The organism is Treponema vincentii (genome assembly GCF_010365865.1).
GTDB lineage: Bacteria > Spirochaetota > Spirochaetia > Treponematales > Treponemataceae > Treponema.
Genome location: NZ_CP048020.1, coordinates 1,727,050 through 1,957,735 on the forward strand (window position 1 = coordinate 1,727,050; position 230,686 = coordinate 1,957,735).

The 230,686-nt window shown below is 45.0% G+C and carries 209 protein-coding genes, 4 tRNA genes and 13 pseudogenes (2 of these 226 running past the window's edge); 129 read left to right on the forward strand and 97 right to left on the reverse strand.

What is annotated here, in order from left to right; genetic code table 11:
- Positions 1 to 562, forward strand: the 3' portion of a protein-coding gene (locus tag GWP43_RS08025; protein ID WP_162663728.1) for an FAD binding domain-containing protein. 287 nt of this gene lie to the left of the window's left edge; only the last 562 of its 849 coding nucleotides appear in the window; its start codon lies beyond the left edge, outside the window; the stop codon is at positions 560 to 562.
- Positions 563 to 606: 44 nt separating this feature from the next.
- Positions 607 to 1,506, forward strand: a complete 900-nt coding sequence (locus tag GWP43_RS08030) for a hypothetical protein (protein ID WP_162663729.1) — start codon at positions 607 to 609, stop codon at positions 1,504 to 1,506.
- A gap of 74 nt (positions 1,507 to 1,580) precedes the next feature.
- On the opposite strand, the gene GWP43_RS08035 is transcribed toward GWP43_RS08030, so the two are convergent.
- The 5 genes and pseudogenes from GWP43_RS08035 to dnaX form a co-directional block, all read right to left on the reverse strand.
- The gene (locus GWP43_RS08035) at positions 1,581 to 8,021 is read right to left on the reverse strand and encodes a hypothetical protein (RefSeq protein ID WP_162663730.1); all 6,441 of its coding nucleotides are present in this window, start codon (positions 8,019 to 8,021) and stop codon (positions 1,581 to 1,583) included.
- A gap of 462 nt (positions 8,022 to 8,483) precedes the next feature.
- A pseudogene (recR, locus tag GWP43_RS08040) lies at positions 8,484 to 9,075 on the reverse strand (recombination mediator RecR).
- Positions 9,075 to 9,388: pseudogene (locus GWP43_RS08045) on the reverse strand (YbaB/EbfC family nucleoid-associated protein). The pseudogenes recR and GWP43_RS08045 overlap by 1 nt, the downstream one beginning before the upstream one ends.
- Complete coding sequence (locus tag GWP43_RS08050; protein WP_162663731.1) at positions 9,385 to 9,957, reverse strand: DNA polymerase III subunit gamma/tau; 573 nt, start codon at positions 9,955 to 9,957, stop codon at positions 9,385 to 9,387. Before GWP43_RS08050 ends, GWP43_RS08045 begins: the two are co-directional and overlap by 4 nt.
- Positions 9,958 to 10,088: 131 nt before the next feature.
- A pseudogene (gene dnaX / locus GWP43_RS08055) lies at positions 10,089 to 11,252 on the reverse strand (DNA polymerase III subunit gamma/tau); the annotation flags it as partial.
- Positions 11,253 to 11,377: 125 nt separating this feature from the next.
- Here dnaX and guaA point away from each other — a divergent pair.
- The gene (gene guaA, locus GWP43_RS08060) at positions 11,378 to 12,925 is read left to right on the forward strand and encodes a glutamine-hydrolyzing GMP synthase (protein WP_162663733.1); all 1,548 of its coding nucleotides are present in this window, start codon (positions 11,378 to 11,380) and stop codon (positions 12,923 to 12,925) included.
- 70 nt (positions 12,926 to 12,995) lie between these two features.
- Here the strand turns inward: guaA and GWP43_RS08065 are convergent, their stop codons facing one another.
- Entirely contained in the window at positions 12,996 to 13,892 is an 897-nt protein-coding gene (locus GWP43_RS08065; protein WP_162663734.1) for a nucleotidyl transferase AbiEii/AbiGii toxin family protein, read from the reverse strand.
- Positions 13,885 to 14,490 carry a type IV toxin-antitoxin system AbiEi family antitoxin domain-containing protein gene (locus GWP43_RS08070; protein ID WP_162663735.1) on the reverse strand — a complete coding sequence of 202 codons (606 nt, stop codon included), beginning with the start codon at positions 14,488 to 14,490 and terminating at the stop codon, positions 13,885 to 13,887. The genes GWP43_RS08065 and GWP43_RS08070 overlap by 8 nt, the downstream gene beginning before the upstream one ends.
- Positions 14,491 to 14,786: 296 nt before the next feature.
- Between GWP43_RS08070 and GWP43_RS08075 the strand changes: the two genes are divergently transcribed.
- From GWP43_RS08075 to GWP43_RS08095, 5 genes and pseudogenes are all read left to right on the forward strand, one after another.
- Complete coding sequence (locus GWP43_RS08075; protein WP_162663736.1) at positions 14,787 to 15,404, forward strand: glucosaminidase domain-containing protein; 618 nt, start codon at positions 14,787 to 14,789, stop codon at positions 15,402 to 15,404.
- A gap of 12 nt (positions 15,405 to 15,416) precedes the next feature.
- Positions 15,417 to 17,175 (forward strand): annotated as a pseudogene (locus GWP43_RS15425) (aminopeptidase P family protein).
- Positions 17,176 to 17,226: 51 nt separating this feature from the next.
- Positions 17,227 to 17,730 carry a crossover junction endodeoxyribonuclease RuvC gene (ruvC, locus tag GWP43_RS08085; RefSeq protein ID WP_162663737.1) on the forward strand — a complete coding sequence of 168 codons (504 nt, stop codon included), beginning with the start codon at positions 17,227 to 17,229 and terminating at the stop codon, positions 17,728 to 17,730.
- Between the two features lie 452 nt (positions 17,731 to 18,182).
- A complete protein-coding gene (locus GWP43_RS08090) occupies positions 18,183 to 19,241 on the forward strand; it encodes a phospho-N-acetylmuramoyl-pentapeptide-transferase (RefSeq protein ID WP_162663738.1) in 1,059 nt (352 codons plus the stop codon).
- A gap of 3 nt (positions 19,242 to 19,244) precedes the next feature.
- Complete coding sequence (locus GWP43_RS08095) at positions 19,245 to 20,015, forward strand: tRNA threonylcarbamoyladenosine dehydratase (RefSeq protein WP_230977612.1); 771 nt, start codon at positions 19,245 to 19,247, stop codon at positions 20,013 to 20,015.
- A 27-nt stretch (positions 20,016 to 20,042) separates the two neighbouring features.
- On the opposite strand, the gene GWP43_RS08100 is transcribed toward GWP43_RS08095, so the two are convergent.
- The 5 genes from GWP43_RS08100 to GWP43_RS08120 form a co-directional block, all read right to left on the reverse strand.
- Positions 20,043 to 21,347 (reverse strand): OmpA family protein, encoded by a 1,305-nt coding sequence (locus GWP43_RS08100; RefSeq protein WP_162663739.1) that lies wholly within the window; start codon positions 21,345 to 21,347, stop codon positions 20,043 to 20,045.
- Positions 21,348 to 21,803: 456 nt separating this feature from the next.
- A complete protein-coding gene (locus tag GWP43_RS08105) occupies positions 21,804 to 22,370 on the reverse strand; it encodes a redoxin domain-containing protein (protein ID WP_162663740.1) in 567 nt (188 codons plus the stop codon).
- 235 nt (positions 22,371 to 22,605) lie between these two features.
- Positions 22,606 to 24,450: a glycoside hydrolase family 2 protein gene (locus GWP43_RS08110; protein ID WP_162663741.1), complete on the reverse strand. Its 1,845-nt coding sequence runs from the start codon at positions 24,448 to 24,450 to the stop codon at positions 22,606 to 22,608.
- Positions 24,447 to 25,826, reverse strand: a complete 1,380-nt coding sequence (locus GWP43_RS08115) for an MFS transporter (RefSeq protein ID WP_162663742.1) — start codon at positions 25,824 to 25,826, stop codon at positions 24,447 to 24,449. Before GWP43_RS08115 ends, GWP43_RS08110 begins: the two co-directional genes overlap by 4 nt.
- 382 nt (positions 25,827 to 26,208) lie before the next feature.
- The gene (locus GWP43_RS08120; RefSeq protein WP_162663743.1) at positions 26,209 to 26,412 is read right to left on the reverse strand and encodes a hypothetical protein; all 204 of its coding nucleotides are present in this window, start codon (positions 26,410 to 26,412) and stop codon (positions 26,209 to 26,211) included.
- A gap of 92 nt (positions 26,413 to 26,504) precedes the next feature.
- Between GWP43_RS08120 and GWP43_RS08125 the strand changes: the two genes are divergently transcribed.
- From GWP43_RS08125 to GWP43_RS08160, 8 genes are all read left to right on the forward strand, one after another.
- Entirely contained in the window at positions 26,505 to 27,701 is a 1,197-nt protein-coding gene (locus GWP43_RS08125; RefSeq protein WP_162663744.1) for a leucine-rich repeat protein, read from the forward strand.
- Positions 27,702 to 27,732: 31 nt separating this feature from the next.
- Positions 27,733 to 27,903 (forward strand): hypothetical protein, encoded by a 171-nt coding sequence (locus GWP43_RS08130; RefSeq protein WP_162663745.1) that lies wholly within the window; start codon positions 27,733 to 27,735, stop codon positions 27,901 to 27,903.
- A 339-nt stretch (positions 27,904 to 28,242) separates the two neighbouring features.
- Complete coding sequence (locus tag GWP43_RS08135; RefSeq protein ID WP_162663746.1) at positions 28,243 to 28,410, forward strand: hypothetical protein; 168 nt, start codon at positions 28,243 to 28,245, stop codon at positions 28,408 to 28,410.
- Between the two features lie 127 nt (positions 28,411 to 28,537).
- The gene (locus GWP43_RS08140) at positions 28,538 to 30,334 is read left to right on the forward strand and encodes an SAP domain-containing protein (RefSeq protein ID WP_162663747.1); all 1,797 of its coding nucleotides are present in this window, start codon (positions 28,538 to 28,540) and stop codon (positions 30,332 to 30,334) included.
- Between the two features lie 13 nt (positions 30,335 to 30,347).
- Entirely contained in the window at positions 30,348 to 30,551 is a 204-nt protein-coding gene (locus GWP43_RS08145) for a YkvA family protein (RefSeq protein WP_162663748.1), read from the forward strand.
- Positions 30,552 to 30,801: 250 nt separating this feature from the next.
- Positions 30,802 to 31,878 (forward strand): hypothetical protein, encoded by a 1,077-nt coding sequence (locus GWP43_RS08150; RefSeq protein WP_162663749.1) that lies wholly within the window; start codon positions 30,802 to 30,804, stop codon positions 31,876 to 31,878.
- Between the two features lie 22 nt (positions 31,879 to 31,900).
- Positions 31,901 to 32,305 carry a hypothetical protein gene (locus GWP43_RS08155; RefSeq protein ID WP_162663750.1) on the forward strand — a complete coding sequence of 135 codons (405 nt, stop codon included), beginning with the start codon at positions 31,901 to 31,903 and terminating at the stop codon, positions 32,303 to 32,305.
- A 111-nt stretch (positions 32,306 to 32,416) separates the two neighbouring features.
- Complete coding sequence (locus GWP43_RS08160; RefSeq protein WP_230977613.1) at positions 32,417 to 32,602, forward strand: hypothetical protein; 186 nt, start codon at positions 32,417 to 32,419, stop codon at positions 32,600 to 32,602.
- A gap of 91 nt (positions 32,603 to 32,693) precedes the next feature.
- Here GWP43_RS08160 and GWP43_RS08165 read toward each other — a convergent pair whose 3' ends face one another.
- The 6 genes from GWP43_RS08165 to GWP43_RS08190 all read right to left on the reverse strand — a co-directional run bounded on the left by GWP43_RS08165 (position 32,694) and on the right by GWP43_RS08190 (position 41,880).
- Entirely contained in the window at positions 32,694 to 32,906 is a 213-nt protein-coding gene (locus GWP43_RS08165) for a DUF3791 domain-containing protein (RefSeq protein ID WP_162663752.1), read from the reverse strand.
- A complete protein-coding gene (locus GWP43_RS08170) occupies positions 32,900 to 33,400 on the reverse strand; it encodes a DUF3990 domain-containing protein (RefSeq protein ID WP_203232394.1) in 501 nt (166 codons plus the stop codon). Before GWP43_RS08170 ends, GWP43_RS08165 begins: the two co-directional genes overlap by 7 nt.
- Positions 33,382 to 33,615: a DUF3791 domain-containing protein gene (locus GWP43_RS08175; protein ID WP_230977614.1), complete on the reverse strand. Its 234-nt coding sequence runs from the start codon at positions 33,613 to 33,615 to the stop codon at positions 33,382 to 33,384. The genes GWP43_RS08170 and GWP43_RS08175 overlap by 19 nt, the downstream gene beginning before the upstream one ends.
- Positions 33,616 to 33,635: 20 nt before the next feature.
- Entirely contained in the window at positions 33,636 to 35,342 is a 1,707-nt protein-coding gene (locus GWP43_RS08180) for an ATP-binding protein (RefSeq protein WP_162663754.1), read from the reverse strand.
- A 74-nt stretch (positions 35,343 to 35,416) separates the two neighbouring features.
- Positions 35,417 to 41,578: an alpha-2-macroglobulin family protein gene (locus GWP43_RS08185; RefSeq protein ID WP_162663755.1), complete on the reverse strand. Its 6,162-nt coding sequence runs from the start codon at positions 41,576 to 41,578 to the stop codon at positions 35,417 to 35,419.
- Positions 41,579 to 41,806: 228 nt separating this feature from the next.
- Positions 41,807 to 41,880 (reverse strand) — tRNA-Arg (locus tag GWP43_RS08190).
- A gap of 366 nt (positions 41,881 to 42,246) precedes the next feature.
- On the opposite strand from GWP43_RS08190, the gene GWP43_RS08195 reads away from it, so the two are divergent.
- Together GWP43_RS08195 and GWP43_RS08200 are read left to right on the forward strand one after the other, a co-directional pair.
- Positions 42,247 to 42,888 (forward strand): TlpA family protein disulfide reductase, encoded by a 642-nt coding sequence (locus tag GWP43_RS08195; protein WP_162663756.1) that lies wholly within the window; start codon positions 42,247 to 42,249, stop codon positions 42,886 to 42,888.
- On the forward strand, positions 42,881 to 43,684 hold the full coding sequence (locus GWP43_RS08200) for a cytochrome c biogenesis CcdA family protein (protein ID WP_162663757.1): 804 nt from the start codon (positions 42,881 to 42,883) through the stop codon (positions 43,682 to 43,684). The genes GWP43_RS08195 and GWP43_RS08200 overlap by 8 nt, the downstream gene beginning before the upstream one ends.
- Before the next feature lie 33 nt (positions 43,685 to 43,717).
- Here GWP43_RS08200 and GWP43_RS08205 read toward each other — a convergent pair whose 3' ends face one another.
- Together GWP43_RS08205 and GWP43_RS08210 are read right to left on the reverse strand one after the other, a co-directional pair.
- Positions 43,718 to 44,665, reverse strand: coding sequence for a selenium metabolism-associated LysR family transcriptional regulator (locus GWP43_RS08205; RefSeq protein ID WP_230977615.1), 948 nt, complete (start codon positions 44,663 to 44,665; stop codon positions 43,718 to 43,720).
- Between the two features lie 30 nt (positions 44,666 to 44,695).
- Positions 44,696 to 45,532 (reverse strand): M23 family metallopeptidase, encoded by an 837-nt coding sequence (locus GWP43_RS08210; RefSeq protein ID WP_162663758.1) that lies wholly within the window; start codon positions 45,530 to 45,532, stop codon positions 44,696 to 44,698.
- A 135-nt stretch (positions 45,533 to 45,667) separates the two neighbouring features.
- Here GWP43_RS08210 and GWP43_RS08215 point away from each other — a divergent pair, with 135 nt between their 5' ends.
- The 8 genes from GWP43_RS08215 to GWP43_RS08250 all read left to right on the forward strand — a co-directional run bounded on the left by GWP43_RS08215 (position 45,668) and on the right by GWP43_RS08250 (position 56,377).
- Entirely contained in the window at positions 45,668 to 48,256 is a 2,589-nt protein-coding gene (locus GWP43_RS08215; protein ID WP_162663759.1) for a ribonucleoside-diphosphate reductase subunit alpha, read from the forward strand.
- A gap of 108 nt (positions 48,257 to 48,364) precedes the next feature.
- On the forward strand, positions 48,365 to 48,616 hold the full coding sequence (locus tag GWP43_RS08220) for a type II toxin-antitoxin system Phd/YefM family antitoxin (RefSeq protein ID WP_016523783.1): 252 nt from the start codon (positions 48,365 to 48,367) through the stop codon (positions 48,614 to 48,616).
- Positions 48,617 to 48,629: 13 nt separating this feature from the next.
- Entirely contained in the window at positions 48,630 to 48,929 is a 300-nt protein-coding gene (locus GWP43_RS08225) for a Txe/YoeB family addiction module toxin (protein WP_230977616.1), read from the forward strand.
- A gap of 79 nt (positions 48,930 to 49,008) precedes the next feature.
- Positions 49,009 to 49,215: a DNA-directed RNA polymerase subunit omega gene (locus tag GWP43_RS08230; protein WP_016523781.1), complete on the forward strand. Its 207-nt coding sequence runs from the start codon at positions 49,009 to 49,011 to the stop codon at positions 49,213 to 49,215.
- Positions 49,216 to 49,218: 3 nt separating this feature from the next.
- A complete protein-coding gene (miaA, locus tag GWP43_RS08235; protein WP_230977617.1) occupies positions 49,219 to 50,028 on the forward strand; it encodes a tRNA (adenosine(37)-N6)-dimethylallyltransferase MiaA in 810 nt (269 codons plus the stop codon).
- Positions 50,029 to 50,217: 189 nt separating this feature from the next.
- A complete protein-coding gene (locus tag GWP43_RS08240; protein WP_162663760.1) occupies positions 50,218 to 51,159 on the forward strand; it encodes a tetratricopeptide repeat protein in 942 nt (313 codons plus the stop codon).
- 18 nt (positions 51,160 to 51,177) lie between these two features.
- Entirely contained in the window at positions 51,178 to 53,856 is a 2,679-nt protein-coding gene (gene greA / locus GWP43_RS08245; protein ID WP_162663761.1) for a transcription elongation factor GreA, read from the forward strand.
- A 169-nt stretch (positions 53,857 to 54,025) separates the two neighbouring features.
- Positions 54,026 to 56,377, forward strand: a complete 2,352-nt coding sequence (locus tag GWP43_RS08250) for a VWA domain-containing protein (RefSeq protein WP_162663762.1) — start codon at positions 54,026 to 54,028, stop codon at positions 56,375 to 56,377.
- 55 nt (positions 56,378 to 56,432) lie between these two features.
- On the opposite strand, the gene GWP43_RS08255 is transcribed toward GWP43_RS08250, so the two are convergent.
- Complete coding sequence (locus GWP43_RS08255) at positions 56,433 to 58,265, reverse strand: aminotransferase class I/II-fold pyridoxal phosphate-dependent enzyme (RefSeq protein ID WP_162663763.1); 1,833 nt, start codon at positions 58,263 to 58,265, stop codon at positions 56,433 to 56,435.
- 189 nt (positions 58,266 to 58,454) lie between these two features.
- On the opposite strand from GWP43_RS08255, the gene GWP43_RS08260 reads away from it, so the two are divergent.
- A complete protein-coding gene (locus GWP43_RS08260) occupies positions 58,455 to 59,444 on the forward strand; it encodes a hypothetical protein (RefSeq protein ID WP_162663764.1) in 990 nt (329 codons plus the stop codon).
- Positions 59,445 to 59,486: 42 nt separating this feature from the next.
- Here the strand turns inward: GWP43_RS08260 and GWP43_RS08265 are convergent, their stop codons facing one another.
- The 6 genes from GWP43_RS08265 to GWP43_RS08290 all read right to left on the reverse strand — a co-directional run bounded on the left by GWP43_RS08265 (position 59,487) and on the right by GWP43_RS08290 (position 65,165).
- Positions 59,487 to 59,990 (reverse strand): DNA-deoxyinosine glycosylase, encoded by a 504-nt coding sequence (locus tag GWP43_RS08265; protein WP_162663765.1) that lies wholly within the window; start codon positions 59,988 to 59,990, stop codon positions 59,487 to 59,489.
- A 73-nt stretch (positions 59,991 to 60,063) separates the two neighbouring features.
- Positions 60,064 to 61,497, reverse strand: coding sequence for a DUF1015 domain-containing protein (locus GWP43_RS08270; protein ID WP_330997088.1), 1,434 nt, complete (start codon positions 61,495 to 61,497; stop codon positions 60,064 to 60,066).
- 115 nt (positions 61,498 to 61,612) lie between these two features.
- Positions 61,613 to 62,083 carry a Cys-tRNA(Pro) deacylase gene (gene ybaK, locus GWP43_RS08275; RefSeq protein ID WP_162663766.1) on the reverse strand — a complete coding sequence of 157 codons (471 nt, stop codon included), beginning with the start codon at positions 62,081 to 62,083 and terminating at the stop codon, positions 61,613 to 61,615.
- 151 nt (positions 62,084 to 62,234) lie between these two features.
- Positions 62,235 to 63,713: a glycogen synthase GlgA gene (glgA, locus tag GWP43_RS08280; RefSeq protein WP_162663767.1), complete on the reverse strand. Its 1,479-nt coding sequence runs from the start codon at positions 63,711 to 63,713 to the stop codon at positions 62,235 to 62,237.
- 89 nt (positions 63,714 to 63,802) lie between these two features.
- Positions 63,803 to 64,516 (reverse strand): hypothetical protein, encoded by a 714-nt coding sequence (locus GWP43_RS08285; protein WP_162663768.1) that lies wholly within the window; start codon positions 64,514 to 64,516, stop codon positions 63,803 to 63,805.
- 73 nt (positions 64,517 to 64,589) lie between these two features.
- Positions 64,590 to 65,165: a C40 family peptidase gene (locus GWP43_RS08290; protein WP_162663769.1), complete on the reverse strand. Its 576-nt coding sequence runs from the start codon at positions 65,163 to 65,165 to the stop codon at positions 64,590 to 64,592.
- A gap of 84 nt (positions 65,166 to 65,249) precedes the next feature.
- Here GWP43_RS08290 and GWP43_RS08295 point away from each other — a divergent pair, with 84 nt between their 5' ends.
- Together GWP43_RS08295 and GWP43_RS08300 are read left to right on the forward strand one after the other, a co-directional pair.
- Positions 65,250 to 66,992: an AMP-dependent synthetase/ligase gene (locus tag GWP43_RS08295; protein ID WP_162663770.1), complete on the forward strand. Its 1,743-nt coding sequence runs from the start codon at positions 65,250 to 65,252 to the stop codon at positions 66,990 to 66,992.
- Between the two features lie 282 nt (positions 66,993 to 67,274).
- Positions 67,275 to 69,638 (forward strand): transglycosylase domain-containing protein, encoded by a 2,364-nt coding sequence (locus GWP43_RS08300; protein ID WP_230977618.1) that lies wholly within the window; start codon positions 67,275 to 67,277, stop codon positions 69,636 to 69,638.
- A 49-nt stretch (positions 69,639 to 69,687) separates the two neighbouring features.
- Here the strand turns inward: GWP43_RS08300 and GWP43_RS08305 are convergent.
- From GWP43_RS08305 to GWP43_RS08315, 3 genes are all read right to left on the reverse strand, one after another.
- Positions 69,688 to 69,760, reverse strand: a tRNA-Met gene (locus tag GWP43_RS08305).
- 82 nt (positions 69,761 to 69,842) lie between these two features.
- A complete protein-coding gene (locus GWP43_RS08310) occupies positions 69,843 to 72,113 on the reverse strand; it encodes a glycoside hydrolase family 2 protein (RefSeq protein WP_162663772.1) in 2,271 nt (756 codons plus the stop codon).
- A 1-nt stretch (position 72,114) separates the two neighbouring features.
- Positions 72,115 to 72,993 carry a hypothetical protein gene (locus GWP43_RS08315; RefSeq protein WP_162663773.1) on the reverse strand — a complete coding sequence of 293 codons (879 nt, stop codon included), beginning with the start codon at positions 72,991 to 72,993 and terminating at the stop codon, positions 72,115 to 72,117.
- A gap of 177 nt (positions 72,994 to 73,170) precedes the next feature.
- Between GWP43_RS08315 and GWP43_RS08320 the strand changes: the two genes are divergently transcribed.
- From GWP43_RS08320 to GWP43_RS08330, 3 genes are all read left to right on the forward strand, one after another.
- The gene (locus GWP43_RS08320; protein WP_162663774.1) at positions 73,171 to 74,727 is read left to right on the forward strand and encodes an extracellular solute-binding protein; all 1,557 of its coding nucleotides are present in this window, start codon (positions 73,171 to 73,173) and stop codon (positions 74,725 to 74,727) included.
- Positions 74,728 to 74,827: 100 nt separating this feature from the next.
- A complete protein-coding gene (locus tag GWP43_RS08325; protein WP_162663775.1) occupies positions 74,828 to 75,739 on the forward strand; it encodes an ABC transporter permease in 912 nt (303 codons plus the stop codon).
- 28 nt (positions 75,740 to 75,767) lie between these two features.
- Positions 75,768 to 76,634, forward strand: a complete 867-nt coding sequence (locus GWP43_RS08330; RefSeq protein ID WP_162663776.1) for a carbohydrate ABC transporter permease — start codon at positions 75,768 to 75,770, stop codon at positions 76,632 to 76,634.
- A 71-nt stretch (positions 76,635 to 76,705) separates the two neighbouring features.
- Here GWP43_RS08330 and GWP43_RS08335 read toward each other — a convergent pair whose 3' ends face one another.
- Positions 76,706 to 78,001: an ABC transporter substrate-binding protein gene (locus GWP43_RS08335; RefSeq protein WP_162663777.1), complete on the reverse strand. Its 1,296-nt coding sequence runs from the start codon at positions 77,999 to 78,001 to the stop codon at positions 76,706 to 76,708.
- A 232-nt stretch (positions 78,002 to 78,233) separates the two neighbouring features.
- On the opposite strand from GWP43_RS08335, the gene GWP43_RS08340 reads away from it, so the two are divergent.
- Complete coding sequence (locus GWP43_RS08340) at positions 78,234 to 78,884, forward strand: Crp/Fnr family transcriptional regulator (RefSeq protein ID WP_162663778.1); 651 nt, start codon at positions 78,234 to 78,236, stop codon at positions 78,882 to 78,884.
- A gap of 216 nt (positions 78,885 to 79,100) precedes the next feature.
- A tRNA-Ile gene (locus tag GWP43_RS08345) sits at positions 79,101 to 79,174 on the forward strand.
- A gap of 102 nt (positions 79,175 to 79,276) precedes the next feature.
- On the opposite strand, the gene GWP43_RS08350 is transcribed toward GWP43_RS08345, so the two are convergent.
- Both GWP43_RS08350 and GWP43_RS08355 read right to left on the reverse strand, forming a co-directional pair.
- On the reverse strand, positions 79,277 to 79,930 hold the full coding sequence (locus GWP43_RS08350) for a radical SAM protein (RefSeq protein ID WP_230977619.1): 654 nt from the start codon (positions 79,928 to 79,930) through the stop codon (positions 79,277 to 79,279).
- Between the two features lie 122 nt (positions 79,931 to 80,052).
- Entirely contained in the window at positions 80,053 to 80,565 is a 513-nt protein-coding gene (locus GWP43_RS08355) for a glutaredoxin family protein (protein WP_162663779.1), read from the reverse strand.
- 319 nt (positions 80,566 to 80,884) lie between these two features.
- On the opposite strand from GWP43_RS08355, the gene rpsP reads away from it, so the two are divergent.
- From rpsP to GWP43_RS08405, 11 genes are read left to right on the forward strand one after another with little or no spacing between them, the layout of a single operon-like run.
- Entirely contained in the window at positions 80,885 to 81,133 is a 249-nt protein-coding gene (gene rpsP / locus GWP43_RS08360) for a 30S ribosomal protein S16 (protein WP_044012752.1), read from the forward strand.
- A 14-nt stretch (positions 81,134 to 81,147) separates the two neighbouring features.
- Positions 81,148 to 81,381, forward strand: a complete 234-nt coding sequence (locus tag GWP43_RS08365) for a KH domain-containing protein (RefSeq protein WP_006188554.1) — start codon at positions 81,148 to 81,150, stop codon at positions 81,379 to 81,381.
- Positions 81,381 to 81,905: a ribosome maturation factor RimM gene (rimM, locus tag GWP43_RS08370; protein ID WP_162663780.1), complete on the forward strand. Its 525-nt coding sequence runs from the start codon at positions 81,381 to 81,383 to the stop codon at positions 81,903 to 81,905. The genes GWP43_RS08365 and rimM overlap by 1 nt, the downstream gene beginning before the upstream one ends.
- Positions 81,902 to 82,648 carry a tRNA (guanosine(37)-N1)-methyltransferase TrmD gene (gene trmD, locus GWP43_RS08375; RefSeq protein ID WP_162663781.1) on the forward strand — a complete coding sequence of 249 codons (747 nt, stop codon included), beginning with the start codon at positions 81,902 to 81,904 and terminating at the stop codon, positions 82,646 to 82,648. The genes rimM and trmD overlap by 4 nt, the downstream gene beginning before the upstream one ends.
- A complete protein-coding gene (gene rplS, locus GWP43_RS08380; RefSeq protein ID WP_162663782.1) occupies positions 82,626 to 82,985 on the forward strand; it encodes a 50S ribosomal protein L19 in 360 nt (119 codons plus the stop codon). Before trmD ends, rplS begins: the two co-directional genes overlap by 23 nt.
- A 5-nt stretch (positions 82,986 to 82,990) precedes the next feature.
- On the forward strand, positions 82,991 to 83,968 hold the full coding sequence (locus GWP43_RS08385; RefSeq protein ID WP_162663783.1) for a hypothetical protein: 978 nt from the start codon (positions 82,991 to 82,993) through the stop codon (positions 83,966 to 83,968).
- A 55-nt stretch (positions 83,969 to 84,023) separates the two neighbouring features.
- Positions 84,024 to 84,299: an EscU/YscU/HrcU family type III secretion system export apparatus switch protein gene (locus GWP43_RS08390; RefSeq protein WP_162663784.1), complete on the forward strand. Its 276-nt coding sequence runs from the start codon at positions 84,024 to 84,026 to the stop codon at positions 84,297 to 84,299.
- Positions 84,283 to 85,515: an HD-GYP domain-containing protein gene (locus GWP43_RS08395; protein ID WP_162663785.1), complete on the forward strand. Its 1,233-nt coding sequence runs from the start codon at positions 84,283 to 84,285 to the stop codon at positions 85,513 to 85,515. Before GWP43_RS08390 ends, GWP43_RS08395 begins: the two co-directional genes overlap by 17 nt.
- Positions 85,512 to 85,886, forward strand: coding sequence for a YraN family protein (locus GWP43_RS08400; RefSeq protein WP_203232395.1), 375 nt, complete (start codon positions 85,512 to 85,514; stop codon positions 85,884 to 85,886). The genes GWP43_RS08395 and GWP43_RS08400 overlap by 4 nt, the downstream gene beginning before the upstream one ends.
- The gene (locus GWP43_RS14250) at positions 85,883 to 86,059 is read left to right on the forward strand and encodes a hypothetical protein (RefSeq protein WP_203232396.1); all 177 of its coding nucleotides are present in this window, start codon (positions 85,883 to 85,885) and stop codon (positions 86,057 to 86,059) included. The genes GWP43_RS08400 and GWP43_RS14250 overlap by 4 nt, the downstream gene beginning before the upstream one ends.
- Position 86,060: 1 nt before the next feature.
- Positions 86,061 to 86,462: a hypothetical protein gene (locus tag GWP43_RS08405; RefSeq protein WP_162663786.1), complete on the forward strand. Its 402-nt coding sequence runs from the start codon at positions 86,061 to 86,063 to the stop codon at positions 86,460 to 86,462.
- 149 nt (positions 86,463 to 86,611) lie between these two features.
- Here GWP43_RS08405 and leuS read toward each other — a convergent pair.
- The 3 genes and pseudogenes from leuS to rd form a co-directional block, all read right to left on the reverse strand.
- Positions 86,612 to 89,184 (reverse strand): annotated as a pseudogene (gene leuS, locus GWP43_RS08410) (leucine--tRNA ligase).
- Positions 89,185 to 89,379: 195 nt separating this feature from the next.
- Positions 89,380 to 89,664, reverse strand: a complete 285-nt coding sequence (locus tag GWP43_RS08415; RefSeq protein WP_162663787.1) for a hypothetical protein — start codon at positions 89,662 to 89,664, stop codon at positions 89,380 to 89,382.
- A gap of 15 nt (positions 89,665 to 89,679) precedes the next feature.
- Positions 89,680 to 89,838 (reverse strand): rubredoxin, encoded by a 159-nt coding sequence (gene rd, locus GWP43_RS08420; protein WP_162663788.1) that lies wholly within the window; start codon positions 89,836 to 89,838, stop codon positions 89,680 to 89,682.
- Between the two features lie 199 nt (positions 89,839 to 90,037).
- On the opposite strand from rd, the gene GWP43_RS08425 reads away from it, so the two are divergent.
- A complete protein-coding gene (locus tag GWP43_RS08425; protein ID WP_162663789.1) occupies positions 90,038 to 90,421 on the forward strand; it encodes a hypothetical protein in 384 nt (127 codons plus the stop codon).
- Positions 90,422 to 90,466: 45 nt separating this feature from the next.
- Positions 90,467 to 91,459, forward strand: a complete 993-nt coding sequence (locus GWP43_RS08430; protein ID WP_162663790.1) for a radical SAM protein — start codon at positions 90,467 to 90,469, stop codon at positions 91,457 to 91,459.
- Between the two features lie 246 nt (positions 91,460 to 91,705).
- Here the strand turns inward: GWP43_RS08430 and GWP43_RS08435 are convergent, their stop codons facing one another.
- From GWP43_RS08435 to GWP43_RS15620, 5 genes are all read right to left on the reverse strand, one after another.
- On the reverse strand, positions 91,706 to 92,383 hold the full coding sequence (locus GWP43_RS08435; protein ID WP_162663791.1) for a hypothetical protein: 678 nt from the start codon (positions 92,381 to 92,383) through the stop codon (positions 91,706 to 91,708).
- 78 nt (positions 92,384 to 92,461) lie between these two features.
- A complete protein-coding gene (locus GWP43_RS08440; RefSeq protein ID WP_162663792.1) occupies positions 92,462 to 94,426 on the reverse strand; it encodes a TRAP transporter permease in 1,965 nt (654 codons plus the stop codon).
- A gap of 136 nt (positions 94,427 to 94,562) precedes the next feature.
- Positions 94,563 to 96,737, reverse strand: a complete 2,175-nt coding sequence (locus GWP43_RS08445) for a TIGR03545 family protein (RefSeq protein WP_162663793.1) — start codon at positions 96,735 to 96,737, stop codon at positions 94,563 to 94,565.
- A 2-nt stretch (positions 96,738 to 96,739) separates the two neighbouring features.
- Complete coding sequence (locus GWP43_RS08450; RefSeq protein ID WP_162663794.1) at positions 96,740 to 97,252, reverse strand: TIGR03546 family protein; 513 nt, start codon at positions 97,250 to 97,252, stop codon at positions 96,740 to 96,742.
- 169 nt (positions 97,253 to 97,421) lie between these two features.
- On the reverse strand, positions 97,422 to 97,664 hold the full coding sequence (locus GWP43_RS15620) for a winged helix-turn-helix transcriptional regulator (RefSeq protein ID WP_414162710.1): 243 nt from the start codon (positions 97,662 to 97,664) through the stop codon (positions 97,422 to 97,424).
- A 202-nt stretch (positions 97,665 to 97,866) separates the two neighbouring features.
- On the opposite strand from GWP43_RS15620, the gene GWP43_RS08460 reads away from it, so the two are divergent.
- The 3 genes from GWP43_RS08460 (at position 97,867) to GWP43_RS08470 (ending at position 101,333) form a co-directional block, all read left to right on the forward strand.
- Positions 97,867 to 98,553 (forward strand): LolA family protein, encoded by a 687-nt coding sequence (locus GWP43_RS08460; RefSeq protein WP_162663796.1) that lies wholly within the window; start codon positions 97,867 to 97,869, stop codon positions 98,551 to 98,553.
- 82 nt (positions 98,554 to 98,635) lie between these two features.
- On the forward strand, positions 98,636 to 99,754 hold the full coding sequence (locus tag GWP43_RS08465) for a helix-turn-helix domain-containing protein (RefSeq protein ID WP_162663797.1): 1,119 nt from the start codon (positions 98,636 to 98,638) through the stop codon (positions 99,752 to 99,754).
- Complete coding sequence (locus tag GWP43_RS08470) at positions 99,747 to 101,333, forward strand: MiaB/RimO family radical SAM methylthiotransferase (protein ID WP_162663798.1); 1,587 nt, start codon at positions 99,747 to 99,749, stop codon at positions 101,331 to 101,333. Before GWP43_RS08465 ends, GWP43_RS08470 begins: the two co-directional genes overlap by 8 nt.
- Before the next feature lie 93 nt (positions 101,334 to 101,426).
- On the opposite strand, the gene nadS is transcribed toward GWP43_RS08470, so the two are convergent.
- Together nadS and GWP43_RS08480 are read right to left on the reverse strand one after the other, a co-directional pair.
- Positions 101,427 to 101,735 carry a NadS family protein gene (gene nadS, locus GWP43_RS08475; protein WP_162663799.1) on the reverse strand — a complete coding sequence of 103 codons (309 nt, stop codon included), beginning with the start codon at positions 101,733 to 101,735 and terminating at the stop codon, positions 101,427 to 101,429.
- Entirely contained in the window at positions 101,732 to 102,064 is a 333-nt protein-coding gene (locus tag GWP43_RS08480; protein ID WP_230977620.1) for a type II toxin-antitoxin system RelE/ParE family toxin, read from the reverse strand. The genes nadS and GWP43_RS08480 overlap by 4 nt, the downstream gene beginning before the upstream one ends.
- A 202-nt stretch (positions 102,065 to 102,266) precedes the next feature.
- On the opposite strand from GWP43_RS08480, the gene GWP43_RS08490 reads away from it, so the two are divergent.
- On the forward strand, positions 102,267 to 102,557 hold the full coding sequence (locus GWP43_RS08490) for a type II toxin-antitoxin system RelE/ParE family toxin (RefSeq protein ID WP_162663800.1): 291 nt from the start codon (positions 102,267 to 102,269) through the stop codon (positions 102,555 to 102,557).
- 1 nt (position 102,558) lies between these two features.
- Positions 102,559 to 102,882 carry an addiction module antidote protein gene (locus tag GWP43_RS08495; protein ID WP_162663801.1) on the forward strand — a complete coding sequence of 108 codons (324 nt, stop codon included), beginning with the start codon at positions 102,559 to 102,561 and terminating at the stop codon, positions 102,880 to 102,882.
- A 43-nt stretch (positions 102,883 to 102,925) separates the two neighbouring features.
- Here GWP43_RS08495 and GWP43_RS08500 read toward each other — a convergent pair.
- Positions 102,926 to 102,998 (reverse strand) — tRNA-Pro (locus GWP43_RS08500).
- Between the two features lie 566 nt (positions 102,999 to 103,564).
- On the opposite strand from GWP43_RS08500, the gene GWP43_RS08505 reads away from it, so the two are divergent.
- A complete protein-coding gene (locus GWP43_RS08505; RefSeq protein WP_162663802.1) occupies positions 103,565 to 105,217 on the forward strand; it encodes a nucleoside kinase in 1,653 nt (550 codons plus the stop codon).
- A 311-nt stretch (positions 105,218 to 105,528) separates the two neighbouring features.
- Here the strand turns inward: GWP43_RS08505 and GWP43_RS08510 are convergent, their stop codons facing one another.
- A complete protein-coding gene (locus tag GWP43_RS08510) occupies positions 105,529 to 106,107 on the reverse strand; it encodes a hypothetical protein (protein WP_162663803.1) in 579 nt (192 codons plus the stop codon).
- Between the two features lie 270 nt (positions 106,108 to 106,377).
- Here GWP43_RS08510 and GWP43_RS08515 point away from each other — a divergent pair, with 270 nt between their 5' ends.
- From GWP43_RS08515 to GWP43_RS08585, 15 genes and pseudogenes are all read left to right on the forward strand, one after another.
- Entirely contained in the window at positions 106,378 to 107,013 is a 636-nt protein-coding gene (locus GWP43_RS08515) for a TetR/AcrR family transcriptional regulator (RefSeq protein WP_162663804.1), read from the forward strand.
- A 262-nt stretch (positions 107,014 to 107,275) separates the two neighbouring features.
- Positions 107,276 to 109,057, forward strand: a complete 1,782-nt coding sequence (locus tag GWP43_RS08520; protein WP_162663805.1) for an ABC transporter ATP-binding protein — start codon at positions 107,276 to 107,278, stop codon at positions 109,055 to 109,057.
- A gap of 72 nt (positions 109,058 to 109,129) precedes the next feature.
- Positions 109,130 to 109,366 (forward strand): transposase, encoded by a 237-nt coding sequence (locus GWP43_RS08525; protein ID WP_162663806.1) that lies wholly within the window; start codon positions 109,130 to 109,132, stop codon positions 109,364 to 109,366.
- 2 nt (positions 109,367 to 109,368) lie between these two features.
- Positions 109,369 to 110,274, forward strand: a complete 906-nt coding sequence (locus GWP43_RS08530; RefSeq protein WP_162664819.1) for an IS3 family transposase — start codon at positions 109,369 to 109,371, stop codon at positions 110,272 to 110,274.
- Positions 110,275 to 110,392: 118 nt separating this feature from the next.
- Entirely contained in the window at positions 110,393 to 110,620 is a 228-nt protein-coding gene (locus GWP43_RS08535) for a hypothetical protein (protein ID WP_162663807.1), read from the forward strand.
- A gap of 28 nt (positions 110,621 to 110,648) precedes the next feature.
- The gene (locus tag GWP43_RS08540) at positions 110,649 to 111,080 is read left to right on the forward strand and encodes a GNAT family N-acetyltransferase (RefSeq protein ID WP_162663808.1); all 432 of its coding nucleotides are present in this window, start codon (positions 110,649 to 110,651) and stop codon (positions 111,078 to 111,080) included.
- Positions 111,081 to 111,117: 37 nt separating this feature from the next.
- Entirely contained in the window at positions 111,118 to 111,435 is a 318-nt protein-coding gene (locus tag GWP43_RS08545; RefSeq protein ID WP_162663809.1) for a BrnT family toxin, read from the forward strand.
- Entirely contained in the window at positions 111,407 to 111,673 is a 267-nt protein-coding gene (locus tag GWP43_RS08550; RefSeq protein ID WP_162663810.1) for a BrnA antitoxin family protein, read from the forward strand. Before GWP43_RS08545 ends, GWP43_RS08550 begins: the two co-directional genes overlap by 29 nt.
- A gap of 75 nt (positions 111,674 to 111,748) precedes the next feature.
- On the forward strand, positions 111,749 to 113,506 hold the full coding sequence (locus tag GWP43_RS08555) for an ABC transporter ATP-binding protein (RefSeq protein WP_162663811.1): 1,758 nt from the start codon (positions 111,749 to 111,751) through the stop codon (positions 113,504 to 113,506).
- An 80-nt stretch (positions 113,507 to 113,586) separates the two neighbouring features.
- Positions 113,587 to 113,877, forward strand: coding sequence for a transposase (locus tag GWP43_RS08560; protein WP_162663442.1), 291 nt, complete (start codon positions 113,587 to 113,589; stop codon positions 113,875 to 113,877).
- A gap of 4 nt (positions 113,878 to 113,881) precedes the next feature.
- The gene (locus tag GWP43_RS08565) at positions 113,882 to 114,736 is read left to right on the forward strand and encodes an IS3 family transposase (RefSeq protein ID WP_162663812.1); all 855 of its coding nucleotides are present in this window, start codon (positions 113,882 to 113,884) and stop codon (positions 114,734 to 114,736) included.
- A gap of 218 nt (positions 114,737 to 114,954) precedes the next feature.
- Complete coding sequence (locus GWP43_RS08570) at positions 114,955 to 115,161, forward strand: hypothetical protein (RefSeq protein WP_162663813.1); 207 nt, start codon at positions 114,955 to 114,957, stop codon at positions 115,159 to 115,161.
- A gap of 26 nt (positions 115,162 to 115,187) precedes the next feature.
- Positions 115,188 to 117,593, forward strand: a complete 2,406-nt coding sequence (locus GWP43_RS08575) for an InlB B-repeat-containing protein (protein WP_414162732.1) — start codon at positions 115,188 to 115,190, stop codon at positions 117,591 to 117,593.
- Positions 117,594 to 117,962: 369 nt separating this feature from the next.
- Entirely contained in the window at positions 117,963 to 118,193 is a 231-nt protein-coding gene (locus tag GWP43_RS08580; RefSeq protein ID WP_162663440.1) for a hypothetical protein, read from the forward strand.
- Positions 118,194 to 118,198: 5 nt separating this feature from the next.
- A pseudogene (locus GWP43_RS08585) lies at positions 118,199 to 118,456 on the forward strand (type II toxin-antitoxin system RelE family toxin).
- Between the two features lie 109 nt (positions 118,457 to 118,565).
- Here the strand turns inward: GWP43_RS08585 and GWP43_RS15625 are convergent.
- From GWP43_RS15625 to GWP43_RS08600, 3 genes are read right to left on the reverse strand one after another with little or no spacing between them, the layout of a single operon-like run.
- Positions 118,566 to 118,742: an integrase core domain-containing protein gene (locus tag GWP43_RS15625; protein ID WP_162664821.1), complete on the reverse strand. Its 177-nt coding sequence runs from the start codon at positions 118,740 to 118,742 to the stop codon at positions 118,566 to 118,568.
- Positions 118,718 to 119,428 (reverse strand): IS3 family transposase, encoded by a 711-nt coding sequence (locus GWP43_RS08595; RefSeq protein ID WP_162663814.1) that lies wholly within the window; start codon positions 119,426 to 119,428, stop codon positions 118,718 to 118,720. Before GWP43_RS08595 ends, GWP43_RS15625 begins: the two co-directional genes overlap by 25 nt.
- Positions 119,425 to 119,715, reverse strand: a complete 291-nt coding sequence (locus tag GWP43_RS08600; protein WP_162663442.1) for a transposase — start codon at positions 119,713 to 119,715, stop codon at positions 119,425 to 119,427. Before GWP43_RS08600 ends, GWP43_RS08595 begins: the two co-directional genes overlap by 4 nt.
- 115 nt (positions 119,716 to 119,830) lie before the next feature.
- On the opposite strand from GWP43_RS08600, the gene GWP43_RS15250 reads away from it, so the two are divergent.
- From GWP43_RS15250 to GWP43_RS08620, 5 genes are all read left to right on the forward strand, one after another.
- Positions 119,831 to 119,965 carry a hypothetical protein gene (locus tag GWP43_RS15250; RefSeq protein ID WP_269138839.1) on the forward strand — a complete coding sequence of 45 codons (135 nt, stop codon included), beginning with the start codon at positions 119,831 to 119,833 and terminating at the stop codon, positions 119,963 to 119,965.
- Positions 119,966 to 120,095: 130 nt separating this feature from the next.
- Positions 120,096 to 121,013: an Rpn family recombination-promoting nuclease/putative transposase gene (locus tag GWP43_RS08605; protein ID WP_162663815.1), complete on the forward strand. Its 918-nt coding sequence runs from the start codon at positions 120,096 to 120,098 to the stop codon at positions 121,011 to 121,013.
- 68 nt (positions 121,014 to 121,081) lie between these two features.
- Positions 121,082 to 121,621: a hypothetical protein gene (locus tag GWP43_RS08610; RefSeq protein WP_162663816.1), complete on the forward strand. Its 540-nt coding sequence runs from the start codon at positions 121,082 to 121,084 to the stop codon at positions 121,619 to 121,621.
- On the forward strand, positions 121,618 to 123,180 hold the full coding sequence (locus GWP43_RS08615) for an InlB B-repeat-containing protein (protein WP_162663817.1): 1,563 nt from the start codon (positions 121,618 to 121,620) through the stop codon (positions 123,178 to 123,180). The genes GWP43_RS08610 and GWP43_RS08615 overlap by 4 nt, the downstream gene beginning before the upstream one ends.
- Before the next feature lie 85 nt (positions 123,181 to 123,265).
- On the forward strand, positions 123,266 to 123,619 hold the full coding sequence (locus GWP43_RS08620) for a four helix bundle protein (protein WP_162663818.1): 354 nt from the start codon (positions 123,266 to 123,268) through the stop codon (positions 123,617 to 123,619).
- A 21-nt stretch (positions 123,620 to 123,640) separates the two neighbouring features.
- Here the strand turns inward: GWP43_RS08620 and GWP43_RS08625 are convergent, their stop codons facing one another.
- The 4 genes and pseudogenes from GWP43_RS08625 to GWP43_RS08640 form a co-directional block, all read right to left on the reverse strand.
- Positions 123,641 to 123,946, reverse strand: coding sequence for a hypothetical protein (locus GWP43_RS08625; protein ID WP_230977622.1), 306 nt, complete (start codon positions 123,944 to 123,946; stop codon positions 123,641 to 123,643).
- Between the two features lie 114 nt (positions 123,947 to 124,060).
- Positions 124,061 to 124,366: pseudogene (locus GWP43_RS08630) on the reverse strand (PD-(D/E)XK nuclease family transposase); the annotation flags it as partial.
- A 273-nt stretch (positions 124,367 to 124,639) separates the two neighbouring features.
- Positions 124,640 to 124,882, reverse strand: a pseudogene (locus tag GWP43_RS08635) (PD-(D/E)XK nuclease family transposase); the annotation flags it as partial.
- 118 nt (positions 124,883 to 125,000) lie between these two features.
- Positions 125,001 to 125,864: an Rpn family recombination-promoting nuclease/putative transposase gene (locus GWP43_RS08640; RefSeq protein ID WP_162663819.1), complete on the reverse strand. Its 864-nt coding sequence runs from the start codon at positions 125,862 to 125,864 to the stop codon at positions 125,001 to 125,003.
- A gap of 222 nt (positions 125,865 to 126,086) precedes the next feature.
- On the opposite strand from GWP43_RS08640, the pseudogene GWP43_RS08645 reads away from it, so the two are divergent.
- Positions 126,087 to 127,327, forward strand: a pseudogene (locus GWP43_RS08645) (IS256 family transposase).
- A gap of 207 nt (positions 127,328 to 127,534) precedes the next feature.
- Here GWP43_RS08645 and GWP43_RS15630 read toward each other — a convergent pair.
- Positions 127,535 to 128,337: pseudogene (locus GWP43_RS15630) on the reverse strand (nuclease/transposase family protein).
- A 201-nt stretch (positions 128,338 to 128,538) separates the two neighbouring features.
- Here GWP43_RS15630 and GWP43_RS08660 point away from each other — a divergent pair.
- Positions 128,539 to 128,763, forward strand: a complete 225-nt coding sequence (locus GWP43_RS08660) for a four helix bundle protein (protein WP_230977624.1) — start codon at positions 128,539 to 128,541, stop codon at positions 128,761 to 128,763.
- Positions 128,764 to 128,873: 110 nt separating this feature from the next.
- Here the strand turns inward: GWP43_RS08660 and GWP43_RS08665 are convergent.
- A pseudogene (locus GWP43_RS08665) lies at positions 128,874 to 129,413 on the reverse strand (hypothetical protein); the annotation flags it as partial.
- A 226-nt stretch (positions 129,414 to 129,639) separates the two neighbouring features.
- Positions 129,640 to 129,906, reverse strand: a pseudogene (locus GWP43_RS08670) (hypothetical protein); the annotation flags it as partial.
- Between the two features lie 289 nt (positions 129,907 to 130,195).
- Between GWP43_RS08670 and GWP43_RS08675 the strand changes: the two are divergent.
- Together GWP43_RS08675 and GWP43_RS08680 are read left to right on the forward strand one after the other, a co-directional pair.
- Positions 130,196 to 131,950, forward strand: a complete 1,755-nt coding sequence (locus tag GWP43_RS08675; RefSeq protein WP_162663822.1) for an ABC transporter ATP-binding protein/permease — start codon at positions 130,196 to 130,198, stop codon at positions 131,948 to 131,950.
- Positions 131,951 to 133,654 (forward strand): amino acid ABC transporter ATP-binding/permease protein, encoded by a 1,704-nt coding sequence (locus GWP43_RS08680; RefSeq protein WP_162663823.1) that lies wholly within the window; start codon positions 131,951 to 131,953, stop codon positions 133,652 to 133,654.
- A 67-nt stretch (positions 133,655 to 133,721) separates the two neighbouring features.
- Here the strand turns inward: GWP43_RS08680 and GWP43_RS08685 are convergent, their stop codons facing one another.
- Positions 133,722 to 136,430: a CHASE2 domain-containing protein gene (locus tag GWP43_RS08685; RefSeq protein ID WP_162663824.1), complete on the reverse strand. Its 2,709-nt coding sequence runs from the start codon at positions 136,428 to 136,430 to the stop codon at positions 133,722 to 133,724.
- Positions 136,431 to 136,526: 96 nt separating this feature from the next.
- On the opposite strand from GWP43_RS08685, the gene GWP43_RS08690 reads away from it, so the two are divergent.
- The 7 genes from GWP43_RS08690 to GWP43_RS08720 all read left to right on the forward strand — a co-directional run bounded on the left by GWP43_RS08690 (position 136,527) and on the right by GWP43_RS08720 (position 142,357).
- Positions 136,527 to 136,985 carry a hypothetical protein gene (locus tag GWP43_RS08690; RefSeq protein WP_162663825.1) on the forward strand — a complete coding sequence of 153 codons (459 nt, stop codon included), beginning with the start codon at positions 136,527 to 136,529 and terminating at the stop codon, positions 136,983 to 136,985.
- On the forward strand, positions 136,982 to 138,181 hold the full coding sequence (locus GWP43_RS08695) for a hypothetical protein (protein WP_162663826.1): 1,200 nt from the start codon (positions 136,982 to 136,984) through the stop codon (positions 138,179 to 138,181). The genes GWP43_RS08690 and GWP43_RS08695 overlap by 4 nt, the downstream gene beginning before the upstream one ends.
- A gap of 63 nt (positions 138,182 to 138,244) precedes the next feature.
- Positions 138,245 to 138,949, forward strand: a complete 705-nt coding sequence (locus GWP43_RS08700; RefSeq protein ID WP_162663827.1) for a FecR family protein — start codon at positions 138,245 to 138,247, stop codon at positions 138,947 to 138,949.
- A 112-nt stretch (positions 138,950 to 139,061) separates the two neighbouring features.
- Positions 139,062 to 139,625 carry an O-acetyl-ADP-ribose deacetylase gene (locus tag GWP43_RS08705; RefSeq protein WP_162663828.1) on the forward strand — a complete coding sequence of 188 codons (564 nt, stop codon included), beginning with the start codon at positions 139,062 to 139,064 and terminating at the stop codon, positions 139,623 to 139,625.
- A gap of 22 nt (positions 139,626 to 139,647) precedes the next feature.
- The gene (locus GWP43_RS08710; RefSeq protein ID WP_162663829.1) at positions 139,648 to 139,863 is read left to right on the forward strand and encodes a hypothetical protein; all 216 of its coding nucleotides are present in this window, start codon (positions 139,648 to 139,650) and stop codon (positions 139,861 to 139,863) included.
- A 1-nt stretch (position 139,864) separates the two neighbouring features.
- On the forward strand, positions 139,865 to 140,842 hold the full coding sequence (locus tag GWP43_RS08715) for a PstS family phosphate ABC transporter substrate-binding protein (protein ID WP_162663830.1): 978 nt from the start codon (positions 139,865 to 139,867) through the stop codon (positions 140,840 to 140,842).
- Positions 140,843 to 140,923: 81 nt separating this feature from the next.
- A complete protein-coding gene (locus tag GWP43_RS08720) occupies positions 140,924 to 142,357 on the forward strand; it encodes a bifunctional folylpolyglutamate synthase/dihydrofolate synthase (protein ID WP_162663831.1) in 1,434 nt (477 codons plus the stop codon).
- On the opposite strand, the gene GWP43_RS08725 is transcribed toward GWP43_RS08720, so the two are convergent.
- From GWP43_RS08725 to GWP43_RS08795, 18 genes are all read right to left on the reverse strand, one after another.
- Positions 142,275 to 143,348, reverse strand: coding sequence for a pseudouridine synthase (locus GWP43_RS08725; protein WP_162663832.1), 1,074 nt, complete (start codon positions 143,346 to 143,348; stop codon positions 142,275 to 142,277). The genes GWP43_RS08720 and GWP43_RS08725 overlap by 83 nt on opposite strands.
- Positions 143,349 to 143,355: 7 nt before the next feature.
- Positions 143,356 to 144,342: an RluA family pseudouridine synthase gene (locus tag GWP43_RS08730; protein ID WP_162663833.1), complete on the reverse strand. Its 987-nt coding sequence runs from the start codon at positions 144,340 to 144,342 to the stop codon at positions 143,356 to 143,358.
- 1 nt (position 144,343) lies between these two features.
- A complete protein-coding gene (locus GWP43_RS08735) occupies positions 144,344 to 144,916 on the reverse strand; it encodes a hypothetical protein (protein WP_230978155.1) in 573 nt (190 codons plus the stop codon).
- Positions 144,917 to 144,997: 81 nt separating this feature from the next.
- Positions 144,998 to 145,855, reverse strand: a complete 858-nt coding sequence (rsmA, locus tag GWP43_RS08740; protein ID WP_162663835.1) for a 16S rRNA (adenine(1518)-N(6)/adenine(1519)-N(6))-dimethyltransferase RsmA — start codon at positions 145,853 to 145,855, stop codon at positions 144,998 to 145,000.
- Positions 145,836 to 146,357, reverse strand: a complete 522-nt coding sequence (locus GWP43_RS14875; RefSeq protein ID WP_230977625.1) for an acyl-ACP thioesterase domain-containing protein — start codon at positions 146,355 to 146,357, stop codon at positions 145,836 to 145,838. The genes rsmA and GWP43_RS14875 overlap by 20 nt, the downstream gene beginning before the upstream one ends.
- Positions 146,285 to 146,728: an acyl-ACP thioesterase domain-containing protein gene (locus GWP43_RS14880; RefSeq protein WP_230977626.1), complete on the reverse strand. Its 444-nt coding sequence runs from the start codon at positions 146,726 to 146,728 to the stop codon at positions 146,285 to 146,287. The genes GWP43_RS14875 and GWP43_RS14880 overlap by 73 nt, the downstream gene beginning before the upstream one ends.
- A 64-nt stretch (positions 146,729 to 146,792) precedes the next feature.
- The gene (locus GWP43_RS08750; protein WP_162663836.1) at positions 146,793 to 147,254 is read right to left on the reverse strand and encodes a type III toxin-antitoxin system ToxN/AbiQ family toxin; all 462 of its coding nucleotides are present in this window, start codon (positions 147,252 to 147,254) and stop codon (positions 146,793 to 146,795) included.
- 355 nt (positions 147,255 to 147,609) lie between these two features.
- On the reverse strand, positions 147,610 to 148,812 hold the full coding sequence (locus GWP43_RS08755) for an SGNH/GDSL hydrolase family protein (protein WP_162663837.1): 1,203 nt from the start codon (positions 148,810 to 148,812) through the stop codon (positions 147,610 to 147,612).
- 15 nt (positions 148,813 to 148,827) lie between these two features.
- Complete coding sequence (locus GWP43_RS14885) at positions 148,828 to 149,727, reverse strand: MBOAT family O-acyltransferase (RefSeq protein WP_230977627.1); 900 nt, start codon at positions 149,725 to 149,727, stop codon at positions 148,828 to 148,830.
- The gene (locus GWP43_RS14890; RefSeq protein ID WP_230977628.1) at positions 149,660 to 149,923 is read right to left on the reverse strand and encodes a hypothetical protein; all 264 of its coding nucleotides are present in this window, start codon (positions 149,921 to 149,923) and stop codon (positions 149,660 to 149,662) included. The genes GWP43_RS14885 and GWP43_RS14890 overlap by 68 nt, the downstream gene beginning before the upstream one ends.
- A 16-nt stretch (positions 149,924 to 149,939) precedes the next feature.
- A complete protein-coding gene (locus GWP43_RS14895) occupies positions 149,940 to 150,371 on the reverse strand; it encodes an MBOAT family O-acyltransferase (protein WP_230977629.1) in 432 nt (143 codons plus the stop codon).
- Positions 150,372 to 150,382: 11 nt separating this feature from the next.
- Positions 150,383 to 151,006: a periplasmic-type flagellar collar protein FlbB gene (locus GWP43_RS08765; protein ID WP_162663838.1), complete on the reverse strand. Its 624-nt coding sequence runs from the start codon at positions 151,004 to 151,006 to the stop codon at positions 150,383 to 150,385.
- Positions 151,007 to 151,102: 96 nt separating this feature from the next.
- Entirely contained in the window at positions 151,103 to 152,101 is a 999-nt protein-coding gene (hflC, locus tag GWP43_RS08770; RefSeq protein WP_162663839.1) for a protease modulator HflC, read from the reverse strand.
- Entirely contained in the window at positions 152,098 to 153,036 is a 939-nt protein-coding gene (gene hflK / locus GWP43_RS08775; protein ID WP_162663840.1) for an FtsH protease activity modulator HflK, read from the reverse strand. Before hflK ends, hflC begins: the two co-directional genes overlap by 4 nt.
- A gap of 286 nt (positions 153,037 to 153,322) precedes the next feature.
- On the reverse strand, positions 153,323 to 153,634 hold the full coding sequence (locus GWP43_RS08780) for a type II toxin-antitoxin system RelE/ParE family toxin (RefSeq protein WP_162663841.1): 312 nt from the start codon (positions 153,632 to 153,634) through the stop codon (positions 153,323 to 153,325).
- Entirely contained in the window at positions 153,634 to 153,870 is a 237-nt protein-coding gene (locus GWP43_RS08785) for a hypothetical protein (RefSeq protein WP_162663842.1), read from the reverse strand. Before GWP43_RS08785 ends, GWP43_RS08780 begins: the two co-directional genes overlap by 1 nt.
- Positions 153,871 to 154,570: 700 nt before the next feature.
- Positions 154,571 to 154,975, reverse strand: coding sequence for a PIN domain-containing protein (locus GWP43_RS08790; RefSeq protein WP_203232398.1), 405 nt, complete (start codon positions 154,973 to 154,975; stop codon positions 154,571 to 154,573).
- 53 nt (positions 154,976 to 155,028) lie between these two features.
- On the reverse strand, positions 155,029 to 155,982 hold the full coding sequence (locus GWP43_RS08795) for a D-2-hydroxyacid dehydrogenase (RefSeq protein WP_162663843.1): 954 nt from the start codon (positions 155,980 to 155,982) through the stop codon (positions 155,029 to 155,031).
- A gap of 188 nt (positions 155,983 to 156,170) precedes the next feature.
- Here GWP43_RS08795 and GWP43_RS08800 point away from each other — a divergent pair, with 188 nt between their 5' ends.
- On the forward strand, positions 156,171 to 156,359 hold the full coding sequence (locus tag GWP43_RS08800; protein ID WP_162663844.1) for a hypothetical protein: 189 nt from the start codon (positions 156,171 to 156,173) through the stop codon (positions 156,357 to 156,359).
- Between the two features lie 128 nt (positions 156,360 to 156,487).
- Complete coding sequence (locus GWP43_RS08805; RefSeq protein WP_462218611.1) at positions 156,488 to 157,603, forward strand: TDE2508 family outer membrane beta-barrel protein; 1,116 nt, start codon at positions 156,488 to 156,490, stop codon at positions 157,601 to 157,603.
- 140 nt (positions 157,604 to 157,743) lie between these two features.
- Here GWP43_RS08805 and GWP43_RS08810 read toward each other — a convergent pair whose 3' ends face one another.
- On the reverse strand, positions 157,744 to 158,046 hold the full coding sequence (locus GWP43_RS08810) for a hypothetical protein (protein ID WP_230977630.1): 303 nt from the start codon (positions 158,044 to 158,046) through the stop codon (positions 157,744 to 157,746).
- A 167-nt stretch (positions 158,047 to 158,213) separates the two neighbouring features.
- Complete coding sequence (locus GWP43_RS14900; protein ID WP_230977631.1) at positions 158,214 to 158,516, reverse strand: Rpn family recombination-promoting nuclease/putative transposase; 303 nt, start codon at positions 158,514 to 158,516, stop codon at positions 158,214 to 158,216.
- Between the two features lie 41 nt (positions 158,517 to 158,557).
- Here GWP43_RS14900 and GWP43_RS15690 point away from each other — a divergent pair, with 41 nt between their 5' ends.
- From GWP43_RS15690 to GWP43_RS08850, 7 genes are all read left to right on the forward strand, one after another.
- Positions 158,558 to 159,013 (forward strand): hypothetical protein, encoded by a 456-nt coding sequence (locus GWP43_RS15690; protein ID WP_462218609.1) that lies wholly within the window; start codon positions 158,558 to 158,560, stop codon positions 159,011 to 159,013.
- Positions 159,014 to 159,195: 182 nt separating this feature from the next.
- Positions 159,196 to 161,325, forward strand: a complete 2,130-nt coding sequence (locus GWP43_RS08825) for a TonB-dependent receptor plug domain-containing protein (protein WP_230977632.1) — start codon at positions 159,196 to 159,198, stop codon at positions 161,323 to 161,325.
- Between the two features lie 41 nt (positions 161,326 to 161,366).
- Entirely contained in the window at positions 161,367 to 162,644 is a 1,278-nt protein-coding gene (locus tag GWP43_RS08830; protein WP_162663847.1) for a hypothetical protein, read from the forward strand.
- A gap of 69 nt (positions 162,645 to 162,713) precedes the next feature.
- Entirely contained in the window at positions 162,714 to 164,597 is a 1,884-nt protein-coding gene (prcA, locus tag GWP43_RS08835) for a dentilisin complex subunit PrcA (protein ID WP_162663848.1), read from the forward strand.
- An 18-nt stretch (positions 164,598 to 164,615) separates the two neighbouring features.
- A complete protein-coding gene (gene prtP, locus GWP43_RS08840; RefSeq protein ID WP_230977633.1) occupies positions 164,616 to 166,493 on the forward strand; it encodes a dentilisin complex serine proteinase subunit PrtP in 1,878 nt (625 codons plus the stop codon).
- A 140-nt stretch (positions 166,494 to 166,633) separates the two neighbouring features.
- On the forward strand, positions 166,634 to 166,759 hold the full coding sequence (locus tag GWP43_RS15695; protein ID WP_230977634.1) for a type II toxin-antitoxin system RelE/ParE family toxin: 126 nt from the start codon (positions 166,634 to 166,636) through the stop codon (positions 166,757 to 166,759).
- A 61-nt stretch (positions 166,760 to 166,820) separates the two neighbouring features.
- On the forward strand, positions 166,821 to 167,138 hold the full coding sequence (locus GWP43_RS08850; RefSeq protein ID WP_162663849.1) for a HigA family addiction module antitoxin: 318 nt from the start codon (positions 166,821 to 166,823) through the stop codon (positions 167,136 to 167,138).
- A 168-nt stretch (positions 167,139 to 167,306) separates the two neighbouring features.
- On the opposite strand, the gene GWP43_RS08855 is transcribed toward GWP43_RS08850, so the two are convergent.
- The 6 genes from GWP43_RS08855 to GWP43_RS08880 form a co-directional block, all read right to left on the reverse strand.
- The gene (locus tag GWP43_RS08855) at positions 167,307 to 169,502 is read right to left on the reverse strand and encodes a bacterial Ig-like domain-containing protein (RefSeq protein ID WP_162663850.1); all 2,196 of its coding nucleotides are present in this window, start codon (positions 169,500 to 169,502) and stop codon (positions 167,307 to 167,309) included.
- A 122-nt stretch (positions 169,503 to 169,624) separates the two neighbouring features.
- A complete protein-coding gene (locus GWP43_RS08860) occupies positions 169,625 to 172,270 on the reverse strand; it encodes a cadherin-like beta sandwich domain-containing protein (protein ID WP_162663851.1) in 2,646 nt (881 codons plus the stop codon).
- A 98-nt stretch (positions 172,271 to 172,368) separates the two neighbouring features.
- Positions 172,369 to 173,052, reverse strand: a complete 684-nt coding sequence (locus GWP43_RS08865; protein WP_016523480.1) for a hypothetical protein — start codon at positions 173,050 to 173,052, stop codon at positions 172,369 to 172,371.
- Positions 173,053 to 173,199: 147 nt separating this feature from the next.
- Positions 173,200 to 173,862 (reverse strand): TonB family protein, encoded by a 663-nt coding sequence (locus GWP43_RS08870; RefSeq protein ID WP_162663852.1) that lies wholly within the window; start codon positions 173,860 to 173,862, stop codon positions 173,200 to 173,202.
- Positions 173,843 to 174,244: an ExbD/TolR family protein gene (locus tag GWP43_RS08875; protein ID WP_162663853.1), complete on the reverse strand. Its 402-nt coding sequence runs from the start codon at positions 174,242 to 174,244 to the stop codon at positions 173,843 to 173,845. Before GWP43_RS08875 ends, GWP43_RS08870 begins: the two co-directional genes overlap by 20 nt.
- Positions 174,231 to 174,920 (reverse strand): MotA/TolQ/ExbB proton channel family protein, encoded by a 690-nt coding sequence (locus GWP43_RS08880; protein WP_162663854.1) that lies wholly within the window; start codon positions 174,918 to 174,920, stop codon positions 174,231 to 174,233. The genes GWP43_RS08875 and GWP43_RS08880 overlap by 14 nt, the downstream gene beginning before the upstream one ends.
- Before the next feature lie 314 nt (positions 174,921 to 175,234).
- Here GWP43_RS08880 and GWP43_RS08885 point away from each other — a divergent pair, with 314 nt between their 5' ends.
- The 6 genes from GWP43_RS08885 (at position 175,235) to GWP43_RS08915 (ending at position 183,091) form a co-directional block, all read left to right on the forward strand.
- On the forward strand, positions 175,235 to 175,654 hold the full coding sequence (locus GWP43_RS08885) for a hypothetical protein (RefSeq protein WP_162663855.1): 420 nt from the start codon (positions 175,235 to 175,237) through the stop codon (positions 175,652 to 175,654).
- On the forward strand, positions 175,632 to 176,777 hold the full coding sequence (locus GWP43_RS08890; protein ID WP_162663856.1) for a nucleotide-binding protein: 1,146 nt from the start codon (positions 175,632 to 175,634) through the stop codon (positions 176,775 to 176,777). The genes GWP43_RS08885 and GWP43_RS08890 overlap by 23 nt, the downstream gene beginning before the upstream one ends.
- Positions 176,778 to 176,787: 10 nt before the next feature.
- The gene (locus tag GWP43_RS08895; RefSeq protein ID WP_162663857.1) at positions 176,788 to 178,989 is read left to right on the forward strand and encodes a FapA family protein; all 2,202 of its coding nucleotides are present in this window, start codon (positions 176,788 to 176,790) and stop codon (positions 178,987 to 178,989) included.
- An 11-nt stretch (positions 178,990 to 179,000) separates the two neighbouring features.
- Positions 179,001 to 179,990 (forward strand): prolipoprotein diacylglyceryl transferase, encoded by a 990-nt coding sequence (gene lgt / locus GWP43_RS08900; RefSeq protein WP_162663858.1) that lies wholly within the window; start codon positions 179,001 to 179,003, stop codon positions 179,988 to 179,990.
- Between the two features lie 488 nt (positions 179,991 to 180,478).
- Positions 180,479 to 180,940 (forward strand): transcriptional regulator NrdR, encoded by a 462-nt coding sequence (nrdR, locus tag GWP43_RS08910; protein WP_162663859.1) that lies wholly within the window; start codon positions 180,479 to 180,481, stop codon positions 180,938 to 180,940.
- A 54-nt stretch (positions 180,941 to 180,994) separates the two neighbouring features.
- The gene (locus tag GWP43_RS08915; RefSeq protein ID WP_162663860.1) at positions 180,995 to 183,091 is read left to right on the forward strand and encodes a ribonucleoside triphosphate reductase; all 2,097 of its coding nucleotides are present in this window, start codon (positions 180,995 to 180,997) and stop codon (positions 183,089 to 183,091) included.
- A 170-nt stretch (positions 183,092 to 183,261) separates the two neighbouring features.
- On the opposite strand, the gene GWP43_RS08920 is transcribed toward GWP43_RS08915, so the two are convergent.
- Positions 183,262 to 184,416, reverse strand: coding sequence for an iron-containing alcohol dehydrogenase (locus GWP43_RS08920; RefSeq protein ID WP_162663861.1), 1,155 nt, complete (start codon positions 184,414 to 184,416; stop codon positions 183,262 to 183,264).
- 362 nt (positions 184,417 to 184,778) lie between these two features.
- On the opposite strand from GWP43_RS08920, the gene GWP43_RS08925 reads away from it, so the two are divergent.
- Both GWP43_RS08925 and GWP43_RS08930 read left to right on the forward strand, forming a co-directional pair.
- A complete protein-coding gene (locus GWP43_RS08925; RefSeq protein ID WP_162663862.1) occupies positions 184,779 to 185,639 on the forward strand; it encodes an SIR2 family NAD-dependent protein deacylase in 861 nt (286 codons plus the stop codon).
- Between the two features lie 13 nt (positions 185,640 to 185,652).
- Positions 185,653 to 186,072, forward strand: a complete 420-nt coding sequence (locus tag GWP43_RS08930; protein WP_162663863.1) for an Rrf2 family transcriptional regulator — start codon at positions 185,653 to 185,655, stop codon at positions 186,070 to 186,072.
- Between the two features lie 105 nt (positions 186,073 to 186,177).
- Here the strand turns inward: GWP43_RS08930 and GWP43_RS08935 are convergent, their stop codons facing one another.
- Positions 186,178 to 186,882, reverse strand: coding sequence for a B3/B4 domain-containing protein (locus tag GWP43_RS08935; RefSeq protein WP_162663864.1), 705 nt, complete (start codon positions 186,880 to 186,882; stop codon positions 186,178 to 186,180).
- Positions 186,883 to 186,975: 93 nt separating this feature from the next.
- Between GWP43_RS08935 and folK the strand changes: the two genes are divergently transcribed.
- The 4 genes from folK to GWP43_RS08955 all read left to right on the forward strand — a co-directional run bounded on the left by folK (position 186,976) and on the right by GWP43_RS08955 (position 189,769).
- Positions 186,976 to 187,383 carry a 2-amino-4-hydroxy-6-hydroxymethyldihydropteridine diphosphokinase gene (folK, locus tag GWP43_RS08940; RefSeq protein WP_230977635.1) on the forward strand — a complete coding sequence of 136 codons (408 nt, stop codon included), beginning with the start codon at positions 186,976 to 186,978 and terminating at the stop codon, positions 187,381 to 187,383.
- A 179-nt stretch (positions 187,384 to 187,562) separates the two neighbouring features.
- Complete coding sequence (locus tag GWP43_RS08945; protein ID WP_162664826.1) at positions 187,563 to 188,339, forward strand: segregation and condensation protein A; 777 nt, start codon at positions 187,563 to 187,565, stop codon at positions 188,337 to 188,339.
- A 1-nt stretch (position 188,340) separates the two neighbouring features.
- Positions 188,341 to 188,874 carry an SMC-Scp complex subunit ScpB gene (gene scpB, locus GWP43_RS08950; protein WP_006189743.1) on the forward strand — a complete coding sequence of 178 codons (534 nt, stop codon included), beginning with the start codon at positions 188,341 to 188,343 and terminating at the stop codon, positions 188,872 to 188,874.
- A gap of 160 nt (positions 188,875 to 189,034) precedes the next feature.
- On the forward strand, positions 189,035 to 189,769 hold the full coding sequence (locus GWP43_RS08955; protein ID WP_162664827.1) for a pseudouridine synthase: 735 nt from the start codon (positions 189,035 to 189,037) through the stop codon (positions 189,767 to 189,769).
- A 64-nt stretch (positions 189,770 to 189,833) separates the two neighbouring features.
- Here the strand turns inward: GWP43_RS08955 and GWP43_RS08960 are convergent, their stop codons facing one another.
- Together GWP43_RS08960 and GWP43_RS08965 are read right to left on the reverse strand one after the other, a co-directional pair.
- Complete coding sequence (locus GWP43_RS08960) at positions 189,834 to 190,160, reverse strand: DsrE family protein (protein ID WP_162663865.1); 327 nt, start codon at positions 190,158 to 190,160, stop codon at positions 189,834 to 189,836.
- 34 nt (positions 190,161 to 190,194) lie between these two features.
- Positions 190,195 to 190,911 carry an RluA family pseudouridine synthase gene (locus tag GWP43_RS08965; RefSeq protein WP_162663866.1) on the reverse strand — a complete coding sequence of 239 codons (717 nt, stop codon included), beginning with the start codon at positions 190,909 to 190,911 and terminating at the stop codon, positions 190,195 to 190,197.
- A 12-nt stretch (positions 190,912 to 190,923) separates the two neighbouring features.
- Between GWP43_RS08965 and GWP43_RS08970 the strand changes: the two genes are divergently transcribed.
- Entirely contained in the window at positions 190,924 to 192,132 is a 1,209-nt protein-coding gene (locus GWP43_RS08970) for a hypothetical protein (RefSeq protein WP_230977636.1), read from the forward strand.
- Positions 192,133 to 192,193: 61 nt separating this feature from the next.
- Here the strand turns inward: GWP43_RS08970 and GWP43_RS08975 are convergent, their stop codons facing one another.
- Complete coding sequence (locus GWP43_RS08975; protein WP_162663867.1) at positions 192,194 to 193,150, reverse strand: TraB/GumN family protein; 957 nt, start codon at positions 193,148 to 193,150, stop codon at positions 192,194 to 192,196.
- A gap of 284 nt (positions 193,151 to 193,434) precedes the next feature.
- On the opposite strand from GWP43_RS08975, the pseudogene mraZ reads away from it, so the two are divergent.
- The 9 genes and pseudogenes from mraZ (at position 193,435) to GWP43_RS09020 (ending at position 202,351) form a co-directional block, all read left to right on the forward strand.
- A pseudogene (gene mraZ, locus GWP43_RS08980) lies at positions 193,435 to 193,825 on the forward strand (division/cell wall cluster transcriptional repressor MraZ).
- Between the two features lie 5 nt (positions 193,826 to 193,830).
- Positions 193,831 to 194,778: a 16S rRNA (cytosine(1402)-N(4))-methyltransferase RsmH gene (gene rsmH / locus GWP43_RS08985; RefSeq protein WP_162663868.1), complete on the forward strand. Its 948-nt coding sequence runs from the start codon at positions 193,831 to 193,833 to the stop codon at positions 194,776 to 194,778.
- 5 nt (positions 194,779 to 194,783) lie between these two features.
- Positions 194,784 to 195,065 (forward strand): FtsB/FtsL family cell division protein, encoded by a 282-nt coding sequence (locus tag GWP43_RS08990; protein WP_162663869.1) that lies wholly within the window; start codon positions 194,784 to 194,786, stop codon positions 195,063 to 195,065.
- A 4-nt stretch (positions 195,066 to 195,069) separates the two neighbouring features.
- Positions 195,070 to 196,461: a UDP-N-acetylmuramoyl-tripeptide--D-alanyl-D-alanine ligase gene (locus GWP43_RS08995; RefSeq protein WP_162663870.1), complete on the forward strand. Its 1,392-nt coding sequence runs from the start codon at positions 195,070 to 195,072 to the stop codon at positions 196,459 to 196,461.
- The gene (gene ftsW, locus GWP43_RS09000; RefSeq protein WP_162663871.1) at positions 196,458 to 197,600 is read left to right on the forward strand and encodes a putative lipid II flippase FtsW; all 1,143 of its coding nucleotides are present in this window, start codon (positions 196,458 to 196,460) and stop codon (positions 197,598 to 197,600) included. Before GWP43_RS08995 ends, ftsW begins: the two co-directional genes overlap by 4 nt.
- Positions 197,593 to 198,432 carry a cell division protein FtsQ/DivIB gene (locus GWP43_RS09005; protein ID WP_162663872.1) on the forward strand — a complete coding sequence of 280 codons (840 nt, stop codon included), beginning with the start codon at positions 197,593 to 197,595 and terminating at the stop codon, positions 198,430 to 198,432. The genes ftsW and GWP43_RS09005 overlap by 8 nt, the downstream gene beginning before the upstream one ends.
- On the forward strand, positions 198,425 to 199,666 hold the full coding sequence (gene ftsA, locus GWP43_RS09010) for a cell division protein FtsA (RefSeq protein WP_162663873.1): 1,242 nt from the start codon (positions 198,425 to 198,427) through the stop codon (positions 199,664 to 199,666). The genes GWP43_RS09005 and ftsA overlap by 8 nt, the downstream gene beginning before the upstream one ends.
- 22 nt (positions 199,667 to 199,688) lie before the next feature.
- Complete coding sequence (ftsZ, locus tag GWP43_RS09015; protein WP_162663874.1) at positions 199,689 to 200,972, forward strand: cell division protein FtsZ; 1,284 nt, start codon at positions 199,689 to 199,691, stop codon at positions 200,970 to 200,972.
- A 620-nt stretch (positions 200,973 to 201,592) separates the two neighbouring features.
- On the forward strand, positions 201,593 to 202,351 hold the full coding sequence (locus tag GWP43_RS09020) for a hypothetical protein (RefSeq protein WP_230977637.1): 759 nt from the start codon (positions 201,593 to 201,595) through the stop codon (positions 202,349 to 202,351).
- Positions 202,352 to 202,471: 120 nt separating this feature from the next.
- On the opposite strand, the gene GWP43_RS09025 is transcribed toward GWP43_RS09020, so the two are convergent.
- Positions 202,472 to 203,773 carry a dicarboxylate/amino acid:cation symporter gene (locus GWP43_RS09025; RefSeq protein WP_230977638.1) on the reverse strand — a complete coding sequence of 434 codons (1,302 nt, stop codon included), beginning with the start codon at positions 203,771 to 203,773 and terminating at the stop codon, positions 202,472 to 202,474.
- Between the two features lie 443 nt (positions 203,774 to 204,216).
- Here GWP43_RS09025 and GWP43_RS09030 point away from each other — a divergent pair, with 443 nt between their 5' ends.
- The 5 genes from GWP43_RS09030 (at position 204,217) to GWP43_RS09050 (ending at position 209,396) form a co-directional block, all read left to right on the forward strand.
- The gene (locus tag GWP43_RS09030) at positions 204,217 to 204,708 is read left to right on the forward strand and encodes a hypothetical protein (RefSeq protein WP_162663877.1); all 492 of its coding nucleotides are present in this window, start codon (positions 204,217 to 204,219) and stop codon (positions 204,706 to 204,708) included.
- A 91-nt stretch (positions 204,709 to 204,799) separates the two neighbouring features.
- Positions 204,800 to 205,552, forward strand: a complete 753-nt coding sequence (locus tag GWP43_RS09035; protein WP_162663878.1) for an ABC transporter ATP-binding protein — start codon at positions 204,800 to 204,802, stop codon at positions 205,550 to 205,552.
- 70 nt (positions 205,553 to 205,622) lie between these two features.
- Positions 205,623 to 207,155 carry an ABC transporter permease gene (locus tag GWP43_RS09040; protein WP_162663879.1) on the forward strand — a complete coding sequence of 511 codons (1,533 nt, stop codon included), beginning with the start codon at positions 205,623 to 205,625 and terminating at the stop codon, positions 207,153 to 207,155.
- Between the two features lie 34 nt (positions 207,156 to 207,189).
- Positions 207,190 to 208,524 carry an ABC transporter permease gene (locus GWP43_RS09045; RefSeq protein WP_162663880.1) on the forward strand — a complete coding sequence of 445 codons (1,335 nt, stop codon included), beginning with the start codon at positions 207,190 to 207,192 and terminating at the stop codon, positions 208,522 to 208,524.
- Between the two features lie 92 nt (positions 208,525 to 208,616).
- Positions 208,617 to 209,396, forward strand: a complete 780-nt coding sequence (locus tag GWP43_RS09050) for an outer membrane lipoprotein-sorting protein (protein ID WP_162663881.1) — start codon at positions 208,617 to 208,619, stop codon at positions 209,394 to 209,396.
- An 803-nt stretch (positions 209,397 to 210,199) separates the two neighbouring features.
- Here GWP43_RS09050 and GWP43_RS09055 read toward each other — a convergent pair.
- On the reverse strand, positions 210,200 to 211,537 hold the full coding sequence (locus GWP43_RS09055) for an MATE family efflux transporter (protein ID WP_162663882.1): 1,338 nt from the start codon (positions 211,535 to 211,537) through the stop codon (positions 210,200 to 210,202).
- Positions 211,538 to 211,844: 307 nt separating this feature from the next.
- On the opposite strand from GWP43_RS09055, the gene GWP43_RS09060 reads away from it, so the two are divergent.
- The 5 genes from GWP43_RS09060 to GWP43_RS14915 all read left to right on the forward strand — a co-directional run bounded on the left by GWP43_RS09060 (position 211,845) and on the right by GWP43_RS14915 (position 216,411).
- On the forward strand, positions 211,845 to 213,395 hold the full coding sequence (locus GWP43_RS09060; RefSeq protein WP_162663883.1) for an AbgT family transporter: 1,551 nt from the start codon (positions 211,845 to 211,847) through the stop codon (positions 213,393 to 213,395).
- An 85-nt stretch (positions 213,396 to 213,480) separates the two neighbouring features.
- Complete coding sequence (locus GWP43_RS09065) at positions 213,481 to 214,050, forward strand: HD domain-containing protein (protein WP_162663884.1); 570 nt, start codon at positions 213,481 to 213,483, stop codon at positions 214,048 to 214,050.
- Between the two features lie 111 nt (positions 214,051 to 214,161).
- The gene (locus GWP43_RS09070; protein ID WP_230977639.1) at positions 214,162 to 214,803 is read left to right on the forward strand and encodes a TetR/AcrR family transcriptional regulator; all 642 of its coding nucleotides are present in this window, start codon (positions 214,162 to 214,164) and stop codon (positions 214,801 to 214,803) included.
- Positions 214,804 to 214,831: 28 nt separating this feature from the next.
- The gene (locus GWP43_RS14910; RefSeq protein ID WP_230977640.1) at positions 214,832 to 215,608 is read left to right on the forward strand and encodes an L-lactate permease; all 777 of its coding nucleotides are present in this window, start codon (positions 214,832 to 214,834) and stop codon (positions 215,606 to 215,608) included.
- 134 nt (positions 215,609 to 215,742) lie between these two features.
- The gene (locus GWP43_RS14915; RefSeq protein WP_230977641.1) at positions 215,743 to 216,411 is read left to right on the forward strand and encodes an L-lactate permease; all 669 of its coding nucleotides are present in this window, start codon (positions 215,743 to 215,745) and stop codon (positions 216,409 to 216,411) included.
- 18 nt (positions 216,412 to 216,429) lie between these two features.
- On the opposite strand, the gene GWP43_RS14920 is transcribed toward GWP43_RS14915, so the two are convergent.
- From GWP43_RS14920 to GWP43_RS09105, 8 genes are all read right to left on the reverse strand, one after another.
- Positions 216,430 to 217,281, reverse strand: a complete 852-nt coding sequence (locus tag GWP43_RS14920) for an ABC transporter substrate-binding protein (RefSeq protein WP_230977642.1) — start codon at positions 217,279 to 217,281, stop codon at positions 216,430 to 216,432.
- Between the two features lie 140 nt (positions 217,282 to 217,421).
- Complete coding sequence (locus tag GWP43_RS14925; protein ID WP_230977643.1) at positions 217,422 to 218,048, reverse strand: peptide ABC transporter substrate-binding protein; 627 nt, start codon at positions 218,046 to 218,048, stop codon at positions 217,422 to 217,424.
- A complete protein-coding gene (locus GWP43_RS09085) occupies positions 218,041 to 219,450 on the reverse strand; it encodes a TP0584 family protein (protein WP_162663885.1) in 1,410 nt (469 codons plus the stop codon). The genes GWP43_RS14925 and GWP43_RS09085 overlap by 8 nt, the downstream gene beginning before the upstream one ends.
- 138 nt (positions 219,451 to 219,588) lie before the next feature.
- Positions 219,589 to 220,443 carry a carbohydrate ABC transporter permease gene (locus tag GWP43_RS09090; RefSeq protein WP_162663886.1) on the reverse strand — a complete coding sequence of 285 codons (855 nt, stop codon included), beginning with the start codon at positions 220,441 to 220,443 and terminating at the stop codon, positions 219,589 to 219,591.
- On the reverse strand, positions 220,440 to 221,354 hold the full coding sequence (locus GWP43_RS09095; protein ID WP_162663887.1) for a carbohydrate ABC transporter permease: 915 nt from the start codon (positions 221,352 to 221,354) through the stop codon (positions 220,440 to 220,442). The genes GWP43_RS09090 and GWP43_RS09095 overlap by 4 nt, the downstream gene beginning before the upstream one ends.
- A gap of 411 nt (positions 221,355 to 221,765) precedes the next feature.
- Positions 221,766 to 222,344: an ABC transporter substrate-binding protein gene (locus GWP43_RS14930; RefSeq protein WP_230977644.1), complete on the reverse strand. Its 579-nt coding sequence runs from the start codon at positions 222,342 to 222,344 to the stop codon at positions 221,766 to 221,768.
- A 466-nt stretch (positions 222,345 to 222,810) separates the two neighbouring features.
- The gene (locus tag GWP43_RS14935; RefSeq protein ID WP_230977645.1) at positions 222,811 to 223,032 is read right to left on the reverse strand and encodes a hypothetical protein; all 222 of its coding nucleotides are present in this window, start codon (positions 223,030 to 223,032) and stop codon (positions 222,811 to 222,813) included.
- A 41-nt stretch (positions 223,033 to 223,073) separates the two neighbouring features.
- Positions 223,074 to 223,859, reverse strand: a complete 786-nt coding sequence (locus GWP43_RS09105) for an alpha/beta hydrolase (protein ID WP_162663888.1) — start codon at positions 223,857 to 223,859, stop codon at positions 223,074 to 223,076.
- Between the two features lie 409 nt (positions 223,860 to 224,268).
- On the opposite strand from GWP43_RS09105, the gene murQ reads away from it, so the two are divergent.
- The 4 genes from murQ to GWP43_RS09125 form a co-directional block, all read left to right on the forward strand.
- Positions 224,269 to 225,171 (forward strand): N-acetylmuramic acid 6-phosphate etherase, encoded by a 903-nt coding sequence (murQ, locus tag GWP43_RS09110; protein ID WP_162663889.1) that lies wholly within the window; start codon positions 224,269 to 224,271, stop codon positions 225,169 to 225,171.
- Positions 225,172 to 225,182: 11 nt separating this feature from the next.
- Positions 225,183 to 226,100 carry an N-acetylglucosamine kinase gene (locus GWP43_RS09115; RefSeq protein ID WP_162663890.1) on the forward strand — a complete coding sequence of 306 codons (918 nt, stop codon included), beginning with the start codon at positions 225,183 to 225,185 and terminating at the stop codon, positions 226,098 to 226,100.
- Between the two features lie 104 nt (positions 226,101 to 226,204).
- Complete coding sequence (locus tag GWP43_RS09120) at positions 226,205 to 229,513, forward strand: right-handed parallel beta-helix repeat-containing protein (protein WP_162663891.1); 3,309 nt, start codon at positions 226,205 to 226,207, stop codon at positions 229,511 to 229,513.
- 273 nt (positions 229,514 to 229,786) lie between these two features.
- Positions 229,787 to 230,686 carry the 5' portion of a tyrosine-type recombinase/integrase gene (locus tag GWP43_RS09125; protein WP_162663892.1) on the forward strand. The gene runs 3 nt beyond the window's last position, so the window shows 900 of its 903 coding nt (coding positions 1-900); it begins with the start codon at positions 229,787 to 229,789; its stop codon lies off the right edge, out of view.

Consider the following 230,686-nt stretch of genomic DNA (forward strand, 5'->3'; position numbering starts at 1 on the left):
TTCCCTCGCGGCCAATCCCGGTGTCCGTTCACTTGCAACCATCGGCGGAAACATCGCGCAAGCGCCCATGCAAAATTCCTGCCTTATCCCGTTAATCGCGCTCGATACCAAAATCGAAATACGGACACGGAAGGAAACATTTTGGATGCCGCTGATTCAGTATTGCGACGAAAGCAGCACTGTACTGCGCCAGAGCCCGCATATTATCCTCCGTGTGCGCGTTCCCTTTGAAGAATGGACTATTTCATATTATAAGCGGCTTCGACCGATCGGTCATATTACTACCGATACCGCCTCTTTTGTATTTATGGCTCGCACACAGAAAAACCTGCTTTCCGATGTTAAACTGCTGTTCGGCAGCACTCAGCTGATAAAAAGTAAAGAGTTTGAAAACCTTTTAACCGGAAAGGGGCTCCCCATCGACCGGCGAAGCGTCGGCGCATTGATGAAAGAAACCGAAGATATTTTCAGCGATACCTTTTCCGCTGCGGAGATATCCGAATTCCAAAAGGCGTGCTTTTTCAACTTGATTGAAGAGAGTATCTACTTACTGACCAATTAAGCGTACATTGTATCAGAGTTGCTTCTCATGCTAGTATCAACATTATGTTACGGCATACAATACTTTTTATATTACTACTATCCGCCTACACCGCTACAGCAACGAATACACACATACAAGGCCGTATTCCTTCTCCGCTGTACGGTATAACGCTTGATGATGTTTCAGAGCATTCTATCACAGCTATCATAGATGCAATTAAAGCACTACCGGTAAAACCGACAGCACGTATTGTTATTGATGCTGACAAAAAGCCGGCTGATTTTGTTTCACTTCTCGCCGGTATTCACGAAGTCGCGTATATTATGCTTTGCCCATGCGATTCGTATGATATGGCTTTTTATAAAACAGCCGAATCCTATAAGGCGCGTTTTGCCGAATGTGTGGCATATCTCACGCCGTACGTAGATATTTGGGAAATCGGAAATGAAGTCAACGGAGAAGGATGGTTGGGCGATTCGGAGAAATTGATTGCCGAGAAGGTTTATACGGCGTGGAAATACATACATCAGCAAGGTTTTGCAACGGCACTTACCGCATATATGGCTGATCCGGATTCTCAAAGTATAACAATGGAGGACTGGCTTTTAAACTATATTCCACCTGATATGCGGAATACACTTGATTATGTATTAGTCAGTTACTATGACGATGATAATGACGGTAAGCATGAAGAATGGCAGAATATGTTCAAAAATCTGTATACTATGTTTCCTAATTCTTTGTTTGGATTCGGTGAATGCGGGTTTGCAAAACCACACAACGCAGGAAAAACCTTCAATACCCAGGCAGATAGATATTATCGTATGCTCCCCTATAACCACCGCTATATCGGCGGCTATTTTTGGTGGTATTGGCAGGAAGACTGTATTCCTCATAAACAAAATTCGCGCTGGAACAAAATAGCCGATAATTTTTTGTGGATGAAAGAACAATACCGCTAAACAAGACAATACAAAAAGGGCACCGTTAAAAACTTCCGTTGATTAACGGTGCCCAAAACTTTTTACCAAAACTTTTATTTTACATATTTCACGACACGGTATATGCTGCCCGGTGTATAACCTACCGCCGCCTTCCATGTTGTTACACTCGCAGGAGCAACGGCAACACAAGCACGTGCATCGCCGGCACGATGTTTCATTGCAGCAGTCATAATATTCCATGCACCTTTTTCATTTTCAGTGCCATTAGACTTCCATGTTTTTACCAAACCGGCATCGTAATACGCAATTTGAATGCCGTCATACGCATTTGTTTTACTCAAATATGCAACGTAGGGGATTGTACCGTCCATCGTAAGCTCTACCCGTGAACCGTTTTCCGCAACGACAACGCTTTTTTCGAAAGTATAAGCGGCAACGGTAGTTCCCGTATTTTTATTTGTAGACTTTGTATAGCAAATCTGCCCTTTTGTATTGCGGAACACAATGTGCAAATAACCGGCAGAGTCGAATTGTGCAGCAAAGTAATCTTCAGCACGCCCCGTATTAACATCGCCTGCGGGGAGTACCTTTTGTACTTTCCAATTTGCAGCTGCTGTAGGTGTTTCGGCATCTGCTCGTGCAAGCCGCAGCGTACCGGTATCGACATCGGCATAGATAACGACCGGCCTGTTTTTTTTGTCCAACGCAAGAGCGCAGTATTCGGCTGTACCACCGGTACGTTGAAGCCCGTTTTCGAATTGACTATTCGAAAGTACCGCAACAGTACCGACTCTCTTTAAATTAGGATCGGGTGGTAGTACATCCGGGAGAGTACTGCCGTCCAAATCTACCCATGCTATTTCACTGCAATTATTTTTATTATCTGCAGGCTCCTGCCATTCGTCCTCACCATTGTGGGAAGTAATATCCGCATCCGTCGTTCCCGACAGAACCGATGAGTACTTAACGGATGCTGCCATAGTATCATAATACGCTATATGTATGTTATTATTTTTCCTTGCAATACGGAAGTTCTTAAACTGCTGTAATTGCTTTTGGTGATAAAAAAGTTCAAACCGATATATTTTCCCGCCATTACTATGAAAAAATTTCAAATCCGGCGCATTGGCATCATAGCAGTATAAGCCTCCTGCTCCGTAGATGTTCGCCTTCCAGTTTGCTATAGCACCTGCATGATAATTAGCGGAATATAAAATATTTACCGCATTCGCGCCATTCACGCTTATCGCAGCCTCTTCCGGCGGATCATATCCCCAATAAACGGATTGAGGCGCGCCGCCTAACTTTGAGTAGTATACTTTGGATTCGGAGTAATTGCTAAATGCTGCATATAAATCTCCGTTAGAACCCATCGCCATACTCGGATATTTCGGATTATTGCTGCCTGCGAAATCCTCATCGTCTTTCCATACATCGATTGTCAAATCGTCAGTCCAATATCGAGTTTCCGGACGGTTTTCAATATCCTGCCGGTTATAGGGCTTGCTGTTGTTACTCTTATTGTTAATAGCTTCTACCGCCGGTTTTGGTCCGGTACCGTCAGGATCAACAGTAATAACAATCGGACCGGACTTTGCTGCAGCAGGAAGTGTAAACTTATTACTTGCTACAGCTTGTTCACTCGTTATATTCGGAATTTTCACTTTTACGGCGACGCCTGTTCCGCCAAGATTAAATCCTGTAACCGTTACCGTATCACTGTGCAGCAGGTTGTAAGCACCCGATGTGGAACGGTTGGTATTATAGGTGTCCGGACGTTGTAAGCTCATAATGAAAGGCACAACGTTTACATTCGTTTTCGCTTCGTTTGCATTATAGCCGTACACAAAAACGTCGTTTACATCAACGGGAACGTTGTTTTCCAGCGTTACTTTATTACCGGATACGCTTGCAAGGCGGGTAAGATATTGCTTTTCACCTTTTGTGAATACAACAAATTGTCCCGGATTTTTATCGGTAAAAACATCGTTTTGTGCAGAGTTTTCGTTTGCTCTGTTAACGCCCGTTACGGCATTAGGCATATTCGCTTTGCTGTCCGACGATACGGTTGTTCCGTCGTTTACGGTTATTTTAATTTCTTGTGCGAGACCGACGTTCGTTGTTTTTTCAGTATCCCAATCCAAAGTCCATTTGACGTAATAGCCGAGATAGTCGGCGCCAAGCTTTTCAACGGTCAATACGGCGCCGTCTGAAGCCATAGTTCCCGCCGTCCACTGAGAACCGGTACCGGAAAGCGTAGCCGACAAGGTTTTACCGGGCAGCACCGCAGTAACCGTATGTATCTTAATATTGTCGTAAGCAAAACCGCGCAAAGTAACTTTCCCTGAAACGGACGAATAACTGTTATTATCCGACGTATTAGCGGTAAGGCCTGTAACGGGAGCAATTTCCACGTGTCCGTTTTCACCGCTGCCTTCATACAAAGAGTTCAAAGAATTATTATTCGAATCTTTGCCTTCTCCGTTCCAATAGAACGGAAGCATGACCACCTTAGGCGGATTATTGTCAAGCGCATCAAAGAGCGTATTGATTTTAATTTGGGCAAAAGAGCTCTTTTCAAGCGGGGTTGCGCCGGTCGGTGTACAGCCGCCCTGTGCACTATCCCACAGTTCCAAAACCAATTCCGTTGTCGTTCCAACCGGAGTGTTGCCGATTGTTTGCAAGTCGGTTGCGCTCAATGTTATGTCGCCGTTGCCGATATTTTTCATATCATGCCCGGCTAAAACAGCATTGTTGTATTTCAGACTGTATTTAACCTGTCCCTGTCCGCCATCAAAATTCACCTTTATTTTCGAGTGAGTTTTATCTTTAAATGCAAATTTGCTGCTTGTAAAAGTTCCGATAAAATCGAGATCGGAATTTAAAGAACCCGAAAGAGTTCCGTCGGAGAACTTTTCCGCGCCGCCTATTTTGGTAACAAGCGTTATCGAACTCACTGTGAAAGCCTTATTTTTTACCCGCACATCTTTTTGAGCAGAGTAAACGTTACCGCCATGATCGGTTACGGTGTAAGTGAGTTTACCCTTGCCGTCGGGTATGGTTGATAAATCGATGTGTCCTTCCCATCTGCATAAACCGTCGAGCAGACGGTATATTTTATTTGAAGCATCAAGTTCGGTCATCGTTACGCTTTGCGAATTGCTTCCTACTTCAAGCTTAGCGGTCACCGTTTGAACGCCCGAGCCGTCATCGTTCGCAACGCCGGGAACGATCCAATCATTTCCGCTGACGGCTTTTACCAATGTATCCGGTTTGTAAAGGACATAACTGTATTTTCCGCCGGAAGCAAGAGCGGGGGTAAATGTAACCTTATTACCCGAAAAGCCCGCGGAATTCGTTATACTTACAATTGTATTTCCGACAAGCATTTTCAAACCTGTAGGATTTGACCGTATAGCGTCTGCAAGAGAGGGACTGGTGATGGAATCTGCAGCTGTAGCAAAGGTAGCGTTTGCAACATAACCCGTAAATGTCTTGCCGAAATCACCGATGGGGCTATCCTTATCGAAGCGGAACAAAAAGGAACTTTGTGAAGACAAATGTTGAGCATCTTTTTCCCTGATTACTATTGTAACCGAAAAGCTGTCGCCGGACATACTGCTTATATCGAGCGGGAGATTTAATTCATAGCCCGATTTTCCGCCCGAATTATGATTCGTAAGCCAGCTGGTCGGAACAGCGGTGTATCCCGAATCGAGAGCACCTGCATCCTTTTTTTGATACTTTTTTTCAACAGTACCGTTTTTAAAGGTAATCTTTACGTCCTGTATTCCCGACGGATCAACCAACTTTGCCGTAAGTTTTTTACCGTTTTTAATCCACATGTTCATGTTGTAATCTTGCGGCGATGACGTGCCCGAAACATTATCGATCTTTACATCGGTAATCAGCGGCGCATCTTTGTCGACGATTATTTTTCTTTTTTCCGTCCATTCGCCCCACACATTGCTCGTATTTTTTGCACGAAGCTTAAAATAGACGGTCTGATTTTGATTGGTTGCATGATTAAAAGCGTTATCGGCATTTATGCTGATTCTCCAGTCAGCTCCGTCTTGACCGGCTCCTGCACCGGTATCAGTCGTAATGGGTAATCCTTGTCCACCGTTACACCAGTCGGTTGAACCGAACTTTCCGTCGGTAGCATCATTCGTAAAATTACCGCTGTGCGAAAACCAAATATATACTCCGCCTACAGCTCCCGCTCCACCTTTCGGGACATTTGCGGTTCCGAAAATTTGTATCGTACCGCCCACAGTTGCACCTTCTTGCGGCGAACTCACTTTTACAACAGGTTTTGTTCCGTCGGGATCAAAGAGAATCGTTTTTTCATGTACGGCTTTATTCCCTAGTTCGTCTTCCGTAAAAATGTATAACGGTATTTTTTTGTATGTACCGACAGCCGCACCGTGTTCCGATGAGGGGACGTTATCCAAATTTATGTGAATACTCCACGAACCTTTTGTAGAAGTATCAGGAGCATCTTTCATTATTTTCCAGCCGGCAGCAGTATTTACCGTCGGTGCAGGAGTCTTTTTACCCAATATGTATTTGGTTTTTTCGGGATTTACTCCGGCCCATTCATCGCTGATGCGACCCGAAACGACAATGTCTCCCGCTTGCGGATCGGTTTCTTCAGGATATACTATTTCAATCGTTAGCCCCGTTTTATCGACGGTAAATTCGGTAGTGTCCGTATCGGTTGAACCCGAACTTGTTTTAGCTAAAAAGTGAATTTTATGGATTCCGTCCGAAAGACCGCTTATAGTAACGCCCGCTGCTTTGTATCGCGGATCGGTCGGGTCGGAATTGACCTTTATCAGCTTCTTTGCCGGATCTGGGCTCGCGGTATTCACCGGTGCATCTATATTGTAGTACACCTCGCCTGTCGCATCGATACCGGTAACATCCGCTTCTATATCCACAGTTGTATTTTTAAAGCCTTGCGGACGGATCGGCCGTATTCTCGGACCTGTCCCAACGGCAAGGAAATTTATGATATACATCCCATCGTTTACCGAATTGGAATCATCATATTCTTGAAATTTATGCGATTCTTCATCGATAGTATCCGTTCCTTTAACCTTTACGATATAGTACCCCTCACCCCAAGAAGGATCGAATGTACATTTTACACGTAAGTTTCCGTCAGCTACCGTAATCTTTCTTGCAATCTTATTCGTATCCGTTAATTCGGAAAATTTTACCAGCGTTTTTTCTTCAAGATTTGTGTTGTTTTTAAAGCTATCTTCTCCAGAACCCGTTCCATTCCATTTGAACAAGACGATTTCAATATTACTGCCTGTATATGCGGTAGGATTGGAAGCAATACCATTTATCAGTGAATCCTTATTCTTATTACGAATAAGCTCTACCGGAAAAGCTGTTTCCGTTCCGGTTTTAAATAACATGGAAGTAGCCTGCGCCAAATTTAATGTATTTTTAGGCAAATTTTTTATGCCGATAACCTTAAATCCCGGTGATGTACTGGGATCCAGTTTAAAGGTGCTCCGCTTTTCTTCCATTTTTATCATTGCCGATTTAAGCGTGTTTAAGGCGTCCGTATCGCCGCGCAAGGCCAGTATCTTTTGGTCGTGTTCGTTTTTATTTGAACCTTTTTTACCGGCAAAATAGTCGCTGATTACCTCCGGGGTGTACCCCTTTGCTATAACATCGGTATAAACATCCTCCCATTGATAATACCAATCGGCTTTATTACCTTCAGTTGATGCCCCCCCCCCAGTACGTTCGCGGGCGTTATCATATAAATAAAATTCGCCTTTGAGCGGCTTTGTTTTATCCTTATCCTGTAGCTCATATAAAGGATCTTTAGGATCTGTTTTGCGGAATACTGCAATTTGAGCGTTTATGTTGTTGCCTACAAACATTGTTTGTATCGGTTCTGCTCCGGTAACACGTACATCAAGCTTTTCTACCGTATTTCTTTCGCCAGCTTGCCCTACAACGGAAAATATGGCTCCATATCCGTCCCATGTCACCGGTATTTCGTCTTTACCTGCAACCGTTGACGGCCGCTGCACGATAAACACCGGCGGGGTGTTGTCTATTTTGTAGTTCTTAGTAAATGTAGACGGCTTTCCTCCCTTGTCGGTAACGGTAACGATCGCCGTGTATTCACCGTCGGGGATGGGATAGATCTTTACGAGTTCGTGAGGCGGCGCTTCCGTCCCCGTAGGTTCGTTATCTATGGATACAGTCCACTCTGTACTGTCGGCGCCCGGCTTGGAAAGACTTGCCGGAAAAGAACGCGTGCTGTCTTTCGTTTCTATGTTTTCAAAAACGATTGAAACTGCTCGTACGCCTTCGTCGTCCTTTGCCGTTCCTCTCAAAATAAATGAACCCCGTATCGGCGTCTCACCCGCATCGGGATAGATAATCTCCCCGCTCGGCGGAAGGATGTCGATTTGGCTGCCTAAGCCCGGTTTACAGGTAAAACCTGCAATAGCAGTTAATATAATCAGTACAACAGATATTGCGCGATTCATCTTTTTCATAAGCTTTTTTCTCCGCTCCATTTCGCAAGCGTTCTTACCACGCATACTCCGGTGATAAAAACGCACTATAATAGACCTATTCGATAAATGCGCTTTCGAATAGGTCGACGAGTTCTAAATCGCACAAATAGCACGATTTAGAACATCGCATTTCAAGGTACCCTGTTCAGAAACGGAAGTTTCCGAACAGGTTTAATTTCTCCTGCGCTTCTCTGCGGCAGAACCTTACCGTCTTGCTTTCCCGTCTAATCGGTAACGCATAACCGGCACAACTTTCTGCTATCCCGCCTCTCATATAGACAGCAATAGCTCAGAACTTTAATGTTGTTGTTAATGATAAACTTTTTTGTACGATTATTTTTACAAATAACTTTTAGGGGGGCGGCGGATTACCGCATATATTACTAAATATTGCCTAATATATACTGGTAATTCTGACCTTTGTCAAGCGAAAACTAAATCTTAAATCTTTATCCTGCCTTTAAAGCTGCGCATTAGAGTCAGTTTGTCGGTGTACTCCAAATCGCCGCCGACCGGCAGACCCGACGCAAGGCGAGTAACCTCGACGGGAAGATCGCGCAGCACCTTTTGGATATAAAGGGCGGTGGTATCCCCTTCGATGGTCGGATTGGTTGCGAGGATCACCTCTTTTACCGCCGTACCGTTGCCGATTCGTTTAACGAGACTTGCGATGCGGAGTTGCTCCGGTCCGATGCCTTCAAGCGGAGCGATAACGCCGCCGAGCACGTGAAAAGGCCCCCTGTACTCGCCTATGCTCATCAAAGTAGAGACATCCTGCGGCTGCTCCACGACACAGATACAGGAGCCGTCCCGCGTGGGATCGCTGCAAATGTCACATACGTCTTGATCGGTAAAAGCCCCGCACACCGGACAGGGTCTGATGCTGTCGTGAAGCTTGTAGAGGCTATCCGCCAGCCGGTGGGCATAGGGAGGATCCTGCTTGAGAATATGATATGCGAGCCGGGCGGCGCTCTTTTTTTCCGATACCCGGCAGGCGGCATAAATTGTCGATAAGGTCTTCAAGCGCGTTCATTATGACGGCATTCCTCCCGCAAGTGCAGCGAGCGGTCCCATCTTTTCTTTCAGCGTTTCCTTAATTTTCTCTCTATTGCATCGGTATGGGCGGAGCGGATCAGATCCTGCAGCATCGGGATATCGCGATTATCGACGGCGATTGGATCCAGTTCAACTTTTACCATATCGAAGGTACCGCTCAGGGTTACCTTTACCAAGCCGCCGCCCGAAACACCTTGCACGCGGAGCGATGCCAGTTCTTCTTGCATTTTCCCGAAATGAGTCTGCAAATCTTTTGCGTTTTTCATCAATTCAAACGGATTTATGTTCATTCTTCTTCCTCCGGTTCTTCTTCAACCGCTTTTTTTTGTATGTCAACGATGCTGCCTTTTATGTTACGCAGTACCATCTCTACCCGCGCGGGGACGGCTACTTTTTGCGCCGTCTCTGCTTGAGCGAGCGTTATCTGTATTTTCAATTCTTTGCCGTAAAGCTCGGCTGTTTTTCGGGTTATGATATTCTTTTCTCGCTGCAGCTGCTGCACTTCAAAAGGCGTATGCACGGCCATATACAGCACACCGTCCCGTTCGATCCAGTTGAGCGTTTTAGCGACTGCCGCCGACAACATCGTATGTTCTATGAGTAGATGCTGAACGAGCGCTTCTTTGAGTTCACCGATATTTTGCACACGGGGCGGCGACGGGGTTTCCACTAGCGGCTGCCGCACTGCCGAAGGCTGAGGTACCGTTGTCGGATGGCGAATCTGCGGCGTTCCCTGCGGTACCGGAACATCCCGCTGCAGCGCTGCCGCTCCGGTTGCCGAACGTTGATTATAGCCCGTCGACGCATTGACGGGCATTCCAGTAGGCTGCGTATCGGCTATTCCAGCCGGAGCATTCACCGGTATCCCGGCCGATGCGGTGTTTCCGTAAGTACCGGCAGCTTTCAGCGAAGAGAAGCCGCCGGTCTTAAAAAAGGGGAGGCAGCCCCGCCTTTTTGCGGCGCCCCATTGCCGAGCAGTGCTCTGGTTGCCGATTGAACTGCTGTGGGTACGCCCGCGAGCAGCGCTTGAGCCGCATCAAAGGCAGCTTTCAGTTCCTTTGGAGAAACATAGTCGGAAAGCCATGCAAGGCGGGAAACCGTTAATTCCAGTTCATAACGCGGATTGAGCGAAAACCGAAGATCTCTGAAAAGCTGCAAGAACAGATACAGCGCACGCTCAAGCTGCTGTGCATTCCAGCCTGTCAGTATCTCTTGCGGGAACCGATCCGCGCGCTGCCCTATCAAAGCCTCTTTTGTAATACCTTGTTGTATCAAGAGAAGACTGCGGAGATAGTTGGTGCAGTCTACCGTAAATTGCTCGGTGGAAACACCGTTTTGCAGAATAGTATCAAGGGTGAGCAGCGCGGCGGCGGCATCTTTTTGAACGCAAGCAGTCAGCAAGGCGCCGATCGAATCGGTACCCGTTAAACCGAGCGTGCTCTGTATTTTTTCAAAGGTGATATGCCCGTCCGAGAAAGCCGCCACCTGATCGAACAAAGTGTAACAATCGCGCACGCTTCCGGTAGCCTCACGCGCAATCCAGTACAGCGCCTCGTCGTCAGCTTCAATATGCAGCTCCGCTGCCGCCTCCGCCAATGCCTGTTTAAGCACCTCAACATCGACTAATTTAAAATTGAAGTGTTGACAGCGACTTTTGATGGTTGCCGGAACCTTGTGCAGTTCGGTTGTTGCAAAAATAAAGATAACATACGGAGGCGGCTCTTCAATCGTTTTCAGCAACGCATTGAAGGCGCTTGTGGAAAGCATGTGAACTTCGTCGATAATGTAGATTTTATACCGGCTGGTATTGGGCGGAAAGAGAATTTCGTCCTTGATTTGTCGCACATCGTTGACGCTCGTATTCGATGCGCCGTCTATCTCGATAACATCGATGCTTGAACCCGCCGTAATTTCGCGGCACGAGGTACAAACTCCGCAGGGAGTAGCGACCGTTCCCGTTTCACAGTTGAGTGCCTTGGCTAAAATACGCGCCGAACTGGTTTTACCGCATCCGCGCGGCCCGGAAAAAAGATACGCATGGGCTATTTTCCCCGCTTCAATAGATTTTTGCAGCGTCGCCGCAACAAAATCCTGCCCTAATAAATCTTCAAATCGCTGAGGCCTGCGCCGTGTCGCCGTTACTTGGTACTCCATCCGAGCATAATATCATAAATCGAGGTTTGGATAAAGTATTTACTCACGTAAAAATCTAACGGAAAGCCTTGACATCTGATCGAAAGGCGCCTTGTCTAACAAGTCATACACTGATATAGTACACTATGCACACAGAAAAAATTATTATCCTTGATTTCGGAGGGCAGTATAGCCAGCTCATTGCCCGCCGTGTCCGCGAATGCGGAGTATATTGTGAAGTGCTTCCTTTCGACGCAGAACTTACCCGTATACAAAGTAGTGATTTAAAAGGAATCATCTTAACCGGAGCGCCTGACTCCGTATATGCCGAAGATGCGGCAACCTGCAATCCTGAAATATTCAACTTAGGGGTACCGGTGTTGGGTATCTGTTACGGAATGCAACTGATGACGTATTTGCTCGGCGGAAAAGTGCAGCCGGCAGAAAAAAGCGAATTCGGTAAGACAGAGCTGTACACCGGCAAAGATGCGGCAGGTGCAGCGCTTTGGAAAGATTGTCCGGCAGACTCCATCGTGTGGATGAGCCATAACGACAGCGTATCCGCCCTTCCCCAAGGCTTTACCGTTATTGCGAAAACGGATAACTGTCCTATCGCCGCCATGGCAAATACCGAGCGCAAATGTTACGGCGTACAATTCCATCCCGAAGTCTTACACTCCGTATACGGCACACAAATGCTCAAAAACTTTGTGCGCGGTATTTGCGGATGTACCGAAGTCTGGAACGCCGCAACCGCCGCCGATTCGGTTATTCAGGAAATAAAACGAAAGGTCGGAAACAAAAAGGTTATTTCGGCTCTGTCCGGCGGAGTTGATTCCTCCGTTGCTTCGGTACTGGTACATAAGGCTGTCGGCGATCAGCTTACCTGTATCTTTGTCGATCACGGTCTTTTACGCAAAGATGAAGCGGCACAGGTATTAAAAACATACCGCGAAACACTCGGTCTTAACATCATCCATGTGGATGCCTCCGAGCGGTTCTTAAAAAAACTTGCCGGAGTAACCGAACCCGAACGCAAGCGGAAGATTATCGGTGAAGAATTTATCCGTGTTTTTGAAGAAGAAGCAAAAAAGATCGGCACCGTCGATTTTTTGGTACAAGGAACTATCTATCCCGATGTTATTGAATCCGGCGGCAGTAAAAAGGCGGCGGTCATAAAATCCCATCACAATGTCGGCGGACTTCCCGAAAATATCGACTTTAAGGAACTGATTGAACCGCTGAGGATGCTGTTTAAGGATGAGGTGCGGGCGCTCGGCACGGCGCTTGGTATTCCCGACGAACTGGTTAAGCGGCAGCCCTTCCCCAGCCCGGGACTTGCGGTGCGTGTCTTAGGAGAAATCACTCCCGAACGGCTGCATTGGGTACGCGAAAGCGATGCCATTCTCCGCGAAGAAATTGCGCAGGCAGGCTTGGCGGATTCTATTTGGCAGTATTTTACCGTATTCCCCAATGTCCGCACGGTCGGCGCTATGGGTGACGGCAGAACGTATGACAACCTGATAGCGATACGGGCGGTAACCTCCGTCGATGCGATGACGGTTGAGGTCGCGGAAATCCCGTATCCGCTGCTGCAGAAGATTACGCTCCGCATCATCAACGAAGTCAAAGGCATCAACCGCGTAGTGTATGACATTACGCCCAAACCGCCTGCAACCATCGAATGGGAGTAAAAGAAGCGTATGAAAAGACCTTTTAGCTGAGGCAACAGCTCACAGCTAAAAGGTCTTATAGTCTCCTATGTTAAATCCATTCACAAGAAGAAGCCGACCATTGCTTAGTGTACTCCGTACTCTCGATAGCTGACAGGAACGGAGCTGCCAAGAAAACTTTTATTGTATTAAGCACTGTACCATAATCATCCGTTTTAACGTTAATCTTACGCGTAAAGGCGCCCCACTTCTTCTGCATTGCTGCATCATTATCAAAATTCATTACCTGTTTAAACTGTTCAACAGTAAAGAGGTGGTTACGATTGGCAAAGGTTTCCCTTAAAGCTTCTGACAATACCTGACCGTCAAAATCAAACTTGTTGGCAATATAATAAATATCATAATAGTCCTTCATCCGGCTGGAAAACTCCATCAGACTCAGAACGGCATCGATTTTTTCAGCCACTACGGTTTCAATGGAGTAGGTATTTACTGTCGGAGATACAAAATCAGGAAGTTGGGTCGGAATTCTGCGCTTTTCCTGTTTTGGAACAATAACATCCCCCACACCGAAATCAACACTAAATCTTATTTTAATATTTCTAATGCGAGCGAGAATTGAGGCTCCAATGCCTGAGTATTTTTTGGTAACGGCAATCGGTTCAACATCTTTTATCTCAAAACTTACAAAATCATTATCTGTAGAAACAACGATAATTTCCTCTAAAATAAATTTCAACTGTTCCGGCGTATTAGGTATTTTCCGAAGCAAAAAGTCTACATCCATCGTAACTCTGCTGTCAAACTCTGTAAGAGAATAGAGAAACAAACCGCCCTTTAGTACGAGATTCTCGGCATATTTTGATTTTTCCAAACGGCGCAGAAATTCCTCTTGGCAAAAGAGCTGGAGACACAGCTGATAACTTCTTCCGCTTTCGAGAGCCTTGTTTTTGAGCCGTGCAAGAACGGAAGCTGCAATATCAGCCATTAAGTAACACCTCCATTACATCCATCAATCTTTTGTAGATATGCATTTCCTTTGCATATCTTGAAAGATTACTCAAATTTTTCTTTTCATCGGCAGCGTATGCATTGAGGGCATTGTTAAACATTTCGTTATCCAATTTTGTTCGATATTTAAAACAGTCACAAATAGTGCGTTCACGGTCATAAACAGCAAGTTGTATACCGCCAAAATCTCCACTTGTTTTTCCGATTTCAAAATGAGCAAGCTGTACAAAATAGGTTTTTATAGCAAGAGAATCAATCTTTAACTTTGTACGTGAAAATGTTCGCGGAACGGCAATCGACCATTGCCTCGGTGTAAAGTCGCTATAGTTGTAGTAAAACAGCGCTGACTCCACACAGACAATACTTTCAGGTAGAAGTGCCGCAAGCACCCGTTCTTCTTTTATATCTTTTTGTTCCGAAAGCTGATAATAGCCATGCCTAACGCGTTCAATATAGCCTTTCTTGCATAAATATGCGACATCGTAATAGGAAAGACTCTCAGAAACAAAATCAGAAGCCTTAGCAATACCGTCGGACTTCTCTATGATTCTTTTTATGACTTCTTTTTTATCCACTTGTTTACCAACCTCTACATCACAAGGAAACTTCTAAAAAACTGATTCATAGTCCGCAAAAAGATTATACTATACAAAAACTAAAATATCAACAATTTTCAGTACACAAATTAAAATAACTGTGTAATATAACTTTGCAACTAATTGCAAAACCGCGTGAAATTTGCTATGCTAGGATAGTTGGACATTAATTAATCATATTAGCATGATTACTACTATCAATGTCAAAAAACGGCAGAGAATATCCCCTAAACAAAATATGTTAGAGGCTGTCGAATGGGAGTAATGCCATCCGTATGAATATCAAAACCCTTCACATAAAGCGTTTTTTAAACCATCCTTTTGCGCTTATTACCCTGCTTGCAGTATTTCTTTGCTTTTCATGCCGGTCGGTTCCGCCGTCCATTCCCAAAGCGATTATGGGTACCGGACGCATGACGCAGGAACAGCTCGTTTCGTTCTTTTTAACGCAAACTGCCGTAACGCAAACGGGAGAAGTTGATCAGGAAAAAGTCGAACGGTTGGCAGCGTATTATGTGAAAGAATCCTCAGCTGAAGGAATAAATGCCGATATCGCTTTTGCACAGATGTGTTTGGAAACCGGCTTTTTACAGTTCGGCGGATTGGTAACCGCAGATATGAACAATTTTTGCGGACTCGGTGCCATCAACGCAGAGAATCCGGGATTGGCGTTTCCCGACGAGCAAACGGGAGTCAGGGCGCATATTCAGCATCTAAAAGCATACGCCAGTACCGAACCGCTCAAACTTCCATCCGTAGATCCTCGTTACCGTTACGTAAACCCGAAAGGCAAGGCGCCGCATATTTATAACCTTGCCGGAACGTGGGCATCGGACACTGCTTACGGGCATAAAATAGACCAGCTACTGCGCCGCATGTACGCAGGACTATAGAAGGAGATTACTATGACAATAGCTGAACGTATTAACGTATTACGCAATAAAATGGCGGAATGCGGCTTCGACGCGTATTATATTCCAACCGCCGATCCGCATCAGTGCGAATATCTTGCCGAACACGATAAGACCCGCGTCTTTATTTCCGGCTTTACCGGCTCTGCGGGCGCCGTATTGGTTACAAAAGACAAGGCCTTTTTATGGACTGACGGCCGGTATTTTTTACAAGCTGAAAAAGAATTGAAGGGAAGCGGTATTCTCTTGCAAAAGAGCGGAGAGCCGAATGTACCGACCGTATTTGAATATCTTGCACAAACGCTTCCTGCGGGAAGTACGATCGGTATGGACGGGAAAGTGATGGCGCTTAATTCGTTTGCACAGTTTAATTCGTCGCTTCCCGATATGAAGTTTGTTATAGACCGTGATCTCATCGGGGAGATGTGGACGGATCGGCCTGCGCCCGTATTAAGCGCCGCCTTTTTACTCGATGTCCGCTACACGGGAAAATCCGCGTCGGAAAAAATCAAAGAAGTCCGCGCGGCGCTTCGGGAAAAAAAAGCAGAGGCGACGGTTATCGGAGCTTTGGAGGATGTCTGTTACCTCTTTAATATCCGCGGCAACGATATTGCATGTACGCCGGTTGTTACCGCCTATGCCTTGGTTGATATGCAGAGCGCACGGCTTTACATCGACGCGCGGCAAATGACGGATGAGGTGAAGGCGGCGCTGGAAAAAGAAGGCGTTTCCGTTGCGCCTTACGAAGCGGTTTTTGCCGATGCCGAAAAGCTGCAGGGTACAGTCTACCTTGATCCCACACGAACAAATATCTTCTTACGCAACAAGATTAAAGCGGATATCATAGAAGGCCTTAATATCACCTCTTCGATGAAAGCGGTGAAGAACGAAACCGAAATTAAAAATTACCGGAATGCATTCCTCAAAGACGGCATCGCGATGGTTAAAATCCTCAAATGGGTAGAAGATCATGCCGATAGCGGCGTTACCGAATGGGACGTTTCCGAACAGCTGCTGCGCTTCCGTGGCGAACAGCCCGACTTCATAGAGGCGAGCTTTACCACGATTGCAGGCTACGGAGCAAATGCGGCGATTATCCACTACGGGGCCTAAAAAAAATACTGCTGCTACCTTGCAGCCCAAAGGCTTTTTACTGCTCGACTCGGGCGGACAATACAAAGACGGAACAACGGATATCACCCGAACCATCCCGCTCGGACCGCTCACCGCGGAAGAAAAAGAGGATTATACGCTAGTACTCAAAGGGCATATCCAGCTCGCCTTAGCAAAGTTCCCCGAAAACACGACCGGCTATAAGCTTGATATTCTTGCCCGCAATCCGCTCCGGAAATACGGGAAGGACTATAAACACGGTACCGGACACGGCGTCGGGTATGTGCTATCCGTTCACGAAGGACCGCAGAATATCGGACTCCGCTATACGGACGCTCCGATGAAGGCGGGCATGATTACCTCCAACGAGCCCGGCTTTTACTGCGCTAGCAGTCACGGTATCCGCATCGAAAACCTCACACTGACAAAGGAATGGAAAACAACGGAGTATGGGACATTCTTGGAGTTTGAAACGCTGACGCTCTGCCCGATCGACACACGGCCGGTAGTGAAGGAGCTACTGCTTCCCGAAGAACTCAAGTGGCTGAATGATTATAATCAAGCGGTTCGTACTGCGCTGGATCCTCATTTGGATGAGGCACATCGTGCATTCTTAAAAGAGCGGACACAGGCGCTGTAATACGCAAATGAGTGTTTTAACCGGCGTTAATATGGTAGGAAAATAAGGAGAATGGCGGAACAGCGGACAGCCGCAGGACGGATTATAATGGGGATCGACCCCGGACTTGCCCATACCGGCTACGGCATTATTACTGTGTCCGGCAGCAGGATGCGCTGTATTGATTACGGTGTTATTCAAACGGAGGCGGGACAGGTACAGGGGAACCGGCTGCTCATTGTCTTTGACCGGCTTACGGAGCTTATCCGCACATACCAACCTGCCGCCGCCGGTATCGAAACGCTCTATTTCGCAAAAAACGTAACGAGCGCTTTGAGCGTTTCGGAAGCACGCGGCGTGACGCTGCTTGCCTTAGCGCAAGCAGGTGTTCCCGTCTTTCAATACGCGCCGAACGCTATTAAAAAAGCAGTTACCGGCATCGCGCAGGCGGAAAAGCAGCAGGTACAGCTCACGGTACAGTTGCTGCTCGGCCTTAAAACGATACCGAAACCCGACCATGCCGCCGATGCGCTGGCGGCGGCGGTTACTTATGTAAATACAGTACCTACCTTTTGAAATAGACGGCATATCTACTGCGTTGCCTTGCCAAAAGTGTACATCCTTGTACACTTTTGGCAGCGAGTTTCAGCTGACGCTGAAACATCGCTTCTGATATAACCAGCGGCATCCCTGCCGCTACTGAAAATCCTCAACGTATCAAAGATACGCCTCCGGTTGGAATTTGCTAGGCGCCTTGTAGTTTCAGAACGGACAGGGATGTCCGTAGTTTCACACAACGGCGGCGTTTTTGCTCCGCAAAAACTCGCGTCCAGAAGTGTACACGGATGTACACTTCTGGACAGGCTATTTTCAAAAGGCTTACGGAAAGGCTGTTCAAAAAGCATCAGTCTTGCTTATTCTGCAACTATGTAGGACCGCCACTCTCTATGACAGAAATTCGGCTCATGTGTTTATCCTGGAGCAAGCTAAGGGTTGTTTTTTTTATATGGGCTGTATATACTGTTCCAATGCTTTTTTATTTATCGGGGCTTCTTTCTTCATTCTACGGCCCCATGCGGCTTTTACAATCATATCTCGTACTTATTTCAATTTCATTTTATGTAGGCTTTTTTTTAACGGTATTCATTTTACCGCGCTTTTATGGCCGTTTGCCGAAAGACAGAGGAAAAGAATTCGGTATTTCTCCTGAGGCAGCAAAAGGAAAACCGACCGGCGGCGGGGTCGTATTTATTACGATTTTTGTCGTTATGATTTTCCTGCTGATCATGCCTTCGGGTACGCAAATAGCGGTACTGGTTTTAACATGGTTGGTGATGCTCACCGGCTATCTTGACGACCGGTCGGTTAATCCGTGGGGAGAATACCGAAAAGGTGCATTGGATTTACTGTTGTCGCTGATTACTGCGGCAGTACTCTTTCATTGGTATTTTGACGATTCCATTTCTTACTGGATTCCGTTTATGAGTCAAAGTATCGCGGTACATCCTGCCATATTTTTTACGGTCTCCGTTTTAATTTTATGGTTTTCCATCAATACAACGAACTGCACCGATGGAGTAGACGGACTTTCCGGAACCCTCATTTTGATGGCGCTTATTTCGCTTGGTATGGTTTTCTATTTTATTATCGGGAACGTAAAAGTTTCGGAATATCTGCTCATTCCGCATCGGGTAGACGGCGCGCAGTGGGCACTCATTTGCTTTAGTCTTTCCGGCGTACTGATGGGATATCTGTGGCATAATGCCTATCCAAGCAAGGTGATGATGGGAGATGCAGGTTCCCGTGCGCTCGGCTTTTTTATCGGCGTATTGGTCATTATTTCGGGCAATCCCTTTTTACTGTTAATGACCAGCGGGATGATTCTCCTGAACGGCGGCACAGGCCTTGTTAAAGTGGCGTTATTACGCTTTTTTCATATCCGTATTTTTAGGAATATCCGGTTCCCGCTCCATGACCACATGCGGAAAAACCTTCAATGGTCATCCACGCAGGTACTGATAAAGTTCCTTATTTTACAACTGCTGATTACGCTTGCCGTATTTGCAGTTCTATTCAAAATTCGCTAAGCCTTGTTCGAATCTGATATCAAGAGTGCCACGCACGGCATCTACGATGCACACAATATCGGCACGGCTGTACATGACGAGCCTGACCCGCTGTTTATCCGGAGCAAAGCGCTTATCGGGGCGGAAGGTGTTAACCGGCTTCGTAAATTGCGGGTTGCAGTATTCGGTATCGGCGGTGTTGGCGGGTATACGGTCGAAGCCCTTGCACGCGCCGGCGTCGGAACACTGTATCTCGTTGACGGCGATACGGTAAGCCCTTCAAACCTTAACCGGCAGCTCTATGCGCTTACATCTACCATCGGACAGTACAAAACCGCTGCTGCTGCCGCGCGAATCGCCGATATAAACCCGGCGTGTACAGTTCATCAGATCGTGCAGCACATTCTCCCCGATGCGGACGGCTCTCTTTCCTTTTTACCTTTCTTATCCGACATCGATTGTATTGTCGATGCGGTTGATACGATTTCGCTTAAAGTCGCACTGGCGGCAGGGGCGGAAAACCGCGGCATTCCAATCATAGCGGCAATGGGTTGCGGGAATAAGCTCCGCGCAGATTTATTTCAATTTGCCGACATTTACGATACTGCTGTTTGTCCCTTGTGTAAAACCATGCGCGGACTGCTAAAAAAACGGGGAGTAAAAAAGCTGCGGGTACTATATTCCAAGGAAGTTCCCGCTGTCCGCAGCCGTCCGCCAAGCTCGGTTTCATGGGTACCCGCCGCAGCCGGCATTATGCTTGCAGGCGATCTACTCAATCAGATATTACAATCTTAAACGACAGGACAGTGCGGAAAATATCGGCTATTTTTCTAGCACGGTGATTTCAACACGGCGGTTTCGTGCTCGGTTCGCTTCCGTAGTATTAGGTGCAATCGGTTTTTCTGCGCCGAAACCGCGCGTAAAAATATGATGCTGCTCTCTCACCCCAAGTTCTACCAGATAATTTGCAACAGCCGCTGCCCGCTGCTCAGACAGTATCTGCCTCGCTTCAGCCGTACCTGCTAATGCCGTATGCCCCGAAATCAATAGTTCATAATCAGGGTATGCACCCAATAACTTTCCTATTTTTTCAATCTTTTCTTTTTCGGCTGGAAGAAGACGTGCAGAATCAGGTTCAAATTGGATATTTTCAAGACTGATGGTAATTCCTTCATCGGTTTTTTCTACGGTAGTATTCGAAATCCCCATATCACGGATGTTTTTATCCAGTACTCCTGCTATTTCCTCTTTATTCATACGCTGCAACATCGTAATTTCGGCCTTTGCGGTACCGCGATATTCTATTACCGCCCCCGTGTTTAACTCCATCATTATGGTAAATACTTCATCATAATAGGGAAGAATACCTGCATTACTATCCCAATAGAGTCGCTGTTTTGAATAGCCCATGGTGCGGACAGGATACAGCATCGGCAATGTTGCACTTCCGTTTCTTTTATTTTGAATATTTTTTAATGGAATATCATAATAAAGATCATAATTTACTTCTATTAATTGATAGGTTTTTCCTTCACGCTGGGTAGGACCTTGATATGTGTACGTAACATCGACGGGAACGACAAAGGGGGTTTGAATATTAAAGTTATCCCGCAGATCGTGAGCTTCGCTTGCAGAGTGCCGCCAACTTTCACCTTTCTTTACATCATGCTGAAGAAAAACCGGAACATCCCGAACCACCGGCATAAAATACTGTTCATCAATGGTGTAAATACCGAATTCATCTCGGCGGAATACGCTCGGATATTCGCGTCCCCACGAGAACGTCCTGTTGCTGTTTTGCTCGCTTGTCATAAAAGTACAGGTATGAAGCGCGGAGGAAGGCTTTCCGTTTGATGCCGGTTGAACATCCGACACTTCCACGGTAACACGGTTGGTGATATAAGCCTGATGCGCAAATTGCCCGTTCAAGTACACATCTTCAGTAACGGTAGAATTGATCCGGTAGGTATCTCCATCCCTAAAGTTGAAACGGAAGATTTCGGAATACAGCGGAGATAATCCTCCTATTACAAAAAAAACGCCTAAAAAGAGAAGGCGTGAAAAACGCATCCGGGGAAAATGTTTAAGCCTGTTCATAGTATTCGAAAAGGAAAAAAGTAATTGCATACCGTACCCTAATATTTTCATAATTTTTTGTAAATATGTAACCTTTCTTTTTTTGTCTGTTTAAGTGGTGTATATTGCGATACGTACTATCAAAGAGTATTCAATGTACCTCCTTTACAGTTGCCCTGTAGGATTTTTTCCTCCTTTTGCCTACAGGGTTTTTTCCTTTTTCAAGCCCCCGGATAATGAACACCTACCATTCGCATTAAAGCTGACAGTGCAGGTGAATTGAATGGTCACCACCCGTTATATATAGGGCATCTCTAAAAACTCGGTTAGATTTTTAGAGATGCCCGACGAGTTTTAATTTAAGTCTTTATACTATAATGACTTAAATTAAAACATCGCAAGTAAATCTAAGGAAAACCTCTAAAAAACTGAAGTTTTTAGAGGTTCCCATAAAAAACCTCTAAAAACCGCTGAGTTTTTAGAGGTTTGCCAGCCCAGCAACGGGTTTTAGATTTTCCCAACTAAGTCGATAGAAGGATACAGCGTTTTTTCGCCGGGGCGCCATTTGGCAGGGCATACCTGATCACCGTGTGCTGCAGTAAACTGAGCAGCCTGAACCTTGCGCAGCAATTCGGAAGCATCGCGACCGATACTCGTGTCGTGTACCTCATAAGCTTTAATGATACCGTCGGGATCGACGACAAAAGAGCCGCGGAGCGCAACCCATGTTTCAGGTACAAGGATGCCTAAAGAAGATGCAAAAATACCGGCTTTATCAGCAATCATTTCATAAGGGAGGCCACCGATTGTCGCGCTCGCATCAGCCCATGCCTTATGCACAAATTCGCTGTCGGTAGAAACAGAAAAGACTCTACATCCAATCTCCTGGAATTCCGAATACAGCTTACCCAAATCGGCCAACTCGGTAGGACACACAAATGTAAAGTCTGCGGGATAAAACATAAACACAGCCCAATTACCCAACAACGATTTACTCGACACAGTCGTAAACTTTCCCTTGCAATAGGCAGGCAAAGTAAAATCAATAATCTTTTTTCCGATTAAATTTTCCATAAAAAGCTCCTATAACTTGAATTGATAATCGTTACGATAATAGTGAAACACCTGCTAAATGTCTAGTACGACGCAAACGCACACGTTGATACGCGAATCTTCGAAAGAAACTTTGACAGCTAATACATCCGGCATGGAGGCGGTGGTTAGAACAAAAGCGATATTTCAACTTGCCGGGATATCGCCATACCTATCACTTAATCACGTAGATCGTGCTGCTGCCCGTACACGGCCTTTACTTATCGGCACAGTTTTTTTTGAAAAGTTCATGTAATGTTTCGGCAATTTTTAAGCTCAAGTCCATATCCAATTTTGTTTCTTTCCTGTCGTAAGTAAAAATACCGTTTACCTCATCTTCAACATCGCTTACTTGAGTATAAATTGAAGCGCTCAATCCCTTTTCCATCGCCGGATATACATCGGTTTCATAGAGGTTCCGGATACCGCCGTTTAAAGATTGCGTATCTTTGAAGATTTTATAACCGTATAAAATATCGGAGGAGGTATGACCGTTCACAGCTAAGCTGAAGCCTCCGAATTCGGTTAAGGCTAAGATCCGGTTCAACGGATCGGGTTTCGGGCAGAAGGACTTAAAATAAATGTGATAGCTGTGGAAATCTCCGGCCTCTTGATCAAAATAGCCGCTTGCATGATCGATGAGCCTCGTAGGATCTTTTTTATGGACGTATTCCGCCATTGAGGCTGCTTCGAATTGCCCCCATCCTTCATTAAAAGGAACCCATACCGAAAGGCTTACCGTATTGTACAGTAAATCGATGGTACATTCGGCATCGCGTAAAAATATGTTCCGCCCCTTTTCGCTTTTGCGTCCGTGGAGGGCATAGCGGTTTTTTGTATCGTTAAAATTGAAGCCGAGCCACGGTGCATATTGAACGACCAACGGTTTATACGGATCGCCGCCGCTGACAAAATCCTGCCAGACAAGCATTCCGAGCCTATCGCAATGGTAGTACCAGCGGAGCGGTTCTATTTTAATATGCTTCCTCAGCATATTAAAACCCATATCTTTCAGTTTTTTAATTTCCCAAATCATCGCCTCGTCGGAAGGCGGCGTATACATTCCGTCGCTCCAATATCCCTGATCCAAGAGTCCGTGATGAAAGATCGGCGCTCCGTTTAGACTGAGAACGGAACCGTGTTTGCCGTTGATGATTCCGAATTCCCGCATACCGAAGTATGAAGTTACCGTATCCTCTCCTGCACGGATTTCCACATCATAGAGGAAAGGATGTTCGGGACTCCAACTCTTAAAATCGGCAGGCATTTTTATCCGCAGCGGATTGGTTGTGAGTGTGTCTTCCGCAATTACAGAACCGGAGTCAAATATTTTAATGCGTATATCATCATCACGTTTAACATATATATCATCAAGGCGATGCGAAGAGTTTACATTGTTTCCGCCGGCATCGGCCCCGGTAATAAAGACCGAAATTTCAACTTCACCGGTTTGATAATGAGGCGTTATGGTCAGCTTTTCGATATGAGTGTCGGGAACTTTTTCGCACCATACGGTTTGCCAAATACCGCTTTGCCCCGTGTACCAAATCTCTCCTCGGTTTAAGGTTTGCTTACCGTAGGCCTCATCACCGGTATCGGTATCATCGGTAACTGCAATGATGATTTCCGTTGTATCACCGTTTAAAAAATTGCTGATGTCAAAAGAGAACGGCCAGTATCCCCCCGAATGGGAACCTGCTTCTTTACCGTTGACATAGACGGTACAGTATTGATCTACCGCTCCGAAATGTAACAGGAGCCGCTCCTCCGGTTTGCATTGTTCAAAGTTGAACGTTTTTCGGTACCATAGCGTCTCCCCCGGAAGCAACTGCCGCTGTACGTTTGACAGGATTGTTTCCGGAGAGAACGGTACGATTATTTCTCCATCCCATATTTTAGGCATCTGTTTATCGGCGGTTATCGCGTAGTCCCATGCTCCGTTTAAGCATTGCCATTCTTTCCGCGCCAACTGAGGACGGGGGTAATCGTTTAAGGGCTTTTGTTTGTCGAGCGCTTCACCCCACGGTGTGAGTAAAGGTTTTATCGGTTTGTTTTTTCTCATGTTATTGTCTCGATGGTAAGGCGATCGTTTCTGCGCCGGTTATACATTTTCGATGCGAAAAAGAGCGGGAAAAGCGCCGTTACCGCTAGAATTGCTCCCCACAGATAGATGGATTCTGCGGGAATATTTTCGATGATTCCGAATTCATTCGCGATGGAGCCTGCTCCGTTTTTAACAATGATGTTGCCTATCACGGTTCCGATAATCATCGGGGTGAGGACGAAAAAGAGAATACGGATACCTTCAAACTGACCTCGTGCGGTTTCGGGATAGAGTTCTTTAACCCAGATGGTCATCGATTGCGTAACGAGAATTTGTCCTGCACCTGCAAGGAAAACGGAAAAGAACAGCGGAATGTTTTGCATGCAGAATACCGTTTCCGTGTTAAAAGCTGCGGGCTTTGCAAAGAGCGATAAAATGCATAAGCCGACGATATTCAGAATAATTGCAAAACAGGCAAGCTGCGGAGTATGCCTCTTATTGATAATCCCGATTGCAGGAATCACCAGCAGGGACGCAGCAACTAAACTTAATCCTTGAATAATGCCCATGCTCTCAGCGTTAAAGCCCATACGGTAAATCATCCAGTTTCCCATGTGGACAAAATAAACATTGAACGAAACAAAGAACAGTGCCGTTGTAATACACGCAAGCATCAATTCTTTTTGAGAAAAAAATCCTTCCGCTTTAAAGATCGAGCTCAATTGCTCCCAAAATGAACCGGTTTTGCAAGGTTTTAAGCCGGGAGAATCTTCTAATAGAAGAAGAGAGAGAAGTCCTGCAAGGATGACAAAGATACCCATAGACCAAAATAACCGCTGATAGTTATTTTCGCTGCCGATGAGCAAACCGCCCAATACGGTGCCGACGATGGTGCCGATTATCGGTTGAATTGCGAGCACGGCTCCGACTTGACCACGGTTTTTATCGGTAGTCATGTCGTTGCTCCATGCGTTGTATCCCGAATCGTTTCCCATAGAGCCGAAAAAGCTCATAACATCATCGGCTAAAATAACAAGGACTGCTGCCCAGATTGAAGCCTTTGCTCCGGTTCCGACCTGTCCGTGTCCTACAAATTCTGTAAGACCGAACAGAATCGTCGTCAATCCCCATACGATGTAGCCTATAGAGATAAATCTTCTTCTCGAACCTATTCTATCCGACAGTGTCCCGAATATGAAGGTTGAGAATGTTGTGACCAAAGCGCTGGTAATAACCATGAGCGTTACGATAGAGGAATCTTTAGCGATCTTTGCATACACAAAGGTATTAAACCATTGATTTTCGATATTCCAGCATAACTGCCCCGCAAGACCTAAGCCCCACATTAAAAACCAAAACCGTTTTGTTCCAATAAGTGTCTTTTCAGTTTTCATCACATCTATCCAAGATAAAGTAAGGAGTGTTAAAAGTTTGTAATTCGTGGTATGGTTAGATTAGAAAGAAAGAACAATACCGCAAAAGAAATTACAGACCTAAATCAGTGTAACCCAAACTTAAGATAATTGCTATCCTTGATCAACTTTGATGAGGTTGTTGCGGCTGGCTTGAATACCCTTTGTTACTACACACATGAAAATTTGATACACATAAAAATTTGCTTGACAGCGCTTTATTACAGGGATTATAATTACTACATTATTTCATAGTTTATTTTGAAAAGGAGGTTCTCCATGACACATAGCCTATCATTCGCTCACGAGCCTCTTTTCCATACCCCCCCCCATAAAATTATATAAATCATTATATAGTAACAACTTATACGATTTTATTATTAATATTCTCTTCTCCGATATACGTGCTATATGTACAGAATTCTTTATAGATACCCACGTGCAGGGCTTTTTTTTCTGTACTATCCGCTATCAGCGGTATAGTGTTGAGATTATCGGGCTGATCCTCTTCGTACATCAGATTCTTAAATGGATTCCGTTCAGAATCACTCAAACGCAACAGTATCATCGCACACACCTATGCTGTAAGTTCAAACCGCAAACCGGCAAGCGCTTTACGGCTATGACATATTGTAATCTTTTTTATCTCTGGAGGGAAAAATGAAATTCTTAAAACAAGCATCGCTGCTTCGATTGTGTGTCGCTATCGGTATGATGATGATCGGTATTACCGGTTGTAAGCCGAAAATCACTCCGGCAGAAGTATATTACACGGTTACCTTGCAAGTTTCCGGCGCGGAGGGCGGCACGCTCACCGCAACAGCGAACGGTAAGACTTTAACCAACAACGAGAAGGTAAAAGCCGGTACAAAAGTACGGTTTATCGCAAACCCGAAGAGTGCAGAAGGGTACACAGTCGGCGCGTGGACTGGCACCGATGCAGCAGTCGGAACGGGCGCTGTTGAATTGATTATCACACAGGACGTAACTGTTTCTGTTGCCTTTGTAAAACGGCAATGCACCATTACATTTGATGCAAGCGAGGGCGGTTCAATTTCCGCAAGGGTTGAAGGAGATTCAGATAACCTTTCAACCGGAGGCACAGCGCCTTACGGCTCCACCGTTACCTTTACTGCCGTACCGGAGGATGGCTATGCATTTGACCACTGGGAAGGGCTTACCACTGCCTCAAGCGAGGTAACTGCAACCTATACGGTAACCGGCGACCGGTATGTAAAGGCGTATTTTAAAAGTGCGACCTTGCCGTATTTTGGGGTAAATGAGCATGGAGGACTTTTTTATAAAGGAAATGAATCCCGGAAAAATGAAATATTAAAAGGACGAATCGTTATTCCTGAAAGTATGTATGGGGTACCGGTTACCACTATCGTAGGATATACCTTTTCCAGTTGTACCGAACTAACAGAAGTCGTGCTTCCTCGAACCGTAATAACAATTGAACAATCTATGTGCAAAGGATGCACAAAGCTGAAGAAAGTTACCCTGCAAGGTGGAGCCGCAAATGCATTAACAACTATCGGTGAAAATGCATTCTATGGCTGTTATTCATTGGAAGAAGTTCGGTTACCACAAAATGTTAAATGTATTGATAGCCAAGCATTTGAGAATTGCCGCTCTTTAACAATATATCTTCCTAGAACGATAAAGACAGTCTGGGGATCTGCATTTGGTCGTAAAGCAAAAGAGTCTAATTATGATAGCTGTGTAAAAATGGTATATGTTCCATCAGGATACCGTTCTTATATAGGAGGGCTCATCGATAAAGGGATTGGCGACTGTTGTTATTTTCCTGGTGAAAAAATGAAAGAATACGACGACACTAAGCCAATCCCGTAAGGGTGAGGGAATTTTTTGGGGAGGTAGTTTGATGAATACGTACAAGCTGGTCGTCCAGACCATTCAAAACGGAAAGATTACCGGAAACGCGAGTTTATCGGTAGGCGCCAACTCCACGATGGAAGCGCGTCAAAAATTTATGGCAGCGCATCCGCCGACGGCTACGAAGAAGTATAAAATTATTGCTTGTGCAAAGCAGTAGTCTCCTTTTAAAAATACGCGGGCATCTACTTCGTTGCTGCGCACAAATTAATCCTCAACGTATCAAAGATACGCCTGCGGTTAATTTGTGCTCGCGCCTCGTATCTACACCGCCTATTTTTAAAAGGCTAACGGCAAAAATCGTTACACTGCCTGCTGCCATGGAAGGTGGTAATGCTAGGAAAAACGTGTTTAAGCGCAAAAACTTGCAGCCAAAGAATAAACAAAGATATTCATTCCTTGTTGTTCATTGTGAATCGTTCGTTCATTGAAAAAAAGAACGATTATATATATTTGATATTCGTAAGCATAAAGGGCTTACGAAAAAGGAGTTTTAATTATGGATAGTATTCTTGACCTGTTATTTGGAGGACTTAAAAAGACTGTGGACTATGTTCAAAAGCATCCCCATGTAGCACAAAACTTACAAAATACTATAGAGAGGTCAATGCTAGAGCGGCAACGAAAAGAGGCAATGAGAAATACAAAGAACACGAATAAAAAATAGTACTGCACTAAGGTTAGCGGCCGTAATCTCGCTACCTTGAGTGCACAGTTAGGAACCTCTAAAAATCTCAGTTTTTTAGAGGTTTCCAGTTATATGAAATAAGAACGATTACACAAAGGAACTAAAAATGATTGATATAGTAATGGCTGCACAAAAATTATTAACTACTATGCGACACTTGGATCGTAGTGTTGATTCATGCACGCCGCAGGAGATTGCGGATATTATCAAATTTCATTCAAAGGGAGCCGCTGCGGCCGGAGTTGCAGCTGGCTGGGTTCCCGGTGCGGGAGGGGCCGCTGCAACAGCAATTGCAGCCGGTTTTATATGGACAATGTACGGCCGTATTAACAGTAAAATAGGCCTTACGTTTTCAAAAAGTATTCTCAAAACTTTAGCGTCCGGTATTGCCACCAATCTTGCCGGTTATCTGGTAGGCTCTTTAGTACTGAATGCCGTTTTTTCATTTATTCCGGGATTAGGAAATATTGCTGCATCGGCAATAGCAGGGGGCGTTTGTTATGCGCTGACTTTAGCTTCCGGTATCGTCTATTTAAAGATATTGACCAATATATTTTCCGCTGGGGTTGATCCTACCAGCGTTGATATTGATACGTTAAAAAACATGGCAAACGATATCGCTTCCGATATGAATATGAAAGAAATTTATGAAGAAGCAAAGGAGGAAGTAAAAAATAATCGGGATGAAACGGTTAGCGCCGATTATACGGATTATGAAATGGCCGAAGATGAATATTCCTCTTCGCAATATAATCGTCAGATTCCGGCTCTCCCTACCGGTGAAAAGCATAAGACTCTAGAAGCCGTATCACCCGGTATCAACGTGTATATGGATATTATCAACGTCAAACTTCTACTGAATAAGTACGGTGATGATGTTTCAGACAATAAAAAGAAAAGAGAACAGCTGGCAGGGCTTGTATATAACAGGCTGTTGGACTGGAGTAATGAAAGCAGAGCTTCATTTACAACCGCGTCTGATTATGTTTATGCTCTTTTACGGCGATGGTATTATAGCTATGAAGTGCTATCACCCTATGCGCATTTTTATTCTGACGATATTTTCTATTCCGCTCGATTCGGAAAACTTAAAGTCCGTCTTGCGCTTTACCTGTTGGAAAGTTTTTTCAGGGAAAACCATAATGCTTTTATAGAAATGTTTTGCCGGAAAGCTGCTGAACTGTTTCCTGGACGGTATGTTAATCCCGATGCATGGCTCTTACCGAATATCCACTGGCTGGAAAAAGAATTCGCCGCTGAAATGCAATCGGTGTTTAAAGCGTTGGATGATTTTTCGGCCTATATATACGTTTATAAGTGGGCTCAAAATGATAACGGTGCGGGGCTTATTAAAGAAGGATGGACGTATGAACAACTTGATGCGATTCCTGGTGCACTGGAAGAATCCGGCGATGTATGCGTTGCTGCAATTGAGCAACTGTTTTACGTCGTCGCCGCACTATTGCAAAACCGTACTCTGAGTTTTTTAAAAGAGCATTTGAGCGAAATGGAACAAGCGTTTGAAAACCCCTTCGGCAGCACAGCATCCGCGTCCGCTGCTCCCTCTACAACTCCGGTTATTGCATTACCCGAAAGACCGGCACCTACAAACAACGATAGTGGTGCTGCCGCTGCACAAGATACTGCCGGTAATGCTGTACAAGCTATTCCGGTTACTCAACCTGTTGCGGCAGCTGTTACCTCAGTTTCAGTTCCCGCCACCGGTAGCGAGGAAGAAGAAATCGACTATGTAGAAATTGCGCGGGATATAACCGAAGCAATGACCATTGGCGAAATACGCGCGTTGCTTGAAGAGCACGGACTTGATTCTTCCGGTTTAAAGAAAAATCTTATCGGTCGCCTTGCTCGCGCGTTGGAAGATGGCACGATAAAAATTAATTAAAGGGAAAATTTTTATGTTGAAGATGATTTGTTGTATAGCGGCCGATATTTTAGCGTTTATCTATCTTATCTGGCCGTTCGACATCGTCCCGGATATTATGCCGGTTGTGGGGTTTATGGATGATCTAATTGCTATCCTAGCCGCCGTAGCTTTTACCATTAAGACGATACGGGATCGGTTTAAAGACAGCGTGAATAAAAATAGGACAGGGAACTAAAAGGTTTTTACACAACATATTAGGAGGATTATATGGATTTTATACTATGGATTCTTTCATGGTTCGAATCTCCGATATTTGTAATACTATTTCTCATCAGTATTCCTGCATCTCGTATATTTATGATTGTCACCTTTAGAAACATCTATCGGAAAAGCGAGAAAGAAAAAAAACGATTACGAAGAATTTAAGAGTTTGAAAAAATATCGAGAACAATTTTACGACAGCGTAAATAGAAGGAGAAAAAACAATGAATAGAGATGATACAATGCTTGCACTCAACGGGAATAGAACCGTCGATAATTTATCCTACGTACTAACAGAATTACGCGATCAAGAATCAAGCGACAGCGCACTTGCATATGCCTTAAATGCGCAGCTGCAAGTATTGGGTGTTATTAACAGCCCGGGACTTTCAATAAGTCTTTATGATTTGATGATCGACTCTTTAAAAATGGCAATACAGAAAGCGAGAAGTTGGCAAGAAAAAGAAGAGTATCAACGATGCGCTGCAATAATGACAAACAGCATGGTATTCTTTTTACATGCAAAATTATGTTGGGAAGGGGATCGCTGGAGTGAACAAGGAATCTCCCTTTTGAAAAGTGCCTGTAATCTTGTATCGGATTCTGCTATCGCATTGATAAAAATAAAAACAGGAACCGTCTTGCTTGATGATAGCTTAGGTGCCGAAATGTTTTATAATCTCATCTCGAATGCAAACGGATTCATGAATAAATTAATTGACTGGTTTGTAAGCGGCGATAGGGTCGTTCAATATCAAAACGAATTTTATATCTTTCTTCTTCGATTATTCGATAAACTTGAAAGATACCATACTATTTATGGGCAACAAGTATTATTGAAAGAGTTAATACTGCGATATAAAGATGAACTTGTTTTTGTAGCAGGCGATAAGAGCTGTGACCTAATACGCTTAGATCCTAATAGTCCCTTTTTAGAATTGCCTCCACCTTTTAAAGACAGATCAAAATTGATGCGATCCGTATTAGGCGGTATTTCTTTTCTTCTTGTGCTAGTTGTTATTTTTATCATATTTAACATATTTGCAGGCGATAAATGGCTGGAATCATTCGGCAGTACAGCACTCTTTTATCCGTTATTTAGTTTTCACTTTTTCTTTTTAGAATTTAGTACCTCTATTCAAGTAAGTATCATAATAGCATTACTCATAGGAGCATTGATAATTTCATCACGCAAAAACAATGTTGGGAAAAAAGCACTAGAAGACTATCAGCGTGATGAAACAGCACGGATATATTGTATTGCCGATGAATATTTTACAGAAATTGCAAATTTATATTGATTGATACTTCTGGAGTTTTATAATGAGTAGAAAAAAATTTTTTTATGTATTGAGCTGGTGTATTTTTATCGGACTATTTTTCTCTTCCTGCACACTCGAAGACAGTTCCCCGCCGGACGCAAGAACATTGAAAATACGGGAACAAGAACAATTGCGACCGCGCGTTGCGCTTGCTCTTAGAGCAGCACAGACCGCTTATAATGTAAAACGCTATGATCTTGCTATTCCGCGATTTGAATTTGCCATCAATGCGGGCTGGATAGACGGTATGAATCTCTATCAGTATGCCGATTGCTTGGAAAAGACCGGCGAAATCAAAAAAAGCAAACTGTATTTTCAACGGGCATTCGACGAACTCAGTGAATTTTATCCTAACCATACGCTCTTGGATGAATTGCGTGCACAAGGATATAAGAAAAATAATTGAAAGGGGATATAAAAAACAACTTGAGTAGCGGTTAAAAATAGGAGGCATAAAAATGACTGAGGCATTACCATGAAGTGCCGGTATTGCGGACATGAGGTCAGAATATCGGGAATGATGTTGATAAGTTCTTTCGGGCAAATGTGCAAGACAAGTCCTACCGAAAAACACGTCATCATTTCCGATGGTATGCGTTGCGTGTACTGCGGACGAGAAACAAGAACATCGGGGAGCATGCTTATCACCATCCATGGGCAGCGGTGTACTCTTTCACCGACGGGGAAGCATCAGTTGCAGTAGTGGAACGATGGACGGGTATCGCTCCATACCAAAACTTTTTTGCATGTTGATATGTGCAGGATAATTGTATGGATGCAAGGTAACCGGCTCACTACTTCTTTTGTATATCTTCCGCCTGCAATTCTTCCGTAAGATAGTCGTCGCTCATGCAATGCATATCGGAAATGCCGTTTTTCATCAATTTATATGTTACCGAATGATAGAATTTTTGTAAGGCTGCATCTAAACCGATATGCTCTTTTTCGGCATACAGAGCGATAACCCGTGCATATTTTTTTTGCAGCAAAACCGGATGGGCTAACATACGCTCTTAAATCCTTTGTACTGTAAGTACGTATCAATAATGGACTGTGTTTTAAAGCATATCTGCCAATTCGGTTTTTCGTGTTGCAGCCGTTTTAGCGCTTCTGCTTTATCAATCAATCCGTCAAAAAAAAGTTCCACCGTATTAAATACCTTATCATTTGCAATTCCGCCTTCAATTATATCATATCGATTATAATCACTTGGCATAGTACCGGCTCTGCATTTCAAAATAAAATCAAGCCATGCTTCGGTATAGGCTTCAAAAGAGAGAACAGCGCATTCTTTATAAACAGACACATCAAGTTCGTAGAATGAGATGATCCCGTTTTTCCGCCGCGTTGTATATTTTTCGCACCACTTTTTTGCTTGCTCATAAAACGGTGTGGTATAAAATCCCTTGCCGAAATCCACTCTAAGCCGCGAGTGCTCGATGTCAGGCTGAGCAATAATCCCATCAGAGCCGTGATACACGATTATACTTTTATCCCGCATTGATCCATCGCCTCAAGTATATCATTGATGATGTATTCCTTATCTTGAGTATGCAGTACATCATAATGCGCAACAATATAGTCATAGAGAAAACTGTTCGACTCTGCGAGCGCCGTATAGATATGCTCGGCATCCGTTTTTAAGCGGATAGCAAGGTTCTCTATACAGAATATCGCAAATTCAAGTTCATCCGCGTTTTTAATTCGATCACTCATTTGTAACCTATTACCGATCATTACCCATTAGCTATCTGCCAGTCTCTTATCGTGCGTGCATCTTCGTCAAAAGAACTTCCAATCAGCACAATCTTCTTATCGTCTACCTGATATTTTGCTGCATATTCTTTCTCTTTTATCTGATTGAGTGCGTCTTCCGCACTGCCGTTACCGGTGAGCTTAAACTCGAAGATGTAAACAGTATCGACAGTAATAACCACGGCGTCCGCAACGCCAAAACTATACATCCGTGTATAGTTTTGGCTGCGAGTTTCGGCACCGCCGAAACATCGCTGTTGCATGGAACCACCGCCATCCGTGGCAGTTCTGCTATAGCAGTGCACCTCTGTCTGTACAAACTGTCCCATCAGCGCAAAGACTAAATACACTGCCGTTTGATAGTTTTGTTCCCGCAGCTTCATGTTTTCTTCGGTGAAGTTATCATACGGTATGCTTGAGATAATCGACTGCATCCGTTCCATAAACTCATCCACATTGCCCTTGCGGATATCTTGTACAAAGCGTCCTACCCATACCCCTGTTTGCCCGAACGGTACATCAGAGTATGCCGGTAAAAGATTATGCAAAAAGCCGTACCGTACCTCATCATTCGGAAAACCAAGCCGATACAGCCTCAGATCGCTGATGTATTCTTTAATCGTCAAATACCCTGCTTGAAACAGAATCGGTAATGTATCTTGTGCAACAGCCCGATACGTTTGTAAGCCTTCTTCATCCAACTCAACATTTCCATCCAGGTCGGGAATATAATAGTGTGCTTCTTTGAGGTAATTAACTAAAAATGTCGGAGTTCCCGTGCTGAACCAGTAGCTTTTAATTTCTTTTTTGACTAATGCACTGAGTACACTATAGGGATTGTACATCCCTTCTCCTGCAGGGTGGAACAAGTAGCCGTCATACCACTGCTTTAAGGCTGCCAATGCTTCTTGATACGTGAGGTTTTGCTCATCGGCAAGTACCTGTATGTCCGGCTGGAAGTTCGTTTCAAGTTCTGTTTGTGTGATACCACAGAGACCGGCATATTGTTTTTCCATCGATATATCGCGGAGATTATTCAAATCGCTGAAAATGCTGATTTTACTGAACTTTGTTACCCCAGTTAAAAAGGCAAAACGGATATATTGATCACAGGTTTTAATCACGGAGTAAAATGCTTTAAGGGTATTGCGATAGTGTTCGTTCAGTTCTTCATTTACACCCATGGTTTGCAGCAAGGGTTTATCGTATTCGTCCACGAGGATGACGACTTGCTTACCGGTTTGTTGGCAGGCTCGTGTAATAATACCGGCAAAACGGAGTGCAAAATTTTGTTCGGATGGTTCAACCCCATATAGTTTTTCCCATTTGCAGAGATGACTATTCAGATTCATACCGAGCTCATCAGATTCTATATAGTTGCCCGTATTAAAATCCAGATACAATACCGGATATGCTTCCCATGCTGCCCGTTGTTCGAACACCGCTTGTTCTTCCTCGGCTTTTTCAAGATACAGGTCTTTAAACAGTTCTTTTTGGCCAAGAAAATATGCTGCGAGTGTTGAAAGGAAAAGGCTTTTCCCAAACCTGCGCGGGCGGCTGAGAAAATAGACTCGACCGCCGGTTACTAATCGCGCAAGATACTCTGTTTTGTCTACATAAAGATAGTGGTCTTCTCGTAATACCTTAAAACTCTGTATGCCGACCGGCAGTTTTCGTGAAAAGTTCATACCGGTATTATAGCACGGTTATTGCCGTTCCGCAATTTACTCAGTTTGATACGTTTGTCCTGCCGGCATACTCATCACTTAATCACATACAGCACTCCGCTGCTTCGTCCGAAGATTTCGTTTTCGTACATACACTCGGCGGTTGCGGGCGGGCAAGGAAATACACCGCGGCGGGCTGCGCGGAACTTAAAGCGTACCGTGGTGCCGCCTTTGTCCCAACTGTTCCAGAAATACTGAACTTCGTTGTCGTATATCTGCTGCTTACTTGGATCCCGCCAATCAGTCCACGACTCTGCCGTATCTTTTTCCTCGTAATCGTTTGATGCGGTAGTAACGAAGGCTGCGTCTAAAATTTCCGCGCCTGACGGAATGGGCGCCCGCAGTGCGACAAACGTATAGTCCTTTCCCGACGAGAGGCGGATTGCCATTTCGTAGGTTTTGCCGCTTTCGAGGGTGATCATCGAGCTGTTCTCCGAATTCGGTGTTACGATTTTATCTGCGGCGATGTCGCGGATAGTACAGGAAACGCCGAGTCCTTCGTCGCGCGGTTTCTGGCGTTCCTGCGGCAGTGCATACGCAAGCGAGGCAGTGTAGTAGAGCTGTCCCGTACCGGTTTTGGTAAAGCGGAGCGGCAGCAGGGTATCCCGCTTTGCTCCCGACACCGGCTGTTCTTTAAAGGAAAACATTTGGAAAACAGGTTTTGCTGCCGCTCCTTTGAACGCCGCGGTGAGCAGGTCTCCGCCGGGCAGCGATGCCGCAGCGGTGAGGTCGGTAGCATCAAGCTGCGCATACTGAATATACTCGTACACTGCTTCCAGTACGTGAGCGGTAGTTGCCGTATTTTGCCAATAGCCGCCCTTTTGACGCTGGAGCAGGCTGTACAGCACTGCCCGTACCGCATCCTCGCGGCTATGGTCGGGCGCAGCTTTTACTAAGCTCTGCAGAATAAGCGCTAAGTCGAGGGAAAGATCGTTCCCGTACCAGAATCGGTAGCCCTGCTGCGGCGGCACCGCGAGCGATACGCTGCGGGTGGTAAAGCGGCAGGAGTTTATAATCCGTTCCGTGCACTTCGCCGCCTTCGCTGCATCTCCGGCGTGGTTCCGCTGCGTGTAGGTTAAGCTCAGCAATGCAAGGGCAGCAAGATCATTCGGCTGCGCGGTGTAGTCTTCCAGTTGAGGAATGACACGTGCTTGAACTGCCGTCAAAATGCTCTCATCAAAACCGGCGTTGTTCATTGCCAGTACAAAGCAGGCGTAGGCTTGTAAGTACGGCGAGAGTGTTTTCCTCTTTGCAAGCAGCTGCGAGCGAATATAGTCGGTCAGTTTTTTTGTATTGACGGCAATATCATCTTGGCTGTATCCGCGCTGCTGTGCGGCGGCGCAGATATGCGCAATTCGTAAACTGACATAAAAGTCCGTGTACCAGCCGCCCGGCCAGTAGGGAAAGCCGCCTTCGGACGTTTGTTCCCGCGCCCATGCCGCCATCGTTTTTTTGACCGTGTGCCGGACATTCGGCACCTTACTTTTAAGCGAGAATACGTCGATGTAGTTTTCAAACAGGACGAGCGGTAGAATGCGGGCAGACTGCTGTTCCATGCAGAGGAACGGATAGTCGAATACGTAATCAATAGCTGATGACAGCGCGCCGAGTCCGCTTGAATCCAGCGTCAGACTGAGCGAGCCGGTATTTTCATCTGCCATAGACGGAATGATCAGCCCCTCGGCTGCTTCGTTTTCATCTTTTGCGATAGCGCCGGTTGAAGTTACGGTTTCAAAGACAAAGGGTCGTTCGATAACGAGCGGCTGAATCAGTTTTTCTTGGAGCGCATCGGAAGAAACGGTAAACACCGCCTCTACCGTGCCCGCCTTTACCGCTGCAATGTCAAAGTAGACCGCCGCCTGCTGTCCGCCTGCAACGGTAACCGTATGCGTTGTCTCCCCGTCGATAAAGGCGGCTCCGCGGTGCGGTATGCCGACTGTAGAGGCATCCTGCCCCTGTCCATTTTTTTGACCGGCGGCATTTCCCGCGCTGCCTTGCTGACCGCCTTGTGCATCGGCAGCGGAATCATCCTGCGAGCCGGGTTCACGGACAGAGGCGCGTATCGTAATGCTATGAGCGCGGGTATCCACATTGGAAATGAGGACGCCGCATTCTGTCGTATCCCGTTCGCGGAGGCGGCGGGGCATAACCGGCAGAATGTTGACGGTGTTCTGCACGGTAATCTCTTCTTCGTGCAGGGCAAAAAGGTCGGTATGTGCTCCGACGGCGGTAAGCCGGTAGCTGGTCAGCGTATCCGGTAGCTTAAAGGTTGCCGTTACCTTACCGTTTGAATCCGTCTTTAAGATAGGAATGAACACCGCGGTCGGGTTAAAGTTGCTGCGTTCCGCTTCATCATCCCCTTTCCCGCCGTCCGAATCGCCGCCTGCAAGGGTTTTCGCTTCTTCCATAACGGGATCCATCAGCCACGCGCGGGAATCTCCGCCAATGACACCGAGCTGGAAATTGCCGGGATTATAGAAGAAGTCGAGCGGATTGGGCACGTGATAATCTATTAAATCGAGGACGCCACGGTCTACGGCAAGCAGGGTGAGTTCCGCATTGGCCAAAGGCTTACCGCCTCTTGTCGCCGTCAGTGTAACGGTTGCTTCCCCTCCGGGCTTGTACACGGACTTATCCGCGGCGAGTTCGACGGAGAATGCTTTGACGCGGGCATTTACAAAGATCGGCGTCATACCGAAAATGCCTTTCGGCTTATCAAGGTCAAGTTCACCGTGCTTGTGCTGCGGCTCCTTTGTCCGTACTGAATAGGACGACACCGCGACATACACCACGGGAATATAGTTGCTTGCGACGGGAATTTCCAAAACCTGCGTATTTCCGTCGAGTTCGCGGATTTCTTCCGTAAAAATACCTTCGCGCTCTACCGTGATGAGGTATCTTCCCGCAGGGAGCGGGCTTTGCATCAAAATGCGGGCGGTGTCACCGGGGTTGTACAGCGATTGGTCGGGTGTTAGGCGCACGGCATCTTCATAATCGCGATCCCAAAAGCTCGCGCCCGATCCGGTAACATAGAAGCGGTAATCGGTTTTGAACGTGCGCCCTGCGGTATCGGTTCCGCTCATACTCAGAATATATGAACCGGCATTTTTCGGCGTTACCTGCACCGTTCCCTTTGCAGCGGGTTTCACGGTTGCCGTATGCTCGGTGATGTTTTCTTTTTCGTAGTTTGAGTAAATGCTGCCGCCCGAACCGCGTTCCTGCACGAGCTTCCAGTTTTCCCTGATCAGCTCAACGGTAAAATCTCCCGCGGCCGGTTTGGTGTCGCCAAGCGGATTGCCGTCGGGGGAGGCGAGGATGAACGGGAAGGTGAGCTTTTGTCCCTTTTGCGCAAAGCCGGTAAGGTTTTCAGGCCGTGCAAGCCCGATGTAGAGCGCTGCCGGATGCACCATAACGGTATTCCGTGCGGAAATTTGCTGATTGCTGATGTCGGTTATCGAAACCTCGGTACTGTAGCGATAGGGGAGACCGATAATGCCTTCCGAAGCCGCCGCTTGGCAGGAAAGTTCCGCCGTACCCGTGTTCGACAGTTTTCCGGAAAACGATGCAACATGATCGATACCATAGCCCGATACTCCGAACCGATAGTCCTTTAATGCCGCATGGTGAGGGCTGAAAGAGGCGCCTTGCCGCATCCAACTTCCGCTGTATGCAGCCTTGCCAAGCCCCCCGCCCGAAAGGTACGAGGCGGATACCGCCGCTTTGATGGTATCTCCCATAATGACCGGCTGTTGCGGCATAGTTACTTCCGCCTGAAATTTCAGCTTTTCAAAATACGCAACGGTGATGGGGCATTCCTGTGCTTCGTTGTTGTTATCGTCGTCAGCCCGCCGGTAGGTCAGGCTGTAGGAGCCGGGCGCTAAATCTTCCGGTAAGTCGAATGCTCCCCAAAAGCTCCCCGAATCGGTACAGGTACCTTCCTGTTCTGCAACGTCTACCTCATCTCCTTCCGATGAATAACCCGATAACGTAACGGTGTACTGCCCCTCGTACGGCGCGAAGGTATTGAATGTTTGTGTGCGGTCGATACCTCTGAACGAGACCGTTTCTCCGGGTTTATACAGCCCTCTGTCTGAAAAAAGGAACGTCCTCTGATGTGTTTCAGCAACTTCCGACGGATAGTACGCTGCAGGAACATCGAAGCGCCACGGGCTGTGGGTATGCGGATAGAAAACAGCTTTATCCCCGTCTTTTTCTACAAATACGGCAGCATAATTCCCTGCATTGCGGAAAAAGCGGATACTTTTGCTTCCGTAGGGAAGGACGGCAATTCCTTCTTTATCGGTGGTGCCGGAGGCAAAGGGATTTTGTGCACCTTCTTCGGGGCTGACCGCTTCATTCTTATCGGTTTCCGCGTCGTATAGGTATACCGAAGCACCTTCAACGGGTTCCCCTGTCGAGAGCTTAGAAACCAGCACGACGGTTTTATTGAGTGCGGAACGGACGGTAATGCCGAGGTCCGTTACCTGCACGGTCGAGGTTTGGCGGTTGACGCGCGGCTTTTTATCTCGCTGAGAATAGGGCGGCAACGTTACTTCCGAATCGATACAGACAAAACCCTTGCCGTTTTCAAGGTAGGGGTCAAGGTCGGCGAGTTCAAACAGCCGTTTATTCCGTATGGAAGCATCTAAGGTCTTTGCCTTTGAACGGTCGTATGCCTCTCCCCATGAGTCCAGATCAAGCGGGTTGTCGGTTTTTGCGATTGCATAGCTCGACGGGGAAAGAATATTTTGATATTCAAACAGATATTTATGCGGATACGCTGCTTCCAACATCAGATGTCCCGTATCGGTATATTGCACAAAACTCGGTGCATCGGGAACGGTAACCGTATAGAATACAGCGGAGGCAAGAGCTCTGCCGTAGGTGTCCTTTATGCCGTTTTGTACGGTAACGGTGTATGTTTCTTGGGGTGCGACCGGCAAGCCGTGAATCAGCACGGTTGAATAGTACGATGTTGCATTGTGCACTTCGATGTTTTTTTCACCGAATGTAAGCGCCGGTTTTATGGAAATATTGTTGAGTACGGTCTTTTTATCCACCGGATGGGAGAATCGGAGTGCTATCGGGTTTGTATAGCCGTAGTCGCTATGATAAACCGATGCGCCTTTACAGGTAAACGGCTTGAGCGTATGGTATTGCGCTGTGGTGAGTGAGCCGTCCGGACGCTTTGCCGCTACGGTAACCGTTGCATTAAAGGGGATTTTTCCGTTGATATTCACCAATACGTTAAAGTCGTTTTCTCCTTCGATGCGGCTAACGGTAGCACGGTATGGAACTGCTTGTTTCCCTGCTTCCTGTACCGATACGGAAAGAATCGATTGCAGTTCGGCAGGCTGTACCGGATAATTGAAGCGGAGCTGTACATCGTTTGCCGCTTCCGGAATCAGGTTGTCGGTGTTGATGGGTATCCACCGGTCGGAGTTTTTCCGCAGCATATAGCCGGGCTGAGAATAGGTGATTCGGAGCACTTCGCTGGTAACGGTGAACTGCTTTTTCCCTTCTATTTGTTTTCCGTTGAGCGCCCGTACGCTGTCTTTAACGGTTATCGTGTATTGTTGACCGGGTTTAAGGCTTTCTTCAGGTTCAAAAGCAAGGTACCGCGAGCCGTACCAGCGGAATATGCCTTTTACGGCTGGACTAATCGATAGGTATGGAGACTCCGTTTCCGGTTTGCCGAGGGCGCCGATTGCCTTAACCGGCAGCGAGAACACGACATAAAAGGACGGCGAGGTTACCGCCGCGGGAATCTTGCCTTTCGGTCCCCAATCGGCAACCGTGAGCGCTCCGCTCTGCGGGAGATCGATGGTTTCCGCTACGCCTTTGGTTTGCTCGCCGGTCTCTGCCGTCAATTGAGGCGTATAGGAGGTTTTGTATGCGGTAAGTGCCCGTACTCCGGGAATAACCGAGACATCTTTTGCCGATGATTGCGGCGCGGGCGCTTTAAACGCCGGTATCTTGGAGTTCTGTTCGGGTTCGGGCGTTTCTATCGCATACTGCGGTAAAAACTGCTTTTCAAAGTCCGAAATATTCGGATCATTGTACTTGCGCTGCGTCTGTTCTTGCAGCTTTGCGATATACGCTTTTTGATTCGCATCGCCCGAACTTGAACCTTTGCCGCAGCCGGCGATAAGGGCTGCCAGGGTTATAATCATTAAAACAATACCGGATTTTCTCATTATTGGGCTCCATCAACTAATAACAGCTGGAGCATCTAAAAACTCACGGGCTATAGATGCTCCTAATAGTATACAAGAGCGACGCTGAATATACAACATGATATTTCAGGACTAGATCAAAGAAAATTTCGTACAAAAGAAAATTTTGAGTTGATTATTTGTGCAGATGAAAGGTAAAAAAGATAATATGAAGTATCTTTGCTATCGGAAGCCGGCGGGATGATAAGATGAGACCGGCGGGATTCGAACCCGCCACCTACTGCTTAGAAGGCAGTTGCTCTATCCAAATGAGCTACGATCTCTTGAACTCGCAGTGTTCACTGCAAATATGCTATATGTATACAATAGGAGTGAAAAAAAGTCAAGGTTTATTTTCAGCCGCTAAAATAGCGCGGCTGAAAAACGCTACAAGTTTGCTTACGCAAACATCGCTTATTGACGTGTGCGCTATCGCGCACGAATTCAACGGTCTCAAAAATTGATATTTTGTTCGACTGTTGAATTTTAAGGAACCTATCGTGCAAACGCATCAAACTGTTTCTAGTAGTCCCAATTATTTTACACTTTTGCTCTACTCTACCTAATGCATTTGCCCTGCTACTAAATTATTTAATTAAAAATCATTCCGAATATTTGACTTCCTGTCGGAAATATACTATTTTGTTTGCATGAAAATCAGAATAGTATCTTTATGTTTCGTTTTTAACCTTTTTGTGCTCGGTTGTTCCGCTAAACAAGCGCAGACTGCCAACCCGGCAGCAACACCGAATTCGGGAGTACAGCCAACTGCTACCGCTTCTACGACAATGCAGACTTCTGCCGATCGACAAACCAATGCTGATCCGGTCGCAGCGCTGAGTTCGCTCGGGTTTTACGTTTACGACACACCGATTGATCTGCCTATAACCGCACCGATACCTGCACTTGCAGGCGATCCTATCAAAGTGGACGATTTTACCGGTAAAATCACACTCCTCAATTTTTGGGCGACGTGGTGCCCGCCGTGCCGTGCGGAAATGCCCTCCATCGAGCGCTTATATAAGCAGATGGACGGTACAAATTTCCGAATTATTGCTGTCAATGCCGGTGAGCATCGTTCGCAAGTCACATCTTTTATCGAAAAAAATAAATATACATTCCCCATCTATTTGGATGAATCAAACCAGTTATCGTCCATATTTGCTGCGCGCGGACTTCCGTCGACCTACCTCGTTAATAAAGAGGGAAAGGTTATTGCCGCACGTATCGGAGCGATGGAGTATGACCAAGCAGAATTGATAAAACTGCTTAAGGAATTAGCCGATGGGTAGTGCGTCTCTTCCCGGTTTATTCGGAGCCTTTTTTGCAGGACTGCTTTCATTTTTGAGCCCCTGCGTATTGCCGCTTATTCCCGTCTATCTTTCGTTCATCTCCGGTGAATCGCTTGCCCAAATCCGCGAAGGCAACAACGGCCGTATGCGCCTTTTTCTGCGCAGCATCAGCTTTGTGCTGGGATTTACAGTAGTATTTGTACTGCTTGCGATCCTATTCGGAACAGGCGCCCGTTTTATCGGCAGTTCCGCCCCCCGCGTCATTATGCGGATTGCGGGAGTTGTTGTCATAATTCTCGGCCTGAATATGCTTTTCGATTTTATCCCGTTTTTACGCGGGGAGATAAAAGCACAGGCGCCGAGTACTGCCGCAAGTTTTTCAAAGGCGTTTCTTTTCGGTATGCTGTTCGCCGCCGGATGGAGCCCTTGTATCGGGCCGATATTGTCGTCGATTCTGCTCTTTGCGGCTCAAGCGGGCAATATCGTAAAAGCAACCTTTTTGCTCGGGGCGTATTCGCTCGGACTCGGCATTCCATTCTTGCTGGTAGGGCTGTTTTTTGATAAAGCTGAGCCGGTATTACAATGGTTCAAGCGGCATACGCGCGGGGTTAAGATAACAGCCGGAGTGCTGATCATCTTTTTCGGTATATTGATGGTAACCGCCGGTTTGGCGAGCATTACGACCTTCTTTGTAAAGATAGGGTATGCACTCGAAGAATATGCTCAGACGGGGACACCTCCGTTCAGCACTATTGCCGGAGCACTTGCCCGCTGGCTGCAATTCCAAGGGGTATAGGAAAACTACTGAAAGCCGTCTTTTTAGATTGCATTATTCGTGCGGGTTTAAACCCCGACGCTCGCGTCGGGGTTGTTGATTGCCTACGGGCTTCTTATAAAGGCGTGCGCAATCTAAAAATTCCCGCAGATAGCTTGGGGGCGTAATCTTTTTATTCCATACAAGATAAAGGTCGCGGTAGCGATGCGGTACGTTCTCCAGCGAGAAAGCGAGTAGCTCGCCACGCTTAATCATATCATCTACGGCAATTTTGGAAATAAATGACGTACCCGCCCCTTGCGCAACGAGCCGCTTTATCACTTCGATATTGTTGATCGTGGTGATGATATGCAGCGATTCGGCGGGGATATGTGCGGAAGCTAATATGAGCTCCATATTCTGCTTTACGGCGGAACCGCTTTCCCGTACAATGAGCGGTTCCTGAGCGAGCCGCTTTAAATCGGGTTTTGTCTGCTGTAAAGCTCGATAATAGGGAATATTAGGCGTAATAAAAACAAACTCATCTTGGTAGATCGGTTTAAACTCACAGTTTTCATCATCGCTTTTCATTCCAACAATGCCCGCATCGACCTTTCGGGCAGAAATCCGTTTAATCGTTTCGTAGCTGTTTTGTTCTTCAACTTGAACAAGGATATTGGGGTGGTCTTTTCTGAATCGACTCAATATAAAGGGAAGTATATACCCCGTCGGAATGGTAGAAGCGCCGAGCCTCAACACCTTTTGATTTGGATTGATAAATCGGTCTATAAGAGCCGAACGCTGCTGCAATAAATCCTTTGCTTCGCGGTAGAGCATCGTCCCTTCTTCCGTAATTTTCAGTTCCCGCGTGGAACGGATAAAGAGGGGAGTATCCAGTTCTTCTTCAAGCTGCTTAATGTGCAGACTCACTGTCGGCTGCGAAATATTCAGTTCTTCGGCCGCCGCAGAAAAGCTTAGATTTTCGACTAACTTTACAAATACTTCGAGGTGTTTAAATTCCATATTCTCTCCTACGGTTGTTAGTCAACGGTTCTATTTGCCGCGCGGAGCCTTTGCAGGATCGATCGGTTTATTGTTTGCATACACCATAAAATAAAGTCTCGGCGTACCGGTAATAGAATCTGCGGCAAGGGTACCGAGTTTTTGACCGACGGTAATGTGCGTACCCGCTTGCGGGAGTATCTGTGCCAATCCCCCGTATACATAGACGTGCTTTGTTTTGGATTGAATAAAGATAACCTGCCCGTATCCTCGATGCGGACCGATTGAAATAACCCGTCCCGATGCGATGGCCTTTACCGATGCGTTTGTTGTCGAATCGATAGCGACGCCGTAGAGCTTTCCCGACAGATACGAAATGTCGGTAATAGGAACAGGCCACAGAAGCTTTTTGTCTATGCTTTTTTTTGTATATAAGCGAGGGTCTTCCCATGAAGCTTGAGAATGTTGCTGAGCTGCTGTCGTATTGGTGGAAGCTGTCGCATTTTTGGGAGCAGAGGCAACGGCGTTTTTTTCTCTTTCCGGCACAATCAATATTTTTCCGACTTTTAAGACATCTGAATTGGAGAGGCTATTTGCTTTTCGCAGCGCATCAACGGTAACGGAGAATTTTTTCGCAATGCTGTAAAGCGTGTCGCCCTTTTGTATTGTGTATGTTTCCGGAATATAGATTTTCTGTCCAATCGTAATTTTACCCGCATCGCTGATGTTATTCCGTTCCAGGAGAATAGCAACCGGCACCGAATATTTGCGGCTTAACGCATAGAGCGTTTCGCCTTTTTCCAATGTATGGAGTGTATCCGATGCAGCGGCTGAATAAACCACAAGAAAAAAAATAAAAAGACAGACGGAATAAAAGCGCTTAGACATATTCGCTTATAAATATCGGCTCATTATGTAAGAAACTCAACTATCTTGTGTAGCTGCTAAAAACAGCCTGACTCGTTTACCCTGTTGACGCCCTGTACCTTTCCCATTAAAATCCGCAGAGTAAGGAAATTAGGAATGGATATTATTAAGCGAAACGGTGAAAAGGAAGCCTACAATGCCGAAAAGATTACATTGGCGATGCAGGCAGCATTTAACAGTGTAACGGATGCGGCGGCGCAGCATGATGCAAATACGGCTGTACAAAAGGACACGGAACTATCAAAGGTTGACAACCTTGCGCAGGTACTGCAGCAGATGACGGCGGAAATCGAAGCCGATATATATGAACTGAGCAAAAACGGGAATGCGGTACAGGTAGAAACCATTCAAGATCTGGTTGAAAAAACGCTCATCGAACATAATTATTACGCAGCGGTAAAGAGTTTTATTCTTTACCGTGTTGAACAGACAAAAAAACGGGATGCGAGGCGTGCTATTGCGGCCAATTTTTCTTCCATTGATATTCAACCGGTACTAACCCGTATCCAGCAGGATTTTTCCGAAGAACAGTACAGCTTAACCCTGCTCTTTCACAAGTTTGAATCCTTCCGTAAGCAGGATATGACAGAATCGGAATTACTCGCCTTGCTGATAAAGGCCGCTGTTGAGCTCACTGCGCAGGAAGCTCCCCGTTGGGAGTTTATTGCCGCCCGCTTTTTGATGCTCGACTTTTCCGAAAAGCTGAAAGCCGAACTTGCCAAGCGGAATATCCGATCGTTTTACGAAAAACTCACCTATCTGGAAGAAAAAGGACTCTACGGCGCGTATATCCGTGCAGGGTATTCAAAAGAAGAGCTGGAAAACGCCTATTCATATATCGATAACGGTAAAAACGACCTATTCACCTACAGCGGCTTGGATTTGCTTTTGCGCCGGTATGTTATTTCCACACGGGAGCATATTCCGCTCGAAACACCGCAGGAGATGTTTTTAGGAATCGCCTTACACCTCGCCTTGCATGAAAAAAATGACCGGATGGAATGGGTGCGCCGCTTTTACCTGATGCTGAGCAGCTTGCAGGTTACCATGGCGACGCCGACCCTTTCCAATGCCCGTAAGCCCTATCATCAGCTTTCGTCCTGCTTTATCGACACCGTTCCCGACTCCCTCGACGGGATTTACCGCAGCATCGATAACTTCGCAAAGATTTCCAAATTCGGCGGAGGCATGGGGCTATACTTCGGCAAGGTGCGGGCAGTCGGCGCCCCTATACGCGGGTTTCAAGGGGCGGCAGGAGGGGTCATCCGCTGGATAAAGCTCGCAAACGATACCGCTGTCGCCGTCGATCAGCTGGGAGTGCGTCAGGGGTCAGTAGCCGTGTACTTAGACGTATGGCACAAAGACGTGCCGGAGTTTTTGCAGCTCCGTACCAATAACGGCGACGACCGCATGAAGGCACACGATGTGTTCCCTGCGGTGTGCTGCCCCGACCTTTTCTGGCGCACCGTCGATGAGGACATCAACGCTCCGTGGTACCTGATGTGCCCGCACGAGGTTCTCACGGTAAAAGGCTACGCGCTGGAAGACTTTTACGGCGAAGAATGGGAAAAACGCTACAAGGATTGTATCAACGATAACCGGATTTCAAAACGGGAAATCCCGATAAAAGAGCTGGTGCGTCTCATACTGAAATCTGCGGTAGAAACCGGTACGCCGTTCATCTTTAACCGCGACCATGCGAACCGCGCTAACCCCAACGGGCATAAGGGCATGATTTACAGCTCAAATCTCTGTACCGAAATTGCACAGAATATGAGCCCGATCGAGACGGTGAATACCGAAATCCAAACACAGGACGGAGAGACCGTGGTTGTAACCGTTACAAAGCCCGGCAATTTCGTTGTCTGTAATCTCGCGTCGCTTGTCCTCGGCAATATCGACACCGATAACGAGACCGAGCTGGAAGGTGTCATAGAAGCGGCGGTGCGTGCTTTAGACAATGTGATTGACCTCAATTTTTATCCCGTACCATACGCAAAGATCACCAACGAGCAGTACCGCGCTATCGGCTTAGGTGTTTCGGGCTATCATCATTTACTGGCAAAGAAACACATTGCGTGGGAAAGCGAGGCGCATCTCCGCCTTGCCGATGAGCTGTTTGAAAAAATCAATTACTACGCAGTGCAGGCGAGTATGCGTATTGCTGAAGAGAAAGGTTCGTACCGCCTCTTTGAAGGCAGCGATTGGCAAACCGGCGCGTATTTTGAAAAACGCGGCTATCATTCCGAACAGTGGAACACGCTGCGAAATGCGGTTGCCCGACACGGTATGCGGAACGGCTATCTTTTAGCGGTCGCTCCTACGAGTTCCACCTCGATTGTTGCAGGTACTACCGCCGGGATCGATCCCATTATGAAGCGCTATTTTTTGGAGGAAAAGAAAGGCTCGTTGGTACCCCGTGTTGCCCCTGCCCTCTCACTCGAAACCTATTGGCTGTATAAAAACGCCCACACGATTGATCAGCTCTGGAGCATCCGCGCCTGCGGTCTCCGCCAGCGTCATATCGATCAGGGGCAATCCATGAACTTCTATATTACCAACGAGTACAGCTTCCGGCAGGTGCTCAACTTATATGTTGAAGCATGGAAAAACGGCGTAAAATCCGTCTATTATGTCCGCAGCCGCTCCCTCGAAGTGGAAGAATGCGAAAGCTGCAGCTCGTAGCGGAAACGCGCTCAACACATCTTTCACATAATTGACGTACGGAAATATGTACACTATACTAAGGTTAGTTCTTAGAGGTTCCTTATAGTTTATCAACGGAGGTTCTGTATGAATGCAATCAATATAACAAAGGCACGGGCAAATCTATTCAAAATTATAGCAGAGGTAAATGCGCACTCCGAGCCGGTGATTTTGACAAATACGAAAGGCAAAAATGCTGTTTTGATTAGTGAAGATGATTGGAATGCACTACAAGAAACCATCTATTTAAATTCTATTCCCGGAATGGCTGCTTCGTTGCAAAAAGGAATGGAAACCCCGCTGGAAGAATGTATTGCAGAAAAAGATGTTTTGTGGTAATTGCCGATGTATCATGATGTATCATATAGTGTACGATAAGCAAGCCATTAAAGACATAAAAAATTTAAAATCGGCTCGGCTGGATATAAAAGCAAAAAGACTGATAGAAATTGTTAGAAGCAATCCGTTTGCAAATCCTCCACCTTATGAAGCGCTTATCGGGAATCTTGCGGGACTGTATTCACGGAGAATTACTATTAAACATAGATTTGTGTATCAGGTCTTTCCCGGCAAGATTACGGTAGACGATAACGAATATGACGGAACTGTGAAAATTATCAGGATGTGGACACATTATGATGATATATCATGATGGGGCAATATGCTAACTTTCACATAATTGACAAGCCAATCAGTTGCAGTAAATACTAAAACTCGCTATAATATGTGTTATGATTTTTCCGTTAAAAGAATTGATTGAATTCAAAGGCAATATTTACGAAATTACCTGTGCCGCTACTCGGCGTGCCTTTCAGCTGGTAACTATTCAGGATCCGATACTCGAAGAGAATAACGATAAAGTTGTGTGCACCGCGGCGGCTCAAGTGTTTACCGGCGCTATCGACTATAAAATAGACTACCGCCCTGATCATTCCTAATTCTTGATATCGACACATACAATTCCTGTTGCGGTTATTTTCGGGGCTACCGCCTGCGGAAAGACCGCGCTTGCCGCTCATCTTTTTGCTTCTCCTGTTAACTCCATTAAAGCGGAGATTATATCTGCGGATTCGGTACAGGTATATCGCGGTATGCCTATCGGTTCGGCTCAGCCTCCGCAGGAGCTTCTCGATACGATCCCCCATCACCTCATCGGGATATGCGACCCTTCCGAAGAATTTTCCGTAGCGGACTTTGTACGCAGCGCGGATGAACTCTGCAAGGATATTGCAAGCCGCGGCAAACTGCCGGTTGTGCTTGGCGGGACGGCGTTTTATATTAAGCACTTTATGTATGGTATGCCGGTTACTCCGCAGGCGGATCCGGTTTTACGTGCACAATTGCAGGAACGGATGCAGCGTGTCAGCGCCGCGGCAATGCACGCGGAACTTGCGTCTTTTGACCCCGCATCGGCAGCCAAGATCCACATCCATGATGAGTACCGTATCCTCCGCGCGCACGAGGTGTATTGTGCCTCGGGGCGGCCGCTCAGCTCATTCGAGCTGTCGTACCGTTATCGCGAGGGTTTCCGCTTTTGCCCGATATGTTTAGACCGCCCTCGCGATGAACTGTACCGGCGCATCGAAGCCCGTGTCGATGAGATGTTTGCCCAAGGGTTGCAACAGGAAATTGCGCAGCTCGTTTCGCAAGGCTGTACTGCCGAATATCCTGCGATGAAGGCAATCGGGTACCGAGAGTTTTTTTTGAGCTGTCCCCCGATGCGCCGGCGGCCGCCCCGCTCGATGCGGTGAAAGACCGCATTAAGCGCAACAGCAAACGGTACGCCAAACGGCAGCAAACCTTTTTTCCAATCCTTTCCGAATGTTCTCCGCATCGACATGTCAGACCCGAAAAGCGAACAGCAAGTGGCAGAGATAGTATGTCAACTCTGTAAGGATCAATTGACTAAAGCACGGTTATCAGTATAATAATACGGAACTATGATAGATCGTTCTGTTCAAACTATATTGCAGCCCGCTCTTGTTTTCCTTAAGCAAGGAGACCTTGAGCAAGCGCATACGAGCCTTGGACGGCTGCTTGAACAGGATTTGGAGAACCCTCAAGTGATGTACACACTAAAGGGGGTTAGTTTCTGGCTTGATCGGGTGCGTTATTCACAAGCATTAGCCGATAATTTCTTGCGTGGTGAATATATTATTTCTCAATGGAAGCCCTTTCTTGATTATATAGAGAAGAAAGGCGACTTTAACGAACCGATTATCTATGCTCTTAAGTGTAGTATATTTACAATTGCATTACGGTTGTACCAATCGCTCTTAAACGGGACTGAACCCATGCATAATACGGCAGAAATATATCGGAAAACAGGACTCTGTTATAAAGCGCTCGGGGATTATGAAACGGCGATCAGCTGTTTACGGTATGCAGCCGATCTGAATACGAACTCATCAGCTATTTCGGCTGAACTTGCTGATGCATATGCCTTGAGCGGCGAAGTACGACTCGCAAAGATTTTTTTTCGAGAAGCATTCTTTAAAAACGCTTCGGAAATAGAAGTATGCTTTCTTGAATCTGAAATTATCAATGCACTCGTTACTAAAGTCGCAAATATAGGTTTTACAGGAGAGGAGTTGTTAGAGTGGCTTCCGGTTTATGGCACACTTGACGGCGTACTTAATGTAAAACGCGAGCTGAAAGCCTTGGAACTTGGAAAATTGAAGCAATCGATCTATATGCTTGAAAATGAGCTGAGGGAGAAGAACGTAAAAATTAAAAAAATCCTTGTCCCCCGCTTAATTAATTATTATTTTTGGCTTATAGACCATTATATGAACGGTACTGTTGAAAAGTCAAAAATCGATGAGATTCTTCTAAGAATTAAACTGCTCGACGAGAAAATCTATAACCGCTATATACGGTAATGACACAGTGAGGTGAATATGTCTGATGTATTAGAAAAGAATGTCCGCGATATATTTAATGAGGAAAAGTGGACACGTGCTGCCATTACAAATTATTCCATTAACAATTTTAAAGAACTCGACACACTTATTGAAGAAGCAAAAAAGAACCGTCATCTGGATGAATTAAAAACATTGTCTGATGAACATCTCTCTCATAATAAAACAAGTATTACAGCATTGTATATTTCAAGTATTATTGCGCTTTCCAAGCAGTTGCTCGATGACTCCTCGCTCATAACACTGGTAACTCTTTTCATTGATAACCATCGGATGCAGATCGTTGAATATCTTTGTCAACGAGTACTTGAATTCGGAGATTCAAAATTTGCACTTCGAACGTTAGCAAACTGCTACAAAGAATCCGGTAACGGCGATATCTATGACATTTGGGAGCGACTTGCCCGCATCGACTATGAAGAAGCGGATATTCCGAAGCAACTTGCCGAACGATATCAGCAAATGGGCAATACGGAAAAAGCCGTTGAATATTATAAGAAGGCCTTATATCGTTATATCAACCGGCATTCTTATACTGCCGTAAAAGAAGTGTGGGCACGTTTAGTGGAGTTGGTACCGCAGGAAATCGACTTTTTCTATCATGTACAACGGAAAATAGCGGATCATCTCGGTACAGAACGAGGCGCTGCGCTCATGCAGGACTTATACGATTATTATAAAAAGGAAAAAGATTGGAATACTGCCATCGATATTTTAAAATTGGTCCTCGCCAGCGATGATAAAGACAATTGGGCTCGAAAAGAAATAGTCGAATGCTTTAGAGAAAAATATGCATCGCACAGCCAGCTTGAAGAATACATAAAAGTCTCCAATTTAACACAAAGCTGGCGGAATGTTTTCGAAGCTATCGACGATTTTGAAAAGCATATTTCTTTCGACGAAGGCTGCTTTGTATTCCACCGGACATGGGGTGTCGGACGCATCGCAAAAGTAAACAATGATGAATTGGTTATCGATTTTGCAAAGAAGCGTGGCCATACGATGAGCCTTAAGATGGGTATTACTGCACTCCAGACGCTGGATAAAGATCATATCTGGGTATTAAAATCGATCATGAAGCGCGACGAACTCGCCGCGAAGGTGAAAGCAAATCCCGAATGGGCACTGAAAACCATTATCCATAGCTTTGATAACAACTGTGATTTTAAACGAATCAAGCATGAGCTGGTACCCTCACTGTTAACCGATAAAGAATGGACAACGTGGAGTACCAAGGCACGGAAAGTCGTCAAAGAAAATCCTGAATTCGGTATCAATCCTACTAATATCGATTTCTACACTGTACATACTCGTCCGATTTCACTTGAAGAAAAACTGTCGAACGAATTTAAAGCGCAGAAAAATTTCTTTGAGCGGGTCGAAATCATCTTTAATGTGATGGAAAGCGGTGATACGGACTCAGACAGCTTTCAAGATATGATTAATTACTTTGATGCCTTCCTCAAAGCCTTTAGTCAAGTGAATGAACAAGTGGTTGCGGCCTATTTAGTCATGTCAAAACTGACGGCAGCGCTGCCGCATCTGAGCGTAACTCAACACCATAACTTTGCGGAATTATTCGCGCAGATAGAGGATCCTGCTGCTATATATTGTGGGATAGAAAATAAGGAATTACGGAGTGCCTATCTGCGTAACATAAAGAATCTTGTTCCGGATTGGAGCGACCAATATATCCGTCTATTCCCCGTAGTACTTTCTACCGAAGTACTTAATCCATTACTTGAAGAATATCCCGAAAAGGTAAAAGAACTGGTACTAACATGCTTCAAAGATTATAAAGAATACCGTGAAGCGGTTATTTGGTTCTTTAAAAATGCTCAAGAAGAACAATGGTTTAAAGATCTAAATATCGACTATGAACATGAGATTATTGTTCTTATCCATATTCTCGATATAACATACCGAGAAATTGCAAGTCGGCGGAATACAACCGAAAACCGGAAGATCAACAAGCAGATCCATACGATTCTCTTTGGTAAGGAAGCTTTACTTGAAAACTTTATCCTCGAACACGATGAAGATGCCGTTACAAGACTCTATACATTAGTCAGCGATATTAAGGATTTGGATCCGCCGATTAAGATGCAGCTGCGTAACCGTATCCTCGAAAAGTATAAGAATTTTAAATTCTTCGATGAAGTTGAAAAAACAGTTTCCGGACGCGGTTTAATTGTAACGTCAAAAATGCTTGAAGAAAAGAAAAAAGAGCTCCAGCGGCTCATTGAAGTTGAAATACCCCGTAACTCAAAAGAAGTCGGTTTTGCACTCTCCTTGGGAGACTTACGCGAAAACTCCGAATATAAAGCTGCAAAAGAAGAACAGAATAGGCTTAATAACACGGTAAGCCGTTTGCAGGAAGAGTTAGAGCGGGCTCAAGTGTTTGATCCTACAACGATTACGACAACACGCGTTGGATTTGGTACAATCGTTGTATTGGAAACACCCGATAACAACGAAAAAGAGACCTATACCATCCTCGGTCCGTGGGAATCCAATCCTGAAAACGGCGTAATATCGTATATGTCGCCGCTCGGTACCAACCTATTAAATCATAAGGTCGGTGAAACACTTTCATTTATGGTAAATGAAGAGAAAAAAACATACAAAATCCTTGATATTTCTGCGGCAGCCGATTGATACGGGAGGGTACTTCAAAACTAACCAAGTTAATAGGGCATCTCTAAAAACCTCGATTTTTTAGAGATGCCCTATAGTATCCGATAATATAAAAAAGAGCCTTTACAAAAATTGGAGCTGTCCATGTTTGTAGAGGCTCTTTTTAGATAACTGCAAAGGGGAGTACATAATGAAAAAAATAAGGATTTTCGCGGTCGCAGCGATCTTCTGTTTAATTACATCTGCATTGAATGCCCGGGCAACACGGCAGGATGCGGCCGATGTAGTTGTCCTTATGGACACTTCCGGTACCGTGTTACCCTATTACGAGGTTATCAATAGACGTGTACTACAATCCATCATTTCAAAATTTGTACGCATAGGGGACTCCTTCCATCTTATTTCATTTAGTGCGGTTCCGCAGTATGAAATGTCACAAAAAATCAATACCGAAGCGGATTTATCCCGCGTAGTTTCGCGTTTTATGCTTCTATACCAGCTTGGGCAAAGTGCCGATTTTTTGTCCGGTATCAATTTTGCCGGTCAGTATATGACACGGCTGCCTTCACAGCAAGAAAAGATACTCATTGTTATTTCGGACGGTATTTTTAATCCGCCTGCCTCAAGTCCATACCGGAATTATACCGGTGAGCAGGTAAAAACCGAATTGGCAAAGATTTCCGCCTCTATCCGTGCAAAGGGCTGGAAGGTCTATTATGTAAAACTCCCCTTCCCTTCCGATGCGGTAATCAAAGATTTGGATGGAGCCTTTTATGCAGGGAAGCTTGATGCAGCAGGCTCGCTCGATCGATCAGATGTCGATAGCGTAATGGCTTCTTCGGGTACAGCATCCGCCGGTACAGGCAGTGCTTCGAACGGGCAGAAAGGATACGCATCCGATACCGGCGGCACGAATGCACAAAACAAAGCAGCAGGATCCGCCGGACAGACTGCCGGTAATAGTGCTCAAACACCGAATACCGCAATAGGGCGCGTTAATACTGAAACAGGACGAACCGATAGTCCGGCTGCCGCTTCTTCTGGATCAAATACCGCGCAAGGTGGTGTAACCGATGCTTTTACAACAGCGAATTCCAATTCTGCTACCGGCAATGACGGATACGCTCAAAATCAAGCGGGCACACCAGGCAGTTCGAATATGACAGAGCAAAATGCTGAAAATGCTGCCGTATCGGCGACCGGTGGACAGGGAACCGACACAGATACCGATTCCGCCGGACAAAGACCGAGAGAATACACCGACGTTTCTCAGACCTTTACGGAAAACCTCGGTATTGAACCGAGCGGTTTGCCGGAAGAAGGCGGAGTGGAATTCAATGACACGACATTCCCTATTCCGCAAATTGTCTTTCCCGACCGCATAGAAACCTCAAGTAATACAGCCGAACTACCGCTCACTATAATCAATGAAGCGGCAGAGCCGGCTGAAATACAGTTAAAAAGTCTTTCCATAGGATCAGACGGCAAAATTCAAAAGCAGCAACTGGAGAATATCATTGTTCGTATTCCTCCCGAAGGTAAAAGCGAACTTACCATACGGATTGCACTGCCCGATAGCTTACGGAGAGAAGGCCAGCACCGCACCGATATACGGCTTGATCTTGCGCAGCAAGATAAAACATTTTCCCAAGCGGCAGTCATATTGCTTACCATTAAACCGACGTTTATTCAGTCACTACTGCGGGGCAATCTTCTATGGATTCTGCTCGCCGCGCTGGTATTTATCCTTATCCTGCTATTAATTATCTTTGTACTCCGCCGTCGGGCTTCTGAACCGGTTAAATATGCCGCACGGATGGTCGGACAACAGTCGGATTTAAGACAGCAAAGCAACCCTACTCAACAAACTGATTTTAATAGGAACCAGCGAGAAGCGCTTACCGCTTCCCAAACGAAATATTATCCGGAACAGTTGGCAAATAGAACAGATCCGCGTGACACCCTGAATACCTTCAGTTCACAAACAGCGGCAGCAACTGCGGTAAGTAAAACCGAAACAGCAGCTCAATTTGATCACCTTGCACAAGAACGATCCCGTGCTGCCGAAGGGCGTTTTGCCTTGTTAAACAGCGCAGAAGGCCATCTCAACCGCCGCCCGGGATTGAATCACGGCTATTATAGCGGCCGCGTCAGCACAAAGCCTTCACAGTCAGGAATGACGGAGCTTTTTGTCTATAACCAGACTACGTTAATTGGAAAACGGAATGTCCACGTGATGAAGGCAGGAACCCGCCTCAGTATCGGCGGTAGCAAAAGCGATGACTTTTTAATCTTCCTTGTACCATTTCCTGCAAATCTTGCGCAGGTACAATATGACGGGAACGATTACCGTGTGTCTATCTTAAAGCCGGAATATTTCCCGTACGAGACATCCAATACGATTTATCCCTGTATTGGACGGGATATAACAGCGGTGTCTAAGAAAGGCTATCCTGTTACTTTTACGTTTAGAGGCTACGAAGATCCGATGATTAGGTTGAATACGATCCTTACTTCAATTAATTACGCCGAAGATCGCTGAACAGCGAGCGGGGCGTGTAGCCCCGCCGCGATTTTATTTTTTTGAATTGCTTTACTTATCCGTGTAATACTTCCTTTAATGCCGCTATCAGCATATCGTTATCATTCTGATCTCGTACGGCAAGCCGAATATAATCGCCGCCTTCAAAGCATTTCTTCGACGACAAATCTTTGATAAAGATATTATAGTTTTCAAGCAGTTTGACGGCGAGTTCTTCGGCTTTTATTGTACCGGTTAACCGGCACAAGATATAGTTAGCTTGACTCGGGAAAACCGTAAGGCCTTTAATTCCTTGTAGTCGTGCCGAAAAGCGGCGCCGTTCATCTGCAATCGAATCGCAAGCTGTGGCATATGTTTTATTATACTTATCGTAAATCTGTAGGAAGTATTCACCGAATGAGTTAATATTCCAAATAGCATTGGCTTTTTTAATATGTGTAATATATTGCGCATCGGCGCAGGCAAGGACACCGAGCCGCAGCCCCGGTACACCGTAGCTCTTGCTGATTGACTTTACAACGATAAGGTTCTGGTATTCAGTTAGAATATTTCCGTCAAGCAATGTATAACGCTTTGATTTTTCTGCAAAATCGATAAACGATTCGTCAAAAAAGAGGACGGCATCTGTCTTTTTCAATTCCGCACAAAGCCGTAATACCTCATCCTTTTCTAAGAAATTCCCCGTCGGATTATCAGGGTTAATTAATACAACAGCCTTTGCATGTTCTTTTTTTACCGTATCAAGAATATCGTCCACTGAATATGAAAAAGTTTGCATATTAGTCGGCACAGGTACAACATTGGCTAACCCAAATCGTTCAGGATACTCGTTAAATGTAGGGAACGGAATAGCAACGGTACATTTGGTAAATTTTGCAAGCGATGCAATCAATTCGGCAGCACCGTTGCCTACAACAATGTGTTCAGGCATTACATTGAATATCTTAGAGGCAAGGAGACTTTGCTGCGCGGCGCCGCTCGGATATTGAGTCAACAACGTTCCGAAGCTTGCAGTCATTTCGCTGATAAGTTTTTCGGGCGGAAAATACGGATTAACCAAATAGCAGAAATCTTTAAGCTGCGGGAACCGCCAATAACCGCCGTATCGCTTTTCAAGGCTATGCAGTTTTTCAGTCCCCGTCTTGAATCGATCTTCTGCAATAGCAAGGTCGGCAGGATCGTCAATTTCATACCAATCCTTCCCGCTTACTACCAATCCTTTTAAGGTCGGCGACGATAAGAAAGAAATAACCTTTAAGACCTGCTCATAGTATTCATTTTTACCGAAGGCCTTTTGGTAGGCATCAAGGAACGGCAGATAGTATTGTTGTGAAAATTCTTTAGAAAATTTATAGATATTGACGGTTTTATAGTAATGTTCAGTATCTGACCAATTAAAACGGACTTTATCGAGAAGAGCAGTAATACAGTTATTCTCATCCAATAAGGTACAGGTACCGTCCATCCACGATTCAAACGGCGAAACAACCGCCAAGTTCTTATCAGGGCTGGTAACCAAGTTAGTTAAAATCCCAGGCTTGAAAATTAGGTCGCTTTCGAGCAGGATAGTATCATCTTTTACCATTTCATCTCTGGCAAGATACAACGAATAGATATTATTTGTCGTATCGTATACCGGATTCTCAATGTATTCAATTTTCATACCATGCAGATTAGCCGCATTAAATTTTGAAGTGATAAAATCCTTCAAAAGCTGCCCCTTATATCCGACTACTACTACAAGCCTTTCGATGTTATTCGAAACAAGTGCTTCTATCGTATATTCGATCAATGTTTTTCCATTGACCTTAACCATACATTTTGTCGCATCTTTGGTGTATGATCGGAGTCGCTTTCCCATTCCGGCTGCTAAAATAATTGCTTGCATTATATTCCTCCTCAAAACCAAAAAACGATTAAACTATTTTGCTATTATAAGTGATATATGTCTTTTTAGCAACTCACAGATGTACATATTGATGCACGCATAAATTTCAGTATAAAGGGAATAGGTTAAACTGCCGATATAAGCGTAAGAGAGCATCGTAGATATGCAATGCCGTTAAGGAAGAGGAATATGTCAGCAAAGAAAATAGTCTTAATAGTAGCAGCCGCCATTTTATTCGGAGCATGGTGTTTTGCCGCCGAAACGGACGGCGAAAGCAAATCCTTGGATGCGGATGTTGCAATCCGATTTTACGACCGCCGCGTATATTATCCCGGAAACGACGGGACGGAACCTATTTTTGTAAAGATTTCCATCACCAATAAAGGGAGCCATCCGTTGCGTTTTAAACTAGCAAACGATCGTATGTTTAGTATTGATTTTTCGGTATTGAATACGAAAAATAAAAATCTTGCGCATACGGAGCCGTGGATTCGGAAACGGAATACCGATCAGCAAATTTATTTTCGGGAAATTACGATAGAAACAGGGGAAACCTACGCCTTTGTCGAAAACGTAAAAGACTATATTACGATTGAAAGCCCCGGCGCTTATATACTTTCTGCCAATTTTTACCCTGAATTAAAACGGCTCAGCGATTCCTCCGAATCACATATTTCTTCCAATAGGCTCGGACTTGAAATCAAACCTTCTCCTTCTGCCGCAGCTCTTGGGGCAGTTCCTATTGCATCAGTATCACGAGAAGTACTCCAGCCTCAGCCAATTTCTCCAGACAAAGTTATCAGCTATATGCTAACTGCCCGCCAAAAATCACAGTGGGATCAATTCTTCCTCTACCTCGATATTGAACGCATGATCGCCCGCGATCCGATAAGAAGCCGCAGATATAAGGCGGAGGCTGAAGCAGGGCGTATCAACATGCTCGACACCTATAAGCACGATCTCATGCAATCACGTACCGATAAAGATATCGCGATGATCCCGGTAGAATTTACCATTGAGCGGACAACCTACAGCACAACCGAAGCAGAGGTTACAGTTATCGAATGGTTCGATTATACCAGCTTCCGCGAAAAAAAGCGTTTTACGTATAATCTTGCTTCCCGCGATGATATTTGGACGGTTTATGATTACAGCGTAAACAACCTCGGAACTGAGTAAGCTGATAATATTACCGGCAATTTTATGGGTGCATGATCTCTGCTACCGAATACCTTTATCTTTATCTTGCACTACAGGCAGTATTTGCTTCCATGCTACCAGGAGCTCTGCAAAGCTACACCGTGCATTTGCAGGGCTGGTAGACGGGAGCTTAATAGCCGAAATACCGATTCTCTTTGTGCATATTTCATAGGCTTTGCTACCGTTTGCGAAGACCGCTTGAATAGGTGCTTCTCCTAAAATATCGCTTAAATCCGTTGGTACGATGAATTGCATACTTGCATCGGCAGATCCGATAATAGAACAGACGCGAACGGCATCGTACAGCGCAATATGATGGTGCAGCAGCATTTGTTTTTTTTCTTCTATTGTGTGGGGTTCCGGTGCATCCAGCAAAGCGGTAAGGAGCGGCCAAAATCTATTCCGTGGATGACCATAGTAGAATTCCTGTACACGGGAGGCGACGGATGGAAAAGAACCTAAAATAAGGATACGCGATTCGGAGTTATATATCGGCGGAAAGGGATGAATAATTCTTTCAGACATCGTTTTAAAAACACATATTAGGCAGCTCTAAAACACTGGGCGTTTAGAGCTGCCCTATCGAGATAGCTTGCTTTTATATCAATTTTCGGCATTCAAGATAGAAACGCTTTTCGCTTGCCTCTCCCATTGAAAACCTTTTTCTCGGTAAGGAACCGCTTTCGGCAATAGTGGAAAAAAAGCTCTCTTTAGAAATAGGCGGTAATAGAATGGAAACGGCATCGTCGTACTGCGGAATGCGGAAAGCCTCGTCCGAACCGTGAATATAATCTATCTGAAGATTATGCGTTTTAATAAAATCGTCTAAAAGCGGCTGCAGAGCGCTTACTGCGAGGCATGTCATGTCAGTTTCCAGACAAGTGAGATCACCGGTTGCAGCGATAAAACCGAATGAAGCAGAGGAATGCTCTACCTTCTGCAATAAGGCGGCCTTATCGGAGCAAGCTATAACCTTACCTCCTAATTTTGACTGTAAAAATGAAATCAACTGTTTAGTATCAGCTCCGAATATGACGCGGTGAATGGGTTCGAAGGTAAGACCTGAATCGTAGAGGTTTACAATTTCGACAAGGGCGTAGCGCAACGGATTATTTCCAAGATCGGCTGGGAACGAAATGGAGCTGTTTGCCTGTTGCATACCTCCGTGCTCCCGCTTGTATGCATCCCATACGGCTTTTGCGGTCGCGAGCGAATGGTTTCCGTCGCCTACGGCAAACATAAATACCGAACCGTCAGCATCGGTATTGGTGCTATACAATTTTTCAAGGGCTTTTTCCATATATGCGGAGCAGTCGGCAGGAATAGACCAGCCTGAAATACTACCGGAATTCAACATAAGCTGAGTAGTATAGAGCGGCATCACTTGAGAACTATAAATGGAAGCTCCGATTTGTTCTATCAGCATTCGTTCAGGATCATCAACCAAAAGCATAATATGAGGCATCTCCAGTACGGCTCCTTGCCTAATCTCCATCCGCGGCGGAAGCCGCTCTACAATAGTTGCCTCAGTTGCACGTATTTCCGCCTTTGAATCCGGCCGCCAGTCGTATTTTTCCAAATCGATACAGGTAATGATCCCTTTCCGCAAGCGATTATACGCTGTTTTTCGCTCAATATACAGCATGGAATGTATCGGTTCCGCAAAAACACCTGCCGCAAGATAGTCTTTCATCGTCTTTTGGATCTTTACGATTTCTTGCTTCCGCTGTTCATCGGAAATGGTATTTAAATAGACTTCCGGTAAAATCATGTGTAATGTTGAATAGCGGTCTTTCGCAACAGCTGCAACTTTGCTCCAATAATCGGTATCTTGTGTATATTGGTCGCAGGCAATCACAGACCATGCGGTTAGATCTACAGTTTTATTCGGTAGTAAAATATCGGGTGTTTTAAGTGCACATCTTTCAAAAATATCCATGGGAATAGTATAAAAGATAATAAAAATAAATTCCAGACACAGATCAGAGATAATTGCACCAGGCCATTTTTTAGCAGCCTCATGAATGAACATTCGTATACGGAACTCGCGTCATCAAAACTATACACGGATGTATAGTTTTGACGATGCAACAACAAAGTAGATGCGCCATATATCTTCAAAAGGGAGCTGATGTGATTAGCCTGCCCTACCCTTCGGTAATGTCACAAAAAGCGGCGGCGCAGATTTCTTGCAAATCTGCAGGGGCAATGCACAGCATGTGCCCCCGTTCCCCGGCACTCACATAGATACGGTCGTACAGCTGTGCGGTTTCATCGATAAACGTAGGAAAATGCTTTTTCATGCCGAGCGGGGAACAGCCGCCGCGGACATAGCCTGTTGTTTTTTGCAGCGACTCAAGTTTAAGCGGCGTTATCTTTTTACCGGTTATATTCCGTACCTTTTTCAAACTTACTTCCGAAGGCGCCGGTACGCAAAAAACGAACACTTCATTATCCTCGCTTATCATCACAATCGTTTTAAAGAGCATATCGGGATCGATGCTTAACTTCCGTGCGGCGGATACCGCATCCAAATGCGCCTCATCCCACGCATACTCGACACTGCTATAGGGAACCCCCGCCGCCTCCAAAATGCGCATTGCATTCGTCTTTTTCATTATTTAAAGCCTGTCCGTATTAATTCACATTGGCAACTCCGCTTGAACAGCCTCTTCATTTTGCGGGGATATTCAATCAACATACCCCGACGCAAGCGTCGGGGTATTAAACTCTCCGCACGAATAAAATATCTGGTGCGGTTGGCCAATCTTAATGCTTATTGAACACCTTATTTCCGACAGCCTCTTGATACACGGCAAGATACTGCTTCGCAGAGGTATCCCATGTAAAATCCTTTGCCATACCGCGCTTGCGCATTTTAACGATGTGTTCGGGATGCTTAAACCACGCATTTACCGCCCAATTAACGGTATTATAAATACTTTCAGGCGTAAGCAGATTCAGTACAAAACCGGTGCCCTTTCCTGTTTTTTCGTCATAGTTTTCTACCGTGTCTGCAAGTCCGCCGGTATTGCGTACAATAGGCAATGTTCCATATAGCAGTGAGTACATCTGATTAAGTCCGCACGGTTCATATCGCGACGGCATCAAAAAGAAGTCGCTTCCCGCTTCTATTAAATGGCTCAATTTTTCATCGTAACCGACATACACACGGAGGTTCGGCAGCCGTTTTGAAAGCGCCAACAATTCATCTTCGCACCATCGGTCTCCGGCACCAAGTACAATCAGCTGTAAATTGATATCGCTGCACATCTTAAATGCAGCTCCGTAAGACGGGCCGAACAATTCCGCAATTCCCTTTTGATCGGTCAATCGTGTTATCATACCGAATACCGGAACCTTTTCATCTTGAGGAAGTCCCATATATTTTTGCAAGGCTTCTTTATTCTTTGCCTTTTTTGCAAGAGAACGGGCGGTATAATTAAAGGGAATATGCTCATCCGTTTTGGGATTCCACACAGAGGTATCCACACCGTTTAAAATACCGGTCAATGCTTCCTGACGGAACCGGAGAATACCATCCATCCGAAAACCGTATTCAGCACTCTGTATTTCTTTTGCATAAGTAGGAGAAACGGTTGTCAGACGATCGGCAGAAAGCAGCCCTGCTTTTAAAAAATTCATTCTGTCCCAGTCCTCAAAACCGGCAGAATAAAAATACACCCAATCGAGCCCCGTATCCACATAGTTTGCTTTATTATAAATTCCTTGATAGCCGATATTGTGTACGGTAAAAACACTTGCCGTCTCTTTGAAATCGAGATACTGAGTGTTAAATTTCAACAGCACGGGAACGAGTGCCGTCTGCCAATCATGTGCATGCATCAGATCGGGAATCCAATGTTGCTTTCTGCATATCTGGAAGGCTGCATGGCTCAATATTGAAAACCTCTTGGGATTGTCGTTAAAGTCAGGTTCAAATGCGGAACCATACAACCCGTCGCGGCCGAAACTTTCTTCATGATCGATAAAATATACCGGTATATCGGAATCCGGAAGCGTCGATTCAAAAACTTCCGTCCAATACTCTCTACTGCCGATAGTAACGCCCATTGCTCCGGGAATAGGCGTTAAATTTTTTTTATCAATTCTATAATAACGCGGCATAACAATTCTTACATCATGCCCAAGTTTTTTTAAAGCGTAGGATAAGGCGGAAACAACATCCGCTAAGCCGCCTGTTTTTGCAAACGGCACCGCTTCACTGGTTATCATTAATATTCGCACAGTAATACCTCCCTTCAAAAATTATAACACGGGTAATGGAATTATAAAAGAGAAAAATAGAGTATCAAACCGGCGGCTGTGCAAAGCATTTACTGTAGCTGCGTCTCTATCGTACCGACCGTACACAGCAGCTCAATGAGCGGAATACGGATCGAAGCGCGGGATGTCTTTTCCGTCTTCGTCTGTACGGTAACCGTTCCGACAGGACTGATGCGCGCCGTTTGTATCTTATACGGAACATCGACGATTAACGTAAATTCGGCGCTATGGAGTTCGGTTGCGATCTTTTTTCCGTAAGCGGCGCCGATCAGTTCTTCGTATTCCGCAGGCGGTATGGCATCGCCGGTAAACAGCGGCGCCATCAGCATATCGATAAAATCCCGACTTTCCTGCGGTAATATCTTCAAAAACGATGCGATATTTTCGGGCGAAATACGCAATACTGTTTTCCGCCCTTTTTTATCATAACCGATAATATCCTTGAGCAGTCCATGATTATACGGAACGGCACATACAAGGCGCAATCCCAGAACCCCTTTCAGCGTAATATCTTGAACGCTGATGCCTTCTTTTGTAAACGCTTCTTTCAGCTCTTGAACATTAAATACGGATTGCCCGTCAGCATGTTCACTCTTCTGTTTCAGCAAATGCGTAATATTTTTTTCTAACAAACTGCTCGGTATAAATTCCGCGGTAAGGTCGTAATTCGTATTATCCCGTATAACGATATGGGCAGAAGAAGAACATGCCGCCGTAATACAAACCACAACACAGCATACTAATATACGATATACTATTTTCATAGCAAAATCTCCTCTTAATTTTTTCCAACAGACGTGCAAACGCATCAGGTACTCACTTATTCTGCAGGGCTCGCTACAAATAGTCTGATGCGTTGGCACGGATATCAGGATGAACAGGGCAATTTTCGGTTGTGCGCGAAAAAAACGGAATGGTCGATTCGGCAAAGAAAATTTCTTCCGGTTTCATAATACTGCCCGCAAAACGATACGTTTTTTTCCAATACGATTCTTGAATGCTCGAAATAATAACCCCGGTACGCGGCCCGTCCGATGCCGAATGAATAAATTTTCCTGCACCGATATAAATACCGACATGGGAAATACCGCCTGCGGTATTAAAGAAAAGCAAATCGCCCGGCTGAATTTCTTCGTCCGTTATCCTTTTTGCATATTCGGCAATCGCATCCGAGCGCCGCGGCATCTGTAATTTCAGAATCTCCGATCCGTTACGGTAGACAAACCCCGAACAGTCCATACCTTTAGGAGAATGTCCCGCATAACGGTAGGGCGTCCCAAGATAGCGCAATGCATTATTAACAAACGCAATCCGTTGGGAATCTTTCGGAGAGGGTACTCCAAAAAGGGAATATGCCGCCGTCAATATAAGAAATAAATAGAAAAAAAGGACTCGTGTATCTTTTAAAATCATGTAAAATAGTTATACTAAAAATAAGAAAAAATTGCAATTTTGAAAGTAAAACAAAAAATTGTATTTACAAAGGAGCATATTGATATGAACAAAATGTCAAAAAGGCCATGGGAATTCCTTGATGCATGGCGCGGGAAAAAGTTTACCGGAGAATGGCCGACATTACCGGAGATGTTTGAAATTACTGCCGAGCGTTTTCCGAATAGAAACTGTTTAACCGTCTTTGAACCGGATCGGATCACTCTCACCTATCGTGAAACGCTTACAGCAATTAAAAAATTAGCGGGCTGGTTTGTCGCTCATGGTGTAAAAAGAGGAACGCATATCGCCGTCTCCGGCAAAAATTCTTCCGAATGGGCAATCGTCTATTTAAGTGCGCTGTATGCCGGCGGTATTATTATCCCGATTGACTACGGTTTACATGATTATGAAATTGAATCGCTTTTAAAAACGGCAAAACCGCTTTTTTTCTTTGTCGATGAAGAAAAATATGATCATTTTTTTGAAGCAGCAAAATCTCAGACATTCATAGGCGAAGTGTATTCTTTAAACAGCAATCTTGCCGATCGCTATGTATATAATTTGGAAGCAGAACCGCTCGCAGCCTGTTTTCCACTACGCGAAACGGATACGGCAGCAATTCTGTTTACCTCCGGTACAATGGGTAATCCCAAAGGTGTTATGCTATCTCACCGGAATATCGTCTCAGACTGTTACATTGCCCAATCGCACTTAACGATATTTGAAACCGATGTTTTTTATGCACTATTGCCAATCCACCACTCCTATACTATGGTTGCCGTCTTTATCGAAGCGATCTCCGTCGGCGCAGAAATCGTATTCGGAAAATCCTTAGTAGTATCCCGTATGCTGCGTGAATTGAAAGAAGGGAAAATTACCATGCTCCTCGGCGTACCGCTGCTCTTTAACAAGCTGCTCGCCGGTATTATGAAAGGAGTGCGCAGCAAAGGCGTATTAGTATACGGCATCATCCGGTTTCTGATGGGTGTTTCGTATCTTGTTAAAAAGACAACAGGGAAAAATATCGGTAAAAAGCTCTTTAAAAGCGTATTGGAAAAGGCAAATCTCACAACGCTTAGGATCGCGATTTCAGGCGGGGAGCCGCTTTCAAAAGAAGTGTTCAGAGCATACAATGAGTTCGGTATCGATTTTGTGCAAGGGTACGGACTGACTGAAACATCGCCGATTATCGCGTTGAATCCGAAAGAACACTTTAAGATTGAAAGCGTCGGCAGTTATTTCCACCCCTACATGGAAATGAAAATCCTTGATCCTGATGAAAACGGCCGTGGGGAAATCTGTGCAAGAGGTCCGATGATCATGCAGGGCTATTACAATATGCCGGAAGAAACCGCACAAGTGCTATCGGCAGACGGGTGGTTCCGCACCGGTGATATAGGCTGGCTTGACGATGAAAAATATCTGTATCTCTGTGGACGCGCAAAGAACCTCATCGTTACCTCCGGCGGCAAGAATGTATACCCCGAAGAAATAGAAAATGCCTTCCAGATGTATTACAACGATATCGAGCAAATCACCGTAATGGGATACCACCCTGCAGACGATTTGACAAGCGAGGAAATTGAAGTATTGGTATATCCCGCCGATGAGCTGTATAAAACATTGAATCTTGACAGGGGAACCCCTGCAGGCGACAGTGCTGTTTATAAAAGAATAGAAGCGATTGTCGAAATCGTGAACAAGGAACTGCTACCCTATCAGCGGATAACAAAAACCACGCTTTTGGATAAACCGCTCGAAATGACCACAACCAAGAAGGTTAAACGGTATAACGGGCATCTCTAAAGAACGACAACGGAGACGATGAATATGGGGATCAACCAACAATCTTTTGAAAATATGCACGCCGTTTACTTTACGGCGTTGCTGCGCACGAATAAATGCTCAACGTAAAACAAGTACGTCTCCGCTTTATTAATGAACTACCGGTTGTTAAGCAATAAACATAGTAACGCGCACATATTATCAAAAAGACAGCTGCTATGCAGTGTAGGGGCAATATGCCTTGTACTCTGTATTAGCAGCTGGATTTCACTCTTTTTGCCGTTCCCAGAACTGGACGCTTTTATGCAGCGGGATTGGAGCACCCGCATCTATGACCGAGGCGGTAACCTTATTCAAATCCTTGCGCTTGGGGACGGTATACGGCGTGAGTTTACAGCGTATGAAGCGATACCGCCCGATGCTGTCCGAATTTTTCTCGCTGCGGAAGACAAGGATTTTTTCTCCCACCGCGGCATCGATATTGCCGCTATTGCACGGGCGGCTTATCAAAATATCAGCAGCGGGAAACGGGTCAGCGGTGCATCTACCATTACGATGCAGCTGGCACGCCTCATCGTTCCGGCAAAAGAGCGCACGTTCTTTGCAAAACTCCGCGAGGCGCGGAATGCACTCCGAATTGAACGGAGGCTGTCTAAACAGGCCATTCTTGAGCTCTATCTCAACAGTATCCCGTTCGGATTCCAAACCGAAGGCCTTACGTCGGCAGCTAGGAATTTTTTTGCTCTGCCGCTTTCGGAACTGACTACGGAACAGCTCTGCTGCCTCGCGGTTATTCCCCGCCGTCCTACCGGTTACAATCCCCTTGAACACCCGGAGGCCTGTGCCGAAAAAGCGACGGCACTCTACCGATCCGTATTTATACAAGGAAACGAAACGCAAAACGGACGACAGGGTACACAGCTTGAAGGTCGGCTGCTGCAAACTGCCCGTACTGCGCGCCGCTTCGAATACCCTTTTGGAATGCCCCATTACATCGAATACCTTGTGCGACGATACAAGGCAGGTGATTTGCAGAGGATCAACCAAACACAGGAGATACGACGGCCTGTATCGGAAATCCTTGAAACCACACCCCGATCATTACCGCCTGACTGGTATCTAACCGCCGACAACACATTATCAGCCCAAGCAGAATTTTTGCTGCAAGTTCAGCTGAAAAACAACCCTCAAGCACGCGTACGCAACGGCGCGGTTCTCGTTATCGAAAATGCAACCGGGAACATTCTTGCGTGGGTAGGCTCAAATTCTTATTTTGATGATGAAAACAACGGAAAAATCGACGGTGTTACCGCGTTGAATCAGAGCGGAAGCAGTTCCAAGCCGTTTTTATATGCGCTTGCATTGGAACACGGGTGGAAGCCATCAGATGTATTGCCGGATATTCCAATGCGGTTCGGGAAAGAGGAGGCATACATCCCGCGTAACTTTAATAACCGGTTTAACGGTCCCGTTCGATTACGGATTGCGCTCGCCTCCAGCCTCAATATCCCCGCCGTCTATCTTCTAAACGAACTCGGAACCGAAAACTATCTGCACACGTTAGAGGCGCTCGGCTTTCAGTCTATCGATACAGCGGGCGCAGAGGCAGGGTTGTCGTTGGCGCTTGGTAGCATGCCGGTGTCTCTCTACGAGCTGGTACGCGCGTTCAGCGTTTTTCCTCGTGACGGTATACTCATTCCGCTGCACTCGTTTACGGATGGAAGCACTGCTGACGGATTTTCCGAGCCGAAACAGGTTTTCAACGCTGATACCGCACGGCTCATCTGCTCAATTCTTTCCGATTCTGCTGCGAGGGCGAAGGGTTTCGGTTTTTCTTCTACCTTTAAAACACCATTCCCTTCCATTTTTAAAACAGGTACGGCAAACCAATTCCAAAGCCTTATTGCCCTCGCCTCATCATCGGCCTTTACCGTCGGCGTCTGGATGGGAAATTTTGCAGGCAACACCGTAATAGGAAAAACAGGAAGTTCTGCCCCTGCCGCAATCGCGCATAACTTACTTATCCGGCTGCACCGCCAACCCTTAGCGGACGGCACTGCGGTACCGGCAAAAAACTTTATGGAACCGGAGCACTGGTACCGCGGATCCGTTTGTGCTCTTTCAGGGATGCCCGCCGGTTCCGCATGCCACAACACCGTGCAAGAATATCTACCCGCATTCGCCGTATTCAATAAATATGACAGGCAGAATGAACACAACGCCGGACACAATAACTACCAGTTCGATACATCCGACCGATATGGTACATATAAACAGGAAAACGGCGAATGTGAACAAGAAGGTAACGAATGCACATGGCACAGGACACAAAATGGGCATACGATTACCGTATATCCCGAAAAGTACCGGCGCTGGTTTGCGAACATCATGCGGCATGGCACAATCGGACAACTGAATAATGCATTAACCATTATCCGCCCTGCAGACGGCAGCCATTTTTTCAGTGATCATCGTTACCTCCGTACCGGCGTCCCAATCGAAATTATCGGCGGTGCGGAAGATACCATACAAGCTATCTACGATGACCACGCTCCGATTACTCTAAACCGGCCGTTTTTAGGTGCCCTCCCACTGGAAAAGGGTGACCACCGGCTCCTCATTCGCTGCGGTGATGAAGAGGTAGCGGCTGTATTCACCGTTGAATAAGTGTGTTTCAAAAAAAAAGACACTCGAAATGAGTGTCTTGTAAAAGAGGTAGCGGCAATAGGGCTTGAACCTATGACCTAACGGATATGAGCCGTTTGCTCTACCAACTGAGCTATACCGCCGTAAAAATACTCAAAGAATATAGCGTAAAATGAAATCTTTGTCAATAATTACCCTGAAAATTGAAAACTGGTGGCTGTAACCTCATCGGATACGGACGGAAACGGTTTCGGTTTTAAATTCGCCGCTTTGTGCGGAAACCTTTGCCGTGCCTGCTTTCCCGAGCGTTTTAATCCAAAAGCCGCGAGCACCGCCGATAAGTGCAAATTCCTGCGGGCCGATAATTTTCGCAGGCCCTTTCAGCGTAATCTTCACAATCTCGAAGCTATAGGGTAATTCGTTACCGACCTGATCAAGGAGCTGCACAACAAAGCGGACGGCATCGGGTATGTCTGCCCGAAGCTTTGTCTCATCGGCGGTAAGTACGAGCTGTGTCGCGACAGGATTTGCGCTAAACCGGCGGGTAATACACTCCATACCGTTATGGTAGCCGGTGAATACGGCATCTTCCCATCCGCCACCCCATACACTTGGAAGGTTGTCGATAACAACAGGAGGATGTGCAAGCCCGGGATAGCGGTCAAAAGCGGGGTAAAACAGACCTAAATCTTTTGCGCCGATGCTTAGCCGGACTGCCGTACAATTTGTACAAATAATAAGCGGCGCAATTCCGCCGACTGCACGGTCGCCGACGGTATAGCGGGTCAACGGTTCCAACACCGGCTTCATTTCGACAGGCTGCTGACTTGCATACACGCTTGCAGCAAATTTGGGGATGCGAAACATATCCATTACACCATGGTAACAAATGCGATCACCCGACCCAAAATTCGCATGGGTATTATAATCAAAAGCACACCAGCCGATTGCGCCGCATTTTTGCGGGTCGAGCGCGGCGGCATTCTGCACCGCAAGGTGGAGTTTTGCATGCTCAACCAAGCGTTCTTCCTGATCGAACCGCTTTGTCGGGTACATGTGTCCGCCGAACTCGGTTACCAAATAGGGAACCGAATCGGATAGCCCCGTAACCTCACGCTGGGAACGAAGTACACGTGCTGCTCCGGCTGCAGTACCGGCAGTCAATCCTTGAACTCCGCAAGTAAAATCGTTCATTGTATATACGTCTTCAAAAAATTCGCTGTTTTCAATACATCTAACACCGCCGGTTTGCCGATACGGATCAAGTTCATGGGCAATCGTATTTGTCTGCTGGTAAAACGCAGTACAATCCGGTGATTCATTGATTCGTACTCCCCACAACACAATAGAGGGATGATTCCGATCCCTCGTAATCATCTTACGGATATTTTCGCAAGTAACATCCTGCCAGGCGGAATCGCCGATATGCTGCCAACCGGGCGTTTCTTCAAAAACCAATAGTCCGATCTCATCACAGCGATCCAAAAAATACGGCGATTGCGGATAATGCGAAGTACGAACAATATTAACGCCAAGCTCGTATTTCAGGATATCCGCATCTTTCCGCTGTACCCGTTCAGGCATCGCATAACCGACGTATGGAAAAGACTGGTGCCGGTTTAAGCCCCGCAGCTTGAGCAGTTTGCCGTTTAAGAAAAAACCTTCCGGCGTAAATTCAACCGTACGAAATCCGATACGGGTAGATACGGTATCGCATACAAGACCGTCTTCCAGTAACGATACTTCGGCGCGGTACAGTTCGGGCTTTTCAAGCGTCCACAGTTTTAAACCGGTTAATTCATCCATTATCATCGATAGGGTAAGAGACGGAACGGCGACCTCAAGGCTTCTGCTCAATTCCGCCCGTTTTCGATTTCTGGAATCGAAGATCGCTACCGAAACGTCAATCGATTTATTCGTTCGTTCGTCATGTGCAATCGCAATATCAACCTGTAGACTTTTTTCCGCCGTTAAAGCGGAAATTGGGCGGGCATAAATCGACTCAATATGGCAATGGGGTACCGCACGCAGGATAACATCGCGGTAAATACCGCCATAGCAAAGATAGTCCACTTCACCACCGAACGGGGGAATATCAGCTCGTTCCGTCGAGTCGACATACACGGCAAGCACATTGCTTTCAGTGTCTCCATACTCAACGTAGTGAGTAATCTCCACAGAAAAAGGAACATATCCGCCTTTGTGTTCTCCGATAAAGTGCCCATTGATAAAGACCCTTGCATAGCACATCAGACCGTCAAAGTCGACAAAAAGCCTCATCCCTTGCAGATTGGAGGATACGGCAAATTTTTTTCGATAACATGACTCAAATTGATATACCTTCTCATCAAAATAATGATACGGCAATTCTTTCACCGTATGCGGAAGCTGCACTTCAGTAAAATGAGATTCATCACAATCGGCTCGCACATACTGTTCTTCAAAAGTATTCACAAATTGCCAATTTTGCCATAAAGGGATCAGTATTCGTGCCATTTTATGCCTCCGTTTGTATATCGATCATCTGATTTAATACGATATTAAGGTCTTCGATAAAAATTCCGGAATACCGTTCGATATTTTTTATAATAAAGTCTTTTAATGCCAATATCCGTCCAGCCAAATCCGGGTCGGCAGGCATATCGACCATCATAATAACCCTATAACCGTTATCTTCGGTTTGAACGGTAATTTTCTTAATATTTACCGCGCTATCGTATTGAGCCGCATATTGTATAACCATTTCTTTTAATGCATCATCTGAAACTTGTGCCGGGTACACTTTAGAAAATTCAGGACGCACGACCGATTTTTCAAAAAGTGTTTCTTCTTCCTTTAAGTGCCCGATATTTGCATTACGGAACAGCAGTCTGATTTTATCATAAAATATCTGCGGATAGTTCCTTTTCACCTCGACTGACGGTACGGGAATAACGTGTTTGCCTTCGACACGACGACTTCTAATGGCGGTTTCAATTTCTTCCCTCGTCGCAATATCTTCAATGCGGATAATCTTCTGCGGAGGTGGAATCTGCAACCGTGTCGCAATTTTATTAACCATCTTATCCGACGTTCCCAAAATAAGTACTTTTTTGCGGCTTAATTGATGCAACACTTTTGCCGCTTCATCCCTATGCTGTTTATCGTCAAAGACAGCCGTTTTTACTGCCGCCAAAAAGGTCTTCTCTCGTTTTGCAGAATGCCCCGCAAGTATTTTATCGCCTCTAATGACTAATCCGTCATCGATAATTAAATCTATTCCATATTTTTGGGCGACCAATCGCGCTCTAAAGCTTTTCCCGGTGCCGTTTCCTCCGACCAGCGCATATATCTGAGGTCTCTTGACCCAACGAAAGAACCTATCAAAAAACCGCATATCAGTTTAGTATAAGCCGGTTATTGCATCTCCGCAAGCCTATTTTTATCAAATTCTGCGCTAACACAACAAAAGCGAGAACTTGACAAATGGGTAATAGCAGGTTACCCTTTTTTACAGAGCATCTTGGTGCAAACTCAAATAATTCTAAAGATGCTCATAAATTCGGAGGAAAGTATGAAACGTATCGTTAAGCTCTGTGCCGCACTGCTGATTGTCGGTATCTTGCTGGCCGGGTGCGAGGCTAAAAAACCGGACGTATCCCAAACCAATTCGGAAAAACCGATTGAAATCTCATTGTATTATTCGGACAATGCGACACTTCCTTTCAAAGCCGATTGGCTGACCGTGCAGGAATCGGAAAAGCGCTCAAACACGAAATTGCATTTTGAGCCGATACCGATCGCCGATTACAACACGAAAGTATCGTTAGCATTGAATACCGGTAACGGCCCCGATGTAATTCTTTATCAAAATACCAACGGGGAAAACGGTTCATTGGCTTTAAACGGCGCGCTTATTCCAATCAGCGATTATCCCGAATGGACACCGAACTTTAATGCGCAAGTAAAAAAATTCGGATTGGAAAAAGACATCGATGCGCTGCGCCTTAAAGACGGGAAATATTATTATCTTCCTTCTTTATTCGACGTTCCCTTTTATGACGGCGGATTGATTTTGCGCGAGGACATACTGAATAAATACGGCTTATCTCAGCCGAAAACATTCGACGACCTCTATGTCTATTTAAAGAAATACAAACAAGATAATCCCGACTCATACCCGCTGACCATTTTGGCCGGTCCTCGGGTATTATATAGAATGACAATGCCGTCATTCGGTATCAGCCTCGGCAAAAATTCTTCAACCGGTACCGGCGTTTTAAGCTGGGACTATGCGAAAGGTAACTATTTTGCCGGAGCGACAACGGAAATGTATAAGTCTTATGCGCGCTTCCTTGCAAAGCTCTATAAAGAAGGTTTGTTGGATCCCGAAATGGCAGAGCCTATCGACGGTGATAAATGGGCGCAAAAACTCGCTACCGGCAAAGCAGTTGCCACGTATGCGTACTATGACCAAATCGGCGGCGTTACCGGCAAATCGGCTATCGAAGGCTTTAAACTGCAAATGTATCCGCCGCTCGCCGGTCCTGCAGGCGCTCACCATCAGCCCAAGAGCAGAACACAATGGGGCATCATGTTTCCGTCAAAGACCGCAAAGAGAGCGGACTTTGAAAAAATTGTCCGTGCAATTGACGATATTTTCTTCAGCGATGAAGGTGCAAAACTCTGGTGTCTCGGCGTAGAAGGCGTAACCTATACTATGGAGAACGGAAAAATTAAGTATGCAAAAGAAATTACCGAAGCTCCTGAAGGTATTTACAAGGCGATGCAGTTAAAATACGGCTGCGGAGCCGATACGACGCAGCTGGTATGGATCAACAGCAGAGAAATGACCAAGTATGACGACAATTATGCCCGCATCAATGCAGAAGTAGAAAAAATGGATATGGCGATCCAGCCGATTCCCCCTACCCCGCTGTTTGATGATGCCGTTGCCGAAGAAGCGGGTATTCTACGTACACCGCTCTTAGACACATTTGAAAAATGGAACAATGATTTTATCACCGGGAAAAAAGATATTGATAAGGATTGGAATGCCTATGTTACCGAAATGAATAATGTCGGCATTGAAAAGTACCTTGCGCTCTATAACGAACACGTAAGGAAATGACCTCTTGCTGCGCCTGCATAAGCATCGCTTTGCGGGCGTATTGGGCATCTCTAAAAGCTATACCTGAGTTTTTAGAGATGCCCAATTATTTTTTAACGCTATGAATCAAAGAACGAAACGCTATTTTCATCAATATTGGCAGCTTTATGCGATGCTTCTGTTGCCTTTACTTTATTTTATCATATTCAAATATGTCCCGATTTTCGGCAATGTACTTGCATTCAGACGATATCGTCCGGGTCTCGGCGCATTCGGTACTGAATGGGTTGGGCTGCGCTATTTTACGATGTTCTTTAAAGACCCCGCATTTTGGCGTGCATTTAGGAATACGCTGACTCTATCGCTGATGAATTTACTCATAAACTTCCCGATACCGATTATCTTTGCCCTCCTCTTAAACGAAATACGTTCCGTTTTTTTTAAGAAATTCGTACAAACGGTTTCATATATGCCGCGGTTTATTTCGACCGTTGTCGTTATTGCAATGGCTGCGGAAATTCTTTCGCCGAGTACCGGTATTTTAAATCTTCTGTTAAAAAATACGTTCGATATGCAGCCGATCTATTTCATGAACGAACCGGCCTATTTTAGAACTTTGTACATTTTCACTGATACATGGCAGTATATGGGATGGACTGCAATTATCTATCTTGCAGCAATTACGGGAATTAACGAAGAATTATATGAGGCGGCAAAGATCGACGGTGCGGGAAAATTGCAGCAGATACTGTATATCACTATACCATCTATCCTGCCGACTATTATGGTGATGCTTATTCTGGAAATCGGCAGATTACTGACACTTGGATTTGAGAAGATACTGCTTATGTATACCCCGAACAATGCGGATGTCAGCGATATTATCGCAACACTTGTATACCGCACCGGTTTGGCAAATCAGAACTATTCATATGCAACGGCAATCGGATTATTTACCGGTGTTATCGGCATTGTTCTTGTCGCCTCTGCAAACGCTGCAAGCAAACGCCTCACCGACGAAAGTATCTATTAAAAAAACATCTGTTAATACGGAGTGAACTATGCAATCAAGAAAAAACTCGTTCAGCATTTTTAATCTTATCCTCTTTATTGTGATGGCATTTGTCATACTCATCTGCATTGTACCATTCATATATATGATTGCACTTTCTTTCTCCGACCCTGCCGCTATTATGCAAAACAAAGTATCGTTTTTACCGGTGGGGTTTACAACCGCGGCATATAAGCAGATATTCACATACCCGAATTTCTTTAAAGCGTACGGCAATACTATTTTTTACACTTTCTTTGGAACGCTTATTGCCCTCTGTTTTACTTCGATTTTTGCGTATCCGCTTTCAAAGAAGTTTTTACGCGGTACCGGTACTATCATGAAGCTGGTCGTTTTTTCGATGTTTTTTTCCGGAGGTTTAATCCCCACCTATCTGCTTATTTCTTCATTACATTTAACGGGTACGGTATTTGCAATACTGCTCCCCTTTGCCATCAATCAGTTCCATCTGATTATTTTAATAAACTTTTTTAAAGCTTTTCCGCACGAGCTGGAAGAAGCTGCCTTGATAGACGGACTCGGCTACTTTAGGATTTTTACCCAAATCGTTGTTCCGCTTTCCACTCCTGCTTTGGCGGCGATCGGTCTGTATACGGCAGTATTCTTTTGGAACGATTGGTTTAACGGATTGATCTACTTAAAGTCTTCACAGTTCCCCGTTATGCTGTTCTTACGCAATATCGTCAACGGTACAGCAACCATGGGAGACGGAGCCGGCAGCGCAGATATGTCGGTTATCGGTATTTCGATTAAAGCTGCCGTCATTATCGTTTCAACGCTGCCGATTATCCTGCTGTACCCCTTCCTGCAAAAATACTTTGTGAAAGGGCTGACAATCGGCTCGGTAAAAGGCTAAACAGTAGAAGGTTAATAGCGCGTATCTCGTCGGTGTTGTAAAACCAGCAGTTTTACAACACCGTTTTTTTATCAGCGGCTTTCGGAGCTACTACCGGCAGCGGTTTCAAAATCGGCTTTGATTTTTTCCAACAGGGCGCCGATATCATTTTGATAGATAAAATCCCAGCCGACCCACGAGAATTTTTTATCGGCTGATAAGCGATTGTCAACAGACGGATTGGTAGACGGAAAGAAACCGCTTTGCGCGAAAACCGTACCGGTCTTTTCCGAAAGGAAAAACGACACAAAATCTTTTGTGAGCGCTTCGGTATCTTTTTTTACCAGCATAAAAATAGGCGCGACAATCGCGCCGTCCTTCGGCCAAACCGTCTTCAGAGGAGTCCGCTCGTCTATCATCTTAGAGAAAAAATAAGGACTGATACTGACGACAGGCTGTGCAGTCGCAGCGCTCTTTCCTCCTTTTACCATTTGGGCAGGATGCATATACGCACTGCACGCTTTGCCTAATTTTTTAATTCCTTCATCGCCAAAACGTGCATAGATATTAAGAACGACGGAATTGAATAAATCCAAATCGCCGAACGGAATAGCGACGGAATGTTCGAATTCGGGAGATAAGATATCCTCCCATGTCTCCGGTATTTTTCTTCCGTCCAACAGCGCAGTATTCACAATCATAATTGCAGGAACAACACCGATAATGGCGTAATTTTTTTTCTCATCCCGCAAATCGATATAGTCATTGCAAAAATCTTTATTGACCGTATCGAGTGCGCAGTGAAATTCCTTGTTTTCAATAAAAGAGCCCATCAGCTTTTTATCAAAAAACAGTTCAAAACCGGCAGACAGGAGCACATCCGGCAGGTTTTCCTTTTTACCGGTTCTTGCCAGATCGATTATCCAGTCAATACCGAGATTAGCCGATCTTAAATCATACCGGATTTTATAATTTTGTTTCTCTAATGCTTCCTGATGTGTTTCAATATAATCGGCATAAAATGCTTCAAAACTTTCCAGCAATGGAATCCGTATCGGACACGGCAGAACGCCTTCAATCCTCACCGTCTTTTTTCCGTCATCCGGCTCAAGAGGATTATCGCTTTTTACCTTTAAACTGAGATCGATATGCGCTAAACCCGACGAGGCGTTTTGTTCGATAATTTCAACCAGTTCCCGCTCGCATAAATCGATATCCAATTTCTTAGAAAGAAAAGCTTTTTCAAGCGTGATCTTTTTTCCCATCAATTTGCGCATAACCGGATTGGTAAGCGGCGTAAAACCCTTTCCCGCCAAATAGCGGATTGTTTCAGGGTACCGTTCCGTAACGTCAAAGACCGTTTCGTTCATATTAAAATAATTATTCATAATCTTCCTCCAATAACAGATATATAGTAGACTATTTACCACCGATACTTTTGGGCATCTCTAAAAACTCGGTTAGATTTTTAGAGATGCCCGACGAGTTTTTGTTTAAGTTTTTATGTTATAATAACTCAAACAAAAACATCGCAAATAAGCTTAAGGAAAACCTCTAAAAACGGAAGTTTTTAGAGGTTCCTTTTAAAAAGCCCCGCATATGATGCAAAGGAAGGACGCTGTGAATCCGTTATTCAAAGATATTCCCGCAAAGGAACTGGAAACCTATCTTACCGCCGTCAAGGCAAAGACTGCCATCTATCCAAAAGACAGCTTTATTTTCTTTGAAGGCGACCTTCCCAAAGCATTGTTCATCCTAAAATCGGGAGCCGTCCAAATCGAAAAAAACGGTATCGACGGCAAACGGACTATTATGAACCGCTTTGAAACACCGGAAACCGTCTTCGGTGAAGTGTACGCCTTCCTGCAATCAGTTCCGTACGATTATTCATGTAGAATAATTGCCGATGCGAAAATCCTCAGTATTCCGGCAAACACATTTTTTGCTTCTGCAACACTGCCCGCCGTACAAACAAAAATTGTACAGAATCTTTTATCTATCCTTGCGCATAAAGCCTATTTCCTAAACCAGAAGCTGTTGATATTCTCTTCATTTACACTGCGTAAAAAAATAGCCGTGTATCTGTTGCAGCAAGCACACGGTCAGCCTAAAATAACGCTCAAACTAAACCGAGAAGCTATGGCCGAATATCTTGCCGTTCCGCGCCCTTCCCTATCCCGTGAATTGATGAATATGCAAAAAGACAAGCTGCTCACCATATCCAAAGATACCGTAACCGTTAACATCGACAAACTCGAAGATCTTGCATAAATCAATTCTACAGATAGCCGGTTCTAAGTAACGAAATTCTTAAAACTGTATAGAGTATATCACAACAAAAATGAGAATTCGGTAGCATTTGTTACCGCATTGGTATTTTAATATCTCGGCGATAGAATATTATGAAAAAATAGTAATACCTCTCAGATAATTTCGATACGATTACCTTGACTAAAGCCGCAAAATAAATTACTATAGTGCTTCCTTGGGACTATAGCTCAGTTGGTTAGAGCAGCGGACTCATAATCCGCGGGTCGCCGGTTCAAGTCCAGCTAGGCCCATTTTCCCCCTCACAACAATTTCTACAAGCAAGACCGAAGCCTACAGTATTGCGCTGTAGAGAACTCACTATTTTCCATTCATTTTTATAAATTGCAAATCGATTAACGTAATCTACTATTGGGAATCTTTGTTCCGGCAAGACGAATGAGTTCTTCTGTTTCGGCCTGTGTATATGGACGAATTGTATTCCATGCGGGATTAAGACAGTTCCCCGGTAAAAAGGGAGCAAAAAACCATGCGGCATCGGAAGGGAGCAATGCTGAAATAGCACGTATATCCTCGGCAGCTACAAGCGGCGGTACAAGAACGGTTCTATATTCGATTTCTACCGGCCGACAGAACGTGTGCTTTTCCTGCAAAATCATCAACGTCCGTTTTAGTGCAGCTTCAGGCTGTTCAGCCGACGGCTCAGTTCCTGCCGGGCAACAAAATTTGAGTTCATGATAACGGGCAGGAGCAGTCTTTATATCGATGGCTATCATATCGGGACAGAGCGCGTCGTCGTGCAGGAGCGAATACACTTTATCCGGCAATAAACCATTTGTATCAATCTTAACGGCAAGCCCGGCCTTTCGTGCCCGTAGAATAAGTTCCGGTAAAACCGGAGAAAGAAGTGCTTCACCGCCCGAAATAACAAGTCCATGCAATACCGACTTCCGCTTTTCGATATGTTTATAGACCGCTTCAATCGGTACGTAGTCATTCGTACCGCCCCCGCAATGACTTACCGACAGGACCTTCCGAAACGGACGCACATACAAGCTCGCCGTTATAGCAATACGGGCAGCGCAAGTTACAGCCGGGCAGAAAAAACCGCAGCAGCGACCTTGCGCGGATAGTTGACAAGTGTGGTTTTCTGCAGACCGACATTCATAGCTTACGCGATAACTGCTTCAGCCGTATATGGGGTTAAGCGATACGCTTTAAGATCGGCAACCGAATATGCACGGGAAAGTTCTTTTTCCGATTCATTATACATGATAACGGTAGGACAGGATCGGACGCCGTGCTTTGCAGCTGCTTTAATACCTTCTTCGGTGTCGGCATCGATATAACGGATATCAATACCGAGATTATTGCAGTAATCTTTAACAGGTGGGCAGTTGGGACACGTCTTCCGCGTATACACCTCAAAAAAGGCAGGATATTGAATTGATGTTGTTCCCGTATCCACTACGGTACTTTGCCCTGCATAGAGGGGCGTTTTAGGATTTTCGTGTTCGAACATTTTCCGCTCTGAAAACTCTTCACGCTTGCCCTTATTCCAGTTACGGACGGAACGGTAATAACCGACTATGCGTGCATATACTTCCGTTGTAGAACCGTGTACATTTTGCAGATCCGACTGTGCAGCTGCAATATCAGCATCGATTGCTTCTCTTGTTCTCATGGTATCTTACCCACCTTTTATAGAGATATGTTTCACTATATAAGTTTATCTATATAGTGTTAATTATGCTTACATTTGTGATGATACCCCCATATATAGTGTATGTCAAGTAGTCAAATCAACACCCCCGACGCAAACGGCGGGTATTAAACCCTCGCACGAATAAATCCCTCTTTGCAGCAAAACTCGATGTCCTATAGTTGACCAAGTATCGGTTTTCATGTACTATAGCCTGTATTTTATTCTTGTAGGAACATTCCTAAAAGCGGCTGTTTTTAGTAGTTCCCACCATAAATAATTAATTTCCGGGAGGATTAACGTGAGCGTAAAAATCAGACTCAAGAAATTCGGAACAAAAAAGCGCCCATATTACCGCATCGTGGTACAGGATGTCCGTGAACCCCGTGATGGTAAAACCATTGACGAAGTAGGCATCTATCATCCTATTGAAGCGGAAGATCAGCAGATTGCTTTTGATGCCGATAAAGTACGCGGTTGGCTTAATAAAGGCGCTCAGCCGACCGACACGGTTCGTCACTTGCTCAACAAAAAACAATTCACGTTATAGGTCGGCTATCGAACATGGAACGTGATTTAGTCGAGTACATTGCAAAGTCGCTTGTTGATGATCCCAGTGCCGTTTCCGTATCGGAAAAAGAGACCGACCGCGGTATTGTGCTGGAATTGCGCGTTGCAAGCGGTGATGTAGGAAAGGTAATCGGAAAATTCGGAAGGGTTGCTCAGGCAATTCGGACGCTGCTTATGGCATCAGCCGGTCGAAGCGGAACCCGTTATTTGCTGGAAATTCTTGATTAATGGACTGGCTCATAACCGGTAGGATTCGGGGCACATTCGGTCTTGAAGGCTTCCTTAAAATTGAAAGCTGTTCGGGCGAATATGAACATTTTCTAAACTTAAAAGAGATAAAACTGCAGTTTCCATCCGAGGGGACGGGAACACAGCATCCCGAACTATTCTATCAGGTTGAAGAGTGCGTTGTCCGCAATGCGGACGCGTTATTAAAACTACGAGGTATCGATTCGCCTGAGGCGGCAAAAAAGCTACACGGAGCGGATATATTGGTTCCTCGCGATATGGCTTGCCCGCTCGAACGCGGCGAGTTTTATATCAATGATCTTTGTAATTCTGTCCTTGTGTACAAAGGAAATTCTGTGGGTACAATTGCAGATGTAGTGGAAGGCGGAGGCGGATTGTTATTGGAAGTCTCCGAGGCTGCAACAGGCAGAACCGTGTATGTTCCGTTTCGTTCCCAATTTATTGGAAAGATAAACATACCGGTAAAGCAGGTTGAGCTTATGCACCGCTGGATTCTCGAATGAGATTCAATGTGCTGACCTTGTTCCCCGAAATCCCCGCCGCCTTTTTCGAATCGTCGATCATGGCGAAGGCGGTCGAACGGGGGCTTATTACCTACAATCTGGTGAATATCCGCGACTTTGCTTACGACAAGCATCGAACCTGTGATGATCTAACCTACGGCGGCGGGGCGGGAATGCTCCTATTGCCGCAGCCGCTTTCGCTCGCGCTCGATTCTGTGCAGGCAGCCGAAAAACGAGTTATCTATGTAACCCCTTCCGGCAAGCCTTTCACCCAAGCGTGTGCAGCCGAGCTTGCACGAGAAAAAGAACTCGTGTTTATCTGCGGCCGCTACGAAGGAATTGATCAGCGAATCATCGACGAATACGTTGACGACGAAATTTCACTCGGCGACTACGTTATGTCCTCAGGTGAGCTTGCTGCGCTCGTAATAATAGACGCGGTGTACCGCTTGATCGACGGCGTTATTTCCCGCGAATCCCTTGAAGAGGAGAGCTTTTCCGACGGTTTGTTGGAATACCCCCAGTACACACGGCCGCAGATATTCAGGGACAGAGCTGTTCCTGAAGTGCTTCTGTCCGGCCACCACGAACACATTCGTAAATGGCGGCTTGAACAGCGGATTAGAAAGACGCTTGCCATGCGTCCCGACTTGCTGACGGCAATTCGTAGTTCACCTGAATGGACAAAAGAAGCGGAACTTATTTTACAGGAGATAACAAATGGCAGAGAATTTAATTCGTAAGATTGAAGAAAACCAAAAGATTGTCGAAAAACCTTCTTTTAAAGTAGGCGACACCGTAAAGGTACACTTCAAGATTATTGAAGGGAAAACCGAACGTATTCAGATATATGAAGGACTGGTACTGTGCTTTAAAAATGCCGGTATCGGCCGGACATTCACGGTAAGAAAGAATTCTTACGGCGTCGGCGTAGAGCGTGTATTTCCGCTCCACTCACCGCGTATCGCAAAGGTAGAAGTGGTGCATGCCGGTAAGGTTCGCCGTGGCAAGCTCTACTACATCCGCGAGAAGATCGGTAAGGCTGCAAAGATTAAGACACTTCTGCAAAAGAAGAACTAGCGGATATGCAGCCCACAGCGGAACGGCCGGCGCTTCTGATTCCATTACATCGGAATGAGGCACTTAACGCGGCCGTTCTTTTCCAAGGAGACAAAGCCGCCGGTTTTACCGAAAATGAACCGGTAACGGTTCGGGTGCTGTCGATCCTTAAAAACAATACGGTGCGGATTACCGTTAAAGGTTCCGTACTACAGGCACAGACAAAAGCTCTTTCTCAAGATATTAGGGAAGGGCCTTTTTTATTGATGCGCGTCCATATTGCCGGCAATACGGTTATGTTAACGCCGTATCAGAAATCTATACCGCATTCGTTGCCGCATGGTGATGTATTCTCCCAGCTCGGCATACCGCAGTCCGACCTCGCGGCAACATTGATCGCTTTTTTTCGTCAAAATGAACAGCCGTTACAATCCCGCCCGCTCTTAAAAATCCTTTCTTCACTCTATGCGTTCGCCCCGCACGAAAAAAAAGCAGCTTTTGCTGCTGCCCTCCTCTACTCACGCGGTATAGAACCTTTACCGCAGCTAATTGAACAATGCCTTGCAGCCATGTTTGCCCTTCCCGGCAAACAGCATGAAAATCCGACCGACTCATCGGAGGATGCCGACCTCTTCCGCTTTCTCAATCATGTAAAAACAGGCAAAAACCACTGGGTGGTATTTCCGTTTGAAAAACAGCTCAACACACTCTGGAGAGGTTCGGCGGCTTTTTTGCTTGATCTGCAAGACGCCGTATGTCTTGAATGCTGCCTACGGGTACGAAGTGAAGAACAACAAGAAGCATGGACATTTGTGCTCAAGAATAACCAATGCTTTTTTTCCTATCGAGGACAAGAAGAACTTTCAACACAGAAGCAGAAAAATCTCGCAACTTTGCTGCACGACTGTCTGGAATCTGCAGGAGTTACTTCCTATACCGTACATTATGCCGATAATAATATGGAAGAGAATCATACCCTTGCATCAATCGATATATCAGTGTAGAATAATCTAGGAGTAGATGTGACTTTTTATTACCATGGAGATAAAAAGCAATAGTATGGACAAGGGGCGAGATTGCTCGGTTGCATTGTCATATACATTCGGAGAAGATATTCCGATGATTACCGCCTCGGGGCGCGGTGCTATTGCACGAAAGATACGAGAAATTGCCGATAAATGTCATATTCCCCTCATCAATAACCCTCTGCTGGCAGAAGTGTTGGTTGATACCGAAATAGGATCTTGTATTCCTGAAGAGACATATCAAGCAGTTGCCGCTATTTTTGCATTTCTTCAAAAAAAGGATGGAATAACCGGTGCTAAGACGAATTAAGGTAGAAGATTTAAAAGAAGGCATGATATTTTCTGAGCCGCTATTCTTTGATGACGGCAAGAACAGGGTCCTCGGCAAAGGGCATCCTGTTTCTGAACGTGAACTATCGGTATTAAAGCAATGGAAAGTTCCCTTTGTTATGACAGCAGGGAAAAGTATAAAAAAGAGTGCAGAAGTAACGGAACTAGTTGAAGAATTAGATACACTACCCGACGAAGGAGGATCTCCTACTGCTAAGACAGCTGACAAAAATACTAAAAAGAAGACAACGGAAGAAAGTACCATTTTACAACTGCCGGATATTTTAACACACAGCGAACTCTATACTGAATATTTGGCAATTATCCTAACACTGGACATCTTTTTAACCGAAGTAAAAAACAGAAAAGCCATATCACCCCGACCTATAGATGGAATAGCCCTGAGACTGCGTAATTTGCTCGCAGCCAATAGACCACTTGCCATTTCATTTATCCTATCAGCCCAAATTCCTGAACGAGATATGGCAAAAGCTCTAGTCGATACTGCTATTTTAGCTGAAACCATCGCAAATTTTATGAATCTGCCCGAAGATTATATTGATGATATAATACTCGGTTCTCTGCTACACGATTGCGGTATGCTAAGGATTCCTGATGCCATTTTAAACAAAAAAACTGCGCTTTCGGATACTGAAATGCAAACTGTGGTTGCGCACACCGTCTATGGGTATAAAGCTGTATTATCGGAATTTGTGTATACCGAGCGTGTCGCAATGCTTGTTCTCGAGCACCATGAACGTTGGGACGGAAAAGGCTACCCCAATGGACTTGATAAAGATTCCATCGAAATAGGTGCCCGTATTATAGCTGTAGTAGACGCCTTTGTCGCAATGACTGCACGAAAGGCTTATCGCAACGCACTGCTCGGTTATGATGCAATGAAAACTCTACTTGCAGATAAAGGTCGCCGCTTTGATTACGAGGTCATCAAAGCAATGATTCAAAGTATTGGTGTATATCCCATCGGCTCAATAGTATTAATGAACGATACCTCCATCGTGCGTGTCGTCGGCACACACCCGGAAGCTCCCTTACGCCCGCTGATTAGGGTACTCATTGATGAAACCGGCCATCTTTATCCAAACAATAAGGGCAAACTTATCGATCTAAAGGAATATAAAAATACTTTTATTGTCAAGGCAATTGACCCACTTCAGTATCAACAAAAAAAATGATGGAAGAACGGCTGGGGCCGGCAGGTGAGACATACGCAGAAAAATGGCTCGAACGGCAAGGGTACTCTATCATTGCCCGAAACTGGCGAACAAGAACAGGGGAAATTGACATCATAGCAGAAAAGGACGAAACGCTTGTCTTTTTTGAAGTAAAAACATTACCCCATACACCGCTTACGGACTTGGATATTATCGTTGGAAATAGAAAACAGGAAAGGATTTGTAAAACCGCTAAATATTTTCTCTTAACTCATCGAAAATATAACAAGATGCATATACGGTTTGATGTTCTTGTATTGCCGTTTGATCCACGGACAATAGAATCAGCTGAGCCGCTGCATCTAGAGAATGCTTTTGAGGATTATGTATGAATGTTGGCGTGTTTCCAAAAAAAGGGCGGTATACTCCCCGCAAATACTTTACCGAATCCGATTTTCGTGAAATGGAAACAAAACTCAATGACGAAACATATATTCAAGCGGCAATATACCGATTAGCATCGATATTGACCGAACAAATGATGTATATGAAGGATGAAGAATAATATGAATAATAGGCGGGGACATAGAAAAGAAAACCGTTATACAGAAAATACCACGGTGAATAACAAACCGTATATCAGTCCACAGCACGAGGATCCTACCGAACTTTTTACCTGCCCACGGTGCGGCAAACCGATCAAAGATTTAAGCGCCGCATTAGCGGATAAAACAGACGGCAAGCCTGTGCATTTCGATTGCGTATTAAATTTTTTAAAGCAAAACGAAGTCTTACATGAAAATGAAGCGATTTCGTATATCGGTCAAGGCAGATTTGCCGTTATCAAATACGCTTCAATGGTAACGATGAAAGAATTCACTATCGTTAGAATCATTGAGTGGGAAGATAAAAACCAGCGCGCAGAATGGCGGGGCACCATCGCCGACCGTTTCAGCTTAATCGATTAAGTGAATAGCCTTTCCGTTAGCCTTTTGAAAATAGTGGTACCGGATACAAGGCGCTGAGTGAACAACACCCGCAGGCGTACTTATTGTACGTCGAGGACTGTTGTTCACTCAGCAACGCCGTAGACGGTATGCATATTTTCAAAAGAAAGTTAGACGACGATATTTACCAACTTATTCGGAACCGTGATAACCTTTTTAGGCTGTTTATCGCCGAGGAAGCGCTGTGCGCCATCTGTTTTTAACGCGAGCGCTTCAAGCTCATCTTTCGGCAAATCGACGGCAGCTTGAAATTTATCGCGCACCTTTCCGTTGATTTGCACGACAATCGTACATTCGGAATCGATGCAAAACTTTTCGACAAACATCGGCCACTGCGTATATGCAATTGTTTCCGTATGCCCTAACTTCTCCCACAGCTCTTCGGCGAGGTGCGGTGCGTAGGGCGCGAGCAGCTTGACAAATGCCTCCCATGCAAAGCGAGGTACGGTCTGATATTTTCCGAGCGTGTTGATGAAAATCATCATCTGGCTGATTGCCGTATTGAAGTTGAGCGATGCGGTATCTTCGGTTATCTTTTTAATGGACTTATTGAGGAGCTTGGTAATTTCCACATGTTCCGGCGTACTCATGTCGTTTACCGGACAAGAAATCAGCTCTTTTTCGGAAAGAGCCCATATTTTCTCCAAGAAACGGAAAATGCCGATCAACCCTTGCGTGTTCCACGGCTTTGACATATCGAGCGGCCCCATGAACATCTCATACATACGGCACGAATCGGCGCCGTATTGAGCGATCATCTCATCAGGATTGATGACATTTTTTAGGCTCTTCGACATCTTTGCGATAACCCGCTTCAACTTTTCGCCGGTACTCTTTTCTTCAAAAGCATCATCGCCGGTCTGCACGACCTCATCGACCGGCACGAGCGACCCGTTTGAACGCTGATAGGCAAAGGAAGTGATCATCCCCTGATTCACGAGCCGCATGAACGGTTCCTTGGTATGCACCACGCCTAAATCGTACAGTACCTTGTGCCAAAAGCGGGCATAAAGGAGATGGAGTACCGCATGTTCCGCGCCGCCGACGTAGAGATTAACAGGCATCCAATACGCTTCTTTTTCCTTGGCGCAAAAACTGTGTGCATTATGAGGATCGAGGTAGCGGAGATAGTACCAGCAGGAACCCGCCCATTGAGGCATGGTGTTTGTTTCGCGGCGGGAGGGAGCTCCGCAGTGCGGACACACGGTATTCACCCATTCGGGTATCTTAGCAAGAGGGCTTTCTCCCGTGTCGGAAGGGGTGTAACTGTCCGTTTCAGGCAAGGCGAGCGGTAAATCCTTTTCGTCCAGCGGAACCACGCCGCATTTCGGGCAATGCACCAACGGGATAGGCTCTCCCCAGTACCGCTGTCTGCTGAATACCCAGTCGCGGAGCTTATAATTGATAGCCTTTTTGCCGAAGCCGTTGGCGGCAGCATAGTCGGTAACCCGCTCTATTGCTTCCCGCGTCGGCAGTCCGGTAAATTCGCCTGAATTTACCGCATAACCGTCGGCTGCGGTACATGCTTGCGGTACTGCGCGGTAATCGCCCGCCGCTCCCTTTTCCTTCCATTCAGCTTCGGATGCGACCGTTTGAATAACTGGCAGCGAAAAAACGTGAGCAAACTCCCAGTCGCGCTCATCATGCGCCGGAACCGCCATAATGGCGCCGGTTCCGTAAGAAACCAAAATATAATCGGAGATCCAAATCGGAATAGGTTCTTTTGTTAGCGGGTTTACCGCGTATGCGCCGGTAAAGACGCCGGTTTTCTTTTTTTTGCAAGTTCAGTCCGTTCAAGGTCGGTTTTCTTTGCCGTCTCGTCAATATACTGCTGCACGGCGCCTTTTTGCGCCCCGCTAACAATGCGCATGACGAGCGGATGTTCCGGAGCAAGCACGAGATAGGTTGCCCCGAAAATAGTATCCGGCCGAGTAGTATATACGGTAATCTTTTCGCTTTCGTGCGGAGCGGCAAGGTGAAAGTCTATTTCCGCTCCGGTGCTTTTGCCGATCCAATTCCGCTGCATCATCTTAACGGATTGCGGCCAATCCAGCTCTTCCAAGTCCTCAAGGAGCCGCTCTGCATACGCAGTAATCTTGAGCATCCACTGCCGGACATTCTTGCGGACAACCTGTGTGCCGCACCGTTCGCAGCAGCCTTCTTTCACTTCCTCATTCGCAAGACCGGTCAAACAGCTCGGGCACCAGTTAATCGGTGCTTCCGTTTCGTAGGCTAAACCTTTTTTATACAGCTGTAAAAATATCCACTGTGTCCAGCGGTAATAGTCCACATCCGAAGTTGCAAGCTCGCGATCCCAGTCGTAGGAAAAACCGAACGCCTGTATTTGCCTCCGGAAGGTATCGATGTTTTCTTTTGTCGTAACACGCGGGTGAGTACCGGTCTTAATGGCGTAATTTTCCGCCGGTAAGCCGAAGGAGTCAAACCCCATCGGATGCAGCACCGCATATCCGTTCATGCGGAGATACCGACAGTAAATATCAGTTGCCGTATATCCTTCAGGATGTCCGACGTGCAAGCCTGCTCCCGACGGATACGGAAACATATCCAATACATACGCCCGTTTTTCCGGCGGATAATTTTCATCCTCGGTTACTTTAAACGTCTTATGATCTTTCCAATATTTTTGCCATTTTTTTTCAATATCGCCAAAAGGATACGGCATTATACAACTCCTTTGAGTAAAACATTTTAGAGGCACATTCAAAATAATAGAGGCTGTCCAGAAACTTCAGTTTTTGGACAGTTTCCTTAGATTTAGATGCGATGTTTAATATTAAGTCATTATTGTATAAAGACTTAATATTAAACTCGCGGGGATGTCGAAAAAGTAACCAACTTTCGAGACATCCCCATTCATTTATAGAAGGATTATTTTTTTACTGTTAGTTTTGGTAATACCGAATACCCGCAAAATATTTTCCGTGGTATAATCTGCATGAGCTAATTTATTATAATAATCCGTAACAGTTTGTAGCTCCTCTTGAGAATCATCGTAGGCGGCAAAAGCCGCTGCGCTGCGAAAAGCACCTGCTTCCAGCAATTCCTTTAAAGTCTTACCGCCGTTTTTAGTACGTCGTTCTTTATCAACTACCGCAGCCGCACCGTCATATCCGATTGTGCTGATAAAATCATTTTTTGTCATATTGTGCTACCTTGTTTAAACCTTTTTGAATCCGTCCTTTGAGACGCCGCAGAGCGGACATACCCACGTATCGGGCAAATCCTCAAACTGAGTACCCGGTTTAATGTTACCCTCAGGATCACCCGCGCTCGGATCATACTCATAACCACATAAATCACATACATATTTATCCATACTCTACTCCTATAAAAACTTTTGCAGGACGTTTTAACATCCGAAAAAGTTTTTCGTAGGCTAATACTATACGGGTTTTACAGCGGTTTTACAAGTAGGAGAGAGGCTTGGGAGCGGCAACTGCTACAATAGAGGAATCCGTGCATCCACAAGGATTCTGCTTGCTTTTTACAAGTCTTTTTCTTATAGTAACAGCCTTATGAATATCCTCGAAAAATTTTATAGTGATGCACAGAGACGAACGGAAAAATTACCTGATCCTGCATTCCGGCAAGAATTATGTGAATTTTTTATTCAAACAATCCGCAGTTACGATAAAAGCCTCCTCTCGTTAGCGGAAGATTCAGCTGAGTATTGGTTGAGAACGCATTCCGCTGATACAAAAGAAGAGGCCGTTACTTGGTTCTATACCGTCTTTTCCCTCTTTGACGGCAGCTTCGGTAGCGATATGGATTTTTCCAATGAAGACTGGGAAGAACTACATACCATTATCTCGGCGGCAGCGGAAACACTCGATATGCAAACCGTAAGCGCCATTATGAGCATTATGGTTGAACGGCATAAGCTCCTCGGCGATTTCTAAAAGCGAAGTGAGCTTCTAAAGATACCATTAAATAGGAATAGCACTATGATACGGGATTTTTGCTGCGTAGAATATGAGCACTGTACCGCCTGTCCAAAGCGCTGCGGGGTAAATAGGAACGCCGGTGAACGCGGCTTTTGTGGAGAAACGGTGGAACTGCGCATTGCATGGGCAGGATTACACTTCGGAGAAGAACCTCCGGTAAGCGGCGCAGGAGGATCGGGAACAATATTCCTTACCGGCTGTAACCTCCGCTGCGTTTTTTGCCAAAACTTTCAAATTTCACAAGAGGGCATGGGACGTGCCGTAACGGAACGGGAATTTATCGAAATATGCCTCACACTTCAGAGCGCAGGCGCGGAAAACATCAACATCGTTACGGGCAGCCATGCGATACCGGCTTTGGGGGCAGGGCTTCGAGCCGCAAAACAGCACGGCTTAACTATTCCCGTCGTCTGGAACTCCTCCGCATACGAAACGGTGTCCGCACTCGAATCGATTGCGGACACCGTCGACGGCTGGCTCCCCGATCTCAAAACGCTTAATACCGAAACATCCCGCCGCGTTTTTGCCGCCCCGGATTATCCCGAACAAGCCTGTGCTGCAATCAAGACAATGGCGCGGCTTTCTCCCCTCAACCTTACACCGCCCGATGAGCGGTATCCGTTCGGTAAAATGCTGTCGGGTGTTATTGTCCGGCATCTCGCACTTCCGGGAAAATTAGAGGATTCGCAAGCAGTACTCCGTTGGTTTGCCCAAAGGCTGAAAAGCAAGGCGCTGCTTTCGCTGATGACTCAGTACACGCCCATTACGGCAAATCCGAAAGCGCGGCGTATCGATGCTTTTTCCAACCGCCTACTCAACGAATCCGAGGACATCAGATTGCGCACTTTTCTTGAAGATTTAAACATCGACGACGGGTTTTATCAGGAATTAGTAAGCAACTTGGATTGGCTCCCCGACTTTAACCGCATACAAACCTTTTCTTCCACACTGTCAAAACCGCTCTGGCATTGGAAGACCGGCTGGGTGCATTAACGTTTATTTTTAGCCGCGCCATTTCAGTGCGCCTGCGGTAACAAAGTAAGACTGCTATTAAAAGCATAACTCAGTTAAAGCACCTCTCCAAAAAGCGCTTTGTCACGTGCATCATATCTTTTACTTTTTGCATTGTATTTGCAAAGAACATCAATGGGCTTCATCATAAAGCTGATATCGTCTATCGAGTAGGTACTATCGAACCCGCGAATGTTACTTTTACCTCTGCCGCAGCGCAACACACATTTATTTCCGCATCCGTTTTGAAACTGTTGTGTAAATCAAATACATATATGGCGCACCCAAATTGGTTTCCATCAGCGAATTAACAACCAAAGTACGAAGCCCCGCATTACGGATACCCGTTATAAATAAAATAAATTCCCATGCGAACTGCACCAAAAGCCCGATTGATATAATGCTCCAAAGAGGTACTCGCTCATCGTCGCGCGTAGCAGATAAATTTTTCATGAGCAACCACGCATAACCGACAAATAAAAACACCGCCATAATCCAATGATATCCGCCAGTTCCACGCTGAATTGTAATTATCGGGAATGCCGCCCCAGCCCCGTTACTGATAACCGCCGCAGAAAACCACCACACGATAATCAAAAGCGAAAACTCCAAACGATTTTTCGGTTCGGCAAACCACAGCCACGTCCACGCCATATTTGTAAACCCATAACTCATACTGAGCCACAGCAAAAACCAAAAAGGGTTTGCACCAACCACTTTTCGTGTTTCAAGCAACCAATAAAATCCGCCGTAATCTACTACAAAATAGAGTAAGCCCCCGAGTATTCCAACCAGAAGAGGAATATATCGCTTACTCTTTAGAAAATAAAATGCGAGTGATACTAAAAAAGCACAATCCAAAAATACGTACAAACTGCTCAATGATCGGTTTGGAATTAATTCCAATTTTTTCCTCCATACAGTTTTATATCACACAAAATAACAAGAACTTCCAGACGACAATTAACGTAAAATACTCTATCCTTAGGCGGCTGCGTGCCGTGCCTCTCTCCGCGCGAGTATGCGCTGGATAAAGATAGACGCAACAAAGATGCCGACACCGGCAAGGTCGGTTAATAAGGCGCTGTCGATGAGCAAGAACGCTCCTGCAAGCATCACCAGCCGCATGAAAATATTCACCTTAGTATGGAAATACCCTTCTACGGCGGCACTGATTAAAAAGACTCCGACGCATGCGGTAAGCGCAACCTGAATACCTTGCAAAATATTCGTATTCATCAATAACAGTTGATTATTGTAGACGAACATATATGGAATGATAAAACCGGCGAGCGCAAGCTTAATGGACACAATCCCCGTCTTCATCGGATTACCGCCCGATATACCTGCCGCTGCAAATGAGGCAAGTGCAACCGGCGGCGTAATATTGGCAAACATCGCAAAGTAGAAGCAGAACAGGTGAGCAGCCAAAGGCGCAATGCCGAGCTCTATCAGCGCAGGAGCCGCAATCGTTACGGTAATAATGTACGCAGGAATACTCGGTAAGCCCATACCAAGCAGCATACAGGTAACCATCGTAAAGACGAGCGTCAACAACAAGCTCTTTCCGCCGAGCGAGATAATCGCGCTTGCCATATTGATAGTAAAGCCGGTTAAACTCGACACACCGATAACGATACCGACACAAGCACAGGCAATCGCAACCGATACCGTCGATTTTGCGGAAGCGACAAAAGCAGCCTCTATATCTTTCAAGCTCATGCGCGTTTCTTTTTTCAGCTGCGCAATAATGATTGTTAAAAGGATGGTTAAAAAAGCGCCTTTGATAACGGTATAACCGCTGAAGAACAGCATATACACCAAGAATAAAATCGGGATGGTCAGGTGCCAGTACATCTTCAACGTTTCTTTCACCTTGGGCAGCTGATCTTTCGGCATACCGTCGAGTTTGTCCTTCGACGCACGCAGTTGAATCTGGAAGATAATACCCAAATAGTAAATCAGCGCAGGGATAGCCGCCGCAACGACAATCTCCTTGTATTTAATACCGAGTGTTTCCGCCATAATAAATGCGGCGGCGCCCATAATCGGCGGTAAAAGCTGACCACCTACGGAAGCGGTTGACGAAACCGCACCGGAGAATTCTTTACTGTACCCGATTTTTTTCATAAGCGGGATTGTAAACGAACCGGTGGTAACGACATTCGCAATTGCAGACCCGTTGATACTTCCAAGCAAGCCCGCCGCAATAACGGCTACCTTTGCAGGATCGCCTTTCGTATGCCCCGCCAAACCGATGGCAATATCGTTAAAGAATTTTCCCATCCCGCATTTATTCATAATTTCGCCGAATACGATGAATAAGAAAATGTACGTTGAAGAAACGTTGACCGACGTACCGTAAATGCCTTCCGTGTTGGAAAAGAGGTGCCCGATCAATTTAGGCCATTTAAACCCTCTATGCAAAAACAGACCCGGCACGTTTATCGGGATAAGTCCTTGGCGGGCACCCATCAGCGCATAAATCATAAAGATGATCCCGATGACCGGTAATGCCCAACCCGTAATCCGCCGCGCAGCCTCTATTACCAATGCAACCAATATGGTACCCATGATAACGTCCGTCAGGTTTGCGTCCCCTACCCTGTCGATAATCGCTTGATAATTCACCCACATGTAGACGGGAATGATAACGGACAAAATCATCAGTATGTAATCATACCATGCAATAACTTTTCTACTCGATCTTTTAAATGCAGGATAGATTGCAAACGTCATCAGCAAAATCATGCCGACGTGAATGGAACGATGGCGCAACGTTTCCGGACGGATATAGCCGGAAGCATACGCCAAATGGTAAAAGGTAACCAGCAGCGCAGTCCATTTGAGAATCTTTGTAAAAATCGGGTTAACAAAGTTTCGAGTTCTGCTTTCTCGTTCAAATTCTTCCAAGAGAGCCTTTTGGTCTATTGTTTTTTCTGTAGCCAAGATGTACTCCTTATGTATAGTTGGGCACCTCTAAAGAAAACCTCTAAAACCTGAAGTTTTTAGAAGTTCCCAGTAGTATAATTATGAAATTTAAAGACAACCTCTATAAACTTTTTAGAGTTTTTCCCTTATCATTTTACCGGCCGAATAAGCCTTTTAGCGTACTGCCGGCCGCATCTCTGAGCGTATCCATTCCTGTCTGCTCGATGCGTTTCATAACTTCGACTTTGCTTTCTTCCAGTTTTTTTTGCAGCATATCGGCAGCTTGTTTTTGATTCATAACAAGTTTTTCAATACTGCCGAAGTCGCCCAGCTTTTCGTTTAAAGGACCGGTGTATTTTTCTAATTCGGCTTGAGCTTCTTTAAGCGCCTTTTGCTTTATGGCTGAAAGTTCTTTGTTGATTCCTGTTTGCAGCGCCGCAAGAAAAACCTTGTCCGCATCGGTTGCAATGTCCATATTCAAATCAGACTGGAAAAACTCCGCCTTGATTTTAAACCGCATATTTTTAACCGCTGCAAGTGACTCATTGTAAATGCGCGAAATAAAATCGGGTTCAAACGAATCAGCCGTAAGGCGCACTTCGTCGAAGCTAAAATCCGCGTCGATACCGACATGCCCGTCGCGCTCAGCCTGTATACCTGCCTGTATTTTCGCCCTGCCCTCAAAAGACGGAACGCCGGCAATGTCAAGCACGGAAGCGCCGAGCGCCTGCAAAGCTGAAGAGGGATTAAACGCAGCGTTATAACCACTTCCGGTATATTGCAATTTCAATAAGGGATAATTGAGTTTCTCTCCGACATTTATGAGTCCCTCTCCGCTGTGCGTGCGCTTGCTTTCGAAAGAAGCACTTTCGTCAAAATGGGCGCTGAACGATACGGGCTTTCCCCAGCGGTCAGGATCGTTTGAAATATCGTTTATGCGACCTTCAAAACCCGTTCCGTTTGCAAGCATTTGCTGAATTAAAAAGGACGGATATATGTCGGCACGATATTGAATCGTTCTGCCCGGAAGTCGCCGAACCTCTTGTCGGGTCTTTTGTTTTTTTGCCGCCTTTTTTGATCCCTTGTTGAAATTGAGCGCAGCATTAAACGCTTTTTCCGCATACGGATAATATTTTCCGAGGACGTTGTATGCAGCGGCTTTTATAGTTTGCGCAAAAATGTTTTTTCCGTCGGCAACCGTAAACGAGCGGATTTTATTGATTTCTCCGTTAACAAAATCGGTATCTTTTCTTACCGCCTTGAAAGCTTCCTTTGCCGCAAGCTGCACGGCCTTACCGTCTTTTTGCAAATCTTTAACAACTGAATCGGTCAAAGCTACAAGCTTTTGGCTGTCTTTTATCGCAGCATTAAGTTCTTGCAATACCGCCTTCAATTCGGCAATGTCTTTAATCGATTGATAATCGCGTCCGATGACTTTTTCCGAGCTTTTTCTAAAATCGTTTACGGCGGCCTCCAGTTCTGCTGGACGCTTTTCCCACACCGCTACAATTTGAGCGACCATGTCCTGTGCTTTTTGCACTGCAGCGGGTGTTTGCAGTTGCTTGAGTGCGTTGTCCAAAAACTTTTGCGGATTCAAACTTTCAAACATCGACGAAACGATTTTTTTACTTTGTTCAAGCGCATCTTTTTGCCGCTCTTTTATAAGCAACGCTATTTTACTATCGCCGACATCTTTATCGTTTCCCTTTTTTACGGATGCCGGAAGCTCGCCCGATGTTTTTCGATCGGTTCCGAATGCCATGCCGGAAACTTCAAGGTTTTGGCACACAAAGCGCTTTTTTAAAAGCTGCGTTAAATTAAAATCAAGCTGAATTTTTTGTGCTTCAAAAACGTTTTTCATCGGTGCATTTTTATCGGCAGCAGCAAGACCGCGCACGGTAACCGACGCATCCAAGATACCGACGTGAACCGAAGCGATATCGACTTTGGCACCCGTGATTTTTTGCAGACCTGCCGTTAAAGCACGTTTTGCAAGCGGATCTTTAAACATAAGAACGGCAAGCACAACCCCGACAACAACAGCTGCAACGGCGGCAAGCGGCACGAGGTTTATGCGTCCTTTTTGCCGCTTTATCTGTTTGCTTAAAATCTTTAAGCGCTTAAAATCTTTTGCGTCGTATTCGGTACGGTGAATCCGCAATTTAGCCGGATCCTCTTCATCGGCAGAAAACTGTGCCGCAACAAATTCGCGGTCGGCCGGTATATAGAGTTTTTTAAGCAGTTTTTTTTCGAGCGACTTTTCCGTATATGTCTTTTTATACATCCACGGAAGTTTTTTGAAGGGTATCTTCTTTTGCTCTTCTTTCATATTTATACCTCAGTAAAAAAGCTGATAATTTTCGCGACAAAGGGCACGTGATAAAAGGCTTGCATAAATTTGCTCCGCGCAAGCGCCGGTGCGAGATGCGTGCGCCAAGATTTAATGAAAATTCTTACCACAATATATACCGGAATATACAGTATAAGGCTAAACACAAGAGAGCCGGCGACTATCGTGTTGTTGAATTTTGTAAAGGCGACAAAGGGAATGTCGAGCAAAGCGGCATAGACCGGCTTTAAAGGTGAGAAAGTCAATACACCGTAGCCTATCGAGTCGAACAGCGGATCAAAAAACCGAGCAAGCAAACTTGCAATGAGTACCGTAAGCAGAAAGGCGCCTTTGTTCATACGTACAAAAGGAAAAAACACAAACAGCAGGTACCACAGTGCGTTGTCTTTCGGCATAAAGCCGAGGAGCACCCCAATTGCAACGGCATGAGCGATTTCACCCGGATGCGAATTCGTATTGAGTGATTTAAGCAGTTTCGCAATGTACGAAATCATATTTTCTCCGTTTTACAGTAAACCTGTTCGGAAACTTCCGCGTCGGAACAGGTTACCTTAAAATACACCGGGAATGTCCTAAAAGTTGATTACTTTTTCGCCATCCCCAGCGAGTTTAGAATTAAGCCTTTGTACAATAATGGCTTAATTTTAAGCATCACGCCTAAAATTAAGCCGTTTTATATATAGCTCTTCGTATCTTTCCGATAAAAACCCTGATTGTTAAAGAATCCTTATTTCCGACTTGCAGATTGAGCATAAAGCAGATTGAGCATAAAATCGATACAACAGATTTTCCCTGCTCTCTGAAGCGGTACTGAACATATGGCGAAATTCCATCCAACTGTTCGCGCTCGATAATACCGTTTTTCATCAAATTTTTCAATGCTACAGCTCCGAATTGCACATCCATTCAGTCACTACGACATCAGCGATTCGTGCAGCATATCCGGTAAAAATATCGGAATGCGATGTTGTCAGAGCATCGGGAAATTAAACCATCAGAACGAATAAATCATTATAATAAAATAACTTATTTCATAATACCGTAAATAAGGTTTGCGAGAAATTTCTCAAATATTGACTTTATCGCTCATTTCTGCTTTACTAATCGAATGAAAAAAACAATAGTTGTTACTACCGTTATATTCGGCTTTTATATAACAGCATTTTGTCAATCCATTACGACTGCGAGCGTATTTTTTTCCGGAATGTCCGAACAATACGCGGCGCTTTCCGATTACACTGCCAATCTCACGGTTTCAACCGGCTCGGGTTCAAAAGTCCAAACAATGGAAGCAACCGTATACTTTAAGCGCCCTAATCGACTACGCATCGATTTTACCAAACCGAACGAGCAGGTCATTCTTTTCACCGGCGACACACTGACCATCTATGTTCCCTCCTATCGGATGGTGTTAAACCAAACAATCGAAAAAGATTCCTCCGCCGGTACCGCTAATCTTGCTACGCCTCAAGGCCTATCGTTGTTGAAACGCTCATACACCATTGCGTACGAAACGGGCGCCACCCCCCAACCGTTAGCGGAAGGTTCATCCGAACAGGTTGTAGTTCTTGCACTTAACAGACGCTCGGCTTCGGAAACTTTTAGAAATATCCGACTGCTCGTATCTCCTGAAACAAAGCTGATTAGACGGATCGAAGCATGGCCTATTTCCGGAAGTAAGATCACTTTTGACTTTTCGGCTTATCGATTAAATACGGGAATTCCTGATTCCCGCTTTTTATATGATATACCGCCTAATGCGGATATGCTGAACAATTTTTTATTTGAAGAATAACGGAACAATTACCCCACCAGAATATGAGAAGGTTTATTTTCAGCCGCTGAAATAGCACGGCTGAAAAACTAGGAAGGAATAGATGCAGGATATAGGCAATGTATTAGAAAAGGCGCGCAATGAAAAACAGATTGGGCTTGAACAGGCTTCACGGGAAACGAATATCGCCCGCCGATATTTAGAAGCGCTTGAGACCGGTATGTATGAGGTATTTCCCGGAGAGCCGTATGTTATCGGTTTTTTACGGAACTATGCGGAATACTTAGGCTTAAATCCTAATGAATGTGTTACGTTGTATAAACAGACAAAAATACAGGAAACAGCTGTACCTCCTGAAAAACTTATTCCTCAAAGACAATTTACCGTTCCCCGTGGTGTATTTATCGGAGCAGGGATATTAGTCTTTTTAATAGCGCTGTTTTTTATCGCCAAAATAGTGATTTCAAAAATCGGTACGGCAATAAAAGACAGACCGGTACAACCGACCGGACAAACTGAAATCATCGAAAAGAAAGAGAATGCATCCTATACCCTTTCACAAGAAGTATTTGAAAAGCGACTCTTTAAAGGTGATGTCGTTATGCTCCCGCTCGGCGGAAAAGAATATCAACTAAAAGTCGAAAAGACAGCGCCCGAGCTGTATCTCGCAACGGATATCGGAACACAAATTATTGCATTAGGCCAAAGCCTTGTTCTTGACCTTAACGGCGACGTTACTGCCGACGTGAAAATTTCCGTTGAGGATATCGATACGTCCGATGAATCGAAGGGTGCATTGGTAGAAATACTTACCACAGGTTTTTCGGAACCGGTTTCCCCGGAAACACCTGCAATAAAAATTCCCGATCAGGTAGCTCAGCCCGAAACGGCAAAATACAAGGTACTGTTCGATGCCGGTTCTGCATATCCGGTAACCTTAAACGCAACTTTCCGAAGCTATTGCCTCTTCCGTTATGAACAGGACAGAGCAAACCGTGACGAGCGGTACTATCAAAAATCGGAACAGTTGACGGTTCAAGCAAATAACGGAATCCGCATCTGGGCATCAAATGGAAACGCCGTTAAAATGCAGATTATTGCGGGCGGGAAAACCATCGATATAGAAGTCAGCCGCCCGGGTGAAGTCATCGTTAAAGATTTAAAATGGATTAAGGATGATGAATCAGGGCGCTATGCATTTGTGGTAATGGACGTTGACTAAGCGTTTTTTTCTTGATCAGCATGGGTGTGCGAAAAATCAAGTAGACGGTGAGCTGCTTATCGGTATCTTGACCGATAATGGCTGGCAAAAGACTATCGAACCTGAAAAGGCCGATCTCATCATTGTCAATTCATGTGGCTTTATCGAACCCGCAAAGAAGGAATCAATTGAAGCGGTTATCACCGCCCGGATGGCCTACCCTCAAGCAAAAATTTTGCTGGCAGGGTGTTTAGCGGAACGGTACGGAGATATATTTAAGACCGAATTTGAAGAAGCCGATGCTTTGTTCGGTAACGGAGACCTATCACAGCTCCCCATACTTATCGACCAACTGTTTCCGGCACAGCCCAAGCTCCAATCTGAACAGTCCTTGTCGGCAGAAGGGCAGACAATGGTATCCGACAGTAAGAAAAAGACTATTGCAGACACTGCTCCTGCCGAGTATCTTTCCGCGGTACAAAACACTGAACACAGCCGTCCATTCCTTAAACCTGCGCAAGAAGGCGTATGCTGCGGTTCGCGCCCCGAACTGCTAAGCTTTCCTCGTTCCGCCTTTATCAAAATTACCGAAGGCTGTGATAATTGCTGTTCATTTTGTGCGATACCGCTGATACGCGGCTCAGTGAGAAGCCGGCCGCTTGACAGTATTGTCAATGAGATACGGGGGTTTGTGCAGCAAGGATATAAAGAATTTAATCTTATCGGGCAAGACTTGGCAGTGTATGACGCCGCACCGCCGCCTCTAGACAAACTCAGCAACCGGCTTAACAATAACTTGCCCGCATTGCCGACTCAAACGAAACAAGGGCTTTCGGGATTGGCGCAGCTTTTACACGCAATTTCCGGTATTGACGGAACATTCAGCGTCCGACTGCTCTATATTCATCCCGACCACTTTCCGCCGGATATCTTGCCGATTATGACTGCCGACACCCGCTTCCTCCCCTACTTTGATATCCCCTTTCAGTCCGGCTCCGATCCGATCATCCGTGCGATGAACCGTTGCGGCTCAGCCGAAACCTATCTCAAGCTGATAGAAACCATCCGCGCAGCTTTCCGCACAGCGGAAAGCCCCTACGGGGAGGCGGTTATCCGTACTACTTTTTTAACAGGCTTTCCGGGAGAAACTCAAACTGATTTTGAACGGACGGCAGCCTTTTTGCAGGCAGCCCAGAGCCTATGGTCGGGAGCATTCGCGTATTCGCAGGAAGAGGGAACCAAGGCTGCCGATATGAAAAAACAGGTGCCGGCAAAAATTGCCGAACAGCGCAAGACAGCCCTTAACGAACTGCAATTAAAGATTACCGAACAAAAACTCGCTGCTTTTTGCGGACTGGAAACGGATGTTCTTATCGAAGAGATTATCCCGCAAGAACAAAACAATGAAGAAGAAAACACACAATGCTGCATTGCGCTCGGTCGGGCATGGTTCCAAGCGCCGGAAGTAGACGGGGCTGTAGTTGTCAATTTTTCCCAAGCGCAAAAAGACAGCGAAGGGCTGCCGATAACTGCCGGCAGTCTGGTTCGGGTACGGATTACCGCCCTGCGCGGGATTGACCTCGAGGCGGACGCACTTTAGCTGCCATTGAGTGCATTCTTTTATAAGAAGCCCCCTATAATTCTACAGCCTACAAAATTCTTTCATAAAAGTTATTAACTTTTATGAAAGAATTTATGTAAGAAGCACTTTTTCTACATATTGCGGGTCAGCGGATACTACTTTTAGCAGTGATAATGCTGCACCGTCAGGCTTGCGTCGTCCTTGCTCCCAATTACGCAGCGTTCCAATACTGATATTAAGCATCGTTGCAAATTCTTCCTGTGTTTTATGTGTTTTATTACGTATTGCTGCAATATCTAAAGCATCAATAACAGAGACACGCGCAGGTTCCATTTTTCCTTTTTCAATTAAGGCAGCTTCTTTAATACTTTGTATAAGTTCACTAAACATTTCATCGCTCATTTTTTTATGTCCAATCATAATAACACCTCTTTAACGAATGCTGCTAACATATTCGTCTGTTTTTTCGTAAGATTATCCGATTCATTTTTTGCATAAGCGAATAACAAATATATTTGCGTATCCGTTTTTATAAAATAAATAATCCGGACACCCCCGCTTTTTCCGGTATTCTTTTTACCCCATCGTATTTTTCTTATTCCACCGCCACCTCTAATCAATTTCCCTTTTAATGGATTGCATACCAAATATTCTTTAAATTGTGTGTATGTCAGGTCATCCAACAAACGGTCAATTTGCTTTTTAAATACCGGTGTTTCTATCAGTTCCATACTTTTATTATACGTCATTGACGCATGATAATCAACAACCCCGACGCAGAGCATTCGTCAAAACTATACATCTATACTCCAATATGCAAGCGCATTTTTAAAGCACATTGCAACTCTTGCGAAAAATTTAACCCTGCATTTTCGGCAGCTTCAGCAAGCCAGTCGGATTCGGATAAGAAAAATATCTTGACAGTATGTAATATATATATTACATTAAAGTATGATAGAAATACGAAAGACTGAAGTATTTGAAAAATGGCTTAGAAAAATAAAAGACAGTAAAACACGCTCCATTATAAACATGCACATAACCCGTCTTTCACAGGAATATAATTGCGATTGTAAACCTATCGGCAAAGGTCTTTCGGAATTGAGAATTCATTACGGTAAAGGATTCCGTGTTTATTACAAAACGAAGAATAGCCAAATTATTATATTGTTATGCGCAGGAGACAAATCAACACAAGAACAAGATATACAAATGGCTTATAAAATAGCTATGGAGGTATAAAATGGAAGTTACAAAATGGGACATGGCAGATTACATCGAAACTCCCGAAGATGTGATAGTGTATCTATCTACGGCTCTTGAAGAGGGTGAACCGGCTGATGTCATAAACGTAATCGGCGCAATTGCCCGTTCTAAAGGAATGACAAAGCTTGCAAAAGAAGTAGGAGTAAGCCGTGAAGCCCTCTATACTTCACTATCCGAAAAAGGCAATCCGTCTTTTATAACGATTCTTAATTTACTGCGATCAATGGGAATTGTACTGCAAGCGCAAAAAATATCCGTTCCTACTCACGCACAAACAGCGGCAATCTCCGCAATGGCGTAAAATTATCAGTTTTATAAGTCTATATATAGCAAGGAATAAACTATCGGGATGGAGGGATTTGAACCCCCGATCTTCTGGTCCCAAACCAGACGCCTTAGCCCCTAGGCTACATCCCGTTATGCGAATTACCGGTAGCTGAAATACGGCATACACCAAGAAACCTCTAGAAACTTCAGTTTTTTAAGATGCCCGCCAGTTACTTAGTAAGAGTTGTAACTTTACTTAAAATAAAGTATCCTGTCAAGCGGAAGGTCACAGGATAAACGCATCAGTTATTCTTTAACAGCCCCGCAGAATAATGAGGTTGTTCAACCAGAGTTGAACCTCTTCGCGGTTCAAATGGTCTCACAACCTCATTATTCTGCGTTTTTTATCTATTTGTCTGATGCGTTTATCCTTCTCCTAAAAATAAACTGTGCGAAATTTTATCTAAAATTTCGTACAGTTTATTAGAGACAAGAAGAACCGCATCAGATGAATAAAGCGCAATCTGTGATTTTTGAAAAGAGATTTTCCGTCAGCCTTTTAAAAATAGGAGGTGCAGATGCAAGGCGCAAGAGCAAATTAACCGCAGGCGTATCTTTGATACGTTGAGGATTAATTTGTTCGCAGCAACGCAGAAGATGCCCTCATATTTTTAAAAGGAAACTGATGCGGTTCTTCTGATAGAATGGAGGCTTTTATGAAAGGGTTTGAGATTACATTTCCGGACGGTTCAAAAAAACAGTTTGTCGAACCGATTTCTGCGCGCGCCGCATTGGCATATTGTAAAGAACCGGAGACGGTTGCATTCGGTATGAAAGTAAATAACGAATTGGTTCCGTTAAACAAGATGATCGATGTGCGCGCTACGATAAAGCCTGTCTTAAAAGGAACCTACGAAGGCTCGAATATTTACCGGCGCACGCTGTGTTTCCTGTTAGCCGCCGCCGCACGAAAAGTATATCCCGATTTACGGCTCTTAGTTGGGCACAGCTTCGGCTATTCCTACTATTATACGTTTGAAGGCGCTCATGCCTCCGATATCGATCTCAAACTAATCGAAGATAAAATGCACGAAATGGTCGATGCGGATTTGCCGATACAAACGCAATCCGTCGCGTATGCCGAAGCGCTGGAGCTTTTTGCAAACACCAATCAGCCCGATGCGTATCGTCTTCTTTCCTATAACAGTAAACCGAAAATCACGATCAATATACTGGACGATTATTACGACTTATACTTCCAGCCGCTGATGGATCGTGTCGGCTATTTAAAAGTATTCGGTCTGATGAAATACGAGGACGGTTTTTTACTGCGCTTTCCTGCGACCGCCGACACCGACACGCTGCCCCAATTTAAAGATATTCCGCAGCTTTTTACCGTATACAAGGAGTATAAGACATGGGGTAAGATGATCGGCGTTTCTTCCGTCGGTCAATTAAATGAAATTATCGAAAACCGCAAAACCAAAGACTTCATTGAAATTACGGAAACCTTGCAGAATAATAAGCTGGCGCATATTGCCGAGCAGATTAGAAATAGAGGAAACGTCAAAGTGATTCTGATTGCGGGACCGTCCAGTTCAGGAAAAACGACCTCTGCAAAAAAGCTTTCGATGCAGCTGCGCGTCGTAGGATATGAACCCTATGTTATCAGCCTTGACGATTATTATGTCGGCAGAGATAAGACCCCGCGCGATAAGGACGGAAAACTCGACTTTGAATGTCTTGAATCTTTGGATGTCCCGCTTTTAAATGAGTTGCTGCTCAAACTATTTGCGGGTGAAGAAGTTGAGCTGCCGTCTTATAATTTTAAAACAGGCGAACGGTTTTATACAGGAAAAAAACTCCGCCTTAACAGCCGCTCTATTCTTATTTTGGAAGGAATACACGGATTAAATGACAATTTAACCCCGCAGATAGACGCTTCGCTTAAATTCAAGATATATCTTTCGGCATTAACACAGCTGACCTTGGATGATCACAACCGGATACCCACTTCCGATAACCGGCTCTTGCGGCGTATCGTGCGTGACGCTCAGTTTAGAGGAAGTTCCGCTTCGATTACTATCGGTATGTGGTCGGATGTGCGGGCGGGAGAGGCAAAACATATCTTCCCGTATCAAAATACCGCCGACGTTATCTTTAATACGGCACTCGATTATGAACTTTCGGTACTGAAAATTTATGCAGAACCGCTGCTCCGTGCGGTAAAACCCACCGATCCGGCATACAGCGAAGCATCTCGGCTGCTCATCTTTTTGAACAACTTCCTTTCAGTTTCTCCGTCCTTTGTGCACGGCCAATCCATTTTACGGGAGTTTATCGGCGACAGCGATTTTTCGTACCACTAAAATGCTATGTTTTTTGAATTGTCGAAAAATGCGATATTCTAAATCGTAGGTTTATTCGTGCGGAGGGTTTAATACCCCGACGCTTGCGTCGTAACAAAGGGTATTAAAGCCGACTGCAACCACCTTATAGAACACACAGTGCGAAACGTTGAGCACTGTGCCCCGACGCAAGCGTCGGGGTTCTTGATTTTCAGCCGCTGAAAAATAGCGCGGCTGAAAAACACATAGAGAGAGCGGTAAATCAATCATTGCTGCTGCGAGGAAGTTTGTATACGACCGTTACATTTTATATATCATTTTTAACTTTAAGCTTATGGCATCTTTTTTGTTGGGCGCTCGGCTACGACCAATACCGCATCATAAAAGCCCGGATAGCTTTCAGGATGATCCTGCAGATCGGTGCGCTTATCAAGCTTAGCCGTATCCAGCAGTTCCGTGTATACACCGGCTTCATATTCCAGTGTATAGGTAATTGCTTGTTGTACCGGCAGTTTCCTTATCTCCTCCTCGGGGAAATACACATTAAGTCCGAACCAATCACTTTTTGCTTCTCCCTCTTCTCTTTTTAAGCTGCCGCCGTCCCATGTAAGAGTAAGCTTGTAAGGCATCCTTACAGCAGCACTCCATTTATTATTACGGAAAGTTGCCGGAAACATTGCAACAAAACTCAATCCCTTATGTTTAACATTTTTAGGCAATGTAAAAGTTCCTTGCACCTTGCCGGCGTTTTTAAAGTTAAAATCTTTTTCAGCATACACCCATGAAAACTCGTTTTTAAAACGGGCATTTTTTACCGTATATGGCAAACGGCAAGCACTAAAAGCCAGCACGCACAGCGCCGTAAGTACTACACAGCTTTTGCGGTGCAATAATTTTACTATTTTTTCCATCAGGGTAACCTCCACATACTCTTTAAAGGCTCTATATAGAGAGCCTGAATGTCTAATCTAAGGAGTTCCTTAGTATTGCCCTACTATACCATCATCCGTTTTATAACACAAGAGAGTGTGCTACTCATAACCTCAGCCAAGAACTGTATCATCTTGCATATTTCTTCTGATTGCGCTATAGTCTGAATTACAGTGTAATATTACGTTGTAATATTATAGCTAAAAAGATAGCTATCGGTATAATATCCTGTACCGGTTCAATAGATTCTGTTGGAGGGTGATTGTATACCAGGGAATTTTCAGCAAACACACGAAAATCTGCTGCAATGTGCAAAAGAGCAGTTTTTAGCGTTCGGCTTTGAGCGGGCAAGCATTCGGGAAATATGCAAGGAAGCTCATGTAACCAACGGCGCATTCTATAATCATTTTACGGATAAGGAAGCGCTCTTCGGCGCCATAGTAGATCCGGTTTTTCAAACTATTTCTCAAATGTATAACGCTGCCGCAGCGGAGCAGTTCGCATTAGTAAAAAACGATGATCTTTTACAGCTGTGGAAACATGAAGAAGAAACCTTGTGCAGTATGATCGAGTATATCTATGCACATTTTGAAATATTTCAGCTTTTGCTGATGTGTTCAGCCGGTACAAAATACGCAGATTTTCAGGATATGGTGGTACGTGCCGAAATGCGGGAAACCAAAAAGTTCCTTGCCGAATTAAAGCGGCGGGGTATTCCTTTTCGGGATTTGGAAGATGATGAATGGCATATCCTTGTGCATGCGCATTACGCTTCCCTTGCCGAACTTGTGTTGCACAATTATCCAAAAGAAACCGCATTAAAATATGCTCATACGCTCGCCGCTTTTTTTGAGGCGGGATGGAAAGCGGTGTTAGGGCTCCCGTAATGGGTGGTGAGCGGGGGAAATAAAACTACGGCAGTGATTTTGATCTATCAGGAGATAGCAGGCATCTTTTAAAAGCTCGGGTTAGATTTTTTATGGAGTGTAAAATAAAAGCCGTACAAATGGCACGGCTTTTATTTACTCAAGTTCGCTCAAGCGCAAACTTGTATATCATCTGCACGTTCTCACTTTGTTGCGAACGTGCGTAAAAAGTCAATCGAAAGTTGATACTTTCTTCTTGACTTTTTATGGGAGAGGAGAATATATGGATATTTTAAAAAAGCATATCGGCGCAATCATCTTTTCGGTGGTTGTCGCAATTATCGGTGTTGCGTGCAGCATTGTGCCCTACTTTGCAGTTGCGTCTATTGTAACACAGCTGATAAACGGCGCAACGGACTACCGCATTTTCTTACCGTATGCAGGGCTTATTTTTGCAGGCTTTGCCGGAGCGATTATCGGACATTCGATATCTACCATTGGTTCGCATAATCTGGCATTCAGCATTATTGAAGATACACGGAAGCGAGTGGTTGAAAAATTAAGCCGCCTTTCGATGGGTACGATAGAAGAAAAAAGCAGCGGCAAGTGGTCGCAGTTTGTGGTAGAAACAGTAGATAAAATGGAAAAGCCGATTGCGCACGTTATTCCCGAAGTGCTTGCCAACGTTATCATTCCGATCGTTATTGTCGTTATCATTTTTATACTGAACTGGAAGATTGGACTTGCAAATCTCGTAACACTGCCGCTCGGCATGCTCTTTTCGATGCTGATGATGAAAGACTATGAAGCAAAATCGAAACGATACATCGAAGCATCAAAAAAAATGAATGCCGCCGCGGTCGAATATATTCAAGGGATAAAAGTGATCAAGGCATTTAACAAGTCGGCATCGTCGTATGATAAATTCCAAAAAGCGGTGGAGGATAACCGGGACTCAATGCTCGACTGGTATTTGAGCGTGTGTTTTGCGATGACCGCGGCGATGGAAGTGCTGCCGTCTACGCTCCTTGTCGTACTGCCGGTCGGCTTGTATCTGTTTATGACAGGCGGCATTACCACGCCGGTGCTGATCATGTGCGTGCTGCTTTCTTATGCTTCATATAAACCGCTCCTCAAAGCAATGACGTACATGGATACGATGGCGAATGTGCGTGTTGTGTTCGGTGAGATTCAATCGGTACTCGATTTACCGGAGCTGGTACGGCAAGATACCGCCCTTGCACCGCACGGGTATGATGTACGCTTTGAAAATGTCGTGTTCGGCTACGGCGGAGCGCTGTGCGAAACAGCCGGTACCGCTGCTCAGGATACTGCGGCAGGTAACGCGGTAAACGGTGCCGCTGCCAAAGACAGCACAAAGGTATTTGACGGATTGAACTTTATCGCCAAAGAAGGCGAGCTGACCGCGATTGTCGGTTCTTCCGGCAGCGGTAAGTCTACCATCGCAAAACTGTTGGCAGGATTTTGGAATATCGACAGCGGACACATCACCATCGGCGGCGCTGATATCGGGAGCATGAGCTTAGAGCGGAATATGCAGCTGGTTACCTACGTGTCGCAGGAAAACTTTTTGTTCAATAAGACCATTCGGGAAAACCTCAAGATGGCAAAAGAAGATGCAACCGATGCGGAAATCGAAGCCGCCTGTACAAAAGCCAGTATTCACGACTTTATCAAAAGCCTGCCCGACGGATATGATACCAATGCGGGAAACGCAGGCAGCAAGTTTTCAGGCGGCGAGCGTCAGCGGCTCACCATTGCCCGTGCCTTACTAAAAGACAGCCCCATAGTGGTACTCGACGAGGCAACCGCCTACTCCGACCCTGAAAACGAAGCCATTATCCAGCAGTCCATCGATAACCTCGTAAAAAATAAGACCGTTATTATGATTGCGCACCGGCTTTCCACGATTGTCAATGCCGATAAAATCATCGTACTGGATAAAGGAAAAATCGCCGCTGAGGGAACGCATACCGAGCTGTTACAGCGCTCTCCACTCTATCAAAAAATGTGGCAGTCCCATATCAGCAGCAGGGATAATTGATAATGGGTAATGCGATAATTGGGAATTTAAGAAACTTGTATAATAAAAGTAGACAGGTAAAATGGAGAATATATGGGACGTGTTTACAAGAATTATACGAAAGATTTAAAAGAGCAGGCATGTAAGCTGGTTGTTGAAAAAAACATACCCGTGCGCATTGTGGCAGAGAAATTGAGTGTACGAGTACAGCTTTTATACAAATGGTTAAACCAATATGAAAGCTATGGACAGGAAGCTTTTGTCGGTTCAGGACGAGTAAGAAGTGCAGATGCGCAACTGAAGAAACTGCAAAGGAAAACGAGTACTTAAAACTGGAGAATGAAGTACTAAAAAGCAGCGGCATACTTTGCGGAAAAGTGAGCGAATGCGTCAAAATAGCAAAAATATTTTCTCAAAGAAAAATAAGCACTGTATGCCGGATACTTGGCGTATCGCGTAGCAGCTACTATAGGCAAGCAAAGGAGCAGAAAGAAGAAGAAAAACAGCTTGAGCAGCGTATCATTTCTACATTTGCCAAACATAAGGGAAATTATGGGCGGATACGGATCAAAAAAGCGCTTGAGCGAGAGCATATCAAAGTGAGTGAATGGAAAATTGCTCGAATTATGAAAGAGAACGGGTTAATAGCGAAAGGAGGCAGAAAGAAAGGGCGAGGGAAAAGGAGCAAAATGGTGCAACAGGAAAAAATAATTAAACAAAATGTGATTAAGGACAAATTTGCTGTGAAGGAAGTAAATAAGCTTTGGAGTTCGGATATCAGTGAATTTAAGATAACAGGAGGCAAGGTGTATGTTTGTGGGATAATAGATGTTGCAAGCAGGGTGATTGTTGGTTGGTCAATCCAATTACATATGAGAGAAGTTATTGTACATCAAGCTCTGAAAATGGCTTGCGGCCGCCATGTGAATGTACCAGCTGAACGCTATATGCACACTGATGGCGGTAGCCAGTTTTGCTCAAAAAAGACAACGGAGCTGATTGAGAAAGCAGGCTTTATCAAAAGTATGTCAAGACCCGGAGTTCCGCAAGACAATCAGCCAATTGAAAGTTTCTGGAAGACCATGAAACGAGAGATGCCGAGTATTCGCCATATGAAATTTGAACAGGCGAAAGCAACGATAGTCGAATATATAGAGTTGTATTATAACAGTGAAAGACTTCATTCAAGTATTAATTATCGAATACCAAATGAAGCTTACCAACAATTATCAATTTAATGTGTCTACTAATACTTGACAAGTTTCTAATGTATAATTTGTAATGGACAGTTAAGGTGGATACTTCTCAATTACAAATTACACATTATCCATTACAAATTAATTGAAGGAGGTTAGGATGTCTGATATTGCTTTTAATTCGATGCTTACAGAGCTTGATAATTTGTCATATGAACAATGTGTGGCACTTCTTGCACGGTTATCTAAAGTTTTTATGAACAAAAAATATATACCGGAAGAACTTTCTCCTATTGATCGTTTTTTCGGCACTATCGATGAAGGTGAGAGTAATAAAATGTTGACAGCAGTACAGGACTGCCGAAGGATAGAACCCTATGAATGGTAATATCCTTGATACATTAGAGGAGTAATACATGATACGAACTATACAGCTAACAGACGCAAAGGCTATTCGGGATATAAGCGAATTTTCGCTCGGCTATAAAACAACAGAAGCGGTAACTGAACGGCAAATTGCAAAACTCTTAAAAGACCGTCAGCATTTTATACGGGTGTACGAAGATGATGAAACGCACACTGTGGTCGGCTTTATTCATGCCGAATCGTATGAGCTTTTGTACAAAGAGCCCGGCTTTAACATTTTGGGATTGGCTCTTTTATCTGAATATCAGCATAAGGGTATCGGCAAACAATTAGTGCAGGCCTTGGAAGCTGAAGCTGCTGCACGGAATTATCATTTTATCCGCCTCAACTCCGGCGAGCACCGCACGGAAGCCCATGCGTTTTACGAACATTGCGGTTATTCATGCACCAAGCTGCAAAAACGTTTTATAAAGGAATGGTAAATGAGCAGTAAGAATATAGTGGTTTTGGCAGGTTCTAATGGGTGATACAATTATATCAGAAAATAATCTATTTGAATGGGATAGCCAAAAGAACAGTGATAACATAAAAAAACACGGATTTGGTTTTGATGAGATAACAGACGTTTTTTTAGATCCCTATCTGATCACACTTTATGATGAAAAGCATTCATCTGAGGAAGATCGCTTTTACAGTGTCGGTAGCTTACATGGTTTGCTGATTATTGTAGTATATCATACTGAACGAGATGGAAGAACTCGTATCATATCTGCACGGCAAGCAGAAAAAAAATTGCAGGAGGTGTATTATGACTTCATCAAAAAAATTAACGGCTGAAAGAATAGAAGCGATTAAAAGACAGCCTATCGTGTATGATGACGATATTCCTGAATTTACAGATGAACAGTTGCGACAATTCAAACCGGCTCATCCGGAGCATTACGTTCCATCGGCTGTAGAAAAGAAACAAATACAAATCGGCATCGATAGTGATATTCTCGCGGTGCTTGAAAGTTTTGGAACAGGCTATCAAAATCAGATAAATGCGATTCTCCGAAAAGCGGTATTCGGATAAGAAGCCCCTACCGTTCTCGGTGTACGGATTATGTGTTTTAAAGTTTTAAACGTTTTATAAAGGAATGGTAAAACTATGTTTGATTTATTGAAGAAGATTTACGCGATTGCGGGGAAGCAATCAAAGCGTATAACAACGATGTTTATTTGCGATATGCTTAAAAGCATATTCGAAGGCTTTACGCTCGGCGGGCTTGGGTATTTTTTGCTGACGCTCAGCCGTGCGGTGTTTCAATCACAGCCGGTTACACGGAGCAATATTATCACGGTGTTCTGCATTATGCTTGTCAGCCTTACGGGAAAAATTATTTTCGGCTATATTTCCGACCGCAATAAAAATATCGCCTCGTATACGATGGGGGCGGAGAACCGGCTTGTCATCGGAGATAAACTGAAAAACGTACACATGGGGTATTTTTCCGAAAGCAGGCTCGGCGATATTTCGGGAGCGTTGACAACGGTGATTACCGATGTTGAAACCATCAATATGATGATTCTCGAAATGATGTTTGCAGGCGGTATTCAAACGGTGATCATGGCGCTGTTTGTTTTCCCGTATGATATGACGACCGGCTGTATCATCTTTATTACCCTTGTCGTGGCGATTGTATTCAACAATCTATTCCAAAAGAGGACCGATGCGGTAACGACAAAACTGACGGAGCTGAAGCTGCAACTGCATACCGATGTTTTGGAGTATGTGCAGGGGATCGGTGTGGTAAAGGCATTCGGTAGGACAAGCGAAGCGATAAAAAACGTAACGGAGAGTATTAAAAAAAGTAAAACCGGTTTTTTTGCGGTAGAAAAAACACTGATGCCTTCATTGCTTGTTTTTTCGCTCCTGCTAAAACTGGGAACAACCGCAATTATTGTGAGCGCCTTATATCGGTATTCAGCTGGGGCGATCGATGTGGAAAAAACGCTGATGCTGATTGTTGCGAGCTTTGTGGTATTCGGCGGGTTTGAAATAGCCGGTACGATGCAGCGGATGCGCGGTGTTGCGGTACAGAATTTGGATACGCTTTTTACGGTTAAAAATATTCAAGCCTTACCGGAAGGTTCGCTCCTGCCGCAGGGAAATGACGATATCACCGTCAAAAATGTTACCTTTGGCTACGGCGGAAAGGAGCAGTCAGAAGAAAAACTTTTCCGCAATGTGGATATGAGTATTCCGAAAAATAGTACAACTGCGCTGGTCGGTTATTCCGGTTCGGGAAAGACCAGTTTGTGCCAGCTGATTGCTCGCTTTTGGGATGTCGATTCAGGAGAAATAAAACTCGGCGATACCAATATAAAAGGCTTTGTGTACGATGCGTTTTTATCGAACTTTACATTTGTATTCCAAGATGTGTACTTGTTTGAAGACACAATAAAGAACAACATTAAATTCGGAAAACCGGATGCAAGTGACGCAGAAGTTATTGCAGCGGCAAAAGCAGCGCAATGTCACGACTTTATTATGGAACTGCCGAACGCTTACGATACCGTGCTGCAGGAAGGCGGCAGCAATCTTTCAGGCGGGGAGCGCCAGCGTATTTCTATCGCACGCGCAATGCTCAAGCCGAGTTCCATTGTCATCCTCGACGAAGCAACTTCCAGTGTCGATCCCGAAAACGAAGAAAAGCTGATGAGCGCCCTCGATGAATTGCTGAAAAACAAAACAGCAATCATCATCGCACACCGGCTTTCAACTATCAAAAATGCCGATCAAATATTCGTCATGGATAAGGGCAGTATCGTCCAGCACGGCACCCATTCCGAACTGGTGCAGCAAGACGGTATCTATGCACGCTTTGTCGGTATGCGAGAAACCGCGGCCGCGTGGAGGGTGTAAAATAATCGGTAATGTGTAATTTGTAATTCTGAATTGTTGAAACTTGTATAATAAAAGTAGACAGGTAAAATGGAGAATATATGGGACGTGTTTACAAGAATTATACGAAAGATTTAAAAGAGCAGGCATGTAAGCTGGTTGTTGAAAAAAACATACCCGTGCGCATTGTGGCAGAGAAATTGAGTGTACGAGTACAGCTTTTATACAAATGGTTAAACCAATATGAAAGCTATGGACAGGAAGCTTTTGTCGGTTCAGGACGAGTAAGAAGTGCAGATGCGCAACTGAAGAAACTGCAAAAGGAAAACGAGTACTTAAAACTGGAGAATGAAGTACTAAAAAAAGCAGCGGCATACTTTGCGGAAAAGTGAGCGAATGCGTCAAAATAGCAAAAAAATATTTTTCTCAAAGAAAATAAGCACTGTATGCCGGATACTTGGCGTATCGCGTAGCAGCTACTATAGGCAAGCAAAGGAGCAGAAAGAAGAAGAAAAACAGCTTGAGCAGCGTATCATTTCTACATTTGCCAAACATAAGGGAAATTATGGGCGGATACGGATCAAAAAAGCGCTTGAGCGAGAGCATATCAAAGTGAGTGAATGGAAAATTGCTCGAATTATGAAAGAGAACGGGTTAATAGCGAAAGGAGGCAGAAAGAAAGGGCGAGGGAAAAGGAGCAAAATGGTGCAACAGGAAAAAATAATTAAACAAAATGTGATTAAGGACAAATTTGCTGTGAAGGAAGTAAATAAGCTTTGGAGTTCGGATATCAGTGAATTTAAGATAACAGGAGGCAAGGTGTATGTTTGTGGGATAATAGATGTTGCAAGCAGGGTGATTGTTGGTTGGTCAATCCAATTACATATGAGAGAAGTTATTGTACATCAAGCTCTGAAAATGGCTTGCGGCCGCCATGTGAATGTACCAGCTGAACGCTATATGCACACTGATGGCGGTAGCCAGTTTTGCTCAAAAAAGACAACGGAGCTGATTGAGAAAGCAGGCTTTATCAAAAGTATGTCAAGACCCGGAGTTCCGCAAGACAATCAGCCAATTGAAAGTTTCTGGAAGACCATGAAACGAGAGATGCCGAGTATTCGCCATATGAAATTTGAACAGGCGAAAGCAACGATAGTCGAATATATAGAGTTGTATTATAACAGTGAAAGACTTCATTCAAGTATTAATTATCGAATACCAAATGAAGCTTACCAACAATTATCAATTTAATGTGTCTACTAATACTTGACAAGTTTCTTTACGAGGTTCTTCTTTATTCAAGATTTCCTCGCGTTTTGCGTCAACCTGCTGCCTGCCCCCTTATCCCGTCAGATAAGGGTACCACATCTACCGGTAATTAAAAACATATCATCTCGTTTATCGAATCCGGGAATAATGTAGAAAGATTAGACTCATCTTCCCCCAACGTACCGTCCGGAGCGTGGGTATTGTATTTTAACACCGGTGTAGTGGTGCAAAGCGACAACCCGCAAACATCGTACACCGTAACTTTGAGCGATGTCAAAGGCATTGTTTCGGACAGCGTTACCGCAGAGCTAAAAGAGAAATTTAAAGTTGAATTTAATGCACAAGACGGGACGCTCGCGCCTGGTACTCAACTGGTACTCAATATATACCAAACGGCGGTAAGGTAGCGAAGCCGTCACAGGATCCTACCAGACTGGGTTATAGCTTCGGTGGCTGGTATGCATCTCCAGTTTTCTCCGGCTCGGCATGGAACTTTGACAACAACACGGTAACCGGCAATATGACACTCTATGCAAAGTGGACAAAGAAGGACTACACCGTAACATTCAGCGTAGTAGACGGAACCGGCGGAACGCTTAAAGCAAAACCTGAGGGCGGTCCTGAGAACACAACAGGTTCCGTTTCGGTTGCGCACGGGGCTTCTGTAACCTTTACCGCGGAGCCCACTGACAACAGCTATGAAGTTGATAGTTGGAGCAGTAATGTAACGGTAACACTGTCAACCGACAAAAAAGAAGCAAAGCTTTTGAACGTAACAGAGACTACTGATAAAACCGTAACGGTCAAGTTTAAGAAGAAGGTTTACAACGTAACATTCAGCGTAGAAATCGTAGACGGAAAAGCGGGAGGAACGATTACAGCAACACCTGAGGACGGTTCTGCAACCTCATCAAGCCCTGTTTCGGTCGAGTATGGAAAGAAGGTAACCTTTACCGCGAATCCCACCAATACAGACTGGGAAGTTGCGGAATGGAAAAAGGACAATACCGTAGTAAACGGAACAAACTCAACCTATACACTTTCCAACATAACCGAAAATAAAGAAGTAACGGTGAAGTTTTACCAATCGACCTTAAAGAATCCGACGGCAACGTGGAAAGACCTTGCGCGTGCGGTTAAAAGCGCACCCGATAACGCTACCCTTACCATAAACGGCAAAATACAGGCGACAGATGTCACGGACGATAAGAGCGAAATTGATATCAAAAAAAACCTTACCATAAAAGGCGAAAACAGCGCCATTTTGGACGCAGACGGCAATGAGGGTATCTTTGATGTGTATAAAACACTCACCCTTCAAGACATAACGCTTAAAAACAGTAAAAAGCCCTACAACTATTCAGGCGGCGGCGGTGTATACGTAAATTCGTACGGTACACTCATTATGAAAGGCTCAAGCGTTATCACCGAGTGCTCGGCGGAGAACTCCGGCGGCGGCGTGTATGTAGGCGGCGGAACCTTTGAAATGCACGACTCAAGCACTATCACCGGCTGCTCGGCGGATAAAGAAGGCGGCGGTGTTTATGTACAGGAAGGCGGAACCTTTAAAATGCACAACTCGAGCGCTATCACCGACTGCACGGCGAAGAAGTCCGGCGGCGGTGTACATGTAAAGGATGGCACCTTTAAGATGAGCGGCTCCGCAGTCGTTACGCCAAAGGCAGATACAACCGGTAAGCACGAAAACGATGTGTATTTGGAGAGCGGAAAGACGATAACCGTGAACGACATTTTGTCACACGCGCACGCCGCGCGCATAACGCCGAGAGAGTACACAGCGGGTCACTTATACCTAACAGGCAATACCAACGCTCACCATCTCAAATTCACCGTAACGCCGGAGAAAGTTACGGAGGACTCGGAGAACTGGAATGTATTTTGGTATGTTGACGCTGGCGGTACGTTAAAAGCGGAAGTTGATAATTCTCCAATGTTGCGAGAAGTAATTGGGAGTAGACCCAATAATACGCCCTTTATTATAAAGCTGGGGAATATCGACGACCTTACAACGGTTGAAATACCGGGAAATAAAAAGATTATGCTCAAGGCAGATAGAGACGTAACCTTAACATGTCCTAACAATGGGCATGACCACTATAAACACTTGCAGGTACAAAGAGATGCGACGTTAATATTAGAAGGTAAGATAAAACTGCAAGGCGCCGACTACGGCGATAAGGATCACTACGCGCTCTGTGTAGAAAAGGACGGCAACGCGGAAATCAAAGACGGCGTAACAATTACCGGCTTTAAAAATACCGGAAGAGGTACTGTGTTTGTAGACGGAAATCTTACCATGTCAGGCGGAACAATTACCGGCAACAAAGCCCGCAACAAAGGCGACGGCACTGCATACGATGACGGCAAGGGCGGCGGCGTGTATATATGTCCCGACAGAAGTTTTACGATGACTGGCGGAACGATTTCCGACAACGAAGCCGGCAATGGCGGCGGCGTATACGTGAGCGCGGACGGCCCTCAGTATATATACGGCAATTTTATAATGAAAGGCGGAACGATTAAAAACAACAAAGCCACCGTGAGCAGCGTCTATTCCTACATCGAATATACCGGCCATGGCGGCGGCGTATGCACACAGGGCAATTTTGAGATGAGAGGCGGAACAATTACCGGGAATCAATCAGAGAGAAACTGCAAGGCGGTGCAACTTGAGCACGACTTTTACTGGTACGGCGGCGACATAAAGGATAACGGAGGCGCTAATCAGACAGTTAGCGGCATAAGGGCAGTTGCCGATAGAAACGGCGGTCTCTACTATTTTCACAACAATACATATCCGCGTAAGGAGCCAAGCTAAGGGGGAGATTTGACAACGGCGCAAAGTCCGCATTGCGGACTTTGCGCATACTTCCTAAGTACAGTTTTCAACACGAGTTTTGGCAGGCTTACGCTTACCAAAACATCGATTACTTAACGCTTTTCCGTCATCCGAGGCGGTTCTCTACGGCAAGGGAGGGAGAATAATTTTTAATTAAGATTTCAAGGGAACTATGGGGAACCTCTAAAAACCTCAGTTTTTAGAGGTTTTCCTTAGATTTAATTTGCGACGTTTAAACTTAAGTCATTATTGTATAAAGGCTTAAGTTTAAACTCGTCGGTCATCTCTAAAAGCTAACCGAGTTTTTAGAGATGACCTATGGTATAATAAAAGACGAGGAGGCTTACTATGCCTACAATGACTATGACACATAAAGCATATCGGGAATTAGAGCAGGCTGCACAAATGAGCGGAGCAACCAAAGATACGGTTTTGGAAAATGCCCTAAGCCGCTACCTTGCCGAATTGCAAGAAGATGCTGAAGATGCTGCACTCGCCGAAAAGGCGTGGTTTGACTTTGAAAAAAGCGGGGAACCTGCAATCCCTGCTGAAGTTCTGTACAAAGAGCTTGGACTATAATTAAAATGAAAATTGAATACGCTCCGAAAGCAGGTAAACAGTTTTCAAGTCTTGATAAGCCGATACAAAACCGCATTAAAAGGTATATGAGCGAAATTGCCGCGCTCGGTAATCCGCGCTCCCGCGGAAAAGCGCTTAGTTCAAACCTTGCTGGTCTATAGCGCTACCGCGCGGGCGATTACCGCATTTTGTGCCGTATCCATGATGATAAATTGGTTATCACCGTCATCGAAATCGATCACCGGTCAACAGTGTATCGATGACCGGTCTCAGTAAAGAAGAAGTGGAAGCGATTAATTAATTGGGTAATGGATAATTGGTAATTTAAGAAAATTACACATTACAGAAACTTGTCAAGTATTAGTAGACACATTAAATTGATAATTGTTGGTAAGCTTCATTTGGTATTCGATAATTAATACTTGAATGAAGTCTTTCACTGTTATAATACAACTCTATATATTCGACTATCGTTGCTTTCGCCTGTTCAAATTTCATATGGCGAATACTCGGCATCTCTCGTTTCATGGTCTTCCAGAAACTTTCAATTGGCTGATTGTCTTGCGGAACTCGGGTCTTGACATACTTTTGATAAAGCCTGCTTTCTCAATCAGCTCCGTTGTCTTTTTTGAGCAAAACTGGCTACCGCCATCAGTGTGCATATAGCGTTCAGCTGGTACATTCACATGGCGGCCGCAAGCCATTTTCAGAGCTTGATGTACAATGACTTCTCTCATATGTAATTGGATTGACCAACCAACAATCACCCTGCTTGCAACATCTATTATCCCACAAACATACACCTTGCCTCCTGTTATCTTAAATTCACTGATATCCGAACTCCAAAGCTTATTTACTTCCTTCACGGCAAATTTGTCCTTAATCACATTTTGTTTAATTATTTTTTCCTGTTGCACCATTTTGCTCCTTTTCCCTCGCCCTTTCTTTCTGCCTCCTTTCGCTATTAACCCGTTCTCTTTCATAATTCGAGCAATTTTCCATTCACTCACTTTGATATGCTCTCGCTCAAGCGCTTTTTTGATCCGTATCCGCCCATAATTTCCCTTATGTTTGGCAAATGTAGAAATGATACGCTGCTCAAGCTGTTTTTCTTCTTCTTTCTGCTCCTTTGCTTGCCTATAGTAGCTGCTACGCGATACGCCAAGTATCCGGCATACAGTGCTTATTTTTCTTTGAGAAAAATATTTTTTTGCTATTTTGACGCATTCGCTCACTTTTCCGCAAAGTATGCCGCTGCTTTTTTTAGTACTTCATTCTCCAGTTTTAAGTACTCGTTTTCCTTTTGCAGTTTCTTCAGTTGCGCATCTGCACTTCTTACTCGTCCTGAACCGACAAAAGCTTCCTGTCCATAGCTTTCATATTGGTTTAACCATTTGTATAAAAGCTGTACTCGTACACTCAATTTCTCTGCCACAATGCGCACGGGTATGTTTTTTTCAACAACCAGCTTACATGCCTGCTCTTTTAAATCTTTCGTATAATTCTTGTAAACACGTCCCATATATTCTCCATTTTACCTGTCTACTTTTATTATACAAGTTTCTAAGAAAATTACACATTACAAATTACCAATTAAAAATTACAAATTACCAATTAGTTATCGGGAGCATTGATGTATGAAGAAAGATTATGTAAAGGCAGCGCTCTGTGCGCTGGTATTTTTGGGCGCTTCCCTTCTTTTTGCCCAAGAGGTAAAAGCGGTTAAATTAAAAAAATCGCCAAGGCCGCAAAGTTCGCAAAGAGGAAAGTAAAGAATACTTCAAACAAAGCTCCCCTTAAATTCCTTTGCGCTCTTAGTGTCCTTTGCGGTTAAATTAAAAAAAATGTTCCTTTAAAACTACTGAAGATATGGTATAATTAAAGCAAGAGAGGGCATAAGTTATGAGTACTTCAAACAGAAAATATAAAGACTCGGTGTTCGTCGACCTTTTCAGTGAAGACGAAAAAGCAAAAGAGAATTTTTTATCGCTATATAATGCTCTGCATGGAACGGACTTGAAAGATACAGAGCAGCTAAAAACGGTCAGGCTCGATCAGATCCTCTATATGGCATTCTATAATGATGTGTCTTATCTTGTCGATAACAAAATAATAGTCCTTGCAGAACACCAATCGACGATAAATCCCAATATGCCTCTCCGCTGTCTTGAGTATGTAAGCCGCTTGTATGAAACCCTCTTTGAATCAAAGGAAAAATACAGCCGTAAGCTTTTAAAAATTCCGGTTCCTGAGTTTTATGTTTTTTATAACGGTGAGGAACCATATCCTTCCGATAAAACTCTGAAACTATCGGAGGCCTTTATAGAAAGAGGAACGGAAACTAATCTTGAGTTGACCGTTAAAGTAATAAACATAAACCGACAAAACCGTCATCCCGTATTGGAAAATTGCCGGACAATGCAGGAATACAGTATATTTGTGGAAACGGTGCGCAAGTGGAAAGAGATAGATAGTCAAAACGGTTTTGAAAAAGCCGTTGAAGAATGTATAGAAAATAATATTTTGCGTGAATATCTAAAACGCAAGACGAAGGAGGTATTGAATATGTTACTGGCAGAATATGATTATGAAACAGATATTGCAGTACAGCGAGCCGAAGAACATGAAATCGCCTTTGCCGAAGGAATTGAACAGGGGATTGAGCAAGGAATTGAGCAAGGAATACAACAGGGCTTTTCCGACGGTTCATACAAAAAAGCTCTTGAAACGGCAAAATTGATGAAACATGCGAATTGTGAACTTGATTTTATTATGCAGATGACCGGCCTCAGTAAAGAAGAAGTGGAAGCGATTAATTAATTGGTAATTTAAGAAAATTACACATTACAAATTACCAATTAAAAATTACTTATCGGGAGCATTGATGTATGAAGAAAAATTGTGTAAAGGCAGCGCTCTGTGCGCTGGTATTTTTGGGAGCTTCCGTTCTTTTTGCTCAAGAGGTTGAGGATGAACCTAAGAGAGAAAAAGACCGTCTTCATTGGTCTTTGGGTCTTTCGGCGGAAGGGAATATGAACATGCCGAAAGGCTATGCCTTGGGCGCAGGGCTTTACGGGCTCATTGTATTGCCTAATTGGGTTAAAACGGGCAGATTTTCAGCCGGTGTAAAGCTCTTGTATTCGACGGGATTTAAAAGATACAGTCTTCTTGATACGGCTGTTTTGTTCCGCTGGAATTTTTATGATTTTGCAAAGTTTAAAACCTGCGATTCAGGCTTTTTTGTTCAGGCGGAAGGAGGCGTTTCCTTAGGCTGGAACGGAAAGAGCGCAAAACCCTTTGTATTCGGCTTGGGAGAAGGAACATTCGGTTACCGCTTTGCAGTAAAAACCTTTTTTATCGAACCGTATATAAGAGGTGGCTATCCGGTAATCTGGGCTGCCGGAGTAAGCGGAGGATTTAGAATATGAAAAAAATTTTTGTTTTAGTTTTGACGGTACTTTTAGTATCGGTTTCTGCTTGTAAAAACCCGTTTTTAAAGAAGATGCTGGTTGAGGAGGAAAAGGGAAAAACCGTATCGCAGGTACCCAAACACGGGGTAACTTTCAGCGTAGAAGGCGGGCACGGCACGCTGAAAGCCCAAGTTGACGGCAAGGAAATCAATTCAGGCGATTCAGTCGAACAGGGTAAGTCTGTTGTCTTTACGGCGGAACCTGCTCTTGATTATGTGGTGGAACAGTGGACAAACGGCGGCACAGTTATCGGCGAAGCAGGCATGGATACAAGCTATACTTACACGGTAACGGCAAATGCGGACATCAAAGTGAAGTTTCAATCACTCTTTGTCGAAGGCGGTGCTTCGCTCATCTTAAGCCCCGACAGGCTCGACATCACCGTTGAGGTAACAACCGCCGATAACTCACCCATTACGGTGGAAGGCTGCACCGAAACGGAGCTTACAAGCGGTACCGAAACTGTGCTGCACGCAAAAGGCAGAAGGGTTATCCTCAAAGGCAAGATCATCAAGCTGTTCTGCTACTACAATCAGCTCACCGCACTTAATGTGCAGGGCTTAACCGCTTTGCAAGTGCTGGACTGCGGCTACAATCAGCTCACCGCCCTTAACGTGCAGGGCTTAACCGCTTTGCAAACGCTGGACTGCAGCGACAATCTGCTCACCGCCCTTAACGTGCAGGGCTTAAGCGCTTTGAGAAGGCTGTTCTGCGGCAACAATCAGCTTACCGCCCTTAACGTGCAGGGCTTAAGCGCTTTGAGAAGGCTGTTCTGCGGCTACAATCAGCTTACCGCCCTTAACGTGCAGGGCTTAAGCGCTTTGCAAGAGCTATTCTGCGACGTCAATCAGCTGACCGCCCTTAACGTGCAGGGCTTAAGCGCTTTGCAAGAGCTGAGCTGCGACGTCAATCAGCTGACCGAACTTAATGTGCAGGGCTTAAGCGCTTTGAAAAAGCTGAGCTGCCGCGGTAATCAGCTGACCGCCCTTAACGTGCAGGGCTTAAGCGCTTTGCAAGAGCTGAACTGCCACGGCAATCAGCTGACCGCCCTTAACGTGCAGGGCTTAACCGCTTTGAGAAGCCTGTCCTGCGGCGGCAATCAACTCACCGCACTTAATGTGCAGGGCTTAACCGCTTTGCAAGGGCTGTACTGCTATAACAATCAGCTAACCATCCTTAATGTGCAGGGCTTAACCGCTTTGGGATGGCTATACTGCGGAAACAATCAACTCACTACACTTAATGTGCAGGGCCTAACTGCTTTGCGAACGCTACGCTGCTACAACAATAAGCTCACCGCACAAGCCTTTACCAAACTCTTTGACGATTTACCGACGCGGCAGGATAGTGATAATGGGGAGTGTATTCTTTACACCGAAGAATCCGGCGTTACCGAGGGCAATCACAAAGATTTTAGCACTCCGCCGGATTTAGCCGCAGCCTTTAATAATGCTAAAAATAACAAGAAGTGGAAGATGTATAAGTGGAATGGAAGCTGGCTCGGGGTTGAGATTTAATGTAATGGGTAATTGGTGATGGGTAATTGGTAATGGGTAATTGTCGAATTGTCAATTACAAATTACACATTACCAATTAAGAGAAATGAAAACTGACAATGTGATTGTTGATAAATCAAAGGCGTTTGCGTTGAAGGTCATTGCCTTGTACAAAAAGCTCTGTGATACGAACCGTGAGTTTGTTATGTCAAAACAGCTTTTAAAAAGCGGAACGAGCATCGGAGCAAACATTAAAGAAGCCCAGCAAGGACAAAGCAAGGCAGACTTTTATGCAAAGCTCTATATCTCGCTCAAAGAGGCAAGCGAAACGGAATATTGGCTGGAGCTTTTACACGAAAGCGGATATATCGGTGAAGAAGAGTTTTCTGCAATCTACCAAGACTGTCAAGAAATCATCAAAATCCTCGTCGCTATAACGAAACACAGGGGGAATGGATAATTGGTAATTATGAATTGCACATTACCCATTACAAATTGATTCGACCTCGTCTGTGGTAAGACCGGAAATTTTACAGATATCCACAAGCGGATAGCCCATAGTAAGCATTGTTTTTGCCGTTTCAAGCGTTTTTTGGTGGGAACCTTGAGCGAGACCGAGGGATTTACCTTCTGCAAGACCTGACTTGAATTGAACCTCTGAGATAGTTGCTATGTCGCTTTTCAGCTTCATCCGCGATTCATAAAGCTTCCGTTCTTCGGGGGTCAAACTGAGAACGTCTACTTTCTCGTTCAGCATTTGCAATACGGGTGATGTGGCTGCTAACATAGTTCTTACCTCCTTATCATCTTTTGAAAATATACGGCGCATCTGCGTTGTCGCTACGCCGAAATAAATGCTCGACGTATACCCAATACGTCTCCACTTTATTTCGGCTGGCTTCTAGCACCTGCATCGTCTATTTTCAAAAGGGTGAATTCCAGTAAACCGTAACCAGTTTATCAGTTTTTGCTGTTTTTCGATAGGGTCTTTCTGTATCTCGAACTTTCGTGCTGCCGATAGGCTGAGAAAATGTATCTCCATTAAATCGGTGAGCGGCTTATATGTTTTTTGTTCCAATAAACTGTAGGCAGAATGCATCTCACTACTTTGGTTAAATCCTTGTGAAATGAGGTTAATAGTAATGCTCTTATCCAAACTGGTATACGGTTCACCCTCTTTAAATCCTTCAATGTACATTTTAGACCAATAGAAAAAAGTTAGGGGGTATTTTCTTTTTTTCCGATAAAAAGAAAATACCCCCTATAACCCCCAAAAGAAAAACTACGGCTTAGGGTTCTACCCTAAGAACCCGCCTTTGTTCCAAAGCTTATTCTAAAATAAAAGCTGAGCAGGTATGCTTTTTTACGCAACTCCGTTTCAGAAGCGGCACGGATGCCGCTGGTTTCAAGCAGCAGCGACGTTTTGCCGAATGGCAAAACTCGTGTTTACCGATAGACATGGACGTCTATCGGTAAACGAAATTTCAATGTCTATGGTCGTGCTGTCTTTTAATCGAAGCTTAACATCGAGAATACCGGTCTTATCGGTTATCTCATCTTTGGTAAGTTCCTTGTCCAGCAGTTCAAGGTCTGCAATCATACCACTGGGCATATCCAGTACGCATTCAAGAAAGTCCTGCAAGCAGGCTTTATTTTCTTCCGAACCGAGCAAGAGCTTGAATAAATAATCGTTTTTAAGTGTTAATCTATAGGTGTCTTCCATTTTCGCCTCCATACCCTTTATATAAAGCACGGATACAAAAGTGGCTAACAAAATGGGGATAATTCATCGTTTTTTGATAAAAACTGAAGCTGAGGGAAAAACAATTCAGAATTATGAATTACCCATTACAAATTGCTTCGACCTCTGCTTGGGTAAGGCCGGTTGCTTGCGCTATCTTTTCCCGAGAAAGCCCGAATTGCAGAAGATTTTTTGCCGTTTCAAGCGCTTTTTGGTGTGAACCCTCTGAGCGACCCATATCAAAACTTTCTTCCCGTTGTACTGCTATGTCGGTATCATAATCATACTCACCTATTAACATGTTCAGAACCTCCTTCGATTTTCGTTGTAAGTATTCCCGTAAAATATCGTTTTGTATGCATTCTTTAATTGCTTTTTCAAACCCATGTTCCTTATCAACAGCAATATTGCGACGTACGGCATCAACAAACAAGCTGTATTGTTTCAGCGGCTTGCAGCGCTCAAGTATTTCACTTGCTTTATCATAATTGATATTAACCACTTTTACGGATAATTCAAGGGCATATTCATTATGTTTTTGAGTGAATGAATCAGATAGTTTCAAGAGCGAATCACCGCGATATAGTTCTTTTCCGTTATAAAAGACATAAAACTCCGGTGTTGGGATAGCTAACTGTTTACGGCTATACTTTTCTTTTGATTTATAAAACTGTTCGTATAAGCGAGCAATATATTCAAGGCATCTGATTGGCATATTAGGATTTATGGTCGATTGGTGTTCTGCCAGCACGATAATCTTATTGTCAACGAGATACGATACATCGTTAGCGAAACTCATATAGAGTACCTGCTTCAGCCGTATGTTCTTTAGAATAGCAGTAGATTGGTAATCAGTACCGTGCAGCGCGTTATATAGCGATAAAAAATTAGCTTTCGCGGTTTTGTCTGTACTGAATAGGTCGACAAAGACAGAATCTTTGTATCGACGGTTGTGTTTTTTCATAGTATGTTCCTCCATAGGTATATATAACTACTTATAGAACACGGATGAAGAAATGGCTAACAAAATGGGGATAATTCATTATTTTTTGATAAAAATTGAAACTGAGGGGAAAACAATTACAAATTACAAATTACAAATTACAAATTACAAGACTCTGTGAAAGTCTTTCTGTAAATTCCTAAAAAGTAGGTACTGTGGTAAAATAAAGACAGGAGCCAACGTATGGCAAAGGAAAAAACACCACCACACAAAGTTGTAATGACTGAAGGCAAAAGAGAGATTATTAAAACTTTGCTTTCAGAATACGACATCCAGTCAGCGCAGGATATTCAGGAAGCACTGAAAGACCTTCTAGGCGGAACCATCAAAGAAATGATGGAAGCAGAGATGGAGGCTCACTTGGGATATGAAAAATCTGAGCGTTCTGACAACGATGATTACCGAAACGGTTACAAGTCAAAGACTGTAAAATCAAGTATCGGAGAAGTTGAACTGGAAGTTCCTCAAGACAGAAAATCAACTTTCGAACCGCAGGTCGTAAAAAAAGGCCAGAAAGATATTTCTGACATCGATCATAAAATCATATCAATGTATGCAAAGGGAATGACAACCCGTCAGATTTCAGACACCATCGAAGACATTTACGGCTTTGATGTGTCTGAGGGTTTTATTTCCGATGTCACAGATAAGATAGTTCCGCAGATTGAAGAATGGCAGAACCGGCCGCTTGATGATGTTTATCCGGTCATTTACATCGATGCCATTCACTATTCTGTCAGAGACAACGGAGTGATTGTCAAAAAAGCCGCTTATGTAATTCTTGGACTTACCTGTGACGGGCGTAAGGAAGTGCTGTCGCTTGCCATAGGCAAAAATGAAAGTGCTAAGTTCTGGCTGAACGCTCTGAATGAGCTTAAGAACCGTGGAGTGCAGGATATTATGATTATCTGTGCTGACGGCCTTACAGGTATCAAAGAGGCCATCTATGCCGCATTTCCAAAAACTGATTATCAGCGCTGTATGGTTCACATGGTCCGCAACACTCTGAAATACGTTGCATCAAAGACATGAAATCTTTCGCTACTGACCTGAAGACAATTTACAACGCAGCCTCCGAAGGTGAAGGGCTGAAAGCTCGCGACCGAGTTGTTGAAAAATGGTCCGCAAAATATCCGAACTCCATGAAGCGCTGGATAGAAAACTGGGATGTTGTCGTGCCTATTTTTAAGTTCTCTAAGGATATCCGGAAAATCATTTACACCACGAATGCGATTGAAAGCCTGAATTCCAGTTACCGAAAACTCAATCGCCAGCGCAGTGTATTCCCAAGCGACCAGGCTCTGCTCAAAGCTTTGTATCTTACAACTTTTGAAGCAACAAAAAAATGGACTCAGCCGATTCACAACTGGGGTCAGGCCTACGGAGAAATGTGCATAATGTACGAAGGTCGCCTGCCTGACTAATCTATAAAAAAAGACAATTTCACAGCAAGGAAGCTGTCTTTAGTATTTAACTCTTGATAAAAAATCAACAGTATTTTATATTCAAAAAATAAACAGTAGCTGTCAGCTACTTGTGGGATATACCCGCATTAAAACTTTTTACCGCAGCCTACTGAATTTACAGAAAGGACTTCACAGTCTCAATTACAAATTACAAATCACACATTATCAATTACAAATTGCTTCCACTTCAGCTGTGGTAAGGCCGGTTGCTTGTGCTATCTTTTGTACGGAATCGCCTAATTGTTTTAAGATACGTGCTGTTTCAAGCGCTTTTTGGTGGGAACCGCGGGCTTCGCCTTCATCGAAAGCATCCATCAGTACTGCCGGTAATATGTGATATTCTTTCCTCAGCTGTTCGTTGCGTTTTACTGTTTGTATCATTTGCTCTATCCTCCCTGTATATGCTGTCGTTACTTTGCCGGTTTTTACATACTGTAAAAAGCCTTGTAATTCCTTATTATCTGCGGTTCTAAACCAGTTTGCATTGAGTATAATCTTTTTTGCATCTTTTACAAATATGCGGGCATCTGCTGTGTCGTACGCCGAAAATAAATGCTCAACGTATACCCGATACGCCTCCGCTTTATTTTCGGCTATCTCCTTGCATCTGCTCCGCCTCTTTGCAAAAGGTGTTTCAGAAGCGGCACGGATGCCGCTGGTTCTAGCAGCAGCGATGTTTTGCTGAATGGCAAAACTCGTGTTTTCCGATAGACACGGATGTCTATCGGAAAACACATCTCAATATCGTAAGATGTGTCGGCTTTGTCTTTTACTAATACATCCAGTCGGACGGTTTTGGCTCCGGAATTAGCGGTAACAGTATTTTGGGACGATAGATACGTGATTTTCTCGATTTTAGCATTAAAAAGCATCTCAAGAAATTCTTTACAGATAGGTTCATACTCCATAACCTTACAGAACATGAAATCATCGGCAATGGTGAGGTCTTCAAAAGGTTTTTGTGTCATTCACACCTCCTATAGTCCTTATACGACTTTTAGATGTTTTTGGCTTGAAAAATGCGGCAAATTCATCATTTTTAATTAAAAATTACTAAATGGAAATACGGACTCCGATGATGCAGTTGCAGTGGAACCAGCCTCTGCTTTCAACAACAATACCAATGTGCGTCAGGAACAAAGCTAAGGGGGGCAATTGATAATAGATAATTGGTAATTACAAATTACAAATTACCAATTGATAATGTGATTGTTGATAAATCAAAAGCGTTTGCGTTGAAGGTCATCGCCTTGTACAAAAAGCTTTGCGATACGAACCGTGAGTTTGTTATGTCAAAACAGCTTTTAAAAAGCGGAACGAGCATCGGGGCAAACATTAAAGAAGCCCAGCAAGGACAAAGCAAAGCAGACTTTTATGCAAAGCTCTTGGGATAAAGGCGGGTTCTTAGGGTGATAACCCTAAGCGGTTATTTTGAAGATAGGAAGGGTTGAAGGGGAGGAAAGAAACCTTTATCCGAAAAAAGTGTCTTTCCTCCCCTTAGCAATTAGTTAAGCGATTCCACTTCGGCTTGGGTAAGACCGGAAATTAAGCAAATTTCTGCTACAGGATAAGCACGCTGACGCATAAGTCGTGCTGTTTCAAGCTTTGCTTGATGGGAACCTTGAGATAGTCCTTGAGATATCCCTTTGGCAAAGGCTATTTTTCCTGCTTCTTCTCTCTGTACTGCAATATCTGTGTCATAATCATATTCGGCTATTAACATATTGATCACCTCCCGTGACTTTCGCTGTAAGTATTCTTTTAATATTCCTTTTTCTATACATATCTTTACCGCATTGGTAAAGCCGTTTCCAGGATCGAGTTGCGTTTGGATGCGCACCTCTTCAATAAACAAACTGTATTCATCTAAGGTTTTGCAACGGCTCAATACTTCTGCTCCCTTGCTTTTGTTTATGTTATATACCTTTACCTCAAGGTCTAACGGTATCCGTTCAGGTTTTGTAATAAAAGCATCGGATAGTTTTAACACTATAGTTTCAGGGTAGTCGTTTAATCCGTTGTAGAACACATAGAACTCAGGTTCTTTTGAAAATAAACGACGCATCTACTGCGTCGTACGGCAAAAAAGTGTCCTCAACGTATCATAGATACGCCTGCGGTACTTTTTTGCCTAACTCCTTGTATCTACGCCGTCTATTTCCAAAAGGCTTTTCAGAACCGCCATGGATGGCGGTGATTCCATACAGCAGCGAGTTTTTGCTTTAGGCAATTAGGCAAAAACTCGTAAGCAAAGACTGTACAAGGAGGTACAGTCTTTGCGATGGCATGTTCTCGTTTATGGTAGATTGGTGTTCAGCAAGAACGATAATCTTATTGTCTACAAGGCAGGAAACATCGTTTATAATATTCATGTACATGACATTATCAAGCTTTATGTTTTCTACAGGGCAGGAAAGTTGAAGGTTTGTTCCGTGTAAGGCATTATATAACGACAAGAAGTTTTCTTTTGCCTTTTCATCTTCACTGAATAGGTCAACAAATACCGAGTCTTTATATTTTCTGTTTGCAGTAGACATAGCGATTTCCTCTCACTGACTACATTATAGCATAGAGTATAGGATTTTGAAAACTTATCAATTGCACATTACCCATTACAAATTAATTCAACCGCATCAAAAGCATAAGCCCATTGGAGCGCGGATATCCATTTTACTTTCCGCACAGTTTTTTTCCGGAAGAAGGCATTATCGTTAATTATGTTGTTTACACAAATCTTTTTACAGGGGCATATTTGGTGTTTAGGATGTTTCCCATAGCTTGAGGATTTTCCCGCAGAATGGTAATATTATCTTCGTACATAACTTTATGATAAAGAAAAGATTAATTACGTTTTTGGCGCATTCGAAGCGCTACGTTTATTTAAACGTTTTATGGCAGTGGATCGCCCTTGTTTCGCAGATTGCGGCGGTGTTTTTTATTGGGCGTCTTTTGGAATCCTTGTTCAAGGGGACGATTACCTCAAAAGGAATGATTACGGCGGGTGTTGTTTTCATAGCGGCGCTTGCAGTGCGGGCTGTTGCAACAAAGTATGCAACCCGCTATGCCTTTCTTGCCGGGCGGGATGTTAAAACAACCTTGCGGGATGCACTCTACGCGAAACTGCTGAAACTCGGCGCAGCCTATCGGGATAGCATCGCTACTTCGGAAGTAGTGCAGCTTGCCTCAGATGGGATTGAACAGCTTGAAATATACTTCGGCAGATACCTGCCTCAGTTTTTCTATAGCCTCCTTGCGCCGCTCACCCTGTTTGCGGTGTTGGCGCCGGTCAGTTTTAAGGCGGCACTCATCCTCCTCGGCTGCGTTCCCCTCATACCGATTTCCATTGTTGCCGTGCAAAAAATCGCCAAGCGGCTGCTCAGTAAATACTGGGGCGCTTATGCAGGGCTCGGCGACAGGTTTTTGGAAAACCTTCAGGGACTGACAACGCTGAAAATATATCAGGCGGATGAGGCAAAAGCCGAAGAGATGGACAGAGAAGCGGAACACTTCCGGCGCATCACAATGAAGGTGCTCAGTATGCAGCTCAATTCCATTACCGTTATGGATGTAATTGCCTACGGAGGAGCTGCTGCCGGTATCATCACCGCAGCATATCAATTTGCCACAGGGAGTATTTCGATTGCGGCGACATTCAGCATCATTCTCTTGTCGGCGGAGTTTTTTATCCCGCTTAGACTGCTCGGCTCTTTTTTCCATATCGCGATGAACGGAATGGCCGCCTCGGATAAACTTTTCTATATCCTCGACTTACCCGAACCTGCGGAAGCGTCCGGCGCCATCGACAGCGCCGCCGGTATCACCGTTCAAGACCTCTCGTTCTCTTATACCGAGCAACGAGCAATCCTTGCAGACATCAATCTCACCATTCCGCACGGTTCATTTATCGCCCTTGCAGGGGAATCCGGATGCGGCAAAAGCACGATTGCAGCGCTCCTTTCCGGTAAGCATAAAAACTATACGGGGCGCATCCTGTTCGGTGCAGACGAACTGAAAACCATCGATGAATGCTGTATCATGCGGCATATCGCGGTCGTAAAACACAATGCGTATCTTTTTAAAGGAACCGTTGGAGATAACTTACGGATTGCAAAGCCGGATGCTTCTGATGAAGAAATGACTGCCGTGCTCAAAAAAGTAAACCTCTCAGACTTCTTAGATACGCAAAAGGGCTTGGACACCGAACTACAGGAAGGCGGTGTGAATTTTTCCGGCGGACAGCGGCAGCGGCTTGCATTGGCACGCGCCCTCCTCTTCGACAGCCCCGTCTATATTTTTGACGAAGCAACTTCCAATATCGATATTGAAAGCGAAGAGCGGATATTGCAGGTTATTCATGAGCTGAAACAAACAAAGACGGTGCTGCTTATTTCGCACCGGTTGGCAAACAGCGTAGACACCGATTGTATCTACTTTATGGAACACGGACGAATTACCGAAAAAGGTACTCATAACGAATTGATGGCGTTGGACGGCCGCTATTGTGCTTTGTACAAGAGCCAGTCGGAGTTGGAACGGTACGGCAACACTGCCGATAGTCAAGCAGTACATGAGGAGCGATAAATGAATACATCCAAACGCAGAAGTGCCCTGACCATAATGGGTTCACTGATTACCCTTGTCCGCCCCCTCCTTCCCGTTATGGTGATTGCAATTACCGCAGGAGTGCTCGGGTTTTTATGCGCAATCTTTATCACCATCCTCGGCGGCGAAGCTGTTATCGCTGCGATTTATGACAAAGTACCGATCGCGATCGGAAAGACATTCTTCGGGCTCAGCCTTAAACAGATTGCTATAGCGATCATCATTCTTGGCGTTCTTCGGGGTGCGCTCCACTATGGAGAGCAATACTGCAATCACTATATCGCGTTTAAGCTTTTAGCAATTATCCGGCATAAGGTATTCAGTGTCTTACGGAAGCTCGCTCCGGCAAAACTGGAGGGCAAAGATAAAGGGAATTTGATCTCACTGATAACCATCGACATCGAGCTTTTGGAAGTGTTTTATGCCCATACTATCTCCCCCATCGTTATCGCGGTGCTGACCTCCCTTTGTATGCTGATCTTTCTCGGCAGCCGCAGTCTTATTGCGGTACCGGTCGCACTCGCAGGGTATATTACGGTAGGCGTGATTATTCCCCTGCGCAACGGCAAGCGGACAAGCGAACAGGGACTTGCCTTTAGAACGGAATTCGGAAACTTGAATAGCTTTGTTCTTGAAGCCCTGCGCGGCTTGGAAGAAATTATCCAATACGGGGCGGGGGAACGTATTCGAACCGAGCTGCGGCAGCGGTCGGATAATCTCGGGAAAGGCGGGGAATATTTAAGTACACAGGAAGCACGGCAGCGTATTGAAACGAACACAGTCATTTTATTCTTTACTTTTGCTCAACTTTTTCTTTCTATTATGCTTTTCCGGCAGGGAAGCATCGACTTTGCCGCCGCCGTAGGAATAACACTCGGCATGAGCGCCTCTTTCGGCCCCGTGCTTGCTCTTGCGCAGCTTTCCAATAATTTACATCAAACGCTCGCAAGCGGCGACCGTATCTTGAGCCTATTGGAAGAACAGCCGCTCGTAGAAGAAATCCCCCCCGACGGCAAACAGCGCTCATTTGAAGGCGCTGCGGCCGATCATATTGATTTCAGCTACGGCAGCGAACGGATATTGCACGATTACAGCGCCGTCATTCAAAAAGATAGCATTACCGGCATACACGGCGCAAGCGGATCGGGTAAGTCTACCCTGCTTAAACTGCTGATGCGGTTTTGGGAAGTGCAAAAAGGCGCGATACGCATCTCAGGCGAGGACATAAAAACCGTCCCGACCGGAGCGTTGCGGGCGATGGAATCCTGCGTTACACAGGAAAGCCAGCTCTTCAAAGGCACCATTGCCGACAATATCAAAATCGGCAAGTTGGATGCGTCGGAGGAAGCAGTCATCGCGGCGGCGCAAAAAGCATCGATTCACGACTTTATTACCACCCTTCCCGATGGGTATAATACGCCGGTCGGGGAACTCGGCGACACCCTGTCGGGCGGAGAAAAACAGCGTATCGGACTTGCCCGTGCATTTTTGCACGACGCTCCCCTACTCCTTCTCGACGAACCTACCAGCAATCTGGATGCCCTTAACGAGCGTATCATCCTCAAATCGCTCAAGGAATCCGGCGCCGGAAAGACGGTTGTGCTCGTTTCGCACCGTAAGTCAACGCTGAATATCGCCGACGCGGTCATTAACATCGAAACAACCGCATCAGACGTTTTTTAACCATTAGAATATCGCATTTCAAGGCAACCTGTTCTGAAACGGACGTTTCCGAACAGGTATTCCTATCCTATTTTTGCGTAAGGCTGAAAACGCCGTCCCAGTTGTCCGCAGGAGGCTTTTGGATAAAGGCCTCGCACTTGCGCAAATAGGCATCGGAGGGACCATCATCAGGCCGCTCTTCGCGGAGCGCTTTAAAGAGCTTAAAGGCCTCCTTCCAATCCCGCCGGTCAAACACGCAATGAGCTTCCTCAAAACGGCGTAAAAAGTCGAGCGTTGCCGAATCGACTGCATCCTTTAATTCGACCAACTCCCATAGCTGCACCGGCGTATTGATACCGACAACACGCACGCGGTCGAAGCGGCGGGTAATAAATTCGTCGCCGATTTCATTTTTCGTCATATCGGAAATCAAAAGCCATGAACCGTACTGTTTGTTTACCCCTTCCAAACGGGCGGCGAGGTTGACCGCGTTACCCATAATCGTATAGTCCATCTTCCGTTCGGTGCCCATGTTCCCGACAACCATATCGCCGGTGTTAATCCCGATGCGGGTTAAAAGCGGATTGGGGCTCATTCCCTCACGCATGAAAAGCTCGTTCAGCTCAACCTCTTTCCGTCTCATCAGCACTGCAGCACGGCACGCGAGGCGGGCATGTTCTTTATAATCCACCGGAGCGCCGAAAAACGATATAATGGCGTCCCCTTCGTATTTATCGATAGTGCCGCGTTGTTCCAAGATAATATCGCTCATACCGGAAAGATAGATATTCAGCAATTTGACCAAATGTTCCGCATCGAGCGCTTCGCTTATTGTGGAAAAGCCCTTGACATCGGTAAACATTGCGGTAATCCATTTTTTCTGCCCGCCGAGCTTGAGCATGGAAGGATCTTCTATCATCTCATTGATAACATCGCCGGAAAGGTATGTGCCGAATGCTTTGCGGAGAAAGCTCTTTTCGCGCTCACTGATGATGAACGACACCATCGAATAGGTTAAGAACGATACGAAGAGTGCCAGCACCGGTGAGATAATAAAGATATAAATACCGGTAAAGTGGAATATGAGTTGATTCACCATCAGCACGACGAGGGACAGCACAACTCCTGCAATAATCTGAACAAGGGTGCTGAACCGGCGGATAACCACAATAATACCGAAAGAAAACGCAATCGCGAGCAGAGCCGACACCCAAACCGGCGCTTGCTGTAAGAAATCACGCTGCAAAATAGTATTGGCGACCGCAGCGTGCGTACCGACATTCACATATTCGCTGTGAAAGGGGTTAACACCGATATCGGTTGTACCGGTACTTGACCACCCAATAATACAAAAAGCATCTTTAAGTTTACCGGCAAGCGCCGTTTCAAGCTCCGTATGCCGGTTATACGATGCGGCGGCATTTGCATAGAGCGTTTCGAAATCGGCCTTTACCTGATCGTAGAGTTTCGCATCTTCAGGATTCCCAGCTTGTTTTGCCTCGTTGAACAAGTGCGCTACCGACGTACCGTAGTCTGTTTCAAAAAAGCTTTTTACCGTATCCCAATAGGTCTGCACAGCAGTAAGCCAAGCTTCCTTATCCTGCACAGCCCCCGATTCCAGGGCAGTACGACGCAGTTCTTCGCTTTCATCCCATAGCTGCATACATGTATCGATCGGCGCGTAGCCGGGGCCGAGGTTCCATCCTTGATTAGCCCGTAACAGGCGTAAACTGCTTGCCGTTTTTTCTCCGCTTTCGGCATAATCGATCAGCAGATAGAAAGGAATATGAGTAAAGCTGTTTTGATAGTTTTTTTTCGGCCAGCGAATCAACATCATACCGCTTGAATCAAGCGGTATTGAAACATTTTCTTCTTTACCGTCATACACGGCACCGATCAACGTAACGAGGTTTTTATCGATGACAACTTCGGGAGCCCCCAGTTTCTTCAACAACGGAGAAAAGGCAAGCTGCATAAACACCGTGTCGCCGATATTATCCGTCAACCGGATACGCCGCCTCACGCCATCACTGTCGATATACACATTAGTAAACCCCGCTCCCGCAGCCATACGGCTGATTTCCGGTATCGGTACTAAAGCGCTATGCCGCCCATCCGATAAAGGGGCGTTCACTTTCAGTTTAGGATAGACAAACCGCTCTTTCGCAATCGCATATAAATCTTCCGTACCCTCGCTCGGAGGATCGTCCTGCATATTAACCGTAATAAACGACGAACCGAACAGCCGCATTGCCTGTCCTAAATAGCTATCGTTCTCTATCGCCACCTGCTTTGTATGCCGGTAGAGAGTATCCCGCGATTGATCGATTAAATCCACCAATTCGCTCCCATATACGCCCGCCTCCGGCAGCGTGATTTGATTATTGGCAAGGGCTGCAAAAATATCCTGTACATTTGCGCCGATTTCTTCAAAAGAAGCGGCAAACTCGGACTTTAACGCACCGTTTAAATAGGTAAAATCCACACTCATCGGGCTTTTATCGATATATTCAATATCGAAGACTGCAAACTCCGCACCGAGCTGTGTCAACGCTTCCAAGCCTTTTGCAATCGTATTACGGGTCCACGGATAAAGACCGACTTTTTCGATGGATACATCATCGATATCCAGCAGCACGATAGAAGAATCCTCTTTAACATCAGACTTTAGTCCTAAAAAGAAATCATACAGCCGATTTTCAACACCTATCCAAAACGGAAATAGGTAGACTCCCGCACTCAGTAACCCGATAATGCACGGTATAACAATTGAAGGCCACGATGTTTTTTTCTTCACTCTTTACTCCCCATTAAATCTATAGTAAGATATGTACGAGAGTTATACAATGGGAAGATGCTAAAAACTTCATTTTTTATTAAAAGGGGGGACAGAATGAAACGTACTGTATGTATTACCGTTGCGGTTTTGATTACCATAGCGGCATCATTCGGCCAAGCGGCTGAAAAGATCGATACAATTTTAGAGACTGAAAAAACAACCTTCGGACAAGCCGCCTATCTGATACAGACAGCCTTGAATGACGGATCCGACAAGCTTGATTTTGAAACAGCATTTGACCGCTTTAAAAGCGGAAATAAAAATGTAATACGGGATTCGGTTACGGCAGGCGATGTAATACCGGTCAAGACCTACGCTTTTTTATTAATGAAGTCCTTCAATATAAAAGGAGGTTTAATGTACCGCATCTATCCCTGCCCACGATATGCATATCGTGATCTGAAGTACCTCGCGGTTATCCAAGATAATAACGATCCCGATGCACCGATGACGGGATCTACCATGCTCCAAATACTCGGACGCATCGATACGGTACAAGGCGGTGAACAATGAAACGTATACTATCCTTTCTTATCATAGCGGGTGGTATGACAATGTATGCTGCCGCATTGGATTTCGGTGTCAACCTGTCCAATAGTACCGAGTTAAACGGTACAAATAAGACTTTTAACATATCGCAGGCAAATGCAGTGGAAGCATTCGTTGAATTTCCCGTAAAGGATTTTTCATCGATATATATTTCCGGCGAAGCCCGATTTTCAGGGGCTTTCCCTATTAATCCTAAGGGAGCAGCTCAATTGCTCCCGATCCACCAAGCATTTAGACTGAAAAGAACGGATTGGTCGGGCAATAAGATCTTTAATGAGATCGGCTTGCAATGGTCAGTCGGACGTACTTCATTCAACGACTATTCAAATAAAATTTTGAGCGGTTTATTTGATGGTGGCAAAATCAACCTTATAATCAAGAAGGCCAACATTGCTTTTGCACTTGGCTATACGGGACTTACCTATAAAACCGATGCACAAATCAAAATAGATTTGGATGATATCGAACGTTTGAACAATAAAAAAAAGGTACTTGCCCCTCAACGGTTGTTCTTCCTTCTTTCGGCCTCTTTCCAAGAGGTTATTCCTTCACATACAATAGGATTCGATGCCCTTGCTCAATTTGATTTACTTAAACTAACCGGAAGGACACACACGCAATACTTTATACCGTATATCCATGGACGGATAGGCAGGAATATTAACTGGCAATACTGGATAGCCCTCCAATTAGGAGAAGCTCCAAAATTTACCTACTCACTCGCATCGGGACTTGCAGTACAATATTTTAACCCCAATTGGCGTTATTTTACGGTAACCGGTAAGCTCAACTGGGCAGCAGGAAACTACGATGGTACAGGACCGATGCGTTCATTTGTACCTATTACAGACACAAAACAAACAGTTGTTGCCAATGGGTCGATCAGCTCGTTTAGCAATACGCTTACCGGAGGACTCACGGTAAACGCTCGCCCGATACAAGGTCTTTTAACGGAATTATCATACATACTGCTGACCTCTCCGAATACCATACGCTCGCCTGCCTACATGGGATCCGAATTATCGGCGAAAGTAGCGTATCAATTCCATAATGATTTTGATGCATCATTCACCGGAGGCATCTTTATACCAAATCGGAAAGTTATCACAGCGTATAATCTGCGCTGGCTGACTGAACTGACATTTACCGTAAAACTATAGGGAACCGCTACAAACTGAAGTTTTTAGAGCTCCCCTATAGCGCTTCATTTTAGGAGGTGTACTATGAAAAGATATCTAGGAATTTTACTACTCTGCATGGCAGGAATTTTCTCAGCTGCAGCAGCTAACCTGACAGCAACAGTCACCGAAATTGCCGGAAAAGTTGAATGCAAACATCCCGGAAAAGATTGGAAAGCTGCAAAAGTAGGTGATGTTTTACCTGCCGGTTCTCTTATCTCTACCGGCTTTAAGAGTACCGCTATTCTTAAAACGGAATCGGCAGTACTGACGGTAAAACCTGTTACCCGCTTATCACTTGAAGAGCTGATAAAATCAGAAGGAACAACAAAAACGCAGATGTTTTTGATGGCCGGGCGGGTTAAGGCGGAAGTTACACCGAAAGAAGGCGAAAAAGCGGAATTTAAGGTTAAGAGTCCGACGGCAACCGCTTCCGTGCGCGGTACCGGATTTGAATTCGACGGATATAACTTATTCGTAGACCATGGAGCCGTTCAGTTTGAATCGGGTATCGGTATCGGAATACCGAAAATGGTTGCCTCCGGCGAATTCAGTACCTTGAGTCAAGTGGGTACGGTAACCGCTCCTGTGGCTGTCGCAACTGACACTTCGGATAACCGATTACAAGCAGCTGCTGCCTACACCGCATCCGGTATTGACTCAGGCAGTAACCGGCAGGGTATAGCCAAGCCTATTAGCGAAGAAGTCCGTCCCGGGTCTACCACAGTCAGCGTCGGCTGGGACGACTAACTCTTTTTAATCCATAACCGGCAGCAGCTCTCTCGTCGACAAGCAATAGACTGCCGGTTTTTAATTCAAAAACATACCGTATTCGGTTCATATCGATCATAATTAGGAATTTATGGATATCAAAATTATCTGTGCAGATATAACTACGCTAAAAGTAGATGCAATTGTCAATGCAGCAAATACCACTCTGCTCGGCGGCGGAGGTGTTGACGGAGCGATTCACCGTGCCGCAGGCTCCGAATTATTGGAAGAATGCCGCGCACTCAAAGGATGCAGAACCGGACAGGCAAAAATCACACGCGGATATAAGCTCCCTGCAGAATATGTTATCCATACGCCCGGACCGATCTATCAGGACGGCAAACATGGAGAACCGGAACTGCTCGCAAGCTGCTACCGCAACTCGCTCATTCTTGCCGCAGACTTTCACTGTGAAACGATTGCATTTCCTTGTATCAGTGCGGGCGTATACGGCTATCCTATGGAGGAAGCTGCAACAATTGCTCTTTCCACCGTCTATGCCTACTTAATGGAAACAAAAGCGGATATGACCGTCTATCATGTCTGTTTTAATAAGCAGACTGAAAAACTATACCGTACAATATTATCAAACATAATTATCAAACAGAGCGATTCAAGACAATCAAAAAATGGTAGGCGGATACTCACACGGTAACACAGGAACATGGAGAAAATAAATGGAATTTTTAATTTTTGGTCTTCCTATTGTAGCATTAATTTGGTTGATAAGTGCTATAATACAATTTTGCAGGACAAATAAAGAAAATATTGAAAAAAGAAAAGCCTTAAAAAAAGAAATTATAATTTGTTCAATAATTATTGTAGCATGGATTGTGATTATTGGGGGATTTTTGTTTTCTATCATTTATTCAATTTCTGTTTATGGAATGTAGCATGAAAAAAATTACTGTTATCCTTTTTATTATGATTTCTCTATTAGGAATGATAAGCCTTTTATATTCAGGAATACAATTTAATATTTTACATAGAAAGTCAGGTATGATATCTGTTGTAGCTGGGAGTAACGAAATCTCAACTCTTGCAATTGATTTAAAGGATTATCTTCCATTTGACAAGAACTCAAAAACAAATTATGTAAAATCACATTTTCAAATAGATGACAACATCCCTGTGCTTGATGGAGCAAGTGCACTATATCCAGTCTTTTCTGCGATTGCATCTGCAACTTATCCTGAAAAATCAGTTTGTTTCGATGGTGAAAAGTTCACCAAAGAAAGCAAAGTTCAAATGCGAAATACGAGAGGCGCTTACAAAGCCGTTGTTGATGGCGTTGCAGATATAATTTTTTGCGCCTCACCTTCAGAAGGGCAACTATTGTATGCAAAACAAAATAATATAGAATTAGAGTTTGTTCCAATTGGCTTAGAAGCATTTGTATTTATTGAGAATATAACGAATCCTGTCAATGATTTATCAATTGAACAAATAAAAGGAATATATTCCGGTAAAATTAAAAATTGGAAAAAAGTTGGTGGAACAAATACTTTAATTGCAGCATGGCAAAGAAAAGAAGGAAGCGGCAGTCAAACCGCATTCTTAAAATTTATGAATGGAGAAAAGATACGATTAAATCCTTTTGGCATTTTCTTTGGAAGTCCTATTGGTTACTCATTTCGTTATTATGTAGAAGGAATAACACAAAATGCAAATGTAAAAATGATTTCTTTAAATGGAATTGCACCAACAAAAGAAAATATACAAAATGGCAGATATCCTCTATCTTCACACTTTTTTGCTGTTTACAGAAAGGATAACAAAAATGTAAATGTAAAAAAGCTGATAGATTGGATCCTTTCTCCTGAAGGTCAAAAAATCATTGATAACAATGGCTATGTACCGTTAAAAAATTGAAAAACGTCCGTTCAATGGGCGTTTTAAACTACAACTATCATGAACAAACCTGACACCTCTGCAAAACGAGCGACAATCATTATGAATACAATATATACCGCTGCACCATCTCAAACGCTTGTAGACAATCTAAACGATTTTTACCGATGGCTTGACGGTTTTATCAACTTTGAAAAACGGCCGCACAAAAAGACCTTTTCGCTTGAGGTTATCGGATACTATGCCGCGCTTTTTTCCAACCCGCAAACGGCGTATAAGTGCGTCCATATAGCCGGTTCAAAGGGAAAGGGCTCCGTTGCGGCGATGCTTTCGGCCTTATTCTCCGAATCCGGTTATAAGACCGGCCTCTACACTTCTCCTCACGTAAACGACTTCCGCGAGCGGATAACGGAAAACGGCCGTTTTTTCAGCGATTCAGCCTACCTCAAAGCATTCCGTACCGTACGGGAGAGCATCATGCCGCATATCGGTAAAGAGACTGAACCCCAGCCGAGTTGGTTTGAGCTGGTGACACTGACCGCCTTTGTACTGTTCCGGCAGGAGCGGCTCGACTGGGCGGTGTTTGAAACCGGCATGGGGGGTAGGCTTGACGCTACCAATATCGTGCAGCCGGAAATAACCGTGCTGACGCCGATCGAGCTTGAACACTGTGAATACCTCGGCCATACCATTCCGCTCATCGCAGCGGAAAAAGCGGGCATCATTAAAGCGGGGATTCCCGTTTTTTGCTCGCGCCAGCCGAATTCCGCGCTTGAAGTATTCAGGGGGCGGGCTGAAGCGCTCAATGCTCCGCTCTTTTATCTGCCCGATTTTATCGAAACGATTGAACACCGGCTGATACCGCAAGGCCGCGAAGTTACCATCCGCTTTTCCGCCGCGCATCCGGTAGGGGCGCTCTTTAAACGTCCGCTGCACGCAATACTCCCACTTTTTACGCCCGTACAGGCGGAGAACGCTGCGCTCGCCGCCGCTGCTTTTAAATACCGTTTTTCCGATATGCCGGAAGCGTTAATTGAAAGAGGGCTTTCAAAGGCATGGCTCCCCGCGCGATTCCAGCTTTTAAGTACGAAGCCTTTAATCGTCATCGACGGTGCGCATACCCATAACAGCATACGGACTTGCGCAGACACGTTCTTTTCTCTCCTCGACAATGGCTCCGCTAAATTAGATAATGCTAAGCCGATACTGGTGTTTGCCTGCGCAGCCGACAAAGACCCCGCCGGTTTTGCGCCGATATTCTACGATAAAGTTGGTTATCTCTACTTAACCGTGCCGGGCGCGTTTAAAAAGGGGAATTTAGAAAAAACCGTCGGCGCATTTACACAGGTTTTCGAGAATGAAACCAACGTTGTAATGGAATCAAGTGAAGATTTTAACGCGGTATTAAAGAAGGCCTTTACCCAAAGTGTCGCCGAAAACCGGCCGCTGCTGATTACGGGTTCATTCTATCTGGCAGCGGAAGCACAACGCGTATATTCTGCTGAGGGTTTTCAGGATCGGGGAACGCAAGGCTGACCGCGTAGAGCTGTAAGCTCACCTGTGCGGCTTCCGGTGGGGCTTCCGTTCCCTGTGGCGCATACAGGGGGTCACCAACAATCGGAAGTCCGGCTGCGGCCAGATGAGCACGCACTTGGTGCCGGTATCCGCGGGAAAGGCGGCAGCAAAGCCGAATGGGCGGCGGGGGCGAAAGGGATTCACAAACAGTTTCAGGGACGGTATCGTTTCCATCAATTGGGGATGGCAAAATATCGATCGTCTCGATCACCGTCGTATACAGCCGCCCGTCTTTCTTGTAATGCCGCGAACCGGAAACAACCGGAGCAACCCTTTTTGCGCCGGGGCCGAAATTCCTAAACTGACTTTCCAGTGTAAGCGGTAACTGTACTGCTATCCGTTCTTTTGCTGCTATCCCTCTCTGTGCAGCAGACAGCTCTTTCAGCGTAGCTAACTCTGTTGCATTAAAGCTATACCCATTATATTCCATAGCCCGGGATAGAGTCGGTTCTACGAACGCGCAATAGGTTTTTATTATCTGCCCCGCTTCCTGCCGGGCCGCAAGAAAATCGTATACCGCCTGATCCTTTGCAAAAAGCACAAGCCCCCGCGTATCCGTATCGAGCCGGTGCAGCAACCCCGCCTCAATCGCCTTTTTGCCGCGTACCTGCGCCTCCCGAATACGTCGTCCTGTCGGCCGTATCGCTGGTTTATTGCCGACCTGAACTTCCTGAATATCCCGCCCGTATTCGGCGGGCGGCTCCTGTGGATCTATCTGCGTAGCATCGAGTAGCGCATCTGTTTGCATATCATCGAATAGAACATCGCCCTCTGCCTCAGGGCTATGCAAAAACCAGTATACCAGCGTATTGCGTTCATCCGCTCGGAGCGGTGCAGTGGGGAGATGCGGCGGCTTATACACAACCGCCCAATGATCGGTTTCCCGTACAATACAGGGTTCCGCTCTATTATAATCGAAAGCCGCCATTACCATATCAATATTTTTTTGCATAGGCGCCTCAGCTATTCCCCTGTGACAGCCGCGTCTGCAAAAGGCGCAGGACAGTTTGGAATTTTCGGGGCGGCGGGGCGGTAAATACGGCTTTTTTTTGTGTTGAAGGGAGCGTAATACCGAGCCGATACGCGTGGAGCATCAAGCCGTATTCCTTCCATTCAGTTTCTTTTTTCCCATAGAGCGGATCTCCAACAATCGGACAGCCGATAAACCGCGCATGGAGCCTAATTTGGTGGGTTCTGCCGGTATCGATTTTAAAGAGCACCAGCGCATACCGCCCATACACCCGCAGCACTTTATAGCGTGAGCGGGCGTATTTTCCTTTAGACAGATCTGCCGAGGCGGCAAATCGAATACGACTATGCCCGTCGCGGAATACCGACGTTTCGATAATACCGGCCAGTTTTTCCGGTATGCCGTTCAGAATTGCGAGATAATATTTTTCCGTACGCCTCAGCTTAAATTCGTTTTTTAAAAAGGCTTCCGCCTCGGCACTACGGGCGGTGATAAGGATGCCGGAGGTATCCTTATCAAGCCGGTGAACGATACCTGCACGCAATAGCTCGGCAAAATTCCCCTTCCCCTGCTCCGCTTCGAGCAGGCAGGCGAAGGCATCATGAATAGGCGACGTGTGCAAGCGGTAATACGCAAGCGCCTGCACCAGCGTCCCCGTCCAATTGCCTGCCGCAGGATGCGTAACCATACCAGCTCGTTTATTCACCACGATGACATCATTATCTTCATACAAGACACGGAGCGGAATAGGTTCGGGTATAAGAACATCGGGAAGCGGATTTTCCCATATCAGTGTGATACGGTCGCCCGCTTGCACCATGCTTGAAAGTTTTGCCTGCCGCTCGTTGAGCTGCACAGCTTGTATCCCTGTTTTCAGCTGTGAGCGGGTCATACCGGTAAGCACACTGCAGCAAAACGCATCAAGCCGCAGCTTACCGATCCCATTCGGTACTGTAAGCTCAAATACTTCAGACATATTATTGTGCAACCGTATCGGAGCCGCTGCCCTGTCCGGCAGGAGCTGCTGCAGTATTATTTTTAAATAATGAAGCAATTCCTCCAATAGAACCCGCAGCCAATGCTGCATCGGTCATAAGTTTCAGAGTCTGAGATTCAGCTTTAGCGGATTGCGTTATTGATATAAATTGAATAGGAGCTTCGGTAAGGGTATTCTCCCTCTCCAAACGTTTTTTTGCTGCAGAACGTTTAATCGCACGATACGTTATATCGATTAACGCGATCGTTATTGATATACCGGCAGCAGTAAGGAATACGCCGAGCTGTTCTTTTTCGGTAAGAGGGATCGCTTTGTCAACCTGTTTGAGTGGCCACGGATAATAGGCAGGATCTTTCGGGTGCTTCGCCGCACGAATCATATCGTAACCCCAAAAGGATAAAAGTGTAACAAAGGGGAGCGCCCCGAAAGACAGTATTTCAAACCGCCGAAGTTCCCGCTGCCAAAGCGGAAATTCCTCTTTTGTATAGGGAACCGGCGTATGGTCTTCTTTTTTTTCTTCTGCGATCAGCGGTATCTGTGCAGCAGCCATCATGCACAGAATAAAAAATGCAGTACAGCGCAATCGTTTATTCATCGGAACCTCGTCGGGGATATATAAAAGCTAACCGAGCTTTTACACATCGCAAAGTGTATCCGATAATCGGATAAAATCATAGACGGTCAGCGATTCCGCACGGGCAGCGGGATCGATTTCGGCCGCTTTTAACAGGGATTCCGCCGGCAGCATCTTTTTTCCTCTAGCAGCAAGAATCGTGCTCAAATTATTCTTCACCGTTTTGCGCCGCGAACTGAAAAGGCCGCGGACAAGGCTTAAAAAAAGACGCGCATCGCGTACCGGCTGCGGGGACTGTTTTTTGATAAAGCGGAGCGCTCGGGATTCGACATTCGGTTTAGGCCAAAAGGCGGCGGGAGCAATATCGCGAATCGGCTCTACATCATAAGCCCATTGGCACAGCACCGAAAACGACGAATAATCCTCACTTCCCGGAGCCGCGGTCATCCGGAGCCCGACCTCTTTTTGCACGGTTATCACCATACGGTCAAAAAAACACTCGGCTTCGATTGTCGCCGCGATGAGCTTTGCTGCAATGTTGTACGGCAGATTCCCGAAAAAGGCCTTCGGTGCATGCCGTTGATATTCAGCCTTCCATGTTTTAAGCACATCGCCTTCTATTAAATGGAACGAATGATATGAACCGAAATAGGACGTTAAAAGCTGTACGAAGCCGCGGTCTATTTCGAACACGGTTAGATCGGCGCCAGCCTCCAACAGCAGCGATGTCATCGAGCCGAGCCCCGGGACGACTTCCCATACAGCATCTCCGGCGGAAAGACCGAGTGCGGAAATCAGCTCCTGCCGTATATGTGCATTAATCAAAAAGTTTTGTCCGAATTTTTTCTGCATCCCAAACCCGTGTTCATCGAGCACAGCAGCGAGTGCGGACGGCGCATTATAGTCGGGAAGTTTCATGTTCAACCTGAAGCGGCCGTGCCATCTTCCGTTCATCAGCCCATTCGCTACGGGCGCGGAACACCTCGCTGCCGTCGGAAGTTCTCACAATAGAATGCACGCACACGTTATCTTCAATATGAGAGCAGCGGCAGCAGAGTTCTTCCCCGTATTGAGCAGAAATCAAAAAATTGGTATCGAGGACGCGGAGCAATTTGCCGCGGCAAAAGTCCGCATCCATAAACGACAATGCCCAGCGGATATAATTCAGATTATTGACGTGCCCGTTCATATCGATATCCAAAAGCGACGGATGGAACAGCTCTTCACGCTCCCAGTGTTCCGGCAAGGAAATCTTTGCAAAAACCCGTCCTTCCAAATGCTCGTCACAAAACGTCAACGAACCGAACACCGTGTCGTCAAGAACGGCAGGCTGATTGGTGTGCGTATTCAGCACAACCCAGCACGTACTGCCGCGCACACACACAGCGCTCCATGTCGGCGCAACGAGTCTGCCGTCCATTCGGTACCCTTCCGTTCCGCCGCATCAAAATCTTTAAAAGCCGCAGACAATGAAGCTTTCTTTCCGCCCTCAGCGTAGTAATAGGCAAAATCCCGAAAACAAAAAAGCCCCTTCGGCGGCTGCGCCCATGTTTGTAACGTCAGACAATCGAGCCAGAGCGGATATTCATGTATTTCAAAATGCTGCTTCGAAATAATCCACATCAATCCCCGTTCTTGCAGCTGCGGCATAAATATGCCGGTAGAACTATAGTGATTAGCCGCCAAATCCTGCGAAAGCGCAGCAACGGTTAACGGCGTACAGCGATACTGCCCATCGATGGCAGTGGTCGGCACCGTATACGGCATCGTGTATTTATTGTCGAGTATCATAGGCACCAGTGTAACTGCTTTTAGAGCGTTGTTCAATGCAACATATTAGAAATGAAAAGTACGATTATTTAAAATCAAGATATTTTGATTCCAGTAGTGGTAAATCACAGCATCTTTTTTTCACAATCTTTTCATACTCTGAAAGATTTTTTTCATCCTCAAAAATCAACTTCCGTAAGTTTCGAGCTATTCTTAATATGCCTTCCCTATCAGCTTTTATATAATTGTATTGGTTTTGTAGCAAACGACGGTATTTTACATCGGGAATATTTATAATATCAATTTCCATCAGCACAGAATCTAAAACCGGAATCATATTATTGAAATTGATTGCCCCATAAATACCGTTATTTATTTTTCTAAAATCTTTTCCGTTCTTCATGTTTCTATGCTTCGGTTTTGGTGATGAAAATGGAGCATAATACTTTATGTTCTCTATCTGAAGTACAATCCCAACATAAGGACGGGATTCATTTTTATTTTCAGAGACTTTGGAGTCAAACTGCCGTAAATAAGCAATCAACAACCCCGACGCAAGCGTCGGGGTATGTTGTTCTCATAAGGTGGTTGCAGTCGGCTTTAATACCCTTTATTACGACGCAAGCGTCGGGGTATTAAACCCTCCGCACGAATAAAATCATTTTTTATGTGATAGAATTTCATAAATTTCTCAAAAAAAAGGAGCCATTTCCGGCTCCTTTATAAAAACGTGCGTTTTTAGGTTTTCACTTTATGGCAGAAACTCGCCGCTTTTTTAGCATTTCACTTATTATGGTAGAAATTCACCGCTTTTTTAGGGCTTCACAAATGTGGTAGAAGCTCACCATATCTTTAATATAACAGGAATTATAATGACCGTCAAGATAATATATTTTCATCAATCAGGAATGTGGAGTTTCAAATACATAGTCGCGGTGCAGGCGGTCAATGAAGTGCTTCATTAAATACTCGCCGCCTTCGACTGTGTAGTGGATACCGTCGCCCTGTATAAGTGGTATCCATGCGCTGTCTTTAGGTTTAATTGCGCCGATGTATCCCGTTCCATATTGCTCGACAAGACCTTTAAGCGAAATCCTTACCAGCTTTTTGGAATCGTATTCTTCGGCGACGGAATCGTGTACTGCATTTAGGTATTGCATCTTTTCGTTATATGCAGCGCTCCGCACAACCGGTAAGCCGAGCCAGTACAGCCGCGGAACGGAAGCGAGCGCAGTGTCGAGATGTACTTTTACCATTTTACGATACACCTCTTCCCATTCGGGCGAGCCTGCCGTAAGAATGATGCCGCCGGTTGTCCACATATCCTGATAGTCATTCATACCTAAGAAAATAACAGCCGCATCAAAACGTTCCCCATCTTTTTGATCGGCAAAAATAGCTTCAAGTTTTTGCGGCCAGTTATAGTAATCGGATCGGAGAAAGCCGGAAGAAGGAACGCTTAATTCCCGTACGGCAATAGAGGTATCGGAGCCGAGCGCACGGGTCATACCGGCAGCGATACTGCGCATCTGAGAATCTCCGAAAAAGAATAGCCGCAAGGGCATCCGCGCGGAATGGACAACCGGTAGTGCGACATTGCGGAGCATCGCTTTAGAAACCTGCCCCACCAATTCTGCAGGCAGCCCGCTACCGCCTAAATTATCCGAAAAGCCGGGGATTGTTTCGGTGTACCCCTGTTCTCCGGTTACCGCGTAAAAAGCGGCGACCTCGCTGTCGTACACCCCTTGGCGGTAAAAGAACGTATCCCATTCGCCGCGCTCCGCTAACCCCGCCGTCCGTATAAACACATTCCTCAATACGGGGATAACGGCAGCAACGGGAGATGATTCGGTCACGGAAACAATCGGCGCGGTGAGTGCGCTGTAAATATTTTTTAGCGAGGCTCTTTTGATGTTTTGCACCGGATGCGCAAGCCGCTGCCCTAAAAACGGAATAAGAATAAGCAGCGTTAGCACAACAAAGAAAAAGCATTGATTGGGAGAGTATCGGCCATTCCGCCCTTGCCCGCTCTTTTGCCCTTGCCGATTGTCGTATTCTTGCCGCTCGTATTGAGCCGATTTGCCGCGTTGACTGTTTTCACTCATACTCTGCGTATCCCCCTAAAATCCGAAGTAGATAAACGGTGCGATGCCGGACGTCGACACAATGTTGAGGCCGACAAAAAACAGCACAACGGCAGCGGCCTTCACCGCAAGCGGCAGCCGTACATACCGTGCAAAATACGCGCGGCGTGTCTCTTCTTTCGGGATTTGCAGTAGAAAGGCGGCGGCGAGCGGTACCAGCACAAACCAATGCACCGTGCGGAGCGGCTGTGTGATATTCTTGAGCGAAGAAAAATACAATGCAATTTCCCGCACGGTATTCGACCGGAAAATCAGCCAGCTGATATTGATAAACACAAAAACGCGCCCGATCCGAAGCAGCCGGTTCATATCAATGTTCCGTCCGGCAAACCGCACTATGCCGCGGCGCGGTTTATCGGATACAGCCGTTGCAGTGATGAGAGATTCTTGGTTGCCCGCAGCAGTGTTGATGGCGGCGGCGCGGCGTTCTTTACCAAGCACAGCGACTACCCGCTCTGCGGCGCAGGCAAGTCCCTGCAACAACCCCCACAGCACAAAGGGAATGGAACCGCCGTGCCACACCCCCGCGATGAGCATTGTCCCGACCAGCGCAATCACCGTGCGGACTAAACCGTAGCGTGAGCCGCCGAAGGAGAAGTACACATAATCGCGCAGCCACGACGAAAAGCTGATATGCCAGCGCCGCCAAAACTCACTCACCGATTGGGAAAGATACGGCCGGTTAAAGTTCTGCGGTGCTTCAAAGCCGAGCAAAAGCCCGATGCCGATTGCCATATCGCTATAACCTGAAAAGTCGCAATAAATGACAAACGTATACGACACCAAAGCGACAAGCAATTCGAGGGTATTACACTGTGCAGGATTCGCAAATACGGGATCGACGGCAAGCACGGAAAGAAAGGTTGCCAGCACCATCTTTTTTATACAGCCCCGACAAGATCAGCAGTACGCTGCGGTCAAACGCTATCGGGCGTTCCGCCGTTACGTCCTGTGTAAGGTTGTCCGGCAAAGCTGTAAAAAAGGCTTCCGCCTGCACGATGGGCCCCGACGCCAGCTGCGGAAAAAACGAGATATAGAGCAGTACTTCGATAAACGATTTAACCGGTCGCATTTTGCAGAGATAAATATCAAAAAATATAGCTCATCGAGCGGAACGTATAGTACGAAATACCGATCGGTAATAACAGCGAGCAACTTTGTAGTTGCAGTAACAGCGGGGACTGGAGCTGCCCGTTAAAAAATGTGTAGTTTAAAAAAGAAATAAAATCATAAAAATATTTGAAAAATCCGAGGAAGAGAATGTGCAACGCGGTACCGGTTATCATTGTAATGGTACGGGGAATATAATTTTTTTGTATACCGAGCAGATAACCGGTAAGACCGGACAGAGCCGACACTCCGAACAGCAAGAGGCAAAAGCGCCAATCCCAGCAGGCATAAAAAAAATAGCTTGCGCAGGTAAGTAGAATAATCCGTTGTCTTTTCTGCCTGAATACATACCAATACAGAAAAAAAACAACGGAAAAAAAGAGCGCAAACCGAAGTGTCGGAAATAACATCTCTCAAGAGATTAAGGAAGCGATGCCGGTTTGTTTGCCATCTTGCGCTGAATATCGGCGGCGCGATTCGCCGGCATCAACGAGAACCAATATGCAACGGAAGAAGTCTTGTTTGCTTTTTTTGCAATTGCCTCTACCGCCCGCAGCACATCGATAATATCCTGATCATCCATTTGCAATAAGTTTGCGACCGCCTTCTCAGGCTGCATACCGTTGATATACCGTGCAATCTGGTCGATATTCGCTTCCCGCATATCCCGTTCCGTCATCATCTGTTTAAAAGACTTTTCTTTTTCTTCTATAATAGAAAGCCGATCGTCCAGTTCCTGTGATACCTGTGCCGCTTCTTTTTCGCGAGCAGTAACATCAGCCTCTTTTTTATCAAGCTCCTGCGAGCGGACATCCAAGGCGATCAACCGCTTTGCATACCGGTCGGCATCCAAATCCGCATCCGCATCAGCCGGAGAAGCGACACCTGCCGGCGTCTTTAATCCGAACAACGAGTATACCGGTGAAAAAACTCCCCGTGCATTGATTAAGCCGAGATAGCTGAACCAAAAAAGTCCGCCGAAAACCAATATAATAATCAATAAAAGCAATACTATTACTCGTCCAAAAGAACCTCTACGTCTCACCGGAGTCCTCCCTGCATATTTCAGTATCGGTAAAAATCTTAACAAATATTAGGGCATCCCTAAAAAGCATTTTTTAGAGATGCCCATCACGCGCTGTTAATGTTTATAGAGATATTGAAAGTATTCCATATCGGTTGATAATATCTTTTCGGTATCGGGAAGCGCGTTTTGATATACTTCAAGACTCTTCCAAAAGCTATAAAACTCAGGGGACTTGCCGTACGATGCGGCATAGATTGCGGTGGCCTGTGCGTCTGCCGCGCCCTTTATCTTCTCCGACTCGGAATACGCCTTTGAAAGGATGCTCTTTTTCTCGTTTTCCAACTTACCGAGCCATTCCGCCTTTTTTCCCTCACCGGTAGAACGGAAGGTCTGCGCAATCTGATTCCGCTCCTTAATCATTCTATTATATACGGAGGCTTGCAATTCGTCGGAATACTTTATCTCTTTAAAGATAACATCGATAACCTCAATACCGAAATCTTTCAGCTGCATATTCGCTTTCTTTAAAATTTCGGCGGCCAGCACATCACGCCCTTTTTCGATAGCAGCATACACAATCTTTTCCGCACCGGTTACCTCTTCCAACTTCACCTCGTCCGTGTTCAGCCCGATCTGCTCTTGGTGCACCATTTCATTAATGCTGTTGGTGTTGCGGACAACGTCATTCAAACTGTTGACGGTGATGATATCCCGTACTGATGAGTCGATAATATCCGAAAGACGCGAATAAGCGGCTTCGTAGGTTCCGAGAGATTGATAAAACCTACGGATATCTGAAATACGCCAACGGCTGGTGGTATTCACCTCAATAAATTGCTTTTCTTTAGTGAGGATCTTTTGAGGGTCGCCGTCGATGCGCAATAATTTTGCCGTGTATCGATGTACCTGGTACAGAACCGGTATTTTAAAATGAAGTCCCGCCTCCGTTTCGGCTTTGACAATTTTACCGAACTGAGTGATAATCGCAGTTTGTCCTTCATTTAAGATATAAAAGGGCTTTACCGACAACACAAGAATAAGAATAAACACCACCACTGCGCCAAACCGTATGGTCTTTTTAGCCTTTACCGGATCTATTTTGCTCGCTCTCACTGTTCTCCTCCCGAAAGATTTTTTAACGGTAAGAAATTTTTGACGTTTTTATCGATGAAGATTACCTTGTCGGTATTTGAAAATATCTTATCGAGTGTTTCAAGATAAAGCCGCCGCTTGGTAATATCGGGTGCCTTGCTATACTCGACATAGACGGCATTAAAACGGGCAACATCTCCTTCCGCCTTGTTAATCCGTTCCACCGCATAACCTCGTGCTTCTTGAATCATCCGGTCTGCCTCGCCTTTCGCTTTGGGTATCTCTTTGTTGTAGGCTTCTTTGCCTTCGTTAATTAACCTGTTCATATCCTGAATGGCGATATTAACATCCTCAAAAGCTTGCTGTACATCTTCCGGCGGAACAACATTTTGCAGCTGTACCGACGAAACCGCAATGCCGAGACCCAGCTGCTTATACTTTTCATTCATAATTTCGGGCGCTAAAAACTGAATGGAGTCGCGTTCAGATCCCATAATATCAAAAATAGCGCGATCGCCGATTAGGCTGTTGATTGCCGCTGTGGACACATCGCGGACGGTGTTAATCCGCTCACCTTCTTCAACATTAAAGAGCCATGCTTTGGGATCGATAATACGGTACTGTACCGTCCATTCAACATTGATAATATTCAAGTCGCCGGTCAGCATTGAAGATTCGGTGACGATATTATTCCGGTACTGACTCCGGTCAGAGGCCATCGTGGTACGGAAACCGAACTCCTCTTTTTGAACGGTCGTAACCGGAATGTGATACACCCGCTCGACAATCGGGATAATGAACTGTAAACCGGGCTGCAGCGTCCGGTTGTACTTACCGAGCCGAGTTACCACACCGTTATCCGTTGTCGAAACAACGGTAAAACTGAAAAATGCCAAGATAACGAGTACAACCGCTGCACCTATCGCAACGAGCTGTCCGTTTTTTAATTGCTTCATTGAGCCCCCCTCCGGAGCAAGCACATCAGAGACTTTTGAAAATATGCACACCGTCTACGGCGTTGCTGAGTAAACAACAGTCCTCGACGTACAATAAGTACGCCTGCGGGTGTTGTTTACTCAGCGCCTTGTATCCGGTGCCACTATTTTCAAAAAGCTGACGGAAAGTTTATTCAAACAACCCAGCCTCCGGTATTCTGCGGTATTTGACTGGCTTATCTGATGTGTTTGCCCGTCTTTTATCATAAATTGAGCGAGATTTTTTCAAAATTTAGCTCAAGATGTTTTATTCATAATCCGACAAAATTTTGTCTAAATCTCTTTTTCCGTATGAAACATGTATTACCGTTGCAATATCTTTTTCTACAACATAAAAGATAGAATAATTGCCTATGGAAAAATAGCGAACACCTATTGAATACCATGGTTCATGCGGGTAAAGATGGTAACTTTCCGCCATAAAACTCAAACTATCCATAGCAGAGTAGAGTTTAGTTAAAACGGCATCTGCATTAATTTTCGATTGTAATTTATTCAAGATATAAGCATAAATGTCTGCTATATCATTTTTTGCTTGATCTGATAAAACTACTTCCATTATGCGAACCGGCTTTTTATTTCTGAAAAGGCTTCTTTAACAGGGGTAACCCTTCCTTTTTTCATATCATCGAATCCCTTTTGCATTTTTGCTTTAAATTCCTCATCGGATTCAATTAATGGATTCAGTCTTTTCTGCGCATATTGATAAAGAAGAAAATCAAGATATTTTGAGGCATCGTCAAGACAAGCTTCCGGTAACGTTTTTATCTGCTTGATAACTGTTTCGTAGGACATCTTCTTCCCCTTATTGCGGCTAGTTTACCATACTTTTCGAAAAAATTCTATAAATCATTTGTGCTTGCCCGTCTTTTATCATAAATTGAACAAGATTTTTTCAAAACTTAGCTCACAAGGAATAGACCTGTTCGATAACTGTGTTGTCGAACAGGTTGCCGAGTTCTAAATCGCACAAATGGTACAAACATTGCATTTCAAGGTAACCTGTTCCGAAACGGAAGTTTCCGAACAGGTTTAATATAAGCACCTCATATTCGCCTCACTTGCATTGCATAGCAATGGCTGATTTGAAGAGGGTATGAGGTTTTATTTCCCCTTCATAAAGTCGGATAATTTAATATATTTTGCCTTTGGAAATGTACTTATTATATTTAATATCATATCTTCGTTTATGTTTTTTTTACCCGATTGTATCATACCATAATTCCACTCCCGTATTTTATGGATATCATCCACGCTAAAATTATTCGTTAGCACTAGTTTCTGCATTTTCATCTCCTATCAACATTGATGGGCAATATATTTTAATTTCCGGTAAATTTTTTATGTTCCCAATTCTTTTTATACCGTCAATCGTTTTATCATTAACAATATGCTTAAAATTCCATGAGACAATTATGTGGGAACCTCTAAAAACCTCAGTTTTTAGAGGTTTTCCTTAAGCTTATTTGCGATGTTTTTAATAAGTCATTTGTATTTATAGACTTATTAAAAACTCGACGGGCGCCTCTAAAAATCTAACCGAGTTTTTAGAGGCGCCCATGTCACATTTTGCCATAATTGCGGTTGCTATATGGCGGCAATCATCAAAGCTTTTTTCTTTTAAAATACCCGCTTTTATAAAATCCCGTGATAACTCATCTACATTATTTTCAATTTTTACAACAGTCATCTCGATTTCTTTTAATTTTTCAAACATATATGATCGTTTCGGTTCCGGACACTTTTCTAACTCTTCAATAGTCAAGTCTGAAATAACTACATCATACACATTATTCTTTATATTATTCCATAGTATTACCGTATCTTGCATTTTTTCAGGGGAATCTTCCGCTTTGAGAAAACTAATTATCGATGTATCAAGATATAACCTTTGTTTCATACGGTTATTATAACATCAAAATGGCATTATTTCTATTATGTAGTAATCCCTCCTTACACTACATTCTGCGGTTTACCGGCAAGAAAGCTTTTTACATTATCTGCGGCGATATGCAACAGCCGCGTCCGCGCTTCGCGGGTTTGCCATGCGATATGCGGCGTTATAAAGCAGTTGGGGCAGCCGAACAGCGGATGATTTGCAGGCGGCGGCTCAGCGCTCAGTACATCGGCTGCATAGCCGCCGATGGAACCTTTTTTCAACGCTGCGGCAACCGCCTCATCATCGATAAGCGGCCCCCGTCCGGTATTGATAATAAGTACGCCCGGCTTTACTTTCGTAAGCGCTGCGGCATCGATCATTTTTTCGCTTGCACTGTTAAGCGGCGCATTCAAGCTGATAATGTCGGATTCGGCAAGCAAGGTTGCAATGTCAACCTGCTTCGCCGCAGCGAGATGAGGTACCGTTTTGGGCGAGCGGTTGACATAGAGTACCCGCATCCCCATCACAAGCGCAATTTCCGCAACCCTTTGCCCGATGTGCCCAAACCCGATAATACCGAGCGTCTTCCCCGTCAGTTCAAACGTCGGGAACGAGGTATAGCAGAAATGCTCGCTGCGGCTCCACTTACCGCCGTGAACCTCATCACTGTGTTCCTTTACGTGCCAATAAAACTGTAAGATGAATGCAAATACCAGCTGCGCAACGCTGTCGGTGCTGTAGCTGGGAATATTCGTTACGGTGATCCCAGCCGCATGAGCGGCCTCTACATCGATAACATTATAACCGGTCGCCAGCACGCCGATATACCGCAGCTTGGGTAAACGCGCAATCAATTCCTTTGAAAACACAATTTTATTTGATAAAACCGCCTCGCAGTCTTTTACCCGCTCATATACTTCATCGGGTGCGGTTTTGTCATATATCGTAATATCCGCAATATCCTGTAAAACCCGCCACGACAAATCTCCCGGATTAAGAGTGAACCCATCCAGTACAGCTGCTTTCATACAAACCTTCCTTTATATATACGGTAATTTTCCGGGAGTATTATAAAGGGCAAAGCGTTTTTTTTCAATTGAATAGTATAAAAATTAAAATTAAAATTTTCTGTTGACATATTGAGAAAGCATGCTATCATAATAAATAACCTTCTTTGAAGGAAAAATTCTCAATTTCAATAAAAAGGAGTAGAACAATGAAATTGTCAAAAAAAACATTGGTAACGGTTTTCTTACTTACCGTATGTTTTACAGCAGCATTTGCACAAACCCCACCCCATGTCGAACTCATGCGGCTTAGTCCGACATCGATGACAAACGAGAGCACGCGGGGGGCTATTTGGAACGGACGTCGACGACTACCTCGACGTAAACGAATGGAGTAATGTAAAACCCGAAAAATTATTTGGCTTTTTAAGCTATGGAAAGAGCGGAACCGACAAACTTAACTTTGGCCTTGCAGGGCCGGTCGCCAGCAAATTTTATTTAAGCGGTTTTTTCGGGGGTCAGTTGAATAGTTGGACTTCGAAAAAAAGAAACCGAGAAAAACGGTAAAGATAAAAATAAGACGACAACCGGCACCAGTACCACTAATAAGGCAAGCGGCTCACTCCTGTTCGGTTTTGACAATATCGGTATTATGGGAAGTTTTACCTACCAACCTAGAGCTAACAATGGAACCGTTACAAATAAGCTGACTAAAACAACGGATACCAAGAATAAGTTCAATCTTGAAGTTGCTTTGAAGGCTGGTATGAATATAACAGGGTCGGAAAATAAGATTTTTAAAGCATCTGCAGAGCTAGGGCTTACTTCAAAGGTAGATAAAGAGATAACAAAGACTACCGGGAGTTCCCCATCTTATACTCTAGCCAACGGTAGCGAATACACACTGCGGCTAAACGGCGGGGTCGGATTTGATTTTGCACATAACGGTCCGGTAACGCAAGGAGCGAGCTTCGCACTGAACACCGAATGGAATATATACCCAATAGTCACTAGCGAGAATAGTTCAACAAACACAAAAGTTAAAACATATGGTAAGCTGAGCGACACACTTACGCTTGATCCCGCATGGCAAATTACCTACGAACCGGAAGAAAGCAAAGTCGCCCTTAAAGCAAAAGTCAACGTACCGGTAGCATTCCACTTTGAAAACGACGAAAACTACACCGATACAATAATAAGCGGCTCATCCACGAAAGTCTACAAGGTAGATCGGAAGTATACCACCGGAATCAACTTCACTCCGGCATTGAGCGTAGGACTTACCTATGCTCCCATTTCTAAGTTCCGCTTCAATTTAGGCGCTAAATTTAAAGTTCCCACATTCGGATGGACCATAGAAACAACGAAACACCGCAACAGCAGCGACGGCTCGCTCACTGCTGCCGGTACTGACAAAAATGTAACATGGGACTTTAAAACTGCAGACGGTAAGATAGAATTTTCCACCGGTTTTACATGGCTTATCTCACAAAATATCACCTTTGATGCCTATTGGAATCTAGGAGAAAACTTACTGAATGGATTCAAAATTGATTTTAACGAGGGTAATAACAACTTCTGGAACACAGTAAATAAGCTATTCGCTCACAACATCGGCTTCTTACTGTCGGTTAAACTATAAAAAAAAATCAACACCTTCGACGCAGCGCGTCGGGGAATAAGTGGGGGATAGCCCCCTAAAAAACGAAAGCCGTCTTGAAAAACTGACGTTTTTGAGACGGCTTTCGTTTTCTAAGCATACAAAGCGGTAATAATACATAATTATGAATTGATCTTCTCGACTTCGTCTTCACTTAATCCGGTAGCTTGCATTATCTTTGGTACGGGATCACCGAGCTGCTTTAATATTCTTGCTGTTTCGACTTTTGCTTGATGAGAGCCGCGTGCTTCACCTTCGACAAGACCGCGTTCGAGACCTTTCCGCTCAGACTCGTTTATCATCGAAAGCCGGTCGCTTTCATATTCCCACGCTGCCTCATATCGTTTTCGTTCTTGTTCATCCAGATAAAAGATATCCATCACTCGATTGGCCTTAGCCATTACAGGATTCCCTTGTGCTAACATGGCTCTCTCCTCCTATCTTTTGAAAACATGCAGGCATCTACTTCGTTATTTCACAAAAATTAGTCCTCGACGTGCAAAAGCACGCCTGCGGGTAATTTTTGTTCATGCCTCGTATCTGTTCTGCCTCTTTTCAAAAGCGCTGGTTATGATAGATCACAGCTAGTTTATCACTTTTTGACCTTTATCGGTAGAGACTTTTTCCCATATCTGTTCCGCCAAGGATGGCGGTGATTCCACGCAGCAGCGATGTTTTGCCGAATGGCAAAACTCGTGTTTTCCGATAGACACGGAAGTCTATCGGAAAACGACATCTCCACATCGATTTTACGCCCGTCATTTAAGCGGATTTTTATATCCAGCCGTCCTGTTTTATCGTTGTAAAATCGGGGAATTTGTTCGCTATTCTCGATACGGACATCATCAAAATCATCCTTGCTCAACTGACTAACCAAAGAAATAAATTCGATCATAATGTCTTTATTTTCCTCGGTACCAAAGGGACAGAAGCGGCATGGATGCCGCTGGTTATATCAGAAACGATGTTTCGGCAACAGCCGAAACTCGTTCTTTCCATTGTACACGGATGTACAATGGAAAGAAATGCGTAATCATTCCGAGCGGTAAACCGCATGGGGATGATAGGGGATTTTCTCATATTTGCCTCCTACAGTCCTTATATAACTTTTGGAACAAAATGGCAGGAAATTATCCAAAAACTGTTACGCAATCCGCTTTAGCGGATATTCGGAATTTTGGCAAGCAAGGTTTCAATGCCAACCTGCTTCGCCGCAGCGAGCTGCGGTATCGTTTTGGGCGAACGGTTGACATAAAGCACCCGCATCCCCATCACAAGCGCAATTTCCGCAACCTTTTGCCCGATGTATCCAAACCCGATAATACCAAGCGTTTTCCCCGTCAGCTTAAAAATTTATCATTGCCCGTTCCAATCTATACTCGGTATTCTTAAAACATATTGTTAATTATTGAAGAAAAACGCTTTTTCTTCAATCTTACTTATGAGAGGGTTGTCTCTAAAAAAATTTACAATCTCAGATGTAAACCTTGACTTATCTTTTTGATTTATATATAGTGATGCCTCTAAAATTAAAATCGTAAACGGTAAACATTATGAAATACTGTAAAAAATGTATGATAGCAGCAATGTTCTGCTGCGGTGTAAGTCTGTACGCGCAAGAAACCAAAAAAGCGCCGGTTATCGTCATTACCGGAAACAAAATTGAACAGGTAGCCGAAGAATCGGTCGAAAAAGTAACGGTTGTTTCCGAAGAAAAAATAGCCGAAATGGGTGCAAAAAATGCAGCGGAAGTGCTGCAAAATATTCCCGGTGTTACCATAACGGAACATCCGATGGAAGGGGTATCCATGCAGGGTTTCAGCGGAGCCTACGTCAAAGTGCTGATCGACGGTGTGGCTGTCGGCGGAGATGTCGGCGGCGCCTCCCCCATCGCACTTATTCCGGCTTCGGACATCGATCATATCGAAATCGTAAAAGGCGCTTCGTCCGCACTCTACGGTTCTGATGCGATGGGCGGCGTTATCAATATCATCACAAAAAAGAATCGGACAAATTGGTCGGTTACTACTAAACAAGAAATAGATATCCACAAACACTATTACGGTATGGCGGGCTTCTCCTTTAAACATAAGGCGTTCGGTTTACAGGGAATAGGATCATTCGACAATATGCCCGGCATGATAACCCGCAATGCCGATCCGCTCGGACGGCAAATAGATACCTTTATTTTCCCGAAAACACGCATGGGATTCGGGAGACTTACAGCCGACATTTATACCACGTACGGACCGGTAAAGCTGTACGGAGTATATACAAATCATAACCGTTACATGAATCAGTCGGAAGATATTGCAAACCGATTTATCAGCGAAAAGGGAGAAGCCGGTATAAAAAGCTCGCTGACATTCGGAGAAATGGCACAGGTCAATATTTTTTCAAGCTACAAATACTTCAAACATATCTTTGATGAAATATATACGGCATCGGGAAGCCCAAACCGACGGAATTCAGTATTCCATGAACTTGAAAACGAGATTAACGCTAACTTTGATTTTTCCATCGCACATTCATTACTCGCAGGTATAAACGCAAAATGGGCGATGATGCAAGGCAGAGAGTTTCCGAAGCCCAAACATTCAGTGTTGTTAGGGCTGTTCACCCAATACACATGGAATATGCAGGGAGAAGACGTACTGCGGCTTATTAGCGGATTACGTTTTGATATTGCCCCACCTTTACAAAAAGGAGAAGGCACATTAGCCCAGTTTACCCCTAAATTCACCTTGCGATACGACCCGCTGGATTCCCTCACGATTCGCTTTTCTTATGGAATGGGCTTTAAAGTTCCGACCTTGCAGCAAAAATATTGGCTGTTTTTCCATTCCGCACCGGCGAACTTTGTGTTATTAGGCAATCCGGCGCTCAAACCGGAATACTCTCACGGTTTTAATGCATCCATCGAATATAAACCGGTGAAAGGCCTGACATTCGGTATAAGCGGTTACTTTAACTATGTAAATAACCTGATATTCGCAGTTGAAACCGATAAACGGACAGGCACATTTCCCGATGCGAACGGCGTTCTCCATAGGGTTACCGGTATCCGCCAATATCAGAATATCGACCGTGTAATGACAACCGGCGGCGATTTTTCCGTACAATATCAATGGAAATGGATAGAGACCACGCTGACATACACCATTGCCGGTATGTACAATTACGATCTCCAAAATAAGCGGTATTACCACGGCGCCTATTATGTACCTCATCAGATTAAACTCAACATCACCGGTATTATTCCGGTTTGGTTAACACGAATAACGCTGGGTATTAACTGGGATGCACCGCAAAACATCCGTCGAGGATATGATATCAGAGCTGCCGATAAACTGAAATTGACGGATGAAAATTACATTGCGAGCCCGGACAAGCTGCTGCTCAATCTGCATATCAGCCAAAAGTTCTGGAACGATCGAATTGAAGTGTATGCCGGTATAAAAAACCTACTGAACAATATCAGCTTTATGAAAGGTACGGACGGACGGACAATGAAAGACTTCTACGGTTTGCAAGAAGGAATTGTAGGGTATTTCGGCGTCGGTATTAAATACGATGCGGCTCCCGTTAAAAAAGAGCAGAAACCGCAGGAACCTGCACAGGATGCAGCGCCTCCGGCAATGCAGACCGGGGAGAGCATACCGATGCCGGCTGAAGGAACGATGATGCCCGGAGTACAGCAATAAACAGCTCCTTTTATACCTATTTTGATTTGAGAGGAATAATCATGAAACGATATAACACGATAATACCGGCAGCGCTGCTGTTGTTCGGTTTAATAAACGGGTGCACGCCAATACTGGTAAAAACGCAGAACACTATAAAGAAAGATTCCTATGCGTTTACGTCGACGCCGCTTCCCGGCGAACCGAAAACACCGTTCCCGACGGCAAATGTCGATTACGATAATCACAATCGGATGATTTTTTTCGACTGTACCAACGGTAAGATGAAAACGATAGACAGCGACGCATGGGATATTGCCATTGCCGTAGGTGATGTACCCGATAGTTTTCGGCTTCCGGACGGTTCGACAAGTAGCGCACCGAAAGCAATATATGCAGTAACAAACTCCGGCGATTACGGCGAACACGTCCGGTTGCTTCCATTTAAAGCGGGTACGGCATCAACCGATTATATGGGAAAACGGTTAGACGAAATCAAGCAGGTTTCCTTTAAGTACGGCGAGCAGGAACTGTCTCCGTTTCAAAACGATCCGGATAATCCCGCTGCGTCGGTTGCAAACCCGTTTTATGAGGCATTAACAAACGGTAAGCATTATTTGCTGAAAACCGGTAAAACCGACGATACGGCAAAAGTATATGAAATTTGGTTTGACGCAATAACACCGGCAGTCGGGGCAGCCTTTACGTTGCACATCAAACCTGCAACCCTTTCGGCGGCAGCCCCGGGTGCAGCACAACCGAAAACCATAGCAGGATTCGGTGTCGAGTATACGCTGACCGGAACCGTAAACGGTGACTACAGCTTCAATTACATCAAACTTGGTGCAACTGCTGCTTCGGCAAAAATACTTGATACGGAACATGACAATATTCCGAAAAAAAACGAATGGCAGCTCCTCTTTGTACGTACCAATGTATATGCCAAAGAGATGGGACAGATGCTCAAGAATGACGGCATCGTCAGCACGTCATCCATTCTTACCAACTCGCCTGCCGGAGTAGAAACGGCGGCGCTATACGGATGGGATTTCCCCGAAGTAACGGCAGCTCCGAAACCGGTGCATTTTATAAAACAGGTCGATGGAGTCGGCAAAGGATTTGCCAATTCTCTAAACGATGATCCCGAAAAACGGAGAAAAGCGTGGTACTACGGGTTAAACATGCCGCCAACCTTTTATTTATCGCGCATAACCTACGTTTTTAAATGGGGAGTACCTTCCAATATGCATTATGTTAAATTCCGTCCGGGAACCTTCTACGGACCAAACGGTGAAAAATTTTATGTAACATTCCGTTATGCTCATGTAACTGCCCCATAACGAGACTGCTGAAAGAAATCATCACCTCTTCTCGGATACATATATCGAATACATATATATGGAGAAATTATGAAAAAATTGCATCATTATCCTTTTTTTAAGTGCGCAGCAGCGTTATGCTGTATCGGCGTATTTATCAGCTTGTTTACGGCTTGCCCCAACGGACAAACACCTAAAAAAGGTGTCGCCGTTACCGTCAACGTATTGGATTCCGTAGGCGGGGTTCCCATTACGGAATCTACCGTACTGACGGTATATAAGGTGGGCGCAAGCCGTTCACTGTATGATCAAGTAAGGATTGTCAACGGCAGCGCCCTGCTCTATCTCCTTAAAAACCAACGCTATGATTTTAACTTGAGCGGAGCGGAAAATGGGCGTGCAGCTTCGGTTATTGAAAACTACTGGATTAGAACTGCGGATATGCAGACCGTTACGATGATTCAACGCATGATTCAAAAGGGAGCACAACCTGAAGCGCCGTCAATTCAATCCGTTACGTTAAACGGCCAACCCTTCGAAGACGGTAGTGTTTGGTCAAGTGCGGTCGGTCAAACAATGAAGCTTGAAATCGTATTTACATCTCGCTCACGCGCTATCCAAGCGATTCCGGATAACGGCAACTTCGGATGTGCGGTCGGGATTGGGACATCTCCTTCTTCTCACAATAACATCGCTACGGTTTCGCCTGTCTGTAAACGCGATATCGACGGGAGCTGGAAGTGCACGGCAAACTTCTCTTTCGATAAAATTTCTTTTCCGAATGAATTCAACAATTTTGTTATTACTGCCTACGATGTTGCCGGGAACCGTGTAGAACGGCATATCAATTCCATTGAATTTCAGGAACGCCGCCCGGGCTTAAAAACCATAGAAGGGGCTTCGATTAGAGGCTTTAGAGTTGAAATGCATCGCTATCCTCATTCGTTAAAGTTGTTCAATAATCCGGGACAATCAGGAACACGCCCGTTCGGTGTTACGGCCCACAATGGAGAGAGTACTACCTCCGAAGTACTGCTGTGGTTCCAAATCAAAGATCTCGCATCGCAGGATTTACCAATCCGCGGCTTTTACATATACCGGCGTATACAGGGGCAAGCCGAATGGACGCTTGTAGGCCGTCAACAATATGCAGCTGATTATACCGGAGAACAGGACTATCGGTATCCCTCATACATAGGTTTTCACCTCGGCTATGATACCGATTCCTCGCTTGAAGAAGGTGTAACGTATGAATATAAAGTCAGACCCTTTATCGACGGCAGTCATTATCTTGATTCACCTACCGCAACGGCACGCCTTTTACCGGCATCTACCATAGAGTTGATAAATCCTGCGGACAACGGTGTGGTAAAAAAATCGGAACTGGACAATCTCAGTTTCTCCTTTAAGATAACCAACCCCGCTCTCTGGGATAACCGACTGGCGGATGCTTTTTCATTTGGCTTGCTTATTACCGAAAAAGCATCGACTGAAAATGTTGTGTTTGCAGGAAAAGTAAGCGTAGCCCTAAAAGCGACAGCCGGAAATAGGTTAAAATTGCAATATGCCGTTTCGGGAAATCCGAAAGAATACTCCTTTAAAGAATTACAGGAACGGGGATTCATTTCCGGAAGCGCTGTGGAAGACGATTTTATTTCGTACCGCAACGGCATTGTAACGATTCATCCCCGCTACCTTAAAACGGCAGCATTCAATCATCCCCTGTTCAAAGATGCAAAGTTTACAACCGGCTGTACGTATGGCTGGGATATTCTCGATTGGGGCGAAGATGCCAAAAATATTTCGGATAATGAACCGGCAGCATTCACAGCAGTGTGGCTGAGTAAAGATGCGGATGGGAATGAAATTCCTTACCCCACTGAACCGCTCAGTTCCAGCGAAAGTTTTGTCAGCCATCTTCGGTATCCGGGAAGTTTGAACGGACAATGTTATTTTAAAGTAATAGAAGAATAAAGAGCGATGAGGTTTATAATGAAACACCAAAGATACCGTTTTGATATATTGTTTTTTTCAGCAGCAGTATTTGTCATATTGACTGCGGGATGTTCGATGGGCTTTGTCGGTACGGCACCCGAATCCGACAGAATCGGCGGTGCACAAAGCGGCACCATGAATGCCAATACCGCGTTTAATTCTGAATGGATTATCAACCAGCAGGAACGACATAACGCGGATGAGCGGGTTCATGAGGGATATTCGATTGTTAAAACCACGGCCTCGTTTAATCAGGACGTTTTTACTGCCTTAAATGGCAGCGTTGTCGGTGCCCAGGATTTACACGACGGATACCTATATTTTTTAATAAAAACCGGATCCGACGCTGCGCAGTTCCGTACCGCAGTGCGCGCCATGGATGGCGTACTCTATGCGCAACCCGACTATCACTACGATGCTCCCGCACTCGTCGCAGATGATACAGCGCGTCCTCCGTACCGGAATCTCGGCACAACCGGCAGAGGATATTTCGGCACACAGGATGGCAATCTTACGGAAGACCCAAAAGCGGATCTTGCCGACTGGGGGCTCACCGTAACCGGCGCCCTCGAAGCATTTAAACGCTATGATGCACACGATGCGGTTCATCCGGTACTTGCAGCCATTATCGACACCGGTGTAAACAGCTTACACGAAGATTTCTATGATAAGACAAATCACTCTATCATCCTTTATGCAAAATCTTCGTTACACAGGGGAAGTTCTGTACAATACTCGCCCCCCCAGCCGGTACCGCTCCACGAAAACTGGGATAATCACGGTCACGGTACCCATTGTTCGGGAACAATTGCAGCTGTCGGAAATAATGGCAAAGGAATTTGCGGCGTTGCCCATGCGCACACCAAACTTATCACATACCGCGGCCTGGATGCATCGGGTGGCGATAGCTATGCAACATATTCATGCCTCGGCGACCTGGCCCAAATCATCACCGAACTTCGCAAAGAGCCCGGTGCACGCGATTCCGCCGTTTTTGCCGGATTGCCGTCAAACGTTATCTCTTATCCTAAACTGACACAAAAAACAGTTCCCGTTAATCTATCACTCGGCGGCTATGCCGTACACCCCTACGAGGTGGAGATGATGAATAAAGCGTTGGCCGCCGGTATCTTACCGGTTATTGCAATGGGCAATGACGGGAAAACGCTCGCCGCATATCCCGCAGCGCTGCAGGGAATTTTAGCCGTAGGAGCAACCGCAATGGATGACACGCGGGCAGCATTCAGTAACGGAGGAACATGGATGAGCGTGTGCGCTCCCGGTGAAAGTATTTACAGCTGCGGGAACGGCGGCTCAAACTGGTCCAATTATCATTCATCCGATGTAAAAACAAGCTATCGGTGGATGAGCGGAACGTCGATGGCAACACCGTTCGTAACGGGGGTAATCACCTATCTTTTATCGATTAATCCCGACCTTAGCCCGTACCAAATTAAGGCACTGCTTGAAAATACCGCCGATAAAATAGATCGACGTTCACCCTATGGGCAATACGATTCACGCGGCTTTTCTAAATGGTACGGCTATGGACGAGTAAATGTCTTAAACGCAGCAAATGCCCTTAAAACAGGCACCATCCCCGCTGAAGGAAGCGTATACAGCGAAAAGGCAGTAAAAATAACCGTAAAAAAAGCAGGCATATCCCAAACAAAAAAGCAAGTATGGCTATACGAAAAAGAGAGTGGTATTTGTGCAGCGGTCGGACTTACCGATGAGCATAACGGCACCGTTAGTTTTTACGGCTTACGGACAGGGTTTGCGTATGAAATCGGTATTAACGATGCCGGCACATACAAAACCTACCCCGTTACCGCTACAAACGATACCGATATAGAATATACTTTTTCATTGTAAAAAATAGTGAGTCTCTAAAACTTCACTGTCGCCGACAGGACGCAAGCGGTTCCAACAGCTTTGAGATTTGCAAACAGCAAATCTCAAAGCTAAACAAAGAGATAGATAGTATCCACACGAATAAAAGTAAAAAGTTACTGATGACGATTCAGAATGTTGCAAGAAGAAAACTTCGAATAATTGAAGCTGCAAAAGTTGTAGAAGATTTAAGGATCCCTCCTGGTAATCGTTTAGAAAAACTTGTGGGGAATTTAGACGGATTTTAGTCAATCAGAATAAATGATCAATGGAGAATTGTCTTTAAGTTTGAAAATGGAGGTGCAGAAAATGTTAGAATTACAGATTATCACTGATGAAAAATTACCCAATATTCATCCAGGGGAAATTCTTAAAGAAGATTTTTTAGATGCGATGAATATTTCTGCATATCGCCTGGCAAAAGAAATCAATGTTCCTGAAACAAGAATCTCCGAAATAATTCACGGAAAGCGTTCAATTACTGCGGATACCGCTATCAGATTTTCAAAATTCTTTGGAACGACGGCAGAATTCTGGTTCAATCTTCAGAATCTGTATGATTTAGAAGAAGAAAACAATAATCACTCTCTAGAATTTGAAACAATAAAAATGTACGCATATACATAAATTATCTAACATCCGCTTAACCTGCCATTGTCGCATCATAAAAAGTATACTTCCGTATGGAAGCTGCTGCCTGCACTTCACCGAAAAAGAAAAACCCCAGCCGATGGAAGTCATCAGCTGGGGTTTCCCCGCTTTTACACAGGGTTGGTTGGAAGAGATAACAACTGATTAGTTAAATTCCCGCGCTATGATAGGCAGTATATCTCTGTCGTTAAAACCTACTACCTTTATGTTATTACCGTTAAAGAAGGTATCATCTCCAAAATCATCTTTCCCCTTATATATGCAATTCTGCTTATCAAAGTCCGCAGGAATACCGGTACCCTTTATTTTCTTTATAGAATCCTTAAATCCTTGTTTGTTACTGAAAATCGATTCTACTTCATCTTTTTTAAGGTAGCGATGGTTAGAATCCGGTTGATTTCGATATGTATTACTGATTGATGTACCTAACTCAACATCACCATAACCAGTATTATCAAAATACCGTACACCGATATATTTTGTATCTTCTACTTTAATAATTACATAATAATTTTCCCACTGGGTTGGAGCCGAAAATGCACTTGCTTTATATTTCTTACCATCCTTATCGACAATATCACCGAAGGCGTAGGTTTCGCTCGGCGGTGTCGGCGTTTTGACGGTAACAGTAAAGGTAGCGCTCTTTTTCTTGTAGGTAACGGTTATCGTTTTGATACCTTCCGCCGAAGAGTCAAAGCCGCTTATTGAGTACTCGTCTTTAGTAATCAACCTTTGGGGAGCTTCCGTATATTTTACATAAACACTCAGACCGGCCGCATCAAACTTTTCACCGACTGCATACTCTTTTTTACTCAGCCCATCTTTAATTTCCAACTCTTTTACAATCTTCCATGTTGCTTCATATCCCGCATTTTCTTCGGGGAATTTTTGAGGCAAAAGAGGTGTCCATGCATCAAAATCGGCATCATCTTTTTCCGGTTTGCCGACCTCAGCTTCTTGTATTTTCTCACCGTATTTTCCAGTTAAGATTTTTGTTGGCTCAGAGCCGATCTTACCGCCTTTCGCATCGAATGTAAGCGTAACAGTTTTTCTGACGTAATAAATCTTTACAACAGTTGAACCGTCCGCCTCTATCGTCTCCTGCGTAACCGTAGGGGTTTCATAGCCCTTGTACTTCGCGTCCGTTCTTGCATTTGCCGCTGTCAGCTCACCGATTTTACCGGTTTTGCCTGTATCCTTATCTCGAAGATCATAGTTGCCTTGTGTATGTGTATCTGCAGGGCACACTTTTCCTGTGGCGGGATCGACTTTCTGCGTCCAGTGCTCAACCGTGTAGGTTGCTTGCTGTGCCGGCTGATCTTTCCAGATTGCTTTATGTTCTGTATTTGCAGTAAACCTAGCCGGCACCGGCGGCTCCCATTTTACGAACTCCTTTCCCTCTTTTGTCGGTTTAGCGGGGGGGGGGAGCAGATCCGCTTCATACCTGCCGGAAATATCTGAAATGGAATTTCCGCCGTCCGTGTTAAACTTTGCGGTAAAGATATTTCTGTCATAATAAATATCTACAATGGTTAAACCGTCAGCCTTTATTTTTTGCTGAACAATCTTTCCATCCACGTGACGTACCTTGCTGAGGTGGAAATTCTGATAGGTTTTTGCTTGCGCTTGTGTGTCTTCATCCGCGATGCCGGAAAGCGATTCTTCTACCTTATCCGTATAGGTATCGCCTATGATCGGCTGGTTCCAATGTCTGACGGTATAGTTTGCCGATTCCAAAGAATTCCACTGTGCGGTGTAGGTAACGTCCTCTTCAGGGAATGTTGCGGGCGGATCAACTCTTACTTCTGTGCGGGATTTCCAGCTGCTGAATTTCATACCGGCTTTTTCCGGTTTGGTGATAGTCTCTGTTACCGTTTCACCGTATTTACCCTGTACCTTTTTATTATCAGCGCTTGATCCGAACTTTCCACCGTTCGGATCAAAGGTAAGCGTAATCGTCTTCCGTGCATAATAAATATTGACCACGGTGGAACCGTCGGCTTTTATGTTCTCTTGCTTTATCTTTCCGGCAGGATGCTTTGCCGTATCCAACTCAAAACCTTCCTTTTCCTGTGCAACAGCCTTTGTTCCACTGCCAACCAAACCTTTCAGTCCAGTCTGAGGTGCGGTATCGTAACCGGTTCCGTCAACCTTTTCCCAATTATGGTTGACCGTATAGGTTTTCTCGATTGCACCGCCTGTACCACTACCGGGTCGCACATTCTGGTTACAAGAAAAAAAGAGCGACATTGCGAGTAATGCGCTTCCCGCTAAAAGGCATGTACGCCAAACATTTCTGCGCAATCCTATCCGCTGCAGACTTCTTAGACATTTAGTCATCTCTGACCATCCTAAACATACATTTCGCTTGTTAAAAGCAATATGTAAATAAAAGCTAACAACTTATAACGCAAAATCGGCTGTTTTATAGCCGACTTTGCGTTATATTTTTACTTAACCGATTATTGAGCCTGCTTTAAGGTAAGCTCGCAAGAATTTTGGACTCCTGCTTGTACAAGAAGTTTTTCTACTCCATAATACAAGAGTACATCTCTACCGAGTATCTTCTCGTGTATGTATACCTCTACCCTGCATTCATGTCCGACCGGTATACCGCATAGCGGTATATTTGTCGGAAAACTCATGCCACGAACAGGAAGTTCATTGCTCGCAAATATCACATCCTCGCCTTTTCCATACAATGCTTGATCGAGCGCGACAATACTCATCGATGCATTTGCCGGTATGGTAAAACTCGATTTGATTGTTGCAATAACCGTAGCGGTAGGGGTTGAATTTCCGGTTATAGTAACCGGTACACGCGTCAGAGCAGCGGCAGTACCTTGAATAGTAAAAGCACCTGCCTTTATATCACGAAGACCGTTAGGAAGATCACTCAATGCAGCTTTAGGTAAGACTGCTTTAAACGTAGTAGAGCCGGTTATCACGGCCTTTACCCACTTACCGCCTTTCTCTTGTTGAATAGGCAGTCCGGAAGAACCTACCCATATCTCAGAAACGACATCTGAAGGATTAGTAAATGAACCGGTTACGGTTAAACCTTCCGAGGGCAAAGCACTCAAATCGATTATTTGATCCTTTACAATGTTGTCAATTGTTATCGTTGTGACAGGGGTCGTTTTAATTGTAATGGTATACTCTTTTCTATCGCCGTTTTGTGCCACAACCGGGATTGTTACTTTATCGAACGGCGGGTAAAAAGCGTTCGTATATTCTCCCTGCCAACCGTCGATAGAGGCTTTTTTACTTTCCGGTGTCGCCGTTACTCTGATTTCTGTAATACCGTGCGACAAAGTGAGCGTATAATCCGTCTTCGCAGGTGAAAATGCTTCGTTTAACGGAATTGCATAAAATTTATAACCGTTTCCGTAATACTGAACTTTAAGATCGGTAAGCGAATTTTTCGCTTCGGCGTTCGTATCTACTTTTTTTATCCACAACGTATAGACATTCGGAGAGTATTCGTCAACTACCAATACATCTGACAGAAGGATTATCTGCACGCGGACATACCCCGGTGACCTCGGCATATCCTTTGTTAAATCGACCGTTGCCGAACCATTAAATACCTTTTCGGTATCTTTGTTAATTCTAATTTTCATCTTGGTTGTCAGAGGGAATTCCGGTACTGCGGTTATCGTTGTACTGGCAAGACTTTTCGACACCGTTGCATCAAAGTTTTTGGTTCCAAACACTCCGGATTTTTTATACTCGTTAAACGGAGCCGTATAAAAGTCACTTAAGCCAGTGCCCGTAAATGTTTTCAGTACAAAACTGCCTTCAGGCCGGATTGCTTTGATGGTATATTGCTTCGTGCTCACCGCATCCGCAGCGGTAACGGTAATAACAAAGAGGTTCTCCCCACCCTTGAGCGGCGTAAATTTCGTGTTTTCGCCGGACTTTAGGATAAGAGGAGCACTGTCGTTTGCAGTAACCGTCATAACAGCGTTTGCATCATCGGGTGTTGCCTGAATATAAAACTGGTCGCAGCTCGCATTCATTTTACACGTATAGGTATATGTTGCTTTAGCAAAGGTTGCGGGAGCTTCTATCCAAGGTTTACTAATTCCGGACAATCCGCTTTCCAGTACCAATGTTTTAAGCGCAGCATTTGAAGAAGCGCCTGTACCGGCTTTTTTTACAGTTATAGTATATTCATAAGCATTGGTAGGGCTCTCCGTTTGCTTTGTTTTTATCTTTATTATATTACTGCCTTCCTGCAACGCCTGTACTTCTCCGCCATCAACCGTTGCGGTAATACCGGTATCTACTGTAGGTACAACCTTTATTTTGCTGACGCTTGCCGGAACCCCAATCGTATATGCGGAATTATATGCCTGAAAGAGAGGGGAAAGTGCAAAACTTTGACTTTCATCGTCTGCGTTTGTTACGGTAAGCCCTTTCAGTACGGGAACTTGTGGTGTAAGGGAAGGATCGCTATAAGTAATAGTTACCGTCGTCTTTTCTTCTACACCGTTATGAATAACCGCCACCGTCAGCTTTTTTACTTTTTCACCCGATCCGAAATTCACTTCCTTCTTATTTGTTTTAACACCATCAATAGTTACGGGACCGGCAGATTCGGATGTTTCAACCTCGACTTTAGCTTTCGTTGTTCCAACGTTAGCAAGATAACCGGAAGTAGCCGAAAAAGTTACCGGTACGGATTTATTGGCATCATCGGTAACGATAACCTTTTTTATTGCACCCGCATTATACCGAATCTTTACCGTATGGGTTTGAGTCTTACCGTTATAGGCAATAACGATCGTGCTCGTTTTGCTATCCTCATTGGCGGCGAATGTGAAATCTTTTGTTCTTGTTTTGGCACCGTCTATCGAGACTTCCGCACCAAAAGGTTGAGCGTTTACCGTCAATCTGGCCTTATCGGTCTTTACCGTTGTGCTATGCACAGTATCATTTTGGATAAGCTCACATGGATTACCGTCACCATCCGTTACGGTAAACCGTGCAGTTATGATGGTTTCCGTATCGTTGCCGGAAGTTCCGACATTTGTCTTACAACCGGCTATAATAATACTGAGAAAAAGAAAAATTGTACAAAAATATTTTTGTAAATGTTTCATATACACTCCTTGCTCCGTCCCGTTATCCGGAACAAAACAATATAAAAGTTTGATTCCGCCGTACGGCGAAACTATCGTCAAAAACCGTCAAAAGTCGGTTATTGCTTTAGCCCGTTTTTCATCGAAGAAGACATTGTCTTATGTTGATCGGCCGGCATAGTTGGAAAGCGTTCATGCATTGCCGCTGTATCATACACGACACTGAAACTGATATACACCGTACCGCCTTTTTTATAGATAAAGCCATTAATAGAAGTGTTTGAACGAACTTCCCATTCCTCAGTATCATTTTTAGCATAAAACATCATTATTCCTTTTTTACCCGTAAACGAAAACGACTTTCCGTCAGCCGCAGGCGTAAGAATAAGCCCCGTATCGGGCAAGTTCTTATCTTTTTCAAATTTGTAACCGATATCCACCGGCATACCTTCGTATACCATCTTGGGAGATCTAAAGAACAAATTGCCCGAAACTTTTTTATTAATTGTAATATTTTCGAGATACGGTCCGTATTGCTTTCCGTCCATTGTTACCAAAGTAGAACCTTGGTAGTTACCAAGAACATCAGCTTCTGAAATAAGCTCCCGTTCCGCTGCAGGCGGCAGCTTTCCTTCATCGGGTACAAACAGATCAGCACCATTCAGATTGGTTCCATTCGGATTGTTTCCCGTTCCACATGCCGAAAGGCACACCACAAGCGCCAAAAGACCGGCCAAAGCAAGAACTGCTCCTGTACCTGCCTTACTTTGAAAGCGCCCAAAAAACCGGAATTTTTGTTTCATAATTCCACTCCTTCATTTTTAAAAGACAAGCGTTACGCTTGATAATTTCGTTAAATATAAGCGGCGTAATACCTTACACGGCTTACAAGTAAGTATTAGGTAACTTTTTATGCAAGTGTATTCCATAATACTTAAAAGTCCACTCCCCTATCCTTCCAGCCGGTACTCTAACGTAACCGTCAGCTCAATTTGTTCCGGCGCAGAATCTCCCAAAGGAAAGGGAGCCGCAGCACGGACACTTGCCAACGCGGCCTCATTTAAAAATTTATACGGGCACGGGCTGATAATATCCGCCTTAACAAGCTGCCCCGACCCTAACACGAGAACGCTCAATGTAACGCTCCCTTCCTGATTATGTTTCCGGGCAGCTTTAGGGTATATCTTTTTTGCCGCTATCCGCTGCAGGATAATGGCCTTGGCATCCGTGACAGAACTACCATTCCCACCGGCTATACCGGCAGAAGTTTCGTCCTCTTGTGCCCCCTGTGTTTCCGCACCCGAATCGACAACAGCCGAGTCGGGCGTCACAGCCTGTTCAGACTGGTCAGCTTGGATATTTTGCGGCTCCGGTATTGTTTCGGATACCGGAGTTTCTTTCCGTTTCACCGTCTTTTGCACACGCTGTTTTTGAGATACGGGTGCTGCGGGAGCAGGCAGCGGAGGACTTTGCATCACAAATTGGGTTTGTCCCGGCGCCGGTACGTCAAACGAAATATGCAAAAATACTGCGGCTATGATAACAAAATGCAAGACAGCGGCTGCCATAAAAACCGCAACGGAGACGATACCGTTAGTTTTGCGGATAATCATGTTTTACCGCCGCATTCCGTATGCCGCTCTTATTCAGCACATCCATTACCGCAACAAATTGTTTAAAAGCTAAGTCTTTATCGCAAGATAAAAACGCCGCGGCATTAGGATTTTCGGCTGTCCGCCTTTTTAAAAACACTTCCAATTCAGCCAGATCATAACGCTGCATCCCGATATACACATCGCCGTCTTTATTCACAATAATTTCAATATTTTTTTCGCGTACCGGCGCACCCGATTCAGCTTCCGGCAGTGCAACTTTCATTACCGGTTTTCCAAAAGTAGAACCGATCATAAAAAAGATAAGCAGAATAAAGACGACATCTATTAATGATGTAATATTAATTTCAGCCTTTCGCCGCTCCGGCTTAAACCGTTTCATTGCAGTGCTCCGTATCTCCGGCCGGAACATCGGAAGATTGCTGCGCCGTATGAAGTCCGTTTAATACGGAGATCAGTTGTTCCATATCGCGGACTCTCCGCATACTTACCCAATCAAATAATTCATACACAGCAAATGAAAAGATTGCAGTTACCAGTCCGGTTGCAGTCGTAATCATCGCTTCCCAAATACCGCCTGATAAAACCGTAATATCTACGCTGCCTCCTAAAGCGGCAATCTTCTGAAACGCTGCCATCAAACCGGTAACGGTTCCCAACAATCCGAGCAGCGGCGCAACGGCAGCGATACGGGAAAACAAAATAAACCCGCGCTCTTGTACAGCTATAATGCCCTGTACGGTTCGTTCAAAAGCTTCTGCAAGCGCTCCGGATTGGGTGGAACGATATTCAAAAAAGACCTGCCCCACACTTTCAATACATGAGTTATGCAATCCTTTCTTTTGAAATGCAGCTTGAGTAATTACCTGCTTATGCAAAAAAGCCGCTTTGCATTCTTTTAATATGCTATAAAAAAGTTTACGCTTATATTGTGTGCTTATATAATAGACCAGCCGCTCAGCTGCTGTTGCGAGTACAACAAGATATAACAGCAAAATCACATAATTTACGGCTTTGCCCTTCTGCATTAAATCGATAAAATAGTATAGTCCGTCCATAATTGCCCCATCCCGAATGTAACCTAGGGATTACTTATTTAACGGACGCAATACTACTGAAAAACATTCATAGTGTCAATAATTTTTTCTGGAATTTTTCCCAACAGAAGGGCAGACACATCGGAACAGCCACAGACGATAGCGGTTCCATGCAGTAAACAAAGAGACTATGAGTTTTAGAATAGACTTTCCGTAAGCTTTTTGAAAATAACGTTACTGGATACAAGGCGCTATTTTCAAAAGGACTTTGATACCCTGTCTGACTGATAGCGAGCCCTTGACCTAACGTAATCTTGCGCATACACTCTATAGAAATGAACAAGAAAACGGTTGCTGCCTATTGTGCCGCTTTTGTGTACGAAATAATAAAAGTTTTTTATATTGCTGCCTTTTCCGTCGGCTATCTGCAGAAGATATCCTTCTTTAAATATAGTGCACTTGCGGCGCTCTGTATGCCGGTACTTTTATGGCTGATGCTCGCATTAAATGAAAAAGACTTCCACTGGGCACTCTATGCATCCGCATTGTTCAAATTAACTGCTGTTTGCGCCGAATTCCTCTATATTTTTCAGCGGGGATTTGCTATAATAGGGATTGTCTTTAACTCGGCACCGAGCAACGGCAGTCTCGATTTTTCAAAGGGAGTGCTTTTTTTCCTTGCAGCCGATACGGTGTTGCTGTTTTATTCATTTATAAAAGGGAGTGTGTATTATGCAAATAATACCGATTGCTAGCGGAAAGGGCGGGGTCGGAAAAAGTCTTCTTTCCGCGAATCTTGCAATTGCCCTCGGACAGGCAGGAAAAAATGTTCTGGTTGCCGATCTGGATTTAGGCGCATCGAATCTTCATTTGGTTCTTGGGCAGCAATCGAACGCGCACGGAATCGGTACTTTTTTGTCGGGAAATTCTTCATTCGGAGATATTATTGTAAATACGGGGTATCCGAACGTACGTTTTGTTCCGGGCGACTCCGAAATTCCCGGCTTCGCAGCCTTAAAAGCCTCCGATAAAAACAGCTTAATCAAAAATATGCTTAAAATGGATGCAGACTACTTGATTCTTGACCTCGGTGCAGGAACACACCTCGGTATTCTGGATTTCTTTTTACTTTCCCCGCAGGGCATTGTCGTTACCGCACCATCGGTTACCGCGATACTGAACGCGTATCTTTTCTTAAAAAATGTCGTATTTCGTATGCTTTACGGAGCTTTTAAGCGGAACAGTCCGGGTTTTAAATACCTTGAAAAGCTCAAATCCGATTCCTCGTCCATGCAGCGAATGTACATTCCTCGCATCATTACCGAACTCGAAAAAATCGATCCTAAAAACACCGAGCTTTTTTTGTCCAATCTGCATAAATTTAAGCCCCGGCTTATTATGAATATGCTCGACGATCCGAAAGATGCCGACAAAGCCTTAAAGATCCGCCGGTCATGTCAGGAATACCTCAACATCAATCTTGAACACCTCGGTGTTATTTACCGGGATACAATACAGGATACGGCGCTTGCATCACGTTTACCTGTCATCCTATACAAACCGCAAGCTATGATTTCTCAGGCAATCTACCGCATTGCCGACAAAATTCTACAGTCCGAAACCGAAACTTTTCAAAATGTGGCGGATTACGCCGAATATACCGATGAGACATTTCAGTCTGCCGAATTGGAAGCCGAAACCGACTTCCGCTCAAAGATGGGCTATATCGAAGACCTTATCGGCAGTGAAGCACTGTCAATGAACGATATTGCCGAAATGCTCAAGAGCCAGCAATATGAGATTTCCGTTTTAAAGAAAGAAAATGCTTTGTTAAAGCGGAAAATAAAAATAGCCCTTGAACAAGGGTATCGTATATAAGCGGTATAATATGAAGTGGACGATAAAACAAAACGAAAAAATTAAAAAGTGGTATTTTTCCGTCAGCGGCGTAGACAATAAAGAAAACTGCGTATTTCCCGCCTATGAGGAAATAGTTGAACAGGCAAAAAAAGAAGGGGTGTCTACCGAAAACCTTATTAATGCACAACAGTTTGAACGTTACTTTGATAAAATAGTGTATGGAACGACAGTACCGCTTCCCCTCGAAATCGAGCTTGATCCATCCTTCGATACGCGGCTCATTATCGATCCGGACAAAACAAAAGCAACGCTCTATATACGGAAAGCAAAAGACGAGCCGCACAATATCGATAAAAAATTGATTACAACAATGCTGAATAACAGCCAGATTGCAAACATCGATTTTAAAGTGCTGGATCAAAAAATAGATGCTTTTATCGAAGCTCCCGATCGGGAAATTGAGCTTGTCATTGCAGAAGGCACACTACCCGGACGAGGAAAAGACCGGTCGCTTATTCCGCACATTACGAAATTGGATGAGGCAGAAGATATTCTGCTCCGCAAGAAATTGCTCCATGCAGTGGGAACAGCTCGTGAGCAGCCGCAGATGATATACGACAAAGATTTCCCGCTTTCCGAAGCACAATCTCTTTCCATCGTCGCAAAACATGATCTACTGTATGAATTTTCAAAATCGGAACTCGGGACAAGTGGAGCGGATATTTACGGGAATACTATTCCGGGGTTACCGGGCAACGATCCTTTTGTGCTGGATTTACGGAATATCACGCAAACGAATGACGAATTGAAGGCCGGTTGCAATGGAATCCTTTTATCGGCGGAAAGCCCTGACGGCCTCAAGCTACGTATTATCCCGTATAAAGATGCTACGGTCAAAGCTGTTATCAGCGACGACAAAATGGAAGCCTCTCTCATTCTCGAATCGGGAAGAGGGGCAGGAGCACGCCTTTCGCTTTCTCGCTTAAAAAAAGCATTGGACGAAGTGAACCTGCCTCCTGATCGGTATACCGACAAAATACTGAAAGACGCTATTTACGAAGCACGACTTTCTTCCGCACCGGTTAAATTTACCGTCAGTAGGGGTATACAGCCGGTTGCCCCGCATTCGTACCAATTCGACTGGAAGGTTGATTTCGGGTATTCAAACAGTGTTTCGGTAAAACGGGGAGAAACCCTCCTGGAAACACTCTTTCAGGAAGCCGGCGAAAAGGGCTCCGATGTATTCGGAAACACTATAGAAATCAATCAGGCAGCACTGTTAAAACTGCCCCAAACCGATAACACCATCCGTGTTATTAAACAAGGAAGAAAAATTTCGTTCGTAGCGGCTGTGCATGGGGAGTTGATACGTACCGGTGAAAAGCTCAAAATACTCAATTCAAAGATTATCGATACGGATGTAAATAAAGAAACCGGCGATATTATCTTTGCCGGTGATGTGATTATCAACGGGGATATTGATGCAGATCGCAGCGTAAAAGCGGGCGGCTGTTTAACCGTCAACGGAGATGCAGGCGTATCGCTGGTGTACACTAAGGAATCGCTTTTAATGAACGGCGGCATACGGGGAGAAAGCCGCGGCACGGTGTGGGCAAAGAATACGATGGCGCTCCATTTTGCCGAAACGGCACGGCTATTTGCAGGCGGTAATATCTATATCAATGAGTACAGTTTCCGCTGTGTCGTTAAAACAAACGGTCAGCTGATTATGACCGGAGAGCCCGGTAGTTTTATCGGCGGAAATGCTCATGCGGCTCATGGTATCAATGTGCGAAATTTAGGGGATTACAAAACCGTCCGTACGATTATTTCATTTGGACAAGACTACCTGATAAAAGATAAGATAGAGGTATACGAAAAACAGACACAGGACAACCTGTTGGAGCTTGCCCGCATAGAAGGGGAATTAAACGACTCGGAAACCCCTGCCGACCGTATCCAAGAACTGCGGGAACAAAAAGTCATCTTACTTAAATCAAACACATCTCTCGGCATAAAGATTTTTAAGCTGAAAGAAAATTTTGAATCGCATATTTCTTCGGAAATAAAGGTAACCGGCACCGTGTACCCCGGCGTTATTTTGGAAAGTCACGGCAGATATTATGAAGTACGCGAACCGGCTTCTCATGTCATATTCACTTTCGATTCAAAACAGGGCAGGATAGTCTGTAAGCAAATTGAAGATAAAATCGAGTTTACGGCGGAATAAGAGGTATTTTTATGATTTGTGCTATTCAATATCCGTCGTGGATACAACCGGAGATTATTCCGGGCTTTCCCTTTTTACGATGGTACGGGTTTATGTACCTCGTTGCCTTTACAATCGCATTCGTACTGTTTAAGGTACAGGTTAATAAAGGCGAATTACAACGGTATGCAAAAAGCGAAAAGCCTATCACGAATGAAGATATTATTGACTTTTTTACCTGGTCGCTTTTCGGACTGATGCTCGGTGCCCGCATTTTTGCAACGCTGGTATATGAGCCGGAATGGCTTTATTGGCAAAAGCCGTGGTTGATCTTTTGGCCGTTTTCCAAAACAAGAGAATGGACGGGGCTGCAAGGGATGTCGTATCACGGAGGTTTTATCGGCTGCTTCTTAGGCGCCTTTCTGTGGACAAAGCGGCATAAGCAGGACTTTTTTGCATGGGCGGATACCGCAGCAGCGGGAATACCGCTTGGCTACACCTTCGGAAGGCTCGGAAACTTTTTCAACGGCGAACTCTACGGGCGTATTACGACAAGCCCCATCGGTATGCTCTTTCCGTCGGTACCGCTCCACGACTGCTTCCCGGTTAAAGAAGCATGGGTACGGGAGTTTGCAGCAAAAGCAGGAGTCGCCATACAGGAAGGCGCGCAGTATGTCAACCTACCCCGCCACCCGAGCCAGCTGTATGAGGCACTTTTTGAAGGAGTACTCCTCTGGATTGCGGTATGGCTGGTACGCAATAAAAAACCGTTTAACGGCTTTTTATTTTGCTTCTACACCATCGGTTACGGGGTTGTTCGTTTTTTCATCGAATACTTCCGCCAGCCCGATTATGAGCTGGGCTTCCGGATTGCTGCTGCTGCGGACGAGGCAAATATCTATCTTTTTAGCTCGTTCAAAAATATTTCTACCGGACAAGTCTTTTGCTTTATGATGATTGCAGGCGGATTTATCGGTATCGCTCTTTTAGCTCGGTACAATCGGAAGAAGAACCGTGGATAAGCCCCTGTTGCCTACAAAAAAACAAAACGATAATTTTACCTTTTCACTCCTTCCATTCGGTACGCGGACAGGGTACGCCGTTATGTTGCTGTGCATTGTTGCGGCCTCAGCCCTTATGTATAGTGAACGGCGCCAGCTGCCGATTTTGGGAATCATACTGAGCTGTTTTGCATTGTTTGTGCTATGCTACGTAGATCGGTGGCGCTTTAACTGCACGAAAAAAGACCATAGAGTATCGGGTGGGCCTTGTTTTTCTTGCTCTGCGCAAGCAGTATTCCTTCTCAGACATCGAAAAAGTCGAAACTGAGCGCTTTGTCAAAGGTCTGTTTAAAACAGAGTTTATAAAATGTATGCTGTGTTTACGTACCGGAGAAAAAAAAAAAACCGTCGCCATTTTTCCGGCACGCAACAAAGCGCTCGAACGACAGTGGAAAACACTCTCGGCGTTTTTCGCCGATTAAAAAAAACAATTAAAAAAGGGAGAGAATATGCGCTGTCCGTATTGCGGAAGTGTTGACGACAAAGTGGTAGAGTCCCGAACGCTCGGGCAAGGCGATTGTATCAGGCGGAGACGAGAATGCCTCAGCTGCGGGTACCGCTTTACCAGCTATGAGCGGATAGAAGAAAAACCGCTGATGGTGGTTAAACGAAACGGACGGAGGGAACCCTTTGACCGCGCGAAATTGGAACGCGGCATCGAACGTTCGCTGGAAAAACGTCCCGTTTCGATGAACGAAATTGAAAACATCGTCAGCGATATTGAAGATGCGGCGGTTATGAATAGTAAGAGCGCGAAAGAAATCAAGAGCACGGAACTGGGCGAAATGGTACTTGCTCGTTTATACACCGTAGATAAAGTGGCATATATCCGGTTCGCATCGGTATATAAGAAATTTAATGACCTTGATGAATTTATCAATGAGGTGAAAAAAATACATGAGCATCTTTAAAAAACTGAGATTTTTAGAGATGCTCACATGTCAAATATGGGGAGGAAGAAAAACATGGATCAAGCGGTATTTCCTGAATGGACGGCCTTTTTAGGAGACACAACGATAGAAACAAAGCCGGTATTGCGGTCGGTAGTAAAACGGTCGGGTGATATTGAAATCTTTAATCGGAATAAAATAAAGATAGCGATTCAAAAAGCAATCGAGGCGGTTACCGGTTCGGCGGATGAAGAAAAAGCCGATTCGCTGACGGCTGCGGTGGAAGAGAAACTGACAGAGTTGATGGCTTCGCGCCATGCTCATTCTATTCCCGCAATCGAGGAAATTCAGGATATTATCGAAAATGTTTTGATCGAACGCAATGAAGCAAAAATCGCAAAGGCTTTCATCCTCTACCGTGCAAAACGGGAAGCTGTCCGCGATGCGGAGCGGCTGATGATCGATATCGACAAAACGATGAATGGCTACTTGAGTAAAAGCGATTGGCGGGTGAACGAGAATGCCAATGTCAACTTTTCGCTCGGCGGTCTTATCTTACATAACTCCGGCACGATAACGGCAAACTACTGGCTTAAAAATATCTACACACCGGCAATCGCCGAAGCGCATCAGACAGCCGCTTTCCATATCCATGATCTTTCGATGTTTTCGGGCTATTGCGCGGGATGGTCGCTCCGGCAGCTTATCCAAGAGGGTTTAGGCGGTGTTCCCGACAAGATTACGTCGAAGCCTGCGCGCCATCTTTCCACCCTCATTCAGCAAATCGTAAACTTTCTCGGCATTATGCAAAATGAGTGGGCGGGGGCGCAGGCATTCAGTTCTTTCGACACCTACCTCGCACCCTTTGTCAAAGCTGATAAGATGGACGAAAAGAGTGTAAAGCAATGCCTGCAAAGCTTTATCTACGGGGTTAACACGCCGAGCCGTTGGGGGAGCCAAGCACCGTTTACCAATATCACGCTCGACTGGACATGCCCCAAAGATCTTGCCGATAAAAAAGCAGTAGTCGGCGGAAAGGAAACCGATTTTACCTATGGCGATTGCCAAGCGGAAATGGATATGATCAATAAGCTCTTTATCGAGCTGATGCTTGAAGGCGATGCGGCAGGGCGCGGCTTTCAGTATCCTATTCCGACCTACAATATTACCGAAGATTTTAAGTGGGATAGCCCGAACGCCGCCCTCCTTTTTGAGATGACGGCAAAATACGGGACTCCGTATTTTCAGAATTTTATCAATTCGGATCTTAACCCGAGCGATGTCCGCTCCATGTGCTGCCGTTTACAGCTGGATAAGCGAGAGCTGCGGAAACGAGGCGGCGGTCTTTTCGGCTCCGATGAATTTACCGGCTCCATCGGCGTGGTTACCATCAATATGCCGCAAATCGGCTACCTTGCGCGTACGGAAAAAGAATACTTTGACCGCCTCGACTATCTGATGGAACTTGCCAAAACCAGTTTGCAGATTAAGCGCAAGGTGATTCAGCGGCTGTTGGAGGGAGGGCTTTTCCCGTATACGCGCCGGTATCTCCAGCACTTGAACAACCACTTTTCTACAATCGGGATTTGCGGCATGAACGAATCATGCCTTAACTTCCTCGGTGAAACTATCGTTGGAGACGCCGGTAAGGCCTTTGCCGAAAAAGTACTGACCCACATGCGCAAGCGGCTCGCTGATTTTCAGGAACAAACGGGCGATCTCTTTAACCTTGAAGCAACCCCTGCCGAAAGCACTTCATACCGGCTTGCGCGGCATGACAAGCAGCAGTTCCCCGATATTATCACCTCCGGGGAGCGCGATCCTTACTATACCAATTCAAGCCAGCTGCCGGTTTCGTATACCGCCGATGTGTTTGAAGCCTTGGATCATCAGGAAGCGCTGCAGCGTAAATACACCGGCGGTACGGTATTCCATATCTTCTTAGGTGAATCGATTAAAGAGTGGCAGGCGTGCCGTGATTTGGTTAAAGCGGTTGCGTCCCATTACCGTATCCCGTATTTTTCCATATCGCCGACCTTCTCCATCTGCCCCACGCACGGGTACATCGACGGAGAGCATTTTGAATGTCCCTTGTGTAAACGCGAAAAAGAAGCTGAATTGGAAGCCCGCCTACGTGAACTGGAAGCGGAGAGGGAGGCCTTGGGCTACTAACCATCAGAGCAATCGCATCAGACTATTTTTAACAGCCCCGCAGAATAAGTGAGGTCGTTCAAGCAGAATTTCGCCGCGTTGCGTCTCAAATGCTTGCCCAACCTCACTTATTCTGCGATTTTTATTTATCTATCTGATGCGATTGCTCTTCTCCTGAAATGTTTATATTTTTAAAAATCAATTTCCTTGCCGTAATAGGCTGCAAGGTAAATCTTCTTAATATCGGCGGGAGAGGTTTTGCGCGGATTGGTCAGCGTACAAGCATCGTTAAAGGCTCTTTCGCTCATCAAATCCAACACCTTGAGGAATTTATCTTCTGCAATAACGGTATTCTTGCCTTCCTGAATGGTGCGGGTAATGCCGACTTTCCGGTTCAAGGCAGAGACAGCCTTTGCAATATCGTCGATACCCAAAGCGCCTTCCAGCTTGCTGTAGCGGTCGGTTTCTTTTCTATTGTAGTTGATAATATACGGAAGCATAATTGCGTTTGCTTCACCGTGTGTCAGATGGAATTCACCGCCGATCTTATGTGCCATCGAGTGTACGATACCGAGTGAGCAGTTGCTGAATGCGATACCGGCAACCGTAGATGCCGTGTGCATTTTTCCGCGTGCTTCCATATCGTTCCCGTTTGCAACAGCCCGTTCCAGATAGTCGAATACCAGCCGGATTGCTTCAAGTGCATAGGGGTCGGTGTAATCGTCATGGGCGGTAGACACGTATGCTTCGATAGCATGGGTCATAACGTCCATACCTGTCTGAGCCGTTACCAGCGGCGGCATCTTCGCAGGGATTCTATCATCAACAATTGCAATGTCGGGGATAATATCAGGGCTTACGAGCGGATATTTGATATTCTTTTCCGTGTCGGTAATAACGGAGAAGGCGGTGATTTCGGAAGCGGTTCCGGAGGTAGAAGGAACACCGACCAGCCTTGCTTTTGTCCGCAGCTTCGGGAATTTGAAGGCAGCTAAGTCGTCAAAGTTATAACCGGGGTATTCGTAGTACACCCACATGATTTTTGCAGCATCCATTGCAGATCCGCCGCCCAATGCGATAATCCAGTCTGGATTAAAGGCTGCCATCTTTGCGCCGCCTTCTTTACAGGTTTTAACGGAAGGATCGGGTTCTACACCGTCGATAACCAGCACTTGCATACCTGCTTTTTCCAGATAGCCCTTCGCTTCATCGACGAAGCCGAATTTTTTCATCGAGCTTCCACCGGTAACAATAGCGGCTTTCTTTCCTTCCAAGGTAGAAAGGAATTCCAAGGCTCCAACCCCGTGTACAATTTTCGGGGGGATACTGAATGTTGCGTACTTCATAATTTATACTCCTATTCATTAAAAGAGGTGTTATGTGCTGCCGTTTTACCTATGTTTAAACGGATAGTTCAACACTCTTTTATTTTATAGATAGTATTATAACGATATATTATTATTTAGTAAAGAGGGAAAACGATAAAAAAACACCGATCGCCCCAACAGAGAGACTAAACGGTGGTAGCCGGATAAAAAAATTCAGAAGTTCTATTGACATTACAATCAAGCCGCTGTATAGTCATAGATGTAAATTCATAAGAACAACCAACTTTTTTTCCGTTCGCTGGTGAATGGGCGTCATGCTATTCCTGCACGTGAAACGTTTTTGCATGTGCAAGACGAAGGGATTTACCGGAGGATTTTATATGAGAGAAGCTATTGAGCAATTAAAACAGATTATTTCCGAAGCGGAAACCGTTGTCATCGGTGCAGGGAGCGGTCTTTCCACTTCGGCAGGCTTCACCTATTCCGGTGAGCGGTTTGAAAAATATTTTTCCGATTTTGCGGTCAAATACGGTTTTCAGGATATGTATTCGGGCGGATTTGCTCCTTTTGCCTCGCTTGAAGAGCGTTGGGCATACTGGAGCCGCTATATTATGATAAACCGTTATATGGATCCGCCCAAACCGGTTTATAACAACATACTTTCGCTTGTGCGGAACAAAGATTATTTTGTGCTTACGACAAACGTAGACCATTGCTTCCAAAAAGCGGGTTTTGACAAGGAGCGGCTGTTTTATACGCAGGGCGACTACGGGCTGTTTCAATGCAGTGAACCGTGTCATCAAAAAACCTATGACAACGAAAAACAAATCCGCGCAATGTGGGAATTCCGCGACGAGATGAAAATCCCGTCAGAACTTGTACCGCATTGTCCTGTTTGCGGAAAACCGATGAGTATGAACCTTCGGGCAGATGACACTTTTGTTACAGATGAGGGCTGGTCTAAGGCAGCCAATCAATATGAAACATTTTTACAAAGCCGGAATATAACAAGCCGTTCCAGTCAACAAGAAGGAACGGGGAAGGTGTTGTTTCTTGAGCTGGGTGTTGGAAGAAACACTCCCGGAATTATAAAGTATCCGTTTTGGCAGATGACAGCAAAAAATCCGAATGCGCAGTATGTTTGTATAAATTTTGGGGAAGCGTTTGCACCGTACGAAATAGAAAAACGGTCGCTCTGTATCAATGATGACATTGGCGGGGTTTTGCAAGAACTACTATAAAAAAAGGTGAAATATGAAAATCAGTGTTCGTTTTACAGCAGCGGTTCATACGCTTTTGTGCATTCAGTATTTTGAAAAGGATATGCGCGTTACTTCGGATTTTATTTCTGCAAGCACGGGTGTCAATGCTGTTATCATAAGAAAAATTTTGCTGCAGCTGCAAAAGGCGGGATTGGTAAAAACTGCAGCAGGGATCGGCGGTTCACACTTGGCACGGAAGACTGATACAATCACGCTGCTGGATGTATACAACGCAATCAATGAGGGAGCAGAGGAACGGGAGGTTTTCAATTTCCATCCGAATCCAAATCCGCAATGCCCTGTCGGAAGCAAGATTCACCGCGTGCTCGATGCTGCATTGCAAGAGGCGCAACAAGCGATGGCAGATTCGCTTAACAAAACAACAATTGCCGATTTAGGAGCGGGAATATAACCGGAGTCTTGTTTCTTTTACGCATCCGCGCGAATAAAAAAGCTGAGGGCTTGCAAACCTAAGGATACGATATCCAAACGTCCAAGATCCTCAGCTTTATACTATTTACAACTCTATAGAAGGATTCGCTTGCGTCAAAATTTCAGTTGTAACCGAGGCTCCAAGGTACTTTTGAGCATATTCGCCGATAAGCGCCAATGCAGCTTTTAAGTCTTCCAAGCGGGCAGGATCGAGATTTTCCATGATGATAAACGCATTTTTCGTATTTTCCGTAATCATCGTGCGCTGCCCATCACGCCAATTAAAACAGCGGCAGACGGCGCCTTTATTATCGCGATAGCACAACTCCCCTTCCAGGGTTTGGCTATGCTCTTCATCGCCGAGCGCAAAAAAATCGTCGCCGCCCTTTGTAACACCGAGGATTAAATCGCCGTCAAAGGCATCGCTGTCTTCCGCACCGCACGGTAAGCCGAATTGCAATGATGCGGCATTGTAAATATCTACCAGCGGATTGATATACGAAACGGGATTCTGTTTTTCCACCCGCTTGAGCAGCGCCTCGATACTGCATCGGACGCCTTTCTTCGTCTTAAACTTCCGATACGCATCCCGCCAGATAGCGATAACGGGGTTTTCGCTGAACACATTTTTTACCAAAAATTTTTCCGCATCGGCATTACTCCGCGAAAGTAATACCTTTATATCGCGGACGCTTTCGCCGCTATTATCTATCCCCTTTAGCAGCACTACACCGAGCTGCGCTTGAGGAAAAAGCTCCCAAAAAGAGGCATCCGCCAAAAATTTGCTCATAGTAACTCCTTTGTTATAAATGATGACAATGTAAAATAGTATCACTACTATAAAAGTATACTATTCCTTTGTAAAGAGGCCGAAAATTTAGTTATGGAAACAATTATATTGGGACTTGGCTCCAACCGCGGAGATTCAAAAGCGATCCTCGCAGAGGCAATTAAACGGTTCGCATCATTTTTGAGCGATATTCGAACCTCCTCCGTCTATATTACAAAACCGCAGGATTACCTCGATCAGGATGATTTTTACAACATGGTTGTATCGGGAAACTATGCAGGAAGTCCCGCATCACTGCTTAAAACACTCCAGCAGATTGAAGCGGATTACGGCAGAAACCGTGAAGCCGAGATTCCCAAAGGCCCCCGCACACTCGACATCGATATTCTCTTTTTCGGAAGTCAAATTGTTAAGCTCGATAATCCTCCGCTTATCATCCCGCACCCCGCGGTATACCAGCGAGCATTCGCACTCATCCCCCTTGTTGGAACTGTATCCTGACTACAGTGATCCCGTTACGCAACAACCGCTTGCCGCCGTACTCGCTGCCCTACCCGATCAAGGCGTACGAAAAAGTCTCTGATGTGGTAGATGCGCCGTATCCCCAGCGCTTTTGAAAAGAGACGATGTAGATGCGCCGTATATTTTCAAAAGTTCTATTCTTCGATATAATACCGCCCATGATAACTGCCGAAGATGAAAAGCACGAAGAACAGAACGCCGAAGCGCTGACTGCGTTTAAAGTCAATGATTTTGAAGGGACGCTCGACCTTTTGCTCTTTTTAATTAAGAAAAATGAGATCAATATCTACGATATTCCCATCAGCGATATAACCGAACAGTACCTTGAATATCTCGATTACGCGGTAAGCCTCAATCTGGATAGCTTAACCGAGTTTTATGAACTGGCGGCGCACCTTGTCTACATTAAAAGCAAGATGCTCCTTCCCGTCGAGATCGATTCGGACGATGAGGATATCGAAGACCCGCGTACGGAATTGGTCAACAAGCTGATTGAGTATCAAAAATTTAAAAAACTGTCGGTTTTAATGGAAGAAAAAGAAAGCGAAGCCGAATGGTTTTTTGAGCGCAAGAAAATACAGCACGCGCTTCCCTTTACCGAAGAGAACCTGTGGGAGCGGGTTGATACGTGGGAGCTTTTACGGACGTTCTCAAAATTGATGTCCAATTATAACTCGGAACAAATTCTTGACCTGTACGAAGAAGTGTCGGTAAATGAAAAGCTGACGCTGATGAACGAATTTTTGGAAGAAAAGGGCGAATGCCTCTTTACCGATTTGATTGTACGGAAGGGAAATCTGCTGGATGTTATTTGCGCTTTTATGGCGCTGCTTGAGGCGGTCAAATTCAGGATGGCAAGCATTTGGCAAAATAGAATGTTCGGCGATATAAAAATACGCCCGTGGGAAGCTGCCCGCAATGATGACGGAGTATAAAATGGAAAAAGAAACAGCCCTCGTAGAGGCAATCCTCTATTTGGAAGGAGAGCCGCTTGACGACGCTGCAATCAGTAAAATTGCAGGCTTATCGGTCGATGTCGTAAAAGAATGTATTAAAAATCTGAAAGATTCATATTCGGAAGGTTCGAGCGGTATCGAAATTACACAGATGATGGGCGGCTGGATTATCACGCCTAAAAAAGAATTTTGGGATGCGCTGAAAGACCGCTACGGTAAAAAGAATGAGAACCGGCTTTCGCGCGCTGCAATGGAAACGCTGTCGATTATTGCCTATTCTCAGCCGATAACCCGTGCCGAAATCGAGGCAATCCGCGGAGTTTCCGCCGACACGATGATTAGGCTTTTGGTAGAAAAAGAGCTGATTAAAGAAGTGGGGAAAAAAGACATTCCCGGAAAGCCGGTGCAATTCGGCACGACCAAGGAATTTTTAAAAGTATTCGGTCTCAACAGCATCGCGGACTTACCCAAGATGGATGAAACGGAGCAGGAGCGGTTCGAACTTGCGCGATAACAATCATTTTTCCAAATCGCCCCGAGCTTTCGACAGCAAACGGATAAAATCTTTCGATAACGGCACCCATAATGAAGGTAACGAAAACAACGGCAAGCGAACCGAATATTTCAACAACGGTACAGCTCCCGAAGATAACGAAAACAGCAGCAAGCAGGAGATGAGGCTGCAAGTGTATCTTGCCCATGCGGGAGTTGCTTCGCGGCGTGCTTGCGAAAAGATTATCGCGGAGGGGCGTGTTTCCGTAAACGGAACGCTTGTTATCGACATGGGCAGTAAGGTTCGCACGGGTGATACGGTACTCCTTGACGGGAAGCCGGTGCATCCCGAAGCGCGCAAATGCTACGTACTATTGAACAAACCGGCGGGCTTTGTCTGCACGCTCTCCGACGAGAAGGGACGCCCCACTGCCGCAGATCTTTTAAAAGAGACCTACAGCGAGCGGCTCTATAACATCGGCAGGCTCGATATGTTTTCGAGCGGGGCAATCCTCTTTACCAACGACGGGGATTTTGCCGCAAAGATAGAACACCCGTCGGCGCAGATCGAAAAGGAATATGTCATCGAAACTACGCAGGACTTTCCGCCGGAGCTGCTCACCCGCTTTGAACGCGGTATCCGCGTTGACGGCATTTTTTACAAATGCCGTTCAGCCGCTGCCATTAACCGCCGTAAGCTGCGAATTGTACTTGTCGAAGGGAAAATTAGAGAAATCCGCCGCGTGCTGGATTCCTTCAATTGCACGATAAAGCGGCTGGTGCGGGTTCGCATCGGGAACCTCGAGCTGGGCACCCTGAAAGCAGGAGAATTCCGTGACCTTACCGCAAAAGAGCGGCAGGCGCTGCTAGACCTCGCAGCAGAGAGCAAAAACGAGGAGCGAAAGTACACAGAATAATGTACAGAATTGAGGCTTTTAGAGGTGTACTCTTTTAAAGAGGGTACCGCCCCTCTTCCTCTTTTTACTCAATCGTATACTCGATAAAGCCTTCTGCTTTCCGTTTGATGATTTCTCCGATTCCGGCACGTACGGTTCTGATATTTTTATACTGTATGTCGTCCATCCCCTGCCCCGCTAAGGCATTATGGCACAGGGCTATGTCGCAACCGCAGTCCGTAAAATCATTTTCAAGATCCTTAAAATATTGTACAACGTCTCCGGCAAACACGATTTCAATTTCCGCCGTATCACCGGTTTCTTTGCAATAATTTCGGTAATTGACTAATTTACTTTGCAATTTAGCGATCAACTGAAGCTTTTCTATTCTGAATAAAACTTTATAGTGCATAGCGCTAAAACTATACCCTGCGCTTATGCACCTGTCAAGAAAGGCCGCATATAGTTTCCGGCATCAGCATATCAATCGCCGCCTGTATATGTTCGGGTACCGGCACGGTAAAGAGGCGAAGCGTGCCGCCGATGGGAAATCGGAGGCGGTATGCGCAGAGCTGGAGCTTTTTAACGCGGGCGGTTTTCCAAAGCTGTTTATTTAATGCAAAGTTTCCGTGCTTGTCGTCGCCAATAATCGGGCAGCCGATACCGGCAAGGTGAATACGGATTTGGTGCATTCTGCCGGTATGCAATCGGACGGAGAACAAGCTGTATGCGTCAGTACCCGCAAGCAGTTTGTATGCACTTGAGGCAGGCTTTGGCGTGCCGTTTTCCATAATCGGCGTATCGATAATGCCTTCTTTCGGAATGGGTTTCAGTGTTTTTTTATTTACAGAATGTTCAAACCTGCCGAAGCATAATGCAAGATATTCCTTTTCGACCGCCCGCGACTCAAACAAGGTACGGCACGAACGGGCGGCGGAGGCGTTTTTTGCCGTTACCAATAAGCCGGAGGTTTCTTTATCCAACCGGTGTACCGGAAATATTTCTGTCCTGAGCTGCTTGCTTAAAATCTCGGTAAGGCACACGGCAATGTGCGCACCGCCCTGTACCGGAATACCGTAAGGCTTATTAACGATACAAATCGCCTCGTCCTCGTATACAATCGGAATAGATTTCTTTACAATATTTTGTTGACTATTGTGCATAGTGGGGAGTATATGATGAATCGGAAAAAAATTCAGCACTTGTTATGTTTCATTCTTTTATCGTTTTGTATCGGCCATCCGCTGCGGGCGGAACTGATCAGCAATCCTTCATTAGGCTATACATTGGATTTACCGGAAGGATTCAGACAGGTGAATTCCCGGGATAATTCCCGTTATCTTTATCAAAATACAATTATCCCCGTCGGCTTACAGGTCGCACTCTACCCGTATCAGCAGTTCGGTACGGTAACCGCTGCGGCAGAGCATATTTTTTCTCAACTGAAAGCGCAGAAAAAGGCGATACAATTTTTGATGCAGGGCAACCCCGCACTCGTTGCAAACCTTCAATTTACACAGCAAAACCAAAAACAGGCGGGGTGGCTTTTGGTGCAGCCGCTCGCCGAACAAAAGGGATGGCTGGTTGTCTTAACAACAACACAGGCGGCAAAAGCGCAGGAATATGAGCCGATGATGATTTCCTGCTTGGATGCGGTGTTCATCAGCCGTCAGTCCTTTTTTGAACCCGGCCCGATGATTCAGGCCGTTTATCCCAAAGAAGGAACGGTAAAAAAAGAAGTGCTCTTTAATGGAAAAAAACTTCTCGTGCATTTTGACCGCTCCGATTCCGAAGCGAACCAGGCAGTAATAGACCGCGAATTTGCCCTGCTGACACGCTACCTCAATTCCCCGCTGCAGCAAAAAGCATGGCAGCGCTATTACCGGATGATTTATCGCGACAGTATTGCTCGCTGCCGCCATCTTTCGCTGATGCTGGAAAAGGAATTAATCGAGGTGAGTAAAGAAGGGAAAATGCCTTCGGCAGAAGCCGTTGCCGCTTCTTTGCTTGCATGGATGCAAAACTTTACCTACAAGCGAGATGAAAACGGGGCTGACTTTTTAAACATACCGGCTGTGTGTACCGATCAGAGCGGCGATTGCGACAGCCGTGCGCTGTTGATGGCGGTGATATTGCAGCATTTCAACATCGATTCAATCTTGATGATTGCTCCCGGACAAAGCCATGCGGTTGCCGCCGTAGACTGCACCGGAGAAGGCGCCCGCTTTACGCACAACGGCAAACGCTATCTTATCGCAGAAACGACGGCAAAGGTCGCACTCGGAAAAATTGCACAAGACCTTGCCGACCCCAACCTTTGGTTTGCCGTTGATTGGTACACACCTCCCGAACGGGACGAGTATGGCTTCGGCAAGAAGGAATAGTCGGCTCATCTAAGGACGAGAGATTTTAGAGGTTTTCAACTGTTAAAGCGGCACTGTCGCTTTACTCAAGCATATTCTTCTGCCGCATAATTTCAAAAACACTTGACTTTCCAAGGAAGTGCGCACTACCTGCAAAGACAAACGTATTGCCACCTTCGTGCAAGTACTCGTCGAATTTCTGCGCCCATATTCGATTCCGATCGGTCAACAGTGCATCAATATAGGCTTGCGCTTTCTTTTCAGAGAAAGAAGACGGTACTTCCAAGAGTAATTCGACAAGCAGGGATGAGAGCTCTTTTCGATTATTGCTTAGATAAAGATCCCGAATTTTATGCATCGCTTCCGTACTCTTATCAATATCTCGCAACGCTTGTATAGAATCCTTTAATATAGCAAGCTGATCGTCAAAAGTACCGTACGATAACGCTGCGAGTTGCTGTTCTACCGTATCGAGCGCCTCGATTTTTTTATTTTCAGCCCGCTGCATCAAATACATATCGATACCGTCTCCAGGCAGCAAACCAGCCTTAATCGTCAATAACTGCGCCAGTACCGTATTTAATACCCACGGATTAAATAAGGCAAACTGATGTACCGTATCATCACCGATCATTTCATACAGAAAAACAAGTTCATCCTCTGATAAGACATTAAGTAAACTCTTTTTGGGGTCGGTATTCATATTTTTCATAATAACGGTTTGCATCTCACCGACGAGAGCTTCCATTTCGGCCATACCACCGAGCTCACTCACCAACCGGTCGGCTTTATCGAAGGCACGCAGCACATTCTTTTCAAGCGGATAAAAACTTTTATCGGCAACATGAATAGTTCCGAGTACATAGACGGAGCCCTTATTACCCCTTATCTCCCAAAAAAAACGTTCGGGGCGCTCTATCAGTACCGGCCTCGATAATTCTGACGGCCGCTTACCCTGTCCCGTAGTCGTACAGGCTGTAAGCGCGATGCTCAACAGCAAGAGCAGTGTAATTTTTTTCACATATTTAAAAGCTATCATACAATCCTCCTATCGATAAAATAACGTTTTTTTGCACTTCCTACTAGAGGATTTAATCAGGGAAAAGGTTCAACTCTGGTCGAATAGTCTCAATTTTTCCGCGAGGATATAAAAAAATGTCTGATACATTTGCTGCATAATATCGGCAAAAAAAGCATTGACATTTATTATTTTACCGGTAAAATGAAGAAAGGTGGGTAAAAGTGGAGGAAAGTAGATAAAAGTGGAAAAAAAGTGCGTTCTCGGGAGAGTATAATAACACGCTTGATGAAAAAGGGCGTATTATGTTTCCTGCAAAACTACGCTGTTTACTGCCGGGCTCTCAGATTGTGATTACCCGGGGAATTGACCGCTGTCTATGGATATTTCCTCCTGAAGAATGGGCATTGCTATCCGAAAAAGTTATGCAATCCGCTTCATTGTTTCAGGCAAACTCCCGTCTTGTCCTGCGCAGACTTATCGCTCCGGCGCAGGAAATAGACATTGATAAGGCGGGACGTGTTTCAATACCCCAAAGTTTACGTGAATACGCGCAGCTCGAAAAAAGACTGCGTGCTATTGGGCATCAACCGTTATCTTGAATTATGGGATGCGGCTGAATATCGGGCTTATCTGGAGGGAAGCGAGGCGGATTTCCATCAAGCGAGCGAGGACTTGGGGCTTATTCGTTTTTAACATGTATGAACTTTATACACACACCGGTTTTATTACAAGAATGCCTGGAATTACTTGCTCCGGAAACATCCGATCCGCTTCTTATCGACGGAACATTAGGCGAAGGCGGCCACAGTGAGGCCTTTTTAACTCACTTTCCACAGTTAAAAGTTATCGGTATCGATGCCGACCCTGCCATTCAAGCAAAGGCAAAAGTACGGCTTGCCCCATTCGGCGAACGTATGCAATTTTTTTTAGGCTGGTCGGATGCTTTTTTCGATGCTTATCCTCAAAATACACCTGCCCCATCGCTCATATTATTTGATCTCGGTATTTCTCTTTTCCATTATATGGAATCAAAGCGCGGTTTTTCATTCAGCGCCGCCGAACCGCTCGATATGCGTATCAACCCGAATGAATCGCTAACAGCCGCCGACATTGTAAACACCTACAGCGAAAAAAAACTCGCGGATCTACTGTACCTCTATGCGGAAGAACGGTTTTCGCGGCCGATCGCTCGTGCTATTGTCGCGGAACGGGAAAACCGTCCCTTTACGGAAGCGCGACAGTTAAGCGAAACCGTATTCCATGCGGTTCCCGTCCGCTTCAGACACGGCCCCATACATCCGGCAACCAAGACGTTCCAAGCCCTACGGATTGCCGTGAACAGCGAGCTTGACCGGCTGCCGCGCCTGTTGGAAAAAGCCTTTGCATGCCTTGCGGCAGAGGGCAAAATGGGCGTTATCTCTTTTCACTCGCTGGAAGATCGTATCGTTAAAAATTTTTTTAGAGACCTTGCAAAAAGCTGTATTTGCCCGCCTGAAATGCCGATATGTACATGTGGAGGCGTGCCCCGTGCAGCTTTGCTTACGAAAAAACCGGTCGGCCCCTCTGCCGAAGAGACAGCCGGTAACGCACCGTCCCGCAGCGCCCGGCTTCGTGTTATAAAAAAGCTCTCTTTGAGGAGGTCATAACCGCTATGAAGCACTTGTTAGCATTCATCCTTACCGTGAGTATTCCTTGTTTATTTTTCTTAACCGTCAAACAATCGCAGGTCTACAATACACTGGAACGTGAGGTAAACGCATATAACGATGAGCAGAATCGCCTGATTGCAGAAAATAAACGGAAGATTTCGGCTATTTCCATCCTCTCAAAACCGCAGCGGATAGAAAAAATTGCCGTCGAAGAATTGGATATGCACAAAGCAGATTCCTCGCAGATTATCCGCGTCTCCTTGGATAAGGAAAAGAAGGGATAGCTCCATGTTATTGGGTTGGGAGGCTCTCTGCACGGCAGTCGCAGGCACATTCATTTGCAATTATTCTCCTTATGCGGGCTTCGATTCCGTTACGACAGACAGCAGAACTGTGAATCCCCATGCCCTTTTTATTCCGCTGCGAGGTACACAGCAAGACGGGCACCGTTATATCGAACATGCCCTGCGGCAAGGAGCAGATTGTATTATTGCCGACGCAGCACACCTCGACGTCCACGATAACACTCAGCATATTATTGCTCTCTGCAAAAGATATGAAGCCTCCTGTATCCGCGTTGAACATACGCTGAAGGCATTGCAGGACGCCGCCGCCGCTTATCTGGAGCGATTTCCACAGCTTCTTAAAATCGGAGTAACCGGTTCAAACGGTAAAACAACGACGAAAGAACTGCTTGCCTCTATCTTTGCACAGGAATACCGCACTGTAAAAAATGAGGGTAACCTCAATTCGGAAACAGGACTGCCGCTCTCGGTGTTCACCGTAACGAAAGAACATGAAGTGGGCATTTTTGAGCTTGGTATGAACCGGAAGGGAGAAATTGCGGAGCTTGCCGCAGTCCTGAAACCGAACATTGCCGTTATCACCAATATCGGCACCGCGCATATCGGGATGCTCGGTTCCAAAGATGCCATTGCTCACGAGAAAAAACAAATATTTTCCTGTTTTGATGAAAACTCAGTCGGCTTTGTCCCCGATAAGGACGAATATACGGCTTTCTTACAAGAAGTACCGCACGGGAAAACCTTTACCTACAGTGCAGCTCCCGACGCCTATACCCTCGAAGGGCTTTCAGGTACAGAGATCCGGTATAAGGGAGAAAACATCCGTTTACCACTCCCGGGAATCCATAACGTACAAAATGCCTTTGCCGCGATTGCCGTTGCGGAATACTGCAATATCCCGCTGCGATCAATAAAAGCAGGCATCGAAAACATGCAGGCACTATTTGGAAGGTCGCAAATTATCCGCGGATCGGTAACCTACCTGCTCGATTGCTATAACGCCAATCCCGATTCTATGAATGCGGGGCTTGCACTGTGTGCGAATATTGCAGTAAACGGCAAGAAGATTTATGTACTTGCCTCGATGAAAGAACTGGGTGCAAAATCAGCGGAAGCACATCGCGCCGTATGTGCGGCAGCTTTTGCCTCCGATGCCGATGCGTTATTTTTTTTCGGTGAAGAGATGTGTAAAGCAGCCGTCGAACAAAATAAAACTTCAAATAAGCCTTTTTTCTGCTTTAGAGAATCCGATGCAAATAAACTCCGCGATACCTTAGATAGTCTATTAAAACGGAACGATTTTGTGTTTCTAAAGGGATCCCGAAGCCTTCAACTGGAGCAGTTTGAATCTATTCTGCAAAAGGAGCGGGTATGACACAGCATACTATCACCGTTGAAAAGAACATCAATCGCGACCGATACAGCTTTACTTTTATCCTGCTTGTGCTCATCATGGTTGGAGTCGGAATTGCGGTACTCTATTCGGGCTCCCTGCATTACGCCGAACGTTTTTTTGATGACCCATCTTATTTCGTTGTCCGGCAATTCCGTAATCTTCTTGTAGGCTGCATCGGTCTCATTTTTTTTTCATTTTTCAGTTTTGACCATTTGCGAAAATTACTCCCCTATCTACTGATAGCCGGTTTTATCTTCCTGTTGCTCCCGTTTATTCCCGGCATTGCTTCGCCGCGGAATGGTGCTAATCGCTGGATCTCTATCGGTGGTTTTAGTTTACAACCATCGGAATTTATCAAGCTTCTGCTCATTATCTTTCTTGCAAATTTCTTCGATAAAAAAGCTGATCAATTGGATGTACCGCTGATTGCCATACTGCCGCCTTTTTTTATTACATCGATATTCGTATTGCTAGTATACCTTGAAAACGATTTTTCTAGTGCAATTTTTCTAATACTTATATTCATGGTCATGTTTTTTGCTGCAGGAGGATCGCTGCTTTGGTTCCTTAAAGGACTGATTATTACCATCCCTTGTGCGGTACTTATGGTTGCTACCTCCACCTACCGGATGAAGCGCGTGCTCTCTTTTATTTCCCCCGATAGCGATCCACTCGATACAGGGTATCAAATCAATGCAGCCCTCGAAGCACTTGCCGGCAGCGGCCTTTACGGTACGGGAATAGGGAACGGCGTACATAAAATTTCAAGTGTCCCCGAAATATACTCCGATTTTATTTTTGTCGCATGGGCGGAGGAAATGGGTTTTTTAGGCGTATGCGGATATCTTGTACTTTTGCTTACCTTTACTGCAGTAGGTTATTTAATTGCATTTTCCTGTAAGAACAGGTTCGGCTGCTATATTGCCTTCGGAGCAGCCTCCTCAATCGTCCTTCAATCTTTTTTAAACTTAGGAGTCGTTGTCCGCCTACTGCCCGCAACCGGTATTCCACTCCCCTTTTTCTCATTCGGAGGATCTTCACTCATTACCAGTCTTTGCCTATGCGGACTGATTATCAATGTTTCAAGCTATTCAAAAAGGAGCGTCTCACATGTCTGATATTATCGGTTTACAAAACCATGCTTACACAGAATTGCAGCAATCACCTCAAACCGTTAAAAAAACAAAAGGGAAGCAGCTCCTTAAAATTATCATTTTAGTGATGTTGTTATTTTTGGCGGGTGACTCCGTTTATTATCTTTTTATCTTGCCTTTTAATTCGACGGCAAAGATACAGTTTTCCGGAATCGACACCGTTCTCGAAGCGGATCTAAAAAAAGCAGCGGGCATTACCGGCACGGAAAAGTGGGGAAAGATCGATAAAGATGTGTTATTGCATCGGATTGCAAGTTATCCGCTCGTTGCGGAAGTACACGTACTTAAAAAATATCCGGACAAGGTTCTGATTGAAATAACCGAACGGAAGCCGGTAGGCGTATTACTCGCAACTGTTGGCGACCGAACTATCCCGATGGAAATAGATAGAACAGGAACAGTGTTTAAAGCAGCATCCAAGAAAGAGCCGCAAGAGTTACCCATTATCAGCGGTCTCTCTTTTCAAACTATACGGGCGGGAATGAAGGTGCATAAGCAGCTTGTGCCGTTATTTAGACAGCTGGATCTTTTGCAGAAGAAAAATCCGGCCTTACTCAGCGAAATTTCCGAAATGAAGATTGAACAGAAAAAATACGGAGGTTTTGACCTTATCCTCTATCCGGTGCGAACTCAAGTTAAAGTACGTGCAGACAGTACATTGAATGAGGATCGATTGCAGTATATGATGTTAACGTTGGATGTCATACGGGAACTTGATCTGAGTTCAAAGATTGAGGAGTTGGATGTACGGGCAGGAACCGCTTCCTACCGTTTAAGAGGTGAAGCCAATGAGTGATATCATAGTCGGATTGGATATAGGTACCAGCGCAATCAGAGCTGTTGTCGCTGAAAAACTGGAAACAGGCGTTCTGCAAATTATCGGCGTGGGCACCGGCATTTCCGAAGGCTTACGGAAAGGAACCGTCGTTAATATCGAAAAAACCGTACAGGGAATTCACGAGGCAGTGGAAGCCGCAGAGATGATGTCCGGCGTGGAAATTACGCACTGCATTACGGGAATCGGCGGCACCCACATTGAAGGACTTAATTCCCGCGGTATTGTCGCCGTTACCGATAAAGGAAAAGGAAATCGGGAAATAGACCAACAGGATATCGACCGCGTTATAGAAGCTGCAAAGGCTGTTGTTATTCCGATGGATAGGCGTGTCATGCACGTAATTCCTCAATCATATATCGTCGACGATCAGCGCGGTATTGCGGATCCGCACAACGTAATCGGTGTCCGTATCGAAGCGGAGGTGCATATTATTACCGGATCGGTTACCTGCATCAAAAATATCGTCGACTGTGTGAAGCGTGCCAATTTGCAAGTTGACACACCGATGTATCACGGGTTAGCCGCTGTAGAATCCGTTATGACGCAGGAAGAACAAGATCTCGGATCGGTACTCATCGATATCGGAGGAGGCACTACCGATATTGTGGTGATGTCGGGCGGAGCGCCGATACTTACGACCGTGCTGCCCGTAGGCGGAGGTCATGCGACAAACGATTTGGCAATTGTAAAAGGGCTTTCAACCGAGACCGCAGAAAAGCTCAAGATAACCGACGGATGCTGTTGGCAGCCGCTTTTGGAAGATAATAAATCGGTACTGATTTCCGCTCCGGGCGGACGGGCACCGATACAGATTGAAAAAGCGGATATATGCGATATTCTGCAAGCCCGAATGGCGGAAATTTTTACGATGGTAAAGGATAAAATAAGCCCTGCAATCGCTACGAACCGATTTGCAGGTAACGTTATCCTCTGCGGCGGCGGTTCGCTTATGCAGGGTGCTACGGAGCTTGCTTCCGAAATTTTCGATACCCCCGCCGTCAGATTAGGTATTCCGGGAACCTTCGGCGGTTTAACCGGAGAATACCGCAGTCCCGAATTTGCCGCCGTACTCGGACTGATTTTATCGCAGTACAAACAGCGGGCAGCTTCCGGTGAAGAAACGAAAAAAATGGAAGCAGAACAGGGTAAAATTATCGGTAAACTCAAAGACTTTTGGAAAAATCTATTTTAATATAGAAGGGGAGGGAACATATATGGATTACCAAGTAATGCAGCAAAATGAACTGTTACCGGTTAATCCCACCGTTATTAAAGTAATCGGCGCGGGAGGAGGCGGTTCGAATGCAGTTAATAGGATGTTGGAGTGCAACATACAGTACGTCGATTTTATCGTTGCCAATACCGACGTACAGGCGCTTAATTATTCAAAAGCACCGATGAAATTAGTGATCGGATCAAAGTTAACCGGAGGACTCGGTGCCGGTGGAAAACCTGACATAGGTGAAAAAGCCGCTATGGAAGATACCGAAATTATTGCGAATGCAGTCCGCGGTGCACACATGGTGTTTATCACCGCCGGCATGGGCGGCGGCACCGGTACCGGTTCGGCGCCGGTTATCGCAAAGATAGCCCGTGATCAGGGTGCCCTAACGGTTGGTGTCGTTACCAAACCATTTGCTTTTGAAGGGCGTGCAAAGATGCGTACCGCCGAAGCAGGAATTGAAAAACTTCGCCAAAACGTCGATACGCTAGTCGTCATCCCAAATCAGCATTTATTAAACCTTGTAGACAGTAAGCAGACGATAAAAGACGCATTCGTCATGGCGGATGACGTGCTGCGCCGTGCAGTACAAGGCATTGCCGATATTATTACAAAAAACGGATTGGTCAATATAGACTTCGCGGATGTCCGCTCAACGATGGCCGGTCAGGGTGATGCACTCATGGGTGTCGGCACCGGATCGGGAGAAAATCGAGCGGTGGATGCGGCAACCAATGCCATCAACAACCCGCTTTTGGAAGATTCGCATATCGAAGGCGCAACACGAATACTGGTGAATATCTACGCAGCGGAGATGCCTTCTACCATAGAAGTCAACGATATTATGGAAATCGTTACAGCAAACGCCAACCCCGATGTAGAAACTATCCACGGTATTACCGTCGACGAAACCGACGAGGCCATGAAAGATAAAATCACCGTAACGGTCATTGCAACAGGTTTCCCAACCGATACGGATCCGATTCCGAATCTTATGCAAAAGCAGGGACAGCCCACAGGGGCAACAGCTCAACCTGAACCGCTCCATACGTCGTTTTTACAAAACGATTTTATTTCAGCAAGCGAATGGGCAAAGCTGCAAACACCGCAACAGCCTACCCTACCCGGTCTCGGCCCGCGGAATGCAGGAATACCGGCAGCCCCGCCGCCCCAACCGGCAATGGCCGAAACTCCACGCCAGCCTATCCGTGTGCAGCTCCCCGGCGCTAATACGGATTTGGATGTGCCGGCCTACATACGCAACAAACCCTTTTAAAAATATGCGGGCATCTACGTTGTCGCATCATGAAAAGTGTACATCCTTGTACCTCTCTACCGATGTACGTCCATGTACATCAGTAGAGGACAAGTTTTGTTCCAAAACTTGTTTCTGACTTATTCCCCGCCCATCCTTGGGCGCATTAATGGCGAGTTTCGGCACGCCGAAACATCGCTTCTGATGGAACCAGCGGCATCCGTGCCGCTTCTGAAACTAGTATTCAACGTATCAGAACGAACAGGGATGTTCGTGCTTATAAGCAGTAGCGAGTTTGCACCGCAAACTCGTCGTTAAAAAGCGTACACGGATGTACGCTTTTTAACAGTCTATTTTTAAAAGGCTAACGGAAGGGCTAGGTGTAAAATTTATGACCACCTTTAATCATATAAGAGCTTAATATCTCGGCGCTCTGCGTCGGAGTTGTTGATTCCAGTCTTTTTGTGCAAAATTTTGGATAAAATTTTGCACAATTTATTTTAAAAGAAGGATAAGCACACTAGACAAATTACTCAAAATCGCAGAATAAGAGAGATTGTTTAAAGGCAGTTAGATGTAATTACCATGAATTGGGAAAAGTCTAGAATTTTTACAATATTTCTGATATGGTACCGCCGATTATGACTAAAAAACTAACCTCGAATCGTCTGTTATATATCTTAAATGCCGGAATGGTGACCTTTGCAATGGTAATGAATATCAAAGCAGCTATTCCGTACGTATCTGTTATACCGTATATGAGCTTCATCAAAGCAGCGCTGAATGCTTTCTGCGTGTGTCTTTCCATTATTCTTATCATCCATCCTGAAAGAAAGCTATTAACCTATATCGTCTTTTTTGCCGAAGCAGGCAATGCTGCTCTTGTCGGATTTATAGGCATTGGAACTTCGCTGTTCTGCATAGGGATTGTCTTATGCTTTATAAACGGAGAATTTGCTGTCAACCGCAGAAGAAAAGTGATTATGCTCAGCATTTACTGGGCGCTTGTTATTGTAACAATCTGGCCTGTCCTCGGCTTTATATTTGTTATATTCGAAATTTTAGGGACGCTATTCGGGCTTACCGCATGCATCGCGCTTTATCAAAAACTCGAAGGAAAGCTTTCGTATCTTTTGCTGCCGGAGGAAACGGTAATGGCCACAATTACGCTGCCGCCTAAAGGTTCAACCTTAAAATTATCGGATTATGAGCTTTCGGAACGACAAATCGCATTTATCCTTGGTTCGATTAAACAAGGTGAAACCTACGAAGTACTGGGCAATCGGTATTATGTAAGCACTTCTGTCGTAAAAAAGGATATGGCGGCAGCCTGTAAGTATTTCGGCGTTGCAAACCGAGAAGCCCTGCGGATTTTACTGTTGCAATATAAGTTGGAATAAAGCCTCTCTCCCCTAACGCTCCGCGCCAAGGGAGAAAATCGCTCCTTTTTTAAAAACACATCCGTTACTTGATGATATAGGTTATATTATATATTCCCTTATATTGATTGACCGGAGAGATTAGTTATTCGCTTGGTTTACCGCTTGATATTTTTCCTCCTGTTTGGAAACAATGAGCGTACCGACCACATCGCCTGTTACATTGATACAGGTTCTTCCCATATCAAGCAGTGCGTCTATTCCGAGAATCATGGCGTAAGCCGCTGCTACGGCAGAACCTTCGGTGAGTTTTAAACCGCAGGAGTCGAGCACCATCAGCAGCATAATAGCACCCGAACCCGGAACACCCGCAGTGCCGACGGCCGCCAGTGTCGCTGTAAGCACCACGGTAATCTGCTGTGAAAGACTCAACGGAGAACCGATTGCATAACCGATAAACATCGCGCAAACGCCGAGATAGATGGCAGTACCGTTCATATTAATTGTCGCTCCGAGTGGCAGCGTAAACGAAGAAATACTGCGCGGAATCCCCAAATTTTCTTCTGCAACGCGCATAGTAACCGGCAACGTGCCCGATGACGAACGAGTTACAAATGCAGTGATCATAATCTCATGAATCTTCTTAAAAAAGGTTATCGGAGAAACCTTTGATGCGGCAAGGATGGCACCATACACTGCAATCGTTTGTACGACAAATCCGAGATAGGCGCACAGCGTTACCATTAAAAGAGGCCCTATTGCCTGCGGTCCCTGTTGAGCAAACACGATGGAAATTAGAACGAATACGCCGATAGGCGCGTATTGCATAATTCCGCCGACGATTTTATACATTGCCTCTGCCGCTCCATTACAGCCGAAAAACACGGTATCGCCGCTTTTTCGAAGCAATTCGTCTTTTGAACCGCGAACAAAAGAAACGGCAAAACCGAACAACATTGCAAATAATATAATGGGCAGCATATCCCCTTGCGCAAGGGCTTCCATCGGATTGGTGGGGATCATTTTTAAGAGGATTTGATTCATTGCAGGTGCTTCACTGATCTTCGCCTTTGCAGCCGCCGAACCGATAACCGAAAAACCGAAGCCGGGACGCAACAGATTGGCAAATACAAGCCCGACGAATACGGCAAGCGCACTGGTTAATAAATAGTAGATAATAATTTTTACGCCGATCCGCCCCAACTTTGCCGGTTCAATACTAGCCGAACCGCAAATAATGGAAAATAATACGACAGGCACAACAATCATTTTCAGCAATCGAATAAATACATCGCCGAAAAATTTTGTATACGTTACGTACGGTTGTACTGCATCGGGGAAAAAACCGAGTACGATACCGGTAATTGCACCGAGTATCAACGCACCGAGAATTCGTTTTAGCAAATTTGAATCCAGATACAGCCTTAATACATTTTTTTTCATCATGAACCTCCTTTAATTACTGCGAGATAGCTTTAAAACCAAAAAATTTGGAAGCATCCCGATAGTATGATTTTATTATACCCCCTATCAGAGCTAAATGCAAACAAATTTTAAGGTAGCCTGTTTTGCGACGGTAGTTTCGGAGCAACATAAATACAGGGAATCTCTACAAACAGCAGGCACATCGACTCGTTTTGTAAGGAAATGGTTTATCATACCCGCTAGCGCAAATCGCGAATCATTTTTTACTTTAACATTTTACTCTGACGTTATACTTGACCTCACATTACGAACTTATTATCCTAGATATCTCGAAGAATACGGAAGCCGTAATACAGCACCGCCATATAGACGTCGCATATGAAAAACGGAATACAACATATTTTTTCGTAACGGTGTTCGACCTTCTTATGTTTACTATAGTTAATCAAATAGGAGATAATATGATAAAGAACAGTATTGCAGCAGGGATCCTGCTCGTTGTTTTGAGTATGGCCGGATTGTATGCACAATCGCAAAAACCGCAGCCAGAACCGTACTTAACCGAAAAAGCCGTAAAAGGGCTTATCAAAAATCACGAAAAGCTGCTTGAAAGCCTCAATACCATTCTGGACGGCGAGGATTCTAAAGAAAGGCAATGGTTTGAATCCTTTCAGGCTGCTCTGGGAGAAGATACCAATCCGGCGGCTTTCCTGAAAAAGAATCCGACGCCGAAAAAACTGCAAGCACTTTTCCGGAAGTATGGGCTCGACGGAAAAACAGGACTATTGCAAATCATGGTGATTGCCTATGCCGCTTTGAATTCCGAATATGGGGCTATTCCTCTTGAAATTCATCCGGATGATTTGAAACTCGTACAAAAATACCATACGGAACTGTCTGAATTACTCAAGCCCATACCGGTTGAAACGGAAAGCGATACAGGTGATCAATAAAAAACACGGTTACAAAATCAGCAGTCGAAAGCATTAGCTTATCACACTCATTTTATGCTATTTTAGTAATTACAATTCGAGGAGATCATATATGACCATTGTACAAGTTAAGAATTTGCGCAAAACCTATCCCTTAGGGAAGGTTTTGGTAGAAGCAGTAAAAGGAATTAATTTTTCCATCGATAGCGGGGAATTTGTTTCCATTTCCGGACCGTCCGGCTCAGGGAAATCCACTACGCTCAACATGATTGGCTTGATCGATACGCCGACCTCCGGTGAGCTTATCATAAACGGAGAAACAATTTATCAAGAAAAAGACTTTACCTCTCTTTCCAAACGGAAAAACAAGGGCTTAAAAATTCCGCCGAAGCTCGACAAGCGGATCACTCAGCTGCGCCACGAGTATCTGGGCTTTATCTTTCAATCCTTTAACCTGATTCCTGTTTTGGATGTATACGAAAACATCGAGTTTCCCCTTTTGTTCGGTAAGGCAAAAGAAAGCAAAGAAAAGAGTAAGGAATGGATTGAGCACCTCATTGAAAAGGTCGGATTGAGCGAATGGACGCACCATAAATCGAACGAGCTTTCAGGCGGTCAGCGGCAGCGCGTTGCTATTGCCCGTGCCTTGGTTACAAAACCTGCATTGGTGCTTGCCGACGAACCCACTGCAAACCTCGATTCCAAAACCGGCGATCAGATTCTTGCACTGATGAAGGACATGAGCCGCGAGTTTAATACCACCTTTATCTTCTCTACCCACGATGCAAAAATCGTCAATATGACCGACCACCGCATTAAAATCTTAGACGGAAATGTCGTCGAGGACACGAAGGTTAATGGGTAATGGGTAATTATGATTTATCCGACGGAAGTGCGGTATTTACATGATTATGAATTAAATTGAAGAGGATATAATGAATAAAACGATTTTTAAGTTGGCGTTGAAAAATCTTTTTTCGCATAAGACAAAGACGCTGATTATTATGATTTTGATCGGGCTTGGCAGCTTTTTGGTGGTGTTGGGACTCGGGGTGCTGAATTTCGCCGAAAAGCAAACAAAGAATGTATGCGAGAGCGATTTTTGCGGCGATATTTTTATTACCGGAAAACCCTCCGATAAAGACGTGAATGTAACAATTGCCGGTGCATATAAAAATGTCAATACGGGGAAATTGCCTTCGATGCCGTATCTATCAAAGATAGAAAAAATTGAGGCAAAGTTACATGACATGCCGGAAGCTTCTGTGTTTACGCGGGGAATGGTTGTCGGGTATGGTATGCTGCGTCCGGCTGACCTTTCCGACACGTGGGAGCCTAAGGGTGAAAACTTTTCGTATATGCCGTATGCCACGACACTCGGTATTGAGCCTTCTTCTTACAAAAAAACATTCGAGACAATCAAAGTGTATGAAGGTGAATTTCCCGATTCCGACGGTGCGGAATTTATCCTGCTGCCGCAAAAGGTAAAAGAAAAGTACGAGAAATATTATGAACGGGAATTGCATGTTGGAGATGAAGTTGTGGTGATGAGCTTTGGAGAAAAAGCAAAGCTGCGCAAAATAAGAGTGAGCGGTTTTTTTACCTTTGCACATCCCGATACGGCAATTCAGGCGGTACTGTATACGGATATCAACAGTGCGCGTATGCTTGCCGGTGTAACGATGGGTGCTCGTACCGTTACGGAAATTCCTAAGTCAATCGATTTAAGCCTTGCAGAGAAAAGCGAAGACGACTTGTTCTCCGATGATGCAGTCGGTGTTACCGAAGAGGCGGAAAGCATCACTGAAAAAAAAGCGACTGCGGAAGAGTTGGAAAATATTTTAGGCAGTACGGAGCTGCGCAATCAGCTCAATATGGCGGACACCGATGCATGGCACTTTGTAACGGTTAAGCTGAAGGATCCTTCAAAAACATCCCGGGTGATTGCAGATTTGAATAAATGGTTTGCAGAAGAAGGTCTTATAGCACAAGCGCTTCCGTGGGATAAAGCAGTGGTGCAGTATGCTGCTGCGATTAAGATGACACGGACGCTGATGATTGCGGTGCTGGTATTGCTTGCCGTTGTGGTGCTCATCGTCATTATGAATACGCTTGTCGTTTCTGTGATGGAGCGGACGGCAGAAATCGGTACGATGCGTGCCATCGGAGCAAAGCGTTCCTTTGTCAGGCGGCTCTTTTATACGGAGTCGTTTTTACTTTCGTGCGTTGGGGCTCTGTGCGGGATTGCTCTTGCGATTATCGCAGGGCTTATCTTTAATGCGTTGGGAATCAGACTTCCGAATGAAACGATGGCGGTTATGTTCGGCGGTTATAAAATCCAGACAGCTATCTCGCCGGTCGCAGTATTGAGTACACTTGCCGCTATGCTTGCCGCCGGAGTAATTGCAAATTGGTATCCGGTTGGACTTGCATTAAAGATCAGCCCATTGGAAGCCATCAACAAATAAGGCATTGGTAATGAAGGCATTTTAAGGAAAGATTATGAATATATTAAAGATTGCATTTCGGAATTTAAATAGGCAAAAACGGCGCAGTATGCTGTTGGTTATTGCGATTGTATTTGCGTTTCTTATTGTAACATTGATCGACGGACTATCGGCAGGTGCGCGTAAGAGTTTGGAATATCAGATTGCAAAGATTATCGGCGGGCATGTCTATGTAACCGGGGCAGAAAAGGCAGCGGACAAGACAGAAGATGATAAGGCGAATGAATACCTTCCTCCCGAAAGTGTTGAGCTTGTGCATAGAATCATCAAAGAAGAAAAAATTGATGCATTGTATACAACCGTGCGTGCACAGCGTTACGGCACGCTGATTTTTGCAGGGAATCAGTTGACTGCTCAAATTGCAGGCTGCAAATTCGATGAGGAAGAAGCCTTACGCAATAGTTTTGCGTTTAAAGAAGGCGGATGGGAGAACGTAAACATAGAAAACGCTCTTTTTATCCCTCAAAAAACCGCCGAAGCGCTGAATGTCGCTTTGAATGATGTTATCCTTTATGAAATGACTACGTTAAGCGGACAGGCAACGGTTGCGGAATTTCAAATAGCAGGCATTTATCAAGATCAAAGTCAATTTGATCAAATACAGTTTTATGCGAACTTCGATTATCTCAATAAAATTGCCGAAATTCCCGAAGGGTGTGTTGCTCAGTTCGGTATTTTCTTGAGAGATGAAAACCAGCAAGATGCTGTTGCGTCCATTTTTGAAAAGCGCCTTGCCGAATACGGTCCCGTTACCAGCCGTGAACTGGCGGCGCAGTTTAACCCAACCTCTCCCGGGCAGGAATTGCTGCGGCAGTTGAATGAAGGAAAGTGGGACGGAACAAAATACGCCGTTATGACCTTCTACGATTTTGCGCCGCAGATGGTAACGCTTTCACAGACGATACAGTGGGTCAGTCTCGGTGTGCTGTTGGTATTGCTGCTCGTTACGATGATCGGTATTTCCAATACGTTCAGGATGGTTGTGCATGAGCGGAAGGGCGAAATCGGTACGATGCGTTCTTGCGGTGTCAGCAGGGGAAAGGTGAGCCTTTTATTTCTTGCGGAGGCAGGCTTTCTTTCGGTTATCGGTGCCGCAGCGGGCTTTGTGCTTGCGCTGCTCGTTATGCTGATTATCAGCCTTATCCCCATATCGATTGACTCGGTACTCAGTATGCTCACCACAAACGGACATTTCTTGTGGATACTGTCGCCGACCGTTATCTGTTTAAAATTCCTGCTAACGGCTTTCTTAGCAATCCTTGCAGCGCTCGGCCCCGCAATCCGTGCAGCCAACATGATCCCTGCGGAAGCCTTGCGATCGAGCAAGTAAAGGGAATATACCCCATGAAGGGGTCTCGTGAGTAAAGTAAGAAAATGCCTCGAGCGTTTTACTAAGAGGAGAATATATAAGAGGAGAATATAATGGATTATAAAACGATGACGAAAAAACATGCCGCAGTGTTTTTTGCGGCTATCTTATGTGCGCTGCCGCTCTCGCTTTCGGCACAAATACCGAGCACGGAAGAGATGTACGGTATTTTGGAAAAGCAGTACGAAGCAGGTAACTTTGATAAAGATATAACCTGCACGCTTTCGCTCATTATCGAAAAGCCGAACGAACCGAAATCTGCGCAGCAGTATAAACTATTCCGGCGTGATACAAAAGATCAAACCACGCTTGTGCAGCTTGCGCCTGAGGCGGATAAGGGAACGGGGTATATGCAGGAAAAGAATAACCTCTGGGTATATGATCCTACCTCGCATCAATTTACCCACTCTTCGCTTAAGCGCGCTATCGGGGATTCCGATGCAAGTGTTTCAGATGTTAATAAACGGTCTGAATTTAGAAAGACTTACGAAATTACCGATATAGCAGCATCAAAACTCGGTAAGTTTGATGTATATGCAGTTACGCTCAAGACTCTTCTTTCTGACGCGCGGTATGCGCAGGAAAAATATTACGTGCGTAAAACTGATCCGCTTATCTTAAAAATCGAAAGCTACGGCTCAAGCGGACGGCTGATGCGCACCACGCTCCTGCCTAAATACGTCAAAATCGGTAATTTCAACTGGCCTGCTCAATCCATCTATATTAACGAAATCAATAAGGGTGAAAAGACCACACAAATACTCTCCGATTTTGATACCTCCGACATACCGGATGTGGTGTTTACGAAGGCCTACTTGGAAAAAATCAATTGATCGTTTGCAAATAGCGGGGCATCTACTGCGTCGCACGGCAAAAAAGTGTCCTCAACGTATCGAAGATACGCCTGCGGTACTTTTTTGCCTACCTCCTTGTATCTACCTCCGCTATTTGCAAACGCGCTGGAGGGGCACATCTACTTCGTTACTGCGCACAAATAAATCCTCGACGTATCAGAACGGACAGGGATGTCCGGGGTGATAACCAGTAGCGAGTTTTTCGTCAGAAAAACTCGTAGCCCAAGAATGTGCAAGGACGCACATTCTTGGGCGAGGATGGCGGGGGAGTAAATCAGTAACGAGTTTAGACGTAAGGCTAAACTCGTAGCCACAGAATGTACAGGACGTACATTCTGTGGCGTGCCTGCGGGTGTTTTTTGTGCGCTCCTAGCAATTTCAGAACGGACAAGGATGTCGGTGGTGATAAGCAGTAGCGAGATTTGTGTTATGCACAAATCTCGTCGTTGAGAAGCGTACAAGGAGGTACGCTTCTCAACAGGCTATTTCCAAACGCGCTGGAGAGGCACATCTACTTCGTTACTGCGCACAAATAAATCCTCGACGTATCAGAACGGACAGGGATGTCCGGGGTGATAACCAGTAGCGAGTTTTTCGTCAGAAAAACTCGTAGCCCAAGAATGTGCAAGGACGCACATTCTTAGGCGAGGATGGCGGGAGAGTAAATCAGTAACGAGTTTAGACGTAAGGCTAAACTCGTAGCCACAGAATGTACAGGACGTACATTCTGTGGCGAGGATGTCCGTGGTATGTTGATTTATCTTCCTGCTTTCAGCAAAGTGTTATTTTTTTACCAAGTCGGTTGCGAATATCTTTATCATAATAATAACTGAAAGCACTACGACAATTCCGTCAACGAGCGGCATTGCGAGCCATACGCCCCGCGCTCCGAAAAAATGCGGCAGTATGAGTACGGCAGGCACAAAGAGCACCAGCTGCCGTGAGATCGCTAAAATACCGGCGGGTTTCGGCTTGCCGATGGCCTGAAAGAGCGTCATATTCAATATCATAATCGCAAGCGCAGGGAAGATTATCATGGCAATAACGGCATTGGTTTTTCCTTGTGCAACGAGCACGGGGTTATCGATAAACAGCCCAAGTACCTTTTCGGGACTCAGCAAAAAGATACCCCATGCAATGACGGCGAGCAAAAGGCCGAAGCCATAGAACAAGCCGGTGCCTTTTTTTACCCGATCAAAAAGCCCCGCGCCGAAGTTCGTACCGACAAAAGGCTGGAACCCTTGGCTTAATCCCCACAGCGGAATAAAACTCAACATCAAATAGCGGAAGAATGCGCCCATTAGAACGACCTGATCTTCTCCACCGTATTTTTTCAATGTCGAATACATGACCGTTTGCTGTACCAGAGAAAGAACCTGCATAATCATCGCAGACATACCGATTGCAATTGTTTCTCCGACAATCGATTTATCCGGTTTAAGGGTTTTAAAGCGAACATTTTTGCTGAAGCACAAAAAGTAAAAAAAGCTGGCCAATGCAAAAACCGCCTGCGAAATAACCGTGGCAACGGCAGCGCCGGCGATTCCTTGTTTGAACACGATAATGAACAGCGCGTCAAGCACAATATTCAGCACGGCACCGGATCCCATGATAATCATCGCAAGTGCAATTCTTCCTTCTCCGCGCAGTACCATATTTGAAGCCTGTCCGAAGTTTACAAATATGGAGCCAAGGTACACAATCCGTAAATATTGTACACCCATTGTGTGCATTTCCCCTTCCGCCCCGATAAGGGTGAGAAGCTGCGGCGCAAAAATGTATCCTACTATCATCACTACTGAGGACATCAGTACCGACAACACCAATACGTTCCCCATCACCGCATCGACGGTCTTTTGATCTTTTCTGCCGACTGCCCGCGATAAAATCGATGCGGAACCAATTCCGACCAATACCGCAATACCGTTATTCACCAGCGTAAAAGCATACGCAACGCTGATCGCACCGAGCGCTTTTTCGCCTACATACCGTCCGACAAACATTGCGTCGACGAAACTGTACAAACTGATTACCAGCATACCGATGATTCCCGGCACGCCCAACTGTAACATGAGCTTGAATATATTTCCCGATACAAGCTCCTCTCGTTTATCTGTCATAAACACTCCTAAAATAGAAACCGACGATACCGTCAGTTATTCATAGTGGAAATATATACGAATGGAAATGGATTGTCAACCGGATATAACAGCGCAATCAGAGCAAGTACATCAAATACACTTCGTTGATTACGCCGGACTTATATGATAAAAGGATATTGATATTATTCGTGCGGAGGGTTTAATACCCCGACGCTTGCGTCGGGGCTGTTGATTAAAATTTATATTTGCCAATACGAAAATCATCGTATATAATTGAAGATATTATCGCATCATGATATGCGAAAACCATTTTCTAGGAGTTCTTATGAGTACAAAAAAGAACAAGGAAGTCTCAGGCTTTCTTAAAGGCGTTGAAAGGATCGGAAATAAGCTGCCTCATCCGGCGATGCTTTTCTTTATCCTCAGCATTATCGTTGTTATTATTTCAGCCATTGTAGCGGCTGTCGGTGCGCCGGTTACCTACTTTGACGCAAAAAAGGGGCAGGAAGTAACGATAAAGGCTGTCTCGCTTTTGAATGTCGAGGGATTTCGCTATATTTTGAACAGCGCAACGAAAAACTTTACCGGTTTTGCGCCGCTCGGTACGGTATTGGTCGCAATGCTCGGTATCGGCGTTGCCGAATGGACGGGGCTCATTAATACCTCATTGAAGAAGCTTCTCACCAATATTAACCCTCGGTTGCTGACAGCCGTTGTCGTTTTTGCCGGTATTATGAGTAACATTGCGTCCGATGCAGGCTACGTTGTAGTTATTCCGCTCGGCGCCATTGTGTTTGCCAATGCGGGCAGGCATCCGCTGGCGGGTCTTGCCGCTGCCTTTGCCGGTGTTTCGGGTGGTTTTTCTGCGAACCTCTTGCTGGGGACTACCGACCCGCTGTTAACCGGCATCACTATTGAGGCCTTGCACAATGCCGGTATGGACATCCCGCTTGATCCTACCTGTAACTGGTACTTTATGGTCGTTTCAACATTCTTGTTGACAATTATCGGAACCTTGGTAACCGAAAAAATCGTAGAGAAAAACTTAGGCGAATACCACGGCACCTATAAGCCGGACAATATGCCCGTTTCCGCAGAAGAAACAAAAGGGTTAAAGCGTGCGGGTATTTCCATTCTGATTATGGTGGTCATACTTGCAATCGGCATGTTCGGCTTACCCGGCCTCCCGTCCCTTGCCATTTTAAGCGAAGTAAATCCCAAAACAGGTGTAAGTTCTCTGAGTAACTTTATGCACGGCGGTTTGCTCCCCGTTATTCTAATCCTTTTCTTGGTACCCGGTTTAGTATACGGTAAAACATTGGGAAAAATTAAAAGTTCCGGAGACCTTGTAAAAGGTATGACGCACGGAATGAGCTCAATGGCCGGCTACCTCGTACTGGCATTCTTTGCAGCGCAGTTTGTCAGCTACTTCGGTAAGACAAACCTTGGAACAATTATTTCCGTAAACGGCGCTAACTTCTTAAAGAGTATCGGTTTTACCGGTTTACCGTTAATCATCGCATTCGTTATTATTTCCGCTTTCTTGAACCTCTTTATCGGTTCCGCTTCTGCTAAGTGGGCGATTATGGCTCCGATCTTCGTACCGATGATGGTAAACCTCGGCCTCTCACCGGCTTTAACGCAGGTTGCATACCGTATCGGAGATTCCAGCACCAATATCATCACTCCGTTGATGAGCTATTTTGCGATGATCGTTGTCTTTATGAAAAAGTATGATGAGGATTCCGGTCTTGGAACATTGATATCGATAATGTTGCCGTATTCAATCGCGTTCCTGCTTTCATGGCTCGGTTTGATGATTATTTGGTATGTAACCGGCTTACCGCTCGGTCCGGGAGCATTCTTAACACTGTAAGATTCCGGATATTTGTGTTCCCGCAGTGTAAGGCCTTAGAGAAGCCGCTTGCGGGAATGCAAAATTATTTTATCAGGAGAAAGCTATGAACATTGATAGAGATACGGCAATAGGCTTACTCAATCGATATATTACGACCGAGCATATTATGGCGCATTCGTTCGCTGTCGAAGCCGTTATGCGCGCCCTTGCAAAGCGACTTGATCCGGCGGATGAAGAACTGTGGGGAATTAGCGGGCTGCTCCACGATTTGGATATGGACGTTTCAAATTGGCAGGAACATCCGGAACGGCACGGTCCCGTTACGGTTGAGCTATTAAAGGAACACAATTTCGGCTGTGAAGAAATGTACAACGCTATTATCGCTCATAATCCCGATACGGGCGCCGTACCGAAAACACTGTTTGAAAAAGCGCTCTTTGCAGCCGACCCGATTACCGGCTTTATCACCGCCGTTACGCTTGTTTATCCCGATAAAAAAATTGCGAGCGTTAAGGTTAAATCCATCGTCAAGAAAATGAAAGCAACCGGATTTGCCGCCGGTGCCGATAGAGGCGCAATGATGTCAATAGAAAATATCGGGATACCGTTTCCGGAATTTGCAGAATTAGCGCTTACCGCTATGTGCGGTATCGCCGATCAACTCGGCCTTTAGTGCGCGTTGACGTGTGAGCTTTGCCCGCCTGCGTTGAAGAGGCACTTTGACTTCTCGCGTTAACTCCTTTCAGTCTTGCGGGCTGTAAGCCTGTCTGATATTATACAGCTTATGGCTAAGTTTAAACGGCAATCGAAATCTTCTCGCATGGCGGAGATACAAGAAGCGGCAAAAAAGGTATTTTTAGAGAAAGGATTTCGCTATACGACAATGGAAGATGTTGTGAAAAACACAACGCTTTCCAAGGGCGGCGTATACCAATATTATAAAACGACAAAGGCAATCCTTTTCGATATTATGCAAAACGGAAACTATTTCCGGTATGAACGAACCGAAAAGATTGTGCAGGAATCGGCAGGTACCGAATCGGTTGCCGAGGTCATAACAGACGCTTGTATGGCTAAGCTTTTTGATGAAGTACCCGAAAAAAAACTCTACTTGATGTTTCTAGCGGAAATACCGTATGACCGCGATTATGAAGCGCTATATTTCCAATTGGAAAAACAAGCCTTTGAACTGTTTATAAAAACGTTACACTATCCGTCCCAACAAGAACAAAAAATTATGAATATCATTCAAGAGCAAGAGTACTTTTTGTTTAAAATTTTTCACGGCATGCTCGTTATGCATGAGCTATTCAGCGATAAGGATGTGTTTAATCAAAATAAAGAAAAAATCCGTACAATAATTCTGACTGCAATACAGAACTTCTTTAACCGGCACCAAGATTTGCTCAACCATATTAACCGATGATGTGTTTACCCTGAAGGATGAATAATACATGATACTGATTAATTTCATACTTGCAATGCTGCCGATTGTCTGGCTTGTTATTTCTTTAAGCAAGCTCAAGATGAGCAGTTGTAAAGCCTGCGGTATTGCGTTGCTGATAACGGCGATTTTAGCAGGATTTTATTGGAAATTGCCTCCTCTACATATCTCGTCCGCTATGTTTGAAGGAGCAGCGTATGCGCTCTGGCCAATCTGTTTGATTATTGTTGCCGCTCTTTTTACATACAATTTAACGATAAAAACCGGCGCTATGGAAAAAATCAAAGAGATGTTGATCGGTATTTCCGATGATAAAAGAATTCTGATGCTGATTATCGGCTGGGGTTTCGGTAATTTTATGGAAGGCATGGCAGGGTTCGGTACTGCGGTTGCTATTCCCGCATCGATTCTTGCCGGAATAGGTCTTAATCCCATCAACGCAGTAACGGCTTGTCTTGTTGCAAATACGACGCCGACTGCGTTCGGCTCGGCAGGAGTGCCGACAGCGACACTTGCTTCCATTACAGGGTTGGACTTGCAGCAGCTTGCCGCAAATGCCGCGCTCATACAGGCCGTTCATACGTTTCTTTCACCGTTCCTCGCGGTGGTGATCTGCGGAGGCGGCATAAAGGCATTAAAAGGCGTATGGCATATTACGTTGATCGCATCGCTGTCGTTCGTTGTGCCCTATCTCCTTTTTTGCGCAATTGTTAGGCCCCGAACTTCCAACTATTGTCGGTTCAATTTGTTCGATGCTCTGTGTAATCCTTGCGGCAAACTTCGGTAAAAGGAAACGTAATGAGGCTCCCGATACCGTAAAGATCGAATCGGAGTATTCCGTAAAAAACTGTTGCGGCAGAGATAACAACACCGGTAGCGCATATCGGCTTTTCCGAAGGCCTTAAAGCATGGGCGCCGTTTATGCTCATCTTTGTATTGTTAATTCTTACCTCCAAGCTCTGTCCTCCGGTGCACAACGCCATTAAGGATTTCAAACATTCGTTTATGATTTATACGGGAGAAGGAGGCAAGCCGCTCACATTTAGCTGGATAAATACTCCGGGAGTGGTGATATTTATAGCGGCCATCTGCGGAGGGCTTATTCAAAAGGCTTCATTGTTCGAAATGGCCGACGTATTGGGCTTTACCCTAAAAAAATATTGGAGAACCTTTGTAACGATTTGTAGTGTTTTGGCAACTGCCAAGGTGATGATATACAGCGGAATGATTTCCGATATTGCCCGTTCGGCTGTTGTTGCAGCCAGTCCGGTATATCCGTTTGTTGCACCGTTAATCGGCGTGTTGGGAGCCTTTATAACGGGATCGGGTACTTCTACCAATGTCCTTTTTGGAAATTTACAGATGGAGACTGCACATTCGCTTAATTTGAATCCATATTGGATTACCGCGGCCAATGCACTGGGTGGGGGAATCGGTAAAATGATATGCCCGCAGAATATTGCAATTGGAGCAGGTTCTATCGGCATTACCGGTTCCGACAACAAAATTCTTGCAGCGGTGTTTAAATATTTTGTTGTGTATGCATTGCTTGCGAGCGTAATCTGTTTTGCCGGCTCGTTCCTGATGTGAGCCGCTGCACATTTCCGTTCAGCGGTTCTCTTTGGTATATAACGCAACTCCGGGCAACGGATCGGGCTGGGCAAATCGGATAAATTTAAACGGATGGATATTAACCGCATTGACATACCAGCCTTTGATATCGCTTAAATCGATTACGTTGATTGCAGGAACGTGAGAAAGCGGAATAAGAACCGATGAATCGAGTAACAGCTGTTCCGCTTTTGCAAGATAGTCAAATCTCGCTTTGCGATTTTGTTCTGCCGATGCTTTCTTGATAAAATTTTCATAATCTATATTGTGCCAGCCTGAATCATTTAAAGTTGAATCGGTGCGGAATAATTCTAAAAACGCAAGCGGATCTGCAAAATCACCAATCCACGAAATGACAGCCAAATGATAGTTATCCGTCTTTAATCGGTCGTAGTATTCTTCAAAGGGTGTTGTCGTAATCTCGGTTGAAATTCCTATTTTTTCCCATGCAGTTTTCAGCAATGCCGCTTGTTGGATGTAGAAGGCTGTTTCCGGTAAGAGAATTTTTACCGGTTGTGTTGTTTCCGACTGCGGGACTTTTTTTAACAATTTTTCAGCTTTTGCTATATCCTGTTTATCAACACCGGGTACGGTTGGATATCCCGTGAGGGGGAATACCAACGTCTTAGCAGGAATTAAATAATCTTTGCGCAATTCGGTATAGGGGAGTGCAGCGAGCAGCGCTTCTCTGAACGTTTGATTATTGCACGGCGTTGTGTTTGTTTTAAAATAGAAGAATTCAGTTGCAAACATCGGTGTAATGTGGATGGTATATGCCGCTGCTACTTTATTTAAATTGACGGATCCGCAAAGCCAATGAATAGAACCTTGATTAAAAGCTTCTGTCATTTTATCGGTATCTTCATCTAACAATATGCTGATTGCAGGGGAGTCGTACCGATTCGGAATCCCAATAAACAGAGTTCTTTACAAGGCGGATTTTGTCGCCGGTAAAACTTTCTATTTTAAAAGGGCCGCTTGCGATCGGTTTAAAAGCGGCGGCAGAATTTGCAAAAAGAAGATTTACCTGCATATTTCGTTATTGCTTTAAGCTGTGAAGGATGTACTGCGGAAAATGCGTGATGACAAAGTATATTAGCCAGTTGTTCGGCGGGATATACGAGCGAAATTTTTAACGAAGTATCCGATTCCGCATACAAGCCGATATGCGATGTGTCCGTAGCCATTCCACTCCGGTATTCTTTTACACCTTTAACGCAATCTAAAAGTGACGCATACGGTAAATCAAGTTTTGGGTTTAACAAATTGATAAATGAATCACAGAATACTTGCGCGGTAATAGGGTCACCATTTTCAAATGTGAGGTTATCCCGCAGTGTAAATGTCCATGTCAAACCGTCTGCACTGATTTTCCAATCCTTTGCTAATCCTGCCACCGGCTGCAACGTATAAGGATCGTATGTACACAACCCTTCGTACAATCCGGTAAGAATTTGCGCCTCATTTGCATTATACGCGGCATGGGGGTGTAAGTTCGGAATACCGGTAGTGACCGAAACAACAAACTCGTTTTGAGGATAGGGTTCATTTTCTGCGCATGCAACAAAGGGAACTATACATAAAACAAGAAACAGTAATATATTTTTTTTATTCATGAATTAATCCAAGTTCTTTCATATTCAAATATTCTTCAACACTCGCATTGTATTCCGCTCTGCATTGATTTGCTTTTATCACCGCATTTCGAATTGTTGTTAATTCTATTTTTATTCCCCTCATTTTTGATCGCAATATAACATCGGTAGATTTATAATAATCATCCAAGCCTCCGAGCGTTTTTAAATACCCATTGCATATAACAATGTATTTGTTTAGCATTTCAAGCAATTGTTCATTGCTCATACCGGTTAAACGCTGCTGAAGGTCGGAAGTCCCCGATGAAAGGATTCTAAAAATACGAATTGTTTTTGCTAAATTATCAGTAAAATCTTCCAGTACGATTATTTCTTTTTTTTGTAAGTTGCTAATAGGATCTTTAATCAGTATGGTGATTTCATGTTTTTTTTCTTCCATATTGAAAGCACGCCTCAGAGCTTCTAAGAACTTGGTAAAAATCGTCATACGTGATTTATATACTATTTCTTGATTAGCCATGAGTTTGGTGAGGCAGGTATCGAAATGATTGCCGGTAGTACCGAGGATGCGGAGCCCTGTTATAAGCACCGGCCGCATATTCTCCTGTTTATTAATTTTTACATCTTCTTTTTGCGTTATATTCAAATGACGCAATACTTCCCGTTGCAGATGTGCCGAATCAGGGCCGTAATCTTCTTTAATAACTTCCATTACAAGATCATGATAAAAAGGGAGTTTTTCATCATTTGTCGCGAGGGCTTTTTTAAGATTTTTTAATAATTTAATCGGGCTTGCGATATCCGCTTGTGTAACCGTTAAATCGGGCGGCATATTTTTTCTGACCGTTAGTTTATATTCTTCCCGGTGTAGACGGGCAAGCTGACGGAGTGTTTTATTGATGTCAGCATCAAGCTTTGCAAGGTGCCCGAGGGAATCTCTCAATAGCCCGCCGGTTAGCGTATCGGAGACGGAATGGAGCGATTTACATATTTCGGCTATTGCACGGGTATTCGCAAGTGTCGAATTTTCATTAAGTGCCGACCACTGAAAAGTTTTATTCAATGCGAGCATGGATGCAATGCGCTGTGGTGTTAAGAACGAACAGTTAAACTGATAGGAGTTAGTTAAAAAATCAAGCATCGTTTGATACTGTGCTAATCGGGAACCGACGATGGCAGCTCGTTCACTATCAGCAAAAGCTTCGTTACTGGGGACTTTTATTTCGGTCATGCGGCTATCGTATTTATACGGATCGTCATAAACTAAGCCTTTTTTTAGTAAATTGCTGCGGAGAATTTTTACCACACTGCCGAGTGCTGCATAATTCTGCTGTAACTGCGGAAGTAAATGCCTATTAAATTCTTCCCGTTGTATGGCTATGTGGTGTTCTAACTCTTCAGAAAAATTTTTCGTAGATTCCATATCATCATCATCGGCACTTTAAAAAAATTTTTTATACGATTTGCGGAATAACTGCCTTAAAAGCAAAGCGCGGGGCAGAAGCGATGGGGATGAGGATGCCTCAAAAGTTAGTTACTTTTTTGCCATCCCCACAATCTTCTATTTTATCGCGCCGGCGGTCATTCCCTTAATGAAATACTTACTCATAAATAAATAGAGAATCATCATCGGAAGGATGGCTACGGTTAATCCGGTAAACAAAAGCGTCCAATTGGTGCTGTGCTGCCCGAAAAAGGTGCTGAGACCAACCGGCAGGGTTTTTAGATTCCTGCTGTGCAAAAAGACAAGCGGGAAAAAGAAGTCGTTCCAGATAGGCACCGCGTTGTAAATGGTTACCAACGCAATTCCGGGTGCAATGACCGGCATCATAATCTTACTGTAAATGGTAAAGTCATGGCAGCCGTCTATCCGCGCCGCATATTCGAGATCTGCAGGAATAGCTTTAAAGAATCCCGAAAGAATAAATATGGTTGAAGGAATCCCCATTGCGGTAAAAATTAAAATAACCGACAAAAAGTTATCCATAAGCCCGAGTTTTCTGATAATCATAAACAGCGGGATGATGGCAGCTTTGAGCGGTAGCATGATACCGCTTAAAAAGACCATATACAGCAGCGTATTTCCTTTGAACACGTATCGGCTAATAGCGTATGATGCCATCGAGCCGAACAGCAGCACTAAAACCATAGAGAAGGCGGTTACGATGACGCTGTTGATAAAAAACGTGCTGAATCCCATATCGACCCAAACCCGCTTATATGACGAAAAATCCGGGTTGGTCGGCAGAGCGAACGGGTGCTGGAGAATTTCGCGTGTCGGTTTTAATGACGACATAACCATATTAAAAAGCGGATATGCGATCAAGATAACATAGATAATCATCAGTGTTAAAATACCGGCGATTGCAAGGCGTTTTACAGGGGATTCTGTATTCATGCGTAGATTCATGTTCATACTTGTGTCTCCTTTGCCTTTCCGATTGCGACGGATACGAGCGAAATACAAAAGGTCATAATATAGATGATAACGGCGATGGTACTGCCAATGCCGATTTCGGGATTACCCGTATCCACCGAACCGAAGGCGGTGCGGTAAAAAAGCGTGCCGATGGTGTCGGTGCTATAGTTCAGTCCGCCGCCGAGGTCGGTCATGGTGTATATCTGTTCAAAAACATTTAAACTGCCGATGACGGTTAATACCGTGATAACCGTTACGGACGGAATAATGAGCGGAAATATGATTTTCCAAAATAAGCCCATCTCGCTTACGCCGTCTATGTACGCGGCTTCGATACAGCTCTGATCGATTGAGTCGATGGCTGCAAGGAATACAAGTGAAGGGAAGCCCACCCAGCGCCAAATATTGGTTGCGATGATGGCAAAGGTTGCGGTGTTTTCGTCGCCGAGCCACGCCCGCCGGAAGGAGGAGAGGTCGAGGAGATTCAAAAAACTATTGACCAGCCCATCGCTCTTTAAATACATACCCCATAAAAATCCGACCGCAACAATTGAAAAAAGCACCGGTATAAAAAATATCCGCTTAAAGGCCCCGTGTCCTGCGATTTTTCTACTTAAAACATACCCGAAAAGCAGTCCGAGGCTATTTTGAATGAGCATTGTGCAGCAAAACCAGATGCCATTGTGCTTTAATGCATTAAAAAAACGTTCGTTATACGGAAAGGTAAAAAACAACTTTTTAAAATTACCCAATCCGGTAAATGTGCCGCGGAGAAGTTGGTTCCAGTTGAATAAGCTGTTGAACAGACTCATAAAAAGCGGCAACAAAATAAACACGCTGACAATCAGCAGCGCCGGCGTTACGAAAAACGCAATCCATAAAAATTTACTTGTTTTTGATGTTATCATACTTTCATATTATCCATGGCGCCTGCCTTCCTTTTGTGCGAAATTTTAAGGAAATAAAATTTCGCACATTTTTCCAGCAGACGGGTGAACGCATCAGGCAAATAGATCAAATTCCGCAAAATAATTGGGGCTGTGAGACCATTTGAACCATCTTCAACTGTTGTACATCCGTGTACAACAGTTGAAGGCGAGTTTTGTGCGTGCACAAAACATCGCTGCTGTGTGGAACCACTGCCATCCTTGGCAGTTCTGGTTGAGCAGCCTCAATGATTTCTGCGGGTAACACGAATATTGTACTTCCTTGTACAATGTTCGTGTCAAGTTTTTCTAATGAAAAACTCGTTGCTGATTAGCATCACCGCCATCCGTGGCGGATATAAAAAAGTGCCTGATGTGTTCGCCCGGGAGCCCCTATTTTTGAAAAGGTTTATAATAGGTAGCGATACCTGTTTGTACGTTCTTACATGCTTGTTCGGCCGTTAAAGAACCTGCTAAGTAGCCCTGCCCTGCTGCCTGCCACAAAGCGGAACCGGTCGGCTGTTCATAGCGGAATGGTACAAGGAAAATATAGCTGGTGCTGTTTTTCATCATCGTGATGACTTTTCCGACAAACGGATCAAGCGAGGTGTCTACCCCGGGTGTAGAACTGATCATTTTCAGATCGGAAATCAGCATATTGCCGACTTCCGGTGAACCGAGGAACTGTAAGAAGGTGAGCGCCGCTTCTTTATGTGCTGTTTTTGCATTGACTGCCCAATTCATATCTGCATAGAAGGTAACGTACTGTTCTCCTGCCGTTGTGCCCGGTACCGGGAATGCATCGAATTGGAGGGAAGGGTTGTTTGCTTTAAAGGTTCCTGCTTCATACGAACCGCCGATCATGTGTGCGGCCGTTTCGTTCATAAAAGAACCCTGAATGTCGGTATAGCCGACACCGGTAAACAGTTCCGGCATATAGGGGGCGCAATGCGCCGATTTTTTTAACCGCATCGATAAAGCGTGGATCTTCGAACGTAGTTTTGCCGGCGACGACTGCATCAAAAAAGTCATTAGCTCCATAGAAGTTGGGGCCGACGCCGCCTAAAAGGGTTTCTACCGTCCATCCGTCCTTTGAACCGTTTGCAAGCGGTATAATACCATTCTTCTTACAGACTTCAAGATTTGACAGGAATTCATCCCATGTCGCCGGAACCTTTAAACCGAGCTTTTTTGTAGATATCTTTGTTGTAGTAACAGAAGATCGCTTGGCTTAACGCAGGCAGACCGTATATTTTACCGTCTTTAATACTTCGTGCACCCTGTTTAGCCGGTTCCGAATAATCTTTTTAAATTGGGAATAAGGTCATCGAGCGCGAGGAGATACTCGCTGTCTGCAAGCGTCTGTAAACCGCCGTAGGCTCTGCCCATAAAGACATCCGGTCCTCCACCGCCTTGCAGTGATGCGCTTACGATCGTATTATACTCGGTGTTTTTTAATGGCGGTTTGCTTTACGCTGATGTTCGGATGCTTTTCTTCAAAGGCTTTAATAACCTTCTCGTAGAATTCTACATCCTCGGTACGCCATGTCCAAAATTCCAGCATAACTTTTTCGCTGGAATTGTTGCTGTTTTCATTTGAACATGCAAACAACATCAAGAGAAAACATGCTGCCAATGCTGCAATGATTTTATTTTTCATCACTTGCCTCCTAACTGTTGAAAATTCCTATTTTAACCGATTTAAAAAAATCGGTTAATAATCTTTTTAATGCCGCGATCCCACAGCGGCCATTCATGCCCGCCGGGACTTTCTTCATAGTAATGCTCGATACCCTGTTCCTGTAAAAAACGATGAAAGTCCCGATTGATGCCGATGAAACCGTCCGAAGTACCGCATTCAAGGGAGATCTGCGGATAAGCCTTTCCCTGCATGAACTTTTTCATTTTGAGTACCGCATTTTTATATTCGCTTTCCATGTTCTCTATACTGCCGAATATACCCTTCGCCCATTCAGGGGTAAAGACGGGATGTTCAGGCGAAAGCTGCTCCCTCGTTAAAAAAGCGGAGGAAATACCTGCGGCGGCTCCGAAGTTCTGCGGATATAAACAGGCTGCCCGTATTGCTCCGGCGCCTCCCATCGAAAGCCCTGCGATAACGGTGTCCTTCCGCTCCGTTGAAAGGTGAAACAACCTCCGTGTCAGCCGTATCAGCTCGTCCCCGACAAAGGTACCGTACTGCTGCCCGGGAAGTTTACCGTCAATATAAAACGCATTTTCCGCCGCCGGCATGATGACGGCAATATGCTTTTCCGTTGCGTAGCGACGTATGTTTGTAAGCGTGAGCCAGTCCGTATGGCAGCCGTACAATCCGTGCAGCAGATAGAGCGTTTTGAGCGGCTTGGTTTCCTGCACCTGCGGTCTTTGCCCGGAAGCATCGGGCGCGCTTTCTTCCGCCGGAATAATTGCGCACAGTGAAACCGGACGCATAAATGATTGTGCCAAAACTTCGGTATAAACAAGAGCCATCTTACTTTTTCTTATCCTAAAACCGCTTTTCGATGAACTTCATACCATGGATTGAAGTTCTTCAACTGTGAGCGGATTCATAATCAAATCATCTAATGTCATAGTTTTCATATCAACAGTCATTGAGATACTCTGCGTGTATTATATTCTGTAGATACAAGAAGTGTCAACGTAAAAAATTCACGGTGATTTTTAGTACAAAGGAGTCCCTCTATTCCGAAGGATGCGAAGCAAATCTAACCGAGTTTTTAGAGGTGCCTAAAGATATACGGAGTTTTTATATGGACTTACACGTGTTTAGGCGTTATGATTACACGTGTGAGGTGATATATGTTGGCAAAACTTACGTTAACTTTTTAAGAATTTATCAGAATGTTCCAATAATTAATGGAAAGAGGAGTAGATTATAATGAAAGAAATTCCCGTAACGGAGCAGCGCAATCCTGCTTCATATCAAATCGATACGAAAAGTACGGCAGAAATTTTGACGATTATCAATAATGAAGATAAAAAAGTTCCCGAGGCGGTTTCGCAGGCGATTCCTCAGTTGACGCGGCTGGTCGATTGCGCGGTTGAGGTGTTTCAAAAAGGCGGGCGGCTGTTTTACCTTGGTGCGGGAACTTCCGGCCGTTTGGGGGTGTTGGACGCCTCAGAATGTCCGCCCACCTACGGCGTGTCCCCCGATATGGTGCAGGGCTTTATCGCAGGCGGCGATGCCGCGCTCCGCCGTTCCATCGAAGGCGCCGAGGATGATGAAAACCACGGTATCGATCAGCTGCGCGGCGCGGAGTTTTCGGCGTCCGATATGTTGGTCGGTATTACCGCCTCCGGTTCCGCTCCTTATGTGCTGGGAGCGCTCCGATATGCCCGTTCGCTCGGCAGCCCGACCGGTGCAATAAGCTGCAATAAAGATTCACGTACCTTTGAGCTTGCCGATTATCCCATTTATCTGCCGGTCGGGCCCGAAATCGTTACCGGCTCCACTCGAATGAAGTCCGGCACTGCGCAAAAGCTCGCGCTGAATATGATTACCACCACCGCGATGATTAGGATGGGAAAGGTCTATAATAACTTTATGATCGATCTGATGCCGGTGAACGCAAAGCTGGTGGAACGGTCGAAGCGGCTGATTAACGAGATTACCGGATGCGGGGAAGCGCGTGCCGCACGGATATTTGAGGATTCCGGACGGAAGATACGGACAGCGGTGATTATGGCCTCGCTTGAGGTATCGAAAGAGGAAGCGGAAGCGCTGCTTAAGCAGGGGAACGGCAATATCAACAATGCGCTCGATGCGTATAAACGGCGATAAACGGCATAGGTATGAAGCAATTATTTTTTGGGATCGACGGAGGGGGAACACAGTCCCGGCTCGGTATCTGTGATGAAACCGATCGGCTGATTGCACAGGTAAAGGGCGGTTCTACCAACCGGTATGCGGTAGGGTTTGATGCAGCTTGCGATAATCTCCGCGACTTGATTCAAAAACTCAAAATTGAAAGCGGCATCGATGTGCAGAACTGCGCTGCAGGCTGCTTTGCTTCCGCCGGTATGAGCACGGAGCAAGAGACCGAAGATTTCCGCCGTTTTTTTACCGGCGAGGGAATCCGCTGCCCTCTGTACCTTTGCAACGATGCACTGGCCGCACTCGCAGGCGGTACCGGAACGGCGGAAGGCATTATCGTGGTGAGCGGTACCGGATCCATTGCCGCCGGCTTAGATAAAAACGGCAGAACCGCCCGCGCCGGTGGGCTTGGCCATTTGATTGGGGACGAAGGTTCCGGCTTTAAGATAGGATTGGACGGGATTAAAGCCGCCGCCGCTGCTTTGGAACGGCGCGGAGAGCGTACCATATTGGCTCCGATGCTGTTTAACCATTACGGTGTCAACACCATACGGGAATTATTTCCCTTTTTGTATACAAACTTTGATAAATCGAGGGTGGCCTCTTTTTCTCCCTGTGTATTTCAGGCGGCGCAGCAATCGGATGCGGTTGCAACACATATTTTGACAACGGCCGCACAAGACCTGTCGCTCCTTACCCGCAGCGTATACGGCGCTCTCTTTGACGGAACGGAGGCTGAAGTGGTATTCTCCGGCGGCATTTTGGAACATCAATCTTCTTTTGCAAAACTGACCGCCGCATATATCTGTGATGTGTTGCCGCAGGTGCGAATTATCTGCCGCCGTTTTGAGCCGGTAGTCGGTGCGTGTATCCTTGCCCGGCTTGGCAGACAGTAAATTTTGAGAAGGCAAATACATTTGTTCTTTCTTTTTTGATCAATATGATATAAAATATAAAAATAATGCTTTTGTAGCCGTTTTGAATTCTGCCGGAGTTTTACATGAAAAAAGTTGTGCGGATAGTTATTCTCTCAGTTTTTGCGTTTTGCCTTTCCATAGCCTGTAAAAATTACACGGAAGATATTGAAGATTATTTAAGCTATTGGTCAGCCGGCGTATCGATTACGGAGTATCGGTTTGAGCCGCAGCCTCAAATCTATACGGAAGGTATGCAATACGTTCCCTCCAAGGCACCCGTAACCGTTACATTTACCGTGCACAACTCTAAAAACTTAGGTTTAAAAATGCCGGGAGATTCCGATGCTCCTGCCGATATTATTTCATTTCCGCATATTCCGGATGCCCCAGATAAAAGAGTTGCTGCCCCGCAGTCCGGCAATGATTATGAGTTCAAAAAAATTTCAAATACCGAGCTGACGCTTACCTATAACCCTGCCTTTTTACAAAAGTATGAATGGGGCAGAGGAGATATAACTCCTTCTATTATACTTTATACCACGGACGGCAGAGTGTTTAAGCAAAACATTCCGTTTAAGCTCAACGTAAATACTCCTCCTCCAGCTATTGCCGAATGTGTTGTTGGACAGACAACAACACATTTACCTTCCGAAACTTCTTATTATGTTCTGTGCTTGCAACTGTCGGATGACGATATGAAAAAAACATGCGGTAACGGACTTTTGCATGAAGATATTGCCGGTATTGAAATCAACGGAACAATATATAACCTTTCGGTTAACAGTAAACTGAAACAGCTGAAAGCACAAGCTGACAGCCCTTTTATCGATAAAGATAAGGTAAAAAAGTTAGATACCACCGATGCGAAAGAAATTCCTTCCGATTGGACGCTGTATTTTAAAACCAAGGTTAAAGTAAAGCCGGCTAGTTCCAAAAAAGACTATACGGTTAGATTAAAGGATAAAAAAGGACTGTATTCGGAACCGGTTACGGTAGGTACTCAGGGGAAGATAGTTACCGTAACCTTTAAGCTCGCGGGCGGAAATATCAGCGGCAGTGCAGCTGATATCACCAGGACTGGTGCGCCGGAAACACCGTTGCAACCTCCAAATCCTACTAAAGACGGCTATACCTTCAACGACTGGAATCCTTCATTGCCTACACATCCCGTGTTCCCTGCCGCAGATACGACATACACTGCGCAGTGGACGCTAAATACCTATACCGTAACATTTAAAGTAGACGGCGGACAGGGCTCTCTAACAGGCACACATAACAGCACATCTAAGGTAGCGAGCGGTTCAACTGAGATGAAATTTGAATCAGTTCCGCATAATAGTACGATAACCTTTACCGCTACGCCGAGTGGTGGTTGGGAAGTAGAAAAATGGATGCTTGACGGCAATGAAGTCCCCGGCCATACAAATACGAGTTATACTCTTTCCAATGTAACCGGCAATAAAACCGTAAAGGTGAAGTTTAAGGCAGTTGGCGGTCAGGGACCGACAATAGAGGCAACTAGTTGGGAAGAGTTACGGGCTAAAGTGCAAAGTGCTACCGAGGGCACTATTATCGAAATAGCACAGAATCTTACCTACAACATATCTCATGCAGTCGGCAAGGACTCTATAATCGAGGTAAATAATAATATCACCATAAAATCAAAAGGCAGCGGTACGTATACTTTGAATGCAGGTGGTAAGGGAGCTGATAGTGAGCAATCCAATGCCAAGAGTACCGGTATTTTTGAGGTGAGTGGCAACAAAACCTTAACGCTTGAAAATTTAATTTTAACCAAGACCGAAAAATATGCCGTCTATGTTGACCATAATAGTTCCCTTACAATGAAGAATGTAACGATTAATAACTGTAAGACCCAATATAATGTAGCCGGTATTTATTTTAATAAAGGTAAAGATTTAAAGCTTGAAAACTGCGAAATAAATCTTTGTAAAGGCAAAGGTTCCGCTTCTTCCGGTGGTATATATATTCAAGAGCCGAAAGGAACGGTGAGCATAAAAGACACGATAATTAAAAATTGCAAAACCAAAGAGAATGGTAGTGGCACCGGCGGCGGTATATATCTGTATAAAGCAGCCGGTACTTTGGAAAATGTAAAGGTTGATAGCTGTAGTGCGAAAAGCGGCGGCGGAATATACGTCAAAGGTGGAACTCTTACTATAACCGGCGGATCTTTTATAAATAATTCAACTGGGGGCACAGGTCAGAGCGACGGGGGCGGGGCTATTTATAACGAAGGCGCTAAAGTTACTATAATAGGATGTACCATCGGCGACGATGATTCAAGAAAAGGTAACCTCGCGGTACAGGGCGGTGGTATCTTTGTTGATGGAGGTGCCGAATGTATTTTAGAAGCAGGTACAAAAATCATCGGTAACGGCACAATTGGGCTGGGAACAGGCACGGGTAACGGCGGTGGTGTGTATGTCGCGGGGAATAGTTCCCTTAAAATGGAGAATGTAACGATTAAAAACTGTGAAGCAACCGGCACAGATAGTGCCGGCGGCGGTGTATATCTGTATAAAGGAACATGTACGCTGGAAAAGGTGATTGTTGAAGGGTGTAAAGCACCGAAAGGCGGGGGTATATTCGTCAGCGAGGAGGCTGAGTGTATTCTCAAACAGGACGTAAAAATTCTCCAAAATGTGGCAATGGGTACCAATAGCAACGGTGGCGGTATTTTTGTAGATAAAGATTCAGGCGATATTAAACTCGGTACATTAACTATCAATGGGTCTAGCGAGAAACCTGTTATCATCTCTAAAAATACGGCTGATTACGGCGGGGGCGTGTATAACCGTGGAACGGCAGCTATTAACCATGCTGAGATAAAGGATAACAACGTACAATACCACGGTGGCGGAATGGTTAATGCAGGAACGTGTACGATGGACAGTGTTAGGATAGAGAATAATGAAGCTTCTAACCAGAATAGCAACGTTGGAAATGGAGGCGGTATCTATAGCGATAAAAAGCTTACGCTTAAAGATACTACCGTTATCGGCAACACTGCCAAAAGGGACGGAGGGGCTATATATATTGACGATTCGGTCTTCAATATGTCGGGTTCTACGGTTATTAATGTTGAACCAAGCGGAGGAGCCACTGGCCCAAGCAAGAATGACATATATTTGACGAATACTGCCTTTATCACGCTGACCGGTGCGCTAACCGCTACGGAAAATATTGCACGTATCACGTTAAACAGTTTAGGCGGTTATAAAAACAACCGAGAAATAGTGAAGGGCGATTCCGGTTTTACTATTCCATCAGGCTACGAAAATAAATTTACGATAACGGATAAAATAGGCAACCCTCAGCACTGGAAACTTATTTATCAAAGTAATGCGTTAAAGCTTAAGAAGAACTAAACTTTCTCTTCGCGGCTGTGCGGTTTTTCTTTGCATTTTCTTGCAATTCCGTGTATAGTATCCGCAAATATGGTAAAGCAATCGCATCAGTTTTTTTTAGGCAACCTCACAGAATAATCAAGACCATTCAACCAGGACTGTCATGGATGGCATCGTTGAAAAATGTACATCCGTGTACAACAGTTGAAGATGGTTCAAATGGTCTCACGGCCTTAATTATTCTGCGGAAGAGATTCAAAAAAACTCTGGTGTGCTTATCCTGAACACACGGCTATGACGGAAATACAATTACGGGCATTTTACGGATATTTAATCTCGGCGGAGGCGCGTGCGCAGCTGACCGCTAAAACGTATCTCAATACGCTGCGACTTTTTCAGCAGCAGCTGGGCGAGGAGCGCCTTATCGAAGATGCTTCCCAAGACGACTGTATCGGGTTTCTCCTTGCGCGGGCGGCAGAAGGGGTAACGGGAAGGACACTTGCGAAAGATCAGGCGGCGCTCCGCTCCTTTTACCGATTTTTGCAGCTGGAAAACGTCCGCGCCGATAATCCCGCAGAACAGCTGGAAAGTCCCCGCCGCGAAAAAAACTTGCCGCGGGCGCTTGAACCCGATGAAGTAGATAAGCTCTTAGAAGCTATTCCGCTGGATACACCGAACGGTATCCGTGACCGCGCTCTGTTTGAACTTATCTACTCGGCGGGGCTGCGCGTAAGCGAAGCGGTAACGCTTTCGCTGGAGGATATTTTCTTTAACGAGCAGTTGCTAAAAGTTCACGGCAAGGGGGGCAAGGAGCGCATCATCCCCTTCGGTTCGCAGGCAGGAACGCGACTCGCTGCTTATTTAAAAACGGCACGCTCGCTTCTTTTAAAACCGGCACACCGTGAAAACACCGAAACCACCGGAGCGGTGTTCTTAAATCACCATGGCGAACGGCTTAGCCGTAAAGGTATTTGGAAACGTTTACAAGAAATCGAACAACTGAGCGGCGTTACCACAAAAATCCACACACTCCGTCACTCGTATGCGACACATCTACTCGCAGGCGGTGCCGACCTCCGTTCTGTCCAATGCCTCCTCGGTCATGCAAGCATCGCCACTACTCAAATTTACACCCATATCGAAGACAAGGATTTGGAAGCCTACCATCATAAATTTTTTGGAAATAAAAACGAC

Bases quoted from the DNA above. Each gene is read 5' to 3' on its own strand.
- GWP43_RS08030 (WP_162663729.1), top strand. From the start codon at position 607: ATGTTACGGCATACAATACTTTTTATATTACTACTATCCGCCTACACC.
- GWP43_RS08035 (WP_162663730.1), bottom strand. From the start codon at position 8,021: ATGAAAAAGATGAATCGCGCAATATCTGTTGTACTGATTATATTAACT.
- guaA (WP_162663733.1), top strand. From the start codon at position 11,378: ATGCACACAGAAAAAATTATTATCCTTGATTTCGGAGGGCAGTATAGC.
- GWP43_RS08065 (WP_162663734.1), bottom strand. From the start codon at position 13,892: ATGGCTGATATTGCAGCTTCCGTTCTTGCACGGCTCAAAAACAAGGCT.
- GWP43_RS08075 (WP_162663736.1), top strand. From the start codon at position 14,787: ATGAATATCAAAACCCTTCACATAAAGCGTTTTTTAAACCATCCTTTT.
- ruvC (WP_162663737.1), top strand. From the start codon at position 17,227: ATGGCGGAACAGCGGACAGCCGCAGGACGGATTATAATGGGGATCGAC.
- GWP43_RS08090 (WP_162663738.1), top strand. From the start codon at position 18,183: ATGCTTTTTTATTTATCGGGGCTTCTTTCTTCATTCTACGGCCCCATG.
- GWP43_RS08100 (WP_162663739.1), bottom strand. From the start codon at position 21,347: ATGCAATTACTTTTTTCCTTTTCGAATACTATGAACAGGCTTAAACAT.
- GWP43_RS08105 (WP_162663740.1), bottom strand. From the start codon at position 22,370: ATGGAAAATTTAATCGGAAAAAAGATTATTGATTTTACTTTGCCTGCC.
- GWP43_RS08110 (WP_162663741.1), bottom strand. From the start codon at position 24,450: ATGAGAAAAAACAAACCGATAAAACCTTTACTCACACCGTGGGGTGAA.
- GWP43_RS08115 (WP_162663742.1), bottom strand. From the start codon at position 25,826: ATGAAAACTGAAAAGACACTTATTGGAACAAAACGGTTTTGGTTTTTA.
- GWP43_RS08120 (WP_162663743.1), bottom strand. From the start codon at position 26,412: ATGATACTGTTGCGTTTGAGTGATTCTGAACGGAATCCATTTAAGAAT.
- GWP43_RS08125 (WP_162663744.1), top strand. From the start codon at position 26,505: ATGAAATTCTTAAAACAAGCATCGCTGCTTCGATTGTGTGTCGCTATC.
- GWP43_RS08130 (WP_162663745.1), top strand. From the start codon at position 27,733: ATGAATACGTACAAGCTGGTCGTCCAGACCATTCAAAACGGAAAGATT.
- GWP43_RS08135 (WP_162663746.1), top strand. From the start codon at position 28,243: ATGGATAGTATTCTTGACCTGTTATTTGGAGGACTTAAAAAGACTGTG.
- GWP43_RS08140 (WP_162663747.1), top strand. From the start codon at position 28,538: ATGATTGATATAGTAATGGCTGCACAAAAATTATTAACTACTATGCGA.
- GWP43_RS08145 (WP_162663748.1), top strand. From the start codon at position 30,348: ATGTTGAAGATGATTTGTTGTATAGCGGCCGATATTTTAGCGTTTATC.
- GWP43_RS08150 (WP_162663749.1), top strand. From the start codon at position 30,802: ATGAATAGAGATGATACAATGCTTGCACTCAACGGGAATAGAACCGTC.
- GWP43_RS08155 (WP_162663750.1), top strand. From the start codon at position 31,901: ATGAGTAGAAAAAAATTTTTTTATGTATTGAGCTGGTGTATTTTTATC.
- GWP43_RS08160 (WP_230977613.1), top strand. From the start codon at position 32,417: ATGATGTTGATAAGTTCTTTCGGGCAAATGTGCAAGACAAGTCCTACC.
- GWP43_RS08165 (WP_162663752.1), bottom strand. From the start codon at position 32,906: ATGTTAGCCCATCCGGTTTTGCTGCAAAAAAAATATGCACGGGTTATC.
- GWP43_RS08170 (WP_203232394.1), bottom strand. From the start codon at position 33,400: ATGCGGGATAAAAGTATAATCGTGTATCACGGCTCTGATGGGATTATT.
- GWP43_RS08175 (WP_230977614.1), bottom strand. From the start codon at position 33,615: ATGAGTGATCGAATTAAAAACGCGGATGAACTTGAATTTGCGATATTC.
- GWP43_RS08180 (WP_162663754.1), bottom strand. From the start codon at position 35,342: ATGAACTTTTCACGAAAACTGCCGGTCGGCATACAGAGTTTTAAGGTA.
- GWP43_RS08185 (WP_162663755.1), bottom strand. From the start codon at position 41,578: ATGAGAAAATCCGGTATTGTTTTAATGATTATAACCCTGGCAGCCCTT.
- GWP43_RS08195 (WP_162663756.1), top strand. From the start codon at position 42,247: ATGAAAATCAGAATAGTATCTTTATGTTTCGTTTTTAACCTTTTTGTG.
- GWP43_RS08200 (WP_162663757.1), top strand. From the start codon at position 42,881: ATGGGTAGTGCGTCTCTTCCCGGTTTATTCGGAGCCTTTTTTGCAGGA.
- GWP43_RS08205 (WP_230977615.1), bottom strand. From the start codon at position 44,665: ATGGAATTTAAACACCTCGAAGTATTTGTAAAGTTAGTCGAAAATCTA.
- GWP43_RS08210 (WP_162663758.1), bottom strand. From the start codon at position 45,532: ATGTCTAAGCGCTTTTATTCCGTCTGTCTTTTTATTTTTTTTCTTGTG.
- GWP43_RS08215 (WP_162663759.1), top strand. From the start codon at position 45,668: ATGGATATTATTAAGCGAAACGGTGAAAAGGAAGCCTACAATGCCGAA.
- GWP43_RS08220 (WP_016523783.1), top strand. From the start codon at position 48,365: ATGAATGCAATCAATATAACAAAGGCACGGGCAAATCTATTCAAAATT.
- GWP43_RS08225 (WP_230977616.1), top strand. From the start codon at position 48,630: ATGATGTATCATATAGTGTACGATAAGCAAGCCATTAAAGACATAAAA.
- GWP43_RS08230 (WP_016523781.1), top strand. From the start codon at position 49,009: ATGATTTTTCCGTTAAAAGAATTGATTGAATTCAAAGGCAATATTTAC.
- GWP43_RS08240 (WP_162663760.1), top strand. From the start codon at position 50,218: ATGATAGATCGTTCTGTTCAAACTATATTGCAGCCCGCTCTTGTTTTC.
- greA (WP_162663761.1), top strand. From the start codon at position 51,178: ATGTCTGATGTATTAGAAAAGAATGTCCGCGATATATTTAATGAGGAA.
- GWP43_RS08250 (WP_162663762.1), top strand. From the start codon at position 54,026: ATGAAAAAAATAAGGATTTTCGCGGTCGCAGCGATCTTCTGTTTAATT.
- GWP43_RS08255 (WP_162663763.1), bottom strand. From the start codon at position 58,265: ATGCAAGCAATTATTTTAGCAGCCGGAATGGGAAAGCGACTCCGATCA.
- GWP43_RS08260 (WP_162663764.1), top strand. From the start codon at position 58,455: ATGTCAGCAAAGAAAATAGTCTTAATAGTAGCAGCCGCCATTTTATTC.
- GWP43_RS08265 (WP_162663765.1), bottom strand. From the start codon at position 59,990: ATGTCTGAAAGAATTATTCATCCCTTTCCGCCGATATATAACTCCGAA.
- GWP43_RS08270 (WP_330997088.1), bottom strand. From the start codon at position 61,497: ATGTTCATTCATGAGGCTGCTAAAAAATGGCCTGGTGCAATTATCTCT.
- ybaK (WP_162663766.1), bottom strand. From the start codon at position 62,083: ATGAAAAAGACGAATGCAATGCGCATTTTGGAGGCGGCGGGGGTTCCC.
- GWP43_RS08285 (WP_162663768.1), bottom strand. From the start codon at position 64,516: ATGAAAATAGTATATCGTATATTAGTATGCTGTGTTGTGGTTTGTATT.
- GWP43_RS08290 (WP_162663769.1), bottom strand. From the start codon at position 65,165: ATGATTTTAAAAGATACACGAGTCCTTTTTTTCTATTTATTTCTTATA.
- GWP43_RS08295 (WP_162663770.1), top strand. From the start codon at position 65,250: ATGAACAAAATGTCAAAAAGGCCATGGGAATTCCTTGATGCATGGCGC.
- GWP43_RS08300 (WP_230977618.1), top strand. From the start codon at position 67,275: ATGCAGCGGGATTGGAGCACCCGCATCTATGACCGAGGCGGTAACCTT.
- GWP43_RS08310 (WP_162663772.1), bottom strand. From the start codon at position 72,113: ATGGCACGAATACTGATCCCTTTATGGCAAAATTGGCAATTTGTGAAT.
- GWP43_RS08315 (WP_162663773.1), bottom strand. From the start codon at position 72,993: ATGCGGTTTTTTGATAGGTTCTTTCGTTGGGTCAAGAGACCTCAGATA.
- GWP43_RS08320 (WP_162663774.1), top strand. From the start codon at position 73,171: ATGAAACGTATCGTTAAGCTCTGTGCCGCACTGCTGATTGTCGGTATC.
- GWP43_RS08325 (WP_162663775.1), top strand. From the start codon at position 74,828: ATGAATCAAAGAACGAAACGCTATTTTCATCAATATTGGCAGCTTTAT.
- GWP43_RS08330 (WP_162663776.1), top strand. From the start codon at position 75,768: ATGCAATCAAGAAAAAACTCGTTCAGCATTTTTAATCTTATCCTCTTT.
- GWP43_RS08335 (WP_162663777.1), bottom strand. From the start codon at position 78,001: ATGAATAATTATTTTAATATGAACGAAACGGTCTTTGACGTTACGGAA.
- GWP43_RS08355 (WP_162663779.1), bottom strand. From the start codon at position 80,565: ATGAGAACAAGAGAAGCAATCGATGCTGATATTGCAGCTGCACAGTCG.
- GWP43_RS08365 (WP_006188554.1), top strand. From the start codon at position 81,148: ATGGAACGTGATTTAGTCGAGTACATTGCAAAGTCGCTTGTTGATGAT.
- rimM (WP_162663780.1), top strand. From the start codon at position 81,381: ATGGACTGGCTCATAACCGGTAGGATTCGGGGCACATTCGGTCTTGAA.
- trmD (WP_162663781.1), top strand. From the start codon at position 81,902: ATGAGATTCAATGTGCTGACCTTGTTCCCCGAAATCCCCGCCGCCTTT.
- rplS (WP_162663782.1), top strand. From the start codon at position 82,626: ATGGCAGAGAATTTAATTCGTAAGATTGAAGAAAACCAAAAGATTGTC.
- GWP43_RS08385 (WP_162663783.1), top strand. From the start codon at position 82,991: ATGCAGCCCACAGCGGAACGGCCGGCGCTTCTGATTCCATTACATCGG.
- GWP43_RS08390 (WP_162663784.1), top strand. From the start codon at position 84,024: ATGGACAAGGGGCGAGATTGCTCGGTTGCATTGTCATATACATTCGGA.
- GWP43_RS08400 (WP_203232395.1), top strand. From the start codon at position 85,512: ATGATGGAAGAACGGCTGGGGCCGGCAGGTGAGACATACGCAGAAAAA.
- GWP43_RS14250 (WP_203232396.1), top strand. From the start codon at position 85,883: ATGAATGTTGGCGTGTTTCCAAAAAAAGGGCGGTATACTCCCCGCAAA.
- GWP43_RS08405 (WP_162663786.1), top strand. From the start codon at position 86,061: ATGAATAATAGGCGGGGACATAGAAAAGAAAACCGTTATACAGAAAAT.
- GWP43_RS08415 (WP_162663787.1), bottom strand. From the start codon at position 89,664: ATGACAAAAAATGATTTTATCAGCACAATCGGATATGACGGTGCGGCT.
- rd (WP_162663788.1), bottom strand. From the start codon at position 89,838: ATGGATAAATATGTATGTGATTTATGTGGTTATGAGTATGATCCGAGC.
- GWP43_RS08425 (WP_162663789.1), top strand. From the start codon at position 90,038: ATGAATATCCTCGAAAAATTTTATAGTGATGCACAGAGACGAACGGAA.
- GWP43_RS08430 (WP_162663790.1), top strand. From the start codon at position 90,467: ATGATACGGGATTTTTGCTGCGTAGAATATGAGCACTGTACCGCCTGT.
- GWP43_RS08445 (WP_162663793.1), bottom strand. From the start codon at position 96,737: ATGAAAGAAGAGCAAAAGAAGATACCCTTCAAAAAACTTCCGTGGATG.
- GWP43_RS08450 (WP_162663794.1), bottom strand. From the start codon at position 97,252: ATGATTTCGTACATTGCGAAACTGCTTAAATCACTCAATACGAATTCG.
- GWP43_RS15620 (WP_414162710.1), bottom strand. From the start codon at position 97,664: ATGGATGTGCAATTCGGAGCTGTAGCATTGAAAAATTTGATGAAAAAC.
- GWP43_RS08460 (WP_162663796.1), top strand. From the start codon at position 97,867: ATGAAAAAAACAATAGTTGTTACTACCGTTATATTCGGCTTTTATATA.
- GWP43_RS08465 (WP_162663797.1), top strand. From the start codon at position 98,636: ATGCAGGATATAGGCAATGTATTAGAAAAGGCGCGCAATGAAAAACAG.
- nadS (WP_162663799.1), bottom strand. From the start codon at position 101,735: ATGATTGGACATAAAAAAATGAGCGATGAAATGTTTAGTGAACTTATA.
- GWP43_RS08480 (WP_230977620.1), bottom strand. From the start codon at position 102,064: ATGACGTATAATAAAAGTATGGAACTGATAGAAACACCGGTATTTAAA.
- GWP43_RS08490 (WP_162663800.1), top strand. From the start codon at position 102,267: ATGATAGAAATACGAAAGACTGAAGTATTTGAAAAATGGCTTAGAAAA.
- GWP43_RS08495 (WP_162663801.1), top strand. From the start codon at position 102,559: ATGGAAGTTACAAAATGGGACATGGCAGATTACATCGAAACTCCCGAA.
- GWP43_RS08505 (WP_162663802.1), top strand. From the start codon at position 103,565: ATGAAAGGGTTTGAGATTACATTTCCGGACGGTTCAAAAAAACAGTTT.
- GWP43_RS08510 (WP_162663803.1), bottom strand. From the start codon at position 106,107: ATGGAAAAAATAGTAAAATTATTGCACCGCAAAAGCTGTGTAGTACTT.
- GWP43_RS08520 (WP_162663805.1), top strand. From the start codon at position 107,276: ATGGATATTTTAAAAAAGCATATCGGCGCAATCATCTTTTCGGTGGTT.
- GWP43_RS08525 (WP_162663806.1), top strand. From the start codon at position 109,130: ATGGGACGTGTTTACAAGAATTATACGAAAGATTTAAAAGAGCAGGCA.
- GWP43_RS08535 (WP_162663807.1), top strand. From the start codon at position 110,393: ATGTCTGATATTGCTTTTAATTCGATGCTTACAGAGCTTGATAATTTG.
- GWP43_RS08540 (WP_162663808.1), top strand. From the start codon at position 110,649: ATGATACGAACTATACAGCTAACAGACGCAAAGGCTATTCGGGATATA.
- GWP43_RS08545 (WP_162663809.1), top strand. From the start codon at position 111,118: ATGGGTGATACAATTATATCAGAAAATAATCTATTTGAATGGGATAGC.
- GWP43_RS08550 (WP_162663810.1), top strand. From the start codon at position 111,407: ATGACTTCATCAAAAAAATTAACGGCTGAAAGAATAGAAGCGATTAAA.
- GWP43_RS08555 (WP_162663811.1), top strand. From the start codon at position 111,749: ATGTTTGATTTATTGAAGAAGATTTACGCGATTGCGGGGAAGCAATCA.
- GWP43_RS08560 (WP_162663442.1), top strand. From the start codon at position 113,587: ATGGGACGTGTTTACAAGAATTATACGAAAGATTTAAAAGAGCAGGCA.
- GWP43_RS08565 (WP_162663812.1), top strand. From the start codon at position 113,882: ATGCGTCAAAATAGCAAAAAAATATTTTTCTCAAAGAAAATAAGCACT.
- GWP43_RS08580 (WP_162663440.1), top strand. From the start codon at position 117,963: ATGCCTACAATGACTATGACACATAAAGCATATCGGGAATTAGAGCAG.
- GWP43_RS08600 (WP_162663442.1), bottom strand. From the start codon at position 119,715: ATGGGACGTGTTTACAAGAATTATACGAAAGATTTAAAAGAGCAGGCA.
- GWP43_RS15250 (WP_269138839.1), top strand. From the start codon at position 119,831: ATGAAGAAAGATTATGTAAAGGCAGCGCTCTGTGCGCTGGTATTTTTG.
- GWP43_RS08605 (WP_162663815.1), top strand. From the start codon at position 120,096: ATGAGTACTTCAAACAGAAAATATAAAGACTCGGTGTTCGTCGACCTT.
- GWP43_RS08610 (WP_162663816.1), top strand. From the start codon at position 121,082: ATGAAGAAAAATTGTGTAAAGGCAGCGCTCTGTGCGCTGGTATTTTTG.
- GWP43_RS08615 (WP_162663817.1), top strand. From the start codon at position 121,618: ATGAAAAAAATTTTTGTTTTAGTTTTGACGGTACTTTTAGTATCGGTT.
- GWP43_RS08620 (WP_162663818.1), top strand. From the start codon at position 123,266: ATGAAAACTGACAATGTGATTGTTGATAAATCAAAGGCGTTTGCGTTG.
- GWP43_RS08625 (WP_230977622.1), bottom strand. From the start codon at position 123,946: ATGTTAGCAGCCACATCACCCGTATTGCAAATGCTGAACGAGAAAGTA.
- GWP43_RS08640 (WP_162663819.1), bottom strand. From the start codon at position 125,864: ATGAAAAAACACAACCGTCGATACAAAGATTCTGTCTTTGTCGACCTA.
- GWP43_RS08675 (WP_162663822.1), top strand. From the start codon at position 130,196: ATGATAAAGAAAAGATTAATTACGTTTTTGGCGCATTCGAAGCGCTAC.
- GWP43_RS08680 (WP_162663823.1), top strand. From the start codon at position 131,951: ATGAATACATCCAAACGCAGAAGTGCCCTGACCATAATGGGTTCACTG.
- GWP43_RS08690 (WP_162663825.1), top strand. From the start codon at position 136,527: ATGAAACGTACTGTATGTATTACCGTTGCGGTTTTGATTACCATAGCG.
- GWP43_RS08695 (WP_162663826.1), top strand. From the start codon at position 136,982: ATGAAACGTATACTATCCTTTCTTATCATAGCGGGTGGTATGACAATG.
- GWP43_RS08700 (WP_162663827.1), top strand. From the start codon at position 138,245: ATGAAAAGATATCTAGGAATTTTACTACTCTGCATGGCAGGAATTTTC.
- GWP43_RS08705 (WP_162663828.1), top strand. From the start codon at position 139,062: ATGGATATCAAAATTATCTGTGCAGATATAACTACGCTAAAAGTAGAT.
- GWP43_RS08710 (WP_162663829.1), top strand. From the start codon at position 139,648: ATGGAATTTTTAATTTTTGGTCTTCCTATTGTAGCATTAATTTGGTTG.
- GWP43_RS08715 (WP_162663830.1), top strand. From the start codon at position 139,865: ATGAAAAAAATTACTGTTATCCTTTTTATTATGATTTCTCTATTAGGA.
- GWP43_RS08720 (WP_162663831.1), top strand. From the start codon at position 140,924: ATGAATACAATATATACCGCTGCACCATCTCAAACGCTTGTAGACAAT.
- GWP43_RS08725 (WP_162663832.1), bottom strand. From the start codon at position 143,348: ATGCAAAAAAATATTGATATGGTAATGGCGGCTTTCGATTATAATAGA.
- GWP43_RS08730 (WP_162663833.1), bottom strand. From the start codon at position 144,342: ATGTCTGAAGTATTTGAGCTTACAGTACCGAATGGGATCGGTAAGCTG.
- GWP43_RS08735 (WP_230978155.1), bottom strand. From the start codon at position 144,916: ATGATGGCTGCTGCACAGATACCGCTGATCGCAGAAGAAAAAAAAGAA.
- rsmA (WP_162663835.1), bottom strand. From the start codon at position 145,855: ATGAAACTTCCCGACTATAATGCGCCGTCCGCACTCGCTGCTGTGCTC.
- GWP43_RS14875 (WP_230977625.1), bottom strand. From the start codon at position 146,357: ATGGACGGCAGACTCGTTGCGCCGACATGGAGCGCTGTGTGTGTGCGC.
- GWP43_RS14880 (WP_230977626.1), bottom strand. From the start codon at position 146,728: ATGATACTCGACAATAAATACACGATGCCGTATACGGTGCCGACCACT.
- GWP43_RS08755 (WP_162663837.1), bottom strand. From the start codon at position 148,812: ATGAGTGAAAACAGTCAACGCGGCAAATCGGCTCAATACGAGCGGCAA.
- GWP43_RS14885 (WP_230977627.1), bottom strand. From the start codon at position 149,727: ATGGTGCTGGCAACCTTTCTTTCCGTGCTTGCCGTCGATCCCGTATTT.
- GWP43_RS14890 (WP_230977628.1), bottom strand. From the start codon at position 149,923: ATGCGACCGGTTAAATCGTTTATCGAAGTACTGCTCTATATCTCGTTT.
- GWP43_RS14895 (WP_230977629.1), bottom strand. From the start codon at position 150,371: ATGTTATTTCCGACACTTCGGTTTGCGCTCTTTTTTTCCGTTGTTTTT.
- hflK (WP_162663840.1), bottom strand. From the start codon at position 153,036: ATGAAGCAATTAAAAAACGGACAGCTCGTTGCGATAGGTGCAGCGGTT.
- GWP43_RS08780 (WP_162663841.1), bottom strand. From the start codon at position 153,634: ATGGAAGTAGTTTTATCAGATCAAGCAAAAAATGATATAGCAGACATT.
- GWP43_RS08785 (WP_162663842.1), bottom strand. From the start codon at position 153,870: ATGTCCTACGAAACAGTTATCAAGCAGATAAAAACGTTACCGGAAGCT.
- GWP43_RS08790 (WP_203232398.1), bottom strand. From the start codon at position 154,975: ATGAAACAAAGGTTATATCTTGATACATCGATAATTAGTTTTCTCAAA.
- GWP43_RS08795 (WP_162663843.1), bottom strand. From the start codon at position 155,982: ATGAAAGCAGCTGTACTGGATGGGTTCACTCTTAATCCGGGAGATTTG.
- GWP43_RS08800 (WP_162663844.1), top strand. From the start codon at position 156,171: ATGAAATTGTCAAAAAAAACATTGGTAACGGTTTTCTTACTTACCGTA.
- GWP43_RS08810 (WP_230977630.1), bottom strand. From the start codon at position 158,046: ATGTTAGCACAAGGGAATCCTGTAATGGCTAAGGCCAATCGAGTGATG.
- GWP43_RS14900 (WP_230977631.1), bottom strand. From the start codon at position 158,516: ATGATCGAATTTATTTCTTTGGTTAGTCAGTTGAGCAAGGATGATTTT.
- GWP43_RS15690 (WP_462218609.1), top strand. From the start codon at position 158,558: ATGGATGCCGCTGGTTATATCAGAAACGATGTTTCGGCAACAGCCGAA.
- GWP43_RS08825 (WP_230977632.1), top strand. From the start codon at position 159,196: ATGATAGCAGCAATGTTCTGCTGCGGTGTAAGTCTGTACGCGCAAGAA.
- GWP43_RS08830 (WP_162663847.1), top strand. From the start codon at position 161,367: ATGAAACGATATAACACGATAATACCGGCAGCGCTGCTGTTGTTCGGT.
- prcA (WP_162663848.1), top strand. From the start codon at position 162,714: ATGAAAAAATTGCATCATTATCCTTTTTTTAAGTGCGCAGCAGCGTTA.
- prtP (WP_230977633.1), top strand. From the start codon at position 164,616: ATGAAACACCAAAGATACCGTTTTGATATATTGTTTTTTTCAGCAGCA.
- GWP43_RS15695 (WP_230977634.1), top strand. From the start codon at position 166,634: ATGACGATTCAGAATGTTGCAAGAAGAAAACTTCGAATAATTGAAGCT.
- GWP43_RS08850 (WP_162663849.1), top strand. From the start codon at position 166,821: ATGTTAGAATTACAGATTATCACTGATGAAAAATTACCCAATATTCAT.
- GWP43_RS08855 (WP_162663850.1), bottom strand. From the start codon at position 169,502: ATGACTAAATGTCTAAGAAGTCTGCAGCGGATAGGATTGCGCAGAAAT.
- GWP43_RS08860 (WP_162663851.1), bottom strand. From the start codon at position 172,270: ATGAAACATTTACAAAAATATTTTTGTACAATTTTTCTTTTTCTCAGT.
- GWP43_RS08865 (WP_016523480.1), bottom strand. From the start codon at position 173,052: ATGAAACAAAAATTCCGGTTTTTTGGGCGCTTTCAAAGTAAGGCAGGT.
- GWP43_RS08870 (WP_162663852.1), bottom strand. From the start codon at position 173,862: ATGATTATCCGCAAAACTAACGGTATCGTCTCCGTTGCGGTTTTTATG.
- GWP43_RS08875 (WP_162663853.1), bottom strand. From the start codon at position 174,244: ATGAAACGGTTTAAGCCGGAGCGGCGAAAGGCTGAAATTAATATTACA.
- GWP43_RS08880 (WP_162663854.1), bottom strand. From the start codon at position 174,920: ATGGACGGACTATACTATTTTATCGATTTAATGCAGAAGGGCAAAGCC.
- GWP43_RS08885 (WP_162663855.1), top strand. From the start codon at position 175,235: ATGAACAAGAAAACGGTTGCTGCCTATTGTGCCGCTTTTGTGTACGAA.
- GWP43_RS08890 (WP_162663856.1), top strand. From the start codon at position 175,632: ATGCAAATAATACCGATTGCTAGCGGAAAGGGCGGGGTCGGAAAAAGT.
- GWP43_RS08895 (WP_162663857.1), top strand. From the start codon at position 176,788: ATGAAGTGGACGATAAAACAAAACGAAAAAATTAAAAAGTGGTATTTT.
- lgt (WP_162663858.1), top strand. From the start codon at position 179,001: ATGATTTGTGCTATTCAATATCCGTCGTGGATACAACCGGAGATTATT.
- nrdR (WP_162663859.1), top strand. From the start codon at position 180,479: ATGCGCTGTCCGTATTGCGGAAGTGTTGACGACAAAGTGGTAGAGTCC.
- GWP43_RS08915 (WP_162663860.1), top strand. From the start codon at position 180,995: ATGGATCAAGCGGTATTTCCTGAATGGACGGCCTTTTTAGGAGACACA.
- GWP43_RS08920 (WP_162663861.1), bottom strand. From the start codon at position 184,416: ATGAAGTACGCAACATTCAGTATCCCCCCGAAAATTGTACACGGGGTT.
- GWP43_RS08925 (WP_162663862.1), top strand. From the start codon at position 184,779: ATGAGAGAAGCTATTGAGCAATTAAAACAGATTATTTCCGAAGCGGAA.
- GWP43_RS08930 (WP_162663863.1), top strand. From the start codon at position 185,653: ATGAAAATCAGTGTTCGTTTTACAGCAGCGGTTCATACGCTTTTGTGC.
- GWP43_RS08935 (WP_162663864.1), bottom strand. From the start codon at position 186,882: ATGAGCAAATTTTTGGCGGATGCCTCTTTTTGGGAGCTTTTTCCTCAA.
- folK (WP_230977635.1), top strand. From the start codon at position 186,976: ATGGAAACAATTATATTGGGACTTGGCTCCAACCGCGGAGATTCAAAA.
- GWP43_RS08945 (WP_162664826.1), top strand. From the start codon at position 187,563: ATGATAACTGCCGAAGATGAAAAGCACGAAGAACAGAACGCCGAAGCG.
- scpB (WP_006189743.1), top strand. From the start codon at position 188,341: ATGGAAAAAGAAACAGCCCTCGTAGAGGCAATCCTCTATTTGGAAGGA.
- GWP43_RS08955 (WP_162664827.1), top strand. From the start codon at position 189,035: ATGAGGCTGCAAGTGTATCTTGCCCATGCGGGAGTTGCTTCGCGGCGT.
- GWP43_RS08960 (WP_162663865.1), bottom strand. From the start codon at position 190,160: ATGCACTATAAAGTTTTATTCAGAATAGAAAAGCTTCAGTTGATCGCT.
- GWP43_RS08965 (WP_162663866.1), bottom strand. From the start codon at position 190,911: ATGCACAATAGTCAACAAAATATTGTAAAGAAATCTATTCCGATTGTA.
- GWP43_RS08970 (WP_230977636.1), top strand. From the start codon at position 190,924: ATGATGAATCGGAAAAAAATTCAGCACTTGTTATGTTTCATTCTTTTA.
- GWP43_RS08975 (WP_162663867.1), bottom strand. From the start codon at position 193,150: ATGATAGCTTTTAAATATGTGAAAAAAATTACACTGCTCTTGCTGTTG.
- rsmH (WP_162663868.1), top strand. From the start codon at position 193,831: ATGAACTTTATACACACACCGGTTTTATTACAAGAATGCCTGGAATTA.
- GWP43_RS08990 (WP_162663869.1), top strand. From the start codon at position 194,784: ATGAAGCACTTGTTAGCATTCATCCTTACCGTGAGTATTCCTTGTTTA.
- GWP43_RS08995 (WP_162663870.1), top strand. From the start codon at position 195,070: ATGTTATTGGGTTGGGAGGCTCTCTGCACGGCAGTCGCAGGCACATTC.
- ftsW (WP_162663871.1), top strand. From the start codon at position 196,458: ATGACACAGCATACTATCACCGTTGAAAAGAACATCAATCGCGACCGA.
- GWP43_RS09005 (WP_162663872.1), top strand. From the start codon at position 197,593: ATGTCTGATATTATCGGTTTACAAAACCATGCTTACACAGAATTGCAG.
- ftsA (WP_162663873.1), top strand. From the start codon at position 198,425: ATGAGTGATATCATAGTCGGATTGGATATAGGTACCAGCGCAATCAGA.
- ftsZ (WP_162663874.1), top strand. From the start codon at position 199,689: ATGGATTACCAAGTAATGCAGCAAAATGAACTGTTACCGGTTAATCCC.
- GWP43_RS09020 (WP_230977637.1), top strand. From the start codon at position 201,593: ATGACTAAAAAACTAACCTCGAATCGTCTGTTATATATCTTAAATGCC.
- GWP43_RS09025 (WP_230977638.1), bottom strand. From the start codon at position 203,773: ATGAAAAAAAATGTATTAAGGCTGTATCTGGATTCAAATTTGCTAAAA.
- GWP43_RS09030 (WP_162663877.1), top strand. From the start codon at position 204,217: ATGATAAAGAACAGTATTGCAGCAGGGATCCTGCTCGTTGTTTTGAGT.
- GWP43_RS09035 (WP_162663878.1), top strand. From the start codon at position 204,800: ATGACCATTGTACAAGTTAAGAATTTGCGCAAAACCTATCCCTTAGGG.
- GWP43_RS09040 (WP_162663879.1), top strand. From the start codon at position 205,623: ATGAATAAAACGATTTTTAAGTTGGCGTTGAAAAATCTTTTTTCGCAT.
- GWP43_RS09045 (WP_162663880.1), top strand. From the start codon at position 207,190: ATGAATATATTAAAGATTGCATTTCGGAATTTAAATAGGCAAAAACGG.
- GWP43_RS09050 (WP_162663881.1), top strand. From the start codon at position 208,617: ATGGATTATAAAACGATGACGAAAAAACATGCCGCAGTGTTTTTTGCG.
- GWP43_RS09055 (WP_162663882.1), bottom strand. From the start codon at position 211,537: ATGACAGATAAACGAGAGGAGCTTGTATCGGGAAATATATTCAAGCTC.
- GWP43_RS09060 (WP_162663883.1), top strand. From the start codon at position 211,845: ATGAGTACAAAAAAGAACAAGGAAGTCTCAGGCTTTCTTAAAGGCGTT.
- GWP43_RS09065 (WP_162663884.1), top strand. From the start codon at position 213,481: ATGAACATTGATAGAGATACGGCAATAGGCTTACTCAATCGATATATT.
- GWP43_RS09070 (WP_230977639.1), top strand. From the start codon at position 214,162: ATGGCTAAGTTTAAACGGCAATCGAAATCTTCTCGCATGGCGGAGATA.
- GWP43_RS14910 (WP_230977640.1), top strand. From the start codon at position 214,832: ATGATACTGATTAATTTCATACTTGCAATGCTGCCGATTGTCTGGCTT.
- GWP43_RS14915 (WP_230977641.1), top strand. From the start codon at position 215,743: ATGCTCATCTTTGTATTGTTAATTCTTACCTCCAAGCTCTGTCCTCCG.
- GWP43_RS14920 (WP_230977642.1), bottom strand. From the start codon at position 217,281: ATGACAGAAGCTTTTAATCAAGGTTCTATTCATTGGCTTTGCGGATCC.
- GWP43_RS14925 (WP_230977643.1), bottom strand. From the start codon at position 218,048: ATGAATAAAAAAAATATATTACTGTTTCTTGTTTTATGTATAGTTCCC.
- GWP43_RS09085 (WP_162663885.1), bottom strand. From the start codon at position 219,450: ATGGAATCTACGAAAAATTTTTCTGAAGAGTTAGAACACCACATAGCC.
- GWP43_RS09090 (WP_162663886.1), bottom strand. From the start codon at position 220,443: ATGAACATGAATCTACGCATGAATACAGAATCCCCTGTAAAACGCCTT.
- GWP43_RS09095 (WP_162663887.1), bottom strand. From the start codon at position 221,354: ATGATAACATCAAAAACAAGTAAATTTTTATGGATTGCGTTTTTCGTA.
- GWP43_RS14930 (WP_230977644.1), bottom strand. From the start codon at position 222,344: ATGCGGTTAAAAAAATCGGCGCATTGCGCCCCCTATATGCCGGAACTG.
- GWP43_RS14935 (WP_230977645.1), bottom strand. From the start codon at position 223,032: ATGAAAAATAAAATCATTGCAGCATTGGCAGCATGTTTTCTCTTGATG.
- GWP43_RS09105 (WP_162663888.1), bottom strand. From the start codon at position 223,859: ATGGCTCTTGTTTATACCGAAGTTTTGGCACAATCATTTATGCGTCCG.
- murQ (WP_162663889.1), top strand. From the start codon at position 224,269: ATGAAAGAAATTCCCGTAACGGAGCAGCGCAATCCTGCTTCATATCAA.
- GWP43_RS09115 (WP_162663890.1), top strand. From the start codon at position 225,183: ATGAAGCAATTATTTTTTGGGATCGACGGAGGGGGAACACAGTCCCGG.
- GWP43_RS09120 (WP_162663891.1), top strand. From the start codon at position 226,205: ATGAAAAAAGTTGTGCGGATAGTTATTCTCTCAGTTTTTGCGTTTTGC.